The organism is Streptomyces sp. NPDC107562, assembly GCF_055657325.1.
Genome location: NZ_JBVKBE010000001.1, coordinates 166,446 through 390,847 on the forward strand (window position 1 = coordinate 166,446; position 224,402 = coordinate 390,847).

Here is a 224,402-nt window from a genome sequence, read left to right on the forward strand (position 1 = left end):
GCCGGACGAAGGTCGCGGTCGTGGTCGCCGAGGACCGCCCCGGCTCCCCGGGGTGGGGTCCGGAGACGAGCGCCATGTGCGACCCCGCCGAACTCCCGGAGTGGTTCACCGACACCCGGCCCTACGACCTCTGGACCGACGCCCACGGCGCCCGCGTGCCGTTCACCGAACTGCACACCTCCCAGGGCGACCCGCACTGCGGCTGGGAGTCGGTCACCTTCCTGGAGACCCGGGGCGTCACCTACGCCCGCGACCCCGAGGGCGCGCTCCCCGCCACCATGCTCGCCGGCCGCTACCTCCCCGCCGCCCGCCTCCCCGCGGACGCCCGCGACACCGGCCACCACGTCGGCGAACGCCGCCTGTGGCGGTCCCCCGACACCACCGCCGTGTACGTCCAGGACTCCGAGGGGGTGGAGTCCTGGCCCCGGGTGGAGCCCGACCGGGGCTGCAAGTGAGCAGCCTGATTCCGCCGGGCCGGGACAACCGCAAGGACAGGGCGCCGGACACCACGGTCCCGCGCCGGACCCTTCGGAGGACGACATGTCAGTGGTGACCGCGGGCGTCATGGTGCTCGACTGCGCCGAGCCCGAGAAGCTCGCCGTGTTCTACAAGGAGTTCATGGAGGCCGAGGAGACCGACGCGACGGCCAACCGCGTGGAGATCCGCAGCCCCGACGGCACCCGTCTGGCCTTCCGGCGTGACGTCAACGCCACACCGCCGAGCTGGCCGCGCCCCGAGAACTCCCTCCAAACGCACCTGGAGTTCATCGTCACGGACCTGGACGCGGCCGAGCGCCGCATCGTCTCGCTGGGCGGGCGCCCGGTGGACACGAAGGACTCCGCCGGGCCGTCCGAGGAACGCGGCTACTCCGACCCGGCGGGGCACTCCTTCACCCTGCGCCGTGGGCTTCCGACGGCACCGAAGCAGGGCTGACCAGGGCGGGCGTCAGTCCCGGCCACCCTTCTGCGCCGCCGGCCACACGCCGGTGGAGCGCTCGATGGCCTTGGCGCCACCGCGGTCCACGGCGCTGCGCACGGCGGCGAAGATGGCGCCCTGGACCGCGGCGGCCAGCAGGATCTCGCCCCACTTGCGGTCCGGGTCGAGCGCGTCCGGCGCGTCCTCCTCGTGCCGGAGCGCCATCCACGTCTTGCGGAAGGCGAGCCCGGCCACCCATCCGCCGGCCCACCCCAGCAGCCAGCCGACGGGCTGGTACGCCACGGGGAGCTTCTGCTTCTTCTTCATGCCCACCTGGTTCTCCTTGTCTCGATCGTGAGCTACGGGCTTCGTGCCGGGTGCCATGTGCGACGGTGTCCGGCGGGCACGGGCCGGGTCACCGTACGTACGGTGCGAGCGCCGGTTCAGGGCCTGCCGGCCACGGCCACCTCCTCGGCCCGGCGCACCGGCCCCGGCGGGGTGCCGTCCCCGAACGGCCGCCCGCCGAGTTCCGCACGGCGGTGCTGGGTCCTCCAGCTCGCGAGGTCCGGGCCGAGCGGCACGATCCCGGACGGGTTGATGCCGGTGTGCACCTGGTAGTAGTGCCGCTTGATGTGGTCGAAGTCGACGGTGTCGCCGAAGCCGGGCGTCTGGAAGAGGTCGCGGGCGTACGCCCAGAGCACCTGGTTCTCCGTCAGCTTCCACCGGTTGCACTTGAAGTGACCGTGGTAGACGGCGTCGAAACGGACCAGCGTGGTGAACAGCCGGATGTCCGCCTCGGTGATCGTGTCGCCGACCAGGTAGCGCTGGCGGGCCAGTCGCGGGGTCAGCAGCTCCAGCCGCCGGAAGACGTCCGAGCAGGCCGCCTCGTACTCCTCCTGGCCGGTGGCGAAACCGGCCCGGTACACCCCGTTGTTGACGTCCTCGTAGACGCCCGCCATCACCTCGTCGATCTCGTCCCGCCGGTTTCGCGGATACAGGTCCGGCGCGCCCTCGCGGTGCAGGGCGGTCCACTCGGTGGCGAAGTCGAGCGTGATCTGCTGGAAGTCGTTGGTGACGAGCTGCCCGGTGGGCACGTCGACGATCGCCGGTACGCTGACGCCGCCCGGATAGCCGGTCTCGCGCCGGTCGTAGGCCTCGCCGAGGAAGCGGATCCCGAGGACCGGGTCGCGGTCGTCCGGGTCGAGGGTGAAGCGCCAGCTGCGGTCGTCCTGGATCGGGTCCGTGACGGCCATGGACAGGGCCGCCTCCAGTCCCAGCAGCCGGCGTGAGATCACCGCGCGGCTCGCCCACGGACAGGCACGGCTGACCACCAGACGGTAACGCCCCGCCTCGACCGGCCAGCCGTCCCGGCCGTCCGCCGTTATGCGGTCCGCGAAGTGGCTCCTGGACCGCCGGAACGACTTGCGGCCGTAGGCGCTGTTGCCGCCGCCGTCCCCGTCACTCTGGCCGCTCATGACCTGTCTCCTCCCTGCCGTGGGCGTGTCCCGGCCCCGGGTTCCCCGAGTTCCCCCGATTCCGCCCCCGGCACGGTGTGATCTGCCCCGGCGGGGGCAATCGGCGGTGGTGAACCGGACATCCACGGAATCATCGAAGGCCGACCGCAAGACACGTGTCACCGTCCTGGTAGCGCTCACGGCCAATCTTGTGATCGCGGTGGCCAAGGCCGTCGGCGGTGTGATCGCCGGCTCGCCCGCCCTGCTGTCGGAGGCGGCGCACTCCGTGGCGGACAGCCTCAACGAGGTCTTCCTGCTCGCCGCACTGCGCCGCAGCCGCCGCCCCGCCGACCGGCGGCATCCCTTCGGATACGGCAAGGAGCGGTTCTTCTGGTCGCTGCTCGCGGCCGTCGGCATCTTCGTGATGGGCGGATGCTTCTCGTTCTTCCAGGGCGTCGAGGCACTCGCCAAGGGCGGTGAGGAGAGCTTCGGCGGCTATGTGGCCGGCATGATCGTCCTCGGTGTCGCCCTCCTCGCCGAGGGCGCGTCCCTCCTCCGGGCGCTGCACCAACTGCGCGGGCAGGGCTTCGCCGACGGCATGCGCGACCCGGCGCTGCGCACCGTCGTCGCCGAGGACGGCACCGCGGTACTCGGGGTGACCCTCGCCCTCATCGGCATGGCGCTGCACATGGTCACCGGCGAGGTGGTGTGGGAGGCGTCCGCCTCGCTCGCCATCGGCGCCCTGCTCGTCTACGTGGCGTACCGGCTCGGCAAGGAAGCCCGCGCCCAGCTGATCGGGGAGGCCGCGGACCCGGAGTCGAGCGGCAGGATCCACTCGCTGCTGCGGGCGCAGCCCGAGATCGACAGCGTGGAGGCGCTGTTCACCATGAAGACGGGGATCGACACGGCGCTCGTGGCCGCCCGCGTGGACCTGGTGCCCGGTCTGGACAGCGAGCGGGTCGAGGAGGTGGCCGTGCGCATCAAGCGGTCGATCGGCCGTACGGTCCCGGAGGCCGACCAGATCTTCCTGGACGTGACCGACCGGCACGCCGAGGAGGCAGGAGAAAGCCCCGCCGCGACGGGGGAGCGCGGCGGGGCCTGAGGTGCGGGTGCCCGGCACCTACGCGTTCATGCACACCGGGCGCGCAGGAAATCAGTCCCCGTCCACCGGCTCCAGCACGAACACCGGGATGATCCGGTCGGTCTTCTTCTGGTAGTCGGCGTAGGGCGGGAAGGCGGCGACGGCACGCTCCCACCACGGCTCCTTCTCCGCGCCGGTGACCTCCCGGGCGGTCATGTCCCGCTTGACGGGGCCGTCCTGGAGCTCCACCCGCGGATGGGACTTGACGTTGTGGTACCAGACCGGATGCCTGGGCGCTCCTCCGAGGGACGCCACGACCGCGTACACGCCGTCGTGCTCGACCCGCATCACCGGCGTCTTGCGGATCTTGCCGCTCCGCGCACCCAGCGTCGTCAGCACCACGACGGGCAACCCGGTGTCGAGCAGGGTCGTCCCCGCCGTCCCGCCGGAGCTCTCGTACAACTCCACCTGCTCGCGCACCCACTGCTCCGGGCTGGGCTCGTACTCACCCTCAAGAGGCATGGAAACCGTCCCATCGTCACGTAGCGAATCGGACTACTCCGTGCGTCAACACTGGCAAACGCCGATTTGATCCACCCGCTCGACACTCCCGGCACCGCCCATTACCTGCCGGGTAATCGCGCCGGTCCGCGCGCTCGGGGCAGAGTCGGGAGCAACCCCACCGGCCGCCGCCCGAAGGAGACGAACGCCATGACCGCCACCGCCACGACGACCCGAGCCGTGGTCGACGAACTGCTCCGCAGGATCGGCCAGGGGGATCCCGCGCACATCGCCGAACTGTACGCCGCGCACACCGACTGGAGGCTGAGCTGGCCGGACGACGAACACGGCCGGGCCGCCACCCCGTGGATCACGCGGCGGGGGACGGACGGCGACGCCGCCGCCCACTACCGCGAGTTGGCCGCCCACCACGTCCCCGGGGCCGCGGACACCCGGATCGAGCACGTCCTTACCGACGGAGCCGACGCCGTCGTACTGGGCGAGATCCGTCAGACGGCACTGTCGACGGGGCGCGCCTACCGCGCCCGGTTCGCCCTGCACCTCACCGTCGAGAACGGCCTGATCGTCCGTCACCACGTGTACGAGGACAGCCTGTCGGTGGCCCGGGCCTTCAGCGCGGACTGAAGTCGCCGAGCACCGCCAGGTCGAGCCGCCGCGGCCGGTCCGGATCGGCGACGACCTCGTACGCGCCGATCCGGCCGCCCTCGACCGTGACCGTGAGGGCGAACAGCAGCCGGCCCGCGCGGGGCCACGACGACGCCGACACGGCCGTCCACGAGGGCGGTGGCCGCGTGCCGGGACCGCTCCCGCAACCGCACCGTCCCCTCGGCCACCGCGCGGGCGCCCCGCAGCCGCGCGGGTGCCCCCGGCGGCAGCGCGGCGGGGTCGGCCCTGCGGACCACGTCCGGGGCCAGTACGTCGAGCAGCGCGGCCAGGTCGCCGCCGCGCGCGGCGGCCAGGAACGCCTCGACCACCCGCCGGTGCCGCCCCAGTTCGGCGGCGGGGCGGCGCCGGCGCGCCCCGCGCCTTGTGCCGGGCCCGGCCGGCCGGCCGGCTTCTCGGCCGCAGGCTGCGAGCGACCCACGACCCGCGCGATGGCCGCGAAGGGCATGGCGAACAGGTCGTGCAGCAGGAACGCGACCCGCTCCGCCGGCCCCGTCGCGTCGATCAGCATCGCCTCGTCCTCGGGTGCGTCGCCGTCGGCGCTTAGGTCGAGGCCGTACGGCTCCTCGCGCCGGGTCGCGCGGGCCCGCGGCATGTCGAGGCAGATCCGGGACCACCGTGGTCGGCCAGGCGGCCAGGTGGCCGATGTACTCGCCGCCCGCGCGGCTCAGCCGCGGCCAGGCCTCCTGGACGGCGTCGTCCGCCTCGTGGGGCGAGCCCGGCATCCGGAAGGCCACCTACCGCGGCGACCACGCTCGGCCTCGAACCGCGCCGCCGGCTTCTGGTCGCCCATGGGTCACCCTCCCCTCGGTCCGCCCCGCACCGTCACTCCGTCGACGAAGCGGACCCGGCGGAGGTGACATCCGCCGCCAGCAGCAACCGGGCGCCCTCGCGGGCCTGCGCGGCGGGTTCCGGGCTCCCGGTGACCCCGGCCGTGACCATGGCGCCCTCCGCCAGCAGGTGGAGCGGCGCGGTCAGCGCGGCGGACAGCCCGGCGTCGGCCACCAGCGTGCCGACGTACGCGCGAAAGGCCCGCTTGTGCGCCCGCACCTGCTCGGCCACCGCGTCGGAGACGGCGCCCAGTTCGCCGTACGCGTTGATCCAGGCGCAGCCGCGGAAGTCGTCCTCGGCGAACCACTGCCCCAGCCAGTCGAAGACCGCGAGGATCCGTTCCCTGGGGTCCTGCCGCGCGGCCACGTACGTGGCGAGCCGGTCGCGCCAGCGCAGGTCACGCCGCTCCAGATACGCCACGACCAGGTGCTCCTTCGCCGGGAACAGCTGGTACAGGCGTTTGAGCGAGACCCCCGAGGCGCCGCGCACGTCGTCCATGCCGACGGACTGCAGGCCGCGCCCGTAGAACAGCCGCTCCGCGGCGTCCAGGGCCCGCTCCCGGGCGACTGCGCTGTCCATGAGGCGACCACTTCCCTGAGGTGCGAACAAGGGGGTGCGTGTACCGGTTGACGGGAGAACGCACGTTCTCCTACCGTAGCAGCGACAGGGAGAACGAACGTTCTCCGTCGAGGTCCGGCCCGAGGAGAGCCCATGAGCACCCGCCCGCCCCTGCCTCCCTTCACCCGCGAGAGCGCCGCGCAGAAGGTGCAGGCCGCCGAGGACGCCTGGAACACCCGCGACCCGCACAAGGTGGCGCTCGCCTACTCCGAGGACTCGGTCTGGCGCAACCGCGACACCTTCGTCACCGGCCGCGCCGAGATCGTCGCGTTCCTCACCGCGAAGTGGGAGCGCGAGCTCGACTACGCGCTGCGCAAGGACCTGTGGGCGTTCGACGGCGACCGCATCGCGGTCCGCTTCCAGTACGAGTGCCGGGACGCCGACGGCCAGTGGTGGCGGTCGTACGGCAACGAGCTGTGGGAGTTCGACGCGAACGGCCTGATGACCCGGCGGGAGGCCAGCATCAACGACGTCGCCGTCGACGAGGGCGCGCGGCGCATCCGGGGTCCGCGGCCGGAGGCGGAGCGAGGGCGGTCCTTCCCGCTTCAGTAGGGTTCCCGGGTGACCGCACAGGGTGGGAAGCCTTTCCTCTACGTCGTCGTCTGCGCCGCCGGGGTCGCCGCGGACGTGGGCGTACTGATCGCCGCCGCGCAGGAGCGGGGCTGGGAGGTGGGCGTGATCGCGACGCCCACCGCGACGGGTGGCTTCTTCGACGTCGCCGCGGTCGAGGCCCGGACCGGCCGCCCGATCCGCTCCGCCTGGCGGGCGCCGGGCGACCCGCGCCCCTTCCCGGCCCCGGACGCCGTGGTGGTGGCCCCGGCCACCTTCAACACCCTCAACAAATGGGCGGCGGGCCTCGGTGACACCCTCGCCGTCGCCACCCTCTGCGAGGCGTACGGCCTCGGCGTCCCGATCGCGGTCCTGCCCTGCGTCGCGGACGCGCTGGCCGCCCATCCCGCCTACGCGGACAGCCTGATACGGCTGCGGGGGATGGGTGTGCGCTTCGGCGAACCGTACTCGGGCGAGGAGGACCGCGCCGCGTTCCGGTGGGAACGCGCGCTGGACCTGCTCGACCGCTAGAGCCTGCCGTTCGGATCACGCCGCGGAGGATCGACGGCGGTTCGTCGGCGCCGCGTCCGCGGCGTGATCCCAACGACAGCCTCGGGGCCGCTCAGGTCGCGACGTTCCGGAAGGCGGCGGCGACCGCCGTGAGGTCCAGGCCGGCCAGATGGTCGAGCAAGTGGCACCGGACGGCGGCCAGATGGGCCGGCCAGGCCTCTTCGAGCCGGGCGAGTCCGGCGTCGGTGAGGGCGGCGTGCCAGCCGCGGCCGTCCTCGTCGCACCGGTGCCGCCGCACGAATCCCTCGCCCTCCAGGCGGTGCACGACCCGGGTCGTGCCGCTCAGGGACATCTGGCAGGCGTCGGCCAGCTCCCCCATGCGCAGCCGGCGCCCCGGCGCCTCGGAGAGGTGCATCAGGGCCAGGTACTCGGTCAGCGGCAGCCGCTGCTCTTGGACCATGGCCGCGTCGACGGCGTGCGGCAGGGCGTGGACGAGATGCGGTAGGGACCGCACGACGGCCTCCTCGTCCGCGGTGAGCGGTCGCGGCGCGGCAGCGCTCGGTGCCGGCTCCGGTGTCATGCAGACATCACCTCGTTCCTCGGTTCGGCGCACGGCCCGGTCGACCGCGCCCTCACTTACTTGACGAAGCAAACACATCGTGCCTAGGTTGCTTGTCGAAGCAAATATATCCCGGGTCCGAACCGGGAGCGTCCTTGTGAAGGGTTTTGGCATGATCAAGATCGGCATCATCCTCGGCAGCACCCGTCCCGGGCGTAACGGCGAGGCCGTGGCCCACTGGGTCCGCGACATCGCCGCGCAGCGCACCGAAGCCGAGTTCGAGCTGGTCGACCTGCTCGACTACAAGCTCCCGCACCTCGACGAGATGCTCCCGCCGTCCCTGGGCCAGTACGCCCAGCCGCACACCCAGGAGTGGGCGCGCAAGATCGACTCCTTCGACGGCTTCATCATCGTGACGCCCGAGTACAACCACTCGACGTCCGGGGTGCTGAAGAACGCGATCGACTTCCTCTACGCCGAGTGGAACAACAAGGCCGTCGGCTTCGTCAGCTACGGCTCCCTGGGTGGCGCCCGTGCGGTGGAGCACCTGCGCCTGGTGGCGGCCGAGGTCCAGATGGCCGACGTGCGTGCGCAGGTCGCGCTGTCGCTGTTCCACGACTTCGAGAACTTCAGCGAGTTCAAGCCCGGCGCCTTCCAGGAGGAGGCCCTGAACACCACCCTCGACCAGGTGCTGGCCTGGAGCGCGGCCCTCGCCCCGCTGCGCGCCGCCGCGTAACGGCAGCACCGCACCTCCCGCCCGGCCGCCTCCCGTGAGGGGCGGGCCGGCCCTCGGGCGGCACGGGTCCGGCCGGTCGGGCTCCCGCGCGGCAACGGCGCCGCCGGGAGCCCACCGGTCCGCCGCGCACCACCGTGCGGGGTGCCCGGCCGAATCCTTCGCCGGACAAGTAATATGAGGCCATGTCACGTGCCGCAGGGCAGCCCGACCCCACCGAGCGGGAGCTGCGCCCCCTCACCCCGGACGAAGAGGCCGTCGTACGGTCCCTCGGCCGCATCGTCTACTCCCTGCCGCGGGCCCTCGACGCGGACATGCTGCGGGAGCAGCGGCTGTCCCTCACCGAGTACCTGGCCCTGGTGAACCTGTCCGAGGCGCCGGAGCGTCAGTTGCGCATGGGCGACCTGGCCGAGGCCTGCGAGATGTCGCTGAGCGGCATGACACGTCTGGCGAGCCGCCTGGAGAGCCAGGGACTGATCCGGCGGGTCAGGTCGGAACAGGACGCGCGCGGCTGGAACGCCCTCCTGACCGACGCGGGATTCGCGCGGCTCGAGGAGGCCTACCCGACCAACCTGGCCTCCGTGCGGCGCCACTTCCTCGACCACCTCACGGAACTCGACCTCGGCAAGCTCGCGGCCGCCCTGCGCAACATCGCCACCTGACCGCGGCGCGCGCCACCGGCCCCGGACCCCGGTCGCCGGCCGGTGCGGACCACGCCCCCGGTTGGAGTGCGCGCGAAGACGTACGCTCCCCTCGGATTCCCCTCCGACGGCAGGAGCAGCAACGATGCAGTACGTGAAGCTCGGTTCGACGGGCCTGGACGTCTCGCGGATCTGTCTGGGCTGTATGACCTACGGTCTTCCCGACCGGGGCGCACACGAGTGGACCCTCGACGAGGCGGCGTCCCGCCCGCTAATCCGGCAGGCGCTGGAGGCCGGGATCACCTTCTTCGACACGGCGAACGTCTACTCGGACGGCACCAGTGAGGAGATCGTGGGCAGGGCGCTGAAGGACTTCGCCCGCCGCGACGAGATCGTGCTGGCGACCAAGGTGCACGGCCGGATGCGGCCCGGTCCCAACGGCGGCGGCCTCTCCCGCCAGGCGATCATGACCGAGATCGACCGGAGTCTCACCCGGCTCGGCACCGACTACGTCGACCTCTACCAGATACACCGCTGGGACGCGCAGACCCCGATCGAGGAGACGATGGAGGCGCTGCACGACCTGGTCAAGGCGGGCAAGGTGCGCTACATCGGGGCGAGTTCGATGTACGCCTGGCAGTTCTCCAAGGCGCAGTACACCGCCCGGCTGCACGGCTGGACCCGGTTCGTCTCCATGCAGAACCACTACAACCTCCTCTACCGCGAGGAAGAACGGGAGATGCTGCCGCTCTGCGCGGACCAGGGCGTCGGCGTGCTGCCGTGGAGCCCGCTCGCCCGCGGCCGCCTCACCCGGGACTGGGACACCACCACCGAACGCAGCGCCAACGACACCTTCGGCAGCCGCCTCTACCCCGACGGCGACCGCACGATCGTCGAGGCCGTCACCCGGATCGCGAACGACCGGGGCGTACCGCGCGCCCAGGTCGCCCTCGCGTGGCTGCTGCACCGCGGCACCGTGACGGCCCCGATCGTCGGCGCCGCCAAGCCCCACCACGTCGACGACGCGGTGGCCGCCGTAGAGCTCGAACTCACCGGCAAGGAGATCGAGGAACTGGAGCAGCCCTACGCCCCGCACCCCGTCTCGGGGCACTGAGGCTCAGTGCGGGCCCGGCGGGGCGAACTCCGTGCCGCACGGGCCCGCGCCCTCGCTCTCCGGCAGCGGAACCCGGTCGCCGCTCATCGTCAGCGTGCGGTAGTGGACGCCGATGCGTTCGGTGGAGCGGCCCACGTAGTGGCCGATGAAGGACCGCCGGAAACGCTCGGCGGCGCGGTTCGGCCCGGAGCCGTGCACCAGGCTTCCGTTGAAGAACAGGACGTCGCCCGGCCGCATGTCGACCGGTACGGGCGTGAGCCCGGGCGGCGGCGGTACGTACTCCCGCGCGAACGACAGCTCCTCGTCCGCCTCCTCCGGGCAGAAGATGTCCATCCGGTGCGTGCCCGGTACGACCTCCAGACCACCGTTCTCCCGGTCGATGACATCGCAGGCCACCCACGCCGCCACGCACGTGCCCGGCTCGACGCGCAGATAGAAGTTGTCCTGGTGCAGTGCCTGCCCCCGGGCGCCCGGGGGCTTGAAGTAGAACATGCTCTGCGCGGCCAGGGCCTCCTCACCGAGCAGCACCTCCAGCACCGTGCGCAACCGGGCGTCCAGCAGGAAGCGCAGCGCCAGGTCACTGATCTCGTGCGGGTGCATGACCCTCGGGTAGGCGGCGAGCGGGTCGTCGCCCGCCCTCGGCTGGAAGTGCCCCGGCACCGCACCGCCCGCGTGCAGCGCCGTGAAGTCGGCGCACAGGCGGTCGATCTCGTCGGGCCCGAACAACCCGTGCACGACCGTGAAGCCGTCCTCCCGGAACCGCGCGAGCCCTTCTTCGGTCAGGACGGGATGACCGGCGGCGCCGATGTCCGTGGCTGTCATGCGTCCACTCCTCGATGAGGTGTCCCCGGTGCACCAAGCCAGGCCGGACCACGGCCATGAGCGCTGACGACCTGCCCGGAACCGCTGCGCCCGGCGTTCCGTCGCCGCCGCCCGGCCTGGTGGTGATCGGCCACTTCGACCAGTCTCCGGGCTACGCGGTGGATCGGCCACGCGGCGCGGACAGCCGGCTGTTCACCACGGACCACGGCCGGCCGGCGCCGCCTGAGCCAGGGTGCCACCCGGACGTCCGCGGACCCGGGCGGCCCGGTGGTGCTCGCGCCCGCCGTCCGGCAGGGCTACGGCGTCGCCCCGGGCGCACGGCACTGGCGCGTCTGGTGGCGCACCGCCAGGCACGCCCGTCCTGGCGGGCCTGGCTCGGTCCCTACGCGGACCCTGCGCGTAAGACGCCTGCGGCACGCCGCCCGCCTGCTGGAGGTGGAGGGCACCGGCCTGTCCGTGGCACGCGTGGCGGCGCACCGGTGAAGTGTGACTGCTCCACCCGGGTGGCTCACGTCCCGACGACCCCGAGGGACACCCACAGCGCCAGCACGGCGGTGATCAGCGTCGCCGGGACGGCGAGCAGGCCGAGGCGGGTGAACTCGCCCAGGCCGACGTGGTGGCCGTGACGCTGGACGATGCGGCGCCACAGCAGGGTCGCGAGCGACCCCGCGTACGTGAGGTTCGGGCCGATGTTGACGCCGAGCAGCACGGCCAGCAGCGCGCCCGGCCCGGACGGGGCGGCCAGCGGCAGCAGGACGAGCACCGCGGGCAGGTTGTTGATCAGGTTGGCCAGGAGGGCGGCCAGCGCGGCGATGCCGAGCAGGGCCGGCAGACCGGATCCGTCGGGCAGCGCGTGCCCGAGCGCACCGGCGAGGCCGTTGTCGACGACCGCCCGCACCACCACACCGAGGGCGAGCACGAACGCCAGGAACGCGGGTGCCGAGGCCCGCACCACCGTGAACGGCGTCGCGTGCCGACGTACGCAGGCACGTACCGCCAGGGCCAGCGCGCCCGCGGCGGCGGCCCAGGCCGGTTCCAGGCCGAGCGCCGAGGTCACCACGAACCCGGCCAGCGTGCAGGCCACCGTGACCAGCGCGAACACGGGCCGCTCAGGCGTCTTCACCGCTTCCTCGGGCGCGGGCGCCGCCGCCAGGTCGCGGGCGAAGAACCGCCGGAAGACCAGATACTCGGCGCCGATCGCGACCAGCCAGGGCAGCGCCATCAGCGCGGCGAACCGGGTGAAGCTCAGCCCGCTCGCGGCGAACGCCAGCAGGTTCGTGAGGTTGGAGACGGGCAGCAGCAGCGACGCCGTGTTCGACAGGTGCGCGCACGCGTACAGATGCGGCCGGGCACGGCCCCCCGACCGGGCGGCGGTGGCCAGGACCACCGGGGTCAGCAGCACCACCGTGGCGTCCAGGCTGAGGACCGCCGTCACCACCGAGGCCAGAGCGAACACCGCCGTCAGCAACCGGCCCGGCCGCCCCGCCGCCCGGTGCGCCAGCCAGGCCCCGCAGGCCCGGAACAGCCCCTCCACGTCGCAGAAGTGGGCCAGTACCAGGACCGCGGCGAGGAAACCCACCACCGGCGCGAGCCGCCCGATCTCCTCCAGCGCGTGGTCGGGCGAGATCGCCCCCGTCACCACCGCCAGCCCGGCCGCCGGTACGGCCACCACCGCCTCCGGCAGCCGGAACGGGCGCAGTACCGCCCACCCGAGAACGAGGGCGAGCAGAACGACGGACAGGGCTTCGGCGAGCGGGGTGTGCAGGGCGGATCCTCAAGCGGCGTCGGTCAGCTGGTGCCCGTCCATGGCACCAGGCGAGGGTAAGAGTCCGGTGAGATCCGGCTCAGGCCTCGGCGAGCAGCGTCAGCTCCGCCCAGATCGTCTTGCCCTCGGGTGTGTGCCTGCTGCCCCAGCGCTGGGTGAGCTGGGCGACCAGCAGGAGGCCGCGCCCGCCCTCGTCCCACGTCTTGGCGCGCCGCAGGTGCGGCGCGCTGTGATTGGTGTCCGACACCTCGCAGATCAGTGTGTCGGCGCCATGGATAAGCCGGAGCCGGATGGGGCGGGCGCCGTAGCGGATGGCGTTGGTGACCAGCTCGCTGACCACCAGCTCGGTGGTGAATCCCGCCTCCTCGAGGCCCCAGCGGCCGAGCTGGTCCACCACCTGCTTGCGTACCGGGGCGACCAGCGCCGGGTCGGCCGGGATGTCCCAGGTCGCGACCCGCGAGGCGGGCAGCCCCTGGGTGCGGGCCAGCAGCAGCGCGACGTCGTCGTAGGCGCCGCCCGCCGGCAGCAGCCGGTGCAGGATCTCGTCGCAGACCAGCTCCAGGGTCGCGGCGTTCCGGGACAGCGACTCGCGCAGCAGCCGATGGCCGACGCCGGCGTCCCGCTCCCGGGACTCGACCAGCCCGTCGGTGAAGAATGCGAGCACGGTGCCCTCGGGCAGCCGCAGCTCCGCCGCCTCGAACGGCAGCCCGCCGAGGCCCAGGGGTGGCCCCGCGGGCAGCTCGACCTCCTCGGCCGTGCCGCCCGGCCGCACCATCAAAGGCGCGGGATGCCCGGCCCGGGCCAGCGTGCAGCGCCGCGACACCGGGTCGTACACGGCGTACACGCAGGTGGCCCCCACCTCCCCGGGGCTGCCGTCGGTGCCGGCCTCGTCGGAGAGCCGCAGCACCAGGTCGTCGAGGTGGGTGAGCAGCTCGTCGGGGGCGAGGTCGATGTCGGCGAGCGTGCGCACGGCGGTGCGCAGCCGCCCCATCGTGGCGGAGGCCTGCACGCCGTGGCCGACGACGTCACCGACCACCATCGCGACCCGCATCCCGGACAGCGGGATGACGTCGAACCAGTCGCCGCCCACCCCAGCCCGGGCCGCGGGCAGGTAGCGCGAGCACGCCTCGACGGCCGCCGTGCTCGGCAGCGACCGCGGCAGCAGGCTGCGCTGCAGGGTGAGCGCGGTCTCGCGCTCGCGGGAGTAGCGGCGGGCGTTGTCCATGCAGACGGCGGCCCGTGCCGTGATCTCCTCGGCCAGCAACCGGTCGTCGGGCGCGAACGGGTCGGCGCGGTGGAACCGGACGAGCACGACGACGCCCAGGGTCGTGCCGCGTGCCCGGATCGGCACGGCCAGCGTGGCGTGGCCGGCGTCCTGCCCGGTCCGCTCACCGGGGGCGGTGCCGCGGCTCGGCCGCAGACCGAGGGACTCGGTCGGCAGGACCGCCGTCGTCGTCCGGCCGGACAGCAGCGAGTCCGCCTGCGGTGAGGCCGCGGGATAGGTCTCGGCTTCCCCCGGCCGCACGACCGCCTCGTAGCCGGCGGGGGAGAGCGACCGGTGGGCCGCCCTGCGCAGGGTGACCGGTGCGGTGAGCGGATCCGTGACGGTCTCGCTCCCCGCCTCCGCAGGGTCGAGCAGATCGACACCGACGAAGTCGGCGATCCGGGGTACGCAGACGTCCGCCAACTCCTGCGCCGTCCGGACGACGTCGAGGGTGCTGCCGATCCGCCGGCTCGCCTCGTCGAGCAGCTGAAGCCGTTCGTGGGCCCGGTGCTCGTCGGTGAAGTCGTGCACGGCCACGGACACGCCGCACACCCGGCCCGCCTCGTCCCGGACGGGAGCCATCCGGGCCAGCCAGGCGTTCACCTGGCCGTTCTCCCCGACGGGGGCGTACGTCCGGACGTCGCGCCGCTCACCGGTGGTGAGCACGTGGTGCAGTTGCCGTTCGATCTCCTGGCTCTGGGGCCGGCCACCGAGCTCGGACACGCGCAGGCCGCGCACCCGCTCCCCGGGCAGCCCGAGGAGCTCGGCCAGGGCGTCGTTCATCCGGTGCAGCCGGAGGCGGTCGTCGTAGATCGCCAGGGCGCACGGCGACTGGATGAGCCCGGCCCGGTCCAGCGCCTCGCCGCGCGGACGGGAGCGCGCGCTCTCCAACGGGCTGACGACCAGCCATTCCCCGCCGCCGCCGTCGGGCACGGGCCGGCGGTGGGCGAGCAGCCACACGGAGACCGTGCCGCCGTCCTGGCGGCGCAGGGTCAGCGTTCCGTCCCAGCGCGGCCCGCGGGCGGCGGGCGCCGGACCCTCGAGGAGCCGCACGGCGGGGCGTCCGAGGACCTCGTCCGGCGTCCAGCCCAGCAACCGCCGGGCGCCCTCGCCCCACTCGGCCACCCGGCCCTCGGCGTCGATGACCGCCCGGGCCGTGGCAGCCTCGTCGAACGGGTAGTCCGGGGTCATCGTCGTCACTCCATCGCGCATACGCACAGTGAACAATCGCGCCACATCGGTTCCAGGGTAGTGCGTCACGGACCGGCACGAATCCGCTCGCGGGGGACGTCCCGTACACCGGTCCACGGCGGGTTCGCGGCGGTGGGGCGCACCAAGGCGGAAGGAACGCACCGCACGTCGGCGGCTCTCCTGGCGGCCTGTCAGAAGCTGTTTGGCCGCGACAAGTTGTGAGCGCTTCTGATGTGTCGTCGACGGCTGCCAGGACGGCGCGCGGAGCCGGTCCGGCGGACCCGGCGAGGGGTCTGGCGAACGGTCGGTGAACGGCCGGTGAACGATGCACTCACCCGTGCCGATGGCTGTTCCGGAAATGACCTCGGGGCGACGCGATGTGACCCCTCGCTCCCGCATTCTGAGCGTCCGCTGCCCTGTCCGGTACCGTCTCGTGGCCCATCTGAGCTGCTGGTATTTACGGGTAAGTACCCGGGCGGTACCGTGAGAACATGCCAGCCCTCAACGTGGAGTTCAGCGATCGCGAGCTGGAGGACCTGCGGCAGATCGCCAAGGAGCGCGGTACGTCGATGAAGGCCCTCGTGCGCGAGGCGGCCGCGGCCGACATCGCGCGGCACCGGGCGCTGCAGGAGGGCGCCGAGGCCTTCCGCCGGTTCTTCGCCGACCACGCGGACGAATTCGCGGCCGCCTTCCCCGACGACGAGCCGTCCGCCGGCGGCGAGGGCCGGGTCGCCTGAGCGATGGCACCCGTCCTGCACATCGACGTGCCCTGGCTGCTCCAGCGGCACGAGGAGGTCCTGCCGGACCAGCCGACGATCAGCGACTTCTCCGCCCTGGTCGCCGCCGTCGCCCGGCACCGCGTCGACCCGCCCCGCCTCGGCGTGAACTCCGACCCGGCCTGGCGGGCCGCGGCCCTGCTGCACACCCTCGCCCTGCTCAGGCCCCTGCCCTCGGCCAACGCCCGCTTCGCCTGCGCGACCGCCGTGGCCTACTTGTTCGTCAGCGGTGTCGGCGTCGACCCGCCCTACGGCGCCCTGGTGGACCTCGCCCGCGACCTGATCGACGGCAGGGCGGACGTGTACGGGGCGGCGGACCGGCTGCGGTCCTGGCAGATCTGAGGTCCGGGACCTCGTGGACGTACCGGAGTTTCACACGCGGCGCTCGAAATGGCGAATGGCGAGCCACGTGCAGGAGTTGCCGCCGAATTTAACTTTCTGTCAGTGATGGGTATGTTGCCCGACCGCCTTGTTGGTCGAGAGCGAGCTGTGCAAAGGTGAACCCTCCGGCGGGGGGAATGGCCGGGCGCACGCGCACAATTCACGCCCCCTCGCACCCCGTGAAAAAGGTACGCACCGACCGGGCCTCCCTTTTTGACGGACAGAACTCCTGTGTCACCTTGCGTGGGAAGGAATCCGCTCAGTGCCCACCCCCCACCCCCCTCGCCCGCCCTACCCGCCCGTGGGCGGTGATCCCGCCGAGTCCGACGCCGCCCTCGCCGCCCGGCTGACCGGCGCCCCGGACGTCGAAGTGGCCCACTCGACGGCCCTGCTGTTCGCCCGCCACTGGCCGTCGGCGCACGACTACGCGGTGATCTGCCTCGCCTCCTCGGCGAGCATCGCGTCCATGGTCACCTCGGCGGCCTTCCACCAGGTCTTCGACCGGCTCACGCTGGGCGAGCCGGGCGAGGCGCTGCGCCCCCGGGTACTGGTGAGCGTGCGGGACGCCGTACGGATGTGGTCGGCGGAGGAGCGAATAGCGGGGGCACTCCCGGAGTTGCGGAAACCGGCCGGTGGGCGTGGTATGCGCACCGCGAAGTCCATGACCCCGGAAAACCGCAAGTTGGCCGAACGCGCATTCCAGGGCCTTCCCGGAGCCGCCCGCACTCTGCTGTGGCACTCCGAGGTCGAGGCGGAGCCGATCGCCTTCCCCGCCGGTCTGCTCGGCATGGACACCGACACCGCGTCGGCCTTCCTCGACGAGGCCCGGGACAAATTCCGCGAGGGCTGTGTACGGGCCCATCAGGAACTCGCGCCGTCCAAGGACTGCCGCTACTACAACCGGCTCCTCGACGTCCCGATCCGCCGCGGCGGCGCCCTGCTGCCGGACGTCCAGCAGCACCTCGTGGAGTGCCGCTACTGCCGTGACGCCGCCGAGCAACTCAGCCATTTCGAGGGCGGGCTGGGCGTGCTGCTCGCCGAGGCCGTGCTCGGCTGGGGCAGCCGCCGCTATCTCGACTCCCGCCCCGGTCGCCACGAGCACCGGCCGCGCACCCGCGCCGCGGCCCGCCGCAGCCGGGCCCGCCGCGTGGAACGGCACGGCGTCCTGGCCCGCCTCCCCGGCATGACCGGGCGTTCGTCCCGGGCGCTGCGCACCGGTGCCGGCATCGCCTCCGCCGCCCTGCTCGGCACGCTCCTCGCCACCAGCCTGTCCTCCTACGACGGCGAGACGGATCCGACGGCCTCCGCGGGCGCCACCGAGGGCACCGAAGGCGCCGAGGGCACCGCGTCGGTGCCGGGCACCGGCACCCAGGCGCAGCCCACGGCCCCCGGCACCGCCCAGCTCCCGAACGCGCCCCGGCAGACCCGGCTGCGCAACGCCGAGAGCGAGCTGTGCCTGGACATTCGCGGCGAGGTCGAGGAGGCGGCCACGGCGGTGCTGGACGCGTGCTCGACGGAGCCGACCCAGCAGTGGTCGTACGAGACCGACGGGCAGCTGCGCAGCGTGGCCGACCCCGAGCTGTGCCTGGACTCGCACGCCGACGCCGGCGTCGTCATCCTCGGCACCTGTGCGGGGGAGCAGGACGGGCGCGCGGACGACGTGCGCTACGACCTCACCGTCCAGGGCGAGTTGCTGCCGCGCTGGGACGAGCAGCTCGCGCTCTCCGTCACGACCGGGGACCCGGGCGCCGACATCGTGGTCACGGTCCGGGACGGGTCCGACGACCAGCGGTGGCTGACCGATCCGCAGCCGACCGGTGCGGGTTCGCTGTCGGTCGCGGAAACGGCCGACCCGTCGGCGAGACAGGCAGGACTGGGCGGCGGCTCCTAGGCCTGTCGTTGGATCAGGCCGCGGAGGATCGGCGGTGGTTCGTCGGCGCCGGTCCCCTCCGGGGGAGGGTGTGCCGGGCCCCGCGTCCGCGGTGCGATCCGAACGACAGGCCCTCGGCGGTGGGCGGTGGGCGGTGGGCGGCGGGCGCGGGTCGTCCGGCGGTCCTGGCCGGCTGGGGTGCCGGCCAGGGCGTCCGCGGCCCGTGCGGGGTCAGGCGGGTTCCTCCACGAGGTCGTGCGGACCCGTCGTGGCCGGGGTGGCGTGGCCCGACAGGGCGAGGGTCAGGTCGAGTTCGGCGAGCAGGCAGCGGATGACGTGCTCCACCCCCGCCTGGCCGTCGAGCGCGAGACCGTAGACGTAGGGCCGTCCGACCAGGACCGCCCGGGCCCCCAGGGCCAGCGCCTTGAAGACGTCGTCCCCGGTGCGCACCCCGCTGTCGAACAGCACCGTCAACCGGTCACCGACCGCCGCCACCACGCCGGGCAGCGCGTCGGCCGCGGCCACGGAGCCGGCCACCTGACGCCCGCCGTGGTTGGACACCACGACACCGTCCATCCCGGCGTCGGCGGCCTGCCGGGCGTCGTCGGGGTGCAGGACCCCCTTGAGGACGATCGGGCCGTCCCAGTTCTCCCGCAGGAACGTCAGGTCCTGCCAGGTCTTGGCGGGATCGGCGAACATGCCGACGAAGTGCATCACCGCCGCGTTCGGATCCTCGTGCACGGGCTTGGCGAGGCCCGCCCGGAACGCCGGGTCGGTGAAGTAGTTGGCGGTGCCGACGCCGTGCAGGAACGGCAGGTACGCCTGGTCCAGGTCACGCGGCCGCCAGGCCAGCAGCGGCGTGTCCAGGGTGACGACCAGGACGCTGAACCCGCTCGCCCTCGCCCGCTTCAGGAAACTGCGGGTCACCTCACGGTCCTTGGCCCAGTACAGCTGGAACCAGCGCTCGGCGTCGCCCATCGCCTCCGCGACCTGTTCCAGGGGCGTGCTGGACGCCGAGGACAGCACGTAGGGCACGCCCTGCGCGGCGGCCGCCCGGGCGGCCGCGCACTCCGCGTCCGGATGCATGATCGACAGCACTCCCACCGGCGCCAGCGCGACCGGCGCCGGCAGCACGCGGCCCAGCACCTCGACCGACAGGTCCCGCTCGTGCACGTCCCGCAGCATCCGCGGCACGATCCGACGGCGGCGCAGCGCGGCCCGGTTGGCGCGTGCCGTGCTGCCGTCGCCGGCGCTGCCCGCGACGTATCCCACGGGTCCGGGACCGAGCCGCCGCTCGGCGAGCTCTTCCAGACGGGTCAGATCGGTCGGCAGCCGCGGCACGGCCCCCGTCATCCCGTTCAGATAGATCTCGTACTGGAAGTCGGCCCAGTGCTTCGCCATCGCCAGGTCCCCGCCCTCTCACCGTCGAGCCGCGTCGTTGCGACGATACTGACGAGTAAGCGCAGGTCCGTCCAGGGGGACGCCGGCGCTGCCGTGGAGGCCCCGCCGACGCCCGGCGCACAGGGACACAAAGGGTGGAAACGGACCGCGCTTCGGGGGCATCCGGAATGTTTCAGGCCGATTAACGAACCGCGGAAATCCAGCCATTCGGCCACACCGGGTGATCAAGAGCGGCACCTTCACGCGGTTGTAACGTTCGAATTCCGTGACTTCGCGCCACTGCTTCAATACGCAAGGTTACTGAAACGCATGGGGTCGACGTGAGTTTCGGCGGCGGACCAGACAGACTCGCCGTCGCCGGTCGGGCACCAACCGACGCCCACTCCGGCACGACACGCAATCAAGCGGAAGGATGCACACAATGCGGAACCCCGCGCGCTGGGCAGCGACCCTCGGCCTCACGGCCGCCGCCGTCTGCGGACCCCTGACCGGAGCCGCGCACGCCAGCCCCGCCGCCGACCCGGCCTCGCTCTACGCCCCGTCCGCCCTGGTGCTCACCACGGGCCACGGAGAGAGCTCGGCCACCGTCACCCCCGAGCGGGCGGTGACGCTGAGCTGCGCCCCGAAGGCGTCCGGGACGCACCCCAACACCGTCGAGGCGTGCGCCGAACTGCGCGGCGCCGACGGGAACTTCGACGCCCTGGAGAGCAGAAGCGGAGTGTGGTGCACCCGGGAGTACGACCCCGTGGTCGTCCGGGTCGACGGCGTCTGGCAGGGCCAGTACGTCTCCTACGAGCGCATCTTCGCCAACGAGTGCGTGAAGAACTCCTACGGGACGAGCGTCTTCGCCTTCTAGGACCGGGATCGCCGGGCCCCCGTGAATGCCGCGAACGACCCGCAGTTGGGGAGTGCGGGCCGTCGTCGTGGGGGCCCTGGGGTCTCGCCCCAGGGGTCGGCAGGGCGGAGTGGGGCCGCCCGCCGACCCCTGGGATCACTCGTCGGACCGCCGCGCCCGGTCCCGGTGGCTGGTGTCGCACCAGGGATAGCGGCGACTGCGTCGGCAGGTGCACAGCGCGACCCGGAAGCGGTCGGAGGAGACGGTCGTACCGTCCTCCAGTTCCACTTCCACCGGCCCCTCCAGCAGCAGGGGGCCCTGGCGCCGGACCGAGATCCGGCGCGGTGTGTCAGACGGGGAGTTCGGCACGGACGACCACCAGCTCTTCCTTGTCCTCGGTGGCGGACAGCAGCCCCCGCTCCCGCAGCCACCCCTGTCGCTCCCGCAGTACGGGGCCGAACGCGATCCGGCGCCGCCGGGTCATGCTCGCCTTCAGGCCGGCGGCCCGCAGCAGCGTCAGGGTGCGCTCGGGCGCGCTGAGGGTGGAGTGCACAACCAGCAGGACGCCGCCGGGGCGCAGCAGGCCGGGTGCCTCCCGGCAGATGCGGTCCAGGATCAGCCGTCCGTCGTGGCCCGCGTCCCACGCCCGGGCCGTACCGCGCGGCGCGGTGTCCCCGCCCGGCGCGGGGACGTAAGGCGGATTGGCCAGAATGACGTCGAACTTCTGTTCTCGTACGGGGTCGAAGAGATTGCCGCGCAGGATGCGGACCCGCAGTCCGGACAGCCGGGCGTTGACCCGGGCGGCCCAGACCGCGCGCCGTGACACGTCGACCGCCGTGACCCGCAGGCCCCGGCGTGCGGCGTGCAGCGCGAGGGCCCCGCTGCCGGTGCCGACGTCGAGGACGTCCGCACCCGGTGGGAGCGGCTCCTCGGACAGGGCCTCGGCCAGCAGGTCTGTGTCTTCCTGAGGCGTGTACACGCCGGGTGGCACCAGTGGATTCACGTCGACCAGGTACCCCTGCAATCAGAAAATATGGGAAGTTTCGGGCGCGGGGGCCGGGGAAAGCGGCGTGCGCAGTGACGACCTGCCCGCCTGCCAGTCGGTGAGCAGACGCTCCGCGAGACGGTCCTCGGTGAACCCGGTCGCGTCGATGCCGAACGCGACGTCCCGGGCCAGGTGCGGCTCCTCGGCCAGCAGGCCGCCGATGACGTCGTGCCGTACGACCTGCTCGTGCACGGCGTCGGCCTCGACGTGCTCGTCGTAGAAGTGCTCGGCGGCCGGGCCCGCCCCCGTCCTGCGCATGGCCTCGGCGAGCCGCCGGGACCCCGGCGACGAGGTGATCTCCACGGCGGCGAAGTGGCCCACCAGGGCCCCGCGCAGCGAGCGGTGCAGGCCGAACAGCGACATGAGGTTCACCGTGGCGAGGAGTTCCGCGCAGGCCGCGTCCAGGTAGTGCCCGTACGTCGTGTCCAGGCCCAGGTCCGTCATCAGGTGGGCGAACAGCAGGGCATGGACGCGGTCCGGGCGGCCGCCGCCGAACTCGTCGAACTCCACCGCCGCCATCCCCGCCTTGGCCCTGCCCCACAGCCGGGGCAGCACCCAGGCGTGCGGATCCGCCTCCTTGAGGTGGTACAGGGAACGCTGGGCCGCGTACTCGCGCAGCTGCCACAGCTCGCCCTTGTCACGCAGGAAGTGGCTGACCCCCGTGCCGTCGACCGGTTCGACGAGGATCTCGGCCAGCGCGTCCTCGACGTCGTCGTGGGCCGGGGTGTCGGCCCGCAGGGCGGTCAGGAAGCGGTCCTCCAGCGCGGCGCGGGCGCCCAGCAGGCCGGGGTCCCACTCGCGGTCCTCGGGCACGCCCGCGAAGCCGCGGTAGTGGAGCTCGTAACACAGGTACAGGGCGAGCTGGAGGTCCTCGCCGTAAGGGGCCGCGTCCGCGACGTCCCCGGTCCCGGGCAGCGGGCCCGTGCCCCGGAGGTAGTCCATGACCGAGGCCGAGAGGGGGCCGCGGGCGGACGGCAGCCGTGGTTCCTGATGGTCGTGCGTCATGCGGGACCGAGTACCCGGATGACGCCGGGATTCCCGCCCGACTGGCATCCGGCTGCACGGGTACACCTGAGACCCATGAAGGCACTTGTGATCAACTGCACGCTGAAGCCGTCGCCCGAGCCCTCCAACACCGAGGCGCTGGCCCGGGTCGTCGTCGAGCGACTGGAGAAGGACGGGGTGGAGGTCGAGGTCCTGCGCGCCGTCGACCTGGACATCGCGCCCGGAGTGACGAGCGAGGCGGTGCGCGAGGGTGACGCCTGGCCGGGCGTCCACGACAAGCTGCTCCGCTCCGAGATCCTGATCGTCGCGTCGCCGACCTGGCTGGGCCGGCCGTCCTCCGTCGCCCAGCGCGTCCTCGAACGCATGGACGCCATGTTGGCCGAGACCGACGACGAGGGCAGGCCCGTCGCCTACAACCGGGTCGCCGGGGTCGTCGTCACCGGAAACGAGGACGGCGCCCACCACGTCATCAGCGAGATCTCCGGCGGCCTCGCCGACATCGGCTACACGATCCCCGGTCAGGCCTGGACGTACTGGCACCTCGGCCCCGGAGCCGGCCCCGACTACCTCGACGACGAGCGCGGCCGGGAGTGGTCGCACCGCACGGGCCGCGCGATGGCCGCCAACCTGACCGGAGTGGCCCGGGCCCTCGCGGCGCGGCCGGTGGGGGCACCGCCCGAATGAGCGGCACGGCCGGTGGTGCCACCGCCCGAAGGGGACGGGCGGCGCCCCTCACCGCGGCCTCAGGACGTGGCGGCCGCGATCCGCAGGGGCACCGGGTCCGGTGGCGCGCTCTCCTCGCTCAGCCGGCCGACCTCCGCCCACCAGGACGCGCCCTCCTCGATGTGCCGCAGCAGGACACCCTCGCGGATCGCCCACGGGCACACGGTGACTCTCTTCAGGCCGGTCATCTTCATGGCCGTGTGCCCGACCACCGCGCCCGCCAGGCTCTGCCCGGCGCGCGGCGCGGAGATGCCCGGCAGCAGGGCCCGCTCCATGGGAGGCAGGGCGGCCAGCCGCGTCATGGCGGAGCGCAGGTCCGCGCGCCGCAACTGCCGCTCGACGAACGGCCCCTCGCGTCCGGGCACGGCGCCGCACAGCCGGCCGAGCTGCTGGAAGGTCCGCGAGGTGACGACCGCCGACCGGGGCCCCTCCCAGCGGATCCGCGCACCGACGTCGCGCAGTTGGTGGCGCACCTTGCGGCGCAGCGCCTTCACCTGGGCCTGCGAGGGAAGGTCCTGCGCCGGGAAGAACTCGTGCGTCAGCCGGCCCGCGCCCAGCGGCAACGAGGCCACGAAGTCCGGCAGGCGCCCCCGCCCGAACGCCACTTCGAACGTGCCGCCCCCGATGTCCAGCAGCGCCAGCGGCCCCGACCGCCACCCCATCCAGCGCCGGGCCGCGAGGAAGGTCAGCTCGGCCTCCACCTCGCCGGGCAGCGTGCACAGTTCCACCCCGGTCCGGGCCCGGACGGCGCGCAGCACCTCCAGCCGGTTCGGGGCGCTGCGCACGATCGTCGTGGCGAAGGCCAGCGGGCCCGCCGCACCCCAGCGCTGCGACGTGCGTTTCGCCTCGGCGACCGCCGCCACCAGCCGTTCCAGCGCCTCCTCGGGAATCGCCTCCCCGGTCTTGACGTGCTCGGACAGCCGCAGCCGCCACTTGGCGGTGTGAACCGGCAGTGGAACCCCGCCCTGCGCGTCCGCCACGACCAGACGGACCGTTCTCGACCCCACGTCCACCACACTGATTCGCATGGACGGGCGAGTACCCGCTCGCGACCCCCTCCAACTGCCCCTCCACCCGTGCGCCCTGCACAGTGCCCCTACGCGCCGGAGATCCGCCCTCCCCGCGCCCGTGGCCCCCGCCCGGCGGCCCGGCCCCGGCGTGCCACCGGTGCCGCCCAGGTCACCGGTATCGTCGAAGCCGTCGAAGCACCCCACCGGAGGGCCGATCCACCATGACCGCCGACCTCACCGGCACTTTCCTGACCCTGGACGACGGCCGCCCCGCGATCCGCTTCGGCCGCACCTACGACCTCCCGGCCGACCGCGTCTGGCACCTCGTCACCGAACCGGACGAAATGGCCGGGTGGTTCCCGTCCCGCGCCGAGATCGAGATGCGCCCCGGCGGCCGCGTCGTCTTCGGCGGCGACCCGAACATGGAGGACTCCAGCGGCGAGGTGCTCGCCGTCGAGCCGCCGCGCCACCTGTCCTTCGCGTGGGGCGGCGACGAGGTCCACTTCGACCTGGCGTCGACCGACGGCGGGAGCACCCGCTTCACCCTGACCAACGTCCTCGAAGCCGCCGACACCGCCGCCCGCAACGGCGCCGGGTGGGAGGTCTGCCTGGCCGCGCTGGACGCCAAGGCGCGCGGGGAGCGCTTCGCGGGACCGCACGCGGGGTCGGAGGCGCCCTGGAAGAGCTTCTACCAGGCCTACGTCGACGCGGGTGTCCCGTCGGGCGCCCCGATTCCGGGACAGCCCTGACCCGTCAGGCCAACTGGCGTCGCACCAGCTCGTGCAGCCTGCCGCCGGTGTCCGCGAGCAGTTGCGCCGGAGGCCCCTGCTGGGCGACCTTGCCGTCCTCCATCACGATGACGCGGTCGGCGTCCAGGACCGTCGACAGGCGGTGGGCGATGACGATGCGGGTGGCGTGGAGCGCCTTGGTGCTCTCGATGACCTTGCGCTGCGTCTCGTTGTCGAGGGCGCTGGTCGCCTCGTCGAAGAACAGGATGCGCGGCCGGCGGATCAGCGCCTGGGCGATCATCAGCCGCTGCCGCTGGCCGCCGGAGACCGCCCCGTTGCCCGCCACGATGGTGTGCAGCCCCATCGGCATCCGCTTGATGTCCTCGGCGAGGCCCGCCATCTCGGCCGCCGTCATCGCCTCCTCCGGCGTGTACGGCTCGGTGCCGCAGATGACGTCCAGGATCGAGCCGGTGAACGGCTGCGCGTGCTGGAGCACCACGCCGCACTGGCGCCGTACGGCGGACTGGTCGAGCGCCGCCAGGTCCTGACCGTCGTACAGCACGCTCCCGGACACTGGCTTGTCGAAGCCGATCAGCAGGCGCAGCAGGGTCGACTTGCCGCAGCCCGACGGCCCGACGACCGCGACGAACTCACCCGGCCGCACCTCGAACGACACGTCGTCGAGGACCAGCGGGCCGTCGTCGGAGTAGCGGAACGACAGCCGCCGCGCCTCCACGGCCCCGGAGAGCGGCCCCGGCCGGGTGCTGGCCGTACGCACCTCCGGCGCCGCCCGCAGCACCGGCTTGATCTGCTCGTACAGGGGCAGCGCGGCCACCAGCGACACGAACGCGCCCGTGACCTGGGTGACCGAGGTGAGGAGCATCGTCACCGAGGTGTTGAAGGCGAGGAAGTCGGCGGCCGACATCGAACCCCGCGCCGGACCCGCGAGCAGCATGAACATCGCCAGTGAGCACAGCGGCAGATAGATCGCGCCCAGCACGGTGGTGAGGTTCTTGATCCGGCCGAGCCGCTGCTGGAGCTCCCGGCTGCGCGCGAACTCGCGCGCCCAGGCGGCGTACGCGTAGTTCTCGGCCGCCGCGACCCGCAGCTTGGGCAGGCCGCGCAGGGTCTGGAACGCCTGGTTGTTCAGCTTGTTGGCGAGCACCGTCAGCCGTCGCTGCCAGCGCACCTGCCACAGCCCGAGCCCGAGGAAGACACCGGCGATGACGACGAGCATGCCCATCGCGGCCAGCGCCATCGGCACGCTGAACCAGAGCAGCAGCCCCAGGTTCATCGCCCCCACGGTCACCGACTGGGCGACGGTCGGGCCGACCCCGGCGAGCAGCCTGCGGATCGCGCTGATGCCCATGGCCGCGCTGGCCAGCTCACCCGTGGAGCGGTTGGTGAAGAACTTCGTCGGCAGCCGCAACAGCCGGTCCCACACGGCCGGTTGCAGCGTCGCCTCGATCCGGCCCTCCAGGCGCAGGATGGTCATGTTCTGCAGCAGCATGAAGGCCGCCGCCACGACGCTGCTGACCATCACCGCCAGACAGACCTGGGCGATCAGACCCGCCTGCGCCTTCGGCACGAACTCACCGAGCACCTTGCCGGTCGCGATGGGCACCAGCGCGCCGATCGCCACCGTCACGAGCCCGCTGAGCAGGAGCCCGGTCAGATCCCGGCGCGTGCCGCGCATGCAGAACCGGAGCAGTCCGAGGGGGCCCAGCGGGCGTTCGGGCAGCGGACGGTAGAACATCACCGCGCGCGGTTCGAACTCCGGGGCGTTGGCCTTCTCGATCGGCGTCTCGCGTCCGGTCGCGGGATGCACCGCCACATAACCGCCGCGCCGCCACAGCAGCGCCACCGGCGCCCCCGACAACGCCCGTTGACCCACCAGCGGGCCCACGTCGTCGTGCCACCAGGTGCCGTCCAGCCGTACCGCGCGGGTCCGCACGCGCGAGGCGAGGGCGATGCGTTCGACCGGGTCGAGACGGTCGCTCTCGGCGCCGCCGTGGCCAGGGTCGGCGAGCGGGATCCCGGCAGCGGCGGCGACCAGCTTGGACGCCGCGTAGGTGGCGTCGGCGTCGGCGGCGGTGGTGCGCTTGGCCGACGGCTTGCCGATCGCCGCGAGCAGCGTCCGGTCGGCCTGCGCGCGCACCTGTTCACCGGCCTTGATGCCGGCGGCCGTACGGGTCTCGTGGGTGCGCTCCAGCTGCTCGATCCAGCGGTCCAGGGTGCTCAGCAGGCGGTACTGCTGATCGACCATGCTCTGCCACAGTGCCGGGTCCATCAGCAGGTCGGCCGCCGCCTCCGCGCCGTACAGGGAGCCGTACTGGACGCTGCCGGGCGGCACCTGCATCCAGAACACGTCGTCGTCGGTCACCTCGGCGGCGCGTTCACCGGCCGTCGGCGCCTGGAAGAGGATGGACAGCCCGCGGCCGACGCCGAGCGCGAGGGCGTACTCCAGCGGACTCGTCGTCGGCGGCACGTACTGCGGGTTGCCGTACTCGTCGTACGACCAGGTCTGCGTCACCGCCGGCTGGTACAGCTCGCGCAGCCCGATGCGGTGGACCACACAGTCCCTGACCGGCCGGGCGATCAGCGTGTGCTGCGGCCCGGGGACGGGGCCGAGCAGCAGCGCGCCCGCCTCCAGTCGGCCGAGGTGGTGCCAGTGGCCCTGTTGCGCCGCGTCGACCGCGAACAGGTCCAGGGCGCCCGCCGCGACCAGCCACAGCGCCTGCGGCCCCTCCAGGTCCAGGCGGCCGAGCCCTGCGCAGTCGAGGGGCGTGCCCACCTGCCCGAGCGCCGCGAGAACGTAGTCGTCGCCGTGCACGGCTGTCATCTCATCGCTCCCTGACCAGCGCCGCGTAGGCGCCGCCGCGTGCCACCAGCTCCTCGTGCCGACCGCGTTCCACGATCGTGCCGTGCTGGAGCACCACGATCTCGTCGCTGTCCCGCACCGTGCTGAGCCGGTGGGCGATGACCACGCAGGCGCAGCCGCGCCGGCGCAGGTTGTCCATGACGGTCAGCTCCGTCTCGGCGTCGAGCGCGCTGGTCACCTCGTCCAGCACGAGGATGCTGGGCCGGCGCACCAACGCCCGGGCGATCTCCAGCCGCTGGCGCTGCCCACCGGAGAAGTTGCGGCCGTCCTGCTCGACCCGGCTGTGGATGCCGCCGGGGCGGCGCATGACGACGTCGTGCAGCGCGGCGTCCTTGAGCGCCTCCAGCACCGCCTCGTCCGGGATGGACGGGTCCCACAGCGCGACGTTGTCCCGGACCGAGCCCTCGAAGAGGAAGACGTCCTGGTCGACGAAGGAGACGGAGGCCCCGAGCGCGCCGCGCGGAATGTCCTCCAGGCGCTGCCCGTCGATGCGGATCACGCCCTCCCACGGCGTGTAGAGGCCGGAGATCAGCCGGGAGACGGTCGACTTGCCGCTGCCCGAGCCGCCCACCAGCGCGACCTGGCGGCCCGGCCCGACCGTCAGGTCGAAGCCCGCGAGGAGGGGTTTGTCCAGCGGGCTGTAGCCGAAGGTGATGTTCTCCAGCTCGACATGGCCGTGCAGCCTGCGCGTGGAGTCGCCGCCCGCCCGGTCGTAGAGCGGGTCGGTGCGGAAGTTCTCCACGTCCTTCAGGCGTGCCACGTCGGCCGCGAAGTCCTGGATGCGGCCCGCCACGCCGTTGAGCCGGGTCAGCGGGGCCGTGAAGCGGGTGACCAGGGCCTGGAAGGCGACGAGCAGGCCGACGGAGATGTGGCCCTCGATGGCGCGCATGCCGCCGATCCACAGGATCAGGGCGCTGTTGAGCGTGGCGAGCGTCGGCGCGACCACGCCCAGCCAGGCGCTCGGCACTCCGAGCGCCTGCTGTTCCTCCAGGGTCGTGGCATGCTGCCCGGCCCACTTGCGGAAGTAGCCGTCCTCGCCGCCGGTCGCCTTCATCGTCTCGATCAGCTGGAGCCCGGTGTAGGCCGTGTTCGTCAGGCGGGCGTTGTCCGCGCGCAGTTTGGCGGTCCGGGTCGCGCGCAGCCGGATGACGACACGCATGGCGAGGATGTTCAGCAACGCCACGCCGATGCCCACGAAGGTGAGCTGCGGATCGTAGGTGTAGAGGAGCACGGCGTAGAGCACCACGACCACCGCGTCCACGCCGGCCGAGGCCAGGTCACGTGCCAGCGTCTCGGCCACCGCGTCGTTCGACTGGAGGCGCTGCACCAGGTCGGCCGGGCTGCGCTGGGAGAAGAAGGTGACCGGCAGCCGCAGCAGATGGCGCAGGAAGCGGGCGCTGGACAGGGTGGAGGAGATGATGCGGCCGTGGTGCAGGTTGGCCTGCTGCAACCAGGTCAGCACCAGCGTCAGCAGCACACAGGCGCCCATGGAGGCGAACAGCACGTCCAGCAGCGAGGTCTGCCCGCCGATCAGGAACATGTCGATGTACGTCCGGCTGAGCGCGGGCACCGCAGCGCCGACCACCACCAGCAGCAGGCTCGCCAGCACGGCGGCGGGCATCGTCCCGGCGGTGCCGCGCAGCCGGGCCGGCATCGCGCCCCAGACACCCGGCCTGCGTCCGCCGCGGCTGAAGTCGTCGCCCGGCTCCATCGTGAGGACGACGCCGGTGAAGCTGCCGTCGAAGTCCTCGACCGGCACGAAGCGGCGGCCCTTGGCGGGATCGTTGACGAACACGCCGCGGCGGCCGAACCGGCGGCCGATGCCGTCGTAGACGACGTAGTGGTTGAACTCCCAGAACAGGATGGCCGGCGCCTTGACCTCGGCCAGGGCCGCCAGGTCCATCTGCATGCCCTTGGCGGTCAGTCCGTAACTGCGCGCGGCCTTCAGCAGATTGCTCGCCCGCGAGCCGTCGCGGGAGACGCCGCAGGCGATGCGCAGTTCCTCCAGCGGGACGTGCCTGCCGTAGTGGCCGAGGACCATCGCGAGGGAGGCGGCGCCGCACTCGACGGCCTCCATCTGGAGGACGGTGGGGGTGCGGACCGGTCTGCGGCGGGCCTTCGGGACGGTGCGCCGGGGCGGGGCGGCCCGGCGCCGGCCACGGGTCTCGGGTGCGGCGGTGGTCACGGCAGCAGCCAATCGACGGGACGCTGATCGGCCAGCCGGATCGAGCCCGTGGCCATCGTCATGGAGGTCAGGGTGAAGGGCGGTCCGTCGGCCGAGGACCACTTGTAGCCGCTCCTGGTGGCGGCGGACCGGTCGAGGCGCACAGTCACGGCGACGGGGCGGCCGTCCTTGGTGAACTGCTCGCCGAGCTGGTTGTCACCGAGGAACGAGGCGATCTCCTGGGGCGACTGCGGGGCACGGTCCACGGACTTCACATGGCCGCGCAGCACGCCGTACTCCTGGGTGGGGACCGTCTGCACGGTCAGGTCCACGGCGGCGTCGGCGGGGATCGACCCGGCGTTCTCCGCGGGCACGTACACGGTGGCGTACAGCGGGTCGTCCGCGTCAGCCACCTTCTCGACGGCCGCGACGTCGGCGCCCGTCGAGATGATCTGCCCGATCGTCGCGGCGAGCGCGGTCAGGCGCCCGGCGGCGATGGTGCGCACCACGGTCTCGCCCTCGGGGGTACGCACCTTCAGGACGGGGGAGTTCGCGGGCAGGCGCCGGCCCTCCTCGGCGACGATCGCCGTGACCTGGCCCGCGACCGGGCTCTGCAGGATGTAACTGCCCTCGCCGTGCGTGAGGACGGCCGGTGCGCTCACGGTGGAGGTCACCGAGCCGGTCACCGCCCAGACGGACGCGGCGGCCATCGCGACCACGGTCACCGACAGCACGATCCAGCCCTGCGGACGCGCGAGGCGCACCGGGAGATCGAGTTCCTCGGGCGACTGGAGCTTGGCGAGGGCCTGCTGGCGGAACTGCACGGATCTTCCCTCACCGGGTGGACTGAGTGACGGCATCCGAAGAGTCCCGGAGCCGGGGGGCGGCTCCGGGACTCAACGGCACTGGCGTGCGATCAGAGACCGGCGACCAGGTTGGTGACCGGCGCGGTGTTCAGGCCGGTGACACCCTCGACGGTGCCGACGACCGTGTCGACCAGACCGGAAACCGGGGCGATGCCGTCCACGGCGCCGACGACGGTGTTCACGGCGTTCACGGAGAGGCCGCCCGAGACGTTGTCGAGCTCGGCGTCGGAGATCTCGACGGTCTCGACCTGGGGGGTGGAGTTCATGATGGAACTTCCCTTCGTATGGCAATTTTACAAGGGGGGAGCGGCCCCCTCTGGGGACAGATGGACGGCCGCGACCGCGGGCGCCGGGCACCCCTGGCCGGGGAGCCCTCGCAGACCCTGCGGTGCGATGGATCAAAGCACGCGGCGCTGCCGGGCTTCCAATCAAACACAGGCCCCACCAGGGCACTTGAGCCCCAGCGCTCCCCATCCGTGCAGGTGTGGGCACGGCTTGTCGGCGACTTCTTCACATGGCGCCCGGCATCGCCCCGCACGGGCTCTTGCGGCCCGGCCGGTGAATCCGGCACTCCGGCCCCAAAGGCGTGCCCCGGGGCGCGCGAATGTGCAGAACCCCGGGGTCCGGTGACTTGGTTGAGCATTGAATGTGCAGATTCCCTGAAGTGAGGATTCCGCTACTGGTCGGGGACAGACCGTTGCTGATCGATTACCAGCCGTATCAGCCCAGAAGCGCGTAGACGGTGCTCGCGTGGGCCGCGAGTTCCCCCGTCCGTTCGACCGTCATGGAGATGTCGGCGAACGCCGTCCGCCGGCCCAGTTTGGTCAGCACCGCCACGATCAGGACATCCGAGTCCGTCACCGCGCGCTGGAAGGATGTCGACTGCTGAACGGTCGTCATCGGTACGAAGGCGCCCCGCGCCGCCGAGACGGCGATCACGGTGGCGGTGTCGGCGGCGGCCATCAGGGCCTGCCCGCACAGCGCGCCGCCCTCCCGGGCCAGCCCCGCCGACCAGGGCAGCCGCAGGGTGGCACGGTCCTCGCCCACGCCCTCGACGGACAGGCCCAGTTGCAGCACCCAGGGGGCGAAGTTGGCGGACAGGATCTTGTCGGCCTCAGCGGTGGTCATCGTCATACGGGGATTGTTCCCGGCGTGCGGCGGGCGCGCGCGCAGCGTGGCCGATTCGGCCCGGGGACGGGCGCACGGCGAAGCGTGAATTGAACGTCCCGCGCGACCCGTGCGTACCAGTGGCCATCCAGGCGCCCCCACAGCCGCCACGAGACGGCGGCCCGGACCCCGTCCTCCAGGAGGTCGAGAACCCTTGAGTCACAAGCGAATTCCGAAGCGCAAGGCCGCAATCGCGGTGGGCGGCGTGGCGGCGCTCGGAGCGGCCGCACTGCTGCTGCCCCACGCCAACGCGTCCCAGGACGGCGCCGAGGACGCGGCCGCGGCGCCCCGGACCCTGAAGGCGGGCGACGCCTCGGACCTCGCCTCGCAGCTCGCCGGCCTGCTCGGCGACGCCTTCGCCGGCTCCTACTACGACGAGAACGACCAGCAGCTCGTCGTCAACGTGGTCGGCGACAACAACCAACTGGTCGTCCAGGCCAAGCGGGCAGGCGCCGCGGTCCGCCAGGTCGAGAACAGCACGGCCGAACTGAGGTCCGCCGCGCAGACCCTGAAGACCGAGGCCACCATCCCGGGCACCTCGTGGGCCGTCGACCCGCGGACCAACAAGATCCGGGTCACCGCCGACAGCACGGTCACCGGCGAGAAGTGGGACACGCTGGAGTCGACCGTGCAGGGCCTCGGCTCCGGCATGGCGACCATCCAGAAGTCGGCCGGCACCTTCAAGACCTTCGCCTCCGGCGGTGACGCGATATTCGGCGGCGGCTCCCGCTGCTCGCTCGGCTTCAACGTCACCGCGGGCGACGGTGCCCCGGCCTTCCTGACCGCCGGGCACTGCGGCGTCGCCGTCGCCGAGTGGTCCGACGCCCAGAACGGCGCCCCGATCGCCACCGTCGACCAGGCCGTCTTCCCGGGCGAGGGCGACTTCGCGCTCGTGAAGTACGACGACCCGGCGACCGAGGCGCCGAGCGACGTCGCCGTCGGCGGCGGGCAGACCGTCCCGATCCTCCAGGCGGCCGAGGCGACCGTCGGTCAGCAGGTGTTCCGGATGGGCAGCACCACCGGCCTCGCCGACGGCACGGTCACCGGGCTCGACGCCACCGTCAACTACCCCGAGGGCACGGTCACCGGCCTCATCCAGACCGACGTCTGCGCCGAACCCGGTGACAGCGGCGGCTCGATGTTCACCCAGGACGGCCTTGCCCTCGGCCTCACCTCGGGCGGCAGCGGCGACTGCACCTCCGGTGGCGAGACCTTCTTCCAGCCGGTCACGACGGCACTGGAGGCCGTCGGCGCGACGCTGGGCGACGGCGCCGGTGACGCCGGGGCGGGTGCGGGTGACGAGGCGGGCGCCGGCGACGACGCGGGCGCCGGTGCGGGTGACGACGCGGGCGCCGGAGCCGGTGAAGGCGCCGGAGCCGGCGAGGAGGCCGGCGCGGGTGCCGGTGCCGGCGCCGGTGAAGAGGGTGGTGCCGGTGAGGACGTCGGCGGTGAGGACGTCGGCGGTGAGGACGTCGGTGCGGGCGGCGGCCACGAGCCGGAGGACGTCTCCGGGCTGACCGGGACCCGGTGACCCGGAGCTGACGGCGGTCCGGTCCTCCGGTGGGAGGACCGGACCGCTCCCGTTCCCGCGGCGCGTCCGTGACCCCTCAGACCTCTGCGTCCCCCCGCGCCCGCAGCAGCATCAGCGCCACGTCGTCGACCCGCTCCTCCGTGCTCCCCTGACCCATCATCACGTCGGCCAGCTCGTCCAGCGGCAGGTCCCCGGCCCCGCACAACCGCCGTCCCAGCTCGGCGAGCGCCTCCTCGATGTCGACGCCGGGCGACTCGACCAGCCCGTCCGTGTAGAGGACGAGCACCGAGCCCGGCGGCAGCTCCACCTCGGTCGCCGGGTACACGGCCGAGCCGTCGATGCCGAGCAGCGGCCCGCCCGCGAGGTCGAGGACCCGCACCTTGCCGTCCGGCCGCCTCAGCAGGGGCGGCGGATGCCCGGCCCGCGCCATCACGGCCCGCCCGCGCCCCGGGTCGATCCGCAGGTACAGACAGCTGGCGAACAGCTCGGCACCGAGGTCGATGAGCAGCCCGTTGGTGCTGCGCATGACCTCCGCGGGTGCCTGACCCACCGTCGTGTACGCGCGTACGGCGGTGCGGATCTGCCCCATCAGCCCGGCCGCCGTCACGTTGTGCCCCTGCACGTCCCCGATCACCGCGGCCGCCTGTCCCGCCAGCGGCATCACGTCGTAGAAGTCGCCACCGATGTCCATGCCGCGGGTGCCCGGCAGATAGCGCGCGGCCGTGTCGATGCCGGGCAGCGGCGGCAGCGAGGGCGGCAGGAGCGCGGCCTGCAACCCGTGCGCCAGCTGGTGCTTGGCGTCGTAGAGCAGGGCGCGCTCCAGGGCGAGGGCCATCAGCCCGCCGAGGCTCGTCAGTACGGCGCGCTCGTCCGCGGGGAAGGCGTGCGGCTCGGCGTAGGCCAGCACACAGGTGCCCACCGGGCGTCCGGAGGCGATCAGCGGCAGGTACGCCCAGGCCGCGAACCCGTCCGGGGTCTCGTGCCGGATCGGGTAGAGCCGCTCCAGCTCCATCCGGGACTCGAAGAACGCCGGCACCCCGCTGTTGAGCGCGTGCGCGCCCGGGGTCGGCGAACTCAGCGGTGCCCCGTCGAAGCGCTCCACGACATGCGGATCGAGATAGCCGTGATGCCCCAGCACATGCAGCCGGCCGGCCCGGGAGCCGAGCAGCACCAGTGCCCGGCCGCCCAGCGACGGCACGACCTCCCGCGCGACCAGCCGCACCACGTCCTGCACGGTCACGGCCTCGGTCAGCGCGCCGGCCAGGCTCAGCACCTGCGAGATGGTCACCAGACGGCCCGGTCCCTCGGTGGGCGGCGGCGCGATGCGGCCCATCTCCGACACCGCCCGTGCCCTGCTGACCCGGACGCTCAGTCCCGTCGTGCTCGGATAGAGCCGGAACGACAGCCATTCGCCCGGCGGGCGCACCGCCACGAACGACGTGGTGTGCTGGCTGAGCAGCGCGGCCCGGTACCGGTCCTCGTACACGGGGTCGTTCAGCCACGGCACCGCCGCCCACAGCTGGGTCCCGAGCAGACGGCTCGACGGCACGCCGATCAGCTCGGCCGCCGCCGCGTTCGCGTAGGTGATCCGGCCGTGCAGATCCAGCGAGCACATTCCGTACGGCAGCCGGGCGACCATGCGGGCCGCCTCGAGCGAGCCCAGCGTGCCGGCCGTGCTCCCGATGGCCGGGGCGGCGAGGAGATCGGCTTCCGGCAGCACCGGACGGCTCTCCTCGGCGGCCCGCTCCAGCCGTACGGCGAGCCGTTCGGTCGCCGCGGTCAGATGCTCGCGCTCCCGGTCGCTCAGCTCGTGCGGGTGGGAGCCGGGCCAGGTCACGAACACCGCGCCGTAGGCCCGTGTCGCGGTCGCCACCGGCAGCGCGGCGAGCGCGAAGGGATAGGGCAGCACCACGGAGACGCGCGGGAACCTGCGGGCCATCTCCTCCTCGCCCCCCACCCAGACCACCCGCCGCTCGCGCAGCGCCTCGGCGACCGGAATGGGGGCGTCCACCCCGACCCGCTCCCAGGGCGCCGCGAACGCCCGGGGCAGCCCGGCCGTCACCGCCATCTCCAGCGCCGTCTCGTCGGTGCCCAGCAGGTACACCGCCCCGGAGTGCGCGTTGACGCCGTCCATCATCGTGGCCAGGGCGAGCGACAGAAGGGGGCCACCGGCGGGGGCCTTGCGCGCCGCGGGCGCCTGTTCGTCGGGCACGCCGACCACCTCCTCGCAGCGCCTCGGGACGGGTCCCAGGGATCAATCTGCCTCGGGACGGCCCGCCCCGCACGGCGGCGACCGCGCCGGGCAACGGCGACGACGTGGGAAGCCCCGCGTACCCCGACCTCCCCAGGCCATGCCACGGGAGTCGAAGCGTGCGGTGGGGCACGTGCGCGGCGCGCGCGCCCCCGCGCATCCCCTTGGCCGGAACTGCGTGCCACGACGGCGCGACGGCGGCCAAGAATGGGGCACGCGCTTTAGGGCCTGTTGCGAACGTGGCGTCGTCGTCCGGAGGACGGCAGCGCGACGCCCTCTCGCCGCACCGCCCGAAAGCCCGAGTACGCCCAGTACGAGCGCTTACGGACGGCACTCCGCCGGCCTTCGGCCGGGGGACCCAGGGCCTGGAACGGCGACGGCAAGCGGGAAGGGACATCGGTGATCCGAGTACTTCTGGTGCACGACGCGTGTCTGGTGCGATCCATCCTCGCGGACTGGCTCCGCCGCGAACCCGATCTGGGGGTCCACGACACCCCCTGGTCGGGCATCGCGGGCCGGCTGCGGTCCGTGCAGCCGGACGTCTGCGCCGCGGACCTGGACCGCGTGGACCGTGACGGCATACCGCCGGTGGGGGACCTGACCGCGGGCGGGCCGGGCCGGACGCCGCCGGGACTGCTGGTGCTGGCCAACGGCAACCGGCCCGGCCTGCTCAGACGGGCGATCGAGGCGGGCGCGCTCGGTTACGTCGACAAGGCGGGCTCCCCGGAGCGGCTGGTCCGGGCGATCCGGCGGGTCGCCGCGGGGGAACGTTTCGTCGACGACTCGCTCGGATTCGGCTTCCTCAAGGCCGCGCAGATGCCGCTGACCAGACGGGAGCTGAGCGTGTTAGCCCTGGCCGCCGAGGGCGCCTCCGTCCCGGAGATCGCGGGGAGCCTGCACCTCTCCCACGGCACGGTGCGCAACTACATGGCGGCCATCACCCGCAAGACCGGGGCCCGCAACCGGGTCGACGCGATCCGCATCTCGCGGGGCGAGGGCTGGCTGTGACCGGGGCGGACGGTCCCCGGCCAGGGCCCGGTACGCCGGTGAGCACCGCACCAGCTCCTCATGAGTGCCGTACTCCGTGCGCGGGCCGTCCATGAGCAGCACGCGCCCGGCGCGGCGGGCCGAACCGATGCGGTGGGCGACGACGACCAGGGTGCCGCCCGGCCGCGCGGCGAACGCCCGCTCCGCCCGCTCCTCCGCCCCGGCGTCCAGATGGCACGTCGCCTCGTCCAGCAGGGCGAGCGGCGCGGGAGACAGGTAGGCCCGGGTGAGCGCGATCAGCTGCCGCTCACCCGCCGACAGCGCGCCGGGGTCGACCGGCGCCCCGGGCCCGCCGAGCGCGTCGAGCAGCGGCGTGAGCCCGACCGCCTCGGCCGCGGCGAGCAGTTCGCGTTCGGGCACCGGGTCGGGGCGCAGATGGCTCAGGTTCTCGGCGAGCGTGCCCGTGTGGACGTAGGCCTCCTGCGGGATCAGGACGCGGTGGGCCGTCGCGGCCGGCCCCGGGACGGGGTGACCGTGGACGTCGACGGTGCCGTGCCGGGGGGTGAGCAGTCCGGCGACGAGGGCGGTGAGCGTCGACTTGCCGATGCCGCTCGGGCCGACGACGGCCAGGTGGGAGCCCGGGGCGAGGACGAGGTCGAGGTCCTCGATCACGGGGGTCGCGGCGGGCCCGTAGGCGAAAGTGAGGCAGGAGACGGTGAGGGCGGCGGCCGGGGCGCCGTGCGGGGGAGGGCCGGCCGGCCGGACGCGGGGCGGGACGGGCTCGCCCGGGTCGCTCGCGGGCGGTTCGGCGGGGACGAGGCGGCGCAGCACGACGGCCAGGCGCGAGCCGCTGGTGCCCAGGCCGTGGATCAGGTTGCGCAGGGCGGGCAGGAGCGACTGGGTGACGTAGGCGAGGGCACCGACGAGGGCGCCGGGCGTCACGCCGCGCGACAGGAGCAGCGGCGCGGCGGCGAGCAGCAGCAGGACCGGCAGCTGACCGCCGACCGCGAGGGACGCGACGCGCAGCACGGACCAGCGGGCCAGCGAACGGGCGGCCGCCAGCTCGGCGTCGACGCGCTCCCCGACCTCGGCGGCCGTCCGCTCCTCCGCGCCGGCCGCGGTGATGTCCCGCAGCCCCGGGCACACGACGCCCAGATGCCCGGCGAGCGCCTCGTCGGCGGTGAGGAAGGCCTCCTGCCTGCGTGCCAGCGGCCGGAGCGAGGCGAGGAACAGTCCGAGTCCGGCGACGAGGGGCGGGACGACGACCAGCAGCAGCGCCGGGGCCAGCGAGAACAGTCCGACGAGGGCGCCGAGGGCGGTGAAGACGAACGAGCGGGAGACCAGCACCAGACCGGCGAAGGTGTCCCGGGCGATCTCCACCTGCTGGGTCAGCCGGGACAGCGCCTCGCCCTCCGCCTCCCGCACCCCGCGCTCGACGACCCGCGTGACCAGGCCGTCCCGCAGCGGCTCGACGAGATCGGCGACCGCCCGGTACACCCGTGCCGTCCCGATCGCCCCGGCCAGGACCCCGAGGGCGGCCAGCCCGAGCCACGCCAGCCCGGTGTCCGTGCGTCCCGCGAGAAACCCGGCGTCCAGTGCCCGGGCCGGCGCGTAGCCGACGAGGAAGGTCTGCGCGGTCTCCAGTGCCGACCAGCCGCCTAGCCGGGCCAGGACCCGGGGACGGGCCCGGAGGAAGCCGAGCCCCCGCCGGAGGACCCCGAACCGGTGGACCCCGTACCGGTGGGCTCCGTACCGGTGGACCCCGTGCTCGTGGACCCCGTGCTCGTGGATCCCGTGCTCGTGGATCCCGTGGCCGCTCACTCCCGGCCACCGTCCCCGAAGACCGCCCGGTACTCCGGGTCCTGCCACAGCCGCGCGTGGCTGCCGACCGCCCGCACCCGGCCGCCGTCCAGCCATGCCACCGCGTCCGCGCGGGCCGCCGTGGTGGGCCGGTGGGCGACCAGGAGGCGCGTCGTACGCGGCCGGGCCAGCAGGGCCCGCGTGATGTGGTGTTCCGTCACCGTGTCCAGGCTGGACAGGGCGTCGTCGAGGATGAGCAGACGGCCGCCCTGCGCGAACGCGCGGGCCAGACCCAGCCGTTGCGCCTCGCCGCCGGAGAAGGGGGCGTCGGCGCAGCGGGTGGCGTAGCCGTCCGGGAGGCGGCGGACGAAATCGTCGGCGCGGGCGGTGCGGGCGGCCGCGCGGACGCGGCCGGGAGCGGGGGAGGGCAGGCCGAGAGCGAGGGTGTCCTCGACGGTGGCGCCCAGGAGAGCGGGGCGTTCGAAGGCGTAGGAGACGGCGCGGCGCAGCTCCGGCCGGCCCAGGTCGCGCAGGGGGACGCCGTCGAGCAGGACCTCGCCGACGTCCGGGTCGGCCAGGCGCCCGGCGAGCGCGGCGAGCAGGGACTTGCCGGTGCCGGAGCGGCCGACCACGGCGAGGGTGGTGCCGCCCGGCACGTCCAGGTCGACGCCGTCGAGGACCGTGCGGGCGCCCAGGCGTGCGGTCACCGCGCGCAGTCGGAGGTGGCCGGGGCCGGGCGGCAGCGTCCGGCCGCCGTGCCCGGGGGCGGGCTGCACCAGGACCTCCGTCAGCCGGGCGGCGGCCGCGCGGGCGCGGGCCAGGCCGGAGAGGTGGCTCACGAGCACGCCGACGCCGGTCGCCAGGACCGCGTAGCGGGCGGCGGCGAGCAACTCGCCCACGGAGAGCCGGTGCCGGGCGAGCAGCAGGCCGGCGACGGCGACCACGCCCAGCTGGAGCAGCGGTCCCACGGCGACGGCCTGCCCGGCGGCCCGCCCCTGCACCCGCCACATGCGGTGGCCCGCGCGCGCCAGTTCGGGCAGGGGCTGGAGGACACGCGCGGTCTCCCGGTCCGCCGTACCTGCCGCGCGGATGGTGCGGTGCCCGGCGACCGCCTCGGCCAGCGCCGCCGCGATCCGTCCCTGCGCCCGCTGGTAGTCGGCGGCGCACTCGGCGGTGTCGCGGGCGAGGGCGCGCAGCAGGAGCCCCAGCACGGGCGCCCCGGTGAGGAACACCACCGCGAGCCACGGGTCGATCAGCACCAGAGCGATCACACCCCCGACGGGCCCCGCGCACGCGGCCGCCAGCAGGGCGCGGGCCCCCGGCGCGGTCCCGGCCTGCGCGGCGTTGCCGACGACCCGGGCGACCAGGTCACCGGAGCCGAACCGGCCGCCGGCGCGCGGACCCAGTGCCAGCAGACGGCCGCTGGTCCGGCGGCGCAGCCAGGCCGTGCTCCGTGCGTCGACGGTCCCGGCGAGCACCGCCTCGGCCGCGTCCAGCACGGCGATCAGCAGTACCAGCGCGGCGCAGCACAGCACCCAGCCGGTCGCGGACCGCCCCGACAGCAGCGTGTCCAGGGCCCGGCCCAGCGCGGCGGGCAGCAGCAGCCCGGCCCCGGTGGCGAACGTTCCCGCCAGGCCGAGCGCGAGGCACCGCCCCGCGCTGTGCCGCCCGGCCCGGCGCAGCAGTTCCCGGGTCCCGGTGTCCGTCGGCGTCGTGGGTCCTGTCATGGAGTGAGCGCCTCCTGTACGGACCCCGGGCGGCCCCTCCCTGATGGGGAGTGGCCGCCCGGAGCTGTGCGGTGCCGTCGGTCAGAGGCAGAGCGTGATGCTCGCGGCGCTCACACAGGAGAGCAGGCTGAGGGTGCTCTGGCCGCCGGTGTACTCCTCGGTGTCCATCGCCTGCAGGTCGAGCAGTGCCATCTTCGTGTCCTTTCATCCATGGGGACGGGGTGGTGTCACGACTCCGCGGGATCGCGGAACCGCGTCTGTGAGGGCCGCCGCGGGGGCGGCGGCAGGAACGGCAGATGTGCGGTGGACGGGTCGCCGAGGGCCGCGCCGAGCGCGAGCAGGCAGCCCGCCGTCCCGGTGGCCAGGTCCATGGACAGCCGCATCATCTGGTGCCCGGGGAAGGCCAGTTGGCCCTGGTAGGCCATGGCGTACCAGCCGAGCCCGGCGACCTGGGCCGCCAGCTCCTTCCGCCCGGCTCCCGGGGTGGTGGTGCGAGCGAGGTGCAGGATCATCCCGGCGCGGCCCTGGAACAGTCCGGGCTGCGCGTAGAAGCGCGAGGTGGCGGCCGTCAGGATCCCGGCGCGGGCCCGCCCGAACTCGCCGTCGTCGTCGGTGGCGTGGACGAGGTGGTCGTCGAGGACCATGCCCACGCCCGCGCTGCCGTCGCCGAGGTACGGCATCGTCCGCCAGCCCTCGTCGACCTCCAGCGAGCCGCCCTTCTGCACGACACAGCAGTCGAGGTCCCGGCGCAGCGCCGTGCCGGCCGCGTCCAGCAGGTCCCGCTCGCCGGTCCGTTCGTAGTGGCGCAGCAGGAACAGCGCGGGCCCGCTCGCGCCGCGCAGCAGCCCGGCCCGCCGGCGCGGGGTGTCGGGCAGCGGCTCGGCGAGCCGTCCCACGAGGACGCGCGCCGCCTCCTCGGCGGCCTCGGCCAGCCGCCGTTCACCGGTGGTGCGCGCCAGGGCGCCGAGGACGAGGCCCAGTCCGGCCAGTCCGCCGTGCAGGTCCGAGGCGAGGCGCTGCCAGCGCTCGCGCAGGACCAGGTCGATCAGGTCCAGTGCCCGCGTCCGGTGGCCGAGCAGGTCCAGCACGAGGGCGACGCCCGCCAGGCCGTCGTACAGGCCGAGCGGTGTGCCCACCGGCGGCGGTTCGGTGCGCGCCAGGAGCCAGCGTTCGCCCTCCTCGTACCGTTCCGCGCCGGTCCGTTCGAGCGCGTAGAGCACACCGGCGGCGCCGTGCGCGATGCCGAGGCCGCCGCCGTCGGAGAACTGGGTGATGTCGCCGGGGAAGAGCCGGTCGGTGCGCTCGGGGCTGGCCGAGGCGAGGATCGCCTTCACCATCGAGTCGCGGCTGTGCGGCCAGTCTCCGGGACGGACGAGCGGGGTGGCCGCCGACGGCCGGGCGGCGCCCCGGGTGATCTCCGCGACCGCCTCGTCCAGGAAGGCCCGGGGCACGTCCGGGAACTGCTCGGCGACGACGTCCGCCAGATGGGCGGCCTTGCCCCGGTCGACCACGAACAGGGTGGTGGCCGGCAGGAACAGGGCGAGTCGCAGGCAGGCCAGCGCGTAGCGGTCGACGTCCGTGCCGCGGCGGTCCGGCGGGGCGAAGAAGCCGGGGTGGGCGACGATCTGACGGCCGTTCTCGGCGACCGGCGCGGCGGCCTCGAAGTCGATCAGCCGGACACTCTCCTCGTCCGGCGCCACCATGATGTTGAAGACGTGCAGGTCGTTGAAGACGATGCCGCGCTCATGGACCGCCTCGACGGCCCGCTCGACCGCCCGGTGGATGCGCAGTGCCCACGCCGTGTACGCGGCGACGGCCGCGGGGTCCGGGTCGGTGCCGAGCAGCGGGTGCCGCTCGGCGAAGAAGGAGTTCAGCGGCCTCCCCTCGATGTGCTCCATCACGAGGAACCGGTGGTCGCCCACGGTGAACCAGTCACGCACCTCGGGCACCACCCCGGTGCCCGCGACCTGCTCCAGGGCGTCCTTCTCGCGTTCCAGACGCGCGAGGGCGTCGGCCCCGTCCGCGGCCAGCCCCGCGTGCGGCCGGCCCTCCTTGAGCACCACCCGGCTCCCGTCACGGGTGTCGGTGCCGACGTACACGCCGCCGCCGTTGGAGAAGTGCAGCGCCTTCTCGATCCGGTACGGCAGGTCGCCGACGGTCGTGGTGTTGCGGGCCGCGAGCTGCGGTGCGAGGAAGGGGGGCAGCGTCACCCAGCCGGGCACCTGGAAGGACGGGGTCCGCCGGTCCGGCACCAGCGTGCCCTCGCCGTCGCGCACCGCCGGCACCAGCGAGCCGCGCTCGTCGACGACGTAGGTGCGGGCGAAGGCGCCGTAGCGCACGTACAGCGGACCGTCGTCCCAGCGCAGGTCGGTCAGGATGTAGGGCCCCTCGAAGCCCTTCAGCAACTCGCCCAGCTCCCGCAGCACCAGGTGCAGTTGCTCCTCGTCCGCCGGGTAGACGGTGACGAACTTGCCGCTGCCGTCGCGCGGTGCGTACTTGGCGTTGCGCAGGTGCAGCAGGTGGGCGGCCGGCACGAACTTGAACGGGATACGCCGGGGCACGCAGTACTCCCACACGATCGCCGCGATCCGGTCCGCGTCCTTCCGGGTGGCGGAGGCGTGCACCTTCCAGCCCTGGGTGGGTCCGGGCGCCGGCGCGCCGTCCGGGCCGAGCGGCGTCAGCGCCAGCCAGTCGCCGATCCGCGCCCCCGTCCAGCCGTCCGGCGCCGGGCGGCGGGCCGTCTCGTACAGCGGCTCGCCGCCCCCGCCGAGCCGGTCGGGCGTGTCGTAGAAGTGGCTGTCCGCCAGCGCGTACACCTCGTACCGCTTGTCCATGCCCTCCCCCTCCGTGGCCGGCAACGAGCCTCGCAGCACGGACAGGGCCCCGGACAGTCACGCCTGTCACGAGACGGCCGTGCGCTACGCATGGGTCAAAACCTGTTCGATCCCTTTCGAGCGCCGGGCCGTCGGGCGGTCCGTCCGGCGGCCGTACTGCGTTCACAGGGGCTGCGCGCGGCGTTCATTAGCGCTGTAATACGGACGTGGTCAGTGAGGGCGTTGCCGGGCGCAGGGCGCGAGTGCTGCGCGCCGAGGACGCCCTCTCGGCGCTCCTGGCCGACCCCGACACCCCGGCGCGCAGGCACCGCCTCCTCGAACAGGCGCTGGTCTTCGCGCGGGCCACCTTCGCCGCCCTCTACACGCCGAGCGACGACGGCGAGGTGCTGTGCATGGCCGAGTCGGCCGGGGTGCCCAGGACCCTGTACGGCCTGCGCGACGGCTATCCGCTCGCCGGCGGCTCCCCGGTGTCCGACGCCCACCGCGCCGGGCGCCCCGTGTGGCTCGGGCCGGGCGAACTCGCCGACCGCGCGGAGTCCCGCCGCACGGCGGCGCGGGACTTCTCCCTGGCCGCGCTGCCCGCCCACCGCTCGGGCGGCGGGGGGTGCCTGCTCGCCGTGAGCGAGTACCGGGACGGCTTCGACACCGAGGACCGCAAGTGCCTGGAGCTGATCGCCGACGCGCTCGCCACGCCCGCCCCGGGGCCGCGCGCCGAGAGCGGTGAGCTGCCGCCGGGCGGGTTCAGCCTCGCGATGGACACCGGCCGGGTGCAGGTCGGCGACGACCTCCTGGAGCTGTTCGGCATCGGCCGGGACGAGTTCGACGGCAAGGTCGAGACGCTGCTCGGCCGGACGGTGCCGGAGGACCTGCCGTCGCTGATGTCGGTGGTCGAGGCCGACCACATGACCATCGGCGACCGCGAACTGGAGTTCCGGGTGCTCCGGCCCGGCGGGCCACCCAAGTGGCTCCGGCTGCGCGGCCGTCTGCTGCCCGGCGGCGACGGCGTCCCGTCCCGGCTGGCGGGCACGGTCGAGGACACCTCCACGCTGCGGTCCGACGTCACGGACGTCACCCGCGTCCAGCGCCTGGCCGCGGTGCTCGCCACGGCCGGCACCGTCCGCGACGTCAGTCAGGCCGTGGTCGCCGCCCTGCGCCGGCCGTTGCAGGCCGACCGGATCGCCCTGGCCGAACTGGAGCACGACCGGCTCGTCGTCACCGTCCTCGACCCGCCCGAACCGGAGGCCTGGCCCGAGCTGTGGCGCCTGGAATGGCGCGCCGAATGGCCCGACGCGCCGGTGCGCGCCATGCCCACCCTGGCCGCGGCGCTGAGCGAGGGCCGCGCCCAGATCTGGCCCGCGGGCACCGCACTGGAACCCGCGCTCGCCGAGGTGGGCCCCGGCGGCCTCGCCGTGCTCCCGCTGCCCGCGGGGGGCCGGATGGCCGGCGCCTGTCTGATCGGCTGGGACCGCCCGCACGACTTCGGAGCCGACGAACGCGCCCTGCTCACCGCCTCGGCCGGTCTGGCGGGCCAGGCCCTGATGCGCGCCCGCGCCTTCGACGCCGAGCACGAACTCGTCGGCATGCTCCAGCGCCAACTGCTCCCGCGCCGCCTGCCCGAACTGCCCGGCGCGGTCGCCGTCGCCCGCTATCTGCCCGCCACGGCCGGCCTTGAGGTCGGCGGCGACTGGTACGACGTGATCCCGCTGCCCGACAACCACGTCGCCCTCGTCATCGGCGACGTGCAGGGCCACAGCGCGGGCGCCGCCACGCTCATGGGCCAGATGCGCACCGCACTGCGCGCCTACGCCGTCGAGGGCCACCCCCCGGACGTCGTCGTCTCGCACGCCAACCGGCTCCTGGTCGGCATGGAGACCGACCTCTTCGCCACCTGCGCCTATGTCGACGTCGACATGGAGGAGGGCTCCGCCTGGTGTGTGCGGGCCGGGCATCTGCCGCCGGTGCTGCGCCGGCCCGACGGCAGCACCGAGATCGCGGAGGCGGAAGGCGGCCCGCCGCTCGGCGTGGTGGCCCAGGCCGACTTCCCGATGAGCCCGCTGCGGCTCCAGCCGGGCACGCTCATCGCCCTGACCACCGACGGTCTGGTCGAGAGCGCCGAGTCCGACCTCGACGAGGGCATGGCGGAGTTCGCGCAGCGGCTCGCCGCGTCCGACCCGGCCCACCTGGGCACGGTCGCCGACGGACTGCTGGGCGACGCCCACCGCGGCGACGACGTGGCACTGCTCCTGATGCGCTACGACGGCATGGACGTCCTCCCGCGGCGCGAGACCTGGACGGTGTGGCGGGTGCCGGAGGCGGTCCGGCACGCCCGGCGCTTCACCCGGCGCACCCTGCGCGCCTGGGGCGTGACCGCGCAGATGGACGCCGTACTGCTGGTCGTCTCCGAACTCGTCACCAATGCCCTGGTGCACACCGACGGCCCGGTCCGCCTCGACCTCACCCTCGTCGACAGCCGGTTGCGCCTCGCCGTCGCCGACACCTCGCCGCGCACCCCCATCAAGCCCACCAGCATCGGCTGGGAGGCGACCGGCGGCCGTGGCCTGCTCCTCGTCGAGGCCATGTCCGCGTCGTGGGGCACGGTGCCGGCCAGCGGCGGAAAACAGGTGTGGAGCGAGATCGCCCTGGACCGCTGAGCCCGCGTGCCGTCGCCGCCGCCCCGGGTACTCGGTTCGGGACGACGACGACACAGGACAGCAGCCCGAAGGAGGCACGTCATGACCCAGTACGTCCGCGACATCATGACCGCAGACCCGGTGACCGTCGAACCGCAGATGTCCGTCGCGGCGGTGGCCCGCATCATGCGCGACCAGGACCTCGGCGCCGTGCTGGTCACGGACGGCGAGCACCTGCGCGGCCTGGTCACCGACCGTGACCTGGTGGTGCGCTCGATCGCCGACGGCGGCGACGCCGACCGGATCACCGTGGCCGCCGCGTGCAGCGACGACCTGGTGACCGTACGGTCCGACGAGGAACTCGACCACGCCGTGGACCTCATGCGCGAGCACGCCGTCCGTCGTATCCCGGTCGTCGACGAGGACCACGCCGTGGGCATCGTCTCGCTGGGCGACCTGGCCATGGAGCGCGACCCGGAGTCGGCGCTCGGCGACATCAGCGTGGCCAGGCCCAATCCGTAGCCCGCTGCGCGCACCGTCGGCCCAGGCCGGGGCGACCACAGTGGCACCGGGAGTCATTCACCCGCGCCGGCCGGGTACTCGGTGCGCATGAACTTCACCGCACTCGAAGTAGCCGCAGCTGGTTCCGTCGCCGGGTTCGTCGCGGTCCTCGTCGGTGGCGTCATCGTCACCGGGGCACTGATCTGGGCCGTTCTCCTCGGCATCAAGGTCCGCAAGCGCGAGCCCCGGCGGCCCCGGCCCGACGAGCAGCCCCGCCTGCCGGAGTCCGGCGCGGTGCGCGAGACCCGGGAACAGCGTGCGCCCCGCGAGATGGACGGGGACCAGCGCCTCTCGCCGCACGATCTGCGCCCCTCCGGCGGCATGCCCAGCGCGGACCAGCGCCGCCCGCGCTGGAACAGCGGCTCCGGCGGCTCCTTCGGCAGCGGCGGCCCCGGCAGCGCCTGAGCCGTACGACGTTTACCGGCGGCGACGGCGGGGACCCGATCGGTTCCGTACACTCGTACGAGGGGACGCAGAAGGAAGAGGTTTGCGTCGTGACCACGTCCACCAGTGACAAACCCGTCGTCCGCCGCCTGGAAACCGGCTGGTCGAAGGCCCGTCGCCTGCGCGCCAAGAGCGAGCTGCGCACCTGGCTCCCCGCCGTGGAGAGCCCGGACGGACCACGGACCTCGCACACAGCACCGGAGTGGAACATAGTGCGGGGTGAGGACTGAGGGCACAGACGGACCCAGGCATCCCTGCCGGACCGCCCCCGCGGACCGCGCCGCGCGCCCGTGGTACCGGTACGCCCTACGCTGGAGCGGTGCGCCTGCTCCTGACGTCGGACACCCATCTCCCGAAGCGCGCCAAGGCCCTGCCGGAGCCGCTCCTCGCCGAGATCGACGCCGCCGACGTGGTCTTCCACGCCGGTGACTGGGTCGACACGGCCACCCTGGACCTGCTGACGGCCCGCAGCCGCCGGCTGATCGGCGTCCACGGCAACAACGACGGCCCCGACCTGCGGGCCCGGCTGCCCGAGGTGGCCCACGCGGAACTCGGCGGCCTGCGCTTCGCCGCCGTCCACGAGACGGGCCCCGCCCAGGGCCGCGAGGCCCGCTGCGCCGCCCGCTTCCCGGACGTGGACGTCCTGGTCTTCGGCCACAGCCACATCCCCTGGGACACCACGACGGCCACCGGACTGCGCCTGCTCAACCCCGGCTCCCCGACGGACCGACGCCGCCAGCCGCACTGCACCTACATGACGGCCTCCGTCACCGGCGGCCGGCTGACGGACGTGACCCTGCACCGGCTGCCGCCCCGCTGACCCTGCCGGGCCGCCGGCGCCCTACGACTGCGGATGGATCGCCCCCCGGGTCGCCGTGAGCGGCGTCCCGCTGCCGCCCCAGCGCAGCGCCACCATCTCGGCGGCGACCGACACGGCCACCTCCTCCGGCGTCCGCGCTCCGAGGTCGAGGCCGATCGGGGAGCGCAGCCGGGACATCTCGTGGTCGGTGAGCCCGGCCTCGGTCAGGCGCTTGGTGCGCTCGTCGTGGGTACGGCGGCTGCCCATCGCCCCGATGTACGCGGCGGGCCGCCGCAGCGCCACCTCCAGCAGCGGCACGTCGAACTTGGGGTCGTGCGTGAGCACGCAGATCACCGTGCGTTCGTCGGTATCGGTGGCGCGCAGATAGCGGTGCGGCCAGTCGACGACGACCTCCACGCCGGGCGGGAAACGTTTCGGCGTGGTGAAGACCGGGCGGGCGTCGCAGACGGTGACCCGGTATCCGAGGAAGTCACCCACGCGGGCGACGGCCGCCGCGTAGTCGATCGCGCCGAACACGAGCATGCGCGGGGGCGGCGCGAAGGAGTGCAGGAACACCGAGACGTCGTCCTCGCGCCGCTCCCCGCGCGGCCCGTAGTGCCGCAGGCCGGTGGCCCCGAGCGCCAGTTCGCCCCGCGCGTCGGCGGTGACCGCCGCGTCCAGCCCCCGCGTGCCGAGCGTGCCCGCCACCCGGTCGGGCCACACGGCCAGCGTCGCCCCGAGCGGCGCCGGGCCGTCCGTCACCGTCGCCAGGGTCACGGGGCGGCCCTCCAGGACCGTCTCCGCGACCGCCCCGAAGGTGGGGTCCCGCTCCGGAGTGACCGGACGGACCAGCAAGGTGATCTCCCCGCCGCAGGTCAGCCCGACCGCGAAGGCGTCGTCGTCGCTGTACCCGAACGTCTCCAGCCGGGCCTCGCCGCTCTCCACCACCTCCTGGGCGAGCTCGAACACCGCCCCCTCGACACAGCCCCCCGACACACTGCCGACCACCTCGTCGTCGGGTCCCACCGCCATCGCGGCACCCGGATCACGCGGCGCACTGCGGCTCACCCCCACGACCGTGGCCAGGCCGAACGGGGCTGACGTCGCGTACCACTGGCGCAGCGCCGGAAGAATCTCACGCATATCGCGACCCTCGCATGGTTGAGCGTTAATCCATTGTCGCGCCCCCGCTCTTCTGCTGCACTGCACCCGACCGGTCCTCACGAGCAAGGAGTCACCCCGATGCGATCTCCCTTCATGTCCTCCGCCGTCGCACCGACCCACTCCACAAAGGACATGACGCCTCGTGCACCTGCTCAACCTGGGGATCCTCGCGCACATCGACGCGGGTAAGACCAGCCTGACCGAACGGCTGCTGCACTCCGCCGGGGTGATCGACGAGATCGGCAGCGTCGACGCCGGCAGCACCCGGACCGACACGCTGGCGCTGGAACGGCAGCGCGGCATCACCATCAAGTCGGCCGTCGTCTCGTTCCCCCTCGACGACGTGACCGTCAACCTCATCGACACTCCAGGCCACCCGGACTTCATCGCCGAGGTGGAGCGGGTGCTGCAAGTCCTGGACGGCGCCGTCCTGGTCGTCTCGGCCGTCGAGGGCGTCCAGGCGCAGACCCGTGTCCTGATGCGCACCCTGCGCCGCCTGCGCATTCCCACGCTGCTCTTCGTCAACAAGATCGACCGCGGCGGAGCCCGTCACGACGAGGTGCTGCGCTCCGTCTCCGAACGCCTCGCCGTGCCCGTCGTCCCCATGGGCACGGCGACCGGCCTCGGCACCGGGGCCGCCGACTTCGTCCCCGGCCTCGGCGCGGCGGCGCTCGACGTCCTGGCCGGCCACGACGACGACCTGCTCGCCGCCTACGTCCGTGGCGACGTTCCGGACGCACTGCTGCGCGCGTCCCTCGCGGCACGGACCCGCGAGGCACTCGTCCACCCCGCGTACGCCGGCTCGGCCCTCACCGGTGCCGGTGTCGACGCCCTGATCGGCGGCATCAAGGACCTGCTGCCGGCCGCCGCCGGCGACCCCGGCGGCCCGCTCTGCGGGACCGTGTTCAAGGTCGAGCGGGGACCGGCGGGCGAGCGGATCGCCTACGCGCGGCTGTTCTCCGGCACGCTGCGCGTCCGGGACCGGGTGCCGTGCGGCCCGGGGCGGACGGAGGGCAGGATCACCGCGATCAGCGTGTTCGACCAGGGCACCGACGCCCGGCAGGACGCCGTGGCGGCGGGCCGCATCGCCCGGCTGTGGGGGCCGGCCGACGTCAGGATCGGCGACTCTCTCGGCGTCCCGCGCAGGCCCTACGGGCACGTCTTCGCCCCGCCGACCCTGGAGACCGTCGTCGTGCCGGGCCCGGGGACGGACCGGGGGGCCCTGCATCTGGCGCTCGGCCAGCTCGCCGAGCAGGACCCCCTGATCGCGCTGCGCCACGACGAGGTGCGCCGGGAGACCTCCGTGTCCCTGTACGGGGAGGTGCAGAAGGAGGTCGTCCAGGCCACGCTCGCGAGCGACTACGGACTGGACGTCAGCTTCCGGGAGACCACGCCGGTGTGCGTCGAGCGGCTGGCCGGGACCGGTTCGGCGGTGGAGTTCAACAGGAAGGACGCCAACCCCTTCCTCGCCACGGTGGGCCTGCGCGTCGACCCGGCACCGGCCGGGGCCGGCGTCGCCTTCCGACTGGAGGTGGAGCTCGGCTCCATGCCGTACGCCTTCTTCAAGGCCGTCGAGGACACCGTCCGTGAGACCCTCGGCCAGGGCCTGCACGGCTGGCGGATCCCCGACTGCACGGTCACCCTGACGCACTCCGGCTACTCACCCCGCCAGAGCCACGCCCACCAGGGCTTCGACAAGAGCATGTCCAGCACCGGACACGACTTCCGGGGGCTGACCCCGCTGGTGCTGATCGAGGCGCTGCGGGGCGCGGGCACCCGGGTGCACGAGCCGATGCACCGCTTCCGGATCGAGGCCCCGGCCGACACGCTCGGTGCCCTGCTGCCGATGCTGGCCGCGCTGCGCGCGGTACCGCGGACGACCGTGACACAGGGCGCGGCGTGTGTCATGGAGGGCACGGTGCCCGCGGCCCAGGTGCACGCCGTGGAACAGCGGCTGCCGGGGCTCACCCGGGGCGAGGGCGAACTGGACAGCGGCTTCGACCACTACGCGCCCGTCCCGTCGGGCACCGAGGTGCCCGAGCGTGCGCGCACCGACCACAATCCGCTGAACCGGAAGGAGTACCTGCTGAACGTGACCCGCCGGACCGGCACGTGAGGGGGGTGCCTTTCAGCAGGGGACGGCGTGCAGGACAGGATGGGCCGACGGCGCGGAACGGGAGGGACGTTGGCGGGCAGGCTCAGGGCTCCGACGGGGCGTTACGGGGGCAGGTCGGCACAGGAACGGCAGGCCGAGCGGCGTCGGCGGTTCCTCGACGCGGCGCTCCAGCTCTTCGGCGACGGCCCCGGCTACCGGGCGACGACCGTCGCGGCGCTCAGCGAGGCGGCGGGACTGTCCACCCGGCAGTTCTACGAGGAGTTCCACACCCTGGAGGACGCGCTCGCCGCGCTCCACCTCCAGGTCAACGCCCTGGCCGAGCAGGCGGTGCTGACGGCGGCGGCCGGCACCCGGGAGTCACCTGTCGACGAGCGGGCCGACGCGATCTTCCGCGCCTACGCCGGCAACGTCACCGCCGACCCCCGCCGCGTCCGCATCACCTTCGTGGAGATCGTCGGCGTCAGTCCCCGCATGGAGGAGCAGCGGCTCACCCGGCGTGCCCGCTGGGTCGACCTGATCTGCGCCGAGGCGCAGGCGGCCGCCGAGCGCGGTGAGGCGGCCCGCCGCGACTACCGCCTCGCCGCGACGGCGTTCATCGGCAGCGTCAACGGCCTGGTCCACGACTGGAGCACCGGCCGGGTACCGGCCACGCTCGACGAGGTGGTGGACGAACTGGTCCGCCAACTGCTCGGCATCCTGCGTCCCGTGGGGTGGCGGCCCGGAGCGGACTGAGGAACGGACCCGGCCGCGCCGCACCCCGTCGCGCGGTGACTGCGCCTGACGGGTGAGCGGACTGGGCCGACCGTGTCCGCCCGGGGCCGGTTCGCGTTGCCCAGAGCATGATCTCAACACGTCGTTTCGTCGCAGCCGTTGGACTCGCGGCCGGTGTCGCCGCACTCGCCGCCCCCTCGGTGAGCGCGGCCGAGGCCGACGCCCCGGGCGTCGGCGCACTCAGCCCGGTCGCCCTCCTCGACTCCCTCGCCGTCAGCGACATCCCCGCCGAGTACAAGGAGGACGTCCCGCGGCCGTCCGCACAGCTGACCCAGATGCAGCGGCTCAACGACCTCAACCAGCTCCGCCAGCTCACCGACATGGCCGCCCCCGTCACCGGGCTGCTTCCGAACGTGGGCTGACCCCGCCGCCGCGGTCCGTCAGCCGGCCGTGGCGAGGAACTGCGTGGCCGCCAGCTCCGCGTACAGCGGGTCGGCGGTCACGAGTTCGCGGTGGGTGCCCACCGCACGCACCGTGCCCGAGTCCATGACGACGATCCGGTCGGCCATCGTCACCGTGGACAGCCGGTGCGCGACGACCAGCACCGTCGTGGTGCGGGCCACGTCGGCGACGGTGTCGCGCAGCGCCGCCTCGTTGACGGCGTCCAGCTGCGAGGTCGCCTCGTCGAGCAGCAGGAGCCTCGGACGGCGCAGCAGCGCGCGGGCGATCGCCACCCGCTGGCGCTCCCCGCCCGACAGCTTGGTGCCGCGATGCCCGACGAGTGTCTCCACGCCGCCCGGCAGCCGCTCGACCAGCCCGTCCAGCCGGGTCGTCTTCAGCACCCGCGTCAGGGCGTCGTCGTCCGCCTCGGGATTGCCCAGCAGCAGGTTGTCGCGCAGCGACCCCGACAGCACCGGCGCGTCCTGCTCGACGTAACCGATCGCGGAGCGCAGCTGCGGCAGTTCCCACTCCGTGAGGTCCCGGCCGTCCAGCGTGATCACGCCCGACTCCGGGTCGTAGAAGCGCTCGATGAGGGAGAAGACCGTCGTCTTGCCCGCGCCGGACGGGCCGACGAACGCCGTCATGCCCTGCGCCGGGACCTCGAAGGTCACGCCGTGGTGGACGTAGGGCAGGTCCTCGGCGTAGCGGAATCGGACGTCGGTGAAGGCGAGCGCGGCCGGGGGCGCGCCGGCCGACGGCAACGAGGCGGCGGGCGCCTGGGGTTCGGCGGGCAGCCGCAGTGCCTCCTGGATCCGGGCCAGGGCGGCGGCGCCCGTCTGGTACTGCGTGATCGCGCCGACCACCTGCTGGATCGGCGACATGAGGTAGAAGACGTACAGCAGGAAGGCGACGAGCGTGCCGATGTCCACGGCGCCGGTCGCGACCCGCGCGCCGCCGACCGCGAGGACCGTGATGAAGGCGATCTGCATCGCCAGCCCCGCGGTGTTGCCCGCCGCCGCCGACCACTTGGCGGCCCGCACGCTCTGCCGCCACGACTCCTCGGCCGCCGCGTGCAGCGTCCGCTCCTCGCGGTGCTCGGCGCCGGACGCCTTCACCGTGCGCAGCGCGCCCAGCACCCGCTCCAGCGACGCTCCCATGACACCGACGGCGTCCTGGGCCCGGCGGCTGGCCTTGTTGATGCGGGGCACGATGAAGCCGAGGACCAGGCCCGTGCCGAGGACCACGGCGAGCGTGACGCCGAGCAACACCGGGTCGACGAAGCCCATCATCGCGACGGTGGCGACGAGCGTGAGTCCGCCCGTGCCGAGGCCGACCAGGGAGTCGGTCGTGACCTCGCGCAGCAGCGTGGTGTCCGAGGTGATGCGGGCCATCAGGTCACCCGGCTCGCTGCGGTCCACCGCGGATATCCGCAGCCGCAGCAGGTACGACGACAGGGTCCGCCGGGCGCCGAGCACCACCGACTCCGCAGTGCGCTGGAGCACGTACCCCCCGAGGGCGCCCACCGCGGCGTTGGCCACGACCAGGGCCGACATGGCCAGCAACGCCCCGGCGATGGCCCGGTCGTGGGAGAGGTCGTCGATCAGACCACGCGCCACCAGCGGCAGCGCCAGCCCGGTGGCGCCGGTGACCAGCGACAGCAGCGCTCCCGCGAACAGGGTCCACCAGTGGGGCCGCACATAGCCCAGGAGCATGCGCCACGGGGGCGGGGCGCTCTCCGACTCTGCGATGCTCACGCTGCTCCTTCACGGTCCGAGGGGATGCTCAGAGATTACGTGGGGGCACCGACAACCGGGGCGCGGGCCGGACATCATGGCGGCACCGGGGCGCCGGACCGGCCGGGGCGGCCGCGACCAGGCGCGCGGCGCGCAGCCGGAACCGTCCCCTTACCGATCAGTCACGCGTAGGGTCGGATGCCGGGACGGACGCGCGGAGACGGAAGGGGCCAGCACATGGCGCAGGAAGTACGCGGCGTGATTGCACCGGGGCGGGACGAGCCGGTGCGGGTCGAGACGATCGTCGTACCGGACCCGGGGCCGGGAGAGGCCGTGGTGAAGGTGCAGGCCTGCGGGGTCTGCCACACCGACCTGCACTACAAGCAGGGCGGCATCACCGACGAGTTCCCCTTCCTGCTCGGCCACGAGGCCGCCGGGGTGGTCGAGACGGTCGGGGAGGGCGTCACCGAGGTGGCGCCCGGTGACTTCGTGATCCTCAACTGGCGTGCGGTGTGCGGCCGTTGCCGGGCCTGCCTGCGTGGCCGGCCCTGGTACTGCTTCGACACCCACAACGCCGAGCAGAAGATGACCCTCGCCGCGACCGGCCAGGAGCTCGTCCCGGCCCTCGGCATCGGCGCGTTCGCCGAGAAGACGCTGGTCGCGGCCGGCCAGTGCACCAAGGTCGACCCGGCCGTCTCCCCGGCGGTGGCCGGACTGCTCGGCTGCGGCGTGATGGCCGGCCTCGGCGCCGCCCTCAACACGGGTGGCGTCGGCCGCGGCGACACCGTCGCCGTCATCGGCTGCGGCGGCGTCGGCGACGCGGCCGTCGCCGGGTCGCGGCTGGCCGGAGCGGCCCGGATCATCGCCGTGGACATCGACGACCGCAAGCTGGAGACCGCCCGCCGGATGGGCGCCACCCACACCGTCAACTCCTCCGGCACCGATCCGGTCGAGGCGATCCGCGAGCTGACCGGCGGGTTCGGCGCGGACGTCGTCATCGAGGCGGTCGGCCGCCCGGAGACGTACAAGCAGGCCTTCTACGCCCGGGACCTGGCCGGCACCGTCGTCCTGGTCGGCGTGCCCACCCCGGAGATGAAGCTCGAACTGCCCTTCCTCGACGTGTTCGGCCGTGGCGGCGCGCTGAAGTCGTCCTGGTACGGCGACTGCCTGCCGTCCCGCGACTTCCCCCTGCTGATCGACCTGCACCTGCAAGGGCGTCTGGACCTGGACGCCTTCGTCACCGAGACGATCCAGCTCGACGAGGTGGAGAAGGCGTTCGAGCGGATGCACCACGGTGACGTGCTGCGCTCGGTGGTGGTGCTGTGATGGCCGCCCGCATCGAACGCCTCGTCACCTCCGGGCAGTTCACCCTCGACGGCGGCTCCTGGGACGTCGACAACAACGTGTGGCTCGTCGGCGACGACCACGAGGTCGTCGTCATCGACGCCGCCCACGACGCCGACGCGATCGCGGCGGCGGTCGGGGACCGGCGCCTGAAGGCCATCGTGTGCACACACGCCCACAACGACCACGTCAACGCGGCACCCGCGCTCGCCGACCGCACCGGAGCCGTCATCTGGCTGCACCACGACGACCTGCCGCTGTGGAAGCAGACCCACCCCGGACGCGAACCGGACGCCGGGCTGCGGGACGGGCAGGTCATCGAGGCGGCCGGAGCCGACCTGCGGGTCCTGCACACGCCGGGGCACGCCCCCGGCGCGGTCTGCCTGTACGACCCCGGCCTCGGCGTCGTCTTCACGGGCGACACCCTCTTCCAGGGCGGCCCCGGCGCGACCGGCCGCTCGTACTCCCACTTCCCGACGATCATCACCTCCGTCCGTGACCGGCTCCTGACCCTCCCCCCGGACACCAAGGTCCTCACCGGCCACGGCGACTCCACGACCATCGGCGCCGAGGCCCCGCACCTGGAGGAGTGGATCACGCGGGGCCACTGAGACCCGGTCCGGCGGGCAACGGAGCGACCGTCGGGAAAAGGTGACAGAAGATGTCCGGCTTTCGCGGGAGGCTCGACACCCGGAACAGCCAACGGGAGGTCGGACATGTCACAGCCGTTGCGGGGCAAGGTCGCGCTGGTCGCCGGAGCGACACGGGGAGCGGGCCGCGGGATCGCGGTGGAACTCGGCGCGGCCGGCGCCACCGTCTACGTCACCGGACGCAGCACCCGCGCCCGCCGCTCCGAGTACGACCGCCCCGAGACCCTGGAGGACACCGCCGACCTGGTCACCGAGGCCGGCGGCCACGGCATCGCCGTACCCACCGACCACCTCGAACCGGCGCAGGTCCGCGAGCTCGTCGACCGCATCGACGGCGAGCAGGGCCGTCTCGACGTCCTCGTCAACGACATCTGGGGCGGCGAGAAGCTCTTCGAGTGGGACAAGGCCGTCTGGGAGCACGACCTCGCGGGCGGCCTGCGGTTGCTCCGCCTCGCCGTCGAGACGCACGCCATCACCAGCCACCACGCCCTGCCCCTCCTGCTGCGCCGCCCCGGCGGCCTGGTGGTGGAGATGACCGACGGCACGGCCGAGTACAACCGCGACACCTACCGGGTCAACTTCTTCTACGACCTGGCCAAGTCGGCCGTCCTGCGCATGGCCTTCTCCCTGGGCCACGAAGTGGGGCCGCGCGGCGCCACGGCGGTCGCGCTGACCCCGGGCTGGCTGCGCTCGGAGATGATGCTCGACACCTACGGCGTCCGCGAGGACAACTGGCGGGACGCCCTCGACAAGACCCCGCACTTCGCCATCTCGGAGACCCCGCGCTACGTGGGCCGCGCCGTCGCGGCCCTCGCCGCCGACCCGGAGGTGTCGCGCTTCAACGGAGGGTCCCTGTCGAGCGGCGGCCTCGCTCAGGAGTACGGCTTCACCGACCTCGACGGCAGCCGGCCCGACGCCTGGCGCTATCTCGTCGAGGTCCAGGACCCGGGCAGGCCGGCGGACACGACCGGGTACCGGTGACGTCGGCCGGAGAGGGAAACCGGGCCGCGCACGGTGCCTGCCCCGTCGATCACCACGGCAGTACGGTCTGCGCATGACCGACACCAAGCGCTTCGACGGGTACGGAGTTCTGCTCACCGGCGCGGCCCGCGGCATCGGCGCCGCGACCGCCCGGCGACTGGCCGCCGAGGGCGCGGCCGTCCTCGTGACCGACATCGACGGGCCGGCCGCGGAGCAGACCGCGGGGGAGTTGCGCGAGGAAGGACTCCGGGCACAGGCGCACCCGTGCGACGTCGCGGACCGGGGGTCGGTCGAGGACGCCGTCGCGCGGGCCGTCGCCGCGTTCGGCACCCTCGACGTGCTCGTCAGCAACGCCTACAGCTGCCATCCCGACGCGCCGCTCTTCGAGGACGAGACGGACGAGGGATGGGCACGTGACCTGGACGTCACCCTCACCGGGGCGTACCGCTGCTGCCGCGCCGCACTGCCGCACCTGGCCACCTCGGGGCGGGGCGCCGTCGTCTGCGTCGGCTCGGTCAACGGGCTCCAGGACTTCGGCAACCACGCCTACAGCGCGGCCAAGGCGGGCCTCGGCTCGCTGACCCGTACCCTCGCCGGGCATGCCGCCGGCCGGGGTGTGCGCGTCAACCTGGTGGCCCCCGGCACCGTCCGCACCACGGCGTGGCAGGGCCGCGACGGCGACCTCGACGCGCTGCGCCGCCACTACCCCCTCGGCCGGGTCGGCGAGCCGGAGGACATCGCGGCCGCCGTTGCCTTCCTCGCCTCCCGGGACGCGTCCTGGATCACCGGTACGACGCTGGTCGTCGACGGGGGGATCACCGCCGTGAACACCGGCTTCACCTCCGTCACGGGGCGCACCGGCCGACAGGCCGACCGCAGCCCGTGAGAACCGCGGCCGCGCTCCGCCGCGCGCCGGATGTCACCGTTTTGTCGCGGTCGGCCCGCGCCTACAACCGAATCGGCCCTCGACCGGTCTAGCAGGCAGAGAACGCGCGACAGACGCGCATTCGACGCGAGAGACAAGGCCAGCCCATGGGGGAGATTCGCAGGCGGGCGACCGTCGTCCTGGGGACCACCGCTCTGGTGGCGCCGCTCACACTCGCGCTGGGCGCAGCCCCGGCGCAGGCGGCGAGCTGCACCACGCAGACCGGGCCGTACCAGAAGCAGGTGGAGAAGTTCCTCGGCCGCCCGGTGGACGGCAGGCAGTCCTCCGCGGACTGCAAGGCGATCCAGGCGTTCCAGACCAAGCACGGCATCACGCCGAACATCGGCTACGCGGGGCCCGTCACCTGGGGCGTGATGGACCTCATGAACAAGCAGAAGGCCGTCGGGAAGAACCCCAACAAGTCCGGCGCCTGCCCGGTCAACAAGGGCCGTATCGCCTGTGTGAACCTCACCCTCCAGCTCAGCTGGATCCAGGACGGCAGGAAGCTCGTCTACGGTCCCGTCCCGGTCCGCACCGGCAAGAACGGCTACGAGACCCGCACGGGCCTGAAGAAGATCTACTGGCGCAACATCGACCACGTGTCGACGATCTACCACGTGCCGATGCCCTACTCCCAGTTCTTCGACGGCGGCCAGGCCTTCCACTCGGTGGGCCTGAGCATGTGGAACCCGCCCGGCTCGCACGGCTGCGTCAACATGACGAAGACCACGGCGAAGAAGTACTGGTCGCTGCTGAAGAACGGCGACGACGTCTACGTGTACGGGCGCAAGCCGGGCACCTGACGGGGCACCCGGCTCGCTCGGGGCGTCAGACCTGCGGCGCGTCGCCGAAGTCCGGGATCTCCAGCCGTACGCCACCCTGCCGCGCGGACTCGTGCGCGACGATGCCCGGCAGGGTGTAGCGGGCAGCCACCCACGCGTTGACGGACGGCAGCGAGCGCGTGATGACCGCCCTCACGAAATCGTCCACCAGGAAGTGGTGGCTGCCCTCGTGCCCGTTGTGCAGGTGGTCGAACGCGCGCGGCAGCCGGGACCGGTCGTGCACCGGCGCCGAACCCGAGGTGAAGGCCGCCCGCAGATCCGGCGCGATGTGCTGGAGCGACGGGTCGTCCGGCGACAACGTCTGCTTGGGCTCCAGCAGTTCGGAGATGTCCGTGACGCCCGACTTGTCCTGCCAGAGCGCCACCGTGGCGAGCTGCTCCATGCTCGCCTCCGTGCCGAAGAAGCGGAAGCGGGACTCCCGGATGTGGGACGGGTAGCCGACCCGCCGGAACTCGTTGGTGCGGAACGAACCGCCGCCCGCGACCTCGAAGAGCGCCGTCGCGTTCGAGACGTCGTTGTCGAACTGGCTCACCGCCCGGTCGAAGACGCCGTCGCCCCGCTCGTCCACCACCCCGAGCGCGGACACGCTCACCGCGTGCGTCTGCCAGGCGCCCAGCACACCGCCCACGGAGTGCGTCGGGTACAGCAGCGGCGGATAGCTCGCCGTCGCCTTCCAGTTCTCCCCGCCGCTGTACTGGTACGCCTCGTAGAACCCCAGGTCCATGTCGTGGACGTAGTCGCCCTCGGCGTAGAAGATCCGGCCGAAGGCGCCCTTGGCGATCTGGTCGCGGGCGTGCACGGTCGCCGGGTTGTACTGGCTGGTCTCGCCCATCATGTACGTCAGCCCGGTCGCCTTGACCGTGTCGATGATCGCCGCGATCTCCTCGGTGGCGATCGCCATCGGGACCGCGGAGTAGACGTGCTTGCCGGCGTTCAGCCCCTGGAGCACCAGCGGGCCGTGCGTCCAGCGCTGGGTGAAGATCGCGACCGCGTCGATCCCGGGGGACTCCAGCATGGCCTCGTAGGTCGGGAAGGTGCCGCTCAGGCCCTCCGCGGCGGCCAGCCGCTCGGCCCGTTCGGGCAGCAGGTCGGTGACATGGACGTCGCCGACGCCCGGATGGGCGAGGAACAGCTTCGCGAACTGCCCGGAGAACTGCCCGGCGCCGACGATGCCGAGGGAGAACGTCATGGGATGGCTGCCTTTCACTGGCCGAGGAGGAAGTTGATCTGGTGGTTGGTCTGATCCAGGCCGCTCACCGGAGCGCCGTTGGCGTAGATGTCCTGCATGGCGGGGCGCATCAGCGCGAACACGTCCGCCGCGTAGTCGGTGACGGGGAAGGAGAAGGTCGTGAAGTCGCCCTGGCCGGAGACCGGTTCGGTGAACGCCGAGACGTCGACGCCCTTCTTCCGGTAGGCCGCGACGGCCGCCGCGGTGCCGTCCGGGGTCGCCGGGAAGACGATCCCGTAGCCGCCGACGGTGCGCTGGCACGCGTCGGAGGCCAGATGGCGGACCCACTTCTTGGCGCCCGCCTTGTTGCGGGCGTTCTTGGTGATCGAGTCGGCGAGGCCGTTCATCATGGTGGCCCGCTTGCCCGTCGGGCCCCGCGGAGTGACGGCGGTGCCGACGTCGAGGCCCTTCGCGCCGTGGTACGTGGAGATCATCCAGGCGCCGTCGAAGGCGGCCGCGGCCGTCCCCGCGGCGACCTGCGCGTTGGGTGGGTTGGCGTTGTTGCTGTAGTCCGTGAACGGTGCGAGATAGCCCTTCTCCGCCAGCCCGAAGTACCAGTCGATCACCGACTGGAAGGTCTCGCTGCCGTACTGGTACGCGCTGCCCCAGCGCTTCTTGTCCGTGTAGCTCCACCCGGCCGACGCGGTGAACGGGCTCCACTGCGTCTGGCCGTCGCCGTCGCCCGCGCCTCCCGTGGCGAGCCCGTAGACCTTCACGTCGTCCTTGTCGAAGCCCGGTTCGTCGCCCCGCCTGCCGTTCTTGTCGACGGTGAGACGGGCCACGGCCTTCTCGAAGGTGCCGCCGTCCTGCGGGTTCCAGGACAGGTCGCCCAACTGCGCCGCGGTGAGGCCGGCTTGCGCGGCGAGCTTCTTGTTGTAGAAGAGGGCGACCGTGTCCCAGTCCTTCGGGGCGCCGTAGCGGTGCCCGTCCTGCCCCGTCCAGTTGGCGGCGAGCCCCGGCTGGTAGTCCGACTCCTCGATGCCCAGGTCGTCGAGGGGTTCGAGCACCTCGAGGTCGGCGAACTGGCCGAACTTCTGGATGTGGTCGGTGAACACGTCGGGCTCGGTGCCCGCGATGAAGCTCGCGGTGAGCTTGGTCCAGTAGTCGTCCCAGCCCAACTGGGTGATCCTGACGTCCAGGCCGGGGTTGCGCTGTTCGAAGTCCTTGGCGCAGGCCTCGTAGGCGGGCAGCTGATTGGCGTCCCAGAGCCAGTACGTCACCGTGTTCCGCGACGACCCCGAGGAGCCGCCCGGGGCGCACCCGGCCACCAGGGACAGCGCCACGGCGCCGGCCAGCGACGTGAGGACCGTACGAAAGCGCATGGCGGTAAAGCGCATGGAAGTTCCCTCACTTGATCCCGGTGAAGCCGACGGAGCCGACGATGCGGCGGGCGAAGAGCCCGAACAGCACCAGCATCGGAAGCGCCGCGATGAGCGTCGCGGCCATCAGCCCCGACCAGTCGGTGCCGGTCTGCGGTGTCTGGGCGCGGAAGACGGCCAGCGCGACGGACAGCACGCGCGAACTGTCGCTGTAGGACACCATCAGCGGCCAGAAGTAGTCGTTCCAGGAGGTGATGTACGTCAGTACGGCCAGCGTCAGGACCGGTGCCGAGGCCATCGGCAGCAGGACCCGGAAGAAGACGCGGACCTTTCCCGCGCCGTCGAGGAGCGCGGCTTCCTCCACCTCGCGGGGGATGTTCATGAAGAACTGGCGCAGGAAGAACACCGCGAACGGGGTCATGAACATCGTCGGCAGCGCGATCCCCAGCAGGGTGTCCACCAGGCCGAGTTCCTTGATGAGCACGAAGTTCGGCAGCAGGGTGAAGATCGTCGGCACCATCAGCCCGGCGAGGAACAGCCCGAACACCGCGTCCCTGCCCCTCCAGTGCAGCCGCGAGAAGGCGTACGCGGCCATCGCCGAGAAGAAGATCTGGCACCCGGTGATCAGCGTGGAGACCAGCACCGAGTTGAGCAGATAGCGCCAGAACGCGAGCCCGCCGCCGGACCCGCCCTGCGCGATCGCCTCCTCGGTCGACTGCAGGCCGAGCGCCCTTTCGAAACCGCCGGTGGTGAGGCCGACCGGCAGCGGGTCGGCGGGCTGCGCGGCCAGCCCGGTGTTGCTGGACAGGGCGGTGCGCAGGATCCAGTAGAACGGCAGCATCGTGACGAGCACGATCGCGGCCATCACCGTCCAGGCCAGCACCCGCCCGAGGGAAGGCCTGCGCCTCGCACGCCGTACGGTCGTCGTCGCGACGGCAGTCATGTCGTCTCTCCCTTCCGTCAGCCGATCCGTCAGCCGAGGTCGGTCCGGCCGGCCCGGGTGAGCCGGTACTGCAGGACGGTGATGGCGGTCAGGACGATCAGCAGGGCCACGGACATCGCGGAGGCGTAGCCGAACTGGAAGCGGCCGAAGGCGGATCCGTAGATGTAGTACTGAAGGACGTTGGTGGCGTTCGCCGGGCCGCCCGAGGTCGTCACGGCGACCGTGTCGAACACCTGGAAGGAGCCGATCACCGTCATGATCAGCACGACGGCCAGGACCGGGCGCAGCAGCGGCAGCGTGATCCGCCGGAACATCCGCCACTCGCCGGCGCCGTCCACCTTCGCGGCCTCGTACAGCGGGGCCGGGATGGCCTGGAGACCGGCGAACAGCAGCAGCGCGGTGTAGCCCACGTGCCGCCACACGTTGATCAGCGCGATCGTCGGGATCGCCCAGGTCTCGTCGGCGAGGAACGGGATGCGGTCGGCGCCGAGCGCGGTGACGATCTCGTTGCCGATGCCCAGCTGGGTGTCGAGGATCCAGAGCCAGACGATGCCGGCGACGACGTTCGACATGAGGTAGGGCGTGAGCACGATGCCGCGCAGCGTCGCCGATCGGGTCAGGCGTTGCAGCAGCACGGCGATCGCCAGCGCGGAGACGGTCTGCACCCCGATGTTGATCACGACGTACACGACGGTGGTCCGCATCGAGTCCCAGAAGATGGGGTCCTTGACCATGCGGACGTAGTTGTCCAGGCCCACCCACTGCGCCGGCGTGAGCAGATTGAACCGCGTGAAGCTCAGATACACCCCCCGCAGCGTGGGCCACAGCAGGAAGACCAGGAATCCCAGCAGGGCGGGCGCGAGGAACACGGCCGCGAGACGCCCGTCCCCCCGGGACGTCGGCGGACCGTGGGAGGCGACGGACATGGGCGGGCTCCTCGGCTGGGGCGGCTCCTCTGGGGCCACTTACTTTTGAGCCGGAAGAATCTCTGCGTCAAGAGGTGTGCAGAGATCTTCTGAAGGCCGTGCCTTGCGCTGTAGAGTGAGCGCATTACTTCAGGAGCAAAAGTAAAAAGGCGTGGAGGTCCGACCCAGATGACCGCAGGTTCCGCCAGCTGGCTGCCGCTGAGTCCGGGGGAGCGCTCGGTGGCGATCGAGGTGCTCGTGGGCGGCCCGCTCTCCCGCGCGGAGCTCGCCCGGCGGCTGGACCTCTCCGCCGGCAGTCTCACCCGGCTGACGAAGCCGCTGATCGAGTCCGGTCTGCTGATCGAGTCCCCCGACGGCTGCGCGCCGGGCGAGAGCAGGCAGGGCAGGCCCTCGCAGCCGCTGGACGTGGTGGCCGGTTCCAGGTCCTTCGTCGGCTTCAAGGTCACCGAGGACATGGTCTACGGCGTCGTCACCACGCTCAGGAGCGAGATCGTCGCCCGGCACGACCGCCCCCTGACCACGCACGACCCCGGCGCGGTGGCGGACCTGCTCGCGGACATGGTGGGCGAGCTGGCCCGCAGCCACCCGGGGCTCGCCGGTATCGGCATCGGGGTGGGCGGCTTCGTGCAGGACCGGGCCGTGGTGGGCGAGTCGCCCTTCCTGGACTGGCGTGACATTCCGCTCGCCGCGCTCGTCGAGGAGCGCACCGGGCTGCCCGTCGTCGTCGAGAACGACGTCGCGGCGCTCGTCGAGGCGGAGACCTGGTTCGGTGCCGGACGCGGCCTCGACCGGTTCGTGGTGCTCACCATCGGCGCCGGTATCGGCTACGGGCTGGTGCTGGGTGGCCGGCGGGTGCCGTCCGAGGGGGAGGACCGGGCCTTCGGCCGGCGCTGGATCCTCGACCCCCACGGGCCGCTCACGCCCGACGGCGAGCGCGGCAGCGCGGTCTCGCTGCTGACCATTCCGAGCATCCGCTACCAGATCAGGGCCGCCACCGGACGCGACCACACCTACGAGGAGATCCTGGGCCTCGCCGCCGCCGGGGAGGCCCTGTGCGCCCGCGTCGTCGCCGAGGCCGCCCGCGGCCTCGGCATTCTCCTCGCCCACATCGCCAACTTCGCGATGCCGCAGAAGATCCTGCTCGCCGGTGAGGGGGTCGGACTGATGGATGTGGCGAGGGCCACGGTGGAGGAGACGATCCGCGCCCGCCGCCATCCGCTGGCCGCCGCGGTCGACCTGGAGACCAGGCGGTCCGACTTCCACGACTGGGCCCGCGGTGCCGCCGTCCTGGCCATCCAGGTCCTGGTGCTGGGGGCGGCGGACGCCTGAACTGCCCGGCCGGTTGGGGGACATGGACGTGATCAGGGACACTGCCCGATATGTCCGATTGGCTCGTGATTACTCACATCGCCTTCACCTGGGGCGCCGTATGCTTCACACCATGTCCACCAGTGTTGAAGCCGCCACCGAGCGATCGGCCGCGGAGGTCAACGAGGAGATCCGGGCGCTGTGGCGCCGGTCGGGCGGGACACTGAGCACCGAGCAGCGCGAGGTGTACCAGCGCCTCGTCCTGGAGTGGGCGGCCGCGGCGCCGCAGCCGGCGCAGGCCGCCTGACCCACCGGTGACGGGCCGTGTGGCCCCTTCCGTCCCCGGATTTCTCCGTCAGCCCCACGTGGCCGAGTAATGGCGCTGGTAGGCCTTGCGGTCCTGTTCCGTACGGATCCACCGCGTGGCCACCAGCGCGACCAGACTGCCCCCGACGACCAGCAGGCCGGGCCCGATGTTCCTCGGGTCCGACAGCCGTGCGAGCAACTCCCTGCCCGTCTCCGCCGAGATCGGCGTGGCCGTCCCCGGCGCCGCCGCGCTCTGCGGACCCGACGGCGCGGGCGCCGGAGCGGCACCCTGCCCGTTCTGCGGGCCCGAGGCGATCAGCTGGACGCCGAGCGCGGACAGCGCCCGCGGCAGCGGCTGGAAATACGTCGTGCCGCCCGACCGGCAGTCGCCGCTGCCGCCCGAGGTCACGCCGAGCGCGATCCCCTCGGAGAACATCGGCCCGCCGCTGTCCCCGGGCTCGGCGCACACGTTCGTCTCGATGAGGCCGGTTACCGTGCCCTCGGGGTAGTTCACCGTGGCGTCGAGCGCGGTCACCTCGCCGTCACGCAACCCGCTGCTGCTGCCGCTGCGGAACACCCGCTGCCCCACGGACGGCTCGCCCACACCCGTGATCCGCACGCCCTGCCCGTCGCCGATGGCCACGACACCCGCGCCGTCGCCCGCCCGGCCCCCGTCGTACTGCACGAGGGAGTAGTCGTCGCCGGGAAAGCTGCCGGCGACGGTCCGGCCCACCGGCCGGTCGCCCCGGCCGTCCGCGAACCAGACGGATCCGTTGGGGCCGCAGTGCCCCGCCGTGAGGATGAAGTCGCGCGTCCCGTCGGTGACGTTGAACCCCGCCGAACAGCGCCCGGCGGTGGACAGGATCGGCAGGGCGCCGTTGATCCGGGTGGTGAAGGTGCCCTCCGTGCGCTCCATGCGGACGAAGTCACCGATGCCCTCCGCGCGATCGGTCATGTCGGACCAGTCGCCGGCGGAGACGGTGCTGTCGCCTCGTACCACCACCTCGTTAGCGCGGTAGTCCACCACCCACGCCGTGCCCGTCACCCGCGGCGCCGCGCGCAGTACCTCCGTGGCGGCCGCGAGTTCCCGCATGCTGTGCCGCACCAGCTTCGCCGCCGCGCCCGCCCCGCGGACCTCGGCCGCCGCCTCGTCGTCGGTGACCGCGACGACCGGCCGGCCCGCGTCGTCCCTCCAACTGCCCGCCGTACGGGCGGCTCCGAGCCGCTCGACGAGGCCCGCACCGGTGTCCTCGGCCAGGCCCGCGCCGGCGTCCTCGGCGAGTACCCGGGGCGCGGCGGCGGGGGGTTCGCTCGCGACCGCCTGCGTGACCATCGCCGCCCCGAGGACGATCCCGCCGACTGACGCCAGCCGTGTCGCCCGCCGGACGATCCGTCGTCGTGCGTGCCTCATGCATGGCTCCCGAACCCCGAACACGCGGCGCGATGGCACCGCGGGGCGCCCAGGTCGTCGAGCGCCCTCTCTCCATACGTGCCGGGGTCCGGCAGCGTTCACCCCCGGGGCGGCCGGCTCAGTTCTTGCGTGCCACTCCGCCGAACATCGCGACCTCCTCCGGCTCCGCGCCGTCACCGGCCTCCGGACGCCAGCGCGAGCACGACACGACGCCGGGCTCCAGCAGGTCCAGGCCGTCGAAGAAGCCCTCTACGGCCTCGGGGGTGCGCTGGGTCAGCTTCGGGGTGCCGTGCTCGTTCCAGAACGTCACCGCCTCGTCCACGTCCGGCATCGAGGGCGAGGTGATGGTGTGCGACAGCACCAGGTGGCTGCCCGGGGGCAGCGCGTCCATCAGCCGCCGGACCACGCCGTACGGGTCCTCGTCGTCGCGCAGGAAGATGACGACGCCGAGGAGTATCAGCGCCACGGGCTGCGTGAGGTCCAGCGTCTTCGCCGCGTGGCCGAGGATCGCGTCGACGTTGCGCAGGTCCTCGTCGAGGTAGTCGGTGCGGCCCTCGGGGGTGCTGGTGAGCAGCGCGCGGGCGTGCGCGAGGACGAGCGGATCGTTGTCGACGTACACGATCCGGGCGTCGGGGGCGATCCGCTGGGCGACCTCGTGGGTGTTGTCGGCGGTGGGCAGGCCGGTGCCGACGTCCAGGAACTGACGGATGCCCAGGTCGGAGACCAGGTGCCGCACGGCGCGGCCCAGGAACAGGCGGTCCGCGCGGGCGTACTCGCCGATGCCCGGGTGCAGTTGGCGGATCTGGTCGCCGGCCGCCCGGTCGACCTCGTAGTTGTCCTTGCCGCCGAGCCAGTAGTTCCAGATGCGGGCCGTGTGCGGCTGGGAGGTGTTGATGCGCTCGCGCAGCGACTGGGCAATACCGTCCGCGGCTGGTGGGTTCTCGGTCACGGAATCAGCTCCTGGGGATGCCTGGTGCAGGGCGGGAAGCCGCCCCGTGCGGTGTCAAGACGCAATCTAGACCGATGAATTGATCTTTGCGGGGCCTTGTGCGATTTCGGTGCCACGCGTGCCCGCGCGCCTCTCCCGCGGCCGCATATCGTGGGCCCATGACCAGGAACCCGCACGGATCGTCCGGTGCCGCGAACCCGCTGCGCGCACTGGACCTCGACCGGCTGCGGCGCCGGACGAGCATGAAGTGGCGCGCCTACCCGGAGGACGTGCTGCCGCTGTGGGTGGCGGAGATGGACGTGCCGCTCGCCCCGTCCGTCGTCCGCGCCCTCACGGACGCGGTCGCGCTCGGCGACACCGGTTATCCGGCGGGGACGGGCTACGCCGAGGCGCTGGCGGGCTTCGCCGGGAAGCGGTGGGGCTGGTCCGGGCTCGACGTGCGGCGCACCGCGCTCGTGCCCGACGTGATGCTCGGTGTGGTCGAGATGCTCCGACTGGTGACCGGGCCCGGGGACGCGGTGGTGGTCAACCCGCCCGTGTATCCACCGTTCTTCCAGTTCGTCGGGCACATGGACCGCCGGGTGGTCGAGGCGCCGCTGGGCCCGGACCTGCGGATCGACTGCGACGTCCTCGAAGAGGCCTTCCGGCAGTCCGTGGCGGGCGGGCGCCGGGCGGCGTACCTGCTGTGCAGCCCGCACAACCCGACCGGGACCGTGCACACCGCCGAGGAGCTGGCCACCGTCGCCCGCCTCGCGGGGGAGTACGGCGTGCGCGTCGTCGCCGACGAGATCCACGCACCCCTGGTCGTCGGCGACACGGACTTCGTGCCGTACCTGGACGTGCCCGGCGGCGGCAGCGGTCTGTCGCTGATGTCCGCCTCCAAGGCCTGGAACCTCGCGGGTCTCAAGGCGGCCCTCGCGATCGCGGGCCCCGAGTCGGCGGCCGACCTCGCCCTGCTGCCCGAGGAGGTCGGGCACGGCCAGAGCCACCTCGGCGCCATCGCCCACACCGCCGCCCTGCGCGACGGCACCGCCTGGCTGGACGCCCTGCTCGCGGGCCTCGACGAGAACCGGCGCCTGCTCGCCGAGTTGCTGGCCGAGCACCTGCCGGACGTGACCTGGCGCCCCGGCGACGCCACCTACCTCGCCTGGCTCGACTGCCGGGCGCTCGGCCTGGGCGACGACCCCGCGGACGACTTCCTGCGGCGGGGCCGGGTGGCCCTCAACTCCGGCCTGCCGTTCGGGACGGGTGGAGCCGGCCATGTGCGGCTGAACCTGGCCACCTCGCCGGAGATCGTCACGGAGGCCGTCGCGCGGATGACCGCCGCGCTGAAGTGAACGAGCGGACGGCCCCGCGCTGGAGGGAGGCCCGCACGCCTAGACTTCCGGCCATGGACGCCACGCGGCTCGGAGCCGGCAAGTATCTGCTGATCACCAGCTACCGCAAGGACGGCACCCCGGTCCCCACACCCGTCTGGGTCGTCGCCGACGGTGACGCGCTCGGGGTGTGGACGGTCACCGACTCCTGGAAGGTCAAGCGGATCAGGCGCCGCGCCGATGTCCTGGTGGGCCCCTGCGACCTGCGCGGCAACCCGACCGGGGAGCAGGTCCCGGGCACCGCGGCGATCACCGACGCGCAGACCACGGCCCGCTACCGCCGACTCATCGCCCGCAAGTACGGCGTCGTCGGCCGGCTCACGCTCCTCGGCAGCCGGCTGCGCCGCGGCCCGCAGGGCACGGTCGGGATCAGGGTGACGGTGAACGGCTGAGGCCTCTTTGACTGGCCCGGGCGACCGGCCGGGGGCGTCGCCCGTCAGGTCCAGGCGCGGTAGGGCTCGTCGAGCAGCTGGAACACCGGCTCGCCCCGCACCGGGTCCTTGGCGGTGGACAGCCGCACGCGGTCGCCGCTGTGGATGCCGACGGGCGGGCCCATCACCCGGCCCCGTACGACGAACCCCTCGGCCATCTCGATGAGGGACACGTTGCGCGCGCCGGGCGTGTTGCGGTGCACGACCGTCGTGTGGCGGACCGTGCCCGTGCCCTCGCTGCGCTCCGTGCGCAGGTCGCTGCCCTGGCAGACCGGGCACAGCAGCCGGTGGTACATCGCCGTTCCGCACCAGGCGCACCGCTGGAAGGACAGGCCCTCCTGGTCCTGGGGGCGGCGGTCGAGAAGGCCCGCGGTGGAGCCGGGCGCCTGCTGAGCGACGGTTCCTGAGTGGTGGTACACGCTGGCAACTCCCTGCGCTCGGCCGGAAATCCACGTGCGCGACACCGCGCGCACGCCTGTGCCCGGCTTGCCGTGCCACCGTGCACGGCCTCAGAGTATGGCACTCAGTGCCACTCGTAAAGGCACTCCGTACCCTGTACTTCAGGGAGAGTGCGCGGCCGGGCCTCGGTCCCGTCCGAGGGTCGTCTCGATCTCCCGCACCACCCGCCACAGCGGAGTGCCGCGCCGCGAGACGACGACCACCACGTCCTCGGGCCGCTCCGGCGCCGGAGGAGTGGGCCCCGCCCCGAAGGCGTCCCGCACCAAGCCGAGGGCGTGGTCCACCGCGGCGGCCGCGTCACCCTCGCCGTCCGAACGCAGCCAGGACCGCAGCCCGTTGTTGTGCGCCGCCACCACGGCGGCCGCGATCACGTCCGCCCGCAGCGAGCCGTCGCGAAGGCCCGCGAAACGGCCGCGCAGATGGTCGGCGAGGGCGCGCTCGTAGCGCCAGACCACGGACAGCTCGTACGCGCGCAGTCCGGGTACCTGTCGGGTGAGCCGGTAGCGCTGCACGGAGAAGGCCGGGTTCTCGGCGTACATCCGCAGCACCAGCCGGGCGGCGTCGCAGACCCGGCCCACCGGCTCGTCGTCCTCGCCGCCGGCCGAGAGGAAGGCCGTCATGTCGGCCAGGCAGCGCTCGTGGTCGGGGAAGACCACGTCCTCCTTGGAAGGGAAGTACCGGAAGAACGACCGCCGCCCCACGCCCGCGAGGGCCACGATGTCGTCCACGGTGGTCTGTTCGTAGCCCCGCTCCAGGAACAACTGGAAGGCCGCCGCGACCAGGGCCTCACGCATGGGCGGTTTCGCGCTCATGGGACGGAACGTAGCACCTGGGCGGGGTCCGATGGCACTCGGTGCTGCGGTGAGGGAACCGGGTGCCGTGCGGGCGAGGCGCTACGCGTCGTCGTCCGGTGCCCCGCGGTCACCGGACTCGGCCAGCCGGGCCACGGCCGCGGACACCTGCCGTTGTATCGCGTCGGGCAGCGGCTCCCCGCGTACGGCCGTCACCAGGTCCTGGGCGAGCAGATGAAGCTTGGTGTTGGTGTTCTGCGAGACCATCACCAGCACGTGCCACGCGTCCTGCGGGCTCAGCCCGAAGGTGGCCATCAGGACCCCGCGGGCCAGATCGATGGTCGGCCGGGTCTGCATGGCCCGGCGCAGCTGCACGACCTCCACCCCGAGTTCGTGGTCGTCCTCGTCGTCCGCCTCGGTGAACAGGGGCAGCGTGCCCGTGAGGGTGAGCAGCCGCTCGGCCGCCGGGCCGAGTGCCTGGATCGTGACCGTCTTGCCCTCGGCGAGGGCCCGTTCGCGGAGGGCGAGCAGGACGTTCAGGGCGGAGCAGTCGCAGAAGGTGACGCCGCGCAGGTCGAGGTCGACGCCCTCGGTCGCGGACTTCAGCGCGTCACGCAGGGCGGTGCGCAGCGTATCGGCCGCGTGCAGGTCCAGCTCCCCGCTGACCGTCACGGCCGAGCGGTCGTCGTCCTGATGCGCGGTCACCGACAACGGCCGCGGCCGGCAGGCCGCGGGGGCAGCGGACTGCGTCGGGTACGCAGACTCCGGCATGGCCGACACTCCTTCGAAAATCCCGCCTGCCGTCTTCATCAGGGTCGTCCTCACACCGCGATACGTCAAGAGATACATGAAATCTAGTTCGCGTTTTTGAATGCGGGAAACCTGGGTCCTATGATGGCGCCATGAGTGAAGTGCCTGAGCCGCATACCGGATGGACCTTCCTCACCAACCACGCCCGGGTGCTGGCCGCCATCGCCGATGATCACACCGCCCGCGTACGCGACATCGCGGCACACTGCAGGCTCACCGAACGAGCCGTGCAGAAGATCATCGCCGACCTGGAGCAGGCCGGTTACCTGTCCCACCGGCGTGAGGGGCGGGGCAACACGTATCGCATCGAGCCGAGCAAGGTGCTGCGCCACCCGGCGGAGGCGGGGTTGACCGTGGCCGCGCTGCTCGCCCTGCTCGCGCAGGACGAGGTGAACCGCGGGCGGGAGTCAGCGGACAGCGCGACGGCGGCCCGCGAGCGGTGACCCGCGCCCGACAGGGCCGACCCGCTCGACTTCCGAAGGGCGGGCGGGTGCGGACCCGAGGCCGGCGGCTACGCGCCGTCCGTCGGCACCCGGATGTCCACCACACAGACGTCGTCGCGCCGTTCGTCCTCCACTACGGCCGCGAGCAGCGGGCCCAGTGAGCCGGGCTCGTCGGCGTGGTGCGTGACGAGGGCCCGCGAGAGCCGCTCGATGCCGAGGTCGATCGCCTCCGACGTGCGCTCCACCAGGCCGTCCGTGTACAGCAACAGCCGGTCGCCGGGCTCCAGTCGGGTCTCGGCCCGCTCGAAGACCGGGGTGGTGCTCGCGCCCAGCAGCATCCCGGCCGGCCTGTCGAGCCGCCGTACCTCCCCGGCGCGCAGCAACAGCGGCGGGGGATGGCCGGCCTGGGCCCAGACCAGCCGGCGCTCGTCCGGGTGGTAGTGGGCCAGCACCATCGTCGCCGTGCCGTGCGGGTCGCGGGAATGCAGCAGCAGCGTGTTGAGCCGGCTGAGGGCGCCGGTCAGGGAGAAGCCGGTGATGACCATGCCCTTGGCCGTGAACCGGAGCTGGGCCATCGTGGCGACCGCGTCCATGCCGTGGCCGGCGACGTCGCCCACCACGAACAGGGCGGTGCCGTCGGGCAGTTCGATGGCGCTGTACCAGTCGCCGCCGACATGGATACCCGACTGCGCGGGCAGATAGGTCACCTCGACGCGCAGACCGGCCAGTTGCAACGGCTTGTCCGGCAGGGGCAGCAGCGCGTGCTGGAGCCGGGCGGCCAGCGCCCGCTCGGCCTGGAGCGCTCCGTGCTGTGTGAGGTTCACCTGTTCGCTCTGCACCAGGGCGAGTTCGGCGTTGCGCTGGGCCGTGAGGTCCTGGAGGAAGCCGTGCACCTCGACGGGCGTGCCGTACAGGTCGGCCACCGCCTCGGCGACGATCCGCAGATGGCGTACGCCGCGCGCCGTCCGGATCCGGAACGGCACGTCGACCGGCCGTCCCTCGTGCACGAGGGCCCTGATGGCGCGGATCAGGACCGGCACCTCCTCCGGCAGCGCGAGGCCGGGCAGGTCGGGAAGGCTCACCGGTCCGTGCGCGGGGTCGCGGTCGAGGACGGTGAAGACCTGGTCGGCCCAGGTGACCTCGCCGGAGGGCAGGTTCCAGCTGGCCCAGCCGAGGTTGCCCAGCCGCTGCACGTCCGCCAGCCGCTGCTCCTGGCGGTCCGACGGATCGTGGCGGACCCAGCTGAGGACGAGGCCCTCGCCGAGGCGCGCCACCCGCACCGAGTACGTGGACAGTTCGGCGACGCCGGCCACCACGTCCTGCTGCGCGAACGGCTCTCCCTCGTACGGCTTTCCGGCACCCAGCACGTCCTGGCACCGCTGCCACAGGGACTCGTCCGCGATCGGCGGCCAGCACTCCAGGATGCGCAGCCCGATCAGCTCGGGTCCGGTGCGTCCCACCACGTCGACGGCATCCGCGGTGACCGCGTCGATGCGGTAGTCCTCGACGTCACCCGAGGCGCCGCGCAGCGGGGTGAGCAGCATCGCCGCGCCGGGCAGGGTGTCGAGCACGGTCCGGACGGTCTCGGCGAAGCCGTCGGCGGCGGGTTCCGGGAGGGCGTCGAAGGCCCGCAGCCGGCCCGCGCACAGCCGGACGACGGCCCGCAGATGGTCGCGGGTGCGAGGCGTGAACGCGCCGGGCCGGGTGCGCAGGACGCCGATGGAGATCTCGGCGGTGTCGACCGGCAGCCAGGCGCGCGACCGCCAGCGGTCGGGCGGGTCGCCGACGAGCAGGAACCGCTTCCGGTCGGTCGGGTAGTCCTCCAGCCAGCGCGGCTCGCCGGTGCGCAGCGCCTCCAGCGCGGCGACGCCGGTCAGGGGCGGCACATGACGCCACTGCGCGGCGAGGGTGGCGTCGATGCCCGCGTGGCCGACCAGTTCGAGACCGTCGGCGGGCAGCCGGGCGAAGATCATGACCGCGTCGGCGTCGACGGTGTCGGTGAGGTGCTCCAGCAGGCACCCGGCGAGCTCCTGCGGATCACGCACTCCGACGAGCGCCGCGCCCAGCCGCCCCAGGGGCGTCGAGGCGTCCTCGGCGGGGTCGCGGGTGGGACCGGGGAAGGGAGCGGCGGGCGCGGGGCCCGCGCTGCCGGGGCCGGGGGCATGGGGACCCTCGGGTCCGGAGGCCTCGGGATCACCCGGGGCGTCCATGGCGTCCAGGCTCTCGGGAGCGGAGGCGTCCAGGCCCTTGGGTGCGGGTGCGGGGGTGTTGGGACCGTCGTGTGAGGGGGTGCCGGGCGTGGAGGTGTTCGGGGCGGAGGTGTCCGGGCCGTCGGGTGCGAAGGTGTCCGGTGCGTCCGGGACCGAGGTGACCTGCGTCCGGGGGGCGGGGGTGTGCCGCCCTTCGGGGGCGCGGGTCTCCCGGCGGCCGGGGTCGGGAGTGGGGGGATCTTCCGGGGTGCCTGGCCGTGGCCCAGCGCCTTCGTGGGGCGGGACGGTCCCGGGGGACGAGGCGCCGCAGAGGGTGAGCCGGCATTCCTCGACCAGGGTGCGGCCGCCGGCCCGGGCGCGTGCGAGGAGCTCCTCCTGTGCCGCGTCCGCCGAGCGTCCGGTGAGCGCCATCACCACGCCCTTGGCCCGCTCCAGGACGGCGGAGGTCGCCACCGGATCCCGTGGCCGGTCCGGCTCGGAGCGGCGTCCGGGAACCGCGCCGGCCGAGGTGACCGTGTCGGACCCGGTGCCGTTCTCGGCAGGGGGTGCGGGGTCGCTCGTCACGCGTCGAGCATCGCACAGGGACCCCCCCAGGGGTGCAAGGTCGTCCGGAGGGAATCCACTCGAAAGGGCCAGCCGTGGCCATGGCCCTACGGGCCTGTTCTCCAGGCGGAGCGGGGCCGTGTGCGCCGCCGGACGGCTGCCGCCCCCAAGCACCCCTCAGCGTGCCGAGTTGAACTCCACCAACGCGTCGGTCACCGCCCGCACGCTGCGCGCGATGTGCTGGAGTTGCAGCACCTCGGCTGCGTACAGCTTGATCGTGTGCTCGATGACCGACTCCGGCATCCCCAGCCGCGGCAGATCGGCGCGGGCGGTCTGCAGGGCTGTCCGCGCCACCCGGATCTCCTGCTGGACCTGGATCTGCGCATGACGGGCGAGCAGCACGGGGTGGCGGATCAGCGCCGGATAGCCGGCGTACCGGGCCGGTACCAGCTCGCGCAGCCACTTGGCCGCCGAGCGCTCCCAGTCGTAGCTGCCAGGGGTCTTGACCTGGCAGGGCCAGTCCGGGCTGGTGCGCATGGACGTCAGAGGCATGATCATCGCTTCCGGTGTGCTGCGGTGCGGAGGTGGTCCGCGGTGGCGGCCCGCGGGATGGTCCGCGGTGGTGGGGCGGTCCCGGCCTAGGGGAAAGCCGGGGACCGCCCCTACCGAACACCCAGGGGCGCCGATGTGGGTAGGGGACATCGGCTTCGGGTGTTCGTGCGGGTGCCCGGGAGAAGCGGCCTGCTCAGGAGCGGATGGCCGACCCTCCCCGGGCGGGTGGGATCCGCGAGCAGTATTTATATATGCCGTTCGCTTTGCAAGACGTATGAAAACATTCATGCGCGCTTTGAAAGGAAAGGTCCCTATGTCATGCCGTTCGGTCGGCGCTTCGGACAGGCGCGGGGCTCAGTCCCGCAGGAAGAACTGGTGCTGGTCGGAGATCTGCTCGTAGGCCTCCAGCCGGGCCTGGGTGCGCTCGGGATCGGCGTCGGTCATGGCCTGGAGCAGCGCCGCCGCCATCACACCGGGAGCGGCGTAGGAGTCGAAGACCAGCCGGGAGCCCATCCCGGTGGCGAAGGTGACGTCGGCCTCCTCCGCGAGCGGCCCGAACGCCAGGTCGTTGATCAACGCGACGCGCAGCCCGGCGCCCCGCGCGAGGCGTACGGCGGCGAGCGTCTCCTGGGCGTGCCGCGGCAGCGAGAAGACCAGCACCCAGGTGCCCCCGGCCTCGCGCGCCTGCAGCAGCGCGTCGTAGGCGACGCTGCCGCCCCGCGTCACCAGCCGCACGTCCGGGTGGATACGGCGGGCCGCGTACGCGAAGTACTCGGCGAGGGAGGCCGAGATGCGCAGGCCCAGCACGGTCAGCGGCGCCGACTGCGACAGCCGTCTGCCGACCTCGACGACCTGGGCCGGATCGGCGAGGTCACGGCGGAGGTTCTCCAGATTCTCGATCTCCGCGTCGACCGCCGCCTGGAGTTCGTTGCCCCGGTCCTCCTCGGCGGTCGCGGGGCCACCGGCCAGCGTGCCGAGGGCGATGGCCTGGAGCTTCTCCCGCAGCGCGGGGTAGCCGCTGAAGCCGACGGCCGCCGCGAACCGGGTCACGGAGGGCTGGCTGACCCCGACCCGATCGGCGAGCTCGGTGATCGGCAGGAACGCCGCCTCGGTGATGTGCTCGATCAGGTACTGGGCGATGCGCCGCTGCCCCGGAGACAGCCGGGGCCGGTCGAAGAGCGCCCTGAGCTGGTGGGCCGGGGCGGCCTCCGCCTCCGGCGCGCCCTTGCCCGAGGTGATCGCGGACGCCTGTGCGCGTGCCTGTTGCGGCGATGGCACCGGTGCGCCTCCTTTGCTTCCCAGGAAGCTTCAACATAGCTCACGCACCGTGTCGATCAGGGGCGCAGTCCGGTCACCGAGGGCACCCGGAAAGGTGCCCTTCGCCGCCCCCGGGCACGCGCCTCGGTGCGGCCTGCGGGAGCCCTCGGCCGGTCCGGGCGCGGGGCGGCGGGCGACCGGGCCCGCCGGTCCGGCCCGGCGCCGGGCGACGGAGGCGGCAACCACCGCGGCGTTCACCGCGGCGGCCGCGCGGAAAGGCTGACGGACGTGCATCTCCCATACCAGCGCCGCCCGTTGCACGACCTGCCGGACACCCCCGAGGCCTACGACGCCGTCCTCGCCGCCGTCGCCGAGGAGTCCCTCGCCCGCCTCACCGCCGAGGGCAGCCTCGAACGCCCCACCGCCGTGCTCGACGTCGGAGACACCTCCCTCGGCGTCACCTCCCTGCTGGCGCTCGCCTGGCAGCGGGGCCGCGACCCCCGACTGCCGGAGGCGGTGCGCCACAGCCTCGCCTTCCACCTGCGCGAGCGCGTCTTTCACGAGGACAACCCCGGCTACCCCAACCTCGTCGTGCGCGACTCCGGACTGCCGCACGCCCGCTTCGTCCTGCGGGCGGGGGCGCATCCGCACGGCGACTGGCCGAGCACGGTATGGGCGCTGCTCCAGAGCGTCGACGTGCTGGACGCGGCGGACGGCCTCCTCGACGGCGAACTGCGCCGGGAGCTCACCGCTTTGGCGCTCGGCTACTGGCGCTGGCTGACCGAGGCCACGTTCTTCGACCCGCAGCGGGCGGCCAACCAGGCCATCGGCTGCGTCGTCGGCGGCCTGATGCTGGCCCGCCACCTCCCGCCCCGGCAGGGCACGGGGGTCCGGCTGCGCGCGATGAGCCTGTACGACCACGGGATCCGCGCCCGCCGGGTCCGCTCCCGGGGCGAGCTGCTGCCGCCCGAGCACGGTGGGGCGTACGACAACAACTACGGCCCGATCTCCCTGTCCTTCCTCGCCCAGGCGTACCGGGTCAGCGGCGAGGAGGCCTTCGCCGAGGACGGCGACGCGCTCGCCCGTCACCTCGACGCCCGTCTCACCGGCGGCGGCTTCGACATCGGCGGGCCGCGCTACAGCGAACAGCACTGCGGCTTCGAAGCGGTCCTGGGCCTGCGTCACTTCGGCCGCCGCATCGGCGCCGACCTGGGCCGCTACCGGGGCGACACGCGCTGGGCCCGGCACGCGGCGGGGCCCGACGGCGGCCTCGACGGGCACTTCGCGTTCATGCTGGTCTGGCAGATCCAGGACACCCCGGGCTGGCACCGCACCCCCTCGACCGCCCCGGCACGCCATCAACTGCGCGCGGGCGGCGTCTCCGTGGCGTTCGACGACCGGATGACCCCGTCACTCGTCGAGGCGGCGGGCACCTACTACCTCCCCGCCGCCGTCGACCGTCAGCACGGCTTCGGACCGGTGACGGACGGGCTGCTGCTGTGCCGCCCGTTCGGCGAGGTCCGCGTCCGTGACCTGCGCGGCGGCGGGCTGGCCGGCAAGCTGGTCACCCAGCCGGTCGTGGACCGCGAGCGCGTCCTGCGCCATGTGCGGTCCCTGTACGTCACCGACGGCACGCGGCTGTGGGTGACGGTCGCCGTGCAGCGGCTCGCCGGCACACCTCATCTGCTGGCCGGGATGCCGTACGCGGCGGACGACGGCGACCGGGTGCGCAGGACCGCGCGGCCCGCGGGCGTGACTTCGGCGGGCCATGTGCGGCTGACGCACCCGTCGTCGCCGGGGCCCGACCACTTCGACGCCCGGGCGGAGATCACCCAGGAGCAGGCGGCGTTCGCCCTCTCGGCGGACCCGCGCGTCTTCGGCGACCCCGACGAGAGCTGGGGGCACCTGGTCTCCTCGACGGCCCTGGAGGCGGGCCCGGCCCCGGGTGCGCCGGCGGACCTGCACGTCTTCGCCGTGCGCTACGGGGGTTCCACCGAGCCCTACGCGCCCGCCTTCGACGCCGGCCCGCGCGGTCTGACGGTCCGCACCGAGGCGTTCACCGCCCTGATCGGCGACGCGGCGGGCGACGCCCACGGCTCTCCGGAGCTGACGCTGGAACCCGCCTAGGGGGTCTCCGGCGTTTCCTGGTCCGCGCTCACGACGAGGTCGGCGCGGTCCCGTGTCGTCGCGACCAGCTCGGCGTTGCGCTGGTCCGTGCCCATGACCCATGCCACCGCCTCGGCGTGGCCCTTGCCGAACTCCTCGTGCCGGGCGACGAGACGGCGGATCCGCTCCGGCTCGGGCACCTCGCAGAACCACACCTCGTCCAGCTGCGACCGGACGCGTGCCCAGGCTCCCGAGTCGAGCAGCAGGTAGTTCCCCTCGGTCACGATCAGACGGGCCCACGGCGGGACGGGGATCGCCCCCGCGAGCGACTGCTCCAACACCCGCTCGAAGCCCGGCGCGTAGACCACGTCGTCCTCGTCCTCGCGCAGGCGCCGCAACAGGGCGGCGTATCCGGCCGCGTCGAAGGTGTCCGGCGCGCCCTTGCGGTCCCTGCGGCCGAGCCGGTCGAGCTCGGCGTCGGCGAGGTGGAATCCGTCCATCGGGACGTGGGCGACCCACGGCGGACCGAAGCCGTTGAGCTCCCGTACGAGGCGCTCGGCGAGCGTCGTCTTGCCCGCGCCGGGGCTGCCGGCGACGCCGAGGACGGCCCGGCGGCCGTCCGCCGTGAGGGCACGGGCGCGGGCGAGGAGGTCGTGAAAGGTCACCGGCACACCGCAGAGTGTGCCATCCGAGCCGGATCCCCGACCCCCGCCCGACCGGCCTCCGATCCCGCCCCCGCCCGCCCGCGGCGGCGACCGGCTTCCGGGCTCATGCTCGCCTGCGGGCGGGGCGAGTGCCCTTCGGGACCATGCCTGCCCGCCCCGGCCTCGACCGGCCACCGGCCCTATGCCCGCTCGTCCGGGGCGAGTGGCTTCGGGGACCGTGCTCCCTGCTCGCGGGGTGGCTGGTTTCTGGGCTCATGTTCGCCTGCTGGTGGGGCGAGTGGCTTCGGGGCTCGTGTTCGCCCGGTGGCGGGCGAGTGGTCTCCGAGACCATGCCTGCCGGCCGGGGGGGGCGACCGGCCAACGGACCTATGCCCGCCCGTCCGGGGCGAGTGGCTTCCGGGACTGCGCACCCTGCTCGCGGGGTGGCTGGCTTCTGGGCTCGTGTTCGCCCGGTGGCGGGGCGACTGGTCTCCAAGGCCATGCCTGCCCGCCCGGGCCTCGACCGGCCACCGGGCCTATGCCCGCCCGCCCGGCGTCGACCGGCCACCGGGCCTATGCCCGCCCGCCGGCGGGGCGGCTGGCTTTCGGGACCGTGCCTGTCTGCTCGCGGGGCGGCCATCCCTGCCCGCCCTTGGCGCACGGCCGCCGTGCGTGTCCGGATCCGCCACCCCCGTACGGCTCGTGTGGTCCGTGCCACTCGCTGGACCCGGCCCGGCGGGGAAGCGTTCCTGTATGACGGAGTTCGGTCTTCCCGAAGACATCCAGGCCTGCCTCTTCGACCTCGACGGGGTCGTCACCAGGACGGCGGTGGTCCACGCCGCCGCCTGGAAGGAGACCTTCGACGCCTTTCTGCGCGCCCGCGACGGCGACGGCTTCCGGCCGTTCGACGCCGACGCCGACTACGACGAGTACGTCGACGGCCTCCCGCGCGCGGACGGCGTGCGCGCCTTCCTCGCGTCGCGCGGCATCGAACTGCCCGAGGGCACCCCCGGCGACCCGCCCGACGCGTCGACCGTGCACGGCGTCGGCAACCGCAAGAACGACCTCCTGCTGGAGAAGATCCGTACCGGTGGCGTCGAGGCCTACGACAGCACACTGCGCTACATCGAGGCGGTCCGCGCCCGGGGCCTGCGCACCGCGATCGTCTCGTCCAGCGCCAACTGCCGTGACGTGCTGCGCGCGATCGACGCCGAGGACCTGTTCGACGTCCGGATCGACGGCGTCGTGGCGGCGGAGCGCGAACTGCCCGGGAAGCCGCGCCCGGACACCTTCCTCGCCGCCGCCCACGACCTCGGCGTCGAGGCCCGCCGGGCCGCCGTGTTCGAGGACGCGCTGGCCGGCATGGACGCGGGCCGCGCGGGCAGCTTCGGTTACGTCGTCGGCATCGACCGCACCGGTCAGGCGCGGGCGCTGTACGCGCACGGCGCGGACCGCGTCGTGCGGGACCTCGCCGAACTGGGAGGCAGCGAGTGATCACGCAGGGGGCGTACACCGTCGAGCCGTGGACGGTGCGCGAGACGGACCTCGGGCTCGACGTGCTGGCGCAGAGCGAGTCCGTGTTCGCGCTGTCCAACGGCCATGTCGGCTGGCGCGGCAACCTCGACGAGGGCGAGCCGCACGGCCTGCCCGGCTCCTACCTCAACGGGGTCCACGAGGTGCACCCGCTGCCGTACGCCGAGGCCGGCTACGGCTATCCGGAGTCCGGCCAGACGGTCATCAACGTCACCAACGGCAAGGTGATCCGGCTGCTCGTCGACGACGAGCCCTTCGACCTGCGCCACGGGCGGCTCGTCGCCCACGAACGCACCCTGGACCTGCGCCGGGGCGTGCTGGAGCGGGTCTGCGAGTGGACCTCGCCGGCCGGTTCGACGGTCCGGGTACGGTCGACCCGGCTGGTGTCGCTCACCCAGCGGGCGATCGCCGCCGTGGCCTACGAGGTGGAGCCCGTCGACAGCCGTACGCGGGTGGTGATCCAGTCCGAACTCGTCGCCAACGAGAGCCTGCCCGAGCCGAACGGCGACCCGCGCGCCGCCGGGGCGCTCAAGTCGCCGCTGGAGCCCGAGGAGGACTTCGCCGACGGCTCCCGGCTGCGCCTGGTGCACCGCACCCGCCGCAGCGGCCTGCGGGTCGCCGTCGCCGCCGATCACTACGTCACCGGCCCCGACGGCACGACCACCCACAGCGAGAGCAACGTGGACGTGTCGCGCCTGACCGTCACCTCCGTGCTCGAGCCGGGCCGGCGGCTGCGGGTGGAGAAACTCGTCGCGCACGGCTGGTCCGGCGCCCGCTCCCGGCCCGCGATGAGCGACCAGGTGGAGGCGGCGCTGGCGGCGGCCGCGCACAGCGGCTGGCAGGGCCTGCTCGACGAACAGCGCGCCTACCTCGACGACTTCTGGGCGCGGGCCGACGTGGAGGTGGACGGCGACGAGGAGATCCAGCAGGCGGTGCGCTTCGCCCTCTTCCACGTCCTGCAGGCCGGCGCCCGCGCCGAGGGCCGGGCGATCCCGGCCAAGGGACTTACGGGCTCCGGCTACGACGGGCACGCCTTCTGGGACACCGAGACGTTCGTGCTGCCCCTGCTGACCTACACCGAGCCCGGCGCCGTCGCCGAGGCGCTGCGCTGGCGGCAGACCACCCTGCCGGCCGCCCGCGAGCGCGCCGCCCAACTGGGCCTGCGCGGCGCCGCGTTCCCGTGGCGCACGATCGACGGCTCGGAGGGCTCGGCGTACTGGCCCGCCGGCACCGCCGCCTTCCACGTCAACGCCGACATAGCCGACGCCGTGGTCCGCTACGTGGCGGCCACCGGCGACCGCGACTTCGCACGCGACACCGGGGTGGAACTGCTGGTGGAGACCGCCCGGCTGTGGCGCTCCCTCGGCCACCACGACCCCCGGGGCGCCTTCCACATCGACGGGGTGACCGGCCCGGACGAGTACAGCGCGGTCGCCGACGACAACACGTACACCAACCTGATGGCGCGGGCGAACCTGCTGGCCGCCGCCGAGGCCGTGGAGCGCCACCCCGAACAGGCCGCGCGCCTGGAGGCGGACGCCGAGGAGAGCGCCACCTGGCGGGACGCGGCGCACGCCATGCACATCCCGTACGACGCCGCCCTCGGTGTGCACGAGCAGCACGCGGGTTTCACCCGCCACCAGCGCTGGGACTTCGAGGCGACGGGCGCCGACCGGTTCCCGCTGATGCTGCACTTCCCGTACTTCGACCTGTACCGCAAACAGGTCGTCAAGCAGGCCGACCTGGTCCTCGCGATGTACACCTGCGGCAGCCACTTCGACGACGAGCACATCGCCCGCAACTTCGCCTACTACGAGCCGCTGACGGTGCGGGACTCCTCGCTCTCCGCCTGCGTCCAGGCCGTCGTCGCCGCCCAGGCCGGCCACCTCCAGCTCGCCTACGACTACACCGTCGAGGCGGCCCTGATGGACCTGGCCGACCTGGAGCAGAACACCCGCGACGGACTGCACATCGCCTCGCTGGCCGGTACGTGGACGGCGCTGGTCGCCGGCTTCGGCGGGATGCGCCGCGACGGCGACACGCTCCGCTTCGCGCCCCGGCTGCCCGAACGGTTCAGCAGGCTGGCGTTCACGGTCCAGCTCCTGGACCGCCGGCTGCGCGTGGAGATCGCCCCCGACAAGGCCACGTACACCCTGCTGTCCGGCGCGGCCCTGACCATCGGTCACCACGGCGAGTCCCTGAAGGTCGGCCCCGACACGCCCGCCGTGCGCACGGTCCCCCCGACGCCCTCGCGCCCGGCACCGAAGCAGCCCCCGCACCGCGTCCCGAACGCTCGCTGAGCCGGTCCCGGCGGCGGGGCGGGCCGGCTCAGCCGGTGAGCGGCCGCGGTGTCACGGTCCGCTCCGCCGCCCCGCCCCGGCCGTCCGGCTCGACCCGGTACAGCCGGGCGCCGGGTGTGCGGGTCACCGCCTCCGTCCGCTCCCCGTCCGCGAACAGCGCCCCCACACCGTCGTCCAGAGCCCACCCGGCGGCCAGCGCGCCGCTCGCGACGGCCGCGCGGTACGAGGGGCGGCGGCCCGGTTCGCTGTCGTAGTGCGGGCAGACGGAGCCGGGGAGCAGGCCCAGGCCGTCCGGCAGGGCGGTCAGCGGGCCGAAGGAGTCGGTGTGCGAGCCCTCGGCCCAGCAGTTGGCCCCGGCGCTGATCCCGCACAGCAGGGTGCCGCCGTCGCAGGCCTCGGTGAGCAGCCGGTCGACGCCGTGCGCGCGCCATACGGCCAGCAGGTTCACGGTGTTGCCGCCGCCGACGTACACCACGTCCTGCGCGAGCAGGAACTCCCGCAGCCGGGCGTCGTCCATCTCCCGCCTGAACAGCGGGAGTACGGACGGCTCGCACCGCCGGGGCCGGAAGGCGTCCAGGAAGCGCTCGACGTAGGCGGACGCGTCGCCGCTCGCGGTGGGGACGAAGCACACCTTCGGCGCCGACGCGCGGGCGTGGCCGAGCACCCAGTCGTCGAGCAGCCCGTCCTCGTCGCTGCTGAAACCCCCGCCGAGCAGGGCCAGACGGCGTGGGGGAGCGGCGGTCACGGGGATGCCTCCTGGGCGCGGGACGGGAACGCGGGCCCAGTGTGTCAGCCTGACAGCCGCAACTGGGCCCGCCACTTGGTGATCTCCTTCACCGGATCACCGGTGTACGACCAGGGAGTTCGCGTGTACCGGCGGCCGAGCAGGCGCAGCAGTTCACCGGCGACGTCGGGGGTGCCCGCGTGACAGGCGGCGTGCGCGAGGTGGTTGAGATCGCGCAGCTCGACCGGGGTGACCGGGACGTCCGGGCGCTCCCGGATCCAGCGCTGCCAGGTGCGGCGTACGTCGCTGACGGCACCGTCGTGGTCCCAGTGCTGCCCGAGGGCCATCGAGGAGTGGCGGCCGCGGGCGGCGTCCAGGGCGTAGCGGAACTCCTCGACGCGGGCGTACTGCACCAGCACCGGCAGCGCGCAGCCCGGCGGGGCCACTCCGGCGGCGTCGCGGGCGAAGTCGTACATCAGACCGTGGGTGCCGTGCCAGCGCGCGGAGTAGTAGTGCAGGACCTGGAGGTGGCCCTCGATGCTGTACGGGTCGCGGCGGTGCAGCTCGTCCCACCAGCGGGCCAGTTCGCGTCGGCGCACCCCTTGCGGATGGAGCCGGGCCACGGAGATCAGTGAGATCCACGGCGTCGGGTCCGCCGGTCCGGCCTCCGTGGCGCGCAGGCACGCCAGCACCGTGCCGTCGACGCGTTCCTGGTCGATCGGCACGCCCCGGCCCGCCGCGATGGCCATGTCGAAGGTCCGTGCCGTCTCGGTCGCGGCCCGCAGCACCAGCGCGTCCGCGCTGTACGGTTCGGCGGCCAGCCAGGACTCCACCGCCGAACTGTTCGCGCAGGCCTGCGCGAGCAGCCGCACCCGGTGCCCCCGCAGGGGCCAGTCGGAGCCGGTGGACCGCAGCAGTTCACGCAGGCCCTGCCAGCGGCCGATGACGATGTCGTGACGGGCCGCGGTGAGGTCCGCGTCCCCGCCGTCGGGGTCGAAGTCGGGGGCGAAGCGGTCGCGCGCCATCAGGGGTCTCTTTCAGAAGTCGGTGGAGAGACCCTCGTGGCTGCGGGCGGCCGCGGCGGGGCGGCCGCCCGGCGGGTAGTCCGGCGCGATGGCGCGGGTCGCGTCCAGCCGGTCCGGGCGGTAGTAGTCACTGCCCCGGCGCCAGTACCACAGCATCGGCACCAGGCCCACGGCGAGCCCGCCGACGCCGATCGCGATTGCCGCCGCGCTCAACTCGCCCAGGGACTCCACGAAGACCCAGAACATGAAGAGCGAGCCGAGCAACGGCCACAGTCCGCCGAGCACGAAGTGCGCCGGCGAACGCAGCAGCGTCCCGCGGTAGGCGACGACCGCGGCGAGGCCGGCCAGACCGTAGTAGACGGCGATCTGCAGACCGATCGCGGAGATGGCCTCGGACAGGATGTCGCCCACCGAGCCCAGCGCGTTCGCGGCGACGAACATCGCGAGCGCCACCACCCCGACCACGGCGATCGCCACCCACGGCGTGTTCCACCTGCGGTGCACCCGGCCCAGCGCGGACGGCATCGTACGGTCCCGCCCCATCGCGAACAGCGACCGCGTCACCTGGATCAGCGTCGTCTCCAGGGTGGCGATGGTCGACAGCATCACCGCCACGACGATCAGCCTGCCGCCCCACCCGGGCCAGATCTCGTCGCCGAGCACCGCGAGCACGTCGGCGCCGTTCTCCTCGATCTGCCGGGTGGAGAGCACGACATTGACCGCGAGGGTGAACACCATGAACAGCAGGAAGACGATCCCGATGCCGATGAGGCCCGCGAGACCCGTGGTGCGGCGGCTGTTGCGGGTCTCCTCGCTGAGATTGCAGGCGACGTCCCAGCCCCAGTAGTAGAACGCGGCGACCAGCGCGCCCGACGCGAAGCCCGACAGGCCGTCGAAGTGGCTGAAACCGAGCCAGGACCAGTCGAACGCACGGGCGTTGTCCGCGTGCAGCAGTGCCAGCACCGCGAACACGGCCAGGACGAAGAGTTCGACGCCCGACATCAGCAGCTGCGCGCGCACGGTGAGCCGGGCGCCGCCCAGCACCACCAGCAGCATCACGAGGAACCAGCCCGCGCCGACCGCGGACGCCAGCGCCGTGTCGTCCGCGAGTTCCTCGTCGAAGAGGGCCAGCGTCATCGCCCCCGCGGGCAGCGATCCGGCCACCATGAAGATCGTCGCCGACACCACCAGTGCCCAGCCGCTGATGAACCCGAGGAACGGATGGAGCGTACGGCCCACCCAGGAGTAACTGGCGCCCGCGTTCACGTCGATGCGGCTGAGCCGGCTGAAGGCCAGCGCGATGCCCAGCATCGGGATGGCGCAGTACAGCAGAGCCGCCGGGCCGGCCAGCCCCACCGCCCCGAACAGAACGGCCGTGGTGGCGGCCAGTGAGTACGCCGGAGCGCTGCCCGCGACCGCCATCACCACGGTGTCGAACGTACCGAGGGCGCCCGCCTGGAGCCCCCTGCCCGTGCTCTTGCTCATGCCTGCGCTGCTTTCGCCTTGCACGCCGCCAGGCCGGAACGTCCCGGCGACGATGTGGTGTGGGGGGTGAACCCGCCTTCGGCCGACGAGGGATGACCTCGGGTCGGGGCGGCGAGGAACGAGAGGGTGAGCGGTGAGGTCCGCCCCGTTGTCAGACGGTCACACCGTGTGTGCGAGTGATGATAGCCCCGCGCGTCGGCGGTGCACGACGGCCCTGTGCGGAAATCCGCGGACGCCCACCGCGCCAACTCCGCTGCCGGTCAGGGACCTTCCGGCGCGGGAAGCGGAACCGGTGCGCGGCCGTGGGGTCCGCCCCGAGGAAGCGTGATTGGAGCGCGCGCCGCGGGAAACGCGGACGGGGACCGCCGACGGGAGCGACGCGTCGGCGCGGCACGAGAAGGAGGCAGCCATGGGCAGTGCAGGAACGGGTCCCGGACCGGACACGGGCGAGGCGATGGCCGACGACGTCCACCAGCCCACCGGGAGCGACGAGGACCGGCAGGACGCCGCGCCCCTCGACCTCCAGGACGCCCTCGACGAGCGGACGTACGACGACATCCTGGACGAGGGCTATTCCCCGCCGGAGAAGCCCCTGGGCGTGACAAAGTACGGCACCACGGCCGCCGAGCAGCACACCGGGGAGACCCTCGACCAGCGCCTCGCCCAGGAGCGGCCGGACATCGACGAGCCCGCCGGCGACGGCATCGGCGACCTGGCCGACGGCGCGGGCGAGCCCGTCGACCCGGAGGTGGGCACCGAGCGCGCCGGGCGTCTGATGGCCCCCGACGAGGGGGCGCACCCGGACACGACGAAGGAGGCGGTGGCCGAGGACATGGGCATCGACGCGGGTGCGGCGGGCGCCGAGGAGGCCGCCGTGCACGTGGTGGACGAGGATCGGAGGTGAGCGCGCGGCGACCGCGCCGCTTCAGTCCGCGATCCGGTCGATCTGCCGGAGCTTGTTCGTGGCGTCGAGGGCGGCCACCTTGTAGGACTCCGCCAGCGTCGGGTAGTTGAACACGGCGTCCACCAGGTAGTCCACGGTGCCGCCGCACCCCATCACGGACTGCCCGATGTGGATCAGCTCGGTCGCTCCCGTGCCGAAGCAGTGCACGCCGAGCAGCGTGCGGTCCTCCGGGGAGACCAGCAACTTCAGCACCCCGTGCGAGTCCCCGATGATCTGCCCCCGGGCCAGCTCGCGGTAGCGGGAGACGCCGACCTCGAACGGCACCCGGTCCTCCGTGAGCTGGTCCTCGGTACGCCCCACGAAGCTGATCTCCGGGATGGTGTAGATGCCGATCGGCTGGAGGTTGTGCATCCGGCCCACCGGCTCCCCGAAGGCGTGGTACGCCGCCGCCCGGCCCTGCTCCATCGAGGTGGCCGCGAGCGCCGGGTAGCCGATGACGTCGCCCACGGCGTAGATGTGCGCCACCTCGGTGCGGTAGTGCTCGTCGACCTTGATCCGGCCCCGCGCGTCGGCGGTGAGCCCCGCCTTGTCCAGGTCGAGGCCGTCCGTGAGGCCCTGTCGGCCCGCCGAGTACATCACCGCGTCCGCGGGTATCTTCTTGCCGCTCTCCAGCACCGTGAGGGCGCCCCGGGGATGCCGCTCCACCGCGGCGACGGTCTCACCGAACCGGAAGGTCACCGCCAGGTCCCGCAGGTGGTACTTGAGGGACTCGACGACCTCGACGTCGCACATGTCGAGCATGGCCGCCCGCCTCTCGACCACGGTCACCTTGCTGCCGAGGGCGGCGAACATGCTCGCGTACTCCATGCCGATCACCCCCGCCCCGACGATGACCATGGACTGCGGGACGCGTTCGAGGGCGAGGACGTTGTCCGAGTCCATGATCGTGCGGCCGTCGAACGCCACGCTGTCCGGCCGGGCGGGCCGGGTGCCGGTGGCGATCACGATGTGCTCGGCGGTGAGCTGCCGCTCCTGACCGGTGACCTCCCGCAGGGCCACGGTGTGCGGGTCGGTGAAACGGCCGGTGCCGGCGAACAGGGCGACGTGGTTGCGGGACAGCTGGTTGCGGATGACGTCGACCTCCCGGCCGACCACGTGCTGGGTGCGCGCGATCAGGTCGGCGACGGTGATGTCCTCCTTCAGTCGGTAGCTCTGCCCGTACAGGTCGCGCTGGGTCAGGCCGGTGAGGTAGAGCACCGCCTCACGCAGGGTCTTGGAGGGAATGGTGCCGGTGTGGATGGAGACCCCGCCGACCATGTCGGGGCGGTCGACGACGGCGACCCGGCGGCCCAGCTTGGCCGCGGCGATGGCGGCCTTCTGGCCACCGGGTCCGGATCCGAGGACGAGCATGTCGAAGTCGGGCACCCTCGGAAGTGTGGCAGCCCACAGGGCCCCTCCGTAAGGGCGGGGCCGCAGCGGAATGGGCCGTCGCTAGGGCAGGAGCTTGTCGAGCGCCGCGTCGCCCTCCTGGGCCAGCTTGCGCCGTGCCCACTCCAGGTTCTTCGGTGTGAGGTCCTTGCCCGAGGCAAGCACCACGTCCTCCGGCGACACGTCCGTGCCGGTCCGAGGGTGGAGGAGGGCGTCCGGGGTGACGCTGTCCGCGGACGTCCGGGACGCGTCGGGCTGTGGCGTCGACATGATCTCTGCTCCTCCGGTCCGGGGCTCTTCCGCGGACCCGGTGAGGTCATCGGGTCCACTTACACCATTCATCGCCGGAGCACACACTGCATCCGGAAGGGGGCGCCGCCCCGGCGCCCGGCGGCGGTGGGGTCAGCGCGGGCGGGCCGCGCGGGGGGCGAGGACGAGGATGGTCACGTCGTCGTGGATGCTCCGGGTGTGCCGCAGCAGGTCGTCCCACACCCGGTCGGGCAGCCCCGGGCGGCCGTCCTCGTACAGCAGCGCCAGCCGCTCGGTCAGCGGGTAGAACACGCCGGCCGGGTCGCGGGCCTCGAAGAGCCCGTCCGAGGCGAGGACCAGCCGGTCGCCCGGCTCCAACGGGACGGTCCCCCCGCGCTGCGCGAGGGCGCCGCCTAGGCCGAGGCCCAGCGGCGTGCACGCCTCGACCGCGACGTCCCGCGCCGTGCCCGCGCGCAGCAGCACCGGCGGCGGATGCCCACAGGACACCACCCGCACGGAGCCGGCGTCGGGGGCGAACTCCAGCAGCATGGCGGTCGCGAACAGGTCGGCGTGCCGCTTCTCGGCCACGTCCAGCGTCAGCCGGCGGTCCAGCCGGCCGGCCACCGACTCCAGGTCGGGCTGGTCGAGCGCGGCCTCCCGGAAGGCACCCAGCAGCGTCGCCACCGTGCCGATCGCCGCCAGACCGTGCCCCTGGACGTCGCCCAGCACGGCACGCACGCCGTACGGCCCGTCCCGCACGTCGTAGAAGTCCCCGCCCACCAGCGTCCCGCGCTGCGCGGCCCGGTACAGGCCCGCGCACCGCACCGGTCCGACCACCTCGGGCAGCGGCGGCAGCAGCGCGCGCTGGGCGGCCTCGGCGACGGTGCGCTCCAGATCGAGCTGGGCGTCCCGGTGGCTGCGCACGAAGGAGACGAACACGCTCAGCAGGGCGACGAATCCGATCGTCCACAGGTCGGTGTCCCCGGGCCGGTCCAGCTGGAGCGCCGGGATGTTCAGCAGCACGATCGCGCTCCCGCCCAGCAGCGCCGTCCCGAGCGGTCCGTACGACAGGACCGCCAGCGGCGGGATCGCGCCGAGCAGGAACCCGATGTCGAGCGGATCGTGGCTGAGGGCCGTCGCCGTGGTCACACCGACGATCAACGCGACCGGCAGCGCCCGCACCCAGCGTGGCGGCGGCGCGCCCCGCAGCCATGTGCGCCGGTCCGGGCGCCGCAGCGGTGACTTCACGCGCGCCGTGTCCACACCACCACGCTGCTACGCGGGGCCGGGCGCCGCACGTCGGGCCGGGGTGTCGGTGGCCGCTGTCATGCTGGGCGACGCGGGGGAGCGGAACCGGACGGACGGCGGAGGCGGCGTGGGGTTCGAGGGCGAGAGCTGGCAGGTGAGCAGCGGCGAGGGGCGGGTCGGGGAGATCGTCGTCGACGACTCCGACTTCCCGTGGCTCGCGGGGCGGTTCGTCGCGGGGCCGGCCTTCACCGCCGTGCGGGACCTGTTCGCGCGCGAACTCGCCCTGGCGCAGCGGGACGACGAGGGGCACTGGAAGGAGTGGGAAGCGGTGTACGACGAGATCCGGCGACGGGTTTCGCTGTCCTCACCCGACGGGCCGGTGGCCGACTTCCTGCTGCACATCGAGGGGGACCGGGCCTGGTTCCGCTGGATCGACGGCTGAAACCCGCGCGGGAGTCGTCCGGATTCTGGTTTGACAACGGCATCTCCGCGCATTCGGAAGGGGAACACAATTCCTACGGATGGGTGGAGGACACGTGGGCATCATCGCCTGGATCCTGATCGGGCTTCTGGCCGGCGCAATCGCCAAGCTGCTGCTGCCGGGCAAGGACCCGGGCGGGATCATCATCACGATGCTGATCGGTGTCGCCGGCGGCCTGCTCGGCGGCTGGCTGGGGAAGGTCATCTTCGGTGTCGACTCGATCGACGGGTTCTTCGACCTGTCGACCTGGGTCGCCGCGATCGTCGGCTCGCTCATCCTGCTCGTGCTCTACCGGGCCGTCACCGGCGGGCGGCGTTCGCACGCGTAGCGGCCTGACCGCGACAGGAGCGGGCCACGGCCCGAGGAGCCTCGGCGAGCGGGGGCACGGAACGGACGTCCGTTCCGTGCCCCCCGCTCCGTCGTGTGCCGCCCGTTCGGTCGCCGTCCCGTTCAGTCGCCGCTGCGGTCGAGCACGTCCTGCACCGACGCCAGGATCTCGGTGACGCGCAGCCCGAACGCCGCGTCGCATGCGTGCGGGCGGCCGGTGCGGGCCGCGGTGAGCAGCGCGTCGGCCGCCCGGGAGAACGCGGGCAGCGCACCCTCGGAGCTCTCCGGGAGCGAGGTCACCCCGCTCGCGCCCCGCAGTTCGACGGCGGTGCCCGCCGCCGCGGGCGGTGCCGTCAGGCTGAGGGTCAGGGTGCTGGTGGCCCCCGTGACGTGGTCGAGGACGGCGTGCACGGTGTCCTGCGGGCCGTGCGCGGCGGCCGGCACGCCGGTCACGTCGCCGAGGACCGGCAGCAGCACCGACAGGGCGTGCGGGCCCACGTCCCACAGGGCGCCCTTCTCGCGCCGCCACGGTGACGCGGCGAACGGGCTGTCGTCGCTGCTGAACACCGCGCCCAGCCACTGGGCACGGCCCACGAACCAGCCGTCGCTCGCGGCCTGCTCGGCGATCCAGGCCTCGGGCCCGGTCTGGAAGCGGGTCGTGAAGAAGACCACCGAGGCGACACCCGACCGGCGCGCGGCCTCGGCCACGGCCCGCCCCTCCGCGACCGTCGGGGCGAGCGGCTTGTCGAGCAGCAGATGGCGCTCCGCCCGCGCGGCCCGCACGGCGAGGTCCGCCTGCACGGCCGGGGGCAGCGCGACGGCCACCGCGTCCACCTCGCCGAGCAGGGTGTCCACGTCGTCGTAGGCGCGCGTGCCATGACGTTCCGCGAGCTCCTTGGCGGCGGCCGGGCGGCGCCCCCACACCCCGACGAAGTCCAGCTCGTCGTGTTCGCTCAGGACGGGGGCGTGCACCATCTGCGCCCAGGGGCCGGTGCCGAGCAGTCCGATACGCATGCGTTGCCTCTCCCACGGTCCAGAACCTCGCGAGGACCGGCACGAATGCTGCCGGCCTGGCTGAGAATGTCACACGAACGGCGGAATCGGATACCGCGCGCTGACGTGGGCGGCGGGTGCGGGGGCGTGGGGGATCACGGGAGGGCTCGGCGGGGCGCCGGGGGGTGTGCGGGGATGCGCCGGCGCGGGGGTCGGTGAGGGGGGTTCCGCCGGTGCCGGGGTGGTGGCGGCAACGGTGGGTGGCGCGCGAGCCGTTGTGAGGTTGCCCTGACGCCGGCGCGGCCGGCGGGGGCCTGCGCGGCGTCCTCCCGCGGTCCGTGCGCCGTCCCGCGGTCCGTGCGCCGCCGGTGGTTCGTGGTCCGTGCGCCGCCGGTGGTTCGTGGTCCGTGCGCCGTCCCGTGGTCCGTGCGCCGCCGGTGGTTCGTGACCCGTGCGCCGCCGGTGGTTCGCGGCCCGTGCGCCGTCCCGTGGTCCGTGCGCCGTCGCCCGTGGTTCGTGGCCCGTGCGCCGCCGGTGCTTCGTGGCCGTGCGCCGCCCGTGGTTCGCGACCCGTGCGCCGTCCCGTGGTCCGTGCGCCGCCGGTGGTTCGTGACCCGTGCGCCGTCCCCCTCGTCCCGAGTGACGCCGCCGCGCACCACGAACGCCACCCCGACCACCCTCCCCTGGAGCCCGCCAAGACTGGTGACTTCGCCGGTCCCCGCGGGCTCGCTCCCCCTCGACAGTGGCACGGCCAGTCAGTCGGCGGCGCCCCGCCGGGCGGCCCCGGGAGCAGCGCACGACGCTCCCCGTGCCCCCGGCGGGCGGCTCGCCACGATCGAGAGGACGACTCGTCGTGCAGCAGCACCCGCGCACCACCCCCGCCACCCTCACCACCACCGTCCCCGCCCCCTCAGGGACGGGCGCCGGCCGCCGTGCGCGCCGGTTCGCCGGAGCCGCCGCCGCGATCGCCGCGGTCCTCGGGCTCAGCACCCTCACGAGCCCCGGCGCCCACGCGGCCGACAACCCCTACGAGCGTGGGCCCGCCCCGACCACCGCGAGCATCGAGGCGGCCCGCGGCCCCTACTCCGTCTCCGACACCAGCGTCTCCTCCCTCGCCGTCACCGGCTTCGGCGGCGGCACGATCTACTACCCGACCACCACCGCGGACGGCACCTTCGGCGCCGTCGCCGTCTCGCCGGGCTACACCGGCACCCAGTCCTCCATCTCGTGGCTCGGCCCCCGCCTGGCCTCCCAGGGCTTCGTGGTGTTCACCATCGACACCCTCACCACGCTCGACCAGCCGGACTCCCGGGGCCGCCAGCTGCTCGCCGCACTGGACTACCTCACCCAGCGCAGCTCGGTCCGCAGCCGCGTGGACAGCACCCGGCTCGGCGTGATGGGCCACTCCATGGGCGGCGGCGGCAGCCTGGAGGCCGCCAAGTCGCGTCCCGCCCTCCAGGCGGCCATCCCGCTGACGCCCTGGAACCTCGACAAGAGCTGGCCCGAACTCACCACACCCACGCTGATCGTGGGCGCGGACGGCGACTCGATCGCCCCCGTCTCCTCCCACGCCGAGCCCTTCTACGGCAGCCTGCGCAGCTCACTGGACCGCGCCTACCTGGAGCTGAACAACGCCACCCACTTCTCGCCGAACACGTCGAACACCACCATCGCGAAGTACAGCGTGTCCTGGCTGAAGCGGTTCATCGACAACGACACCCGCTACGAGCAGTTCCTGTGCCCGCTGCCCCGGCCGAGCCTGACCATCGAGGAGTACCGGGGCAACTGCCCGCACACCTCCTGACCCACCGGCCCGGCACGCTGTGCCCGCGCCCAGGCGGACGGATGCCGTCCTGGGCGCGGGCACACGCCGTGGCTCCGCTCCACCGGGCGAACAGGCAGGTCATGGGCCGCGCACGCTGCCGGCCGCGCCCGGACGTCCGGCTTCCGGGCCTCGCTACTCGCCCGTAGCGTCACGGGAATGACCGGACAGACGACCGCGACGGCACCCCCACAGCTGTACGGCCGCCGCCTCCCACCACGCGCGGTGCAGGAGTTGCTGGGCCGGCTCGGGTCGGGCGGCGCCGCACTCGCCGTGACCGGGGAGCCCGGCCTCGGCCGCACCACGCTCCTGCACCACGCGGCCCGCGCCTTCGGAGCCGGCACCACTCTCCACCTCGGCACCGGGCCGAGCGCACCCGGCCGCCCGTACGACGACCTGCGCGCCCTGCTGCGCGGCGCGGGCACCTCGGACGAAGGGGTCACGGCGGACGCGGCGGACGCGACGGCGGCGGACGACCTGCTGGAGGCCCTGCGCGTGGCAGCCGACGACGCGCCCCTCCTCGTCTGCGTCGACGACGTGCACCTCTGGGATCCCGCCTCGCGCGCCGCGCTGGGCCTCGCGGCCCACCGCCTGGACACGGCGGGCCGCGTCGGCCTGTTGCTGACCGCCCGCGGCCCGCTCGCGCGCGAGTTCGCCGGCCTGCCCGTCCTGCGTCTGCACCCGCTCGGCACGGCGGAGGCCGACGCCCTCCTCGACGAGGCCACGGGCGGGACGGTCCCGCCCGCGCTCCGGGCCGACCTCTTGGAGGAGGCGGGCGGCAACCCCGCCCTGCTGCTGGCGTTGCTGCGCCGTCTCTCGCCCGCCGAACTCTCCGGCGAACGCGTTCCCGCCCGGCCGCTGGCCGACGCCGCAGCGCTCACCGGCGTGGCGGGGGAGTGCCCGGGTGGGACGGCATGGCCGGACGTCGACGACCTGCTGTTGACGATCGCCGCCGCGCTGCGCGCACCGGATGCGGAGGACGTCGACGCCGGCCTCGTCCGCCGCGCCCTGAACGGCCGCGCCCTCGGCCCGGATCCCTTCCCCGAGGCCCTGGCGCTGACCGACGGACGGTTCCGCTTCCACTCCGGCCTGGTCCGCCGGGCCGTGCACGCCGCCGCCGCTCCCGGCCGCCGCCGCGCCGCGCACCGCGCCCTCGCCGGCGCCCACGAGGCCGCCGGGCACCGCCTGCTCGCGCTGCTGCACCGGGCCTGGGCCGCCGACGGACCCGAACCCCTCCTCGCCGGGGAACTGTCGGACGCCGCCGCGACCGCCCCGGCTCCGCCACGGCTGCGGGCCGTCGCCCACGCCCGCGCCGCCGAGCTGACCGGTCGGGGCACCCTCAGGGCGGACCGCCGTACGGACGCGGCCGAACAGGCCCTGCTCGCAGGGGACTTGCGGCACGCGCTGCGGCTGCTCCCCGGGCCACCGGGGGAGACGGTCCCGCCGTACTTACGCGGGCGTGCCGAGTTCGTCCGGGGGATGGCGGAGCGGTACGACGGACCGGTCGCCGACGCCCACGCCTCCCTGCTCTCCGCCGCCCGGCTGCTGGCCCCGACCGCGCCCGCCCGGTCGGCCGCCGCCGCGCTCGCGGCCGTCGACGCGGCATGGGCGGCAGGCCGCTTGACGGAGTGTCACGAAGCGCTGGACCAGGAGATCACGCACACCGGGACCACGGACACCGAGGCCACGGACACCGAGGCCATGGACGCCGGGACCACGCACGCCGGGACCACGCACGCCGGGGCCACGCACGCCGGGGCCACGCACGCCGAGGCCACCGACACCGAGGCCACCGACACCGAGGCCACGGACACCGAGGCCACCGACACCAGGACTACTGACGTTGGGACCCCGGACACCCGACGGGACCCCCACGGCCTGTCGCGGGACTACCGCCTCGGTATGCGTGCCGTACTCGAAGGCCGGTTCGACACGGCGGAGCCGCACCTGCGGCGGGTGGTCCGCCACGCCCTCACCGGCGATCGGCCCGACACCCTGCTCAGGTCCGTGGCCGCCGCCCTGCTGCTGGGTGATCCGGCGTCCGCCGTACGGGCCGGCACCCGGGCCCTCGCGGCGGCGCGGAACCGCGGATCCGGCGCGCTCGAACCCCGCGCCCTGGAGTACCTCGCCTACGCCGAGCTCCGCGCCGGATGGCACGCCCAGGCCCGGACGCACGCGGAGGAGGGCCTGCGGGCGGCCGAGCGGGCCGGGCAGCGCAACACGGCCGCCCACCACCACGCCGTACTCGCCCTGGCCGCGTCGATCGAGGGGGAGCCGGACGTGGTGGCCGGGCATGTGTCGGCCGCGCTCGCGACCGCCCGCCGGCACGGCCTGGCCCAGGCCGCCACCCTCGCGCACTGGGCCGCGGCCCGTGCCGACCTGGGGCGCGGACGCCCGCTGGACGCCGCCGACCGGCTCGGGCCGCTGGTGCGCCCCGGGCCCCGGCGCGGTCACTTCGCGGTATGGATGCTCGCGGTGCCCTGCTACGTGGAGGCCACCGTGCTCGCCGGACGCCCGCAGGACGCGCGGCCGCTCGTCACGGACCTGGAGGTCTGGGCCGGTCTCGACGCCGACCCGCACGCCCCGGCCCAACTGCTGCGCTGCCGGGCCCTGCTGGCCGGGCCGGAGCGCGCCGACGGGCTCTACCTGCGCGCGCTGGAGCTGCACGACGCCACGGCCGGCGACTTCGAACGGGCCAGGACCGAGCTGGCGTACGGGAAATGGCTGCGCCGCAGGCGCCGGCTGCGCGAGGCGCGCGACCGGCTCGGGGCGGCGCTCGTGGGCTTCGAGCGCTGCGGCGCCGGGGTCTGGGCGCGGCAGGCGCGCGGCGAGCTGCGGGCGAACGGGGCCGCGCCCAGCGGGCGGGGACCCGGGCAGGGGGACGGGGCGCTGGCCCGGCTGACGCCGCAGCAGTGGCGGATCGCGCGACGCGTGGCCGACGGCGCCACCAACCGGGAGGTGGCCCGCAGCCTGTCGGTGAGCACCCGCACCGTCGACTACCACCTGCGCAACGTCTACGCCGCGCTCGGCGTGCGCTCCCGGGTGGAGTTGGCCCGCATCGTCGAACAGGCCGAGAAGTCCGGTGCACGCCTCTAGGGACCGACCGGGCGGTATGTCATTCTTCGGGGCAGCACGAGTCAGCCGCCGGACCGGCGCGCGGACCGCCCGGCCGAAGGGGGACCGGCGGGCGGTTCCGGGCGTGTGCGCCGTCGGCCCACACCCTGGGGGGAATCGCGATGCAGCAAGCCCTTCGGCCACGAACGGCGTTCCGTACCGCTCCGGGAGCCGTTCCGCAGCCGCGGACGCGGCCCGGCCGGTCGCTGATCGACGCCGACGCCCTGCGTGTCCTGCACCGCGCGGCCCGCGTCCTGCTGGCCGAGCTGCCCGAGCTGACCGACCGGCTCGTCGCCCTCCTGCAGGACCAGGAACCGGCCTACCGGACCGCGATGGAGAACGACCCCGGCACGACCTGGCAGGAGGCCCAGCGCTCGCTGCGGCACAGCGTGACCTCGCTGCTCGACCCGCGTGGCACCCGCGACGCGGCCCGCCGCTGCACCTGGCGGATCGGTGCCACGCGCGCCGAACAGGGGCTGCCGCTCGACGCGTTGCTGCACGCGTTCCGGCTCGGCGGCTCCCTGGTCTGGCAGAGTCTGGTCGAGGAGACCTCGCGCACGGCGCCCGAGGACGTACGGCTGCTCGTGCACGTGGCGTCCGACATGTGGAACTTCGTCGACGAGCACTGCACCCTCGTGGCCGACGCCTACCGGCAGACCGAACGGCAACTGACGTGGCGGCGCGAGAACCGGGTGCGGCTGCTGACCGCGGCGCTGCTCGACGGCGCCGCCCGCATCGCCGATCTGCCCGAGGCCGCGAGCGCCCTGGAACTCCCCGAGCAGGGCCGGTACGTCGTCGTCGCCGTCACCGGCGGCACCGCCGAGGAATGCGCCGGTGCCCGGTCCGCGGTGGCCTCCGGGGGTGTGCGGGTGCACTGGCACACGGGCGTCGAGGTGGACTACGGCATAGTCGCGCTGACGGAAGGGGAACTTCCGGAACCCGCCCCGCAGCACGCCGGTGTGCGCATCGGCGTCGGCGGCGCCGTCGAGGGACTGGCCGCGGTCGGCAGCGCCCGCCGCCAGGCCGACACCGCGCTGCGGATCTGCCCCGAGGAGGGCGGCACGGTCCGGCTGGCCGCACACCTGCCCGCGGCCCTCGTCATCTCCGGCCCCGAACTCGGCACCGCCCTCGCCGACCAGGTCCTCGGCCCGCTGTCGCGCCTGGAGCCCGCCGACCGCGAGGTGTTGCTGGACACCCTGACCGCTTGGCTTGACTGCGACGGATCGGCCCAGCGGGCCGGGCGCCGGCTGTACTGCCACCGCAACACCGTCCTGAACCGCATCCGCCGCTTCGAGCAACTGACGGGCCGCTCCCTGTCCCGCCCCTGCGACCTGGTCGAGATCAGCCTCGCCCTGACCGCCCACCGCCTCCTGCACCCCTGAACGCCCCCTGGGACCGGCCCGACCCCGCCCCCCGTCCCCTCGGCCCAAGCACGCCCCCTTCGGCCCGACCCCCGTCCCTTTCGGCCCGACCCCCGTCCCTTTCGGCCCGAGCGCGCCCCTTTCGGCCCGACCCCCGCCCCCTTCGGCCCGACCACTGTCCCCCTTCGGCTCGCCCCCCGTCCCGTTCGGCCCGAGCACGCCCCTTCGGCCCGAACACGCCCCCTTTGGCCCACCTCCGTCCCCCTCGGCCGGAACGCGCCCCCTTCGGCCCGAGCGCCCCCCTCAGGCCCGTGCACGCCCCCTGCGACCGGGGCGGCGCCCCCTGGCGGTGGGCGCCGCCCCTGGGCATCCGCACAATGCCGTCACCGTGCGCTTGGGACCCCGCCACGACCGCGCGTGAAGGCCTGTACCGGTGTTCGCCGCGCGTGCTGTCGTGAGCACCCCTTCCCCCCGAAGCCCGTGCCGGACGGCACGGATCCGAGGAGTCGTGATGCCCGAAGCACCACCGGACGAGCGCGCCGCCCTGCGCGTCGAGGAACTCGACGTCCAGTACGGCCGCGCCCTGTCCGCCCTCCGCCAGGTCTCCCTGACGGTCCCGCCCGGCGCGGTCGTCGCCCTGCTCGGCGCCAACGGCGCGGGCAAGTCGACGCTGCTGCGCGCGGTGTCGGGAACCCTGCGCCTGCACCGCGGCGCGGTCACCGCGGGCCGTGTCCGCTACGGCGACACCACGCTCGACGGCCAGGACCCGGTCGCGGCGGTCCGCGCCGGAGTCGTCCAAGTACCCGAGGGAAGGCGGGTGTTCGCCGGGCTCACCGTCGACGAGAACCTGCGCGCGGGCGGCCTCGGCCTCGGCCGGCGCAGCCCGGCGCTGGTCCGGGAGGCCCGCGACCGCGTGTTCGCGCTCTTCCCCCTGCTCGCCGAACGCACCGGCCAGGCCGCCGGTCTGCTGTCCGGAGGGGAACAGCAGATGCTGGCCATCGGCCGCGCCCTGATGGCCGCCCCGCGCCTGCTCCTGCTCGACGAGCCGTCCCTGGGCCTCGCCCCGCGCATGGTGGAGCGGATCGCCGAGGTGATCCGCGAGATCAACGCCCAGGGCACCGCCGTCCTGCTGGTCGAGCAGAACGCCGGCATGGCGCTGTCGCTCGCGGACCACGCCCACGTCCTGGAGGTCGGCGAGGTACGCCTGTCCGGCCCGGCCGCGGAACTCGCGCGGACGGACGCCGTGCGCCGCCTCTACCTCGGCGAGTCCGCCGACGAGCAGGGGGCCGCGTGAGCGCCCGCACCGACCCGCCGCCGGCCCTCGAAGTCGAGGACGTCACCGTCCGGTTCGCCGGGCTCACCGCCCTCGACGGCCTCTCCCTCACCGTCGCCCCGGGAACGGTGCACGCCCTCATCGGCCCCAACGGGGCGGGCAAGTCCACCTGTTTCAACGTCCTGTCGGGCCTGTGCCGCCCCGCCACCGGCACCGTCCGGTTCGGCGGCACCGAACTCACCCGGCTCGCCCCGCACCGCATCGCCGCGCTCGGCGTCGCCCGCACCTTCCAGAACATCGTCACCACCGAGGGCACGGTCGCCGACAACCTGCTGCTCGGCCGGCACGCCCTGTCCCGGGCCGGCTTCGCCGCCAGCGCGCTGCGCCTGCCCACCGCCGTACGCGAACAGCGCGAACACCGCGCCCGGGCGCGGGAGATCGCCGAACTCGTGGGAGTGGGCGCGCACTTCGACACCCCCGTCGCGGCCCTGTCCTACGGCGACCGCAAACGCGTCGAGTTCGCCCGCGCCCTCTGCCTGGAACCACGGGTGCTCCTGCTCGACGAGCCGGTGGCCGGCATGAACGCCGCCGAACGGGTCCGCACCGCCGAGGTCGTCCGCGACGTCCGCGCCCATCTCGGGCTCTCCGTACTGCTCGTGGAGCACGACATGGGCCTGGTCATGCGGCTCGCCGACGAGGTCACCGTCCTCGACTTCGGCCGCCGCATCGCCCACGGCAGCCCCGAGCAGGTCCAGCGCGATCCCGAGGTGCTGCGCGCCTACCTCGGCACCGGGAACCCCGAGGAGGGAGCCGCATGACCGGACTGCTCGACCACGTCCTCGGCGGCCTCGCCCTCGGCTCGGTCTACGCCCTGGTCGCCCTGGGCTTCGTCATCATCTTCAAGGCCTCGGGCGTGCTCAACTTCGCCCACGGCTCGCTGCTGCTGCTCGGCGGCTACCTCACCGCCGTGCTCCACGACGACCTCGGCTTCGCCGGAGCCCTCGCGCTCGCGGTCCTCGCCACGGCGGCCGTCGCCGGAGCCGTGGACCGGCTGCTGCTCCAGCGCATCGGCCAGGACCCACGGGCCGCGCACGTGGCGACCATCGCCACCATCGGCGTCGACATCGTCCTGCTCACCGACCTCGCGCGGCGCATCGGCGGCGACCTGCTCACCCTCGGCGACCCCTGGGGCGACTCGGTGCGCGCCTTCGGTCCGGTGACCGTCGCCGACAGCCGGCTCGCCGCGATCGTCGTCTCCGCGGTCGTCATCGGGGCGGTCTTCGCGCTCTTCCGGTACACCTCCTGGGGGCTGTCGCTGCGCGCGGCGGCCGAGGACGTCGAAGCGGCCTCACTGATGGGCGTACGGCTCACCCGGGTACGCATGATCGCCTGGTGTCTGGCGGGCGGCCTGGCCGCGCTGGCGGCGCTGTTCCTCGCCGCGTTCCCGGCGCCCGGCCTGGAGCGCACCACCGGCCAGATCGCCCTCAAGGCGTTCCCGGCCGCGGTTCTCGGCGGCATGGCCTCACCGCCGGGCGCTCTGGCGGGCAGCCTGCTCATCGGCCTGACCGAGGCGCTCGTCGCCGGATACCAGTCCGATCTGCACGTGCTGGGCGAGGGGTTCGCGGACGTCGCCCCGTACGCCGTGATGGTCCTGGTGCTGCTGGTGCGCCCCACGGGCCTGTTCGGCGCGAAGGGAGCGGTCCGTGTCTGACCTCGTGAAGTGGGGCAGGCTCGCGCTGCCCGTGCTCGTGCTGTGCGCGCTGCCCTTCTACCTGGACGCGTTCTGGCTGCGCATCGGTCTGTTCGCCATGGCCGCGGCGATCGGCGCCGTCGGGCTCAACCTCCTCGCCGGCACCGCGGGCCAGCTGTCGCTGGGCCACGCGTTCTTCCTGGCGGTCGGCGCGTACGGCTACGCCTGGCTCGCCGGCGAGCCGGGACCCGGTCTGCCCTCCGCGCTCGCCCTGGTGCTCGCGGTGCTGCTGGCGGGCGCCGCCGGCGGCCTGTTCAGTCCCGTCGCCGGCCGGGTGCGCGGCATCTACCTCGGTGTCGCCACCCTCGCCCTCGTCTTCCTCGGTCACCACGTCCTGCTCACCGCGGACTCCGTGACCGGCGGATTCAACGGCCGGTCCGTGCCGCCGCTCAGCCTCGGCGGGTTCACCTTCGCGGACGGCGACCCCGACGTGGTGCTGATGGGGGTGCCGTTCGGCGCCGAGGAACGGCTCTGGTACCTGGGCCTCGCGCTGTTCGCGCTCACCTGGTTCACCGCCCGCGGCATGCTCCGGGGCCGCCCGGGGCGCGCGCTGGTCGCCCTGCGCGACAGCGAGACCGCGGCCGCGGTGATGGGCGTCGACGTCGCCCGCCACCGCTCGGCGGCGTTCGTCGTCTCCTCGATGTACGCGGGTCTGGCCGGGGCGCTGCTCGCCCTCGGCTTCCGCCGTATCGTGCCCGACTACTTCGGGCTCGCCCTCTCGGTCGACTACCTCGCCATGATCGTCATCGGCGGCCTGGGCTCGGTCGCCGGCGCCACCGCGGGCGCCGTCTTCGTCACCGCCCTGCCGCTGCTGATGACCCGTTACGCCGACCACCTCCCGCTGGTCGCCGTGCCCGGCTCCGACGGGGGAGCGGTGGGCCCGACCGAGGCCGCCCGCTACCTCTACGGCGCGGCGATCGTGCTGGTCCTGCTGTACGCCCCCGACGGCCTGCGCGGCCTGGCCGCACGCCTGCGCGTCCGCCTGCGCCGCCGTCCCGCCCTCGCCCCACCCGCAACCGCCGTACGAGCCAAGGAGCACACCCCGTGAACGTCACCCACCCCACCAGGATCCTCCTCGCCTCGGCCCTGTCGGCGCTGCTGCTCGCCACGACGGGATGCAGCTCCAAGGCGGACGGCGGCGACGCCGGCAACGGCGCCGACGGCGTCAAGTCCGGGCCGGGAGTCACCGACAAGACCGTCAGACTGGGCGCCCTGACCGACCTGACCGGCCCCTACGCCACCCTCGGCAAGAGCATCGTGCAGGCGCAGCAGATGTGGGCCGACGAGACCAACGCCGACGGCGGGATCTGCGGCCGGAAGGTCGAGATCGTGGTCGAGGACCACGGCTACGACGTGCAGAAGGCGGTCACCGCGTACGCCGACATCTCCGCGGACGTCGTGGCGTTGCCCCAGGTGATCGGATCGCCGGTGGTCGCGGCACTGATCGACGACATCGAGCGGGATCACATGCTGACCTTCCCGCAGGCCTGGGCTGCCTCCCTGCTCGGCAAGGACTCCGTCCAGGTCCTCGGTACCACGTACGACGTCGACATGATCGCCGCCGTGGACTTCCTGACCCGCACCAAGGGCCTGAAGAAGGGCGACAAGATCGGCCACGTGTACTTCGAGGGCGACTACGGCGCCAACGCGCTGGAGGGCTCCACCTGGGCCGCCGAGCGCGCCGGCCTCACGGTGACCGGACAGAAGATCAAGGCCACGGACACGGACCTCACGGCACAGGTGTCGGCGCTGCGGGCGGCGGGCGTGAAGGCCGTCCTGGTCAGCGCCGGTCCCGCGCAGACCGCCTCGCTGGCCGGTGTGGCCGCCTCCCGCGGTCTGCAGGTGCCGATCGTCAGCAGCGCGCCGGGCTTCGCGCCCCAGCTGATGAAGACCCCCGCCGCCAAGGCGCTGGAGGCCATGCTGCACGTGGTCAGCGCCGCCCCCGCCGTCAGCGCGGACCTGCCCGGCGTCAAGACGATGGTCGCCGCCTACCAGAAGAAGTACCCGGGCGCCCTGGTCGACTCCGGTGTCCTGTCCGGCTACAACGCGGCCCAGCTCATGGGCGCCGACCTGAAGAAGGCCTGCGAGGCGGGCAGCCTCGCCCGCGAGGACGTGGTCAAGGCGCACCGCTCGCAGAAGAACGCCGACACGGGCCTCGGCACCCCGCAGGACTTCTCCGACGTCAACGCCCCGGCCAGTCTGGAGACCTACGTCCTGCGTCCCGACGCCAAGGCCCTGGGCGCCCTGGTGATCGCGGAGGAGGCCCACCAGGCACCGGGCGTCGAGGAGTACGTGGCCTCCCTCGGCGGCTGACCCGGACACCGTCCCGCACCCGGCCGGCCCGCGGCACCGTCGCGGGCCGGCCGGCACACGTCGGCCGCACCGGAAGCCGCCCATTCAGCACCACCGGCACTGAATCCGTGCACTTTCCTCTATTGGACCTCGCGCGTCGCGGCCAGCCAGGCTGGTCGAGGTCCGGCGTCCGAGCGACGGCCCGGACCCTGGTACCGCGCGACAGCCGAAAGAGGTACGAACTCATGCAGACTCGCCGCATCGGTGACGTGGAGGTCAGTGCGATCGGTCTGGGCGCGATGCCCATGTCGATCGAGGGGCGGCCCGACGAGGCACGCTCCCTCGCCGCCGTGCACGCCGCCCTGGACGCGGGCGTCACGCTGATCGACACCGCCGACGCCTACCACCTGCACGCCGACGAGGTGGGCCACAACGAGACCCTGATCGCCAAGGCCCTCGCCGCCCACGACCGGGGCGCCGAGGTCCTGGTCGCCACCAAGGGCGGCCATCTGCGCCCCGGCGACGGCAGCTGGAGCGTCGACGGCAGCCCGGCCCACCTCAAGGCGGCCTGCGAGGCCTCGCTGCGCCGGCTCGGCGTGGAGGCCATCGGGCTCTACCAGTTCCACCGCCCCGACCCCCGGGTGCCGTACGAGGAGTCCGTCGGCGCGATCCGTGACCTGCTGGACGAGGGCAAGATCCGGATGGCGGGCATCTCCAACGCGAACCCGGACCAGATCAAGCTGGCCCAGGACGTCCTCGACGGCCGCCTGGTCTCCGTGCAGAACCAGTTCTCCCCGGCGTTCCGCTCCAGTGAGCCCGAACTGCGCCTGTGCGACGAACTCGGCATCGCCTTCCTGCCCTGGAGCCCCCTCGGCGGCATCTCCCGGGCCGGTGAACTGGGCTCCGCGCACGCCGCGTTCGCCCGGATCGCCGACGCGCACGGCGTGAGCCCGCAGCGCGTCTGCCTGGCCTGGATGCTCGCCAAGTCACCCGTGGTGGTCCCCATCCCGGGTGCCAGCCGCCCGGAGACGGCCCGCGACTCCGCCGCCGCCCCCGACCTCGTCCTGACCGCCGCGGAACTCGCCGAGCTCGACGCCGCCTGAGGGCACGGGCGCGGACCGGTTCCGGGTCCGCGCCCGCAGCGGGTCCCTGTTTCGTACTTGGGCTGGCACGGGACGTCACCACGTCCCTAGGATGTACTCCCTGTCATGCCAGCCGAGTTGACGCTCGGCGCGAGAGCAGGGGGCTCGATGCACACCGACAAGCCGCTGTCCAAGGAGATCGACGCCGGCGTCCCGACGGCCGCCCGGATGTACGACTACTACCTCGGCGGCAAGGACAACTACGCCGCGGACCGGGCAGCCTGCGAAGAACTCGACAAGGTCGTCCCCAGCACCCGCCGGCTCGCCGTCAACAACCGCCGTTTCCTGCAGCGCGTGGTCCGCACGCTCGCGGCCGAGCACGGCATCCGCCAGTTCCTGGACCACGGCTCCGGTCTGCCCACCCAGGACAACGTGCACCAGGTCGCCCAGCAGTACGACCCCACGGCACATGTCGTCTACGTGGACAACGACCCGATGGTGCTGGTGCACGGCCGCGCGCTGCTGGAGCAGGACGAGCGCACGTGCGTGATCCACGCCGACATGCGCGAAACGGACGCGATCTTCTCGCACCCGGACACCCAGCGCCTGATCGACTTCTCCCAGCCGGCCGCCGTGCTGTTCAACTCGGTCTTCCACTGCATCCCGGACAGCGACACCGACGGCCCGCAGGCCGTGGCCCGGCGCGTGATCGAGCGGCTCGCCCCCGGCAGCTTCGTCCTGATGTGCCAGCTGGTCAGCGAGGACCCCGAGGTGCGCCGGTTCGTCACCGAATTCATGGACCAGGCGACGCAGGGGCACTGGGGCCGGGTCCGCGAGGAGAAGGACGTCGCGGCGCTCTTCGAGGGACTGGAGATCCTCGACCCGGGCCTGGTGGAGGTCTCCACCTGGCGCCCGGACACCGACGTGACGCCGCGTCAGCTCACCCACGAGTGGATCGAGTTCGGCGGCGTCGCCCGGATCCCCGGCGCCTGAATCGCCTGTCGCGCAGGCGGTCGCGCAAGCGGCGTCCGCCGTGCGGCAGGCCCCGGTCAGTCCCGCGGGTAGCGTTGCTCCATCGTCTCCTGGAGCAGCGCCGTCGACTCTCGCGGGGTGAGTGCCTCGTCGGCCAGCCGGTCCAGGGCGACGCGGTACTCCTCCGTCTCGTCCCGGTCCTCCAGGAAGTTCGCGCTGCGGATGTGCTCCAGGTAGACGACGTCCGGCAGGTCGAGGCCGTCGAAGCGGAGATAGGTGATCGGGATGGACGGCGCCGACGCCTTGGTCACGTCCAGCGGAACGATCTGCACGGTCACATGCGGCTGCTGGGCCATGTGGACCAGGTGCGCGAGCTGGTCGCGCATCACCGCCCGGCCGCCGAGCACGCGGAGCAGCACCGACTCGTCGATGATCGCCCACAGCTGGGGCGCGTCGGGCCGGGTCAGCAACTCCGCCCGCCGGGCGCGCAGTTCCACCCGACGCCGTACCTCGTGCGGCGACGCGACCGGAAGACCGCGCTCCACCACCGCCCGGGCGTAGTCCGGGGTCTGCAGCAGTCCCGGCACGTACTGGATCTCGAACGTACGGATCGAGGCGGCCGCCTCCTGCAGGCCCACCAGCCGGTCGAACCACTCGGGCATCAGCCGCTTGTCGTACCGCTGCCACCACCCCGGCTCCCCGGCGCGGCGCAGCAGCTGGAGAAGGACCGACGACTCGTACGCGTCGGCGCCGTACAGCGTCAGCAGGGCCAGGACATCGGGCTCGGTCGGAGGCTTGCGGCCCTTGCCGGACTCGATCCGCGACAGCTTCGCCGGGCTGAACCCGAGGGCGCGCGCGGCCTGGTCCTGGGCGAGTCCGGCGTCCTCACGGAAGCCCGCCAACTGCACGCCGACCAGCATCTTCAACAGAGTCGGAGCGGGCTCCGCACGGTCGAGATAGGGTCGGAGACGAGAGATGCGCTGTGACTCGGCGGACATCGTGGCTCCCTGCGGACCGGCAGAAGTATCCCTCACGCTACCGCACTTCGCCGATCCGCAGCAGGCGGAGCGCTCACACCAGGTGGTCGAACTCACCGTCCTTGGCGCCGGCCAGGAAAGCCGCCAGCTCGGCCGCCGTGTACACGAGCGCCGGCCCGTCGGGATCACGTGAGTTGCGCAGCGCGACGCCGCCGTCCGTGAGCGCTGCCACCTCGACGCAGTTGCCCTCGGCGTTGCTGTGCCGGCTCTTGGTCCAGCGGGCGTCCAGCGCGCTCGCCCGTACTCCGTTCGGCATCACCGACATCACGGCCTCCCTCGGTTCACGGTGCTGTGTGCCTACCCGATTCTCGCGCAATTTCTCGTGCAATTGCACGCGGGGGCTGACAGCGTGGATAATAGCCGTGGCGTCAACCCGCCGGAGGGCGCCGGATCATGACGCTGCCTCAGGGAAAAGAGCAGGTCGGCAGGCCTGTCTCCCCGTCCGACATGACCGCTGCGGAAAGGCCCCACGCCATGCGCACCGCTTCGACGGGACAACAGAGCCACGAGCGCACCGACCGCGAGACGCGGCCGAGCGGCGCAGCGACGCCGCTTCGGGCGCTGGGCGAGGTGCCCTGGCGGGACATCCGCGACTCCACGGGATCCGCGGCCGCGATCCCGCTGCTGCTCAACACCATCGCGTGGGGCGGTCCGGGCTCCGCGGGCCGCGCGCTGGACGAACTGCGGGATCGTATCTGCCAGTACGGTTTCGTGGTGGAACAGGCCACGGCCGCGACTGTGCCCTTCCTGTGGGAGCTCGCCCAGCTGCCCGAGGTGACCTGCCGGCCCCGGATCATCCAGCTCCTGAAGAACATCGCCGACGCCCGGCAGTGGGAGCACACGGCCACGGCCTACCCCAAGCTCCTCAACCACCAGGAGAACCACGTGGTGTGGGAGCGCGCCGCCCGGCACGCCGTCCACGCCCGCCGGGGCGTCCTCGGGCAGCTGATGGCCGAGGACGACGCGGAGGTCGTCGGCGCCTCCACCGAACTCGCCCGCGCCCTCGGCCAGTAGCCCCGGCGAGGTCTCGCGCTCCTGCCGCCCGCAGGCGCTCGTCCCCGGACGAGGCGGCCTCCGCGTGGACGGGTGGGCTGTCCGGGTAGGCAACGGTATTGCGTCAAATGGGTGTCCGGAGCCAGGAGAGGCGAATGGTCCGGCCCCCTCCGGGCATACGGTGCGCAAAAGTCGAGAGAGGGGCGCCCCGTGCTTGTTCCGGACCCGAAGGTCGTCAGGAAGCTGCTGACCAGGTACGCATCGCTGCGCATCGCCCAGGCGGAGAGTGAGACGTCGACGGCCGCACGGGAGTTGGAGGACGTCACCTACACGCTGTGCGTGATGATGGGCACGACGAGCATCCATGACGCGATCGCCAAGGCGGACGCCCTGCTCACCGAGGGTCGCCCCACCGACCCGGAGGGTGAGAACGGCCTCTCGCTGGCGGTCTGACGCACGGGCGGCGCGACGCCGTCAGAGCACTTTCGTGGTGGTGCCATCGGCCCGCCGCCGCTCCTCGGCGGCGGGTCTCGCCAGCCACTCGGCGATGCTCCGGGCGATCGGCAGGCCCGTGTCGGCCTCGACGAAGCCGAACTGACCGGACTGGTTGCACTCCAGGAACCACCACGTCCCGTCCCCGTCCTCGGCGAAGTCGAAGGCCCCGTAGGCAAGTTCCGCGTCCCGCAGATACGCCCGCACGCCCTCGGCGACCCGCGCCGGCACCTCGGTGCCCTCCCACGGCGTGCGGTCCATGGCGAAACGCACGTCCACCTCGTCCGGGTCGGCGTCGGGCGCGGTCGGCCGTCGGGCACCCAGCATCCGGTCCCCGACGACGGTGAGACGGATGTCCGCCCGCTTCGCGATCCGCCGCTGCAGCAGCGTCGGGCCGAACGCGACGGCGGCGAAGTCGGCGTCCGGCGCGACCCGGCTGGTCGGCACCGCCCTCGGCGGCTCCTGCGGATGCGCGCCCGAGACGGGTTTGACGACCAGGTCGGGAAAGCGCGCGGCGAAGTCCCGCGCGGCCTGCGGGAACGACGTGATCAGCGTCGCCGGCACGGGTAGTCCGCAACGCTGCGCGAGCCGCAGCTGCCAGGGCTTGTGCCGGGCCCGGCGGGCCGCGTCCGGGTGGTTCATCCAGCGCGTGCCGGAACTGCGCAGCATGCCGTACAGCGCTTGCGAGGACTCCTCCGTCAGCCACGCGGACGGCTCGGCCACCCGCGAGGCCGGAGCACCCGGCCTGCGTACCCACACGGAGCGCAGTCCGTCCATGCTCACCAGCCGGCCCCCGGACCACAGGTGTCCGCGGAACGTGCCGTGCACGTACTCGCCCGACAGGGCGGCACCTGCGATCAGATCGGCGGGATCGAGGCGGACCACCGGAACCCCGGACGCGTTCAGGTGGACCACCACCATGTCCGCCGTGACGTCCTCGTCGTTCGTCAGGATCAGTACGGTCATCGTCGACGGTCCGGGGTCAGTCGTCGAAGTGCGTCTTCGAGCCGGCGGTGGAGGTCGTGGTCCCCAGCTCTCTGAGCAGCGCGAGGTCGGTGGCGGCGATCCGCCCGTCGAACAGTACGTTCAACTGCAGGCCGGAGTCGTACGCGTACGGCGTGGCGACGTCCAACTCCGCCGCCGGGCGTGCGTAGTTGAGCGCGAACGGTTGCATCGTCTCTCCCTCTGGGTGCTGCGTGCTGCCCCGGTCGGGCCGTCGGTCCGAGGTGCGTGGTGGCGTCTTCCGCTCGATGTCCGGGGCTTCCATGGACTTATACGAATCGAACGGGTGGTTGGTTTCCTTACGCTCCGTGATCACGGGCGAGTCGGTCGCTCTGAACCTGAGACGGCCGACGGAGTCGGTCGGTTGACTGGCCGAGGGGTCGGGAGCCGCGCACACGGAGCGGCGGTGGGGCGCGGTGGGGCGGTCCCGGGGGCGCGCGGGCCGGTCGGCACCCGACGGGTGGTGGTGCGGAGTGCGGTGATCCGTCCGGAAAGTCAGGCGGGGTCGCCGGGCCGGGAGGCCTCGACAGGAGTGCGGTCCGCCCGCCCGGCCAGGGGGGCGCGCAGGGTGCGCAGGGCGAGCAGGAGTACGCCGATGTCGTCCAGATACACCGGATCGGGCAGCAGATCGGTCGGCAGTACGAAGTACAGGACGGCGCCCCAGAACACCCAGCGTGGCCCCGTCGGCAGCCCGGCCCGCCGCAAGCCGCGCCGGGCCCGGACCAGCCGTACCAGCAGCCCCACGGCCGTGGCGAGCACGAGCGCCGCGGCCACGGCGACGACGGCGAGCACTGCTGTCGTGGAATCCACGGGCCCTCCTAGGTCCGGTGCACCGCTACGCGCGTGCCCTTCTTGGATTCCCTGATACGGCTTCTGTATTGCCTCCGTTGGGGGCGTTTGTGCCGCTCGGCACACCCCTGCCGGGTACGGATGTGCCGGAACTGGCGTCCGGGCACGCGAGAAACGGGCCGGCCCCGGCGGCTTACGCGTCCGCCGCAGGGGCGGGCGGCCGGGCGCCGGCGGCTCAGGCGCCCGAGCCGTCGGCGCCGTTCTCCGCGCCGTCGTGACCCGGGCCGCTCCCGTCCCGCGCCGCGCCGCCCGGACGCCGGGCCTTCGCGCCGCCCTTGAAGCGCTCCAGGGTGCGGGTCAGCTGCTGGAGCGGGGACGCGGCGGGTGCCTCCTTGCGCGCCTCGCCGACGGGCGGCGCTGGCTGGTCGGCGGCCGACTCGCGGTAGACGGCGAGGGCCTCGTGGGCCCGTTCGGCGGCCTCCCGGTACAGGTCCCGGGACCGGGTCATGGCCTCCAACGCCTCGGCGTACATCGTCACCAGGGCCCGCTCGCGCGCCAGCTCCTCCTGGAGCGTCAGCAGGTGCCAGTCCTCCCGCAACGCGGTCAGCACCTCCCCGGCCCCGTCCGGCAGCGGCCGCGGCGAGGCGGCGAGGCGGCGCACCGCAGCGAGCAGCTCGGCGGGCTCCGAGCCGTCCAGGAAGACACTGCGTACGGCGAAGTCGTCACCGTCGTACCCCTGCGGAGCCGGTTCGCCGGGCAGCACGACGGCTCCGCCGCGCGGCACCTGGACCCCGACCTCGCGCAGCGCCCAGTTCACGGCCCGCAACTGGTGCGGCGCCGCCCGGTGCTCGACCACGCGGTGGCGCAGGCCCGGCGGCAGCAGCCGGGCGAGCGGCAGACGGCCGCGCGCGTCGGGGGTCATGGCCTCGTGCACGACGAAGTGGACGGCCCAACCGGCACGCGCGGCGCCCCTCAAGACGCGCCGCAGCTCCTTGTCGTCCGGCGGCAGCGGATTGACGTCCCGCAGCCGCAGCTCCGCCCCCGTCTCCCCCTCGTGGTCCCAGGGCACGCCGGGATCGTCCGGCCAGAACATCGTCGCCGGCGACGGCCAGCGCGGATCCCAGGGGGCCTCGGCCTCCGCCGCCAGCGTCCACGCGCCCTCCCGCGCCGGGTCGAGCGCCAGCGCCAGTCTGGCCCGGACGGTCACCTCCTCCCCGGCCTCCCAGCGCGCCTCGAAGACCTGCTCCGGCGCGCCCTCGGTCTCGGGCAGCTCCAGCCAGTCGCGGATCACCCCGCTCTCCTTGAGCTGCTGCGCGTGCCGCCGGACCACGTCCTGCGCGGCGGGCCCGGCATGGCGGCCGCGGGCCAGCCACACCGTGGGGGGAGTCATCGGGCGTTCGGAGGCGGAGGTCGGCATGAGTCCATCTGTGAACGGGGGCGGGGTGCGGGTGCCAGTATCGTCGCCGCCGACGGCCCCGGTCACCCGGGGGGTCGCCCGGCGAGCGGGCGGTCCACCTGCGGGCACGTGCAAGGTCGGGGATGGTGGGCAGGAGGACATCGGCCGACCCTACGACGGCGAACCCAGAAGGAGTGACCCCCGTGAAACTGGACCTCGGCGGGCGAACCGCGCTGGTGACAGGCTCCTCCCAGGGCATCGGCGCGGCGATCGCGGTGGGCCTGGCCCGCGCGGGCGCCCGCGTCGGCGTCAACGGACGTGACGCGGAACGCCTCGAAAGGAGCCTCGGGAAACTGCGGGCCGAGGCGCCGGACGGCGAGTTCGTGGCGGTCGCCGCCGACCTGGGCACCGAGGAGGGCGCCGCGCGTGCCGTCGACGCCCTGCCCGACGTCGACGTCCTGGTCAACAACCTGGGCATTTTCGGCCCCACCCCCGCCCTGGAGATCACCGACGACGAGTGGCGCCGCTACTTCGAGGTCAACGTCCTGTCGGCGGTCCGGCTGATCCGCGCCTACCTGCCCCGGATGACGGAGCGGGGCTGGGGCCGGGTGCTGAACATCGCGAGCGACTCGGCCGTCGTCATCCCCGCCGAGATGATCCACTACGGCATGTCGAAGACGGCGCTGCTCGCCGTGAGCCGCGGGTTCGCGAAGGAGGCGGCCGGCAGCGGCGTCACCGTCAACTCCGTCATGGCGGGTCCCACCCACACGGAGGGGGTCGAGGACTTCGTCTACCAGCTCGTCGACCGCGAGCTGCCCTGGGACGAGGCCCAGCGGGCCTTCATGCGCGAGCACCGCCCGCAGTCGCTGCTGCAGCGCCTGATCGAGCCCGAGGAGATCGCGAACATGGTCGTCTACCTGAGCTCACCCCTGGCGTCCGCCACGACGGGCGGTGCCGTGCGGGTCGACGGGGGCTACGTGGACGCGATCCTGCCCTGACCCGCGGCGCCGTACGCCGCTCACCAGCCCGTCAGCAACAGGTGGTTGACCAGCAGTGCCACCGTGGCCTGCGCCGCGAGCCAGCCCCGGGGGCGAGGCAGGAAGGCACCGGCGGCGAGCAGCCAGACGGCGAACGGCAGCCAGATCCGTTCCGTCTCCGCCTTGCTCATCCCGGACAGGTCGGCGGCCAGGACGGCGACGAGCGCGGCGAGGAGCAGCACCGCGAGCCGCGGCTCCGGCCGGCGCGGCACGAGCCCTTCCTCGTGCCGCCGCAGCAGCGCCCCGCCCGCGCGGACCAGCCCCGCCACCGTCGCGAGCCCGACCACCAGCACCGTGCAGGCGGGGTTCGCCCACACCCAGTACCAGTACGGCCGGACACCGCCCGCGCCTTGGTTGTAGCGCTCCACGAGCAGGTGGTAGGCCTCCCAGTAGTCGAAGCCCGCCAGGGTGAACACCAGCGGCAGCACCGCCACCCCGGCCACCAGTGGCAGCCACACCGCCCGCCGGTTCCGCCCGAGGACCAGCACCGCCGCCCCGACGACCCCGATCAGCGTCAGCCCGTACGACAGGTAACAGGTCAGCCCGAACAGCAGTCCCGCGCCGAACGCCGCCGCGCGCGGCCGCCGTCCGGTCAGCGCCAGCGCGAACAGGGCGACGGCCCACGCGGCGACCGCCGTGAAGTACCCGTCGGCCGAGGTGCCCATCCACACCGCGCCCGGCGCCGCCGCCAGGAACGGCGCCGCGCGCCGTGCGAGCCCCTCCGAGGCCAGTACGCGCACCGTCACCAGCACCGCCACCACCGCGGTGGCCCCGACGGTGATGCACCACACGCCCGCCCAGGCGCCCCCGCCCAGTCCGATCCGGTCCAGCAGGACGAAGGTGAGGGTGGCCGCCGGCGGATGACCGGCGACATGCGCGGGCCAGTGGTCGGGGCCCTGGATCACGATGTACTCGGTGAAGTGCCGCAGGGCCGCCGGGACGTCCTGGAAGCGGTCGATGACCTGGAGGTACTCGTACCGCGTGGTCAGCCGCTCGGCGACGCCCCGGTGCCAGCCGTCGACAAGGGCCAGCGACCACGTCCACGCCATCGCCGTGCCGCAGGTCACGGCGAGCAGCGCGCGCCACCGCAGCCGGGCGGCGAGCGTCGGCCCGTACACCACCACCGCGACCGCCACCACCACGGCGGCGGGGGTGCCGGGCCCCGCATGAGGCCCCCAGGAGGCGAGCAACGGAGGCCAGGCGACGAACAGCGTGCCGTCGCTGTCCTCGATGTGGCGGCCGACCAGCACCGCCGCCACGAACAGCAGCACGGCCGACAGCGCGGCGGCCAGGTCACGGAGACGAGAGGAGCGGATCACACGCAGGACGCTAGGCCGCCACCGGCCCGGCGAGGACGTCCGGCGCCCCGACGTCAGCGTTTCGTCATGGGTCGTGCACGTCTTTCGGCACGGGTCCCGGCCTAACGTCGGGACATGCGCGATCTACGGCTCCCCTCCTCGCCCGGCTTCTGGCGCAGCCCGCTGCGCGGCCCCGGGTTCACCGCCGTCCTCGGGATCGTCCTGCTCGTGGGCATCACGGTGCTGTTCGTCACCGGACTGCTGTCGTACGCCGCCTACAACCCGAACCTGTCGCCGGTCAACGACATGACCCCGGACAAGGGGATCCTCGGCTTCTACCTGTTCTCCTGGCCGACCAGCCCGTCCTGGCTGTACCGGCTCAACCAGGGCGTGCACGTGACCCTCGGGATCACCCTCGTCCCCGTCCTGCTGGCCAAGCTCTGGTCGGTCGTGCCGAGGCTCTTCACCCTGCCGCCCGCCCGCTCGGCTGCGCACGCGCTGGAGCGGATCTCGCTGCTCCTGCTGGTCGGGGGCGCCCTGTTCCAGTTCGCGACCGGCCTGCTCAACGTCCAGCTCGACTACATCTTCCCCGGCTCGTTCTACACGCTGCACTTCTACGGCGCCTGGGTCTTCTTCGCCGCGTTCGTCGCGCACGCCGTCCTGAAGCTGCCGACGGCCCTGCGCAATCTGCGCGCGCTGCGCGCCGGGGGACGGGAGGAGGAGGACGACCTGGTGTCCCCGCGCCCCGCCGAACCCACCGTGTCCCGGCGGGGGGCCTTCGGACTGGTCGGAGGGGCCTCGCTGCTGCTGTTCATCACCTCGGCGGGCCGCAGCTTCGACGGCGCGCTGCGGCAGACCGCCCTCCTCGTTCCGCACGGCGGACCGGAACCGGGCAGCGGGCCCGGCGGCTTCCAGATCAACAAGACGGCCCAGTACGCCGCGATCGACGCCCGGGAGACGGCGGACGACACCTGGCGGCTGGTCGTCCGGGGCCCGGCCGGCGTCGTCCGGCTCGGCCGGCCGGAACTGCTGCGGATGCCGCTGCACTCCGCCGCGCTGCCGATCGCCTGCGTGGAGGGCTGGTCCACGTCCGACCAGTGGTGGCGCGGCGTGCGGTTGCGGGACCTCGCTGCCCTCGCCGGCCATGACGAGCCGGCCGACGTCCTCGTGGAGTCGCTGCAACAGCGTGGCGCCTTCCGCCGGGCCGCGCTGCGCGCCAACCAGGTGGCCGACCCGCGCTCCCTGCTCGCCCTGGACGTCAACGGCGAGCCGCTGACCCTCGACCACGGCTACCCGGCCCGGATCATCGTGCCCGCCGCGCCGGGCGTGCTGAACACCAAGTGGGTGGCACGGATGACGTTCGGAGACCTCTGATGCGCCCCACCCTCACCCGGCCCCGCCTCCTTCTCGGCAGCCCCTTGGTGATCCTGCTCCTGGCCTGCTCGTTCGCGCTCGCCGGGTACGCCGGCGTGCGGCTGCTCGCGGGTGACCGGTTCGGGGTCGTGCTCTGGTTCGTGGGCGCGGCGTTGCTGCACGATCTGGTGCTGCTGCCGCTGTACTCGGCGGCGGACCGGGGGCTCACGGGCGCGCTGGAGACGGTGATGTGGCGGGAGTGGGTGCCCTACGTCCGGGTCCCCGCCGTCCTGTCCGGGCTCCTGCTGCTCATGTGGTTCCCGCTGATCAGCGGTCAGATGGACGAGCGCTACCGGTTGGTGACGGGGCTGTCCGCGGACGGTTTCCTGGCGCGCTGGTTGCTGATCACCGCCGTGCTGTGCGGTGGCTCGGCGCTGCTGCTGGCGCTGCGGGTGCGCAGGGCCACGAAGCAGCGGCCGCCCGCCGACCACTGACCGTCCACGCCGAGACCCAGCACGCGCGCGTGCCGCGTGAGCGCCGGGGTGCCGAGGCGCGCCCACGGGAACGAGACGCCCGCCGTGCCCTGTCCGTCGGTGACATGGACCTGGATGCGTTCGTCGATGTCCATCGGGACCGTCTCGGCGATCACGAGCCCGCCGGGCGCGAGCAGCCGGGCGAGGCGGCCGAGCAGGGCGTGCGGGTCGCCGCCGATGCCGAGGTTGCCGTCCATCAGCAAGGCGGTGCCCCACCGGCGTTCGCCGGGCAGCGGCTGGAAGACCGAGCGGTGCAGGGCCCGGCCGCCGAGGCGCGCGGTGTGCGCGACGGCGGCCTCGCTGACGTCGACGCCGAGCGCCCGGCGGCCCCGGGCGGCGAGCTCGGCCACCAGCCGGCCGGGGCCGCAGCCGACGTCGAGCACGGCGCCCTCGCAGCGGGCCAGCACGGTCAGGTCGGCCTCGTCCGGACGGGCGCACCAGCGCTCCACGTCCAGCGGCAGCAGCCAGCCGTCGCTGCGGCGCAGGAAGAGCGGGCCGCGGCCGGTGCGCAGCGCGCGTGCATAGGGGTCGTCGGCGGTCCACGGGAGGAGCCGACCGGGCCGTGTCGTCTCGTAGGGGGCACTCATCGGCCGGTGGCCGCCCGCAGCCGCGCAACTTCGGCGGCGAACCGGCCGCGCGGCGCCAGCGCGGCCACCGCCGCCACGTCGGCCGCCGTGTCGACGTCCCGCAGCCCGGGCAGGTCCCGCACCCGGAGCCCGGCCCCCACGAGCCGTTCGCGCTGGACGGCGCCGGTGCGCGGCGTCGACATGGGGACGCCGCGCAGCAACCGCGGGGCGGGCTCGGCGAGTCCCAGCGCCCAGAAGCCACCGTCCTCGGCCGGGCCGAACCAGGCGTCGCAGCCGGCGAAGTCCACGGTCAGCAGCTCCGGCGTCACCTGCGGCGTGTCCATCCCGATCAGCAGCGCCGGCCCGTCGCACCCGGCGAAGGCCGCCGCCAGCCGCTCGTCCAGTCCGCCCGCGCACTGCGGCACGACGTCGAAGCCCTCCACCAGCCAGGGGCCAGGACGCCCGTCCAGCACCAGGACCCGGCGGTGAGCCGGAGTCGCGGCCACCGCGCGCAGCGTGTCCACCAGGGCGGCCTCGGCCAGCGCGGCCGCCTCGGCGGGCGTGAAGGGCGGGGTGAGCCGCGTCTTGACGTGCCCCGGACGTGGCTCCTTGGCGATGACGAGCAGGGTGGTCATCGGGGGCTCCCTTCCAGTGCCGAGGGCGGCTCGGCCAGCACGCGGCGCATGTCCCGTACCGCCTGCCAGGTGCCGCGCCAGGTGCCGGTGACCTTGGAGACTCCGGTGCGGGGCAGATACGGCACGTCGTGCTCCGCGACGCGCCAGCCCGCGTCCGCGGCGCGCACCACCATCTGGAGCGGATAGCCGCTGCGCCGGTCGGTCAGGCCGAGGGCGAGCAGTGCCTCACGCCGGGCGGCGCGCAGCGGGCCGAGGTCGTGCAGCCGCAGCCCGGTGCGCCGGTGCAGCAGCACCGTCAGCGCGGCGTTGCCGACGCGCGCGTGCGCCGGCCAGGCGGCGCGCCCCTGCGGCCGGCGGCGGCCGAGGACCAGGTCGGACCGGCCGTCCCGCACCTCCGCCACGAAGGGGACGAGGAGGGAGGGGTCGAGCGAGGCGTCGCAGTCGCAGAAACACACGATGCCCGCGGTGGCGGCGGTGAGTCCCGCGTGGCACGCGGCGCCGAAGCCGCGGCGCGGCTCGCTGACGACGGTGGCGCCGAGCGCGCGGGCGACGTCCGCCGAGCCGTCGGTGGAACCGTTGTCCACGACGAGGGCACGCCATCCGGCCGGGACGCGTTCCAGCACCCAGGGAAGGGCCTCGGCCTCGTTCAGACAAGGCAGGACGACATCGACGGGCGGGGGTGGGGGAGGGGTTGTCACGGCTTTCACCCTACGAATGGAAAGGGGGCATATCGGGCTTGCGCTGCTTACGGAACGCGGACGTCAGGGCAGTGCCGGGCCGGGCTCCGCCCGCAGCCCGGCCCGCGCGAACTCCCGCATCCCGTCGACGAATGCGACCTCGGGCCGCCAGCCCAGCGCGGAGCGGAGCCGGGAGGAGTCCGCGGTGATGTGGCGGACGTCCCCGAGCCGGTACTCCCCGGTCACCACGGGCTCCGGCCCCCCGTACGCGTCGGCCAGCGCCCGCGCCATCTCCCCGACCGTGTGCGGCTCACCGCTGCCGGTGTTGTACGCCGTCAGCGCGCCCGGCGCCGAACTCGCCTCCAGCGCGGCCACGTTGGCCGAGGCCACGTCCCGCACGTGCACGAAGTCCCGTCGCTGGCGCCCGTCCTCGAAGACGCGCGGGGCCTCCCCCCGGGCCAGCGCGGAACGGAAGAAGGAGGCCACCCCGGCGTAGGGCGTGTCACGGGGCATCCGGGGCCCGTACACGTTGTGGTAGCGCAGCGACACCGCCGTGCCGTCCGTGGCCCGCGCCCACGCCGAAGCCAGATGCTCCTGGGCGAGCTTCGTCGTCGCGTACACGTTGCGCGGATCGGCCGGCGCGTCCTCGCCGACCGGACCGGGTTCCAGCGCGGCACCGCAGTGTGGGCACGTCGGTTCGAAACGCCCCGCGGCCAGGTCGGCGGCCGCCCGGGGGCCGGGTCGCACCGCGCCGTGCCGGGCGCAGCGGTAACGGCCCTCCCCGTACACCACCATCGAGCCGGCCAGCACCAGCCGTCGTACGCCGGTCTCGGCCATGGCCGTGAGCAGCACGGCGGTTCCGAGGTCGTTGCGGGAGACGTACTCGGGTGCGTCGGCGAAGCCCGTGCCGAGACCCACCATCGCCGCCTGGTGCGACACGGCGTCGACGCCGGACAGGGCGCGGCGTACGGCGTCGAGGTCCCGGACGTCCGAGCGGGCGTCCCCGCGCACGTCGTACACGACGGGCTCGTGCCCCGCCGCCGACAGTGCCTCGACCACATGGGACCCGATGAATCCGGCACCGCCGGTGATCAGTACGCGCATGGCCACACGCTAGGTCGGCACACCGGGCGCGGAGCCGCACCGCGCCCGTCACGTCACAGGTCCGTAAGGCGCGCCGTAGGACGGCGGGGACGCGGGGGACGGCGAGGGGCCCGGCGGACTGCCGCCGGGCCCCTCGCCGTCAGGTGCGCGGTGCGCCTACGCGCCGCTCTCCCTCAGCATGTCCTCACGCTCGACGATCTTCACGCGCTCGCGGCCCTGGGGCTCGCCCAGCGCCTTCTCGGCGGTGTCCAGCCGGTACCAGCCGTCCCAGGTGGTGAAGCGGACCTCGCGCTCGGCCAGGAAGGCGTCGACGGCCTCGGGAGCCGGTGCGGACGGGGTGTGCAGACGGCTGTGGGCGAAGTCGTCCAGCAGGTGGGAGACCGTCTCGTTGGCGTCGCCCTTGGTGTGGCCGATGAGGCCGACGGGGCCGCGCCGGATCCAGCCGGTGACGTACACCGACTGCAGATGCGTGCCGCCCTCCTCGATCACGCGGCCGCCCTCGTCGGGGACGGTGCCCGAGTCGATGTCCCAGGGCAGCTTGGGGAGCTTGTCGGAGAGGTAGCCGACCGCCCGGTAGACGGCCGTGACGTCCCAGTCGGTGAAGGCGCCGGTGCCCTTGACGTTGCCCGTGCCGTCCAGCTCGGTGCGCTCGGTGCGCAGCCCGACGACCTTGCCGTCCTCGCCCAGGATCTCGCTGGGCGACTCGAAGAAGTGCAGGAAGAGCTTGTGCGGACGGTCGCCGACGTCCCGGATCGCCCAGTTCTCCAGCGTCTTGGCGACCATGTCGGCCTGCTTGTTGCCACGCCGGGTCTCGATGGAGCCCTCGTCGTAGTCGATGTCCTCGGGGTCGACGATGACCTCGATGGTGGGGGAGTGGTCCAGCTCGCGCAGCTCCATGGGGCTGAACTTCGCCTGCGCGGGTCCGCGCCGGCCGAAGACGTGGATCTCCTTGGCCCGGTTGGCCTTCAGGCCGTCGTGGACGTTCGGCGGGATCTCCGTCGGCAGCAGTTCCTGCGCGGTCTTGGCGAGGACGCGCGCCACGTCGAGGGCCACGTTCCCGACACCGAGGACGGCGACCTTCTCGGCCTCCAGCGGCCAGGTGCGCGGCACGTCCGGGTGCCCGTCGTACCAGGACACGAAGTCGGCGGCGCCGTAGGAGCCGTCCAGCTCGATGCCCGGGATCGACAGCGCCCGGTCGGCGGTCGCGCCGGTGGAGAAGATCACGGCGTCGTAGAACGAGCGCAGGTCGTCCAGGCTGATGTCGGTCGGGTAGTCGACGTTGCCGAAGAGCCGTATCTGCGGCTTGTCGAGCACCTGGTGCAGGGCCGTGATGATGCCCTTGATGCGGGGGTGGTCCGGAGCGACGCCGTAGCGGATGAGGCCGAACGGCGCCGGCATCCGCTCGAAGAGGTCGATGGACACGCCGGGTTCGGCGGCCACGCCGGACTTGAGCAGGGCGTCGGCGGCGTAGATCCCGGCCGGGCCGGCTCCGACGATGGCTACCCGCAGCGGGCGCGTCATGATCAGGTTCCCTTCGAGCGATGATGAGGCGACTCGACGGGAAGCCTAAGCTAAGGCATGCCTAACTTGGTACGCGGGTCCGCTCTATGAGCTCATAAGGCTACCTTATGGCATCCATAAGGCCCCCCGAGGGTCCGTGGTGACCGCCACCGGCCCTCGGCGTGGCCGCCCCTGCGTCGACGCCCCCCGCACCTCTTACCGCCCGTCCTCGGCGTCGGGTGCGATCACGACCTTGCCCACGACGGTCCCGGACTCGGCGTGCCGCAGCGCGGCGGCGGCCTCCCGGAGCGGGTAGACCCGGTCGATCCTGGCCTCGATCGCGCCCGTCCTGAGCAGGTCGAAGATCTTCGTGAGGTCCTCCCGCAGCTCCGCCCGGTACCGCTCGGGGCGGCGCGCCTTGCCGGCCCACAGGTTGAAGAAGTGGGCGTGCCGGCCGTTGGGCAGGGCGTTCCAGGCCGCGAGCTTGGCGACCAGCTTCAGCACCGCGACCGTGCCGCTGCCGGCCTGGTCACGGGTCGATGCGCTGCCGTACGAGACGAGGGTCCCGCCGGGGGCGAGGAGCCGCCAGGAGTCGTCGACGCTCCTGCCGCCCACGTGGTCGAAGACGGCGGCGACGCCGGCGGGCGCCAGCTCCCGGACCCGGGCCGGCACGTCACCGCGGTAGTCGACCGGGGTCGCGCCCATCGCGGCGACCGCCTCCTGGTTGCGGGCCGAGGCGGTGCCGATGACATGGATGCCGCTGCTGCGGGCCAGTTGGACCAGCACGCTGCCGACGCCCCCGTTGGCGCCGTGCACGAGGACGGTGTCGCCGCTGCGGACCTCGGCCGTGCGGAAGAGCATCCGCCAGGCCGTCGCGCCGTTGGTGACCAGCGTCTCCGCCGCGGCCGCGGTGATCCCCTCGGGGACCGGCACCAGATCCGCCGCGTCCATGAGGACGTGATCGGCCCAGCCGCCGGTCTTGGTGAGGGCGGCGACGCGCTGCCCCGCGGCCACCGGAGCGGACCCGGGGCCGAGTTCCTCGACGACGCCGACCAGGTCGTAGCCGGGTACGAACGGGAACTTGGGCATGTCGTAGTACTTGCCGCGCCGCATCTGCTGCTCGGCGAAGGTCACGCCGCTGGCCTCGACCCGCACCAGGGCCTGGCCGGGACCCGGCTTCGGCAGCTCCCGGACCCGCAGTTCGAGGCTCTCGGGTTCGCCGACGGCCGGGAGGACGACTTCGGTGGCCTTCATGGCGGTGTCTCCTTCTTCGCGGTGGTGGGTGACGAAGTGGCTTGGGGCTTGAGTTGAGTCTTGAGAGTGGTTGACCACTCACTCTCCAGGCCTCAGAGGGGGCGGCTGTCGGTCCAGGGAGGAACCGGACGGCCGCCCGGGTCGGTGCGGTCGGTCAGTAGTGCGTGATGCCCTCGGACAGCGTGCGGGTCCAGGGCGCGTCGACCGAGGTCGCGTCGATCGCGACGATCAGATGGCACAGCATGCCGGTCGCGAAGAACTGCTGGATCTGCGGCGCGCCCGCGCCGGAGGCGCCGCGGACGTACTCGACGGCGCGGGCGTACCCCGCCCTGACCGCGTCCCTGACGGCCGGCTCCGAGACGGCCGCCGCCTGGGCGTGCAACTGCACCAGGAGCAGGTCGTTGTCGCTGATCAGGCGGGCGTAGGCGTCGCCCATCGCCTCCAGGACCACCTCCGGCGCGCTGCCGGTCGCCTCGGTCGCCCCGCGTTCGAAGGCGGCGCGGACCTGGACGAAGCAGTACTCCACCACGGCGGTGAACAGCGCCTCCTTGTTCGGGAAGAGCCGGTACACGTACGCCTGCGAGATCCCGGCCGCCTTCGCCACCTCCGTGGTGGTGGTGCCGAAGTAGCCGCGTGCCGCGAACGCCCCGATGGCCGTGCGCAGCACGGTCTCGCGGCGTTCCTCGGCGGTGGAGAGCCGACGCTGTTCCGTCTTCATGTGAGTACTCAACCACTCACACTTCTGGTCCGTCAAGGGTCCCCGCCGCCCCGGGGTCAGCCGGCCTCGCCGCGGCCCGCCTTCACGCGGGCCGACAGCCCGTGCCGCAGGCACTCGGTCAGGTCGACCGCGATGCCCCCGTCGGGGTCCAGGCGCGGGTTGAAGATCGTCACGTCCAGGCCGACGGCCCGTTCGTCGGCCAGGGCCGTGCTCAACACGTCCTCCAGCTCCAGCCACGTGAGCCCACCGGGCTGCCGGTAGTCGACGGCCGGCATGATCGCGTCGTCCAGGACGTCGACGTCGAGATGCACCCAGTAGCCGCCGGGCGCGCGCGAGAGCCGCTCGACCGCCTGGCGCGCGGCCGTTCCGGCGCCGACGGCTCGCACCTCGTCGAGGTCGAGGGCGTACAGCTCGGACGGCAGGGGCTGCATGCCGAACTCGGCCGACTCCAGGGCGTCGCGGTAACCGAGGACCACCACGTCCTCGTCGCGCACCAGCGGCCCGCGGCCCCCGATGTCGGTGAGGATCCGGGGTCCTCGGCCCGTGACCAGGGCGAGGTCCATCGAGGCCGCCTCGCCCGCCGGTTCGGCCGCCGGCTGGTAGAAGTCGGTGTGCCCGTCGAGGAACAGCAGACCGTGCCGGCCGCGCCGCTTCAGGGCGAGCAGATTGCCGAGCAGGATGCTGCAGTCGCCGCCGAGCACGACGGGAAAGCGGCCCGAGTCGAGCACCGCGCCGAGCGCGTCGGCGAGCCGCACGGAGTACTGCGCGATACCGGCGCTGTTGAGCACACCGGTCTGCGGGTCCCGCCGTTCGTCGTACGGCGGCGGTTCCACCCGGCCTGCCCGCACCGCGCCGGGGACGTCCAGCAGCCCGGCGGCGAACAGGGCCGCCGGGAGCTCCTCGACGCCGCACGGCCGCAGCCCCAGGACCGAGGGCGCCTCGATGATCGCCAGTTCCCGCACGTCACGATCCCTTCGCCGGTGGGCGGTGCCACGGCCCTCGTCCCTGCGGCCATCGTCGCCCAGAAACGCGGCCGCCGCCCTGTCAGCGGCCCGGGTCCCGCTCCCGCCGGCAGTACAGGAACAGGTGCGGCTCCGGGATCGCCTCCGGATGGGCGGGGGTGAAGACCGAGCGCTCCTGCCGGAGCACCGACAGCCCCGCGTCGCCCGCCAGCGCGGCGAACTCCTCGGCGCCGAAGCTCGTCACCCGCACGGGCTGCCCCATGAAGACGGCCTCGACGTCCTCGACGTCCAGCGGCACGGTGGCCAGCACCAGGTGTCCGCCGGGCCGCACCGCCCGCACCAGCCGTCCGAGCAGGGCGGACTGCTCCGCGCGCGACAGCTGGAGCAGGGAGAAGTAGACGCACACCGCGTCGAACGAGGCGTCCGGCAGGGAGATCTCGCGGATGTCGGCGCACCGGAAGGAGGCGCCGGGCACCTGCCGGGCCGCGAGCTCCACCATCACGGGTGAGACGTCGACGCCGAGGACGTCGTGACCCGCGTCGGCGAGCACCTGCGCCGTGGGCCGCCCGGTGCCGCTGCCGACGTCCAGCACCCGGCTCTCGGGCTCCAGCCGCCCGAGCAGCCACTCCAGCGACGCCCGGTGCGCGGCGGAGCCGGCGAACGCCTGCTCGTACGCCGCGCCGATCGCGTCGAACACGGTGGCGGCGCGCGGCCGATGATCCCCCTCGGTCACGATGCTTCCCTTCGTCACGGCTGGTGCCGGGCATCGTTCCACTCACGGGCCGGGGTCACAACGGGGCGGCGGCCGACCGGGACGGCGGCGGTTTGCGGCCGCGGGGGGCCGCACGGCAGGGTGCGGGCGTGACCACCTTGCTGATCGTGCATCACACGCCCTCGCCGAACTGCCAGGCCCTGCTGGAAGCGGTGATCTCCGGGGCGACGACGCCGGAGATCGAGAACGTCCGGGTGGAGCGCCGGGCGGCGCTGTCCGCCACCGCCTCCGACGTCCTGGCCGCCGACGGCTATCTGCTGGGCACCCCGGCGAACCTCGGCTACATGTCCGGTGCGCTCAAGCACTTCTTCGACCAGGTCTACTACCCGTGCCTGGACGAGACGCGCGGCCGGCCCTTCGGCTACTACGTGCACGGCGGCAGCGACGTCACGGGCGCCGTGCGCGGCATCGAGTCGGTCACCACCGGCCTCGGCTGGCGGCGCGCCGCCGAGGCGGTCACCGTGACCGGCGAGCCGGGCCGGGCCGACGTCGAGCGCTGCTGGGAACTGGGGGCGACGGTCGCCGCCGGGCTCATGGCGCCGTAGCCGGGGCTGCCCGCAACGGCTCAGCCCCGGCCGACGCCGCCGTCATTCCGCCGTCCGGCCGGCCCCGGCCGTCGGACGAGGTGCCGGATACCGCTCGGCCAACTGGACCATCAGCAGCAGGAGCAGGGCCGCGAGGGAGGCCAGCGAGGCGCTCACCGCCGTGAGACCGGCGCTCCAGGGCGGGGCCACCGTGAGGTCCAGGGCGCTCGACAGGCCCGACGAATGGACTCGGCTCTCCAGGAGCCCGGCCCCCGCGAGCCCCGCGGGCATGAGCATCCCCGCCAGCAGGGCCGGGACACCGGTGCGCGCCGCCACCAGGACGGCGACGACCAGGCACGCCCCGGACATGCCGAGCGCGAGCGCGTAGACGCCGAGCGGAGCGTCGTCGCGGCGCAGCGGGAAATACGCCGCGGCGCACACGACGAGGGCCGCGGCGGCGAGCCAACTCGGCCAGAACACCTGTCGTTTGGGCTGCGCCGTGCGGCGCGCGCGCCGCATCCGCGGCTTCCGCCCGGTACGGGGCCGTGCCGCCTCCCGCGGCTCCGGCGCGGCAGGCGTCCGCACGGCCTCGGGTTCCGGCGCGGCGGGCGGGTCCGGGGGCGGCTCCGGGACGACCCCGGAGTGCGGACGCAGGGCGGCCGCGGCGGCCAGCGCCTCGCGCTGCCGTTCCTGGCCCAACCTGCCGATCAGCTCGACCAGTTCCTCCACGGGCCGCCCGATGGCGGCCGCGCGGACCGCCTCCTGTCCGCAGTGCGGCGGCAGCGAGGTCTGGTGCAGCAGGGCCATCAGGCGGGACACGTCGTCGACGGAGCGCCTCGCGACCGCGACGCGGATGGTCTCGTCCGCGCTGTCCGCGTGGCGCGGCGGGTGGGTCAACTGGGCGATGAGACGCGCCACGTCCTCGACGGGCCGGTCCAGCGCGACCGCCCGCAGCACCGCGGTGACGGTCTGGGCGTACTCGGGGGACTGCTCCATCAGCGTGACCAGCCGGACGATCTCCTCCAGCGGCCGGTCGCTCACGGCGGCGTGGACGAGGTCACCGACCGGGTTCAGCGGCGGCGGTGGGGCCGACGCGCGGTCCGGCGCCCCGGCGTCCGATGCCGACGGGGGCCGCAGAACCGTCTCGTCCAGCGGGCCCGCGGCTTCCAGGAGCGCGGTCAGGTCGCGGCCCGGTGCCGCGCCGACGACGTACCTCGTCTCGGCGGTGGGGGCGGGCCGGGGCGGCGGCTCGCCGGGCGGACCACCGTGGCCCGGCACAGGGGTGGCCGGACGACCGTGGGCCGGCTGCTCCGCGACCGGGGCGCTGTGGACCGGTGACGTCGCCACGGGTGCGCTGTGCACCGGCGGTTCGGCGGCCGGGGGGCGGTAGGGCGGCGGCTCCAGGACCGGGGCACTGCGTACCGGCGGCTCGGTGGCCGGGGGGCGGTAGGGCGGCGGCTCCAGGACCGGGGCGCCGTGAACCGGTGACGGACCCACGGGGGCGCCGGGCGCCGACGCCTGAACACCGGGGACGCGGTACAGGGTCGCGCCCGTGGCCTGGATGTCGTACACGGGCGGCTGAGCGGCCGGGGTGCCGTACGCGGGGGCCTGCGCGGCGGGGGAGCCGTACGCGGGGGCCTGCGCGGTGGGGGCGGCCGGCGGCTGCGCGGCGGGGAGGCCGTACGCCGCCGGCTCGGCGACGGGGGCGAGGGCCGCGGGCGGCTCGCCGGCGGAAGGGTCGCCGAAGAGTATGTGGGAGGGGTCCGGCTGAGGGGATGAGCGCGTGGTCATGCTGGGCTCCAAGGGAGTCGTGCGGCCGCTCCTGCGCTACCGAAGCGCGACACGCGATGTCCCTGACCATTACTAGGGGCCGGGTCGGCGCCCCGCCACCCGGGTGCGGCGAGCGTGTGACGACCGGGCGCCCCGGGTGTGGCCGAGGCCACGTCGGCGATGAGCGCCGGGCCATGTCGTCCCCCGGGCCTTCCGGGCTACGGTTTCGCCCAGGCCCTTCCCCTCGTACCCGGCACCCTTCCCTCCTCCGGGGTGCCCTCCTCCTCGTACAAGACGAGGGCGTGTCCACGCGCCCAGGATTCGGACGGCTCGGCAGTGCTCGCAGATCTCTCCCCGCTGATAGCGGCGACCGCCCAGTGGCTCACGCGCGCCTATCCGGCGTCCGGGGGCGCCCTGGCCGCCGCCCTGTGCGAGGTGCAGGCGCGCCAGGCCGTGACGGTCGCCGCGTGGCTGCGGTACCCGACGCGGACGGACGCCGCGCTGGTCGCGATGGCGGGGCCGGGAGGCTCCGGCCGACTCGACCGGATCACCGGGGCGGACGTCCACGGGGAGGAGGGCCTCGACTCCTACGCGTGGCGGACCTGGGTGGACGAGGTGGTGGCGAGCTGGGCCGCCTGCCTGCTCAGCGACCCCGCACTGGCCCGTCGCGCGGTGACCGCGCTGGCCGACGGCGGCCGTACGGCCGGTGAGCCGGCGGAGTTCCGGCGCCTGGTCGCGCCCGACGCGCACGACCGGCGGGCGGCGGCGCTGCTGCGCCACCCCGACCTCCTGGCCCCGGTCGCCGAACTGCACCAGGAGCCGCTGCTGGACCGGTTGGGGCCGGGGCGGGCACTGATCGCCTGAGACCGCGCACGCCGGGGCGGACAGCGGCCCGCTCCCGGCGCAGTGCGCGGCTCGGGTCGGTTGACGCCTTCTTCCCTGGGTCCGGCGGCGAGCGCGGCCCGCGTCAGGTCATGCCCTCTTTCCACGGCCCGGCGGCCCGGCGGCGTGCGCGGCTCGGGTCAGGTCATGCCCTCTCCCACGGCCCGGCGGCGTGCGCGGCTCGGGTCAGGTCATGCCTTCTTCCCACGGCCCGAGAGCGCGTCGCGCACCCGGTCCACCAGCCCCGCGCCCGGCGCCAGCAGCTTGTTCAGCGGCGGCGTGTCCGGGGCGGAGGGGTGCGGACGGGTCGGCGCCACCTTCTTCGCCTGGCGCACCTTGTCCCCCAGCTCGTCGAGGGCCTGCGGGGTACAGGCGGCGCGCAGCGCGGGGAAGAGGGTCCCCTCCTCCTCGGCCAGGTGGGCACGGACCTCGGTCATCAACAGGCCGATGAGGCGGTCGAACTCGGGGTCGTCGGCGTCGCATCCCTCCAGGTCCTTCATGAGCTGCTCGGCCTTGGCGTGGTCCTCGATCTCCTCGTCGGCCAGGGCGTCGCCGTTCGGCACGTGCCGGCGCACCGCCGGGTAGAGATAGGCCTCCTCGGCCACCGAGTGCCGGACCAGCTCCATCGTGACCTGGTCGGCGTACAGCTTGCGGTCCTTGTCACCGGGCGCGAGCGCCTCGATACGGCCGAACAGCTCCTCCACCTCACGGTGATCGGTCACCAACTCGTCGATGACGTTTCCACCATGTCCCATGATCCCTGCCTCCTGGGTGCGCACGGCGGCTCCGGATGAGTTCCGCCACCGCGTACGAGTGCCCCGCCCCGGCAGGCCGACACGGTGCCGCCGTGCCTCATACGCGCCAGCCGTACCGCCGCTCGGGCCGCCCGGCCGCGCCGTACCGCAGGGACACGTCCGCGCTGCCCGTGGTGTGGAAGTGCTCCAGGTAGCGGCGGGCGCTCACGCGGGAGATCCCGGTCAGGGCGGCGCACTCGGTGGCGGAGAGCGTGCCGTCGGCGGCGCGCAGGGCACGCTCGACCAGTTCGGCGGTCTCCACGCTCATGCCCTTGGGCAGCCCGCCGGCCACGGGCGCGGGCGCCGCTTTGGCCAGGACCCGGTCCACGTCCGCCTGGCCCCGTACGACGGTGCTCAGCAGCCGCCCGCGCTGGGCGGCGTACCGCTCCAGACGGGTGCGCAGGTCCTCGAACTCGAAGGGCTTGAGCAGGTAGTCGACCACGCCGTGGCGTACGGCGCCGCGCACGGTCTCCGCCTCCCGGGCGGCGCTGATCACCATGACGTCGCAGTCGTGCCCGGCGGCGCGCAGCCGCGGGATGACGTCCAGGCCGAAGACGTCCGGCAGGTACAGGTCGAGCAGGACCAGGTCAGGGCGCAGCTCGTCGACGGCGTCGACGGCCTCCCGGCCGCTGCCGGCGACGCCGACCACGCGGAACGGGCCGACCCGCTCGACGAAGGCGCGGTGCACCCTCGCCACCATGAAGTCGTCGTCGACCACGAGGACGTCGATCGCGTCCGGCATGCCGGGTGTCGCCCCGTCGCCCGTCATCGGTCCGCTCCTTCCGGCACCGCGCCGGTGAGGTGACTGACGGTCATGCGCGCGGTGAACAGGGCGCCGTCGGCGGTGTTGCTCACCGAGATCTCCCCGCCGTGACGTTCGCAGACCAGTCTGGTCAGCGCCAGGCCGATGCCGCGCCCGCCGTCGCGGGCAACCTTGGTGGTGAAGCCGTGCGCGAACACCTCCCGGGCCAGGTCCGGCGCCACACCGGGCCCCGAGTCCCGGACGGCGATCTCGACACTGGCCGCGTCCTGCCGCAACTCGACCTCGACGAAGGCCTCCTGGCTCCCACCGGACCGGTCACGACCCGCGTCACCGCCCGCCGCCGCGGCATCCACCGCGTTGTCCACCAGGTTGCCCACCACCGTGGCGACGTCGGCCGCGTCCTCCGGCGCCAGCCGCTCCAGCGCCGTGTGCTCGGAGATGCGCAGCCGCACCTTGCGTTCGGCGGCCTGGGAGGACTTGGCCATCAGCAGGGCCGCCACCGTGCTGTCGCGGACCCGGCGGCTCAGCGTGACGTCGAGGGACTGGCGGCGCCTGCTGAGGGCGCGGACGTAGCGCACCACCTCCTCCTGTTCGCCGATCTCGATCAGCCCCGAGATGGTGTGCAGCTGGTTGGCGAACTCGTGGGCCTGGGCGCGCAGCAGCTCCGAGGAACTGCGGAAGCTCCCGATCTCCCGTTCCAGCCGGGCCAGTTCCGTACGGTCGCGCAGCGTGGTGACCGAGCCGAGCGGCCGTCCGTCCTTGCGGACCGCCATCCGGTTCATGACCAGCACCCGGCCGTGCCGGACGACGACCTGGTCGCGCCCGTCGCCCGCGCCGTCCCGGCCCCCGCTCAGCACGTCCCGCAGCCGCCCCTCGACGCCGAGGTCCGCCAGACTCCGCCCCACGCAGTCCCCGGGCAGGGCCAGCAGCCGCCGGCCCACCTCGTTCACCAGCGTGACCCGGGCCTGCGGATCCAGGGCCACCACGCCTTCGGCGATCCCGTACAGCATCGCCTCCCGGTGCTCGGCGAGCCCGGCGATCTCCCGTGGCTCCAGCCCGAGGGTCTGCCGTTTGACCCGCCGGGCCAGCAGCAGCGACCCGGCCAGCCCCAGCGCGCTCGCGATGCCCAGATAGGCGAGCAGGTACGAGGAGGCGCCGCTGAGCCGCTGCCAGACCGTGGGGGAGGCCTCGCCGACCATCACCGTGCCCAGGTGCCGTCCGAGGTTCTCCGGCGCCGCCCCGAACACCGGCACCTGGGCCACCCGCTCCCGTCCGCCGCCCAGCGTCAGCTCCCCCGACCAGCCGCGCCCCCGGGCGGCACCGGCGCCGAGCGGCAGCGGCGCACCGATCGCCGTCGGGTCCGTGGAACTGACGATCCGCCCCCGCGCGTCCGCGACCGTCACGGAGGTCACCCCGGACTGCGACTGCGTGGAGTTCACCAGCGGCGCCAGCGCCTCGCGCGGCAGTGGCTCCACGAGCTGGCTGCGCACCAAGGGGTTCGCCGCCAGCTGTTCGGCCAGCGCGCCGACCCGCCGGCCCTCCACCCGGTCGAAGGTCGCCTCCGACTGCGCCAGCGATACCCCGGCCACCGCCACCAGCACCACCACCACGATGGCGAGCTGGAGCACCAGCATCTCGCCGGCGAGGGTCTGACGACGGAAGGCGGTGACCACGGCGTACACGATCCTTCGGCGGGGAGGCTTGCTGGGCGGGGTCGCCCCATCATGGCCCTCACCTGCGCGAAGGGAAAGGGATCGGGCACGGCCCGGGCGGCGGCCGCACCACGGCGCGGCGCTGACACAAAGACCAGAATCTCCGTTGGTTGCGCAAGCGGGACAACCGGGCGAAGCGGGTGCAGCATGTGGCCCACCTCACCCTCCCCACAGGGCGTCCCCCGACCGCAACGACCGACCGACAGGTGGTGGCACTCGTGCGCCTGCGCACCCCCCTCGCCCTGCTCGGGGCCGCCGTGCTCGTCCTCATCGGGCCCCCGCTGCTGACCACCGGCAGCGGCACCGGGACCGGCACCCAGATCCCCGGCCTGCGCTTCATGGTCCCCAACACCCCCGGCGGCGGTTACGACATCACCGCGCGCACGGCCGCCAAGAACGCCGAGGACGCCGGACTCACCCCCGGCATCGAGGTGTTCAACCTGCCCGGCGCCGGCGGCACCGTCGGCCTCACCCGCCTCGTCGGCGAGCACGGCAACGGCAGGCTCGCGATGTCGATGGGGCTCGGCGTCGTCGGCGCCGTCCGGTCCAACGACGCGCCCGCGACCCTCGCCGACACCACCCCGATCGCCCGTCTCACCGAGGAGCAGGACGTCGTCGTGGTCGCCAAGGACTCGCCGTACCGGACGATCGACGACCTCGTCGACGCCTGGAAGGACGATCCCGGCAAGCTCCCCGTGGGCGGCGGCTCCTCACCGGGCGGCCCCGACCATCTCGCGCCGATGCTGATGGCGCGTGCAGCGGGGATCTCCCCGAAACAGGTCAATTACGTCCCGTTCGACGGCGGCGGCGAGCTCCTCGCCTCCATCCTCGGCAACAAGGTCGCCTTCGGCGTCTCCGGCGTCGGCGAGTACCTCGACCAGATCAAGGCCGGTGAGCTGCGCCTCCTCGCGGTCACCGGACCCGAGCGGGTCGACGGCCTGGACGCGCCCACCCTCCAGGAGGCGGGTTACGACGTGAACTTCACCAACTGGCGCGGCATCGTGGCCCCTCCCGGCCTCTCCGACGCCGAGCGCGGCAAACTCGTCCGCCTCGTCGAGGAACTTCACGACTCGCCCGAGTGGCAGGAGTCCATGAAGCAGAACGGCTGGGACGACGCCTTCCTGTCCGGCGAGGAGTTCGGCGACTTCCTGGACGCCCAGGACCAGCGGGTGGTCTCGGTACTGAAGGAGCTGGGACTGTGACGACTCCGACCGCCGACCTCCCCCCGACGCCCGCCGCGGAGCGCCGCCGCTCCTGGCTGCGCGACCACTCCGAACTCGGCGTCTGCGTCCTGCTGCTGGCCCTCGGCCTGCTGGTGCTCACGGACGCGCTCACCATGGACGTCGACATCACCCAGCGCGGACCCGTCGGCCCCCGGACGGTGCCCCTCGCCGTCGGTGCCGGGCTGCTGGTCATCGCCGCCCTGCTCGCCGTCGACGTGCTGCGCGGCGGCCGCGGCCAGGCGGAGACCGGCGAGGACATCGACCTGTCCGAACCCGCCGACTGGCGCACGGTGCTGCTGCTGGCCGGTGTCTTCCTCGGCGCTGCCGTCCTCATCGAGCCGCTCGGCTTCCCCGTCGCGGGCGCCCTGCTGTTCTGGGGCGCCGCCTTCGCCCTCGGCAGCAGGCGCCTGGACCGCGACCCGCTCGTCGCCGCCGTGCTGTCCCTCGTCACCTACGTCGTGTTCGACAACCTGCTCGGAGTGCCGCTGCCCGGCGGTCCCCTGATGGGAGTGCTGTGAGATGAACGCCCTGGACTCCCTGCTGGACGGCTTCGGCACCGCGCTGACCCCGCTCAACCTGCTGTGGGCCGCCCTCGGTGTGCTTCTCGGCACCGCGATCGGCGTCCTGCCCGGCATCGGCCCGGCCATGGCGGTCGCGCTGCTGCTGCCGGTGACCTACGGACTCGATCCGGTCGGCGCGTTCATCATGTTCGCGGGCATCTACTACGGCGCCATGTTCGGCGGCTCGACCACCTCGATCCTGCTCAACACCCCCGGTGAGAGTGCCGCCGTGGTCGCCGCGATGGAAGGCAACCCGATGGCCAAGTCGGGGCGCGGCGCCCAGGCGCTGGCCGCGGCGGCCGTCGGCCACTTCGCCGGCGGGATGGTCGGCACGATCCTGCTGGTCGTGCTTGCCCCGACGGTGGCCCGGCTCGCCGTCGACATCGGCGCTCCCGACTACTTCGCCCTCATGGTGCTCGCCTTCATCGCGGTGACGTCCGTCCTCGGCTCGTCCCGGATCCGGGGTCTCGCGTCCCTGTTCATCGGGCTGACGCTCGGACTGGTGGGCCTCGACCAGATGACCGGCCAGCAGAGACTCACCTTCGGCTCGCTCCAGCTCGCCGACGGCATCGACGTGGTGATCGTCGCCGTCGGCCTGTTCGCGATCGGCGAGGCCCTGTGGGTCGCCGCCCATCTGCGGCGCCGGCCGGGGAAGCCGATCCCCGTGGGCCGCCCGTGGCTCGGCCGCGCCGATCTGCGGCGCACCTGGAAGTCCTGGTTGCGCGGCCCGTTCATCGGCTTCCCCTTCGGCGCGATCCCGGCGGGCGGCGCCGAGATCCCCACCTTCCTCTCCTACGTCACCGAGAAACGCCTGTCCAAGCACAAGGACGAGTGGGGCAAGGGCGCGATCGAGGGCGTGGCCGGCCCCGAGTCCGCCGCGTCGGCCTCGGCGGCGGGCACCCTGGTGTCGATGCTGACGCTGGGACTGCCGACCACCGCCGTCGCCGCCGTGATGCTGGCCGCCTTCCAGCAGTACGGCATCCAGCCGGGCCCGCTGCTCTTCGAGCGCGAACCCGACTTGGTGTGGGGCCTGATCGCCTCGTTGTTCGTCGGCATGGTGCTGCTGCTCGCCCTCAACCTGCCGCTCGCGCCGCTGTGGGCCAGACTGCTGCGCATCCCACGGCCCTACCTGTACGCGGGGATCCTCTTCTTCGCCTCGGTCGGCGCCTACGCCGTCGGCGGCGAGGCCGTCGACCTGGTGATCCTCCTGATCATCGGACTCATCGGGTTCGGCATGCGCCGCTACGGACTCCCCGTGCTGCCCGCCGTCATCGGCGTCATCCTCGGCCCAGGCGCCGAGCAGCAACTGCGCCGCGCCCTGCAGATCAGCGACGGCAGCGTCGCCGGGCTGGTCGACACGCCGTTCGCGGTGACGGTGTACGCCGTGGTCGTCGTGCTGCTGACGTGGCCGCTGCTGAAACGGCTCGTACGCCGGGACCGCTCGGCCGCGTCGTAGGCACGGCACCGGAGGACTCAGGACGTGCGGTCCTCCGGCAGGTCCACCTTCTGCAGGTCCTGCTCGTCCCAGGCGCGGGTGTCACGCGGCTCCGTGTACGGCTCCGCCTCGGGCGGGTGGCCCCCGGCGATGGCACGCTGGCGCGCGGTCTCGGCGTCGAACTCCAGGCCGAGCAGGATCGCCAGATTGGTCACCCAGAGCCAGATCAGGAAGATGATGACGCCGGCCATCGTGCCGTAGGTCTTGTTGTACGAGCCGAAGTTGGCGACGTAGAACGCGAAGCCCGCGGACGCGGCCATCCAGACCAAGAGCGCCAGGAAACTGCCCGGAGTGAGCCAGCGCCAGCCCTTGACCTTGGCGTTGGGGCAGGCCCAGTACAGGACCGCGATCATCAACGTGACCAGCACGACCAGCACCGGCCACTTGGCGATCGACCACACCGTGAGGAAGGTGTCGCCGAGGCCCATGACGTCCCCGACCCGGCGGGCCAGACCACCGGTGAAGACCACGATCACCGCACTGATCAGGGCCATCACCATGAGCAGCACGGTCACTCCGACACGCACCGGCAGGACCTTCCAGATCGGCCTGCCCTCGGGCACGTCGTACACGACGTTCGAGGTGCGGATGAACGCCGCCACATAGCCCGACGCCGACCAGACGGCCAGCACCAGGCCGACGACGGCGAGCAACGAGCCGACGCCGGAGTTGTCCTGAAGCTGCCGCACGGCCTGGGTGATGATGTCCCGGCCGGGACCGGGCGCGACCTGCTGGAGGCTCTCCAGCACCCGGTCGGTGACCGACCGGCCGGCGATGCCCAGCAGCGACACCAGTACCAGCAGCGCCGGGAACAGCGACAGCACCGTGTAGTACGTGAGGGCCGCCGCCCGGTCGGTGAGCTCGTCCTCCTGGAACTCGCGCACGCTGCCCTTCAGCACGGCCATCCACGACCGCCTCGGGAGCTTCGTGGGTGAGTCCGGCGCCGCCCTTTCCACCTCGGGCCGGGGACCGACCTCCTCCGGCGTCGGATTCTCTCCGTCGCGCTGACCCTTGTGACCTGGGAGATGCAGCTTCGCCATGGAGCCCGAGTAACCCGTAACCGCCGTCCTAAGGGTGCCCGGTCACGGCGCCGGTACCGAAAACGGCGGTGTCGTGGCTCTGGTCCGAACCACGACACCTGACGAAACCGAATCCGCGGCCCCGGCTTCGCCCTGCCCTCCAGGTACCCCCACTCGGCCTCGGCTGAATCGCCTCAGCCGGCATTCCCGCGACCGGACCCCGGATCACGGGCGCGAGCCGGGCTCAGCGCTCCGGGACGGCCCTGGTGCGAATCGACTGCGCGACGTCGCGGAGCTTGACGTTGTGCGTCTGGGAGATCCGCTTCAGCACGTCGAAGGCCGCTTCCTCGCTCATGTGGTGGCGCTCGCGCAGGATGCCCATGGCCTCACCGATGGCGTGCCGGGTGTCCATGGCGTGTTCGAGCTGGTCGACCGTGCGGGCGCTGGCCAGCGCGACGGCGGCGTGCGAGGCGAGCAGCCAGCCGGCCGTCTCCATCTCCGACGTGAAGGCGCCGGGCCGTCGGGAGTAGAAGTTCATGGCGCCGAAGTCGTCGTCCTCGGTGTAGAGCAGGAAACCCATCATGCTGCCCACGCCCAGGTCACGGGCGGCCGGAGCGAAGCGCGGCCAGTCGGGCTGCGACTTGCTCATGTCCGTGATCCGGAAGTGCCGCTCGCCGTTGACGCGCCGGGCGGCGTCGAAGCACGGTCCCTCACCCAGCTCGCCCTGCAGACGGTCGGACTCCTCGACCATGTCCCCGTAGGCGGCCAGGGTCACCGCGCGGCCCTTGCGCAGCGCCAGGACACCGGCCGCGTCACAGCCCTCGACCAGCCCCACGCCCCGCTCGGCGATCGCGTCGAGCGTCTCCTGGGTGGAACCCTGCGCCAGCAGGTGCCGGGCAAGCTCGGCCATCTCCGCGGCGAACTCACGCCAGTCCATCCGTGTCCACCGTCCCGCTCGTCATGCCTTCGTGTCCGAGGGGGCCCGAAGGCCGACCACCGGGACCCGGCCGCCGGGCCCGGCCACTGTCTGTTCCGGCGGGTCGCGGAGCGCTACGGCGCCGCCCGGGCACCGCCGGACGGCCCTCACCGCAGCCTACCGCCGAAGCCGCCCGACGTCCGGCCGAGCGATCTTGATCCCGGCCTCGGGGCGCGCCTCAGGGGCCGCCCACCCGCCCGTACGACTGCTCCGGGACGGCCCGCCGCCCGGCCCCGCCACCGGCGACGAGGCCCGGCAGCGCCGCCCAGTCCAGGCGCAGGATCGCGAGGTCGTCGGTGTGCCGCTCCGCGTTGAGGCCACGGACCCGGGCGATCAGCTGGTCGAGATGTTTGCCGGGGTCCGGCTCCTGGGTCTCGTCGAGGATCCGCAGCAGCCCCTCGACGCCGAGCCGGTCCCTGTCGTCGCCCCCGTACCCCTCGATCAGGCCGTCGGTGTACGCGATCAGCGCGCCGTCCGGCGGGAGCCGCAGCGTCGTCGACGGCCACTGCCCGAGGCCGGGCACGATGCCGAGGGCGATGCCGTGCGGCGCCGACACGATCTCGGCGCCGCCGGGTCCGACGAGCAGCGGCTCGTGGTGCCCCACCAGGTGCAGGGTGACCGTGGCCGTCGCCGGGTCCAGGGTGATGAGCGTGCAGGTGGTGAAGAGGTCGCTGCCGGTGCGCTCCGCCGAGTGGATCTGCTCCAGCAGGTGCAGCAGCTGGTGGTCGCGGTGACCGCCCAGCGTCAGCGCCCGCCAGGCGATCCGCAGGCAGACCCCGAGGGCGGCGGCGTCCGGGCCGTGCCCGCTGACGTCACCGATGATCGCGTGGACCTTCCCGTCGTCGGTCTGCACGACGTCCAGGAAGTCGCCGCCGAGCAGTGCCTGTTCCCGGCCGGGGAAGTAGCGGCTGGTGGCGGTGACCGAGGCGGTGGACAGGATCGGCGTGGGCAGCAGACCGCGCTCCAGGCGCGCGTTCTCCTGGGCCCGCAACCGCCCGACCTGGAGATCCGCGCTGGCCCGCTCGGCCTGCTTGCGCTGGACGGCGTACCGGACGGCCCGTTGCAGCAGGTCCGGGTCGACCTTGCCCTTGACCAGGTAGTCCTGGGCGCCCCCGGCCAGCGCGTCGACGCCCGCGTGCGGCTCGGCCAGGCCGGTGAGCACGATGACCGCGGCGTGCGTGTCCGTGCGCTGGATCGCCTCCACCGTGTCGTGGCCGAGCGCGTCGGGCAGGTGCAGGTCCAGCAGCACGCAGTCGAAGTGCCGCGCCATGAGTTCGCCGCGTGCCTCGGCGAGCGTCCGGCACCGCACCAGGGTGTGCGGGAGCTCCGTGTCGTACAGCAGTTCCTCGACCAGCAGGGCATCGCCGTCGTCGTCCTCGACCAGCACGATGCGGTACGGCGCTTCCTGCCCGACGGCTGACTCTGTCACGGGTGTGCCTCTCGCGTGCCGTCCGCCGTGGCGGAATGCTCAACGGGAAGGGTGAACAGGACACGGGTGCCGGCCGTGTGCTCGGGGTCGATCCGGATGGTGCCGCCGTGGAACTCCACGACCTTCTTGCACATGGCCAGCCCGATCCCGGTGCCCGGATAGGCCTCCCGGGTGTGCAGCCGCTGGAAGATGACGAAGACCTTCTCCTGGAACCCCGGCTCGATACCGATGCCGTTGTCCGTCACGGCGAACTCCCACAGGCCGTCCTCGACGGCGCGGACGCCGATCCGGATCTCCGGTGTCCGGTCGGGCCGGCGGAACTTGATCGAGTTCGACAGCAGGTTCTGCCAGAGCATGCCCAGTTGCGTCGCGTCACCCATGACCGAGGGCAGCGGGTCGTGGGTGATCTTCGCGCCGCTCTCCTCGATCGCGATGCTGAGGTTGTCCAGCGTGCGGCCGACGACGGTCTCCAGGTCGACCTCGGCGTGGTCGTTGAGCACCCGTCCGACCCGGGAGAACGCGAGCAGGTCGTTGATCAGGACCTGCATCCGGTTGGCCCCGTCGACCGCGAACGCGATGTACTGGTCGGCCCGCTCGTCGAGCTGTCCGCCGTAACGCCGTTGCAGGAGCTGGGTGAAGCTGGAGACCTTGCGCAGCGGCTCCTGGAGGTCGTGGGAGGCGACGTAGGCGAACTGCTCCAGCTCGGTGTTGGAGCGTTGCAGGTCGGCGGCCTGCTCGTCGAGCAGGCGGCGGGAGGTCTCGCTGTATTCGAGTTCCTGCAGCAGGCGCCCGCGCATCGACTCCACGTCGGAGCCCAGTTGCCGCAGATCGGCGGGGCCGGTGACGGCGATGGGCCGCTCGAACCGGCCGTCGGCCACCTCGCGCGCGGTCTGCCCGAGACGGGTCAGCGGGGCCGTGATGCCGCGCCGCAGGGCCTCGAAGGCGAGTCCGGCGACCATCACGATGACCAGGGCGATCCCGGTGAACGTCCAGTTGCGCAGTGTCATGGCCTGCCGCAGGTCGTCGGACGCGGCGGCGCGGCGCTCGGCCAGGTGCGTCTGCTGCGCGGCGAGCGCACGGCGCAGGGCGTCGAACGTGGTCTTGCCCTCCTGCGTGCGTGCCGCGGCGAGTGCCGTGGCGCGGTCAGGGGCGGCGTTCGCGATGGGGAGCGCGATGCGGTTCTGCCACCGCCGCGACAGATCCCGTACCTTCGCCAGTTCCGCTCCGGAGGGCGCGTCGGAGGCCAGGAGCGCGTCCAGCTGCCGCAGCGCCTCCCGCTCGTCGGTGACACCGCGTGAGTAGGGCTCGAGGAAGTCCCTTCGACCGGACAGTCCGTACCCGCGCACGCCGGTCTCCTGGTTGACCAGCGCGGTCTCCAGCCGTACCGCGTTGGTCAGCGCGGGTCCGCGCCGGTCCACGATCTCGTCGGTCAGCTGGGACGTGCGGGTCATCGCCCCCACGCCGAGGGAGCCGAGCACGGCCAGCACCGCCAGGGTGACGGCCACACCCACCCGCAGCCAGCGGCGGGTGGTCCAGCCCGCGGTGGCCCCGCGGGCGCCGGGCGGCTGCTCGTTCATCACGGACTGCTGAACTCCTTCACGTCTGACAGGGCCGCGTCGAGGGCCTTGGTCGAACGCACCTTACCCGCGTTCGACAACAGCTGTTGTCGTGCCTGGTGACGGCACCTTAGGGTAGGACCATGTCTGCCTCCCACTTCTCTGTGCCCAGAGCTGGAGGGGAGATGACCGCTCTCGTCGCCGAGGCGGTCGATGAACTCGCCCTTCGCTGTGCCCAGTACGTCGCCCCGTTCCCGGAGGGAACGGGCGAATCAGACATAGCGGCCAGAGATCACGCCCTCGCCCAGTTGCACGTGCTCGTTCAGGTCGAGCGGGTCGCACAGCAGTTGGCGGACCAGGCCGCCCGCGCCGCGGCGGCCGCCGGAGCGGGCTACCCGGAGATCGGCCGGGCCTCCGGCATGAGCCGGCAAGGAGCCCGCCGCCGCTGGCCGGGCCTGATCACCAGCGGTACCCCACGTCATGCCCCTTCCGCTTCCCGGAGTTCATAGCCATGTCCGTCCCCGCACCCACCCGCCCCTACGACGTGCTGCTGGTCGAGGACGACATCGCCGACGCGATGCTCATCCAGGACGCGCTCGCCGAGCGCGGCGCCCGTAACCTCACCCAGGTCGCCGATGGCATCGAGGCTCTGGAGTATCTGCGCGACCCGGCGAACCAGCGCCCCGACCTGATCGTCCTCGACCTCAACATGCCCCGCATGAACGGCCGGGAGTTCCTGGCCGTCGTGAAGGAGGACCCGGAGCTGCGCACCATCCCCGTGGTGGTGCTCACCACGTCCGCGGCGCCCGACGACGTCTCCGGCGCCTACCGCCACCACGCGAACGCCTACGTCACCAAGCCGGTCAACCTGGCGGAGTTCGAGGAGGCGGTCCGCAGCATCGACACGTTCTACCTGGACGTGGCGATGAAGCCGCCGCGGGCCTGACGTCCCGGGCCGGAGGGGGTCGCGAGGTCCCTTTCGGCCCGGAAAGATCTCCCTGCACGGCTCTGGGAACCTTTGCCGCGCCTCGTTACCCTCCGCCCATGATTTCCACGGTGGTGTGGGGTACGGGCAACGTCGGCCGCGCGGCCATCCGCGCCGTCGACGCGCATCCGTCGCTGGATCTGGTGGCCGTGCTGGTCGCCGATCCGGCCAAGGTGGGCCGGGACGCGGGCGAACTGGGCGACCTGGGCCGCCGGTTGGGCGTGGCGGCCACCGACGACGTCTCCGCGGTGCTCGCGGCCGGCCCGCGCGCCGTCGTGTACGCGGCCTCCGGCGATATCCGGCCCGACGAGGCCCTGCGGGACCTCGGACGGGCCGTGCGGACCGGGGCGGTCGTCGTCACACCGTCCGTCTATGGCCTCTACGACCACCGCGGCGCCCCGCCCGAGATCAGGGAGCCGCTGGTGGAGGCCGTCGCGGCGGGCGGTGGATCCCTGTTCGTCTCCGGGGTGGACCCGGGCTGGGCGAACGACGTGCTGCCCCTGCTGGTCACCGGGCTCGGCTCGCGCGTCGACGCGGTCCGCTGCCAGGAGATCTTCGACTACTCCACGTACGACCAGGAGGACTCGGTACGGCACCTGGTCGGCATGGGGCACCCGATGGACTACCAGGCGCCGATGCTCTTCGAGGGCGTCCCCACGATGGTGTGGGGCGGTCAGGTGCGGATGATGGCCAAGGGTCTGGGCGTCGAACTCGACGAGATCCGCGAGACGCTCCAGCGGCGCCCCCTGGAGGCCACCGTGACCACGGTCACCATGGGCGAGTTCGCCGCCGGCACGCAGGGCGCCGTGCGCTTCGAGGTGCAGGGCCTCGTCGGTGGACGGCCCCGCATCGTCGTCGAGCACGTCACCCGCATCCACGCCTCCTGCGCCCCGGACTGGCCGCAGCCCCCGGACGGCGGCGCCGGAGCGCACCGGGTGGTCGTCGAGGGCCGCCCCCGCATCGAGGTCACCGTCGAGGCGAGTGACGAGGGCGGCAACCGGTCGGCGGGCGGCAACGCCACCGCGGCCGGCCGGCTGGTCAACGCCATCGACTGGCTCACCGAGGCCAAGCCCGGCCTCTACGACGCGCTCGACGTCCCGCTGCGCCCCGCGGCCGGCCGACTGGGAAGGACCTGAGCGATGACCCTGCGCATCGACATCCCCGAGGGAGAGGACCCGATCCCCTACGTGTGGGGTGACATGGTTCCCGAGATCGGCATGGCGGCGTCGAACTTCTCGCTGGCCGTCTACGCCCACACCCGTCTGGGGCTCAGGGAGTTCGAGGCGGCGCGGCTGCGCGTCGCGCAGATCAACGGCTGCGTCTTCTGCCTGGACTGGCGTACCGAGCGGGACGGGCGGAAGGTGGAGGAGGGCTTCGCGGAGGCGGTGCGCGCCTGGCGGTCCACCGACGCCTTCGACGCGCGGACCCGTCTGGCCGCCGAGTACGCCGAGCGCTACAGCGTGGACCACCACGGCCTGGACGAGGACTTCTGGCGCCGGATGACGGCCCACTACAGCCAGGCGGAGATCGTGGAGCTCAGCATGAGCATCGGATCGTGGCTGGCGTTCGGCCGGCTCAACCATGTGCTGGGGCTGGACGGCGTCTGTGTCCTGCCCCAGCGTTGAGAGGGGTGCGTCGAGGCGGGTGCGTCGAGGCGGTCAGAGATCGGTGGCGATGATCTCCTCGATGTTCCGTTCGGCGAGCGCCGTGATGGTGACGAACGGGTTGACGCTGGCGTTGCCCGGGATCAGCGACCCGTCGACCACGTAGAGGCCCGCATGGCCGTGCAGACGGCCGTAGTTGTCGGTCGCCTTGTCCAGCACCACACCTCCCAGGGGATGGTAGGTGAGGTGGTCACCCCAGATCTTGTAGAAGCCGAAGAGGTCGGTGCGGTAGATCGTTCCCTCCTTCGCGTTGATCCGGTCGAATATCGACTTCGCCATGGTGATGGACGGCTGCTTCCAGGCCGTCTGCCAGTTGAGTTCCACCTTTCCGCTCGCCGCGTTCCAGGTGAACTCGGCACGGTGCGGATTCTTGGTGATCGACAGATAGAAGGAGGCGTACGTCTCGATTCCGGTGGGCAGCGGTGCGACTTCGGCGAACGCGCCGCCCGCGGCCCAGTTGTCGATTCCCGCGGTGGGGATCGACGACTGCAGGGCGCCCGTGGGGTCCCACATGTGGTTGGCCCGCCCGCACATGACGTTGCCGTTCTCGCCCCAGCCCTTGCCGATCTCGCCGTTCAGCCCGGGCAGCGCGCCCTGGGCCTTGAGCCGGACCAGGAGCTTGCTGGTGCCGACGCTGCCCGCGGCGAAGAACACCCGGGCCGCGGTGACCGTCTTCGTCGCCGTGACGGCGCCGCCGGTGTCGAGCTGCTCGATGGTGACGGTGTAGCCGCCAACGGAGGCGGGGGTGACGGATGTGACGTGGTGCAGCGGGGAGATGGTCACCTTTCCGGTGGCGCGGGCCCGGGCCAGATAGGTCTGCTGGAGGCTCTTCTTTCCGTGGTTGTTGCCGTAGAGGATCTCGCCCGCCAGCGCCGACTTCGGGACCGTGCCGTCGGCCTCCTGCTTCATGTACTCCCAGTCGTAGACGTCCGGGACGAAGACGAAGGGGAAGCCGGAGCGCTGGGCGTGCTTGCGGCCCACCCGGGCGTACTGGTAGCACGCCGCGGTCTCGAACCAGGCCGGGTCGATCGTGCCGACGCCGAGTTCGGCGTTGGCGCGCGGATAGTGGACGTCGTACATCTCGTCGGGGTCGACGGACGGCAGGACGCCGCCGAAGTTCTCGCGCCTCGGGGTGACGGCCATGCCGCCGTTCACCAGTGATCCGCCGCCGACTCCACGGCCCTGGTAGACCGTGATCCCGCCCATTTCCTCGGCGTCGAGAATTCCGGTGTAGCGGGGGACGTTCTTGTCGAGCGGGAAACCCAGGAAGTTGCTGAGGGGTTGTTTGGTTCTGGTGCGCAGCCAGAACGAACGGTGGTCGGGGCTCGTCGTGTTGGCGAAGACCTTTCCGTCGGGGCCCGGGGTGTCCCAGGCCATTCCCATGTCGACCATGTGCACGTCGACACCGGCCTGTGCGAGCCGGAGTGCGGCGACCGAGCCGCCGTATCCGGTGCCGATCACCAGGACCGGAACACGCGCACCCGGTTCGATCACGGCGGCGTCGCGCTGCGGAGCCGCGAGGGCGGGCGTGTGCTGGCCGCCTAGCATCACGGCGCCGGAAATGAAACCTGTTCCAGCAATGAATCGACGGCGGGAGATTCCACTTAGTGGGGGTCTGTTCTGGAGGTCAGCGCTCATACGGCACTCCTCGATTTCGAGTGAATCGAAACGGGTTCTACTGCCGATGGCATACGAAGTCACGACATACCTCTGGGTAACTTTTCCGCGCGCCTCTCCCCACTCCTCTTCTTTCCTCGCGTCTTGACGGAAGGCTGGTCCGTACCTATGGTCACGGCCAGTGCGCGCGTTCAGTCACTCACCCGTCGTTCACATACGAGAACGGACCCCCCCATGACAGACGCCACCGTTCGTCCCCGCCGCAGGTCCCGCCGTCCGCTCCTCGCCGTGACCACCGCAGCGGCCGCCGCGCTGGTGGCCACCCTGGTCGCCGGGCCCGGCGCACCCAGTGCCGACGCCGCCCCGGCCACCTTCGTCCACCCCGGCGTGACTGTCTCCAAGGGTCAGCTGGACTTCGCCCGCGGCAAGGTCAACGCCGGTGCCCAGCCGTGGAAGACCGCCTTCGACCGGATGATGGCGAGCAAGTACGCCGACCTGAACCGCACGCCGAAGCCCCGCGCGGTCGTCGAGTGCGGTTCCTACTCCAACCCCAACTACGGCTGCACCGACGAGCGCGAGGACGCGATCGCCGCGTACACCCACGCACTCGCCTGGTACATCACGCGTGACGACCGGCACGCCCGCAAGGCCATCGAGCTGATGGACGCCTGGTCGGCGGTGATCCGCGACCACACCAACAGCAACGCCCCGCTGCAGACCGGCTGGGCCGGCTCCTCCTGGCCGAAGGCCGCAGAGATCATCAAGCACACGTACACGGGCGGCTGGGCGAACTCCGGCCGCTTCGCCACCATGCTCCGTACCGTCTACCTCCCCGAGATCATCAACGGCTCCAACTCCAACGGCAACTGGGAGCTGTCGATGATGGAGGCCGCGATCGGCATCTCCGTCTTCCTGGAGGACAAGGCCTCGTACGACAAGGCCATGGGGAAGTTCCGCACCCGTACCGCCGCCTACGTCTACCTGGAGTCCGACGGCGCCCTGCCCAAGACGGTGCCGAGCCAGAACCTCAACACCCGCGACAAGATCGTCAACTACTGGCAGGGCCAGGGCACGTTCGTCAACGGCCTCACCCAGGAGACCTGCCGCGACCTCACCCACACCGGCTACGGGATATCGGCCATCTCCCACGTCGCGGAGACCAGCCGCATCCAGGGGCAGGACCTGTACGGCACCGACGTCGGCGAACGGCTGCGGCACGCGCTCGGCTTCCAGGCCAAGTACGAGTTGGGCGAGGCCGTGCCCAGCTGGCTGTGCGGCGGCTCGCTGCACCTCGGGCTCGGGCCGATCACCGAGGTCGGCTACAACGCCATGCACAACCGGCTCGGTCACGCCATGACCAACACCCAGGCCCTGACCGAGCGCAACCGCCCGTCCGGCACCAACAACCTCTTCGTCGCCTGGGAGACCTTCACACACGGGGACAACCCCAGCTGACCCACGGGGGAATCGGAGGGGCCGGACGGGCCGGGGGGCCCGTCCGGCCCCTCCGGTGCGTCAGGCGACGCGGTGCACGCGCTGGGTCGTCAGCTCGTAGCGGGCGCCCACGACGGCGAGCCGGCCGGACGCCACCTTGTCGGCCAGGTCGGGCTCGGCGGCGAGGCGGGAGCGGACGCGCCGTATCTGGGCGTCTGTCGTCGCGGCGATGCGGGCGTCGCCCTCAACGGTGTGGTCGATCGCCGGGGCGATCTGGTCGGCCAGGTACTGGATCGGGGTCGGCAGCGGCTCGCCGGACTCCTCCGCCTCCACGGCCGCTCGCACCGCGCCGCACGACTGGTGGCCGAGGACCACCACGAGCGGTACGGCCAGTTCGAGCACCCCGTAGGCGACGCTGCCGAGCACGGCCTCGTCGAGCACCTCACCGGCGCTGCGCACCGTGAGCAGATCGCCGAGCCCCTGGTCGAAGACCAGCTCCGGCGGCACCCGGGAGTCGACGCAGCCCAGCACCACGGCGAAGGGATGCTGACCGGACGTCAGCTCCCGCCGCACGGCCGGTGACTCGTCCGGATGCCGCTGGTGGTTCGCGCGCCAGCGCTGGTTGCCCGCCTCCAGCGCGCGCAGGGCCTCGGCGGGGGTGGCGGGACGGCGGTGCGGCGCCGCGGTGCCGGCGGCCGCGGGGGAGGCGTCGAGGGCGAGGCCGGCACCGAGCGCCGCGGCGCCGGTCACGGCGGCGCGCAGCAGGGTGCGGCGCCGGGGCTCCGGGGACGGGTCCGGCACACGGCCGGCGCCTGCCTGAGGGGTGTCGTCAAGATTCACGACCTCGAACGTATGCCCGGTGTCATGGGCAGGGGTTCACGCTGTGAATTCATGGTCCGGCGTGGTGAATTCATGGCCAGAACTTGAGGGGCGCTTGGGTCGCCCGAGGGGCGCGCTTGGCTCCACGGTTCTGCCGCCTCGTCCCTCTTTCGTGTCGTAGCCGTCCCGCCCGCGTGCGTACCGCCCGCCAACGGCCCCGCCGGACCCGAGAATTGTGCGGGTCGGGCGCCGGCCGGACGGTGCCGCGACGCCCGCGCGATCACAGGAGACAGGGATGGACTACTACGACCTCGGCACCCACACCCGTACGGTGACGACGACGTCTCCCGAAGCCCAGCTGTGGTTCGACCGCGGCCTCGTCTGGACGTACGCCTTCCACCACGAGGAGGCGGTCTCCTGCTTCGAGACCGCCGCGGCCGCCGACCCCGACTGCGCGATGGCCCACTGGGGCATCGCCTACGCCCTCGGCCCCAACTACAACAAGCCCTGGGAGGCCTTCGACGCGCAGGAACTCGAACGCACCGTCGACCGCACCCACGCCGCAGTGGAACGCGCCCACGCGAAGTCGGCCCGCGCCACCCCCGTCGAACGCGCCCTCATCGAGGCCCTGCGCGCCCGCTACCCGCAGCCGGACGCCGTCGAGGACTGCTCGGTGTGGAACGAGCCCTACGCCGACCGCATGCGCGCCGTCCACGCCCTCGCCCCCGGCGACCTCGACCTCGCCACCCTGTACGCCGACGCCCTGATGAACCTCACGCCCTGGCAGTTGTGGGACATCCGCACCGGCGAGCCGGCCCGGGGCGCCCGCACCCGCGAGGCCAAGGACGTCCTGGATCGCGCGCTCGCGACCGACGAGGGCATCCGGCACCCCGGCGTGCTGCACATGTACATCCACCTGATGGAGATGTCCGCGACCCCCGAGGCCGCCCTCGACGTCGCCGACCGGCTGCGGGGCCTGGTGCCCGACGCGGGGCACCTCCAGCACATGCCCTCGCACCTGGACGTGCTGTGCGGCGACTACCGGCGCGTCGTCTCCGGCAACAGCGAGGCGATCGCCGCGGACCGGAAGTTCCTCGCCCGGTCCGGCCCGATGAACTTCTACACCCTGTACCGCTCGCACAACTACCACTTCAAGATCTACGGCGCGATGTTCCTCGGGCAGTACCGGACCGCCATGGAGACCACCGCCGAGCTGGAGAGCACCGTCACGGAGGAACTGCTGCGGGTGCCGAGCCCGCCCATGGCCGACTGGCTGGAGGGCTTCCTCGCCATGCGGGTCCACGTGCTGATCCGCTTCGGCCGCTGGGCGGACATCCTGGCCCTGCCGTTTCCCGAGGACGCGCGGCTGTACTGCGTCACCACCGCGATGCTCCACTACGCCCGCGGCGTCGCCCTGTCCGCGACCGGCCGCGTCGAGGAGGCCGAGGCCGAACGGCGCCTGTTCCGCGGGGCCCGCGACCAGGTCCCGCTCTCCCGCACGCTGTTCAACAACACCTGCGCCGACATCCTCGCGATCGCCTCGGAGATGCTGGACGGCGAACTGGCGTACCGCCGGGGCGACCACGGCGAGGCCTTCGCCGCGCTGGAGCGGTCGATCGCGCTCGACGACGGCCTGCCCTACGACGAGCCCTGGGGCTGGATGCAGCCCACCCGGCACGCCTACGGCGCCCTGCTCCTGGAACAGGGCCGGGTGGCCGAGGCCGAGGCGGTCTACCGGGCCGACCTGGGGCTCGACGAGACGCTGCCGCGTCCCCAGCAGCACCCGGGCAACGTGTGGTCCCTGCACGGCTTCCACGAGTGCCTGACGCGCCTGGGCAAAACGGCCGAGGCGGCGATCGTCGCCCAGCAGCTCAAGATCGCCACCGCCCTCGCGGACGTACCGATCGCGTCGTCCTGCTTCTGCCGCACGGAGCCCACGACCGCCCCACGCGACTGCTGCGGCCCGTGACGACGAGCCGCCCCGACTCCGCCCGGTCCGTCGGGGGCCCCGGCCACCCTCGTCGTGCGGACGGGGGACGTGCTGGAGGTGTGACGTCCGGCACCTCGTAGTCCCTGTTCAGCTGATCGCCACCGGGCGGCCAGCGTGGGTGAGCAGCGTACGGCCTGACGACACGCAGCGCACCACACCTGGAGCAGCCATGAGCGCAGGAGAAGAGCACAACCCCGTACACAGACGCGCGTTGCTGCGCGCCGCGGTGGCGGTGCCCGCGGCCGGTGCGGCCGGCGTGGCCCTCGCCGGCCCGGCCGCCGCGCAGGCGCAGTCCGTGCAGGGGGAGCGCGGCGGCCGGTTCGACACGGAGAGCCCGCGCTTCGCGCTGGCCGTGCTGCCGGACACGCAGTACCTCTTCGACGCCGACAGCGCCGACCCGACGCCGCTGCGGGAGACCTTCCGGTACCTCGCCGCCGAGCGCGCCTCGGCCAACATCGCCTTCATGACGCATCTCGGCGACGTCACCGAGCACGGCACCGAGGACGAGATCGAACTCGCCGCCGACACCTTCCGCACCCTGCACGGCAAGGTGCCCTACAGCGTGCTGGCCGGCAACCACGACATCCGCTCCTCGACGGACGACCAGCGAGGCGACTCCGCCTACCTCGCCGCGTTCGGCCCGGCGCGCTACGCGTCCATGCCCACCTACCGGGGCGCCTCGCCCGACGGCTACAACACGTACCACGTGCTGCGCGCCGGGGGCCGCGAGTGGCTCGTCCTGGCCCTGGACTGGCGGGTGTCGGACAAGGGACTGCGCTGGGCGCAGGACGTGCTGGACAAGCACCCGACCCTGCCCGCCGTCCTCACCACGCACGACATCGCCTGGGCCGACGACGAGGGCAGCGCGACGCTGTCGGGCAACGGCGACCGCCTGTGGAACGGCCTGATCAAGGGCAACGACCAGATCTTCCTGGCGCTCGGCGGCCACTACTGGCCCCCCGGGCGCACGGTCCTGACCAACGACTTCGACAACGATGTCCACGTGCACATCACCAACTACCAGGACCGCTACTACGGCGGCGCCGGGATGATCCGCACCTACGGGTTCGACCTCGCCCGGGGCGTCGTCGACGTGGAGACGTTCTCGCCCTGGTTCCTGGCCCGGGACCCGCGCAAGAGGTCGCCGCTGGAGGCCGAGACGATCGAACTCACCGGTGACGTCGACCGGTTCAGCCTGGCCATCGACTTCGCCAAGCGCTTCGAGGGCTTCGCCCCGGTCGCCCCGCCGGCCCCGCGCCCGCCGTCCGCCGTGATGCCGCGCGGCACCCTCGCCTACTGGCGCTTCGACGCCGATGGCACCCGGGCACCGGGAGCCCCCGGCACGCCCGTCGCCGACGGCGTCGTCGTGCGGGACCTGTCCGGCAACGGCAACGACCTGACGGTCAGCCGGCTCCACACCAGCGGGCCCGACGCGCTCACCTGGTCCGAGGACCACCACCCCGGCCAGCCCGCCCGCGCCAGCCTCCGGTTCGACGGGGGCAAGAGCCCCGACCGCGGCGCCATCCTGAGCACCGCCGCACAGGCCCCCCTGAACGCCGAGAAGTTCCTGCGCGGCTACACCATCGAGACCTTCGTCCGGCTGCCCGAGCCCTTCGAGGGCGACCACAGCTGGATGGGCATCCTCAGCTGGCAGGGCCGCAGCGGCGACGCGGGCAAGACCACCGGCTGGTCCCCGCTGGAGCCCACGTGCAGCCTCAACGTATCGCCGGAGCGTTTCCTGCAGTTCGTGGTCTACCCCCACGTCCAGGACGCCGACCCGACGTCGTGGAGCCACGCGGTGCCCGTCGGCCGCTGGATGCACGTCGCCGTGGTCAACGACGGCCGCCGTTCGGTGGTGTACGTGGACGGCTCGAAGATCGCCCGCAACCCGTCCCAGCGGTCCACCGGCATCGCCACCCTCGGAAAGCCGTTCATCCTCGGCGCCACCTCCTTCGACGAGCGCTTCGGGCAGGGCTTCTACGGCTGGATGGGCGACACCCGGATCGTCGGCCGGGCGCTGTCCCCCGAGGAGTTCCTCGCCCCTGTCGACTAGTCGACAGGGTCCGTTTCCGGCTCGCCGTCGGACCGGCGCTCCGGCCGGGCGGGTGACCTGACCCCGAGCACGTCGAGCATGGCCCGGGTCGCCGGGCCGGGGTTGAAGCGGCTCCAGGCCAGATACTCCACCCGGCGGGGGCCGTCGGTCACCGGGACCAGGGCCAGTTCCGGATCGGCGGCGACCAGAGGGCGCATGAACGCCGACGGCATCAGCGCGACGCCCAGCCCCCGCGCGACAAGACGGGTCATCAGATCCACGACGGCCGCCTCGTACGCGACGTCCCGGGCCAGGCCGGCGGCGGCGAACGCCTCGTCGGACTGGGCCCGGGCCGGCGTTCCCGCCATGAAGTCCACGAAGGTCTCCCCGGCGATCTGAGCCAGCGTGACCCGCGACGCGCCCGCGAACCGGTGCCCCGCCGGCACCACCAGCACATGCCGGTCGCGGTCGAGGACGACGGTCTCCACCCCCGAGGGCCGCCGGCTCTCGGGCAGCCCGAGGAAGGCGATGTCCAGCTCACCCGCGCGGAGGGCCGCCACCAGGTCGTCGCTGCGTCCGGACCGCAGGACCACCCGGACCTGCGGATGCCGCGCGCGGTAGCGCTGGAGCAGTTCCGGTACGTCGACGGCGGCCGTGGTCACGATCACTCCGACGGCGAGCCGGCCCCGGATCACGCCGGTCGCCGCGGCGGCGTCGGCGGCCGCCCGGTCAGCGGCGGCCAGGCACTCACGGGCACCGGTCACGAACGCCTCCCCGGCGCTGGTGAGTTCGACACGGCGGCTGGACCGGGCGAAGAGCCGCACCCCGAGTTCGCGCTCCAGACCGGCGATCCGGTGGCTCAGCGACGACTGCACGACCGAGCAGCGCTCGGCGGCACGGGTGAAGTTGCGGGTCTCGGCGAGGGCGACGGCGTAGCGCATCTGCTGCAGGTCCACCCGGCCATCGTTCTCGTTCATGGCTCCTATGGCAAGCATGCTTTGGATTCATCACGCCACGTACGGAGACTACCCGCATGGAGACCTTGGAGACCCTGACCGAGCGGGCGTCCGCCCCGCCGCCCGGCGCGTCCGCCCGGCGGGTGGCGACCGTCGCCCTGACCGCGCTCGCCCCCGCGTGCTGGGGCACCACGTACGCCGTCACCACGGAACTGCTCCCGCCCGGGCATCCACTGTTCGCCGCTCTGATGCGCGCGCTGCCCGCGGGGCTCGTCGGCCTCGCCCTGACCCGGGTGCTCCCGCGCGGCGACTGGTGGTGGAAGGCCGCAGTCCTCGGGGTCCTCAACATCGGCGCGTTCTTCCCGCTGCTGTTCCTGACGGCCGAACGACTCCCCGGCGGTGTCGCCGCCACCCTCGGGGCCACCCAGCCGCTGCTGGTCGCGGGACTGGCCGTCGCGGTGCTCGCCGAGCGGCCGACCGTGTGGCGATGGGCCTGGGGAGCGCTCGGCGTGCTCGGCGTCGGCCTGGTCGTGCTCGGACCGCAGGCACGGCTGGACGCCGTCGGCGTGCTCGCCGGACTGGGCGGCACCGCCGCGATGGCCGGCGGCGTGGTCCTCACCAAGCGCTGGGGGCGCCCGGCGGGGGTCGGCCCCCTGACGCTGGCCGGCTGGCAACTGACCGCAGGCGGGGTGATGTTGCTGCCGCTCGCCCTCACGATCGAAGGGGTGCCGCAGCGGATCGACGCCGGGGCGGCCGGGGGCTACCTCTGGCTCGGGAGCATGGGCGGGCTGATCGCGTACACGCTGTGGTTCCGCGGGATAGGGCGGTTGCCGGTCGGCGCGTCCGCGCCGTTGGTCCTGCTGTCCCCGCTGGTCGCGACCCTCGTCGGCATCGGTCTGGGCGAGTCCCTGAGCCTGCCGCAGTCCGCCGGTTTCGTCCTCGCCCTCGCCGCGTTGCTCGCGGCACAGTTCAACCCCTCGACCGCGCACGGCCGTCCGGCGCGCGGCGGGACCGTGAAGGACGACCCGATGCGTCAGGAGCGACCGCGATGACGACGAGCCGTGCGGAAGGCGCACCGAGGGCGACGCGCAGGACGATCGCCGTCCTCGGGGCCACCGGAACCGTGGGCAGCCGGGTGATCCGCGAGGTCGTCGCGCGCGGCCACCGGGTGCTGGCCCTGTCCCGGAGGCCTACAGGTGAGGGCCCCGACGTCACACCCCTCGCCGTCGACGCGAACGACCCGCATGCCCTCAGGGAGGCGCTGGCGGGCGCCGCGGCCCACGGCACGTTCCCGGACGCGGTCGTGGTGGCCCTGCGGACCTTCCCGGCCGACGAGGCGTTCCTCGTCGGCGCGACCCGGAACGTGCTGGACGCCGCCGCCCGCAGCGGGTCACGCGTCCTCGTGGTCGGCGGCGCCGGCGCCCTGCGCAGCCCCGCCGGCCGGGAAGCGCTGGTCGCCGACGACCCGACGTACGTGCCCGCCGAGTACCGTGCCGTCGCCCTCGCCGGTGTCGCCCAACTGCGGGCCTGCCAGGCACACGAGGGCGCGGACTGGACGTATCTGAGCCCGCCGGCCCTGCTCGAACCGGGTGCGCGCACCGGACGCTACCGGCGTGGCACCGACACGCTGCTCACCGCGGCCGACGGCCGGTCGTGGATCAGCGCGGAGGACCTGGCCGTCGCGGTGGCCGACGCGCTCGAAGGCCCCGGAACCGAGCGGCACATCACCGTCGTCCACGAGGACGGCTCGGCCTGGGCCCGCGACGGTGACCCTCTCAGTACAGTTTCTTGACGGCCTTCACGGTCGTCGCCTTGAAGTCGGCGACCTGGGCGTGCTGGAAGTCGCCCATCTGCGCCCACTTGACGACCGTCACGGTCCTGCCGTCGCGGCCGACCGAGAACAGGGCGATGTCGGAGGGGCCCCAGGAGAGCGCGGTGTCGATGCCGTAGACGTGGGCGCCCTCCTCGACGTCGAGCCGGCCGTAGTACCGCTTGGCCGCCGTCACGTCGGGGTCCTGCTCCATCAACGTCCGGGCGCAGTCGGCCAGTTCCGTGCGCAGCAGCGCGGCGAACCGCTTGGCCCGCTGCTCGTTGCGCTCGACCACGGTGACCTGGAGGGCGTTGGTGTCGAACTCCGTCCAGTACGTGCGGTGCGAGGCGGTCGAGGGCAACGCGTCGCCGACGCACATCGGCAGCGGCTCCGGCTGCCCCGCGGTGACGCGCCCGGCGTACCAGGCCGAGGCCGGGTGCGGCGGCAGCTCGCGCGGGGCCAGGAAGCGGGGTGAGCCGGGGGCGGCCGGGCCGGCGGAGGCCGGGACCGCGGTGAGGGCGACGGCGGCGCCGGTCGCGAGGGCGGCGATGCCGAGTCGGGTGCGGAGTCGGGCGCGGACGGTCATGTTTCCCCCAATGTGTCGTGCGCTTCCCGTCGTTACGACTCCTACGACTCGCCTCGGCGGTGGTTCGTTGCCCCCGGTTCATGTCACAACTTCGTCCCATTGGTCACCAAGGCGTAACAGGTCATGATCACCCCCTTTGTGACGACTCCCTCTCCGCGCAGGGCAGGGCAGGGCAGGGCAGTGCAAGGCAAGGCAAGGCAGGGCATGGCAGTGCAGGGGAGTGCACTGCCATGCCGTTCAGCCGCGCCGCCGGGCGCTCACGCCGTGTGCAGCGTCAGCCCGTAGCGGTTGAGGATCTCGTTGACCGGCTGGAACCACGTCTCCCCGCCGCCGGAGCAGTTGCCCCAGCCGCCCGAGGTGACGCCCTGCGCCTGGTCGCCGCTGATGAACGAACCGCCGGAGTCGCCGGGTTCGGCGCAGACGCTCGTCTTGGTCATCTGGTGCACGGCGCCCTGGCTGTAGTTGACCGTCTCGTTCCTGGCCAGCACGGTGCCGCAGTGCCAGCGCGTGGTGGAGCCGGAGCGGCAGACCGAGGTGCCGACGGGCGCCTCGGCCGAGCCGCGCACGAGCCGGTCCGGGACCGTGCCCCAGCCGAGGACCACCGGAACGGTCCACCAGCCGCTGCCGACGCTGACCCATGCGTAGTCGTCGCCCGGGAACGACGAGCCCTGGAACGTGCCGATGTGCGTGCCGTCCCAGCCCCGGACCGCGGCGCCGCCCCCGCCGCAGTGCCCGGCGGTGACGAACCCGCCGTGCACCGAGAAGCCGATGGAGCAGCGGACGTTGCCGGTGTAGTACGGGTCGCCGCCGACCGTCCCGGCCGCGAACGTGCCGGGCCGGGCGGGCACCGTCTCCACGGTGACCGGACCGGCGGCCCGGGCGCGGGAGACGAACCGGCGGACATCGTTGTCGGCCGACCGGCCGTCGACGACGCCGACGACCACGGTGTTGGTCACCGGGTCGGCGTGCCAACTGCTCACGCCCCGGGGGGCGTCGGCCCGGTCGAGGCGCGCCACGGCCGCGTCGAGCTCACGGGCGCTGTGCTCCACCGTGCGCACGGCCGCGCCGGTGGCGCGCACGGCCCGTACGGTGGCGGCCGGGGCGTCGGCGGTGACGGCCACGGTCAGCCGGTCGCTGCCGGCGTCGAACCAGGAGCCGCCGTACGCCGCCCCGGCGGCCCGGCGCGCCACGGGCGCGATGTCCCGGGCCTCGGTCTCGGCCGCCAGTCGCGCCTCGGCCTCGGCCCTGGTCAGCCCGAAGTCCCGCTGCATCGCCTCGACGAGTCCGGCGGAGGCCTGTGGTGCGTCGGCCGTGGGGGAGGAGCCGCTCGCCGCGGCCGGGAGGGTGCCTGCGGCGGTCCAGGTGCCCAGCATGAGCAGGGCGGCCAGACCGGCACGCATGAGTCGCTTGCGTCTCAAGGGAGTTGCCCTTCGTCGTTCCAGCAAGGTGGGGGTGGAACAACCGCAAGTGAGAGCGCTCTCAAAGGGTCGGGGCAGAGCTTAGCCAGGCATGCCAGTCAGGTCCATGCCAATGCGGGCCTCTTCATGAGGGCCTGCTGAGGCATGGACCTTCAGCTCAAGGGCGTGTACGGACCGAGAGGGTCCGGCTCAACTCCACAGGGGGTACGTGACGACCTTCGTGAACCCCTCCGGCCTGCCCTCCTGATAGGTCAGGCTGATCTTGCCGTACTGCTGCAGGTCCGGGTTCTTCTTCCACGGCTTGGGGTCCTCCAGCCGCACCGTCACCGGGTACGCCCGGAACCGGCCCGCCGCGCAGTAGGGCTTGCAGTCGTTGACCCAGTTGACCCCCCGGGCCGTCGCCGCCTCACCGTCCCAGCGCACCCACTTCAGGGATTCGAGGCGGCTGTTGCCGTCGCCGCAGGCCAGCAGGAAGTCGTCGGGCCGCACCGTGGTGCGCCAGAAGCAGTCGACCAGCACCGGCTCCGTCACCTGCCGCTCCGTGCTCGCGCTCGACGGCGCGCCGGAGGCGGTGGTCAGGGTCGCCGCGAGCGCCGCCGTCATACAGAGCGTGACGGCCGCCCTCGTGCTGTGCCTCTTCATGTCCGCTCCCCGCCGTTGTGCTGCGTCCGTGCGCGTCGATCGAGTCGGCTGTTTTAGACGCTACGACCGTGTGGAGGATCGCACCACTCGAACGGACCAGGCCGGACCGGGCGGCGCGGACCCGCCCGCGCGCGGATTTCGCAGGTCAGGGCCCTGCGAACCGTCGCGCGCCCTCCGTGTCGCCCCCGACGCGCTCGCGCCCTCGGACCCCTCTGCCCCGCCGCCCGCGCGCATGAGACCTTGGATGCGCACGGACGGCGACGCCGGACGGCGGCGGGTGGAGGGGACCTGTGGAAGCGACATCGGTTCGGTGGCGGCATCACCGTCAGACCTGGGCCGCCAGGGGCGCCCTGGTGGCGGCGGCGGTGGCGCTCCTGCTGCCGCTCGCACAGGGCGGTGTGGTCGGCGTGGTCCTGCTCGTCGTGGGGCTCGCGGGCCTCGGCCTCACCTGCGCCGCGTTGTGGTGGACCCTGTCCCGGCGCGGCCCCGCGCGCGTCGGTGCCGCCGTCCTGGCCCTCGCCACCCCCGTCGGCGTGGTCGTGCTCTTCGCGCGGGCGAACCTGCTGTGGGTGGTGACGGTCTCCGCCGTGCTGTGGTGGGTGGCCGTGTCGTGGGGCCGGTACGCCCTGCGCAGCACGGGCCTGCGGCAGGGGCGGCTCAGGGAGTACCGCACCCCGCCCCCGCGCCGCCCGTTCCTGCTGCTCAACCCGCGCTCGGGCGGCGGCAAGGTCGAGAAGTTCTCGCTGCGCGAGAAGGCCGAGAGCCTCGGTGCCCAGGTGGTGCTGCTCGACCCCGAGAACCACCAGGACGTCGCCGCTCTCGCGCGCGAGGCCGTGGCCGACGGCGCCGACCTGCTGGGCGTCGCGGGCGGCGACGGGACCCAGGCGCTGGTGGCGGCGGTGGCGGCCGAGCACGGACTGCCGTTCCTCGTGATCTCGGCCGGCACCCGCAACCACTTCGCGATGGACCTCGGCCTGGACCGCGACGACCCCGCCGCGTGTCTCGACGCGCTCACGGACGGTGTCGAAGTCCGCGTCGACCTCTGCTTCGCGGGGGACCGGCCGTTCGTCAACAACGCCTCATTCGGTGTGTACGGCGCGGTCGTGCAGAGCCCCGGCTACCGCGACGACAAGGTCGGCACGGCACTGGACCTGCTGCCCGACCTGCTCACCCGGCAGCGCGGCCCGCGCCTGACCGCCCGCGCCGACGGGAAGGTCTTCACCGACCCGCAGGCCGTGCTGGTGAGCAACAACCCGTACCGCATCGACGACCCCCTGGGCTTCGGCCGGCGTCAGCGACTGAACTCCGGCAGGCTCGGCGTGCTGTCCGTGAAGGTCGACAGCGCCCTGGAGGCGGCGGAGCTGCTGCTCGACCCGCAGGGGTTCGGGGCGCTCACGGCCCAGCAGGTGGTCATCGAGGCCGACGCGCGGCGCCTGGACGTCGGCCTCGACGGTGAGGCCACGACCCTCGCCACGCCCGTGCGGTGCCGCATCGAACGCCGGGCCCTGCGCGTGCGCGTCCCCCGCGAACGGCCCGGGGTTCCCGACCTGCCGCCCCGCCTGGACTGGCGCCGACTGCGCAAACTGGCCGCCGCGGTGGGACGTACGGCGGCCCCCGCACGCTCCGGCCGCCCGGCCCGCCCCCAGGCCGACGAGCCGGCTCAGCAGGACGCGCCGGCGGCCTGAGCCCCTCCGTCCGGGACGATGGCATCCGTCACATCCGCTTCACGCGGCGCGATACGCCTGGTAGACGTGGCGGAGCCAGGACGTACCCCCGTGAAAGCACCGCCCCATGGATGACAGTTCCAGCCGCGACCACGTGCCCTTCAGCATCGACCTCACGCGGGAGGAAGCCCGCCGGCGGGCCGAGGTGCTGGCCGCCCTCGGGCCCGACTGGGACCCCGTGGAGGCCCTCCGGTCGGAGGAGGCCGCGCACGCCCTGCTCTACTCCGGCCTCGACGAGGAGCAGGAGCGGACCTACGCCATGCTGGTGGCGGCCGGAGTGCTGCCGCGACGGGACGCCGGCGATGCGACTTCCCATTGATCCGCAGGCCGACCGGGCCCGCCGGGCCTGGGTGCCCTGCCCCCGCTGCGACGACGCCCGGGACTGCGTGACCTGTGCCGCCCGGCGCAACTGCGCCACGCACTGGCGCTACCTCATCGCCAACGAGGGCGCCCGGGTCCACCTCCAGTGCCCGGGCTGCACGCACACCTGGACCCTCGACACCCGCCCGGGCCGCCGGGGCCTGACCCCCTGAGGGGGTCCGTCGTCACAGGACGACGGGCAGCGACGCCTTGCTGTGGAACACGAAGGTGGGCAGCAGGGCCAGGTCCGCGCTCGGGGTGGCGAGTGCCGGCCGTGGGAAGCGGCCGAAGAGCGCGGACACCGCCGTGACGGCTTGCAGCCGGCCCAGGGGTTCCGCGATGCAGCGGTGCACGCCGTGGCCGAACGCCACGTGCGTCCCGTCGCCGCGCCCGGCGTCGAACTCGGCCGCCGCCGGGCCGTTGACCCGCGGATCGCGCCCGCCGGCGCCGAAGCCCATGATGATGGCCTCCCCCTGCTTGATCACGACGCCCTCACCGAGGTCGATGTCCGCCACCGCGTAGCGCAGCGGCATGTGCTGCACGGGCGCGTCCGCGCGCAGCGTCTCCTCGACCACCGCGGCCCAGGACGTGTATCCGCCGGTGACCGACGAGAGCTGCTCGGGGCGGGTCAGGAGCGCGTGGACGGCGTTGGTGATCAGGCAGGTCGACGAGGGCACACCGCCCGCGACGGTGACGGCCAGGGCCAGCACCCGCTCCTCGTCCGTGAGGTCGGACGAGAGGAGGGTGCTGATCAGGCTGAGGTCGGGGGACCCCGGTCGCAGGAGGCTCCCCAGGAACGTGAGCGTCCGGTGCGCCACGGCGGCCGGGTCGGCGTCGGGCGAGGGCTCGGTGAAGGCGCGGACGACGGCCCGCGTCTCCTCCCGCATGCCCGGCGGCACCCCGAACAGATCGCATATCGTCCCGGCGGCGATGACGTGCGCGTAGTCGGCCCGCACGTCGACCACCGCACCGGAGCCCGGGGTGCCCAGCGTGTCGAGAAGGGTCGTGACCCGGTCACGCAGGGCGCTCTCCAGCTCCCGTACATGGGCGGGGGAGAACGCGCCCTGCATGGCGGTGCGCAGCCTCGTGTGGTCGGCCCCGTAGGCGTTGAGGACGGTCGGGGAGACGAGGAACTGGTGCAGCGGCCAGGTGGCCGGCACCGAGGGGAACGCGGGCCAGTGCCGCTGTGCGTCACGCGAGACCCGTTCGTCCTCGGTGAGGCTGCGCAGCACGTCGTACCGGGTGACCGACCACGCCTTCACGCCGTCGAGCAGGTCGACGGGCACCGCGGGACCGGCCGCCTGGAGGCGGGCGTTGATCTCGTGCAGCCGGTGGCCCGGTCGGTCGAAGCGGACCATGGGAGGATCAACGCTCATGAAACGCCCCTTTTGTCATAAAAAGAGGTGGACAGCCTAACAAGTTCGCCTTGACGGTCCGCAATCCTGCTCAGCAGATCCGGGGCAGCTGCTCGCCGAGCGGCAGATCCACCACCCGGGTCCCGCCCAGCCCCGTGCGGGCCACCACCATCCCCGGGTGGTCCGCGACGACCTCGCCGATGACCGCCGCCTCCGCGCCCCGCTCGTGCGCCCGCATCGCGGCGAGCACCGCGTCGGCGTGCTCACGGGGCACGAAGGCGACGAGCTTGCCCTCGTTCGCCACGTACAGGGGATCGAGGCCCAGCATCGCGCAGGCGCTCGCCACCGGGACAGGCACCGGCACGGCACGCTCCTGGATCACGACCCCGGTCCCCGAGGCGGCGGCGATCTCGTTGAGGGAGGCGGCCAGGCCCCCGCGGGTGGGGTCGCGCAGGACGTGCAGGTCGGGGGTGACCGCCAGCATCGCCTCGACGAGTCCGCCGAGCGGGGCGCAGTCGCTCTCGATCTCGACCTCGAACCGCAGGTTCTCGCGCTCGCTCATGATGGCCACGCCGTGCAGGCCGACCGCCCCGCTGACGACGACCACGTCCCCGGGGACGACGCGCCCCGGGCGCAGGTCGACACCGGCCGGGATCAGACCGATGCCGGAGGTGTTGATGTAGACGCCGTCGCCGTGCCCGGCCTCGACCACCTTGGTGTCACCTGTCACGACCCGCACCCCGGCCGCCTCGGCGGCCGCCCCGAGCGCCTCGGCCACCCTGGCGACGGTGGCGATCTCGACGCCCTCCTCCAGGATGAGCCCGCAGGAGAGGAAGGCCGGACGGGCCCCGCTCATGGCGAGGTCGTTGACCGTGCCGTTGACGGCCAGGTCGCCGATGCTCCCACCGGGGAAGAACAGCGGCCGTACGACGAAGGAGTCGGTGGAGAAGGCGAGCCGCGCACCGCCCAGTTCGACGGTGGCGGAGTCGGTGAGCGGGGCGGGCTCCGGCCCGCCCAGCGCGGGCACGACGACCTGCTCGATCAACTCGGCGGACAGCGCGCCGCCACCGCCGTGACCCATCACCACCCGGGGCCGGTCGCGCAGGGGCGCCGGGCAGGTCCAGGAGAGCATGTCCGGCGCTGCCGTGGTCTCAGACAAGGGAGGTGCCCTCCTGGTTCGGGGCCGTCACCGGCGTCCGGCGGTCCGGCAGCTCCAGCCGCCGGTACAGGTAGTACGCCGCACAGGCGCCCTCGCTGGACACCATCGTCGCCCCCAGCGGTGTGCGCGGCGTGCACGTGGTGCCGAAGGCCTCGCACTCGTGCGGCTTGAGCAGCCCTTGCAGCACCTCGCCGCTGCGGCACTCGGCCGGCTCCCGCGTCATGATGTCGCCGACCTGGAAGCGGTGTTCGGCGTCGTGGTCCCGGTAGCGGGCGGACAGTCGCCAGCCGCTGTCGGGGATGACCCCGATGCCGCGCCAGGCCCGGTCGGTGACCTCGAAGACGTCGTCCAGCATCGCCCGCGCCGCCGGGTTGCCCTCCGGCCGGACCGCGCGCCGATAGGCGTTCTCTACCCGGTGCTCGCCGCGCTCCAGCTGCCGCACGGTCCGCCGGACGCCCTCCAGGATGTCCAGCGGCTCGAACCCGGTCACCACGATCGGTACCCGGAAGCGCTCCGCGAGCCCGGGATACTCCTCGACGCCCATCACGCTGCACACATGGCCCGCCGCGAGGAAGCCCTGCACCCGGCAGTCCGGGGACTGCATGATCGCCTCGATGGCCGGCGGGACCCGGACGTGGCTGACGAGCAGGCTGAAGTTGCGGATGCCGCGCTTGCGGGCCTGGTACACCGTCATCGCGTTGGGCGGGGCCGTCGTCTCGAAGCCGATGCCGAAGAAGACGACCTCGCGGCCCGGGTTCTCCTCGGCGATCCGCAGCGCGTCGAGCGGCGAGTACACCACGCGGACGTCACCGCCCTCCCCGCGCACCTGGAACAGGTCACGGCCCGTCCCCGGAACGCGCAGCATGTCGCCGAAGGAACAGAAGATCACCTCGGGCCGGGAGGCGATCTCCAGCGCCTTGTCGATCACCTCCAGCGGCGTCACGCACACCGGACAACCCGGCCCGTGGATCAACTCCACCTCGTCGGGCAGCAGTTGGTCGATGCCGTGCCGGATGATGGTGTGTGTCTGGCCGCCGCACACCTCCATCAGCGCCCACGGCCGCGTCACCGTGGCTCTGATGTCGTCGAGCAGCCGCGCCGCCAGCTCCGGGTCCTGGAACTCGTCGATGTACTTCACGGCCGCACCTCCCCGGCGTCGCTCCGCGCCGCCTGTTCGGCCTGCTCCCACGGGTCGCCGAACTCCTCCTGGAGCATGCCGAGGTTCTCGAACAGCTCCAGCGTGCGGCGGGCGGACTCCTCGTCCAGCCGCTGCAGGGCGAACCCGACGTGGACGATGGCGTACTCACCGACCTGGAGATCCGGCAGGTACTCCAGGCACACCTCCTTGACCACGCCGCCGAAGTCGACGGTGGCCATGCGGGTGCCGTCCCGCTCCTCCACGCCCAGCACTCTGCCGGGTACCGCCAGGCACATACGCGTCTCCTTTGACTCCTTGTCGGGCGGCGGGCCCGCGGCCGTCATCCGTTCGCGCCCCGCTCCGCCGCGCGGGCGGCCACCACGAGCTGGCCGAGGGCGAGTCCGCCGTCGTTCGGCGGGATCCCGCGGTGCCGCAGGACGGTGAACCCGTCCGCGCGCAGGCCACGGGCGCAGGCCGAGGACAGCAGCGTGTTCGCGAACACCCCACCGCTCAGGGCCACGGTCTCCAGACCCGTCTCCGTGCGGGCCGCCGCGCACACCACCCGCACCAGCCGGGCGACGGCGAGATGGAAGCGCACCGCGATCACGGCCGCGGGGACGCCCGCCCGTACGTCCTCGGCGACGGCCGCCAGCAGGGGCCCCGCGCCGGCGGTGACCGTCCCGGCGCCCGCCGTCCGGAAGGCGTAGCGCGGGTCGTCGTCCTCCCCGGCGGCGGACACGGCGGCGGCCTCCAGCTCGACGGCCGCCTGCGCCTCGTAACCGACGTGCTGGCAGACACCCGCCAGGGACGCCACGGCGTCGAAGAGCCGCCCCATGCTGGACGTCGGCACGCAGTTCAGCCCCCGGTCCAACTGTGCCCGCAACACCGGGAGTTCGGCGGGCGGGCAGGCGGCGACACACGGCAGGTCCGGGCCGGCCGCCAGGCCGGCCGCGTGCAGATGCGCCAGCGCCATGCGGTACGGCCGCCGCACCGCCGCGTCCCCGCCGGGCAGCGGCACATAGGCGAGATGCCCGAACCGGCGGAAGCCGTCGTAGCCCGCGAGCAGGAACTCACCGCCCCACACGGCCCCGTCGTGTCCGTGCCCGGTGCCGTCGAAGGCGACCCCGATGACCCGGTCGGCCGCTCCCAGGCCGTGCTCCGCCATCACGGCGGCGACATGGGCGTGATGGTGCTGCACCGGGACCACCGGGCGCCCTTCGGCGTGCCGCCGCGCCCACGCGGCCGACCGGTATCCCGGGTGGGTGTCGGTGACGAGGAGCGCGGGCCGTACGCCCGTGATCGACTCCAGCTGCCGCTCCGCGCGGTCGAACGCCCGCTGCGTGGCGAGGTCGTCCATGTCGCCGATGTGCGCGGACAGCCAGGCCCTGCGGCCCTCGCCGAGGCAGAGCACGTTCTTCAGGTCCCCGCCGACGGCGAGCGCGGGGGACACCGGCACGGGCAGGGGGACCGGCAGGGGCGCGTAGCCGCGCGAGCGCCGCAGCACCAGGAGCTCACCGTCGCACACCCGCACGACGGAGTCGTCGCACGGCACATGGATGGGCCGGTCGTGGGTGAGCCAGGCGTCGGCCAGGACCGCCAGCCGTTCGAGGGCCTCGGCGTCGTCGGTGACGACGGGCTCGCCGGAGAGGTTGCCGCTCGTCATCACCAGCAGCCGGGGAGCGTCCTCGCCCCCGAACAGCAGATGGTGCACCGGGGTGTACGGCAGCATGACGCCGAGGTCCGCGCTGCCGGGCGCCACACCTTCGGCGGGCACCGGAGCGCCGGGGGCGGGGCGGCCCGCGGCGCGGCGGCGCATCAGCACGATGGGCCGCACCCTGCCGGTGAGCAACTCCCGCTCGGCGGGCCCGACATGCACCAGATGCTCGACGTCCGCGACGTCCCCGGCCATCAGCGCGAACGGCTTGGGTCCGCGCGCCTTGCGGCGGCGCAACTCGCCGACCGCCGCCGGGTCGGTCGCGTCGCATGCGAGGTGGTAGCCGCCGACACCCTTGACGGCGAGCACGCCACCCGACGCGAGCAGGGCGCGTGCCGCCTCGATCGGATCGCCGGCGGGGGACTCGCCCCGCGCGTCGGTCAGCCGCAGACGCGGGCCGCAGTCTGGGCAGGCGACGGGCTGGGCGTGGAAGCGCCGGTCGGCCGGGTCCTCGTACTCCCGGGCGCAGTCGGCGCACAGCGGGAAGTCCGCCATCGTCGTGTGCGCACGGTCGTAGGGAAGTCCCGTGACGATGGTGAAGCGCGGCCCGCAGTGGGTGCATGTGATGAAAGGGTGGCGGTGGCGCCGGTCGGCGGGGTCGGTGAGTTCGGCGAGACAGTCGGCGCAGGTGGCGGTGTCGGGGGCGACCAGCGTCCGGACGGTGCCGGACGGGTGCGAGGCGACGATGCGAAAGCCCCGGCCCCCGGTGGGCGGCAGGTCGGTGGCCTCCACGGCCTCGACCAGCGCGAGCGGCGGGGCGCCGGGCGCGATGCCCGTGCAGAATCGGGCGACGGCGTCCGGTGCGCCCTCCACCTCGACGAGCACCCCGTCGCCGGTGTTGGTGACATGACCGGAGAGCCGCAGCGTGGTGGCGAGTCCGTACAGGTACGGCCGGAAACCCACGCTCTGCACCACGCCCCGCACGACGACCCGGGCCCGCCGCACGGCGCGCCCGGTACGCACGTCCGGGACCGTGCCGGTCTCCGGCGCCGTGCTCACGCCTCGGCCCGTGCCATCACCGGCGCGTGCACGCGGTGCCCCTCGGCCGCCGCCAGCGCCCGGTCGACGAGGACGCCGGCGCCCTCACCGCTGCGCACGGAGGTGAGCACCACCTCGACGCCCGGGTTGACCCGCTGCACATGGGCGCGGAAGGCGGCCTCGTCGAACTCGGCAGGTCCCGCCAGGTCGGACTTGGTGACGAGCACCAGCTGCGCCAGCCCGAACGCGGTCGGGTACTTCAGCGGCTTGTCCTCGCCCTCGGTGACGGAGGCGAGCACCACCCGCAGCGACTCACCGAGGTCGTAGGAGGCGGGGCACACCAGGTTGCCGACGTTCTCCACGAACAGCAGGCGGGTGTCCTCGGGCAGCCACTCGTGCAGGTGCCCGGCCAGCATGTCCGCCTCCAGGTGGCAGAGCCCGTCGGTGAGCACCTGCTTGACCGGCACGCCGGAACGCGCGAGCCGCACGGCGTCGTTCTCCGTGGCGAGGTCCGCGGTGAGCGCGGCGGTCGCGAGGCCGCGCTCCCGGGCGAGCAGCAACTCCCGCTCCAGCAGGGCCGTCTTGCCGCTGCCCGGACTGGACAGGAGGTTGACCACCGTCGTGCCCCGGGCCGTCAGTTCGGTGCGCAGGACGCGGGCCGCCATGCTGTTCTTGGCGAGCACCGCCTGCCGTAGGTCCACTACGCGGCACATGGTCAGCTCTCCTTGAGGGGGGTGGCGGGGGCGGGCTCGGCCCAGTGCACCTCGGTGATCCGCAGCTCACGGCCCGCCAGCAGGTCGGTGGCGCCGCTCCCGCAGCCCGCGCAGGTCATGTCGGGCGGCATCCCGGTGTCCCAGGCCCGCCCGCACGGCGCGCAGGACGCCCGGCCGGGCACGGCCCGGGTGGTGAGCGCGGCGCCCTCCAGCACGGTCCCGGCGCAGGCCAGTTCGAAGCAGAACGCGAGGGAGTCGGGCACCACCCCGGCCAGCTCGCCGACGTCCAGACGCACGGCGCGGACACCGGACTCGCCTCGTGACTGCGCCGCTCGCTCGACCTGGTCCACGACCGACAGGGCGACGGACATTTCGTGCATCGGTCTCCGTCCCGGGCCCGGCTGATGTCCTGGGCGCCCATTACACGGCGGGGGCCCGGCGCCCGGCCCAGCGGCGCGCCGGGGTCACACGGATGCCTGGCCCGTTCGGTGCACCGGCCGGGGGCGGGCGGTCCGGCCGGTGTCACATACGGCGAATCCGCAGGTAGCGCTTGATGTCGGGCATGACGTGGGTGACCAACGCGGCGAGGGCGGTGGCGGCGGTCGCGGCGGCCGCACCGCTGATGATGCGCTTGTTCATGATGCTCTCCGTGGGGTGGGGGGTGCTTCGGCGAAGTCCTCGGCACCTAGACGACTGCTTCATCGCCCTCCTTCACTGCGGACGGGTCGCGCAGCAGGTCGACGACCAGGCGCACCGCCTCGGGCAGCGCGGCGGCGACGGCCGGGCTGAGGCCGATGCCCTCCTCGACGGTGGCGGGTTCGCACCCCACCACCAGCGTGCGCCGCGGCGGCCGGGCGCCGGTACCGGCGCACAGGGTGTCCAGCAGGGCCAGCACGGCGTCGGGCGACATCCGGTGCCCGTCGAGCGGCACGTCCTGCGGCGGGCGGCGCGAGCCCGGCTCCGCCGCGTCGATGACGTACAGCGTCCCGGGCTCGCCGCCCCGGGCGGTGGCGTCGAGCAGGACGAGGGTGTCGTACCCGTCGAGCAGCCGGTACGCCAGATGCACCCCGCGGATGCCGATGTCGGCGACCTCGGTGCCGGGCGGCAGCTCCTGGCCGGACAGCAGCCGTGCCGCCTCGACGCCGAAGCCGTCGTCGCCGAGGAAGATGTTGCCCACCCCGGCGACCAGGGCTCGGGGGCTCGATCCGGATGTGGCGCTCACGCGTCCTCCCGGATCTCGGCGACGGCCACCTCGTCCGGCTGGAAGTACAGGTAACGCCCCTGCTCCCGGCGGATGTCGGCACCCGGGTCGTCCTCCAGGGTGACCGCGATGTGCACGCCGCCGTCGACGTCGTGCAGCACCGCCTCCACCAGCGCGTACCGCCCGTCGACGAACAGGTCCTGGGCGTCGGTGTGCCGCAGCCGGGGCCGCAGCAGCACCCGGCAGCCGGCCCGTACCGGCCGGCCGTCGACCAGGACGTGGTCGTGCGACGGGTCGACGGAGGTGTCCCCGCCCGGGTCCCACCACGGGGTGTCGGGGCGCATCACGCCGTCCTGCGGGAAGGGATCGGCCCCGTCGGGCGTCCGGAACGCGGGCACACCGTCCGGCGCGCGCGTGCCCGGCCCGGTGACCTCCCGCAGACCGCGGATCGCGCCGTGCAGCCGCTCCAGCACCTCCGGCGGCATCGTGTCGGCCAGGTCGATCACCGCGGCGGCCCGCTCGTCCGTGCCCCTGGCCTCGCGCTTCTCCTCGTCGGTCAGGGCGGCGGTGCGCAGGGCGAGGATCTCGTCGATCTCCGTGGCGTCGTACAGCGCGCCGGGGCTCTCCGGGGCGATCGCGGGGTGGTCCTCCAGGATGATCGGTGAGGAGAGGACCAGGTCGGCGCGGCCCGGTTCACCGGCCAGCACCGGCCAGGTGTGCAGGTTGCGGCAGGCCGCGGCGGCCCCCTTGGCCCACTCGGGCGGGTCCGTCAGCGACAGGAACCGTCCGGCGTCCAGGCACAGCAGCGTGTGGCTCGCGACCAGCGAACGGGGCAGCGCCGCGTCACGGTCGGCGTCCCGCGCGGGCAGCCAGTCAGCGGTGTTCTCCACGACCACGCTGAGCCGCTGGGTCCGGTACGGCCCGTCCAGCTCGCCCATCGACAGCCGCAGGGTGCCGCTGACCTCCTCGCGGCGCCGCACCAGCCGGCCGACGGTCGCGCCGGCGCCGTCCGTCACGGGCTCGCTCTCCTCGGACGCCGGCACGCCGAACGGCACGACGACGTCACCCTCCGCCAGCTTCGCCACCGGCACGGTGAGCCGCACCTGTTCCTCGTGCCCCTCGTCCCAGGGCACCAATACCCGGTCCTCCAGGGCCAGTTCGGGCACCGTCTCGAAGCCGCCGCCGGGGCGGGCACGCTGCACGGTGCGCCGCCGGGCGTGCAGGAAGCGCACCTCGACGGCGAGCGTCGCGCCCGGCTTCGGCTCCATCAGCAGCTCGGTGTGCTGGAACTCGTGCTCCTCGGTGGCCGCGCTCCACGCCGGCGGCACCAGCACGCCGAACTGCCAGCGCAGCCGGTTCTTCGCGGCGGACGCACGGTACGGGTAGAGCACGTACCCCTCGAACAGCACGGCGTCGGCGACCTGCCGGGCGACGGCCAGGCGCGCCTCCGTCCCGGGGGCGAAGGTCGTCGTGATCACGGTGTCCTCTCCCCGGCCGCCGTCATGAGTGCCTCGACCGTCTCCTGCCACGAGGGCAGCGCGCGCCGCGACCGGTACGCCACCAGGGCGTCCATGGTGTCCCGGGGCAGCCTGATCCAGCCGGAGCCCGGGAAGTGCTGTTCGACCATCTCCCGCCACGTCTTCACCGGCATCCGGAATCCGGCCTCCCTGTCCCAGGGGACCGGCTCGACGCGGAAGCCGCCCTCGCCGGTGAACGCCGTGCCGGAGAACAGCATCAGCAGCGGCACCTCCCCGTCCTCAAGGGCGTCGAAGTAGCGGGTGGACGCGATGTCCATGTCGTAGGTGCAGGGCACGGCGACATCGGTCTCGACCTCGCCGGTGAACCCGGGCACCATCACCTGCACCTGCGCGAACTGCACCGGGTTGAGGCTGCTGCCCCACCGCGAGCGTTCACCGAACAGGTCGGTCAGCGCCGCCGCCTCGCGGTCGTCGTAGCCGCGCCGGGCCGGCTCGATCCGGATCTGGCAGCGCAGCGCCAGCGCGTGCACCCGGGTCGGCGGTGACGCCGTGACACGCAGCCGGAACACCAGGGTGGGGCCCATGGCGTAGGGGTCGGCGCGCACCCCGGTGCATGTGAACGCGAACTCGGTCACGACCGGCTCCCTCGTGGCTCCCGGGCCTGTTCGTCGACGTACGTGAAGAAGGCCTCCAGGTCGGCCCGGGCCTCGGCGCCGCCGTCGAAGCCCTGCCAGCGCAGCCGCATCCGGCCGACCAGTTCGTAACAGATGTCGACCGGCACCAGGAAGCAGTCGACCCGGCCCTCGTGGCGGCGCAGCAGCAACGCCTCGACATCGGGTGCCAGCAGCCCGGCGAGTTCCGTGGCGGCCAGCACGGACTGCCAGTGCGCCGGGTCCAGTTCGCTCTCGGTCGCCCCGGCCGGGCTCGGGTACAGCGCGACCAGCCGGTCGAGTGCCGAGTTGCGGAAGAAGAACGCGACCCCGACCGGGATGCCGAGCCGTTCCCAGACCTGTGCGTCGATCCGGTGGCCGGGGTCGCGCAGCCAGCGCCCGGGCACCGTACGGAACCGGCCCCCGGTGTCCCCGGAGCGGTCGAGCAGAAGGGCGCAGGGGTCGCAGGCGCACGCCAAGGCGCGCTTCTCGACGTCGACGAGGTGCCGGTGCCGCGTGTCCGTGAGCGGCGCGGCGCACAGCTCGCAGCGCTCCTCACGGGGCCCGCGCGGGGTGGTGAAGCGGCGCAGGCCCCGGGCCCCGGTGCCGTGCCGCAGGGGCCCCGGGCCGGTGGGCGCGCTCACCGCGCGCCGGCCGACGAGCGGCCGCCCGTCCCGGCGCCGGGCGGTGCGGAGCCGATCTGGAGCAACGCGGGCTCCCGCGCCGGGGCTTCCATCTCCACGGAGGTCACCTCCGGCGCGAAGCACGCCAGCGCGCTCCGGGCCGCCTCCTCGACGCCCCCGGCGCCCCCGCAGCCACAGCCGCCCGAGCCGGCGGGGCGCAGCCGCAGCACGCCGGTGGCCGGGTCGAAGCCGGCGTTCTCGACCGGCTGGGGGAGCCCGTCGAGCGCACGGGCGATGCGGGCGCGCGCGTCCTCCGGGTGCAGGCCGTGCAGCACCAGCAGGCTCGCCACCAGGTCGTCGCCGAGCAGGGCACCGAGGGCGCCGGACGCGCCGGCGTCGCGCTCCACCAGGTCCAGCACGCGCGCCAGACCGGCGCCGTAGAACTCCATGAGGACCCGCACGAGTTCCTCGGCCGCCTCGCACGCCGAGGTGTCGCCGGAGGCGGCCAGCCGGTCGAGGACCTCCTCGACGAGCCGGCCGGCCGTCTCCGCGTCCACCGTGCCGTGCGTCCCGCTCATCCGGCCAGACCGCTCAGGCCGGTGGGGACGTGCATCGCCTTGGTGGTGCGGCCGTCACCGACGTACATGTGCACACCGCACGGCAGACACGGGTCGAAACTGCGCACGGCGCGCATGATGTCGATGCCCTTGAAGTTCTCCGGCGGGTTCTCCTCGAAGATCGGCGTGTTCTGCACCGCGTCCTCGTAGGGGCCGGGCGTGCCGTAGGTGTCGCGCGTCGAGGCGTTCCACGGGGTGGGCGGGTAGGGGTGGTAGTTGGCGATCTTGCCGTCCCGGATGACCATGTGGTGCGAGAGCACCCCGCGCACCGCCTCGGTGAAGCCGACACCGATCGCCTCGTCCGGCACGTCGAACTTCTCCCACGTCTGGGTGCGCCCGGCGCGCACCTCGGCGAGGCCCATCTCCGCGCTGTGCAGCGCCACCGCGGCGGCGTACGCCTGGAAGTAGGTGCGGGCCCGGTTGCGTTCGAGGGCGTTGCTCCACTGCGGGATCTTCCACTCGAAGGTGGTCTCCGGCTTGGTGAGCGTGCGCGGCAGGTTGATGACCACGCTGTGCCCGGTCGCCTTCACGTACCCGATGTCCACCAGGCCCGACAGCGCCGTCGACCACAGCCGGGCGAGCGGGCCGCCGCCGGTGTCCAGCGGCAGATGGTCCTTGCCGTCGAACCAGCGCGGCGACATCACCCAGCTGTACTTGTCGTCGAAGTCCCGCTTCTGGGGGGCCGGGATGGTGTGCTGGTTCCACGGGTGGCGGGGGTCGACCGGGTTGCCGAGCGGGTCGTGCGTGACGAACTGCTCCTGGCCCACCCAGTCCTCGTAGTACGAGCTGCCGAGCAGGATGCGGATGCCGAGGTTGATCTCGGTGAGGTCGTTGGTGACCAGCTTGCCGTCCACCACGACGCCGGGGGTGACGAGCATCCGCCGGCCCCAGTCCGTCATGTTGGCGTAGGTGAAGTCGCAGTACTCGGGATCGTTGAACGCCCCCCAGCAGCCGAGCAGCACCCGGCGGCGGCCGACCTCCTCGTAGCCGGGCAGCGCCTCGTAGAAGAAGTCGAACAGGTCGTCGTGGAGCGGCACGACGCGCTTCATGAACTCCACGTAGCGCATGAGGCGGGACATGTAGTCCGTGAACAACTGCACGGAGCCGATGGTGCCGACGCCGCCCGGGTAGAGCGTGGAGGGGTGCACGTGGCGCCCCTCCATCAGGCAGAACATCTCCCGCGTGTAGCGGCTGACCGAGAGCGCCTCGCGGTAGAACTCGCCCTCCAGCGGGTTCAGGGCACGCATGATGTCGGCGATGGTGCGGTAGCCGTGGTCGGCGGCGTGGGGTGCCTCGGTGCGCTCGGCGAGTTCCATGACGCCCGGGTTGGTCTCGCGGACCATCTTCTCGCAGTAGTCGACCCCGACCAGGTTCTCCTGGAAGATGTTGTGGTCGAACATGAATTCCGCGGACTCACCGCAGTTGATGATCCACTCACCGAGGTGCGGCGGCTTGACGCCGTAGGCCATGTTCTGCGCGTACACCGAGCACGTGGCGTGGTTGTCGCCGCAGATGCCGCAGATCCGGCTGGTGATGAAGTGCGCGTCACGCGGGTCCTTGCCCCGCATGAAGACGCTGTAGCCGCGGAAGACCGACGAGGTGCTGTAGCACTCGGCGACCCGCTTCTTCTTGAAGTCGATCTTCGCGTGGATGCCGAGGCTGCCCACGATCCGGGTGATCGGGTCCCACGCCATCTCCACCAGTCCGGTGCCGTCACCGGATGTCGTCGAGGTCGCCATTGTGTCTGTGATGCCCTTCGATCGGTCGGTTCTGCGAGGGGGGAGGGGGGAGCGGCCGGGGGAGCGGGGTCACCAGGGGGGCCGGTAGCCGGTGGTGATCTCCCGGCCCGTGTGCCGCCACCTGGGTTCCTTGTCCACCGTCTTCGCCGTGATGGACCGCAGCCTGCGGATCACCGCGCCGTAGGCACCGCTGGCGGTGCTGGAGAGCCTGCCGCCGGGCGGCTCGTCCATGAACGGCATGAACTTGTCGGGGAAGCCGGGCATCGTGCAGGCGATGCAGATGCCGCCCACGTTCGGACAGCCGCCGATGCCGTTCATCCAGCCCCGCTTGGGCACGTTGCACTTGACGACCGGACCCCAGCAGCCGAGCTTGACCAGGCACTTGGGCGAGTCGTACTCCATCGCGAACTGGCCCTGCTCGTAGTAGCCGGCCCGGTCGCAGCCCTCGTGCACGGTCGCCCCGAACAGCCAGGTCGGCCGGAGCTTGTCGTCCAGCGGGATCATCGGCGCCGAACCCGCCGCCTGGTACAGCAGATACGTCAGCGTCTCGGCGAAGTTGTCCGGCTGGATGGGGCAGCCGGGCACGCACACGATCGGGATGCCCGCCTTCGACTTCCAGTCCCAGCCGAGGTAGTCGGGCACCCCCATCGCGCCGGTCGGGTTGCCGGCCATGGCGTGGATGCCGCCGTACGTGGCGCAGGTGCCGATCGCGACGACGGCCAGGGCCTTCGGGGCGAGCCGGTCGATCCACTCACTGGTGGTGATGGGCTGGCCGGTCTCCGGGTTGTCGCCGAAGCCGCACCAATAGCCCTCCTGCTTGATCGCCTCGTTGGGGATGGACCCCTCCACGACGAGGACGAACGGGTCGATCTCCCCGCGCTCGCCCTTGAAGAACCACTCGATGAACGTGTCCGCGCCACCGACCGGACCGCACTCGAAGTCGATCAGCGGCCAGTGCACCGCGATCTTCGGCAGCCCGGGAAGCGCCCCCAGGGCGATCTCCTCGATGCTCGGCTGCATCGCGGCCGTCAGGGCGACCGAGTCGCCGTCGCAACTCAGCCCGGCGTTGATCCAGAGGATGTGGATCGGTTCCTCGTCCGTGCCGGGCGAGCCGGCCGCGCCCGGCTCCTGAGCCGTGGTCGGCGATGCTGCGTTCATCAACTGCCTCCCGGGGAGGAAGAGCCTCAGAGCCGATGAATCGGCCCATGTTCCAGCCAAGCGTCGGACAGCGCGACGGCCCCCGCATCCGCACCGGCGGGTGCCCGTTCCTTGCGGGCGAAGGCCCGGCGCAGCGCGTGGTAGGGCGCGTCGGGGTCCGAGAAGATCCTGTGCATCAGGCGCAGTTCCCGCTCCCGGACGGCCGCCAGCGGGGTGACCGCCTCCCGGCGCTCGCTCTCGGCCTTCTTCGCGGCGACGCGTGACTGCGCGGCGGCCGAGGTCGCCAGCCGATGGGCCAGGCGGGTGACGTCGTCCGTGAACCGCGCCGGCGGGCACGTGACGACCCGGTCGATCAGCCCGACGTCCCGGGCGCGGGCGGCCGTGACGGGCAGCGCCTCCTGGGTGAGCCGCTCCGCCATGGCCGCGCCGACCCGGCGCGGCAGGCTGTACGTCCAGTACTCGGAGCCGTACAGGCCCATGCGCCGGTAGTGCGGATTGAGTACCGAGCCGGAACGGCACCACACCTCGTCGGCGGCCAGCGCCAGCATCACGCCCCCGGCGGCGGCGTTGCCGCCGACCGCACTCACCACGAGCCGGTCGGTGGTGGTGAGGACCGCCTCGACGAGGTCGTCCATGGCGTTGATGTTGGCCCAGGACTCCGCGGCCGGATCGGCGGCGGCCTCGATGACACCGAGGTGGATCCCGTTCGAGAAGAAGTCGCGCCCGCCACCGAGCACCAGCACGGCCGTCGGCCGCTCCGTCGCCGCCCGGTAGGCGGCCAGCAGCCGTCGGCACCGGTCGGTGGACATCGCCCCGCCCGGGAACGCGAACGACAGGACGCCCACCGGCCCGTCCTCCCGGTAGCGGATGTCGGACCAGGACGCCTCGTCCGCGCCCTCCCGTTCCGGCAGCCGGGGCAGCCGCGCGCCCAGGGCGGTCACGGCGGGCAGCTTGCAGGCGCGCGGGGCGCCGGCCGCCGTACGCTCCCGCAGCTCGGGGATCCAGACCGCGCCGTCCGCCGTCGCCCGGCAGATCGCGCCCGCCCGCGTCGCCAGTAGTTCCCCGGGCCGCCCGCGCAGCCGGGGCTCGGGATGCCCGCCGTGCAGGAACCACTGACCGCCGAGCAGTTCGTCGAGCACGCCGGGCTGCGAGTCGGCGGCGCGCAGGGTGCGCAGCACGGTGCCGGTGGCGTCGTCGGCCCAGGAGATACGGCGTTCCTCCTGGCGCATCACGGGCCTGGTCCGGGCGCCGGGCGCCGTCGGCAGGGCCGACTGGTCCCGGGGCACGTACCGGCCGGAGGCGAACCGCTCCACGGCCAGCAGCACCGCCTCGACCGCCGCGTCGGACACCTCGTTGCGGTAGACGTCGCTCTTGCCCACGTCGGGGAGGGTGCAGGCGGCCGTCGCCCAGACCGGCCCGGCGTCCATCTCCGCGTCGGCCTGGAGCACGGTCACGCCCCACTCGGTGGCACCGTCGTGGAGGGCCCGGTCCAGCGAGGAGGGGCCCCGGTCGCCGACGGGGCCGGGGTGGACGATCAGACAGACGCGGGCCGACCACACCTCGCGCGGTACGACGGCCTTGAGCAGGGGCGCCACGACCAGGTCGGGCGTGTGCCGCCCGACGGCCGTCCGCACGTCGTCGCCGCGCGGCGTCACCTCGACGGCGACCTCGTGCCCGCGCTCGCGCAGCTCGGCGTGCACACGCTGGGTGAGGCTGTTGTAGGCGCTGCCGATGAGCAGGATGCGCATGCCGGTGATGGTCGTACAGACATCTCCGCGGAGGTCGGCGCGAATCCCGGCGGTCACTCGTAGGAGGCCGGCTTCCCGCCATCTGCCGCTTATGCGCGGGTATGCCCCATGTGTCGGCAAGTGGGAGAATTACTGAGGACCGGGCACCTGTCGGGTGCCCCCCTCCGACAGCGGACAGGCAGGTCGGCGCATGGCCAAGGAAAACAAGTCGTCGAAGCCGTCGCACGGCCGCGGGCCGAGCCGGCACGAGGGGACCGAGCAGCACGGCTGGTCCCCCGACGTCGACGCGACGCGACAGCAGGACAACCCCAGTGCCCGGCGCTCCTTCCACGCCGAGGAACACGCGCCCCAGCGCGGGGCGGGCCGCAGCCGGTCCAAGGAGGAGCGCGGCTCCGTGCCCGGTGACGTCGTCTCCGGTGAGGGGCGCAGCGGTGAGGACTACGCCGAGAAGTCGGAGAAGGGCATGCGCGACACCGGCCGCAGGGGTCGCTCCGGCCGGCCGAGCGGGACCAAGGACGACGACGCCTTCACCGGCGTCGACCCCGACGACTCCGCATCCGGACACCGTCCGGGCTGACGTCCGTCGCCCCCCGTGCTCGCTTGCGGTGACCGGGGAACCGTAGGAGAGTGGCGGTGACCGGGCAGAACGCATCGCGCCGAGCGGGGGATCGGATGGGGACACAGCGGTTCGTCGGGTCTGCCGAGGACGCGGACCTGAGGCGCGGCGACTCGCTCGCCCGGGAGATCTTCTCCGACGTCGCCAACAAGTGGGCGCTGCTGATCATCGAGGCGCTCGGGGAGGGCACGCTGCGCTTCAGCGAGCTGCGCGCCGAGGTCGAGGGCATCAGCCACAAGATGCTCACCCAGAACCTGCGCATGCTGGAGCGCAACGGCCTGCTCGACCGGAAGGTGCACCCCACCGTGCCCCCGCGCGTCGAGTACACCCTCACCGAGGCGGGCCAGGCCCTGCGGGCCACCGTCGACGGCATGTGCGACTGGACCCACCGCTACCTCGGCCACATCGAGGCCGCCCGCAGCCGCTTCGAGGTCTGACGGCCGCCGAGGTCACCGCCCCGTCGTCGTGATGCGTCGCACGGCTTCCCGGGTCAGGGCGCGGTCGTGGGGCTCGCGGGCCAGCGCGCGGTGCAGGACCAGGCCCTCGATGAGGGCGTCGAGCTGGCGGGCGGTGTCCGGGTCGAAGTGCCGCTCCAGGTGGTGCCGGCTGCGCCGCATCCACGCGTGGGTGAGTTCCCGGTAGGCGGGCCGGCGGGCGGCGAGCGTGTACAGCTCCTGGGCGAGGACCAGGTCCCGCCCGCTGCCCTCCGACAGGGTGTGCACGAGTTCCGTCACCGCCTCCCGGGCCTCGTCGCGGTCGGCCGCCGCGGCGAGATGGGCGTCGAAGACGGCGACGATGTGACCGGCGAACTGACCGAACGCCTCCCGCAGCACCTCCTCGATCCCGCTGAAGTGGTACGTCATCGACCCCAGCGGGACACCCGCGCGCACCGCGATCTTCCGGTGCGAGACGCCGGCGACCCCCTCCTCGGCGACGAGGTCGAGGGTCGCGGCGACGATGCGGGCGCGGCGCTGCGGGTCGATGTGTCCGGTAGCCATGGCGGAGACCTTCAGAGGGTGCGGACCTGACGGGCGGGGTTCCCGACGGCCACGACGTCGGCGGGCACGTCCTTGGTGACCACCGCGCCCGCGCCGATCACGGAGTTGTCTCCGATCGTCACGCCGGGCAGGACGATCGCGCCACCGCCGAGCCACACGTTGTCCCCGACGGTGATCGGACGGGCGGCCTCCAGCTTGTCGCGCCGCGGCCCCGGCTCCAGCGGATGGGTGGGGGTGAGCAACTGGACGTTGGGCCCGATCTGGCAGTCCTCGCCGATGGTGATCGCGGCGACGTCCAGCGCGGTCAAATTGAAGTTGACGAAGGTGCGCGCGCCGATCGTGATGTTGCTGCCGTAGTCGACGTACAGCGGTGGTCGCACGTGCACCCCCTCGCCCACGGAGCCGAGCAGTTCGGCCAGGAGCGGCAGCGCCGCGTCGGCGTCCTCGGTGTAGGCGGCCTGGAAACGGGCGGCCAGGCGCACGGCGCGCTGCTGGCGGCGGGCGATCTCCGGGTCGTCGGCGATGTAGAGGTCACCGGCCCGCATGCGCTCCAGGTGGGTCCGGGGGTCCTGTGCGAAGTGATCCGTCGGCATGCGTACGATCGTACACTCGGGCGTATGTCCGACCGGCCGAGTGCGCCACTGAGCCTCGTGAGGCGGATGGGGTGGATACAGTCCCCGTGTGGGCAGCCAGACCGACGAACCGGCGGAGCAGCACCCCGAGGACCCCGAGGCGCTGGGCACCGTCCCGGCGCAGGCGCCCCGCGCGGCCGCGGGCGGGCGGCGCCTCGCCCTCGACGTGCACGGACACCTGCGCGCCATGATCCTCAGCGGTGAGCTGACGCCGGGCTCGCCGCTGCTCCAGGCGGAGATGGCGCGCCGGCTGGGGGTCAGCCGCACGCCGATGCGCGAGGCGTTCCGGCTGCTCCAGGAGGAGGGGCTCATCGACGCCCGTCCGGACCAGCGGGCCCGGGTGCGCGCGGTCGATCCGGTGGACCTCGACGCGGTGTACGGCGCCCGCATCATGCTGGAGTCCCTCGCCGTCGGCGTCACGGCGCGCACGCTCGGCGAGCCGGACCTCGGGCGGATGTCCGGCGCCCTGGAGCGGATGCGACGGCACGTCGGCGACGACCGGCCCGAGGAGTGGTTCGCCGCGCACCGGGAGTTCCACGGCGTCGCCGCGCAGGCGGTGGGGCCGCAGTTGCGGCGGATGATCGCCTCGCTCACCGAGCACGGCGAGCGCCACGTCCGGCTGGCCCGGCTCGGCGGGCCGGGTGTGCGAGGCAGGGCCGACGAGGATCACCAGGCGCTCCTGTCCGCGCTGGGCGCGAGGAACGAGGCGGAGGCGACCCGGGTGGTCGCGCGCCACCTGGCTCGCACCGCGCTGAGCGTCCTCGCGTTCGTGGCGCCGGAGCACGAACCGACCGCCGTCCGCGCGGCGTTACGGATGGTCTGCGGCGAACAGGGCTGATCCGCGGCCGGCCGGGACACCGCTCACCTCGGTGTTCCTCGTGCGCGGCGCACCGCCACGGACGCCCGCCTTCGCACCCCGCGATGTCCAGGTACGGGAAACTCCGCTCCGGTAAGGCGCGTGCCGGTGGGCCCCGGCGCGATAGAAAGAGGCATGGCGGAGCGTGAAGAGCCCGTGAAGGGCATGGACGACGTGGACGCGGTCACCCGCGCGGTGCTGACCGCGTCGCGGTTGCTGGTGGCGGTCTCCGCCCGGTCACTGGCGCAGGTCGAGGAACGGGTGACACTCCCGCAGTTCCGCATGCTGATGGTGCTGTCCACCCGTGGCGCCACCAAGCTGGTGGCGCTCGCCGACCAGTTGCAGGTCTCCCCCTCGACGGCGATGCGGATGGTCGACCGGCTGATCGCGGCGGGGCTGGCCGACCGGCAGACCAACCCGGCCAACCGCCGTGAGACCCTCCTCCAGCTCACGGAGGAAGGCCGTCGCACCGTCGCCGTGGTCACCGCCCGGCGCCGGGCCGAGATCGCGACGATCGTCCAGCGACTGGACCCGGACCAGCGCGCGGCGCTCGTCGACGCGCTCACCGCCTTCAACGAGGCGGGCGGAGAACCCCTCGCGGCGGCCCAGGGCGACCCGGGCCCGCACCCGCTCGGCTGGGAGGACACCCCGGTCGAGCGCTACGGCGCCTGAGCTCGCCGCGCGGCCGCGGGCGTCCCCTCCTGTTCAGCCCACCTCTGCCGCGGGCGTCGGGTTCGGCGTCGGAGACGTGGTGTTCACATCGAGGTCGGGCCGCGGCTTGAGGGCCAGGATGGGGGAGCCCGGCTGGGGCGGCGGCGGGGTCAGCTGCTCCTTGGGCAGCTTCGGCGGCGCGGTCTGCTGGAACTGCACCTGCTCGTAGTTGACCATGCCGGTCCGCTCCAGCACCGTGATGTGGTCGAGGACGGTGTCGTTGGCCTGGTCGGCCAGCGCACGGACCAGCGTGTTCTTGGTGTTGGCGCGGATCTTGGCGATCGCCGGGAAGATCTGGCCGTGGGTCACGCGCATGATGTTGACGGCCGTGATGTCGAACTGGTTGCCCGTCTCCGAGTCGACCGTCGCCACGAACTGCTGCTGCTGCGGCGTGGCCTGGTTGGGCAGGGTGATGCCCAGCTCGGGGGCGATCCTGCGACAGGTGGCGTCCAGTCTCGCGTGCCCGACGATGAGGTGCTCGCCGGCCTCCTTCATCTCCGGCGTCGTGCCCCGCACCATGGCCATCTCCCCGAGCGGGTACTCCCAGAGCCCCGCCGAGCGGACCTTGACGACGAAGTCACGGTCGGCCTCCGTCAAGGGGCCGTAGGGCGTGTTCGCGATGATGCGGTCCGGAGAGCCGGCGGTGTTCTCGATCCCGAGCATGGCCGGGTACGCGAGGGCGGCGAGGGTCAGACCCATCGCGCCGAACACGAAGATGCTTCCCAACTTGCTGGGTGAGACGGGCATGGGGCCTCCTGACGCGAGTGGCTGGTACGTCAGGAGGTACGGACCGGTGGGCCCGATTCATCATTGCACTGGTCAAATTTTGCACTCTGCGGTGTGTTCTGCGTCACATGGGTGGGGGAGGAGTCCTTCTCGGTCCTACGCGTCCCGGCGGCCGTCCGTCAGGCCCGGCCGACGCTGTCCTGGTCGTCGAGCGGCTCGTGCGGCTCCCGGCCGCCGGTCCCCGTCGTCCCGTTCGCCCGCACCGGGCGGCGCAGTCGACGGGAGAGCCGCGAGGCGGCCGGCTCGGTGTAGCGGGCGGTGAGGGGTCCGAGCAGGACCAGGATCAGGACGTACGCGGTGGCCAGCGGACCGAGGGACGGCTCGATCCCGTCGGTGACGGCGAGCCCCGCGATGACGATGGAGAACTCGCCGCGGGCCACCAGCGTGCCGCCGGCCCGCCACCGGGCTCTCGGGCCGACGCCCGCCCGGTGGGCCGCCCAGTAGCCGGTGGCGATCTTCGTCAGCGCGGTGACGACGGCCAGGCCGAGGGCGGGCAGCAGCACCGGCGGGATGCTCGCGGGATCGGTGTTGAGGCCGAAGAAGACGAAGAAGACGGCGGCGAACAGATCGCGCAACGGTGCCAGCAGGCTGTACGCGCCCTCGGCGACCTCGCCCGAGAGCGCGATGCCGACCAGGAAGGCGCCCACCGCCGCGGACACCTGCACCTGCTGGGCGAGGCCGGCGATCAGCAGGGTCAACCCCAGGACGACCAGCAGCAGTTTCTCCGGGTCGTCGCTGGAGACGAAACGGGAGATGTGCCGGCCGTAGCGCACCGCGAGGACGAGGACGAGGGACGCGGCGCCGAGCGCGATGGCCAGGGTGATCCCACCGGCCGCCAGGCCGATGCCCGCCACCAGGGCGGTGAGGATCGGCAGATAGACGGCCATGGACAGGTCTTCGAGGACCAGGATGCTCAGGACGACGGGTGTCTCGCGATTGCCGATCCGGCCCAGGTCGCCGAGGATCTTGGCGATGACACCGGAGGACGAGATCCAGGTGACGCCCGCCAGGACGACGGCGGCGACCGGGCCCCAGCCGAGCAGCAGCGCCAGCGCGGCGCCCGGCAGCGCGTTCAGGACGCAGTCGACCAGGCCCGCCGGATAGTGCGCCTTGAGGTTGGTGACGAGGTCGCTGGCCGTGTACTCCAGGCCGAGCATGAGCAGCAGCAGGATGACGCCGATCTCGGCGCCCACGGCGATGAACTCCTCGCTCGCGCCCAGTGGAAGCAGCCCGCCCCTGCCGAACGCCAGCCCGGCCAGCAGATACAGCGGTATGGGAGAGAAGCGGAGCCGGCCCGCGAACCGGCCCAGCAGCCCCAGGGCGAGGATGATCGCCCCGAACTCGATCAGGAACACGGTCGAGGAGTGCACGGCGGCTCACTCCTGCCCGAGTGTCCCGGCGGCCGCCTCCACGCCCTCGCGGGTGCCGATCACGATCAGCGTGTCTCCGCCGGCCAGCCGGAACTGCGGCGTGGGGGAGGGGATCGCCTCGGCCCGGCGCAGCACGGCCACGATCGAGGCGCCGGTGGTGGTGCGCAGCCGGGTCTCGCCGAGCAGCCGTCCGTTCCAGTGCGAACTCCCCGGCAGTTCGATCCGCTCGGCGACCAGGCCCAGGCCGGCGGGGGAGAGCAGGTTCGGCGCGTGGTGTTCGGGCAGCAGGGCGTCGACGAGGGCGGTGGCCTCCTCGGCGGTGAGCCGTACGGACAGGGCGCAGTCGTCCGGGTCGTCCCTGCGGTACGTGCTGAGGGTGCGTTCCCCGTCGCGGTGCGCGACCACCGACAGGCGGCGCCGCTCGCGCGTGGTCAGGTCGTAGCGGACGCCGATCCCCGGCAGCGGCGTACTGCTCAGGCGTGAGGCGCCCATGGCGACCCCCTCTCTCGCGGGGCGTCGACGGCGGCGACCGTGGGACACGCCATGGCACCCCGGACCGGGCCTGTAGAAACCATCCTAGGCGCGCGGTCGCGACCGGGTCGGTCGCGCGACCCCCGCTCCGCCGCGACTGGTCCGCGGCTTCCGGCGCGGTTGGTCTATACCAAACGGGGTCGTCCCAGTACCCTCGCCTGTAGCCAGTCGCACACCCCACCCCCCACAGGTCGCGTGCCGGCGCGGACGGCACCCCACGACGCGTACCAGCCGTGCGTGACCTGCCGGTGCACCGCCTCCAGGAGGATCTCGGTGAGAGTTCGCACCAGAAGCACAGCGATCATCGGCACCATCTGTCTCGTCGCCTCCCTCGCCCTGACCGCGGCGTCGGCCGACGAGCCCGCCGCCCCACGGCAGGCGGCGACGGTCACTCTCAAGAACGTGGCCACGGCCCAGAATCCGATCGCCGGCGCCGCCGGACCGGGCGGCAAACTCTGGGTCGCCGAACGCGCGGGCCGGGTCAGGGTCCTGGGCGACAAGGGGCTCGGCAAGCCCGTCCTCGACATCTCCGCCGAGACCACCGTCGACGGCGAACGCGGGCTGCTGGGCATCGCGTTCGACAAGCGCTTCGCCCACTTCTACATCTCGTTCACCAACCTCGAAGGCACCAGCACCGTGGACGAGTTCGCCGTACGGAACGGCAGGATCCAGCCGCACACCCGGCGTACGGTGCTCACCCAGACGCAGCCCTATCCCAACCACAACGGCGGAGACATCAAGATCGGCCCCGACGGCTACCTCTACATCGCGCTCGGCGACGGGGGCTCCGGCGGCGACCCGCACGGCAACGGGCAGAACCTCGACACCCTGCTCGGCAAGCTCCTGCGGATCGACCCGAGGGGCGGCAAGCCGTACGCGATCCCGCCGGACAACCCGTTCGTCAACGACCCGAACGCGCGGGACGAGATCTGGGCGTACGGGCTGCGCAACCCGTGGCGTTTCTCCTTCGACTCGGGCACGGGCGACCTGTTCATCGGTGACGTCGGCCAGAACGACTGGGAGGAGATCGACCGGGCCCCGGCCGGCAGCAAGGGCGGCGAGAACTACGGCTGGGGCCAGATGGAGGGCACCCATCCCTTCCGTGGCGGCACCGAGCCCGCGAACCACGTGCCGCCGATCCACGAGTACGACCGCACCGACTTCGGCTGCTCGGTGACCGGCGGCTTCGTCTACCGGGGCAAGGCGATCCCGGCCCTCAAGGGGCAGTACGTGTACAGCGACTACTGCGACGGGACCGTCCGCTCCCTGCAGCTGAAGGACGGCAAGGTGACGGCCGTGCACGACCTCGGAGCCAACGGCGGCGAGGTCATCTCCCTGGCGCAGGGCGGCAACGGCGAACTGTACGTGCTCGCCATCGGAGGCAGCGTCTTCCGTATCGACCCGGCGTAAGGACGGCCGGCAGGCGCCGTCGGGCGGCGCGTGTCCTCCAGGGCGGGCCGGAGCACCCACGGGTCTTCGGCCCGCCCCGCCGGGAACGGCTCGTCGCCGGTCCTAGGCGTGGTCGTGCGGTTCGCCGGCGTGGGCGAGGGCGCTGGGGGTGCGGCGGCCGACGATCGCCGGGGCCTCCTGGACGAGGGTGTCGTCGGTGAGCGCCGCCACCATGAACAGCGCGAAGTCCACCCGGCGCGTGAGGTTGCCGGCCAGCACGGGGTCGCCCACGTGCCGGCTCCACACCGGCAGTCCCTGGCTCTCGCCCTCCTCCAGGCTGCTGCCGCGCACCACCGTCCACCGCGTGCCGCTGGCGAACACCCGCCGACACGCCTCCACCTGGTCGTCGATCTCGACGGCGCGGACGAGCCTGCCGAGCACGGCGGCGGTCCGGACGCCCAGGATGAACAGCCGCGAGTACCTGTCCTTGCCGTCGCGCGTGATGTGCCAGCCGCAGGAGAAGACCAGCCGCGCACCGGGCCGCGCGTGGTCGAGCACCGCCTGGGCCGTGCCCGACGCGTACTGCCGCACGCCCCAGGGCACCAGCACCGTCAGCACCCCGTCGCACCCGGCGACCGCCCGCCGGATCACCTCGGGATCGTTCGTGTGTCCCGGGACGACGGTCATCCGCCCCTCGAACGCGGCCAGTTTGGGCACGCTGGCCTCCCTGCACACGCCGACCACCTCGTAGCCGCGGTCCAGGGCGTGCCCGACCATGTACCGGCCGAGCTTGCCCGAAGCCCCGACGACACAGACCTTCCTCACGCGGTCCGCCCGCTCCACCTGATCCGTCCCCATGGTGAGCCCCCTCCACCGATCGCCGACCTTACTTAGTAAGGTACGCTAGCCATATGCTGTAAGGCAGTCAACGGGCGGGCAACAGGCAGACAGGGAGGGGCAGATGGGCGAGGGCGGCAAGGGCCGGCGCGGGGTGTCGGCGCGCACCCCGCTCAGTCGTGAGCGGGTGATCCGCGCGGCCGTCGCGGTGGCGGACGAGAAGGGCTCGGCCTCGCTCACCATGCGGGCGGTCGCCGCAGCGCTGGGTGTCGAGGCGATGTCGCTCTACCACCACGTGGCGGGCAGGGACGAGATCCTCGACGGGATGGTGGACGCCGTGTTCGGCGAGATCGACCTGCCGCCGCGCGACACGGACTGGAAGAGCGCCATGCGCCACCGCGCGCTCTCCGCCCGTGCGGCCCTGCGGCGCCACCCGTGGGCCGTCGGACTCATGGACTCCCGCTCCCGGCCGGGCCCTGCCACCCTGCGCCACCACGACGCCGTCATCGGCGCGTTGCGCGCCGCGGGATTCTCCGTCGCCATGACCGCGCACGCCGTCTCGCTGATCGACAGCTATCTCTACGGCTTCGTGCTCCAGGAACTGAGCCTGCCGTTCACGGGCGCCGCGGAACTGGACGAGGTCGCGGGCGCGATCCTGCGCGAGATGCCCGCCGACACCTACCCGCACCTGACCGAACTGGCCACCGAGCACGTCCTGGAACCGGGTTACGACTACGCCGACGAGTTCGGCTTCGGCCTCACCCTCGTCCTCGACGCCCTGCACCCCGACGGGACCGCGCGGACCTAGCGGCGGCCCGTGGGCCTGGGCGTCACCCGAGCCGCAGGACGTCGAGCGCGATGAGCGCCGTGTGCAGTTCGGTGCGTTCCTCGCCCGACGCGAGGTCGCAGTCGAGGACCCGCTCGATGGTGCGCAGCCGCTGGTAGACCGTCTCGCGGGACAGGTTGCCGCGGCGGGCGGTGGCGGTCTTGCTGCCCGCCGCCTCCAGGTAGTGGCGCAGCGTCGTCAGGAGATCCGTGCCGTGCCGGGTGTCGTGGTCGACGAGCGGGCCGAGGCGACGTTCGGCGAAGTCCTGGACCCTCGTGTCCGCACGGAGCGCGAACAGCAGATGGGGCAGACCGATGTCGGACTGTTCGTGGAACGACCTGCCGTCCGGGAGCGGCCGGCCGGGCAGCGCGGCCTCGGCCACGCGGGCCGCCGCGCGCAGGGAGCGGGCGGCGTCGGCGAGCCGGGTGACCTCCGGGCCCGCGCTCACCACCGCTTCGGGGTGCGCGGCCAGCACCACGCGGCTCAGCCGTTCGGCCGTGGACCGCCATCGCTGCGACGGTCGCGGGGCCAGCAGGATGCCGACCCGGCCGGGGGCCGTCGCGCCGACGAGGGCCGGCACGCCCAGCGTCGTGACCTCCCGGGACAGCCTGCTCTCCAGCCCGGCCTCGTCGCACCCCGCCCCTCCGTCCGCGAGGACCGCCACGTAGACGGCGCCCTCGGTGGGCAGCCCCAGTGCGGCGAAGCGGGCGCGGGCGTCCCCGGGGGAGTGGTGGCGCTGCTCGGCGAGGTCGCGCAGCGCGCCGCGGTGCGCGGTGCGCTCCCAGGGTGTGGCGTGGATCAGGCGGGCGATGGTGAGGGCCATCGCCGTGCGCTCCAGGACGGTGACGTCCTCGGGCGAGAAGGCGCTCGCCCCGCCGGCACCCGCTGTGCCCGGCGGGGGCGGCAGCATGGCGACGCGCCCCCACCGTTCGCCCTGGTACGCCACCGGCGCCACCAGCCAGCCCTCGGGTCCGCCCGTCCGGGGGTGATCGGCCGGGGGAGTCGACCGGGACCGCCGCTCCCAGCCGGTGAGCACCTCCTCCACGGTGCTGCCGGAGGGCTCGCAGATCAGGGCCTGGTGCACCAGGTTCTCCAGGACGACCGTGCGGCCACTCATCTCCGCCGCCGCCCGTACGACGTCCCCGGGCCCCGCGCCGCGCAGGGTCAACGCGGTGAACGCCTCGTGGATGCGCTGGGTCCGGCGGATCGCGTCCGCCTGGTTGCCGAGGAGGAGCGCGTGCACCACCTGCGTGACCTCGAGGAAGTTGACGTCCCTGGCCAGGGTGATGAGCGGCAGGTCCCGCGCACGGCAGGCGCCCACGAGGGCGTCGGGCGGCCGGTGGTAGCGCCGTACGAGTTCGATCACCAGGGCCGCGGCACCCACGTCGGCGAGTTCGTCGGCGTAGCGGCGGATGCCCGCCGTGTCCTCGGGCAGCGGCATGCCGGTGGTCAGGACGAGTTCGCCGCCCTTGAGGAAGGAGGCGGGGTCGGTGAGTTCGGTGATGTGCACCCAGCGCACCGGACGGTCCAGGCGCACGGCGCCGGTGACCACCTGGGGCAGGCCGGCCGCGAGCACGGGAAGCGCCAGGGCACCGGCGACCGTGAGGACGCGGCCGCTCCCCGACGTGCCGTCACCCGGTCGCCCGTCGCCCGTCACGTGCCCGTCCGGCGGTCCACTGGTGCGGCACTCCGGCTCATCCTGACTCCCTGCCCGTGCGGACACTCTGACAACCGGCACTGACCTGTGCAAGAGCCGGCCCGGTGAGCGGCGCCGGGCCCAGGAGCCCGGATCCGCCCCCGCGCGGTGGACACAACGTCCGGACTCCGGGCCCGCACCGGACAGATCAGGCATTGTCCGCGCCCGCGACCGGCCACGACGCTCGAAGGGTCGGAGCAGTCCGCAACGCATCGGCCGGGAGACGACCATGACCGCACTGTCGCCGCACCTTCGCCAGGCCACGCCCGTCACGGCGGTCCGGGGCGAGGGCGTCCACCTCTACGGCGAGGACGGCCGCCGCTATCTCGACTTCACCGCCGGAATCGGCGTCACCAGCACCGGGCACTGCCACCCCCGGGTCGTGGCGGCGGCGCGTGAGCAGGTGGGCACGCTCGTCCACGGCCAGTACACGACCGTCATGCACCGTCCGCTGCGTAACCTGGTCGACAAACTGGGCGAGGTGCTGCCCGACAGCCTGGACAGCCTGTTCTTCACCAACTCCGGCAGCGAGGCCGTCGAGGCGGCGCTGCGGCTGGCCCGCCAGGCCACCGGCCGGCCCAACATCCTGGTCTGCCACGGCGGTTTCCACGGTCGTACGGTCGCCGCCGCCGCGATGACGACCTCCGGCGTCCGCTTCCGCTCCGGCTTCTCCCCCCTGATGAGCGGTGTCGTCGTCACCCCGTTCCCGACGGCCTACCGCTACGGCTGGGACGAGGGGACGGCCACCGACTTCGCCCTGAAGGAACTCGACTACACCCTCCGGACGATCTCCTCCCCGGCCGACACGGCCGCCGTCATCGTCGAACCCGTGCTCGGCGAGGGCGGCTACGTGCCCGCGACCCGCGCCTTCCTCGAAGGACTGCGGGAACGGGCGGACCGGCACGGCTTCCTGCTGATCCTCGACGAGGTGCAGACCGGCGTGGGCCGCACCGGACGCTTCTGGGGCCACGACCACTTCGGCGTCGCACCCGACATCCTCATCACCGCCAAGGGCCTGGCCAGCGGCTTCCCGCTGTCCGGCATCGCCGCCCCCGAGGAACTGATGCACAGGGCGTGGCCCGGCTCGCAGGGCGGCACCTACGGTGCCAACGCCGTGGCCTGCGCGGCGGCCTGCGCCACCCTCGACGTCGTACGCGACGAGAAGCTCGTCGAGAACGCCGAGGCGATGGGGCTGCGACTGCGCCAGGGCCTGGAGGCGGTGGCCGGGCGGACCCCGGGCATCGGCGACGTACGGGGGCTCGGGCTGATGCTGGGCACCGAGTTCGTCACCGAGGACGGCGGCCCCGACCCCGAGACCGCCGCCCGCGTGCAGCGGGCCGCGGTCGACGAGGGGCTGCTCCTGCTGCTGTGCGGCGCCTGGAACCAGGTCGTGCGGATGATCCCGGCCCTCGTCGTCGACGGGACGGCGATCGACGAGGGCCTTCGGGCATGGGCGGCGGCGGTGGAGGCCGGAACGTCCGAAGCGGCGCGGCGATGACCACGGCGGCCGGGAAGCGGACGGCCGCCCGCCTCGCCGAGAGCGCGCCCGGCCTGCGCGTGGAGACCGGCCCGGGCGCCACCGGCCCGTACGCCTACGACGCCTCCAACTACCGTGTCCCGCCGGTGGCGGTGGCCTTCCCGCGCTCCGCCGACGACGTCCGCGCGGTGCTGGGGGCCTGCCGGGCCGACGGCGTCCCGGTCACCGCGCGGGGCGGCGGCACCAGCATGGCGGGCAACGCCGTGGGGCCGGGGATGGTCCTGGACTTCTCCCGGCACATGAACCGGATCCTGCACATCGACCCGGTGGCACGCACCGCGCGCGTCGAGGCCGGAGCGATGCTCGACGACCTGCGGGACGCGGCCCGCGAGCACGGACTCACCTTCGGCCCGGACCCGTCCTCGCACAGCCGCTGCACGCTCGGCGGCATGATCGGCAACGACGCGTGCGGCAACCGCTCGGTACGGCACGGCCGGACCAGCGACCATGTCGAGACCCTGGAGATCGTCACCGCCGACGGGCTGCGCGCCGTGGCCGACCACACCGGGCTGCACGCGACGGACCCGTCGGACGCCGACCGGGTGGCCCGGCTGGAGGCCGACGTCCGCCGCCTGGTCGAGCGCGACCTCTCCGCGATCCGCACCGAACTGGGCCGCATCCCCCGCCTGGACACCGGCGACGGGTCGCCCGTCGTCGTGGCCGAGCCCAGCTGTGCCGCCACCCTGAGGAGCGACGTCCCCGAACTCCTCGGCACCGACGCATCCCGGCGCGTCGCGGCCCGCGTCCACACCCTCACCGCGGCCCTGACCGACCTGGCCGCCCCCGACTGGTCCCCGCCGCCCCTGCCGGACAGGGTGGTCCTGCAGACGCACTGCCACGAGTACGCGACCTTCCCCGGACGGCGCCCCGCGGACCTGCTGCGGCGGCTCGGCGCCGGGCAGGTCGACGAGGCCGAGGGCTGCTGCGGGCTCGCGGGGAACTTCGGCTTCGAGGAACGGCACTACGACACCTCGATGGCCGTCGCCGGCCTGGCGCTCACGCCCCACCTGCGCGAACTCCCGGCCGGCGGGAGCGCCGTGGTCGTCGCCGACGGATTCAGCTGCGCCACCCAGATCGGCCACCTCGCCGGTGACCGAGGGGTCCACGCCGTCCATCTCGCCCAACTGCTCGACCCCGCCGACCGATCAGGAGAGCCCTCATGACCTGGGACGTACGCAATCAGCTGTTCATCGGCGGCACCTGGGTGGACGCCGCCGACGGCGCCACCATGCCCGTCGAGGACCCCGCCACCGGCGAGACCGTCGCCCATGTCGCCGACGCGGGGCCCAAGGACGCACGGCTGGCCGAGGACGCGGCGGTACGGGCACAGCGGGAGTGGGCGCGCACGGCACCGCGGCGCCGCAGCGAGATCCTGCGCCGCGCCTACGAGATCGTCCTCGGCCGCACCGACGAGCTCGCCCGGCTGATGACCTCCGAGATGGGCAAGCCGCTGGCGGAGGCCAGAGGCGAGGTGGCGTACGCGGCGGAGTTCTTCCGCTGGTTCTCGGAGGAGGCCGTCCGCATCGACGGCGGCCACGGGATCCTCCCCGACGGCCGCAACCGCATGCTGCTCTCCCGCCGCCCGGTCGGCCCCTGCCTGCTGATCACCCCGTGGAACTTCCCCCTGGCCATGGGCACCCGCAAGATCGGTCCCGCGCTCGCGGCCGGCTGCACGGCGGTGCTCAAACCGGCGCCGCAGACGCCGCTCTCCAGCCTTGCCGTCGCCGCGATCCTGAAGGAGGCCGGGCTGCCCGACGGCGTGCTGAACGTCGTGACCACCTCCCGGGCCGGCGAGGTGTGCGAGCCCCTGCTGCGCGGCGGCCGGGTGCGCAAACTGTCCTTCACCGGCTCCACCCAGGTCGGGCGGCTGCTGCTCGCCCAGTGCGCCGACACCGTCGTCCGCGCCTCGTTGGAGCTCGGCGGGAACGCGCCGTTCGTCGTCTTCGAGGACGCGGACCTGGACGCGGCCGTGGAGGGCGCGACGGTCGCCAAGATGCGCAACATGGGGGAGGCCTGCACGGCCGCCAACCGCTTCTTCGTCCACCGGTCGGTGGCCGAGGAGTTCGGGCAGCGGCTCGCCGCACGGATGGGGGCGCTCGTCGTGGGCCCCGGCACCCAGGAAGGTGTGGACGTCGGCCCGCTCATCGACGCCGCCGGCCGGGCCAAGGTGGAGGGGCTGGTCGCCGACGCGGTGGAGCGCGGCGCCCGGGTGCTCGTCGGTGGCCGTACGCCGCAGGGGCCGGGCTGCTTCTACCCGCCGACCGTGCTCATGGACGTCTCCCCGGACAGCCGTCTGATGGCCACGGAGATCTTCGGTCCGGTCGCTGCGGTCCTCACCTTCGACGACGAGGAGGAGGTCGTCCGGCGCGCCAACGACACGCCCTGGGGACTGGTCGGTTACGTCTACACGGCGGGCCTCGACCGTGCCCTGCGCGTCAGCGAGAGCATGGAGGTAGGCATGGTGGGTCTCAACACCGGCCTCGTCTCAGACCCGGCGGCGCCCTTCGGCGGGGTCAAGCAGTCCGGGCTGGGCCGCGAGGGCGGCCGGGTCGGGATCGACGAGTTCCTCGAGTACCAGTACCTCGCGATGCCCCTGACGCCGTGAGACCGGTCCGGGCGGCGCCGTCGGCCCCGCGGGGTCACCGGCCGGAGGACGGAGGACGGGACTCCTGACCTGCGGGTGTGACGACCTCACCCCGGACGACCCGGGGCGCGGCCTGGTCGCCCGCCGGGTCCGGCCCCTCCTTCGCCGCCCTCGCCTCCGCCTTCAGGATGCGCGCCGACCTGCCTGCCGAGCGGGTCAGTTCGGGAAGCTTCTTGGCAGCGAGGACGGCTATGACGACGATGAGTACGACGGCGAGTTCACTCAGTCCGAACATACCTGGAATCTACAGCACTGTAGAAGGCTGGTGGGCGGGGAAGAGGGCCCGGGTGTCCGTACGATGGACCGCCCGTGAAGTGCGCGGCAGCGGAAGGGAGACAGGGCGTGACGGATCACCGGGGCCCCCGGCGACGGGGGCAGGGCGAGCTGGAGGTGCAGGTCCTGGCCGCCCTGCGGGAGGCCGACGGGCCCGCGACCGCCGGCTGGGTGCGGCAGCGGCTCGGCGGTGACCTCGCCTACACCACGGTGATCACCATCCTGACCCGGCTGCTGGCCAAGGGCGCGGTGACCCGCGAGCGGATCGGGCGGTCGTTCGCCTGGACGCCGGCCTCGGACGAGGCGGGCCTCGCGGCCCGGAAGATGCGCAAGGTGCTGGACGCCGAGCAGGACCGCGAGGCGGTGCTCGCGAGCTTCGTCACCGCCCTCGCGCCGGAGGACGAGCGGCTGCTCCGGGACCTGCTGGAGCGGGCCAAGGACGAAGGGGAAGACTGAGGCCGCATGGGGGTGTTCGTCTTCCTGCCGCTGGTGCTGCCGCTCACCGCGTGGCCGATCGCGCGGCTCGCCGAGCACCACCTCCACCCGCGTCTCGCGACCCGGCTGCTGACGGTGATGGCCGGCGTCATGGCCGCGTGCAGCACGCTGTGCCTGGGACTGCTGATGGTGGTCGGCACCGCCCAACTCCCCGGCAACCCGCTGCCGGACGGCTGGTCCGACCGCGAGGTCCGCGCGGCCGTCCCCTACGACGAGGTGGCGGGCAAGGCGGCGATCCCCGCCCTGCTGGCCGTCGCCGTGGCGTGCGCCGGCACGCTGGGACGGCACCGGTGGAGGCGCCGCCGCGCGCACCGCGCCCTGTCCGGCCTGCCCGTCACCCAGGTCGCGGTCCTGCCCGACGACCTGCCCTACGCCCACGCCCTGCCCGGCGGCGCCCGCGACCGGATCGTGGTCAGCACGGCACTGCTGCGGGCGCTCCGCCCCGCCGAGCGGCGTGCCCTGTTCGCCCACGAGCGTGCCCACCTGGCCGCACGTCATCACCGGTTCCTGCTCGTCGCCGGGCTTGCGGCGCGCGCCAACCCGTTCCTGCGCCCGCTGCGCACGGCGGTGTCGTACACGACGGAGCGGTGGGCGGACGAGGAGGCGGCCCACGCGGTCGGTGACCGCCGGACCGTGGCGCGCGCGATCGGCAGGGCGGCCCTGGTCCCGCCGGGTACGCCGCTGCCCGGTGTCGCGGGGTTCGCCGCGTCCGGACCGGTGCCGCGCCGGGTCGCGGCGCTGCTGGGGCCCGCGCCGGCGACACGCACCTGGCCCTCCGCGTTCACCGCCGTGGGGGTGGCCGCGTGGACGGCCGCCGCCGGGACGGCCGCCTCCGCGATGTCGTCCGCGAACTCCGCCGTGACGCTGGCCTTCATCCTGCACGCGGCGACGCCCCTGTGAACGCCGCCGCGGCAGACCGGGGGCGACCCGGACGCGGTCACGCCTCCTCGTCGTCACCCTCGAAGAAGTCGCCCACCTCGTCGACGAGTTCGGCGGCGACCATGCCGCCGACCACGCCCACCGCGAGCCCGGCCGCGCCGGCCGTCACGGCCGTGCCCATGCCGGGGCCGGGGTGGTGGTGCCCTTCGTACCCGTGCGGCGCGTGCGAGCCGGGTGCCGCACGGCGTGCGAGCAACTGCCCGATCCACCCCTCCACTTCGGCGTTCCAGTCCCGTGCGTCCTGGTGCCCGACGGTGAAGCGGCTCAGGGCGTCGTGGCCCTGGGAGAAGAGGCCGCCGCGCTTGTCGGCCTCCAGGACCACCTCCACGCCCGCGGACGAGGCCAGGAAGGTCAGCTCGATCTCGTTGACCCGGTCGGCGAGGCGCGGGGCGGGGGCGAGCTCGATCTCCTGGTAGAAGGGCAGCTGCTGCCCGGTGCCGCCGATCCGCCCGTACTCCAGGTCGGCCGAGCGGAAACCGAACCCGAGCTGCCCGAGGGCCTCCAGGATCGCCTCCTGCGCCGGGAGCGGCCCGACGGTCAGCCGGTCCAGGTCGCCTTTGTCCTTCGCGCCGCTCACCGCCAGCTCCGTCCGCACCCCGAGGACCACGCCCAGCGGCTGTCCGTACAGCTCGGTCACCGGCGTCTCCCACGGCAGCGTGACCGTGAACGGCACGTCGCGCCGCTCGCCCGCCGCGAGCCGGAAGGCCCCTGCGACGGTGAACCGGTCGAAGACGACGACGCCCTCGCTCTCGCCGCCCTCGTGCTCGGCCTCCACCCGGGCCACCAGCTCCAGGGTGATGTGGTCGATGTCGAAGTCGGCGTCACCGCCCTGGAGGCGGACCTCCCCCGAGAGGCCGCCGCCCGGCCGGACCGGACCGGGGTCGAGGACCGTGTCCACCGTGGGCCCGCCCACGCCGAGCGAACCGAGCAGCCGTTTGAACACCATCGCGGCGTCCACTCCTTCACGTGCGTCCGTGACGGAACAACCGGGAGGGCCCGGCCGTTCTCTACAAGCGAGTAGAAGCATAGGGTGGCCCGAAGCGCCGCCGGCGGTGTCGCGACCTTCGGCGCGGAAAAGTCCGAAAAACGCCGCACCATCGCTGCGCCGACGACTTGACCACCATGCTTTGCTCGTCCTTTACCATGGGGCCAGGGTGTCGGCAGTCGACGCCCGCCCGGACCGACAGACCGAAAAGGAGCCAGGGACCCGCAATGGGTGAGCCTCCCAGTACCAGCCGTGCCACGCCCCACCCACACCACGACTGTGAGGGACCGGGGGTGGCACGGTGACCGAGGTCCTGCTGCTCCTGCTGGCCCTCCTCCTCACACTGGCCTGCGCGGTGTTCGTCGCCGCCGAGTTCTCCCTGACCACCGTCGAGCGCGGTGAGCTGGAGCGGGCCGCCGGCGCCGGTGAGCGCGGCGCCGAGGGTGCGCTGAAGGCCGTACGCCGCCTGACGGTCCAGCTGTCCGGAGCCCAGCTCGGCATCACGGTCACCTCCCTGGTGATCGGCATGCTCGCCGAGCCGTCGCTCGCGACGCTGCTGCGCGGGCCGCTGGAGGCCATCGGCCTCGGCGGCGCCGCGTCGCCCGTCGCGACCGTGCTGGGCGTGGTCGTGTCCACCGTGGTGCTGATGGTGATCGGTGAGCTCGTGCCCAAGAACTGGGCGATCTCCCGCCCGCTCGCCGTCGCCAAGGTGGTGGCCGGTCCGCAGCGCGGCTTCACGGCCGCCTTCGGCCCGTTCATCCGCCACCTGAACAACACGGCGAACCGTTTCGTCCGACGGGTCGGCCTGGAGCCCGCCGAGGAGCTGGCCTCCGCCCGCAGCCCCGAGGAGCTGGTCGCGCTCGCCCAGCACTCGGCCGCCGAGGGCGCCCTGGAGGCCGACTCCGCCGAACTCTTCGTACGGACCCTGCACCTGGCCGAGCTGACCGCGGAGAACGTCATGACCCCGCGGGTGGACGTCAAGGCGCTGGAAGCACGGGCCACGGCCCAGGACGCCGCGAACCTCACCCACGCCACCGGACTGTCCCGCTTCCCGGTCTACCGGGGCGGCCTGGACGACGTCATCGGCAGCGTCCACATCCGTGACGTGCTGGCGCTGCCGCCGGAGAAGCGGGCGGTCACACCGGTCACCGACCTGGCCACCGAGCCCCTGCTGGTGCCCGACAGCCTCCCCGCCGACCGGCTCCTGGAGCGGCTGCGCGCGACGCGCACCATGGCCGTGGTGATCGACGAGTACGGCGGCACGGCGGGTGTCGCGACGATGGAGGACATCGTCGAGGAGGTCGTCGGCGAGGTCCGCGACGAGCACGACCCCGTCGAGGTGCCCGACCTGCTGCCCACCCCGCGGACCGTGGACGGCCGCGCGGCCTGGGAGGCGGACGGCTCCGTGCGTCTCGACCAGCTGGCCGGGATAGGACTGACGGCCCCCGAGGGACCGTACGAGACCGTGGCCGGCCTGGTCGCCACGCGCCTCGCGCGCATCCCCGCCAAGGGCGACGTACTGGACCTGGACGACGGCTGGCACCTGGACGTCCTCGACGTCGAGCACCACCGCGCCGATCGCGTCCGCATCCTCGGTCCCGCCCGGGTCGAGGTCCGGACGGCGGCGTCGGAGGAAGCGAGCGGGGAGGTCTCCCGATGACCGTGCTGCAACTCGCCATCGGCGCTCTCACCCTGCTGACCAACGCGTTCTTCGTCGGCGCGGAGTTCGCGCTGATCTCCGTGCGGCGCAGCCAGGTCGAGCCGCACGCGAAGGCCGGGAACACCCGGGCCCGGATGACGATGTGGGCCCTGGAGCACCTCTCCGCCATGATGGCCACCGCCCAGCTCGGCATCACCGTCTCCTCGCTGGTGCTGGGCGCGGTCGCCGAACCGGCCATCGCGCATCTGATGGAGCCGGCCTTCGAGGCCGCCCACGTCCCGCACGGCCTGGTGCACCCGATCGCGTTCGTGATCGCGCTCGGCGTGGCGACCTATCTGCACATGCTGATCGGCGAGATGGTCCCGAAGAACATCGCCCTGGCGGCGCCGGTGCCCACCGCCCTGCTGCTCGGCCCGCCGCTCGTCGCCCTCACCCGCGCCCTGCGCCCGGTGGTGTTCGGCATCAACGCCTTCGCCAACGCCCTGCTGAAACTGCTGCGGGTCGAACCGAAGGACGAGGTCGAGGCGGTCTTCACCGACGACCAGCTGGCCCGCATGGTCGTCGACTCCAGCGAGGCCGGACTGCTCTCCCCGGCGGACGGCGAGCGGCTGCGCGACGCTCTGGAGCTGGGCACCCGCCCGGTGGGCGAGATCCTCGTCCCGGTGCCCCGGATGCGCACGGTCGGCCACACGGTCACGCCGGACGGGCTGGAGCGGGTCGCGGCTCAGGCGGGCTTCTCCCGCTTCCCCGTCACCGGGCCGCACGGCAGCGTGCTGGGCTATCTGCACATCAAGGACACCCTCGGTGTCACCGACCGTGACCGCCCGTTCCCGCGCGAGGCGCTGCACCCGGTCACCCGGGTGCGCATCGACACGCCGCTGGACGACACCCTCACCGCCCTGCGCGCCGACGGCAGCCACCTGGCCGCCGTGACCGGCGAGAAGGGCGCGGTCCTCGGCTTCGTGACGATGGAGGACGTGCTGTCCGAACTGGTCGGCCCGGCGCCGGCCAGGGCCTGACGCGACCGGGCGGCCGTCCACGACGGCCGCCCGGCACGGCGACGACTGCCCCGACGGCTCAGCAGCCGCCGCAGTTGTAGTAGGTGACGTCCCAGTGGTTGCCCTCGTCGGCGTAGACGTTGCCGGAGCCGGACCGCCACTGGAGGGCGCCGTCACCCCGCGGGCCGATGTAGGTGAAGGTGTTCTTGATGTAGTTGCCGACGCACGTGTACTTGCTGTAGTCGAGCTTGTAGCCGTTCCAGTGCGAGTACGTCCCCGAGGCGTGCCCGGTCTCCGTACCGCCGGTGATGTTCAGCGCGCAGCCGCTCGCCTGCTTGAGCGTCTGCGCGCCCTGGGCGCTGGCGAGGTTGAGCTGCGCGAAGGACGTACAGGTCGGGTTGTTGCGGTCGGAGCAGCCTCCGGAGGACGACCAGGTGATGCCGGACTGCCGGAACATCGAGGTCGCGGTGGCGTGACTGATCTTGGTCGCGGCGTGCGCCGGACCCGCGGTGCCGACGACCGCGACGCCGGGGGCGGCGACGAGTGCCAGCGCCGTCAGCACGGATCGGACCTTGAGAGCCTTCATGGGCGGGACGGACTGCATGGGGGAACCTTCCTGCGCGGGGCCATGGATCCGGGTGGGGGGTGGCTGTGCAGGTGGAGCAGACCGCATCGTGCCCGAGGTCTACGCGCGTGCACCAGAGGGCAAAGCGGTACGAACCGTAGGGCTCTGGCGGCGCTTCGGTCACTCGGGCCAGTCGGAGTTCTTGATGACGTCCACGAAGTCGCCGCGGACGAAACCGGGGGAGAAGTGTGCGAGAACGTCCGCCTTGACGTTGCCGAAGGTTGTCTCCGGGCGGTCCTCGATGCCCTCGGTGAAGGCGGCGAGGATCCGGTTCTTGAAGTCCGGTCGGGGATGGGCCGCGACGATCGCCGCGCGCTGCTCCTCGGACACGGTGTGGTAGCCGATGCCGAGGACGTCCAGCTCCACGCCACGGGTGACGAGGGCGACCTCGGGCGCCATGCGCAGGGGGATCTCCGGTGTGGTGTGCAGCGCGACGGCCGCCCAGACCCGGTCGGCGCCCTCGCCGGTGACGCCGTGGGCGTGCAGGAAGCGCCGGGCCTCGTCGGCGCCGTCGATCTCGAAACGCTGGTCGGTGCGGCGGTAGCGCCGGGTCAGGCCCAGGTCGTGGAACATCGCCCCCACGTAGAGCAGCTCCGGGTCGAACGGCAGCCGCTGCCGCAGGCCGCGCAGCGCCCCGAACAGGAACACCCGCCGGGAGTGGTCGAACAGCAGCGGCGGGGCGACGTCCCGCACCAGCTCCGTCGCCTCCCGCGCCAGCGTGCTGTCCGGGATCTCCACGCCCGCGATCGATTCGCTCATGGTGGTCGGCCTCTCTCCGGTCGTTCTTCGCCCCTCGGCGACTCCTTCAGCGTCGTCCGGTGGCCTACCCTGGTGCCATGTCCTTGCTGCCATGGAACCCACAGATCCAGACATGACGCGCGTCGCCTTCCTCGTGTTCGAAGGGGTCACCCTGCTCGACGTCAGCGGTCCGCTGGAGGTGCTCCACCAGGCGCGACGGCTGGGCTGTGCCTACACACCGCTTCTCGTCTCCCCGCGCGGCGGTGACGTCCCGACCGCCTCGGGCCTGGCCCTGGCGGGGACCTCGACGGCGGCCGACGCAGGGCCCGTCGACACGCTCGTGGTCGCCGGAGCCGACCGGCTCGCGGACGAGTCGGCGGGGCACGAGCTGCTGGCGGCGGCGGCGACCCTGGCCGAGCGGGCGTCGCGGGTCGCCTCGGTCTGCAGCGGCGCCTTCGTCCTCGCCGAACTGGGCCTGCTCGACGGGCGCCGGGCGACCACGCACTGGCGGCACGCCCGGACACTGGCCCGCCGCTACCCTCGCGTGCGGGTCGAGCCGGACGCCCTCCACGTCCGCGACGGCCGGTACGTCACCTCCGCCGGCATCAGCGCGGGCATCGACCTGGCCCTCGCGCTGGTCGAGGAGGACCACGGGGCGGACGCGGCCCGGCAGGCCGCGCGCGAACTGGTCGTCTTCATGCAGCGTCCCGGCGGCCAGTCGCAGTTCTCCACGGCACTGTCGACCCCGCCGGCCCGCAGTGGTCCGCTGCGCACGCTGACCGCGTCCGTGCTCGCCGATCCGGCCGGGGACCACAGCCTGCCCGCGATGGCGGCGGCCGCCGCCCTCAGCACCCGTCATCTGACCAGGCTCTTCCGGACCGAACTGAACACCACCCCCGCCCGCTGGGTCGAGCGGGTACGGCTCGACCGCGCGCAGCAACTCCTCCTCGACGGGCACGGCGTCACGGTCGCCGCGCACCGCAGCGGCCTCGGCAGCGACGAGACCCTGCGCCGCGCCTTCGCCCGGCACCTCGGCACGACGCCGACCGACTACCGCAGACGCTTCGCCACGACCCGACCTCAGGACTGACCCGCGCCGCCGGGCCTTCGGCGACGGAGACGGGCGTTCAGGCGGGCGGCCCGGCGCAGGAGGTGGTCGCGTTCGGCGAGGTTCGGTGCCTCATGGGCCGCCTCGGCGTACAGGCGCGCCGCCGTCGTCAGGTCACCGTCGCCGCCAGGAACGGGCGCAGCTCCAGCCACTCGTGGATCGGCCGCCCCCGGCCCCGGGGGGCGGCCGACAGCTCCCCGGCCAGCTCGACGGCGCGCTCGTAGGTGTCGACGTCGATCACCATCCAGCCCGCGATCAAGTCCTTCGTCTCGGCGAACGGGCCGTCGGTCACCCGTGGACGCCCCTCACCGTCGTACCGGACGAACGTCCCCTCGGGCGCGAGCGCCTGGCCGTCGACGAACTCGCCGGACTTCTCGAGCCGGGTCGCGAAGTCCGCCATGTACTGCACGTGCGCCGTGATCTCCTCGGGCGTCCACTGCTCCATGGGCACGTCGTTGACCGCGGCCGGAGCGCCCCGGTAGTGCTTGAGCAGCAGGTACTTGGCCATGGTGGTTCCCCTCGCCGGCGATGCGGCCCATTTTGGCCGCGTTCACCCCGGGGACGGAGCCGGTCGCGAGTTCTCGACATCACTGCTGAAGACATTCTCCGGATCAGGCGACTTTCCCTGTGTCAGGAGAAGTACGACTCCAGCGTGCCGCGGCGCCGCACGTCGAGCGTCGCGCAGTGGAACGAGCCGCCGAACGGCGCGTAGTGCAGCAGGTCGCACGGAATCGGCTCGAAGCCCCACCGCTCCAGCGCCCGCAGCATGTCCGTGTGATGCCGCTCCGCGATCACCCGCTTCTCGTCGACCATGAGCACGTTCATGCTCAGCCACGCGCCGCACATCGACGTGATCCTCAGCAGGCGCTCGTCGATCGGCTGCGGCTCGGGGGCGATCAGGATGTCCCAGGAGCGCAGCACGTCGGGCAGCCGGTCCACGTCGATGTACTCGGGGTTGACCAGTGCCTTGCCGGGCGCGAGCAGCACGAACGTGGTGTCGATGTGCATGGGCGTGCGGCAGCGGCTCTCGATCTCGTGGATGCGGTAGCGGGGCCCGAGATGGCGGCGCAGCCAGTCGATGCCCATCCCGTTGGTGACGTTGCTCCGGGTGACGAACAGGTCCCGTCCCGCCCGCACGAAATCCGCCGCGTCGAACACCGGCTCGAACTCGGTGAGGATGTAGCGCATCGGCTCGCCGGGCTCCGGGATGCGGAAGCCGGGCTCGAACAGTTCGTCGGTCAACTGGGGCTTGGGTGCCGCCGTCCAGCGCGCGCCGCGCCGGAAGTAGTCCTTGAGGAGCGCGCGGTAGGAGTGGGTCTCGAAGTACCGGCAGGGCCATGCCATGGGCGTCTCGATGATCTCGTCGCCGATCACCAGCATGCTGTCGCGCGGACAGGTGTTGCAGAAGCCGCGCGAGGACCAGTCGGGAGTGCCGTAGCGCCGCCGGTGGTCGACGGCGTCCGGACGTCGGACGGTGACGTCGAGCGACTCCAGGAGGGCGATGAACTGATCGAGCTCCTGCTGTGCCCGCTCGATGAGCGCGTCGGGATAGCGGAAACCGGCGGCGAGCCGCTGGAAACGCGCCGCCCAGGGCGGAATGTTGCAGGTCACGACCGGGTGTCCGGAAGGGATCGTCGCGCCGTCCAGGCGCCCGACGACGATCTCCTCCAGCGGATCCCACTCGTTGTGCGAATTGACCGGCCCGGCGAGGGGCTCCTCCGCAGCGATGTCGGTCCTCTGTGCCACCGCCATGCTCAACCGCTTTCGGTCGCGGAATGGTAGTAACTCAATATATCCAATCCGTCACCGAAGGTGAACAGAGGGGCCTCTCAGCCGATCACGGCGGTGGCCTCGACCTCGACCAGATGCTCGGGTACGTCCAGTGCCGCGACGCCGATCAATGTGCCCGGCGGGACCGGCGTGCTCCCGAGCCGCGCGGCCGCCCGGGCCAGGCCCTCCAGGAACAGGGGCATCTTGTCGGGCGTCCAGTCGACGACGTACACGGTCAGCTTCGCCACGTCGTCGAAGGAGGCACCGGCCCCGGCCAGGGCGATGCCGACGTTGAGATAACACCGCTCGACCTGCGCGGCGAGGTCCCCCTCGCCGACGGTGTTCCCGTCGGCGTCCCAGGAGACCTGCCCGGCGACGAAGACGAGCTTCGAGCCGGTCGCGACGGACACCTGCCGGTAGGCGTCGATCTTCGGCAGTCCGTCGGGGTTCATCAGGGTGATGGGCATGCTGCGGCCTCCTCGTCCTCGGAGCGCTGTGCTCTCCGGTGGTTACCCGGAAACCGTAGGAGAGCGTGCGCTGACATGGAAGAACGCACTTTTCGGTGACGGGGGAACCTTTCGGTGACCCAGGACCAGTGAGGACCGTGCGCCGGATCCGGCTGGTGGGGCGCCAGGGCGGGTACCTGGAAGAAAGGAGACGAGTCGACGCATCGATGCGCAAGGCCGGCGGGCCGGGGAAGAAGTTGATGTCGATGATTTCCGACATGGTTCTGGTGCCCACCGACAGCGCGATGCTCCCGGGCGACCTCGTCGTCCCGGCGGCCGCGCACGCGGTGGTGTTGTTCGCGCACGGCAGCGGCAGCTCCCGGCACAGCCCGCGCAACCGCATGGTCGCCGCCGAGCTGCGCGCCGCCGGGATGGGCACCCTGCTCATGGATCTGCTCAGCGAACGGGAGGAGCGGCACGACGCGTTGACGGGCGAGCACCGCTTCGACATCCCGTTCCTGGGCCGCAGGCTGGTCGCCACCATCGACTGGCTGGACACACAGCATGACGCCCGGGGACTTCCGGTCGTCGTCTTCGGCGCCAGCACCGGTGCCGCCGCCGCCCTGGTCGCGGCCGCCGAACGCCCGGACCGGGTGCTCACCGTGGTGTCGCGCGGCGGACGGCCCGACCTGGCGGGCGAGGCGCTGACCGCCGTACGGGCGCCGGTGCTGCTGATCGTCGGAGGTGAGGACCCGGAGGTGCTGCGCCTCAACCGGGAGGCGGCCGGCCGCCTCGCCGCCCCCCACGCCCTGCATGTGGTGCCCGGCGCGGGCCACCTGTTCGCGGAACCCGGGGCCCTGGAGGACGTCGCCGGCACCGCCCGGCACTGGTGCGACGAGCATCTGCGCGCGGGACGGAAACAGCCGCGGGGCGAGTGAGGACGCGCCCCGCACACTCCCGGGGCAGTGCTGTGCCGACCGTCAAGGCAGTGGTGTGCCGCCCGTGACGTTGAGGATCTCCGCGGTGACGAAACTCGCCTCCTGGGAGGCCAGATAGACATACGCCGGAGCCAGCTCGGCCGGCTGGGCCGGGCGTCCCAGCGGGCTCTGCTTGCCGAACTCCACCGTGTCGGGCAGCGTCGCGGGGATCAGCGGCGTCCACACCGGGCCCGGTGCCACCGCGTTGACCCGGATCCCTCGCTCCACCAGCATCTGGGCCAGGCCCTGCGTGAAGGTCACGATCGCGCCCTTGGTCATCGCATAGTCCAGCAGGTGCGGGCTGGGCTTGTACGCCTGGACCGAAGTGGAGTTGATGACGCTGCCGCCCTCCGGAATGTGCGGCACGGCGAACTTCGTCAGCCAGAACATGCCGTACAGGTTGGTGCGCAGGACCCGGTCGAACTGCTCGGTCGTGATCGCCTCGATGCCGTCCGGCTGCGACATCTGGTAGGCCGCGTTGTTCACCAGCACGTCGATCCGGCCGAACTCGGCGACGGCCCGCTCGATGAGCGAGCGGCAGTTCTCCTCCTCACGGATGTCGCAGGCGACGGCGATCGCCTTGCGGCCGGCGTCCTCGACCAGCCGGGCCGTCTCCCGCGCCTCGTTCTCCTCCTCCGGCAGGTGGGTGAACAGCACGTCCGCGCCCTCGCGGGCGAAGGCGAGCGCCACCGCCGGCCGATACCGGAGTCCCCGCCCGTGATGACGGCCCTGCGGTCCGAGAGGCGGCCGGTGCCGCGGTAGGAGTCCTCACCGTGGTCCGGGGGCGGGTCCATCGGGCCGGTCCAGCCCGGGTGGGGTTGATCCTGGGCCGGGAAGTCCGGCGTGGGGTGCTGCGTCACCGGGTTCCGGCGGGCGTGCTGCGGATCGGTCACGTCGGCCTCCTGTCTCTTCGGCGGGTCGGACGTGCGCACGAGTGCCACCCGCCCCCGCACGGCAAACCCGATCCGGCCGACCGGTCGGTCGGCCGTCGGTGCCCGCGGTGACCTCGACGGCGTCCGGCGCGGCCGCCCCTGACGTCGTGCCGTCAGGTCGGCAGCGTCGCCAGCCAGTCGATCAGCAGGGCGTTGACCTCCTGCGGACGTTCCTGCTGGATCCAGTGGCCGCAGCCCTCAAGGACGTGTGAGGCGACCAGGCCGGGCAGCGTCGTCGGACTGGCCTCGATCGCGTCGGCGAGCCAGGTGGTGGAGGCGTCCTGGGCGCCGCCCACGAACAGCGAGGGCTGTGTGAGCGGGGCGCCGTCGTACTCGGCGAGATCCTCCCAGTCACGGTCCATGCTGCGGTAGCGGGCCAGCGCCCCCGTCATGCCGGTCCGCTCGAACTCCTCGGCGTAGAAGTCCAGATCGCGCTCCGTCAGCCAGGACGGCAGCCGGCCCGCCGGGAACCGGTCGCGCAGGCGGCCGCCGCGGCTGAGGAAGTGCGGGTCCGGCGCGCCGGGCGCGGGCATGGTCTCGGCGGACAGGGCGGCGTAGATGCCCGCGAGCCAGCCGCGCACATCCGGTTCGATCTCCGCCTCCGCGCGGCCGGGCTGCTGGAAGTAGGAGACGTAGAACTCCTCCTCCGGGCCGCCGAGCCGGGCGAAGACCTCGCTGGGCCGGGGACCGCCGCGCGGGGTGTAGGGCACGCTGAGCAGTCCGACCGCGCGGAAGACCTCGGGGCGCAGCAACGCCGAGTTCGCGGCGATGGCGGAGCCCCAGTCGTGCCCGACGACCACCGCGGTCCGCTCGCCCAGGGCCCGCACGACCGCGGCGTTGTCCTCCACCAGGTGGCGCATCCCGTAGGCGTCCACCGCGTCGGGCCGTGAGGAGCGCCCGTAGCCGCGGACGTCCACGGCGACCGCGCGGTAGCCGGCCGCGGCCAGGGCGGGCAACTGGTGTCGCCATGAGTACCACGACTCCGGGAAGCCGTGTACGAGCAGGACCAGCGGACCGCTGCCCTGCTCCACGAGATGGATCCGGCCGGCGGGGGAGGGCAGCAGGCGATGGGTGGGACCGGTGGCGTTCGTCTCGGACATGGATCCTCCCGGGGGAGCCGATGGGACGGCCGGTGTCGCTGCTGCGCGCTCCGGCCGAAGGGGTCGCACAGTGATCCTTCTGGCGCGGTCCCGCCGGGCGCGAGCCCGGTTGCCGTTTCGGCAACAACGTGCACGTCGGAACTTCGAGGAAAGGTGGCTACATGGCAGTGCAGCACCCTGCCGACCGTGGCGGTGGCAAGCGTGGACGGTTCGAACGATTCGCCGAGGCGGCCTCGTTGTTCACCAGTTCGCCGTCCTTCTTCGTCCTGTGCCTGGCGGTCGTCGCAGGAATGGTCGTCACCCATCTGTCGAGCGTCGCGCTGGAGTGGAAGGTCTTCGCCGGCGAGTGCATGACGGCGGTGACCCTGCTGCTGCTCGCGCTGCTGAAGAACTCCGAGCAACGCGCGGAGCGAGCGATCCAGCGCAAGCTGGACGCCCTCGCCACCGCCCTCATCGAGTCCAACCTCGGTGACAACGAGAAGGCGTTCGAGGACCTGAAGGCGGCGATCCGGATGGAGGAGGAGACGTGAGTCGCCGGCCGTGACGCAGACCGCCGCCCCGGCGTGGAGAGAGCCGGGGCGGCGGGAACGGGCGCACGGCGCCGATCAGGTGCGGTAGGCGTAGTACGCGGCGTTCGGGTACGACGCGATGATGCTCGCCACCGACCGGCGGTAGGTGTTGGTCGAGTGGTACGTCAGGTACGGCACACCCTGGGCGCTGCGGTACGTGACGATCATCGTGTGGTCCTTGGACCCGTCCTTGTCGAAGTCGACCTGGAGCACGTCGCCGACGTCCATCTGGTAGACGTTGGCGAGGCTGGTCACGCGCTGGGAGTTCTGCGCGAACCAGGACCACTCGTTGACGCCGACGAACGAGTGCGACTGGATGTCGGCGGTGCCGAACCACCGGGTGTAGTCGTACACGTAGCCGGGCACGTGCTTCCAGCCGCCCGCCTTCAGGGACTGGCTGACGAAGTTGGTGCAGTCACCGCCCGCGCCCTGCCCGTTGAAGTTCGGGTAGGCCGGGTTGTAGTTGCTCCAGTACTTCTCCGCGTAGGCGGCCATCGCCTTGTAGTCGTAGCCGCTCGCGGTGAAGTTCTTCGGCTTGGACGGCGCGGGGCGCGTGGTGGCCGCGCGCGGGGCCGACGGCGTCGTGTTGCCCGCCTTGGCCTTGGTGGTGGCCGCGACGCTCGGCGTGGCCGTCTGGTTGATCGCGAGACCGCCGTCGTCGGACTCACGGACACCCGTCAGCCGCCAGTCGCCGTCCCGGTCCGCCTTGAAGGTCAGCCGGTGGTGCGCCTGGAACCCGGTCGTCCGCGGCTCGTCACCGCGCACCTTCTCATACGTCAGCGTCGTGGTCTCGGTGACCTCGACGACGGCGTTGCGGCCCTTGACGCTGGTCCGGTTCAGGGTGACGGACGTGTTCGCCGCGCTGTACTTCTCGCCGAGCCGGGCGAGCCCGTCCTTGCGGTCGCCGAGCTCGTCGACGGCCTCGTCCTCGGTGCGGGCGGTCCCGGTGGACATCGCGACGTCACCGGAGAAGCTGTCGACCAGAGGCTTCTTGCCCTTGGCGGGAATGTCGACCAGAGCGTTGGTGCGGTCGGTGAAGACCGCGTCGGCCAGCCGCTGGAAGGTGGCCTTGGTCCTGGCGTCCACCTCGGGTTCGGCCGGGGCGGACGCGCCCGCGGTCCAGTTGGGCAGCAGCGCGGCGCCCGCGGCGACCGAGGCCGCGGCCGCCGTGAGTATCGACGCGCGACGCCGCGTACGGCTCAATTTCCTTGACTTCACTGAAGTTCCCCTCTTCCCCCGGCGGAGGTATGCCGAGGTAGCGGCATCCTTGCATGGCGTGTGTGGCCGGTGTGAAGGGGGTTGCACCCCTGACGGGGCGGGAGTTATCGGACCGTCATCGCCGCCCGGCGCCCCGGGCGGCGGCGCTCACTGCACGACCGTGGACCAGTCCGGGGACTGCGCCGGGTCCAGGCTGCGCAGCCGCTCCAGCGTGGCGGGCTTCTGCACGTCCATCCAGTCCGCGAGCTCCTTGAAGGAGACGCACTTGACGTCCTTCTTGGTGCAGACCGTCTTGATGACCTCGTCGACGGCGTCCATGTAGATGCCGCCGTTCCACTCCTCGAAGTGGTTGCCGATGATCAGCGGAGCCCGGCTGCCGAAGTAGACGCGGTTGAAGCCGGCCATGTAGGCGTCGACGGTCTCCTGCCGCCACTGCGGATACTTGGCCGGATCGCCGTCGGTCTCCCCGTCGGACTGGTTGTAGAGGAAGTTGAAGTCCATGGAGAGGCCCTGGTACTTGCCGCCCTCGTACGGGAGCATCTGCAGCGGGAAGTCCCAGATGCCGTTCTTCTTCGTCGGCCAGATCTGGAAGTCGCCGGCCGAGCTGGCGTCGTAGCGCCAGCCGTAGTCCTTGGCCGCCTTCAGCAGGTTCTCCTGGCCCTCCAGGCAGGGGGCGCGACCGCCGGTGACGGCCTTCTTGATGTCGAAGGGCAGCGGGTCGAGGTCCGTGTAGCCCGTGTTGGTCTTCCACTTCTCGACAAAGGCGAAGAACTGGTCGATCTCGCTCTTCCACTCCGCGACACTCCAGTCGCCGCCGCCCTGCGGGCCGCAGAAGTGGCCGTTGAAGTGGGTGCCGATCTCGTTGCCGTCCTCCCAGGCGCCGCCGAGCTGCTCCAGCGTGGTGCGTATGTGCTCGTCGGTGGGGAAGCTGATCGCCGCGGTCCCCTTGTCGTGCTGCGGCGGGGAGTAGAGGTCCTTCTTGCCCTTGGGCACCAGGTAGATCCCCGTGAGGAAGAAGGTCATGTGGGCGTCGTATTCCCGGGCCATCTCCCGGTAGTGGGAGAAGAGCTCGTCGTCGCCCTGGAGGGCGCCGTCCCAGGAGAACACCACGAACTGGGGCGGCTTCTGGCCGGGCTTGAGCGGCACCGGCTTCAACTGGTTCTTCTGCGGGCCGGTGAAGGACGTCGAGCCGTCGCCGAGCACCTTGGTCCTGCCGTCCCACGGCTCCTCGGTGGCCCGCGAGTCCCCGTCCTGCCGGTTCTCGTCCTTGGCCGAGGCGGTCGCGGTGGTGTTGCCGGTGCGCGAGAGCACCAGGTATCCGCCGACCAGCGAGGTCACGACGAGGAACGCCGCCAGGGTGATGAAACCCGGGCGGGCGGCGGGACGGCGGGTTTCGCGGGCCTTGCGGCGGCGGCCCGACGGCTGTTTCATCTTGCGGCTCAATCTCTCGGGGACAGGGGCTGGGGCGGTGCCGGTCGCGCCGGGGGTCAGTCGAGCGGACTCATGGCACGTGACCAGATGCCGTACGGGACACTCTCGGTTGCGGTTTCCGTCCCGTCCAGGCCCTGGAGCGGCAGCGGTTCGAGGCTTTTCTTCAGATCGATGCGGTAGACGACGACCGCCATGGCCACCTTCTTGGCGCTCCCCACGTACCAGGCGGCGGTGTCGTCCTCGGTCGTGCCCACCTTCCCGGCGATTTCCGCCTCGGCGGGAGCGGCGTCCGGGTGGGCGAGACGGAAGGCGTCGGTGAGGGCCGACTGGACCTCGCGGGCGGTGTCGGCGCCCATCGCGCGGCGGTTCGGCGCCGCGGCGAGGGCGACCTTGTCGCCGTTGTGGGTGATCCTGCGCACCGAGTAGGGCTCGGTGTGCATGCCGTCGGCGAGGAACGTGGCATAGCCACTGGCCATGCGGATCGCGCTGGGCGTGGAGCTGCCGGTGGACAGGGTGGGCACCTGGGCGCCGATGCTGGAGGACAGCAGCCCGGAGGCCTCGGCGGTGGAGCGCACCTTCTCCAGACCGGTGTCCATGCCGAGCTGCATGAAGGGGGTGTTGACGGACTGCGCGAGCGCCTGGTGCAGGGAGATCTGCCCGTAGGACCTGCCGTCGTCGTTGCGGGCGGCGACCTTGCGGCCGCTGCGGTCCCAGTACGGCCCCTCCGGCGTCGTGACCGGCACCTCGTTGTCGCCGTTGTAGAGGGACTCCCCGGTCACCTCGGTGATCTCGCCGTCGCGGGACTTGCGCACGCCGTGCTCCAGACCGGCGGCGTAGACGAACGGCAGGAAGGCCGAACCGGCGGGCACGGTGGTGGCGTTGGACTCGTTGTACCCCTGCGTACGGTGGTCGGGTCCGCCGTATACGGCGAGTATCCGGCCGTCCGAGGCGATGGAGGCCGCGCCGTAGTGGGCGGTCCCGGCAAGCTTCGGGTGCTCCTCCTTCGCCTGCTTGCGGGCCTTGGTGACGGCATCGGTCAGCTGCTTCTCGCGGTGCTTCTCGAAGGTCGTGTAGATCTGGTAGCCGCCGAGGTCGAAGTCCTTGTCGGAGATGCGCGCGGTCTTCTTGGCGTACTGCGAGGCCAGTTCGACCAGGTAGTCGCTCTGCTCACCGGTGTCGTAGAGCGGGTTGCTCTTCAGCGGCTCGGGGAACGTCCGGTACTTGGCGCGCTCCTGCGGCGACAGCTTGCCGATCGCCACCATGCGGTCGAGGATCCACGACCAGCGTTCCACGGCCCGGTCGTGGTTGGCCTTGCTGAGCGTCGGGTCGTACAGGCCGGCGCCCTTGAGCAGGGAGGACAGGAAGGCCGCCTCACTGGCGTCGAGCTCGCTGACGTCCTTGCCGTAGTAGGCCTGGGAGGCGCGCTGGATGCCGTAGGTGCCGCGGCCGAACCAGCTGGTGTTGAGATAGCTCTCCAGGATCTGGTCCTTGCTCATCCGGTTGTCCAGCTTGAGGGCGATCATCGCCTCTGTGAACTTGCGGGTGAGCGTCTGGTCCTGGTTGAGGTAGACGTTCTTGACGTACTGCTGGGTGATGGTCGAGCCGCCCTGGGTGTCGCCCCGGCCGAGGGTGCGGAACAGGGCGCGGGTGATGCCCTTGAAGGAGATGCCCGGGTCGCTGTAGAAGCTCTCGTTCTCGGCGGCCAGCACCGCCCAGCGGACGTCCTCGGGGACGTCCTTGAGAGGCATCGCCTGCCGCTGCACCCATCCGGTGCGGGCCATCGGGGTGCCGTCGGCCCAGAAGTACACGTTGTCCTGCTGGGTGGCGTACGTGTTGAGGTTGTCCGGGATGTCGGTGGCGGCGTAGGCGACGACGAGGAACAGCGTGCTCAGGCCGAGCGAGGCGAGGAGGCCGCCGACGGACTGGCGCCAGGAGGGGATCCAGCGACGCCACCCTTCACGGCCCGGCCGGGGGTACAGCGGACGCATGCGGCGGGCGTAGGGGGCGAGGCGGGCGGCGAGCGGGCCGAGCCGGGCGGCCAGGAAGCCGAGCACGACGGCGAGCCGGGGGCCGAGGACCGCGGTGACGCGGGCGGCGGGGGAGGGGCGGGGCGCTTTGCGACGGCGACGGTTGGCCTTGGCGGAGGGGCCGGACGTGCCCGCAGTGCCGGAGGCCGCGGAGGCGGTGTCGGGATCGTCGGATATCTCGTCGTCGTCGGATATCTCGTCGGTCGTACCGGAAGTCCGCGACTTGTCCGAAGTCGCGGACATGTCGGACCCGTCGGGTATTCCGCCTTCGGGTACGCGCAGTTGCATGGTCTCGTCCGCGGCGGGCCGCGGCGGAGGCGGGACCTTCAACTGCATGGTGACGTCAGGCTCCAGAGGCTCCTCGTCGCCAGCCTGATCGCGTCCCCCCTGCCCTCCCTGGGCCACGACTGTGCCTCCCTCCGCACTTCATGTTGCTCGCGCAGGCAGACCGTACGGACGTACGAGGTGGGATGTTGTTGCCGCAGCAGCGGCCGCAAATCCTGACTCCCCCTCCCCGACCTCGCGGGGTATCGCGGCGCTCTCAAATTACCAGCGTCCTTCGCAAAGTCTCCACACGGAACCGGGCGGAACTGGTCACATCTGATGTGATGGAAACCTCAGTCCTACGATGCAACCTTCTGGCCGTCAGCCCCGTACGGGCCGACCGGGGAGCCCCGGGTGGGCGGCGGAACTTTCCGGTGGTGAATGGTCGGGGCACTTTGTCCGCGTCGGGGAAGAAGTGACGAGATCATGGACAAAAGGACTTACGTCCCGGAACGAACGCCGCTAACTTCCTTGTGACACGCCCGTCACAGCGTGACCGGTGTGTCATGGCGCGACGGCGCGCGCCCCGTACTCCCACGGCAGGTCCGCTCGGCCCTGCCGCCCCCACCTCCGGGAGGCACCTGTGCGCACAAGCCCGTTACCCCGAAGACTCCTCCGATGGCTCGTACCGACGGTGGCAGGCGCCGTCGGTATCGTTTTGCCCGCGGTGCCCGCGGGCGCCTCCGGGGAGGGCACGAGCCGGCCCGCGAAGGCGGCGGCACCGGAGTTCCAGCAGGTCACCCTCGCCAAGGGCGTGGCCGAGATGGGCGAGCCGATGACCCTGGCGGTCCTGCCCGACCGCTCGGTCCTGCACAGCTCCCGCGACGGAACCGTCCGCCTCACCGACGCGGTCGGCAACACGAAGGTGGCGGGCAAGCTCGACGTCTACTCCCATGACGAAGAGGGCCTGCAGGGCATAGCCGTCGACCCGGCCTTCACCTCGAACCGGTACGTCTACCTGTACTACGCCCCGAAGTTGAGCACACCGGGCGGCGACGCCCCCGCGGAGGGCACCGCGGCCGACTTCGCCCCCTTCGACGGCGTCAACCGGCTCTCCCGGTTCGTCCTGCGGGCCGACGGCACGCTGGACGTCGCCGGCGAGAAGAAGATCCTCGACGTTCCCGCCTCCCGCGGCCTGTGCTGCCACGTCGGCGGCGACATCGACTTCGACGGCGGGGGCAACCTGTACCTGTCGACCGGCGACGACACCAACCCGTTCCAGTCGGACGGATACACCCCGATCGACGAGCGCGCGCACCGCAACCCCGCCTTCGACGCCCAGCGGTCCTCCGGCAACACCAACGACCTGCGCGGCAAGGTACTGCGCATCAAGGTCGCCGCGGACGGCTCGTACACCGTCCCGAGCGGCAACCTCTTCGCGCCCGGCACCGCGAGGACGCGCCCCGAGATCTACGCGATGGGCTTTCGCAACCCGTTCCGGATGAGCGTCGACAAATCGACCGGCATCGTGTACCTGGGGGACTACGGACCCGACTCCGGCTCGGCCGACCCGGCACGCGGCCCGGAAGGACAGGTCGAGTTCAACCGGATCACCAAGGCGGGCAACTACGGCTGGCCGTACTGCACGGGCCGGAACGACGCCTACGTGGACCACGACTTCGCCACCGGTACGGCGGGCTCCGCCTTCAACTGCGCGGCACCGAGGAACACCTCCCCGCGCAACACCGGACTCACCGACCTGCCGCCCGCCCAGCCCGCCTGGATCCCGTACAACGGCGGCTCCGTACCGGAGTTCGGGGGCGGCTCCGAGTCGCCCATGGGCGGCCCCGTCTACCGCTACGACGCGTCCTCGACCTCCGAGGTGAAGTTCCCGCAGGAGTTCGACGGCGACTACTTCGCCGGCGAGTTCGGCCGACGCTGGATCAAGCGGATCGAGAACGGCGGCGACGGCACGGTCTCGTCCATCAACGCCTTCCCCTGGACCGGCACACAGGTGATGGACATGGCCTTCGGACCCGACGGCGCGCTGTACGTCCTGGACTACGGCACGGGCTACTTCAACGGCGACGAGAACTCCGCCCTGTACCGGATCGAGCACGTCACCGGCGGCCGCGCACCCCTGGCCCAGGCCACGGCGAACGTGACCTCGGGCACCGCGCCGCTGAGCGTGAGCTTCTCCTCCGCGGGCACCACCGACCCGGACGGCGACGCGCTCGCTTACTCCTGGCGGTTCGGCGACGGCGGCACCTCGACGGCGGCCGACCCGACCCACACGTACAGGGCCGACGGCCAGTACACGGCGACCCTCACGGTCACCGACTCCACCGGCAGGTCCGGCACGGCCTCCGTGCCGATCACGGTGGGCAACACCGCGCCCACGGTCCGGCTGGACCTCCCCGCCGACGGCAGCATCTACGACTTCGGCGCGGCGATCCCCTTCCGGGTGACGGTCACCGATCCCGAGGACGGCACCGTCGACTGCTCCAAGGTCAAGGTCAGCTTCATCATCGGGCACGACAGCCACGGTCACCCGCAGACCTCGGCGACCGGCTGCTCCGGCACCCTGCAGACCTCGGCCGACGGTGAACACGACCCGGACGCCAATCTCTTCGGGGTGCTCGACGCGGAGTACACCGACCAGGGGGCGAGCGGACAGCCGCCGCTCACCACGCACGACCAGCACGTCATCCAGCCCTCCCACCGCCAGGCGGAGCACTACGGCGACGCGGCCGGCGTCCAGGTCGTCTCCCACGCCCCCGCGCACGGCGGCAGGACCGTCGGCCACATCGAGAACGGCGACTGGATCTCGTTCGAGCCGTACGCGCTCGGCAACGCGAGCCGGTTCACCGCCCGGGTCTCCTCCGCCGGGTCCGGCGGGACCATCGAGGTCCGGGCCGGATCGCCGACCGGCACCCTGCTCGGCACCGCCACCGTGCCGGTGACCGGAGGCTGGGAGACCTTCCAGGACGTCACCACACCCCTCGTCGACAGGCCCGCCGGCTCGACCACGCTGTACCTGGTGTTCAAGGGCGGCGCGGGCGCCCTCTTCGACGTCGACGACTTCTCCTTCGACACCGCCGGCACGACGCGCTCAGGACCCGTGCGCGGAGTCAACGGCACGTGTCTGGACGTCGACGGGGCGCAGACCGCGGACGGCACCGAGGTCCAGGTGTGGACCTGCAACGGCAGCGCCGCCCAGACCTGGACCGTTGCCGACGGTGCGCTGGGGGCGCTGGGGAAGTGCCTGGACGTGTCCGGGGGCGGCAGTGCCGACGGTACGAGGATCCAGCTGTGGACGTGCAACGGCTCCGGGGCCCAGGTGTGGGCCGCGCAGGCCGACGGCACGGTGCGCAACCCGCAGTCCGGCAAGTGCCTCGACGCGTCCGGCGGCACCTGGAACGACGGCACGCCGGTGCACCTGTGGACCTGCCACACCGGACCCAACCAGAAGTGGACTCTCCCCTAGCCGAAAGGCGGTGACACACATGCGCAGCACACCGAGAGCGGCCACGGCGCTCCTCGCGGCGGCCCTGCTCGCCGGAACGCCGCAGGCGATCGCCGGGACCGGCTCCGCGGAGCGGGCCGAGGGTGACGGCACCTCGATCGTGGCGGCGGCACCCGCGGCGGACCCCGCCTACGAGGTGCTCGTCTTCTCCAGGACGGCCGGGTTCCGGCACTCCTCCATCGACGACGGCATCGCGGCCCTGCGGGACCTGGGCGCCACGAACAACTTCACGGTGGACGCCACCGAGAACCCCGGCGCCTTCACGGGCGCCAACCTGGCCCGCTACGAGGCGGTCGTCTTCCTGTCCACCACGGGGGACGTCCTCGACGCCACCCAGCAGACCGCGTTCGAGCAGTACATCCGGGGCGGTGGCGGATACGTCGGCATCCACGCCGCCGCCGACACCGAGTACGACTGGCCCTTCTACGAGGGACTGGCCGGGGCGCTGTTCCAGTCGCACCCCGCGATCCAGCCCGCCACCGTGAAGGTCGAGGACCGGGCGCACGACGCCACGGCACACCTGGGAGCGACTTGGCAGCGCACGGACGAGTGGTACAACTACCGCTCCAACCCGCGCACCACGGCACACGTGCTGGCCTCCCTGGACGAGTCCAGCTACAGCGGCGGGTCGATGGCGGGCGACCACCCGATCAGCTGGTGCAAGGACTACCAGGGTGGCCGCGCCTTCTACACGGGCGGCGGGCACACCGACGAGTCCTACGGCGAGCCCGCGTTCCGCCGCCATCTCCTCGGCGGCCTGCGCTGGGCGGCGGAGCGCACACAGGCCGACTGCCGACCGGAGACGGGCTATCAGACGCTGTTCAACGGTTCGACCAGCGGCTGGAAGCAGGCGGGCCCGGGTGGCTTCACCCTGGCCGACGGCACCCTGACCTCGCACGGCGGGCTCGGAATGCTGTGGTACTCGGCGCGCGAACTCCAGGGCGACTACTCCCTGAAGCTCGACTGGAAGGCGGCCGGCGACGACAACTCCGGCGTCTTCGTGGGCTTCCCGGCCTCCGACGACCCCTGGTCGGCGGTGAACAACGGCTACGAGATCCAGATCGACGCCACCGACACGCCGGAGCGCACCACGGGCTCGGTCTACGGGTTCAAGTCGGCGGACCTCGCCGCCCGGGACGCCGCGCTGAATCCTCCGGGTGAGTGGAACACGTACGAGATTCGTGTCACGGGGGAGCGGCTGGAGCTCTTCCTGAACGGCCGCAAGATCAACGACTTCACCAACGCGGACCCGGCGCGGAGCCTCGCCCAGGGGTACGTCGGGCTCCAGAACCACGGCGACGGTGACGACGTGGCCTTCCGCAACATCCGTGTCAAACAGGCGGGTTCCCCTCCGGGCCCGCGTGCGGGCGAGGTGAAGGGGGTCAACGGCACGTGTCTGGACGTCGACGGGGCGCAGACCGCGGATGGCACCGAGGTTCAGGTGTGGACCTGCAACGGCAGTGCCGCGCAGCGGTGGACCGTTGCCGACGGTGCGCTGAGGGCGCTGGGGAAGTGCCTGGACGTGTCCGGGGGCGGCAGTGCCGACGGTACGAGGATCCAGCTGTGGACGTGCAACGGCTCCGGGGCCCAGGTGTGGGCCCCGCAGGCCGACGGCACGGTGCGCAACCCGCAGTCCGGCAAGTGCCTCGACGCGTCCGGCGGCACCTGGAACGACGGCACGCCGGTGCACCTGTGGACCTGCCACACCGGACCCAACCAGAAGTGGACCCTGCCCTGACGGACATGTGCCCCCGCTGAGGGGAGGCTCCGACTCGCTCACGGCCGCGCCCGTGAACGGCCTCGTCACCGACGGCCGCTCACCGGCGCGGCTGAGGGTCGGGAGGGACCGCCCCGCGAAGAAAGGTGCGCCGCTCAGACGTCGCGTCGCGGGCTCGCCGGCCGCGACAGGGCGGCCTTGGCGTGCCGGGTCCCCTCGTCGGCGAGGACCTCGTAGCGATCGTCCGTGAGCGCCTTCATGGTCAGTTCGGCCACGGCCTCGGCGCTGATCTTCGGCGCGTCGGTCCAAGCGCTGAGATCCGTGTCCACGAAACCGGCGTGCACCCCGACCACCAGGGTCCCCTGCGCGTCGAGGCCCTGGCGCAGGGCGTCCGTCAGCGACCACTGCGCGGCCTTGGAAGCGGCGTAGCCGGGGAACTCCGGTCGGCTCGACCACGAGGCCAGCGAGAGCATGTTCACCAGCGCCCCACCGCCGTTGCGGGCCAGGATCGGGGCGAAGGCCCGGGAAACGGCCCAGGTGCCGAAGTAGTTGACCTCCATCGCATGGCGCGCGCCGTCGAAGGGGCCTTCCCTGAGCCCGGTGGTGGCGCCGCCGACGCCCGCGTTGTTGATCACGATGGACACGTCCGTCGCGGCCGCGGCGGCAGCCGCGACGGCCTCCTCGTCGGTGACGTCGAGGCGCAGCGGCACCACGTCCTGGTCGGTCACGCTCGCGGGGTCGCGCACGCCGGCGTAGACCTTGGCGGCGCCGTGGTCGAGCAGGGCGCGGGTGAACGCGCGGCCGATGCCGCGGTTGGCGCCCGTGACGAGGGCGACTGCTCCATCGATGTTCATCGGTACTTCCTTCGTGACAGCCGTGGGACAGCGAGATCCATGGGTCCGGACGCTTCGTGGTTCCATGCTAGCTACTGACTTTATTAATGCAAGTTAGACTGTTCGGGGACAGGGGTGCAGCTGAGTTGCAAGAGGAAACCCAGCCGGTAGACTGCCCATGAGAGCGCCAGTGGCCGCGGAGCGCGCGGACCCGGCGTCGAGCAGGAGGTGCGGCGTGGCGGCCGGAAGACAGCTGTCGGGTCTCGCGGACGACGATCCGCCCTGCTCCATCGAACGGAGCCTGCAGATCCTCGGTGAGAGATGGTCGCTGCTCGTGCTGCGCGAGGTCTTCGCCGGCAGGCACAGGTTCGCCGAGATCCAGACGTCCCTCGGCGTCGCCTCCAACCTGCTCAGCGCGCGGCTCAAGCTGCTCGTCGAGGCGGGCGTCCTGGACACGCGGACCTATCAGGAGCCCGGCAGCAGGCCCCGCCAGAGCTACCACCTCACGGCGGCCGGAAGCGATCTGCTGATCGTGCTCGGGGCGCTCCAGCAGTGGGGCGACCGCCACCGGCCCCGCCCCTCGGGCCCCTCCGCGCTGCGGCGTGCGCGCTCCACGGGGCGGCCCGTCCACGTCGGGTTCCTCGACGACGAGGGCCATGAGGTGCCCGCCTCGGAGGTCACGATGCTCGCCGTCCGGCCCGCCGAGGCCTGAGCGGGCCGCGAGCCGAACTCCCGCGGTGCGGGATGGGTAGGGTCGGCCCATGCCGACGCAGGGGAGAGGAACGGCCATGAGGACGCTGGTGCTGGGACGGACCCCCGCCAGGGTGACGGCGGTGCTGGAGACACTGCGCGCCGACGGATTCGAAGCGGAGGGGGTGAGCACCGACGAGGAGGCCCGGAAGCTGCTGGAGACCGGCGCGTTCGAGGTGCTGATCATCGGCGGAGGCGTGGGGCCCGCCTCTCGCGCGGAGATCAGGGAGTTCGCCGCGGGGCACCGGGTGCGCCGGGTGATCGACGGCGCGCTGACCGAGCCGTTCGACGCCTACGTACGGCGCGAGTTCGAGCCGCTGATCCGGGAGGCCGCCGAAGGGTGACGGCCACGGTCCGCCCGGGCCCGGGTCCGGGCGGACCGTCACCGGTCCGGCGGTGGGTCCGGGGCCGGCGCGCCCCCGTCTTCACGCAGCGTTGTGTACACCGACCAGATCACCGACACGAACGGCACCGCCACCACGGCCCCCACCACGCCCGCCGCGATGGCGCCCGCGACGACCGAGATGGCCACCACCAGCGGGTGGAGCCGGACGGCCCAGCTCATGACCAGAGGGTGCAGAAGATGACCCTCGATCTGGCCGATGACCACGATCAGTCCGAGGACCACCGCCGCCACCAGGGGCCCCTGGGAGGCGAGCGCGACGACCGTGGCGACCGCGAGGGCGATCGGCGAACCGATCAGGGGCACGAAGGCGGCGGCGAATTCGAGCAGTGCCAGGGGAACGGCCAGCGGTACGCCGAGCAGGGCCAGCGCCACACCGACGAGGATCGCGTTGGTCGCCGCCACCAGCACGATCCCCCGCGTGTAGCCGGTGAAGCTGCGCCAGGCCGCGCGCCCGCCGAGCATCACCGAGGCCCGCACGGACGCCGGGAGCTGTTCGGTCACCCACACCCACTGCCGGTGGCCCGACTGAAGGAAGAACACCGAGCAGAACAGGCCCAGAGCCACCGTGGTCAGCAGGGACACCAGCCGTCTCGCGTTGCTGAGCGCCGTGCTCACCAGGTCGGAACGGTGCGTGGCGATGAACTCGGCGACCTTGTCCTGGATGTTCAGCGCCGCCACGTCCAGGCGGAACGGCGGACGCTTGAGCCAGTCCTCGATGCGTCCCACGCCGTCCCGGAACTCGCGTACCAGGGTCGTGCTCTCCCCGGCCACCGCCTCGCCCACCAGCACGAGCACCCCCAGTGCCAGCACCGCGCTCCCGAGGAGGGCCGACGCGACGGCGAGGGGGCGCGGCATCACCCGGTCCATCAGGTCGACCAGCGGGCGCAGCAGCGCGGTGACGACCAGGCCGAGGAAGACGGCGACGCCGATCTCGTGGAACTGTCCCAGTACGGCGAAGACCGCGTACACGACGGCGCCGACGGCGAGCAGGCGCCACGCGTACGCGGCGGTCCTGCGCAGGAGCGGGTACACCGAGGGCGACGTGCCTGGCTGCATGAGCATGCGCTTCCCGCTCCCGCACCCGGTCACCACGCCCTCGCCCCACGTTCGCCCGACGGGTCCAAGGAGAGGGGTGACGACGGGAACGGCCGCACCGCCCCGCGGCCGTCAGCCCACCGCACTCATCTGCCGCCACTCGGCCCACGGGACGTTCCACGCGCCGAAGCCGTTCCCCGGTGCGACGACACCCTTGGTGTCCTTGCCCGTGATCTCGAACGGGTCGCCCGCCCGCACCTGTGCGTAGAACCAGGCCGCGTCCGCGTCGCTCATCCCTATGCAGCCCGAACTGCGGTTGGCGTTGCCGAAGTACCGGGCGTTCCACGGGGCGGCGTGGGCGTACATGCCCGACCAGGTCAGCCGCATCGACCAGTCGACCATCTTGTCGTAGGCGTCGCCGAGGCCGACCGTCTCGGAGTTCATGTTGATCGTGCCCTCCTTCGCCATGAGGACGGCGGTTCCGCGCCAGGACCGCTTGTCGCCGCCGGGTGTGCCACCGGAGACCGGGATGCGCCGCACGGCCTCGCCGTCGCGTACGAGCGTGAGCTGATGGTCGTCGAGATCGACCTCGACGACCTGCCGGGCGCCGACGGTGAAGGTGGTCGTGTAGTCGCGCACGAACCAGCCGCCGTCGGCGCCCGAGTCGGTGCCGTTCAGCTCGGCCTTCAGCGTGACCTCGGTGCCGGGCTTCCAGTACTCCTTGGGCCGCCAGTCCACCCGGTCCCTGCCCGACCAGTCGCGCATCCAGCCCCATGAGCCCTCGGTGTCGTTCGAGGTGCTCACCTTCAGCTGCTTCTCGACCTCCGCCCGGTTCCTGACGGGGTGGTCGAAGACGAGCGAGACGGGCTGGGCGACGCCGACGGTGGCGTCGGCGCCGGGCCGCCAGTCGACCTTGTTGACCTTGCCGGCCGGTTCCGTGGTGAAGGAGGCCCGGCTCCGGCCCGCGCTGCCGCCCGCCGTCCGGGTCGCCGCCGTGACCGCGTACGTCGTGCCGGGCGCCGCCTTGCGGTCCGACACCCATGACCTGCCGTCGCGGGCCACCTTGCCCGCGAGTCCGCGGCCCTCGCCGTCGACGACGGTCACGGAGGTGAGCCGGCCGTGCGCGACGGTGACCGTCACCGGCTCGCCCGCGGCGGCCCGTTCTCCCGTGGGGGTGACGGTGACGGTGACCGGTCGGTCGACGGCACTCCTGGTGCCCTCGGAGCCGGAAGGGGTGGGGGAGCCGCCCGACGAGCAGGCGGCGAGGGGCGCGAGCAGCGCCGCCGCGGCGGCGGCCGATACCCGGGAGCGGGTGCGTGTGCGGATGCGGTGCAACGGAACCTCCGTGACGGAACACAACGAGTCCTGGTCGGTGGACTCTCGTGACTGTAGAGGCGGAAAACTCCAGGTCAGCGGCTACGCAGCTGTGTGACGGCGACTGGTGACGAACCGTCATGGTCCGGTCACATTCGCCGCTCGGGACGGTCATGGGCCGCTGTGAGCATCTGGTGCGTCCCCGGCACCAGGCCCGGGGAGAAGGAGGCTCAGACTGTGTCAGCGCTGTTGGTGCCACCCGGCCGCGAACACCGGGAACGCAACCCGGACCACGCCTTGGGGCCCGTCACGGCCGAGGCCTACCGTGCCTTCCTCGCCTCCCCCGCCGGCGCGGCGCTCGGCGCCGGCTTCCTGCAGTGCCCGTCCTGGGCCGACGTCAAGGACGGCTGGCACGCCCGGCTGATCGGCTGGGGACCGGACCCCGGGGCCGGTGAGCTGACCGGCGTCGCGCTGGTGCTGCTGCGACAGTTCCCCGGCACCCGCAAGTACTTCGCCTACCTCCCCGAAGGCCCCGTCGCCGACTGGCGTGACCCGGACATCGACGGCTGGCTCACCCCGCTGCTGGACCACCTGCGCCGGGAGGGGGCCTTCGCGGTACGCATCGGACCCTCGCCCGCGTACCGGCGCTGGAACGCCGACCTGCTCAAGTCGCTCACCGGTCCCGGCCGGCGCCTCGCCGATGTCCTCGCCAGCGAGGTCGACCCGCTCGGCACCGCCGTCGCCGAACGGCTGCGCGCCCGGGGCTGGCGCCGCTGCGGCGGGGACGGGACCGACGGGGACGCCCAGCCCCGTCATGTGTTCCGGGTGCCGCTCGCCGGGCGCACCCCCGAGGACCTGTGGTCCGGGCTCAACCAGGAATGGCGCCGCAACGTGCGCCGGGCCCGGAAGGAGGGCGTGGAGGTGGTGGTGGCGGGCGCCGCCGAACTTCCCGAGTTCTACCGGCTGCTGCGCGTCACCGAGGAGCGCGACGGGTTCCGGCTCGGCCGCTCGCTCGCCTACTACGAGCGTCAGTACGCGGCACTCAACGCGGAGGAGCCGGGCCGCATGAAGCTGTACCTGGCCCGGCACCGGGGGGAGACGCTCGCCGCCCACACGATGATCACGGTGGGCGGCAGGGTCTGGTACCAGACCGGCGCCTCGGCCGACCACCGCCGCGAGGTCCGGCCCTCCAACGCCCTGCAGTGGCGGATGCTGCGGGACGCCTACGCCGTCGGCGCTGCCGTCTACGACATGCGCGGGGTACCCTCCACTCTCGACCCTGACGAACGTGCGTACGGACTGCTGCGGTGGAAGCTCGGCACCGGCGGACAGGTCGTCGAGACGTTGGGGGAATGGGAGAGACCCTTGGGCGGCACCGCCAACCAGACGCTCTACCGCGCCTTCCAGGCGTACCTGAACCGCCGATGACGCGAAGGACCGCACAGGCCGCCGCGGCAACGGGCGGCGGCGCGTCCGAAGCGGACGACGCCAAGGGAGTCCCGCACGGCGGCGCGGACGCCACCGTGCCCCACGCCCGGCGCGGTGCACAGTCCAGCGCGGGCGCGGGCACAGCCACGGTCGGCGATCCCGGGCCGTCCGCGCCCGACGACCCGGGCCGCGCGCCCGAGGCGCCCTCCGCGGCGCGCAGCAGCGCCGTCATGGCCGCCGGTTCCCTCGTGTCCCGGGCCACCGGTTTCGCCCGCTCCGCCGTGGTCGCCGCGGCGCTCGGCACCATCGGGGCGACCGCCGACGGCTACGCGGTCGGCAACTCCCTGCCCACCATCGTCTACATGCTGCTCCTCGGCGGCGCCCTGAACGCCGTCTTCGTGCCGGAACTGGTCAAGGCCGCGAAGGAGCACGCCGACGGCGGTGCCGCGTACACCGACCGGCTCGTGACCGTCTGCGTCGTCGCCCTGCTGGCGATCACCGCCACCGCGGTGTGGGCGGCCCCCGCGATCATCGACCTGTACACCGACTACACCGGCGAACAGGCGGCCATGACCACCGCGTTCGCCCGCTACTGCCTGCCCCAGATCTTCTTCCTCGGACTCTTCACCCTGCTCGGCCAGGTGCTCAACGCACGCGGCCGGTTCGGCGCCATGATGTGGACGCCGGTCCTCAACAACCTCGTCGTCATCACCGTCTTCGGCCTGTACCTCGCGCTGGCCATGGGCGGCGGGGACACGCTCACCGCCACCGAGACCGCGGTGCTCGGCTGGGGTACGACCGCCGGGATCGCCGTGCAGGCGCTCGCGCTGGTCCCCGCCCTGCGCGCGGCCCGCTTCCGCTGGCGGCCCCGCTTCGACTGGCGCGGCAGCGGGCTGACCCGTCCGCTGCGGGCGGCCGGCTGGCTCGTGCTGCTCGTCCTCGCCAACCAGGCCGCGTACTGGGTCACGACCCGGCTCGCCACGGACGCGGGCGTCGACGGCGGCCCCGGGTTCAGCGCCTACAACAACGCCTACGCCCTGTGGGCCGTACCGCACGGCATCATCACGGTCTCCCTGGTGACGGCCCTGATGCCCCGGATGAGCGCCGCGGCCGCCGACGCCGACACGGCGGCCGTACGCCGCGACGTCTCGTACGCCCTGCGCACCTCCGCCTCCGCCGTGGTGCCCGCCGCCTGCATGCTGTTCGCGCTCGCCCAGCCGGTGATGACCATGGTCTTCGGGTACGGCAGGACCAGCGCCGCGGACACGGCCGCCATGGCCGGGATCCTGATGGCCTTCGCGCCCGGACTCGTCGCCATGTCGGGCCAGTACGTCCTGTCGCGCACCTTCTACGCGCTCTCCGACACCCGGACGCCCTTCCTGCTCAACCTCGTGATCGTCGCCGTCAACGCGGGCCTGTCCGTGGCCGCCGCCCAATTGCTGCCGGCCCGCTGGGCGGTCACGGGCATGGCGGCCGCGTACTCGCTGGCGCTGTGCGCGGGCTGGGCCGTGACGGCACGGGTGCTGAGCCGTCGGCTCGCCGTCGCCCGGCCGCTGCGGTCGTCCGCCGCCGGCACCCATGTGCGGCTGCTGCTCGCCGCCGCGCCCGCCACCGTCCTGGGCCACCTGGCGGCCGCCGGCGCCGGACCGGCCGGGGCCCTGGCCGCGACGGCCGCCGTCGCGGCAGCCGTCGCGCTCACCTTCGCCCTGCTCGCCAGGCCGCTACGGCTGCGCGAACTCGGCGCCCTGCTCTCCGGTGCCCGCCGGCGAGTCACCCGGTCCTGACCACCACCGAGGGAGACTGCAGATGCCCCGCGTGCTCCTCATCGAGGACGACCCTTCCGTACGCGAAGGGGTCGAACTCGGTCTGCGCCGCCGCGGCCACGAGGTACGGGCGGCCGCCACCGGCGAGGCCGGCCTCGCCGCCCTGATCGAGTTCCGCCCCGACCTGTTGCTGCTGGACCTGATGCTGCCCGGGATGAACGGCGTCCAGGTCTGCCGCCGGGTCCGCGAGAAGAGCCAGCTGCCGATCATCATGCTCACCGCGCGCGGCGACGACTTCGACGTGGTCATAGGCCTGGAGGCCGGTGCCGACGACTACATCGTCAAACCCGCCCGCACCGAGGTGATCGAGGCCCGCATCCGCGCCGTGCTGCGCCGCATCGAGGACGCCGGACCCGGCCGCCCGGCCATCGAGGTCTACGGCGAACTGGCCATCGACCGGGCCGGACTGACCGTGACCAAGGCAGGCGAGCGGCTCCCGCTCGCACCCTCCGAACTGAAACTCCTGCTCCATCTCTCCTCCGCCCCGGAGCAGGTCTTCAGCAGGCAGCAACTGCTGGAGCACGTCTGGGAGCACAGCTACCACGCCGACGCCCGCCTGGTCGACGCCTGCGTCAGACGCCTCCGCAGCAAGATCGAGGACGAGGACGGCACCCCGCGCTACGTCCAGACCCTGCGGGGCTTCGGCTACCGCTTCGGACCGCTGTGAGCCGCCCGCCGGCACGGCGGATGCGGGCGAGGGCGTTCGGGCTGCGGGCGCGGCTGGTGCTGTCCTTCCTGCTGGTGGCCGCCGTCAGCGCCGGGACCACCGCCGCGCTGACCTACCGCGAAGCCCGCAACGCCCTGCTGCAGACCGCCCAGGACACCGCGGTCTCGTCGTTCCGCGACCAGGTCCAGCAGACGGGCTGGGCACTGCCCGTGCAGGCGGAGGGCATCGAGGAGGTCCTGCGAGACCTCGCCCGCAAGGGCAAGCCGCACCCCTGGGTCGTCTTCGCCGAGTACGGCTCGATCCGCGCCTCCTCCGGCGAGAGCCCCGTCTCCACCGTCATCACGCCCGAGCTGCGCCGCGCCGCGCGGGCCAACCCGAACGGCAGCTTCGAGCGGGTCGTCAAGGACGGCGTCCCCTACCTCACCATCGCCATGCCCACCGTCTTCAAGTCGGGCCCCTACAGCGTGCTGCCCAGCGGGCTCGTCCTGTACGCCGTCATGCGGATGACCGACGAGCAGGTCAACGTCGAGGCGCTGCTCACGGCCGCCCGGGACGGCGCCCTGCCCGGCCTCGCCGTCTCCCTGATACCCGGTCTGATCGCCGCGCGCAGCGTGCTGCGTCCCGTGCGCGATCTGCGCCGGGCCGCGCAGAGCATGGGCAGCGGCAGGCTCGACACCCGGATCCAGGTGCGCGGCAGTGACGAACTGGCCGATCTGGCACACACCTTCAACGAGTCCGCGGGCCAACTCGAACGCTCGGTGCAGGAATTGCGCGAGGCCGAGGCACGCGCGCGCCGCTTCGCCTCCGACGTCTCGCACGAACTGCGCACCCCCCTCGCCGGAATGCTCGCCGTCACCGAGGTCCTCGACGAGGACGCGAGCGGGCTGGACGCCGACACCGCCCGCGCGGTCCGGCTGGTCAGCACCGAGACGGGCAAGCTCGCCGTGCTCGTCGAGGACCTGATGGAGATCTCCCGCTTCGACGCCCGCGCGGCCGGGCTGAACGCCGACGAGGTCGACGTCGCCGAGGCCATCCGCAAGACCCTGCAGAGCCGGCACTGGACCGACGGCCGGGTGCGCACCGCGATGCCCGACGGCATCCGTGCCCGGCTCGACCCGCGCCGCTTCGACATCGTCGTCGCCAACCTCGTGGGCAACGCCCTGCGGCACGGCGGCGCGCCCGTCACCGTGCAACTGCGCGTCGAGGCGCGCCCCGAGGGCCCGCCTGCCCTGGTCACCGAGGTCACCGACAGCGGACCGGGCATCCGGCCGGACGTGCTCCCGCACATCTTCGACCGCTTCTACAAGGCCGACGCGGCCCGTACCCGCTCGGCGGGCAGCGGCCTGGGACTGGCGATCACCCTGGAGAACGTCAGGCTGCACGGCGGAACGATCCACGCGGGGAACCTGCCCGGGGGCGGCGCCGTCTTCACCGTCGAGATACCGCTCCACGCGGAGGAGGCCGACGGATGAGGCGTGCGCGGACCCGCCGACGCGCGGCGACCCTCGCCGTCCCGGCGGCCGCCGTGCTGTTCGGCGGCTGCGGCATCCAGGAGACCGATGTCGTCGAGGCGGGCGGTCCCGCCACGGTCGAGGCCTTCGTGAACCGCGACGAGGACATGCTGCTCTTCTTCCGCTCGACGGCCGGAGACCTGTTTCCCGTCGTCCGGACGGTCGGGTCGTCCAGCGGGTTCGGTTCGGAGTACGACGACCCCGCCGCCGTGCCCGTGGCGCCGGAGAAGACGGTGACGGCGCTGCTCGCCGGTCCGGACGAGAGGGACCGGGCCGCGGGGCTCGGAACCGCGCTGCCCGCGACCGAACCCGGCGGGACCGTCACGATGGAGGCCTCCCCGGACGGCAGTGTCACCACCGCACTGCCCGTCGCCGTGGGCGGACTGGACCGCACCGCACTGCGGCAGCTGATCTGCACGATCGCCTACGCCCGGGCCGCCGACGGCCAGGTCACCGTGCGCCTGCGGGGCAGCGACACCGTCTCGGAGTCCGGCACCTGCGACCTCATGCGTTAGGCCCCGGGCCCCCGCCCGGACGGAGAACACTATGAACGCAAAACCCAAGGTTGTGTCGCCGCTCGTGGTCGCTCCATAGCATCACGGCTCGCGCTGTGAAGCAGGCGCCGAGCAACGAGGAGCGGCAAGTGGACCACCCGAGAACGGCCTTTCGTACCTTCCGGCAGTCACGTGGCCCGGGGCGCCCCCGCTTGCGGCTGGTCGTGGCCCTCACCACGGCGGCGTTGGCGGGCGGCCTTGTGAACGTGACCGGCGCGCAGGCGGAGGCGGCCCGGCCGGCGGCCGTCGCCTGCCCCACCGCACTCGCGGACAAGGCCACTTGCTACACCGGGCAGGACGCGAACGGGGCCTACTACGCCATCGCCGTGCCCAAGCAGTGGAACCGATCGCTCGTCGTCCACGCCCACGGCGGACCCGACCTGGGCGACGGCTCCGACCCGGAGCGCAGCCTCGGTGACCTGGAGCGCTGGCAGGTCATGGTGGACCAGGGCTACGCCTGGGCCGGTTCGTCGTACCGCCGGGGCGGCTACGGCACCAGGATGGGCGCGGTCGACACCGAGAACCTGCGCCGCCTGTTCGTCGAGGAGTTCGGCCGGCCGAAGCGTACCTATGTGCACGGCCAGTCCTGGGGCGGCAACGTGGCCGCCAAGGTGGTGGAGACCTACGGCGGCCGGAGCGGGCCCTACGACGGCGCGCTGCTCACCAACGGCGTCCTCGGCGGCGGCTCGCGCGGCTACGACTACCGGGTGGACCTGCGCGTGGTCTACCAGTACTACTGCGCCAACCTCCCCCGCCCGAGCGAGCCGCAGTACCCGCTGTGGCAGGGGCTGCGCCCCGACTCGACGCTGACGACCACCGGACTGCGCGCCCGGCTCCAGGAGTGCACCGGCTACGAGTCGCCGCCGCAGGAACGCACCGTCCTCCAGCAGCGCAACCTCGACGACATCCTGGCCGTCACCCGGATCCCGGAACGCACGCTGGAGTCGCACCTGCGCTTCTCGGTCTTCACCTTCCGGGACATCGTGCACAAGCGCCTCGGTGACCGCAATCCCTTCTCCAACACGGGGGTGCGCTACAGCGGTTCGCACGACGACAAGGCGCTCAACGCCGGTGTCGAGCGGTTCTCCGCGGACCCCCGCGCGGTCCGTGACCTGTCCTACGACAGCGATCTCACGGGCCGGGTGGAGATTCCCGTCCTCACCCTGCACGCCATCGACGACCCGACGGCCTTCATCGAGCACGAGGCCGCCTACCGCGACACGCTGGCCGGCGCCCACCGCGAGGGGCGCCTCGTGCAGACGTTCACGAACGAGCACGAGCACAGCGAGCTGAGCGACGCCGAGTACGCCAACTCCCTCTCGGCGCTCGACACCTGGGTGCGCACCGGCCGCAAGCCCACGGCCAGGTCGGTCGCGGCCTCCTGCGCCACCTTCGACCGCGTCTACGGGACCGGCTGCTTCTACGACCCGGAGTTCCGGCCGGCCTCCTACGCCTCGCGTGTCAGGCCGCGGCCGGGCGGCTGGAGCTGGCCCGCCATGACCGCCTCCCAGGAGAAGGCGTGGAGCCGCGTCGAGGGCGTGGGCATCGCTCCCTGACGGGGCCCTGGACCCCGGCTGCCGCGTGTGCCGACGCCGATCCGGCACACGCGGCAGTCCGGTCAGAAGGTCAGCTTCCAGCTGTCGATGTAGCCGGTGTCCTGCGAGGCGACGTCCTGCACCCGCAGCCGCCAGGTGCCGTTCGCCGGCTCGCTGGACGCGTCGACGGTGTACGTGGTGACGACGTTGTCCGCGGAGTCCGAACTGCTGGAGTTCTTCAGCCGGTAGGCGGTGCCGTCCGGTGCCAGCAGGTCGACGACGAGGTCGCCGCGCCAGGTGTGCTTGATGTCGACGCCGACCCGGAGCGCGGACGGCGCGTTCCCGGTCCGGCCTGCGACGGCGACGGACGACGTCACCGCGGCGCCGTTGTCCGGGACGGCGACGTCCGTGGTGTTCTCGTACGACTGGCCGGGCGGTACCGGCTCCGAGGTTCCGAGCGTCCAGACCGCGTGGGCGAGGGCGTCGCTGTTGCGGTCGAGCGCGGTGTCGTTGATGTTCGTCGTCGAGTCGCAGGAGGAGTGGTAGCACCGGTCGAACGCCTGGCCGGAGGTGCCACCCCACTTGGTGGCCTGCGCCGCCGTCTTGGTACGGCTGGCGCCGGTGAACAGGCCGCCGACGGGTATGCCCACGTTCTTGAAGGACGCGTGGTCGGAGCGGCCGTCGCCCTCCGTCTCGATCTCGGTCGGCACGCCGATGCCCGTGTACCAGTCCTTGAAGACCTTCTCGATCGCCGGGTCGTCGTCGTAGACGAAGTAGCCCGGGTTCGGGGAGCCGACCATGTCGAGGTTGATGTAGCCGGAGACCTTGGCGCGGTCGGCGGTCGGCAGGTTGTTGACGTAGTACCTGCTGCCGACCAGCCCCAGCTCCTCGGCGCCCCACCAGGCGAACCGCAGGTGCTTGGTGGGCTGGAGCTGGGCACGGGAGACCGCGAGGGCCGTCTCCAGCACGGCCGCGGAACCGGAGCCGTTGTCGTTGATCCCGGCGCCGGAGGAGACCGAGTCGAGGTGTGCGCCCGCCATCAGGACCTGGTTGGGGTCACCGCCCGGCCAGTCGGCGATCAGGTTGTACCCGGTGCTGCCGGACTGGGTGAACTGCTGGACGGCGGTGGTGAATCCGGCGGCGTCGAGCTTGGCCTTCACGTAGTCGAGGGAGGCCCGGTAGCCGGGGCGGCCGTGGGCCCGGTTGCCGCCGTTGGCCGTGGCGATCGACTGGAACTGCGTCAGGTGCGCCTTGACGTTG

The 224,402-nt window shown here is 73.0% G+C and carries 209 protein-coding genes and 5 pseudogenes (2 of these 214 cut by a window edge); 98 read left to right on the forward strand and 116 right to left on the reverse strand.

Annotated elements, in window-relative coordinates; all coding sequences use genetic code 11:
• Window positions 1-455, forward strand: the 3' portion of a protein-coding gene (locus tag ACZ7LV_RS00810) for a hypothetical protein (protein ID WP_471934651.1). It extends 397 nt beyond the left edge of the window; the window shows 455 of its 852 coding nt (coding positions 398-852); the start codon falls outside the window, past its left edge; the stop codon is at window positions 453-455.
• An 85-nt stretch (window positions 456-540) separates the two neighbouring features.
• Window positions 541-933 carry a VOC family protein gene (locus ACZ7LV_RS00815; protein WP_471934652.1) on the forward strand — a complete coding sequence of 131 codons (393 nt, stop codon included), beginning with the start codon at window positions 541-543 and terminating at the stop codon, window positions 931-933.
• Window positions 934-945: 12 nt separating this feature from the next.
• Here ACZ7LV_RS00815 and ACZ7LV_RS00820 read toward each other — a convergent pair whose 3' ends face one another.
• Window positions 946-1,242: a DUF4235 domain-containing protein gene (locus ACZ7LV_RS00820; RefSeq protein WP_471934653.1), complete on the reverse strand. Its 297-nt coding sequence runs from the start codon at window positions 1,240-1,242 to the stop codon at window positions 946-948.
• A 116-nt stretch (window positions 1,243-1,358) separates the two neighbouring features.
• Complete coding sequence (locus ACZ7LV_RS00825) at window positions 1,359-2,390, reverse strand: glutathione S-transferase family protein (RefSeq protein ID WP_471934654.1); 1,032 nt, start codon at window positions 2,388-2,390, stop codon at window positions 1,359-1,361.
• Window positions 2,391-2,499: 109 nt separating this feature from the next.
• Between ACZ7LV_RS00825 and ACZ7LV_RS00830 the strand changes: the two genes are divergently transcribed.
• Window positions 2,500-3,471, forward strand: coding sequence for a cation diffusion facilitator family transporter (locus tag ACZ7LV_RS00830; protein ID WP_471934655.1), 972 nt, complete (start codon window positions 2,500-2,502; stop codon window positions 3,469-3,471).
• A gap of 51 nt (window positions 3,472-3,522) precedes the next feature.
• Here ACZ7LV_RS00830 and ACZ7LV_RS00835 read toward each other — a convergent pair whose 3' ends face one another.
• Window positions 3,523-3,972: a nitroreductase family deazaflavin-dependent oxidoreductase gene (locus ACZ7LV_RS00835; protein ID WP_471934656.1), complete on the reverse strand. Its 450-nt coding sequence runs from the start codon at window positions 3,970-3,972 to the stop codon at window positions 3,523-3,525.
• 189 nt (window positions 3,973-4,161) lie between these two features.
• Between ACZ7LV_RS00835 and ACZ7LV_RS00840 the strand changes: the two genes are divergently transcribed.
• Window positions 4,162-4,596 carry a nuclear transport factor 2 family protein gene (locus ACZ7LV_RS00840; protein WP_471934657.1) on the forward strand — a complete coding sequence of 145 codons (435 nt, stop codon included), beginning with the start codon at window positions 4,162-4,164 and terminating at the stop codon, window positions 4,594-4,596.
• Here ACZ7LV_RS00840 and ACZ7LV_RS00845 read toward each other — a convergent pair.
• Both ACZ7LV_RS00845 and ACZ7LV_RS00850 read right to left on the reverse strand, forming a co-directional pair.
• Window positions 4,583-5,428, reverse strand: a pseudogene (locus ACZ7LV_RS00845) (sigma-70 family RNA polymerase sigma factor family protein). The gene ACZ7LV_RS00840 and the pseudogene ACZ7LV_RS00845 sit on opposite strands and share 14 nt — an antisense overlap.
• 32 nt (window positions 5,429-5,460) lie before the next feature.
• On the reverse strand, window positions 5,461-6,045 hold the full coding sequence (locus ACZ7LV_RS00850; protein WP_471934658.1) for a TetR/AcrR family transcriptional regulator: 585 nt from the start codon (window positions 6,043-6,045) through the stop codon (window positions 5,461-5,463).
• 132 nt (window positions 6,046-6,177) lie between these two features.
• On the opposite strand from ACZ7LV_RS00850, the gene ACZ7LV_RS00855 reads away from it, so the two are divergent.
• Entirely contained in the window at window positions 6,178-6,636 is a 459-nt protein-coding gene (locus ACZ7LV_RS00855; protein ID WP_471934659.1) for a nuclear transport factor 2 family protein, read from the forward strand.
• A 9-nt stretch (window positions 6,637-6,645) separates the two neighbouring features.
• Window positions 6,646-7,164 (forward strand): flavoprotein, encoded by a 519-nt coding sequence (locus tag ACZ7LV_RS00860; protein ID WP_471934660.1) that lies wholly within the window; start codon window positions 6,646-6,648, stop codon window positions 7,162-7,164.
• 91 nt (window positions 7,165-7,255) lie between these two features.
• Here ACZ7LV_RS00860 and ACZ7LV_RS00865 read toward each other — a convergent pair whose 3' ends face one another.
• On the reverse strand, window positions 7,256-7,723 hold the full coding sequence (locus ACZ7LV_RS00865) for a MarR family winged helix-turn-helix transcriptional regulator (RefSeq protein WP_471934661.1): 468 nt from the start codon (window positions 7,721-7,723) through the stop codon (window positions 7,256-7,258).
• Between the two features lie 151 nt (window positions 7,724-7,874).
• Between ACZ7LV_RS00865 and ACZ7LV_RS00870 the strand changes: the two genes are divergently transcribed.
• The 3 genes from ACZ7LV_RS00870 (at window position 7,875) to ACZ7LV_RS00880 (ending at window position 10,190) form a co-directional block, all read left to right on the forward strand.
• On the forward strand, window positions 7,875-8,438 hold the full coding sequence (locus ACZ7LV_RS00870; protein WP_471934662.1) for an NADPH-dependent FMN reductase: 564 nt from the start codon (window positions 7,875-7,877) through the stop codon (window positions 8,436-8,438).
• Window positions 8,439-8,620: 182 nt separating this feature from the next.
• Complete coding sequence (locus tag ACZ7LV_RS00875) at window positions 8,621-9,097, forward strand: MarR family winged helix-turn-helix transcriptional regulator (protein WP_471934663.1); 477 nt, start codon at window positions 8,621-8,623, stop codon at window positions 9,095-9,097.
• Window positions 9,098-9,221: 124 nt separating this feature from the next.
• Window positions 9,222-10,190: an aldo/keto reductase gene (locus ACZ7LV_RS00880; RefSeq protein WP_471934664.1), complete on the forward strand. Its 969-nt coding sequence runs from the start codon at window positions 9,222-9,224 to the stop codon at window positions 10,188-10,190.
• 3 nt (window positions 10,191-10,193) lie between these two features.
• On the opposite strand, the gene ACZ7LV_RS00885 is transcribed toward ACZ7LV_RS00880, so the two are convergent.
• The 3 genes from ACZ7LV_RS00885 to ACZ7LV_RS00895 form a co-directional block, all read right to left on the reverse strand.
• Entirely contained in the window at window positions 10,194-11,012 is an 819-nt protein-coding gene (locus ACZ7LV_RS00885; protein ID WP_471934665.1) for a phytanoyl-CoA dioxygenase family protein, read from the reverse strand.
• A 508-nt stretch (window positions 11,013-11,520) separates the two neighbouring features.
• Window positions 11,521-12,777, reverse strand: coding sequence for an SLC13 family permease (locus tag ACZ7LV_RS00890; RefSeq protein WP_471936026.1), 1,257 nt, complete (start codon window positions 12,775-12,777; stop codon window positions 11,521-11,523).
• Window positions 12,778-12,856: 79 nt separating this feature from the next.
• Window positions 12,857-15,232, reverse strand: coding sequence for a SpoIIE family protein phosphatase (locus ACZ7LV_RS00895; RefSeq protein ID WP_471936028.1), 2,376 nt, complete (start codon window positions 15,230-15,232; stop codon window positions 12,857-12,859).
• 491 nt (window positions 15,233-15,723) lie between these two features.
• Here ACZ7LV_RS00895 and ACZ7LV_RS00900 point away from each other — a divergent pair, with 491 nt between their 5' ends.
• From ACZ7LV_RS00900 to ACZ7LV_RS00910, 3 genes are all read left to right on the forward strand, one after another.
• Window positions 15,724-15,969 (forward strand): hypothetical protein, encoded by a 246-nt coding sequence (locus tag ACZ7LV_RS00900; RefSeq protein WP_401666984.1) that lies wholly within the window; start codon window positions 15,724-15,726, stop codon window positions 15,967-15,969.
• A 3-nt stretch (window positions 15,970-15,972) separates the two neighbouring features.
• Complete coding sequence (locus ACZ7LV_RS00905) at window positions 15,973-16,350, forward strand: toxin Doc (protein WP_471934666.1); 378 nt, start codon at window positions 15,973-15,975, stop codon at window positions 16,348-16,350.
• A 301-nt stretch (window positions 16,351-16,651) separates the two neighbouring features.
• Window positions 16,652-18,280, forward strand: a complete 1,629-nt coding sequence (locus ACZ7LV_RS00910; RefSeq protein WP_471934667.1) for an RICIN domain-containing protein — start codon at window positions 16,652-16,654, stop codon at window positions 18,278-18,280.
• Between the two features lie 210 nt (window positions 18,281-18,490).
• On the opposite strand, the gene ACZ7LV_RS00915 is transcribed toward ACZ7LV_RS00910, so the two are convergent.
• Entirely contained in the window at window positions 18,491-19,660 is a 1,170-nt protein-coding gene (locus ACZ7LV_RS00915) for a lactate 2-monooxygenase (RefSeq protein ID WP_471934668.1), read from the reverse strand.
• A gap of 421 nt (window positions 19,661-20,081) precedes the next feature.
• Between ACZ7LV_RS00915 and ACZ7LV_RS00920 the strand changes: the two genes are divergently transcribed.
• The gene (locus ACZ7LV_RS00920; protein WP_471934669.1) at window positions 20,082-20,516 is read left to right on the forward strand and encodes a protease inhibitor; all 435 of its coding nucleotides are present in this window, start codon (window positions 20,082-20,084) and stop codon (window positions 20,514-20,516) included.
• 135 nt (window positions 20,517-20,651) lie between these two features.
• Here ACZ7LV_RS00920 and ACZ7LV_RS00925 read toward each other — a convergent pair whose 3' ends face one another.
• The 3 genes from ACZ7LV_RS00925 to ACZ7LV_RS00935 are packed head-to-tail and all read right to left on the reverse strand — an operon-like array spanning window position 20,652 to window position 22,545.
• Complete coding sequence (locus ACZ7LV_RS00925; RefSeq protein ID WP_471934670.1) at window positions 20,652-20,864, reverse strand: CDGSH iron-sulfur domain-containing protein; 213 nt, start codon at window positions 20,862-20,864, stop codon at window positions 20,652-20,654.
• The gene (locus tag ACZ7LV_RS00930; protein ID WP_471934671.1) at window positions 20,845-21,498 is read right to left on the reverse strand and encodes a HemK2/MTQ2 family protein methyltransferase; all 654 of its coding nucleotides are present in this window, start codon (window positions 21,496-21,498) and stop codon (window positions 20,845-20,847) included. Before ACZ7LV_RS00930 ends, ACZ7LV_RS00925 begins: the two co-directional genes overlap by 20 nt.
• 21 nt (window positions 21,499-21,519) lie before the next feature.
• The gene (locus ACZ7LV_RS00935) at window positions 21,520-22,545 is read right to left on the reverse strand and encodes an iron-containing redox enzyme family protein (protein WP_471934672.1); all 1,026 of its coding nucleotides are present in this window, start codon (window positions 22,543-22,545) and stop codon (window positions 21,520-21,522) included.
• Window positions 22,546-22,620: 75 nt separating this feature from the next.
• Between ACZ7LV_RS00935 and ACZ7LV_RS00940 the strand changes: the two genes are divergently transcribed.
• Window positions 22,621-23,229, forward strand: a complete 609-nt coding sequence (locus tag ACZ7LV_RS00940; RefSeq protein WP_471934673.1) for a flavodoxin family protein — start codon at window positions 22,621-22,623, stop codon at window positions 23,227-23,229.
• A 59-nt stretch (window positions 23,230-23,288) separates the two neighbouring features.
• On the opposite strand, the gene ACZ7LV_RS00945 is transcribed toward ACZ7LV_RS00940, so the two are convergent.
• Window positions 23,289-24,296, reverse strand: coding sequence for a Ppx/GppA family phosphatase (locus ACZ7LV_RS00945; RefSeq protein ID WP_471934674.1), 1,008 nt, complete (start codon window positions 24,294-24,296; stop codon window positions 23,289-23,291).
• Between the two features lie 203 nt (window positions 24,297-24,499).
• Between ACZ7LV_RS00945 and ACZ7LV_RS00950 the strand changes: the two genes are divergently transcribed.
• Complete coding sequence (locus ACZ7LV_RS00950; RefSeq protein ID WP_471934675.1) at window positions 24,500-25,027, forward strand: SRPBCC family protein; 528 nt, start codon at window positions 24,500-24,502, stop codon at window positions 25,025-25,027.
• A gap of 4 nt (window positions 25,028-25,031) precedes the next feature.
• Here the strand turns inward: ACZ7LV_RS00950 and ACZ7LV_RS00955 are convergent, their stop codons facing one another.
• The 5 genes from ACZ7LV_RS00955 to ACZ7LV_RS00975 form a co-directional block, all read right to left on the reverse strand.
• Window positions 25,032-27,848 carry an NHLP bacteriocin export ABC transporter permease/ATPase subunit gene (locus ACZ7LV_RS00955; RefSeq protein ID WP_471934676.1) on the reverse strand — a complete coding sequence of 939 codons (2,817 nt, stop codon included), beginning with the start codon at window positions 27,846-27,848 and terminating at the stop codon, window positions 25,032-25,034.
• A 1-nt stretch (window position 27,849) separates the two neighbouring features.
• Window positions 27,850-30,072, reverse strand: coding sequence for an NHLP family bacteriocin export ABC transporter peptidase/permease/ATPase subunit (locus ACZ7LV_RS00960; protein WP_471934677.1), 2,223 nt, complete (start codon window positions 30,070-30,072; stop codon window positions 27,850-27,852).
• A complete protein-coding gene (locus ACZ7LV_RS00965) occupies window positions 30,069-30,875 on the reverse strand; it encodes a hypothetical protein (protein WP_471934678.1) in 807 nt (268 codons plus the stop codon). Before ACZ7LV_RS00965 ends, ACZ7LV_RS00960 begins: the two co-directional genes overlap by 4 nt.
• 92 nt (window positions 30,876-30,967) lie before the next feature.
• Window positions 30,968-31,183 (reverse strand): type A2 lantipeptide, encoded by a 216-nt coding sequence (locus tag ACZ7LV_RS00970; protein ID WP_196456400.1) that lies wholly within the window; start codon window positions 31,181-31,183, stop codon window positions 30,968-30,970.
• 454 nt (window positions 31,184-31,637) lie between these two features.
• Window positions 31,638-32,051, reverse strand: a complete 414-nt coding sequence (locus ACZ7LV_RS00975) for a PaaI family thioesterase (RefSeq protein WP_471934679.1) — start codon at window positions 32,049-32,051, stop codon at window positions 31,638-31,640.
• Window positions 32,052-32,238: 187 nt separating this feature from the next.
• Here ACZ7LV_RS00975 and ACZ7LV_RS00980 point away from each other — a divergent pair, with 187 nt between their 5' ends.
• Window positions 32,239-33,615 (forward strand): S1 family peptidase, encoded by a 1,377-nt coding sequence (locus ACZ7LV_RS00980; RefSeq protein WP_471934680.1) that lies wholly within the window; start codon window positions 32,239-32,241, stop codon window positions 33,613-33,615.
• A 76-nt stretch (window positions 33,616-33,691) separates the two neighbouring features.
• Here the strand turns inward: ACZ7LV_RS00980 and ACZ7LV_RS00985 are convergent, their stop codons facing one another.
• A complete protein-coding gene (locus ACZ7LV_RS00985; protein WP_471934681.1) occupies window positions 33,692-35,836 on the reverse strand; it encodes a PP2C family protein-serine/threonine phosphatase in 2,145 nt (714 codons plus the stop codon).
• A gap of 429 nt (window positions 35,837-36,265) precedes the next feature.
• Here ACZ7LV_RS00985 and ACZ7LV_RS00990 point away from each other — a divergent pair, with 429 nt between their 5' ends.
• Complete coding sequence (locus ACZ7LV_RS00990; RefSeq protein ID WP_471934682.1) at window positions 36,266-36,874, forward strand: LuxR C-terminal-related transcriptional regulator; 609 nt, start codon at window positions 36,266-36,268, stop codon at window positions 36,872-36,874.
• Between the two features lie 228 nt (window positions 36,875-37,102).
• Here the strand turns inward: ACZ7LV_RS00990 and ACZ7LV_RS00995 are convergent.
• From ACZ7LV_RS00995 to lanKC, 4 genes and pseudogenes are all read right to left on the reverse strand, one after another.
• Window positions 37,103-38,770 (reverse strand): annotated as a pseudogene (locus tag ACZ7LV_RS00995) (ATP-binding cassette domain-containing protein); the annotation flags it as partial.
• The gene (locus ACZ7LV_RS01000) at window positions 38,671-40,380 is read right to left on the reverse strand and encodes an ABC transporter ATP-binding protein (RefSeq protein WP_471934683.1); all 1,710 of its coding nucleotides are present in this window, start codon (window positions 40,378-40,380) and stop codon (window positions 38,671-38,673) included. The gene ACZ7LV_RS01000 and the pseudogene ACZ7LV_RS00995, both read right to left, overlap by 100 nt.
• Before the next feature lie 81 nt (window positions 40,381-40,461).
• A complete protein-coding gene (locus ACZ7LV_RS01005; RefSeq protein WP_196456392.1) occupies window positions 40,462-40,572 on the reverse strand; it encodes a SapB/AmfS family lanthipeptide in 111 nt (36 codons plus the stop codon).
• Window positions 40,573-40,607: 35 nt separating this feature from the next.
• On the reverse strand, window positions 40,608-43,214 hold the full coding sequence (gene lanKC, locus ACZ7LV_RS01010) for a class III lanthionine synthetase LanKC (RefSeq protein ID WP_471934684.1): 2,607 nt from the start codon (window positions 43,212-43,214) through the stop codon (window positions 40,608-40,610).
• A gap of 206 nt (window positions 43,215-43,420) precedes the next feature.
• Between lanKC and ACZ7LV_RS01015 the strand changes: the two genes are divergently transcribed.
• The 5 genes from ACZ7LV_RS01015 (at window position 43,421) to ACZ7LV_RS01035 (ending at window position 47,669) form a co-directional block, all read left to right on the forward strand.
• Window positions 43,421-45,865: a SpoIIE family protein phosphatase gene (locus ACZ7LV_RS01015; protein WP_471934685.1), complete on the forward strand. Its 2,445-nt coding sequence runs from the start codon at window positions 43,421-43,423 to the stop codon at window positions 45,863-45,865.
• An 81-nt stretch (window positions 45,866-45,946) separates the two neighbouring features.
• Window positions 45,947-46,366, forward strand: a complete 420-nt coding sequence (locus ACZ7LV_RS01020) for a CBS domain-containing protein (protein ID WP_471934686.1) — start codon at window positions 45,947-45,949, stop codon at window positions 46,364-46,366.
• Window positions 46,367-46,453: 87 nt separating this feature from the next.
• Window positions 46,454-46,810: a DUF6479 family protein gene (locus ACZ7LV_RS01025; RefSeq protein WP_401667036.1), complete on the forward strand. Its 357-nt coding sequence runs from the start codon at window positions 46,454-46,456 to the stop codon at window positions 46,808-46,810.
• Window positions 46,811-46,899: 89 nt separating this feature from the next.
• Window positions 46,900-47,079 carry a hypothetical protein gene (locus tag ACZ7LV_RS01030; RefSeq protein WP_365447675.1) on the forward strand — a complete coding sequence of 60 codons (180 nt, stop codon included), beginning with the start codon at window positions 46,900-46,902 and terminating at the stop codon, window positions 47,077-47,079.
• Window positions 47,080-47,168: 89 nt separating this feature from the next.
• The gene (locus ACZ7LV_RS01035) at window positions 47,169-47,669 is read left to right on the forward strand and encodes a metallophosphoesterase family protein (protein WP_471934687.1); all 501 of its coding nucleotides are present in this window, start codon (window positions 47,169-47,171) and stop codon (window positions 47,667-47,669) included.
• Window positions 47,670-47,690: 21 nt separating this feature from the next.
• Here ACZ7LV_RS01035 and ACZ7LV_RS01040 read toward each other — a convergent pair whose 3' ends face one another.
• Window positions 47,691-48,791 (reverse strand): XdhC family protein, encoded by a 1,101-nt coding sequence (locus ACZ7LV_RS01040; RefSeq protein ID WP_471934688.1) that lies wholly within the window; start codon window positions 48,789-48,791, stop codon window positions 47,691-47,693.
• A 163-nt stretch (window positions 48,792-48,954) separates the two neighbouring features.
• Here ACZ7LV_RS01040 and ACZ7LV_RS01045 point away from each other — a divergent pair, with 163 nt between their 5' ends.
• From ACZ7LV_RS01045 to ACZ7LV_RS01055, 3 genes are all read left to right on the forward strand, one after another.
• Entirely contained in the window at window positions 48,955-50,928 is a 1,974-nt protein-coding gene (locus ACZ7LV_RS01045; RefSeq protein ID WP_471934689.1) for a GTP-binding protein, read from the forward strand.
• Between the two features lie 69 nt (window positions 50,929-50,997).
• Window positions 50,998-51,660 (forward strand): TetR/AcrR family transcriptional regulator, encoded by a 663-nt coding sequence (locus tag ACZ7LV_RS01050; protein WP_471934690.1) that lies wholly within the window; start codon window positions 50,998-51,000, stop codon window positions 51,658-51,660.
• A 107-nt stretch (window positions 51,661-51,767) separates the two neighbouring features.
• Window positions 51,768-52,061, forward strand: coding sequence for a hypothetical protein (locus ACZ7LV_RS01055; RefSeq protein WP_471934691.1), 294 nt, complete (start codon window positions 51,768-51,770; stop codon window positions 52,059-52,061).
• An 18-nt stretch (window positions 52,062-52,079) separates the two neighbouring features.
• On the opposite strand, the gene ACZ7LV_RS01060 is transcribed toward ACZ7LV_RS01055, so the two are convergent.
• Complete coding sequence (locus ACZ7LV_RS01060; protein WP_471936030.1) at window positions 52,080-53,792, reverse strand: ABC transporter ATP-binding protein; 1,713 nt, start codon at window positions 53,790-53,792, stop codon at window positions 52,080-52,082.
• Window positions 53,793-54,050: 258 nt separating this feature from the next.
• On the opposite strand from ACZ7LV_RS01060, the gene ACZ7LV_RS01065 reads away from it, so the two are divergent.
• The 5 genes from ACZ7LV_RS01065 (at window position 54,051) to ACZ7LV_RS01085 (ending at window position 58,516) form a co-directional block, all read left to right on the forward strand.
• On the forward strand, window positions 54,051-55,139 hold the full coding sequence (locus ACZ7LV_RS01065; RefSeq protein ID WP_471934692.1) for an S-(hydroxymethyl)mycothiol dehydrogenase: 1,089 nt from the start codon (window positions 54,051-54,053) through the stop codon (window positions 55,137-55,139).
• The gene (locus ACZ7LV_RS01070) at window positions 55,139-55,768 is read left to right on the forward strand and encodes an MBL fold metallo-hydrolase (RefSeq protein ID WP_471934693.1); all 630 of its coding nucleotides are present in this window, start codon (window positions 55,139-55,141) and stop codon (window positions 55,766-55,768) included. The genes ACZ7LV_RS01065 and ACZ7LV_RS01070 overlap by 1 nt, the downstream gene beginning before the upstream one ends.
• Before the next feature lie 105 nt (window positions 55,769-55,873).
• Entirely contained in the window at window positions 55,874-56,788 is a 915-nt protein-coding gene (locus ACZ7LV_RS01075; RefSeq protein WP_471934694.1) for an SDR family oxidoreductase, read from the forward strand.
• A gap of 73 nt (window positions 56,789-56,861) precedes the next feature.
• A complete protein-coding gene (locus ACZ7LV_RS01080) occupies window positions 56,862-57,674 on the forward strand; it encodes an SDR family NAD(P)-dependent oxidoreductase (protein ID WP_471934695.1) in 813 nt (270 codons plus the stop codon).
• 146 nt (window positions 57,675-57,820) lie between these two features.
• Window positions 57,821-58,516, forward strand: coding sequence for a L,D-transpeptidase family protein (locus tag ACZ7LV_RS01085; protein WP_471934696.1), 696 nt, complete (start codon window positions 57,821-57,823; stop codon window positions 58,514-58,516).
• Window positions 58,517-58,541: 25 nt separating this feature from the next.
• Here ACZ7LV_RS01085 and ACZ7LV_RS01090 read toward each other — a convergent pair whose 3' ends face one another.
• The 4 genes from ACZ7LV_RS01090 to ACZ7LV_RS01105 are packed head-to-tail and all read right to left on the reverse strand — an operon-like array spanning window position 58,542 to window position 62,971.
• Window positions 58,542-59,744 carry a Gfo/Idh/MocA family protein gene (locus ACZ7LV_RS01090; protein WP_471934697.1) on the reverse strand — a complete coding sequence of 401 codons (1,203 nt, stop codon included), beginning with the start codon at window positions 59,742-59,744 and terminating at the stop codon, window positions 58,542-58,544.
• Window positions 59,745-59,758: 14 nt separating this feature from the next.
• Complete coding sequence (locus ACZ7LV_RS01095) at window positions 59,759-61,105, reverse strand: ABC transporter substrate-binding protein (protein WP_471934698.1); 1,347 nt, start codon at window positions 61,103-61,105, stop codon at window positions 59,759-59,761.
• Between the two features lie 25 nt (window positions 61,106-61,130).
• Window positions 61,131-62,045, reverse strand: coding sequence for a carbohydrate ABC transporter permease (locus tag ACZ7LV_RS01100; protein WP_471934699.1), 915 nt, complete (start codon window positions 62,043-62,045; stop codon window positions 61,131-61,133).
• A 29-nt stretch (window positions 62,046-62,074) separates the two neighbouring features.
• Complete coding sequence (locus ACZ7LV_RS01105) at window positions 62,075-62,971, reverse strand: carbohydrate ABC transporter permease (RefSeq protein WP_471934700.1); 897 nt, start codon at window positions 62,969-62,971, stop codon at window positions 62,075-62,077.
• A gap of 168 nt (window positions 62,972-63,139) precedes the next feature.
• Between ACZ7LV_RS01105 and ACZ7LV_RS01110 the strand changes: the two genes are divergently transcribed.
• Window positions 63,140-64,300: an ROK family transcriptional regulator gene (locus tag ACZ7LV_RS01110; RefSeq protein ID WP_471934701.1), complete on the forward strand. Its 1,161-nt coding sequence runs from the start codon at window positions 63,140-63,142 to the stop codon at window positions 64,298-64,300.
• Window positions 64,301-64,400: 100 nt separating this feature from the next.
• Complete coding sequence (locus ACZ7LV_RS01115; RefSeq protein WP_401667072.1) at window positions 64,401-64,586, forward strand: hypothetical protein; 186 nt, start codon at window positions 64,401-64,403, stop codon at window positions 64,584-64,586.
• Window positions 64,587-64,634: 48 nt separating this feature from the next.
• Here the strand turns inward: ACZ7LV_RS01115 and ACZ7LV_RS01120 are convergent, their stop codons facing one another.
• Complete coding sequence (locus ACZ7LV_RS01120) at window positions 64,635-65,996, reverse strand: S1 family peptidase (protein WP_471934702.1); 1,362 nt, start codon at window positions 65,994-65,996, stop codon at window positions 64,635-64,637.
• Between the two features lie 118 nt (window positions 65,997-66,114).
• Window positions 66,115-66,945 carry an SAM-dependent methyltransferase gene (locus ACZ7LV_RS01125; protein ID WP_471934703.1) on the reverse strand — a complete coding sequence of 277 codons (831 nt, stop codon included), beginning with the start codon at window positions 66,943-66,945 and terminating at the stop codon, window positions 66,115-66,117.
• A gap of 158 nt (window positions 66,946-67,103) precedes the next feature.
• Between ACZ7LV_RS01125 and ACZ7LV_RS01130 the strand changes: the two genes are divergently transcribed.
• Entirely contained in the window at window positions 67,104-68,282 is a 1,179-nt protein-coding gene (locus ACZ7LV_RS01130) for a MalY/PatB family protein (protein WP_471934704.1), read from the forward strand.
• Between the two features lie 53 nt (window positions 68,283-68,335).
• Window positions 68,336-68,713: a PPOX class F420-dependent oxidoreductase gene (locus tag ACZ7LV_RS01135; RefSeq protein WP_471934705.1), complete on the forward strand. Its 378-nt coding sequence runs from the start codon at window positions 68,336-68,338 to the stop codon at window positions 68,711-68,713.
• A 44-nt stretch (window positions 68,714-68,757) separates the two neighbouring features.
• Here the strand turns inward: ACZ7LV_RS01135 and ACZ7LV_RS01140 are convergent, their stop codons facing one another.
• From ACZ7LV_RS01140 to ACZ7LV_RS01150, 3 genes are all read right to left on the reverse strand, one after another.
• Entirely contained in the window at window positions 68,758-69,171 is a 414-nt protein-coding gene (locus ACZ7LV_RS01140) for a Zn-ribbon domain-containing OB-fold protein (RefSeq protein WP_471934706.1), read from the reverse strand.
• Between the two features lie 141 nt (window positions 69,172-69,312).
• Window positions 69,313-70,005: a TetR family transcriptional regulator gene (locus tag ACZ7LV_RS01145; RefSeq protein ID WP_471936032.1), complete on the reverse strand. Its 693-nt coding sequence runs from the start codon at window positions 70,003-70,005 to the stop codon at window positions 69,313-69,315.
• 99 nt (window positions 70,006-70,104) lie between these two features.
• Entirely contained in the window at window positions 70,105-70,773 is a 669-nt protein-coding gene (locus tag ACZ7LV_RS01150; protein ID WP_471934707.1) for an anti-sigma factor antagonist, read from the reverse strand.
• A gap of 131 nt (window positions 70,774-70,904) precedes the next feature.
• Between ACZ7LV_RS01150 and ACZ7LV_RS01155 the strand changes: the two genes are divergently transcribed.
• The gene (locus tag ACZ7LV_RS01155; protein ID WP_471934708.1) at window positions 70,905-71,255 is read left to right on the forward strand and encodes a MarR family transcriptional regulator; all 351 of its coding nucleotides are present in this window, start codon (window positions 70,905-70,907) and stop codon (window positions 71,253-71,255) included.
• 68 nt (window positions 71,256-71,323) lie between these two features.
• Here the strand turns inward: ACZ7LV_RS01155 and ACZ7LV_RS01160 are convergent, their stop codons facing one another.
• From ACZ7LV_RS01160 to ACZ7LV_RS01170, 3 genes are all read right to left on the reverse strand, one after another.
• The gene (locus ACZ7LV_RS01160; protein WP_471934709.1) at window positions 71,324-74,029 is read right to left on the reverse strand and encodes a SpoIIE family protein phosphatase; all 2,706 of its coding nucleotides are present in this window, start codon (window positions 74,027-74,029) and stop codon (window positions 71,324-71,326) included.
• A 156-nt stretch (window positions 74,030-74,185) separates the two neighbouring features.
• Window positions 74,186-74,566, reverse strand: a complete 381-nt coding sequence (locus ACZ7LV_RS01165; protein ID WP_401667093.1) for a hypothetical protein — start codon at window positions 74,564-74,566, stop codon at window positions 74,186-74,188.
• A 348-nt stretch (window positions 74,567-74,914) separates the two neighbouring features.
• The gene (locus ACZ7LV_RS01170) at window positions 74,915-75,838 is read right to left on the reverse strand and encodes a MurR/RpiR family transcriptional regulator (RefSeq protein WP_471934710.1); all 924 of its coding nucleotides are present in this window, start codon (window positions 75,836-75,838) and stop codon (window positions 74,915-74,917) included.
• Between the two features lie 267 nt (window positions 75,839-76,105).
• Between ACZ7LV_RS01170 and ACZ7LV_RS01175 the strand changes: the two genes are divergently transcribed.
• Window positions 76,106-77,944: a hypothetical protein gene (locus ACZ7LV_RS01175; protein ID WP_471934711.1), complete on the forward strand. Its 1,839-nt coding sequence runs from the start codon at window positions 76,106-76,108 to the stop codon at window positions 77,942-77,944.
• On the opposite strand, the gene ACZ7LV_RS01180 is transcribed toward ACZ7LV_RS01175, so the two are convergent.
• Entirely contained in the window at window positions 77,941-78,594 is a 654-nt protein-coding gene (locus tag ACZ7LV_RS01180; protein ID WP_471934712.1) for a nucleoside/nucleotide kinase family protein, read from the reverse strand. The two genes, ACZ7LV_RS01175 and ACZ7LV_RS01180, sit on opposite strands and share 4 nt — an antisense overlap.
• Window positions 78,595-79,320: 726 nt before the next feature.
• On the opposite strand from ACZ7LV_RS01180, the gene ACZ7LV_RS01185 reads away from it, so the two are divergent.
• Together ACZ7LV_RS01185 and ACZ7LV_RS01190 are read left to right on the forward strand one after the other, a co-directional pair.
• Window positions 79,321-80,061 (forward strand): beta-phosphoglucomutase family hydrolase, encoded by a 741-nt coding sequence (locus ACZ7LV_RS01185; RefSeq protein WP_471934713.1) that lies wholly within the window; start codon window positions 79,321-79,323, stop codon window positions 80,059-80,061.
• Window positions 80,058-82,400 carry a glycoside hydrolase family 65 protein gene (locus ACZ7LV_RS01190; protein ID WP_471934714.1) on the forward strand — a complete coding sequence of 781 codons (2,343 nt, stop codon included), beginning with the start codon at window positions 80,058-80,060 and terminating at the stop codon, window positions 82,398-82,400. Before ACZ7LV_RS01185 ends, ACZ7LV_RS01190 begins: the two co-directional genes overlap by 4 nt.
• A 28-nt stretch (window positions 82,401-82,428) precedes the next feature.
• On the opposite strand, the gene ACZ7LV_RS01195 is transcribed toward ACZ7LV_RS01190, so the two are convergent.
• The 3 genes from ACZ7LV_RS01195 to ACZ7LV_RS01205 are packed head-to-tail and all read right to left on the reverse strand — an operon-like array spanning window position 82,429 to window position 85,634.
• Entirely contained in the window at window positions 82,429-83,145 is a 717-nt protein-coding gene (locus ACZ7LV_RS01195) for a Type 1 glutamine amidotransferase-like domain-containing protein (protein WP_471934715.1), read from the reverse strand.
• Window positions 83,146-83,189: 44 nt separating this feature from the next.
• Entirely contained in the window at window positions 83,190-84,149 is a 960-nt protein-coding gene (locus tag ACZ7LV_RS01200; protein ID WP_471934716.1) for a hypothetical protein, read from the reverse strand.
• Window positions 84,150-84,161: 12 nt separating this feature from the next.
• On the reverse strand, window positions 84,162-85,634 hold the full coding sequence (locus tag ACZ7LV_RS01205) for an APC family permease (protein ID WP_471934717.1): 1,473 nt from the start codon (window positions 85,632-85,634) through the stop codon (window positions 84,162-84,164).
• Between the two features lie 409 nt (window positions 85,635-86,043).
• On the opposite strand from ACZ7LV_RS01205, the gene ACZ7LV_RS01210 reads away from it, so the two are divergent.
• Window positions 86,044-86,538, forward strand: a complete 495-nt coding sequence (locus ACZ7LV_RS01210; protein ID WP_471934718.1) for a DUF5709 domain-containing protein — start codon at window positions 86,044-86,046, stop codon at window positions 86,536-86,538.
• Between the two features lie 21 nt (window positions 86,539-86,559).
• Here ACZ7LV_RS01210 and sthA read toward each other — a convergent pair whose 3' ends face one another.
• From sthA to ACZ7LV_RS01225, 3 genes are all read right to left on the reverse strand, one after another.
• The gene (sthA, locus tag ACZ7LV_RS01215) at window positions 86,560-87,963 is read right to left on the reverse strand and encodes a Si-specific NAD(P)(+) transhydrogenase (protein ID WP_471934719.1); all 1,404 of its coding nucleotides are present in this window, start codon (window positions 87,961-87,963) and stop codon (window positions 86,560-86,562) included.
• Window positions 87,964-88,029: 66 nt separating this feature from the next.
• The gene (locus tag ACZ7LV_RS01220; RefSeq protein ID WP_365447749.1) at window positions 88,030-88,236 is read right to left on the reverse strand and encodes a hypothetical protein; all 207 of its coding nucleotides are present in this window, start codon (window positions 88,234-88,236) and stop codon (window positions 88,030-88,032) included.
• 132 nt (window positions 88,237-88,368) lie between these two features.
• Window positions 88,369-89,478, reverse strand: a complete 1,110-nt coding sequence (locus ACZ7LV_RS01225) for a PP2C family protein-serine/threonine phosphatase (RefSeq protein ID WP_471934720.1) — start codon at window positions 89,476-89,478, stop codon at window positions 88,369-88,371.
• A 112-nt stretch (window positions 89,479-89,590) separates the two neighbouring features.
• Between ACZ7LV_RS01225 and ACZ7LV_RS01230 the strand changes: the two genes are divergently transcribed.
• Together ACZ7LV_RS01230 and ACZ7LV_RS01235 are read left to right on the forward strand one after the other, a co-directional pair.
• On the forward strand, window positions 89,591-89,905 hold the full coding sequence (locus tag ACZ7LV_RS01230) for a hypothetical protein (RefSeq protein ID WP_471936034.1): 315 nt from the start codon (window positions 89,591-89,593) through the stop codon (window positions 89,903-89,905).
• Window positions 89,906-89,999: 94 nt separating this feature from the next.
• Window positions 90,000-90,272 carry a GlsB/YeaQ/YmgE family stress response membrane protein gene (locus ACZ7LV_RS01235; RefSeq protein ID WP_393108430.1) on the forward strand — a complete coding sequence of 91 codons (273 nt, stop codon included), beginning with the start codon at window positions 90,000-90,002 and terminating at the stop codon, window positions 90,270-90,272.
• Between the two features lie 122 nt (window positions 90,273-90,394).
• Here ACZ7LV_RS01235 and ACZ7LV_RS01240 read toward each other — a convergent pair whose 3' ends face one another.
• Entirely contained in the window at window positions 90,395-91,285 is an 891-nt protein-coding gene (locus tag ACZ7LV_RS01240; protein ID WP_471934721.1) for a Gfo/Idh/MocA family protein, read from the reverse strand.
• 832 nt (window positions 91,286-92,117) lie between these two features.
• On the opposite strand from ACZ7LV_RS01240, the gene bdeA reads away from it, so the two are divergent.
• From bdeA to ACZ7LV_RS01290, 10 genes are all read left to right on the forward strand, one after another.
• Window positions 92,118-93,068: a bis(hydroxyethyl) terephthalate hydrolase gene (bdeA, locus tag ACZ7LV_RS01245; RefSeq protein ID WP_471934722.1), complete on the forward strand. Its 951-nt coding sequence runs from the start codon at window positions 92,118-92,120 to the stop codon at window positions 93,066-93,068.
• Window positions 93,069-93,245: 177 nt separating this feature from the next.
• Entirely contained in the window at window positions 93,246-96,182 is a 2,937-nt protein-coding gene (locus ACZ7LV_RS01250; RefSeq protein ID WP_471934723.1) for a helix-turn-helix transcriptional regulator, read from the forward strand.
• A 140-nt stretch (window positions 96,183-96,322) separates the two neighbouring features.
• Complete coding sequence (locus ACZ7LV_RS01255; RefSeq protein ID WP_471934724.1) at window positions 96,323-97,582, forward strand: RsbRD N-terminal domain-containing protein; 1,260 nt, start codon at window positions 96,323-96,325, stop codon at window positions 97,580-97,582.
• 490 nt (window positions 97,583-98,072) lie between these two features.
• Complete coding sequence (locus tag ACZ7LV_RS01260; protein WP_471934725.1) at window positions 98,073-98,855, forward strand: ABC transporter ATP-binding protein; 783 nt, start codon at window positions 98,073-98,075, stop codon at window positions 98,853-98,855.
• Window positions 98,852-99,652 (forward strand): ABC transporter ATP-binding protein, encoded by an 801-nt coding sequence (locus ACZ7LV_RS01265; RefSeq protein ID WP_471934726.1) that lies wholly within the window; start codon window positions 98,852-98,854, stop codon window positions 99,650-99,652. Before ACZ7LV_RS01260 ends, ACZ7LV_RS01265 begins: the two co-directional genes overlap by 4 nt.
• Window positions 99,649-100,545 carry a branched-chain amino acid ABC transporter permease gene (locus ACZ7LV_RS01270; protein ID WP_401667128.1) on the forward strand — a complete coding sequence of 299 codons (897 nt, stop codon included), beginning with the start codon at window positions 99,649-99,651 and terminating at the stop codon, window positions 100,543-100,545. Before ACZ7LV_RS01265 ends, ACZ7LV_RS01270 begins: the two co-directional genes overlap by 4 nt.
• Window positions 100,538-101,632 carry a branched-chain amino acid ABC transporter permease gene (locus ACZ7LV_RS01275; protein WP_471934727.1) on the forward strand — a complete coding sequence of 365 codons (1,095 nt, stop codon included), beginning with the start codon at window positions 100,538-100,540 and terminating at the stop codon, window positions 101,630-101,632. Before ACZ7LV_RS01270 ends, ACZ7LV_RS01275 begins: the two co-directional genes overlap by 8 nt.
• A complete protein-coding gene (locus tag ACZ7LV_RS01280) occupies window positions 101,629-102,897 on the forward strand; it encodes an ABC transporter substrate-binding protein (RefSeq protein WP_471934728.1) in 1,269 nt (422 codons plus the stop codon). The genes ACZ7LV_RS01275 and ACZ7LV_RS01280 overlap by 4 nt, the downstream gene beginning before the upstream one ends.
• Before the next feature lie 224 nt (window positions 102,898-103,121).
• Complete coding sequence (locus ACZ7LV_RS01285; RefSeq protein ID WP_471934729.1) at window positions 103,122-103,979, forward strand: aldo/keto reductase; 858 nt, start codon at window positions 103,122-103,124, stop codon at window positions 103,977-103,979.
• A 147-nt stretch (window positions 103,980-104,126) separates the two neighbouring features.
• A complete protein-coding gene (locus tag ACZ7LV_RS01290) occupies window positions 104,127-104,951 on the forward strand; it encodes an SAM-dependent methyltransferase (RefSeq protein WP_471936036.1) in 825 nt (274 codons plus the stop codon).
• 56 nt (window positions 104,952-105,007) lie between these two features.
• Here the strand turns inward: ACZ7LV_RS01290 and ACZ7LV_RS01295 are convergent, their stop codons facing one another.
• Complete coding sequence (locus ACZ7LV_RS01295; RefSeq protein ID WP_471934730.1) at window positions 105,008-105,928, reverse strand: helix-turn-helix domain-containing protein; 921 nt, start codon at window positions 105,926-105,928, stop codon at window positions 105,008-105,010.
• Between the two features lie 73 nt (window positions 105,929-106,001).
• Window positions 106,002-106,232 carry a DUF397 domain-containing protein gene (locus ACZ7LV_RS01300; RefSeq protein WP_471934731.1) on the reverse strand — a complete coding sequence of 77 codons (231 nt, stop codon included), beginning with the start codon at window positions 106,230-106,232 and terminating at the stop codon, window positions 106,002-106,004.
• A gap of 209 nt (window positions 106,233-106,441) precedes the next feature.
• Between ACZ7LV_RS01300 and ACZ7LV_RS01305 the strand changes: the two genes are divergently transcribed.
• A complete protein-coding gene (locus ACZ7LV_RS01305) occupies window positions 106,442-106,981 on the forward strand; it encodes a hypothetical protein (protein ID WP_471934732.1) in 540 nt (179 codons plus the stop codon).
• 189 nt (window positions 106,982-107,170) lie between these two features.
• Complete coding sequence (locus ACZ7LV_RS01310; RefSeq protein ID WP_471934733.1) at window positions 107,171-107,413, forward strand: DUF5133 domain-containing protein; 243 nt, start codon at window positions 107,171-107,173, stop codon at window positions 107,411-107,413.
• 21 nt (window positions 107,414-107,434) lie between these two features.
• On the opposite strand, the gene tgmB is transcribed toward ACZ7LV_RS01310, so the two are convergent.
• The 4 genes from tgmB to ACZ7LV_RS01330 form a co-directional block, all read right to left on the reverse strand.
• The gene (gene tgmB, locus ACZ7LV_RS01315; protein ID WP_471934734.1) at window positions 107,435-108,418 is read right to left on the reverse strand and encodes an ATP-grasp ribosomal peptide maturase; all 984 of its coding nucleotides are present in this window, start codon (window positions 108,416-108,418) and stop codon (window positions 107,435-107,437) included.
• Between the two features lie 16 nt (window positions 108,419-108,434).
• On the reverse strand, window positions 108,435-108,626 hold the full coding sequence (tgmA, locus tag ACZ7LV_RS01320) for a putative ATP-grasp-modified RiPP (protein ID WP_393108460.1): 192 nt from the start codon (window positions 108,624-108,626) through the stop codon (window positions 108,435-108,437).
• Between the two features lie 323 nt (window positions 108,627-108,949).
• Window positions 108,950-109,264, reverse strand: coding sequence for a DUF1232 domain-containing protein (locus ACZ7LV_RS01325; protein WP_401667148.1), 315 nt, complete (start codon window positions 109,262-109,264; stop codon window positions 108,950-108,952).
• Between the two features lie 214 nt (window positions 109,265-109,478).
• The gene (locus ACZ7LV_RS01330) at window positions 109,479-110,660 is read right to left on the reverse strand and encodes a hypothetical protein (RefSeq protein WP_471934735.1); all 1,182 of its coding nucleotides are present in this window, start codon (window positions 110,658-110,660) and stop codon (window positions 109,479-109,481) included.
• Between the two features lie 182 nt (window positions 110,661-110,842).
• On the opposite strand from ACZ7LV_RS01330, the gene ACZ7LV_RS01335 reads away from it, so the two are divergent.
• Complete coding sequence (locus ACZ7LV_RS01335) at window positions 110,843-111,637, forward strand: SDR family NAD(P)-dependent oxidoreductase (RefSeq protein ID WP_471934736.1); 795 nt, start codon at window positions 110,843-110,845, stop codon at window positions 111,635-111,637.
• A gap of 20 nt (window positions 111,638-111,657) precedes the next feature.
• Here the strand turns inward: ACZ7LV_RS01335 and ACZ7LV_RS01340 are convergent, their stop codons facing one another.
• Complete coding sequence (locus ACZ7LV_RS01340; protein WP_471936037.1) at window positions 111,658-112,992, reverse strand: hypothetical protein; 1,335 nt, start codon at window positions 112,990-112,992, stop codon at window positions 111,658-111,660.
• A gap of 117 nt (window positions 112,993-113,109) precedes the next feature.
• Between ACZ7LV_RS01340 and ACZ7LV_RS01345 the strand changes: the two genes are divergently transcribed.
• Window positions 113,110-114,348: a molybdopterin-dependent oxidoreductase gene (locus ACZ7LV_RS01345; protein ID WP_471934737.1), complete on the forward strand. Its 1,239-nt coding sequence runs from the start codon at window positions 113,110-113,112 to the stop codon at window positions 114,346-114,348.
• A 328-nt stretch (window positions 114,349-114,676) separates the two neighbouring features.
• On the opposite strand, the gene ACZ7LV_RS01350 is transcribed toward ACZ7LV_RS01345, so the two are convergent.
• The 9 genes from ACZ7LV_RS01350 to ACZ7LV_RS01390 form a co-directional block, all read right to left on the reverse strand.
• Window positions 114,677-115,447, reverse strand: coding sequence for a class I SAM-dependent methyltransferase (locus ACZ7LV_RS01350; RefSeq protein WP_471934738.1), 771 nt, complete (start codon window positions 115,445-115,447; stop codon window positions 114,677-114,679).
• Complete coding sequence (locus tag ACZ7LV_RS01355; protein ID WP_471934739.1) at window positions 115,444-116,061, reverse strand: TIGR04282 family arsenosugar biosynthesis glycosyltransferase; 618 nt, start codon at window positions 116,059-116,061, stop codon at window positions 115,444-115,446. Before ACZ7LV_RS01355 ends, ACZ7LV_RS01350 begins: the two co-directional genes overlap by 4 nt.
• Complete coding sequence (locus ACZ7LV_RS01360; protein ID WP_471934740.1) at window positions 116,058-116,768, reverse strand: glycosyltransferase family 2 protein; 711 nt, start codon at window positions 116,766-116,768, stop codon at window positions 116,058-116,060. The genes ACZ7LV_RS01355 and ACZ7LV_RS01360 overlap by 4 nt, the downstream gene beginning before the upstream one ends.
• Window positions 116,769-116,822: 54 nt before the next feature.
• Window positions 116,823-117,842, reverse strand: coding sequence for an NAD-dependent epimerase/dehydratase family protein (locus ACZ7LV_RS01365; RefSeq protein ID WP_471934741.1), 1,020 nt, complete (start codon window positions 117,840-117,842; stop codon window positions 116,823-116,825).
• Between the two features lie 156 nt (window positions 117,843-117,998).
• The gene (locus tag ACZ7LV_RS01370) at window positions 117,999-119,363 is read right to left on the reverse strand and encodes an FAD-dependent oxidoreductase (protein WP_471934742.1); all 1,365 of its coding nucleotides are present in this window, start codon (window positions 119,361-119,363) and stop codon (window positions 117,999-118,001) included.
• A 195-nt stretch (window positions 119,364-119,558) separates the two neighbouring features.
• A complete protein-coding gene (locus tag ACZ7LV_RS01375; RefSeq protein WP_471934743.1) occupies window positions 119,559-120,596 on the reverse strand; it encodes a medium chain dehydrogenase/reductase family protein in 1,038 nt (345 codons plus the stop codon).
• A gap of 154 nt (window positions 120,597-120,750) precedes the next feature.
• Complete coding sequence (locus ACZ7LV_RS01380) at window positions 120,751-121,314, reverse strand: TetR/AcrR family transcriptional regulator (RefSeq protein ID WP_471934744.1); 564 nt, start codon at window positions 121,312-121,314, stop codon at window positions 120,751-120,753.
• 56 nt (window positions 121,315-121,370) lie between these two features.
• Window positions 121,371-122,276 carry an arginase family protein gene (locus ACZ7LV_RS01385; RefSeq protein ID WP_471934745.1) on the reverse strand — a complete coding sequence of 302 codons (906 nt, stop codon included), beginning with the start codon at window positions 122,274-122,276 and terminating at the stop codon, window positions 121,371-121,373.
• 82 nt (window positions 122,277-122,358) lie between these two features.
• Window positions 122,359-123,009 (reverse strand): class I SAM-dependent methyltransferase, encoded by a 651-nt coding sequence (locus ACZ7LV_RS01390; protein WP_471934746.1) that lies wholly within the window; start codon window positions 123,007-123,009, stop codon window positions 122,359-122,361.
• Between the two features lie 128 nt (window positions 123,010-123,137).
• Between ACZ7LV_RS01390 and ACZ7LV_RS01395 the strand changes: the two genes are divergently transcribed.
• Window positions 123,138-123,593, forward strand: coding sequence for a flavodoxin family protein (locus ACZ7LV_RS01395; RefSeq protein WP_471934747.1), 456 nt, complete (start codon window positions 123,138-123,140; stop codon window positions 123,591-123,593).
• A 42-nt stretch (window positions 123,594-123,635) separates the two neighbouring features.
• Here ACZ7LV_RS01395 and ACZ7LV_RS01400 read toward each other — a convergent pair whose 3' ends face one another.
• Window positions 123,636-125,363, reverse strand: coding sequence for a hypothetical protein (locus ACZ7LV_RS01400; protein ID WP_471934748.1), 1,728 nt, complete (start codon window positions 125,361-125,363; stop codon window positions 123,636-123,638).
• Window positions 125,364-125,678: 315 nt separating this feature from the next.
• On the opposite strand from ACZ7LV_RS01400, the gene ACZ7LV_RS01405 reads away from it, so the two are divergent.
• Entirely contained in the window at window positions 125,679-126,206 is a 528-nt protein-coding gene (locus ACZ7LV_RS01405; protein WP_471934749.1) for a hypothetical protein, read from the forward strand.
• A 209-nt stretch (window positions 126,207-126,415) separates the two neighbouring features.
• On the opposite strand, the gene ACZ7LV_RS01410 is transcribed toward ACZ7LV_RS01405, so the two are convergent.
• From ACZ7LV_RS01410 to ACZ7LV_RS01420, 3 genes are all read right to left on the reverse strand, one after another.
• A complete protein-coding gene (locus ACZ7LV_RS01410; protein ID WP_471934750.1) occupies window positions 126,416-126,979 on the reverse strand; it encodes a hemerythrin domain-containing protein in 564 nt (187 codons plus the stop codon).
• 97 nt (window positions 126,980-127,076) lie between these two features.
• Window positions 127,077-127,787, reverse strand: coding sequence for a response regulator (locus ACZ7LV_RS01415; protein ID WP_471934751.1), 711 nt, complete (start codon window positions 127,785-127,787; stop codon window positions 127,077-127,079).
• A complete protein-coding gene (locus tag ACZ7LV_RS01420) occupies window positions 127,784-129,415 on the reverse strand; it encodes a sensor histidine kinase (RefSeq protein WP_471936039.1) in 1,632 nt (543 codons plus the stop codon). The genes ACZ7LV_RS01415 and ACZ7LV_RS01420 overlap by 4 nt, the downstream gene beginning before the upstream one ends.
• A gap of 296 nt (window positions 129,416-129,711) precedes the next feature.
• Here ACZ7LV_RS01420 and ACZ7LV_RS01425 point away from each other — a divergent pair, with 296 nt between their 5' ends.
• From ACZ7LV_RS01425 to ACZ7LV_RS01435, 3 genes are read left to right on the forward strand one after another with little or no spacing between them, the layout of a single operon-like run.
• Window positions 129,712-130,695: a Bug family tripartite tricarboxylate transporter substrate binding protein gene (locus tag ACZ7LV_RS01425; RefSeq protein ID WP_471936041.1), complete on the forward strand. Its 984-nt coding sequence runs from the start codon at window positions 129,712-129,714 to the stop codon at window positions 130,693-130,695.
• Entirely contained in the window at window positions 130,692-131,234 is a 543-nt protein-coding gene (locus ACZ7LV_RS01430; protein ID WP_471934752.1) for a tripartite tricarboxylate transporter TctB family protein, read from the forward strand. The genes ACZ7LV_RS01425 and ACZ7LV_RS01430 overlap by 4 nt, the downstream gene beginning before the upstream one ends.
• A 1-nt stretch (window position 131,235) precedes the next feature.
• Window positions 131,236-132,732: a tripartite tricarboxylate transporter permease gene (locus ACZ7LV_RS01435; protein ID WP_471934753.1), complete on the forward strand. Its 1,497-nt coding sequence runs from the start codon at window positions 131,236-131,238 to the stop codon at window positions 132,730-132,732.
• Between the two features lie 17 nt (window positions 132,733-132,749).
• Here ACZ7LV_RS01435 and ACZ7LV_RS01440 read toward each other — a convergent pair whose 3' ends face one another.
• The 4 genes from ACZ7LV_RS01440 to ACZ7LV_RS01455 form a co-directional block, all read right to left on the reverse strand.
• Window positions 132,750-133,811 carry a YihY/virulence factor BrkB family protein gene (locus ACZ7LV_RS01440; RefSeq protein ID WP_471934754.1) on the reverse strand — a complete coding sequence of 354 codons (1,062 nt, stop codon included), beginning with the start codon at window positions 133,809-133,811 and terminating at the stop codon, window positions 132,750-132,752.
• A gap of 223 nt (window positions 133,812-134,034) precedes the next feature.
• Complete coding sequence (locus tag ACZ7LV_RS01445) at window positions 134,035-134,727, reverse strand: GAF and ANTAR domain-containing protein (protein WP_471934755.1); 693 nt, start codon at window positions 134,725-134,727, stop codon at window positions 134,035-134,037.
• Between the two features lie 217 nt (window positions 134,728-134,944).
• On the reverse strand, window positions 134,945-136,195 hold the full coding sequence (locus tag ACZ7LV_RS01450) for a PP2C family protein-serine/threonine phosphatase (RefSeq protein WP_471934756.1): 1,251 nt from the start codon (window positions 136,193-136,195) through the stop codon (window positions 134,945-134,947).
• On the reverse strand, window positions 136,192-137,772 hold the full coding sequence (locus tag ACZ7LV_RS01455; protein WP_471934757.1) for a sensor histidine kinase: 1,581 nt from the start codon (window positions 137,770-137,772) through the stop codon (window positions 136,192-136,194). Before ACZ7LV_RS01455 ends, ACZ7LV_RS01450 begins: the two co-directional genes overlap by 4 nt.
• 164 nt (window positions 137,773-137,936) lie before the next feature.
• On the opposite strand from ACZ7LV_RS01455, the gene ACZ7LV_RS01460 reads away from it, so the two are divergent.
• From ACZ7LV_RS01460 to ACZ7LV_RS01475, 4 genes are all read left to right on the forward strand, one after another.
• Window positions 137,937-138,260 (forward strand): hypothetical protein, encoded by a 324-nt coding sequence (locus tag ACZ7LV_RS01460; RefSeq protein ID WP_471934758.1) that lies wholly within the window; start codon window positions 137,937-137,939, stop codon window positions 138,258-138,260.
• Between the two features lie 2 nt (window positions 138,261-138,262).
• The gene (locus ACZ7LV_RS01465) at window positions 138,263-138,697 is read left to right on the forward strand and encodes a response regulator (protein ID WP_401667214.1); all 435 of its coding nucleotides are present in this window, start codon (window positions 138,263-138,265) and stop codon (window positions 138,695-138,697) included.
• A gap of 98 nt (window positions 138,698-138,795) precedes the next feature.
• Entirely contained in the window at window positions 138,796-139,872 is a 1,077-nt protein-coding gene (locus ACZ7LV_RS01470) for an NAD(P)H-dependent amine dehydrogenase family protein (protein ID WP_471934759.1), read from the forward strand.
• A gap of 3 nt (window positions 139,873-139,875) precedes the next feature.
• Window positions 139,876-140,361, forward strand: coding sequence for a carboxymuconolactone decarboxylase family protein (locus ACZ7LV_RS01475; protein WP_471934760.1), 486 nt, complete (start codon window positions 139,876-139,878; stop codon window positions 140,359-140,361).
• 33 nt (window positions 140,362-140,394) lie between these two features.
• Here the strand turns inward: ACZ7LV_RS01475 and ACZ7LV_RS01480 are convergent, their stop codons facing one another.
• Window positions 140,395-142,038 (reverse strand): GMC oxidoreductase, encoded by a 1,644-nt coding sequence (locus ACZ7LV_RS01480; RefSeq protein ID WP_471934761.1) that lies wholly within the window; start codon window positions 142,036-142,038, stop codon window positions 140,395-140,397.
• Window positions 142,039-142,251: 213 nt separating this feature from the next.
• Between ACZ7LV_RS01480 and ACZ7LV_RS01485 the strand changes: the two genes are divergently transcribed.
• Window positions 142,252-143,472: an alginate lyase family protein gene (locus ACZ7LV_RS01485; RefSeq protein ID WP_471934762.1), complete on the forward strand. Its 1,221-nt coding sequence runs from the start codon at window positions 142,252-142,254 to the stop codon at window positions 143,470-143,472.
• Window positions 143,473-143,532: 60 nt separating this feature from the next.
• Here ACZ7LV_RS01485 and ACZ7LV_RS01490 read toward each other — a convergent pair whose 3' ends face one another.
• Window positions 143,533-144,291 (reverse strand): carbonic anhydrase, encoded by a 759-nt coding sequence (locus ACZ7LV_RS01490; RefSeq protein WP_471934763.1) that lies wholly within the window; start codon window positions 144,289-144,291, stop codon window positions 143,533-143,535.
• A gap of 274 nt (window positions 144,292-144,565) precedes the next feature.
• Between ACZ7LV_RS01490 and ACZ7LV_RS01495 the strand changes: the two genes are divergently transcribed.
• Together ACZ7LV_RS01495 and ACZ7LV_RS01500 are read left to right on the forward strand one after the other, a co-directional pair.
• Window positions 144,566-146,239, forward strand: coding sequence for a hypothetical protein (locus ACZ7LV_RS01495; protein WP_471934764.1), 1,674 nt, complete (start codon window positions 144,566-144,568; stop codon window positions 146,237-146,239).
• A gap of 190 nt (window positions 146,240-146,429) precedes the next feature.
• Window positions 146,430-148,313: a LamG-like jellyroll fold domain-containing protein gene (locus ACZ7LV_RS01500; RefSeq protein WP_471934765.1), complete on the forward strand. Its 1,884-nt coding sequence runs from the start codon at window positions 146,430-146,432 to the stop codon at window positions 148,311-148,313.
• On the opposite strand, the gene ACZ7LV_RS01505 is transcribed toward ACZ7LV_RS01500, so the two are convergent.
• Window positions 148,310-149,248, reverse strand: a complete 939-nt coding sequence (locus tag ACZ7LV_RS01505) for a LysR family transcriptional regulator (RefSeq protein WP_471936043.1) — start codon at window positions 149,246-149,248, stop codon at window positions 148,310-148,312. The genes ACZ7LV_RS01500 and ACZ7LV_RS01505 overlap by 4 nt on opposite strands.
• A gap of 77 nt (window positions 149,249-149,325) precedes the next feature.
• Between ACZ7LV_RS01505 and ACZ7LV_RS01510 the strand changes: the two genes are divergently transcribed.
• On the forward strand, window positions 149,326-150,300 hold the full coding sequence (locus tag ACZ7LV_RS01510; RefSeq protein ID WP_471934766.1) for an EamA family transporter: 975 nt from the start codon (window positions 149,326-149,328) through the stop codon (window positions 150,298-150,300).
• Complete coding sequence (locus tag ACZ7LV_RS01515) at window positions 150,297-151,040, forward strand: NAD(P)-dependent oxidoreductase (RefSeq protein ID WP_471934767.1); 744 nt, start codon at window positions 150,297-150,299, stop codon at window positions 151,038-151,040. Before ACZ7LV_RS01510 ends, ACZ7LV_RS01515 begins: the two co-directional genes overlap by 4 nt.
• Here the strand turns inward: ACZ7LV_RS01515 and ACZ7LV_RS01520 are convergent.
• The 3 genes from ACZ7LV_RS01520 to ACZ7LV_RS01530 form a co-directional block, all read right to left on the reverse strand.
• On the reverse strand, window positions 151,024-151,644 hold the full coding sequence (locus ACZ7LV_RS01520) for a hypothetical protein (RefSeq protein WP_471934768.1): 621 nt from the start codon (window positions 151,642-151,644) through the stop codon (window positions 151,024-151,026). The two genes, ACZ7LV_RS01515 and ACZ7LV_RS01520, sit on opposite strands and share 17 nt — an antisense overlap.
• 257 nt (window positions 151,645-151,901) lie before the next feature.
• Window positions 151,902-153,062, reverse strand: a complete 1,161-nt coding sequence (locus ACZ7LV_RS01525; protein ID WP_471934769.1) for a S1 family peptidase — start codon at window positions 153,060-153,062, stop codon at window positions 151,902-151,904.
• A gap of 189 nt (window positions 153,063-153,251) precedes the next feature.
• Window positions 153,252-153,704: a hypothetical protein gene (locus ACZ7LV_RS01530; RefSeq protein ID WP_401667243.1), complete on the reverse strand. Its 453-nt coding sequence runs from the start codon at window positions 153,702-153,704 to the stop codon at window positions 153,252-153,254.
• Window positions 153,705-153,994: 290 nt separating this feature from the next.
• Between ACZ7LV_RS01530 and ACZ7LV_RS01535 the strand changes: the two genes are divergently transcribed.
• The 3 genes from ACZ7LV_RS01535 (at window position 153,995) to ACZ7LV_RS01545 (ending at window position 155,961) form a co-directional block, all read left to right on the forward strand.
• Window positions 153,995-155,389 carry a diacylglycerol/lipid kinase family protein gene (locus tag ACZ7LV_RS01535; protein WP_471934770.1) on the forward strand — a complete coding sequence of 465 codons (1,395 nt, stop codon included), beginning with the start codon at window positions 153,995-153,997 and terminating at the stop codon, window positions 155,387-155,389.
• 106 nt (window positions 155,390-155,495) lie between these two features.
• Window positions 155,496-155,747 (forward strand): DUF6400 family protein, encoded by a 252-nt coding sequence (locus ACZ7LV_RS01540; protein WP_401667249.1) that lies wholly within the window; start codon window positions 155,496-155,498, stop codon window positions 155,745-155,747.
• Window positions 155,731-155,961, forward strand: coding sequence for a hypothetical protein (locus tag ACZ7LV_RS01545; RefSeq protein WP_471934771.1), 231 nt, complete (start codon window positions 155,731-155,733; stop codon window positions 155,959-155,961). Before ACZ7LV_RS01540 ends, ACZ7LV_RS01545 begins: the two co-directional genes overlap by 17 nt.
• 12 nt (window positions 155,962-155,973) lie before the next feature.
• Here ACZ7LV_RS01545 and ACZ7LV_RS01550 read toward each other — a convergent pair whose 3' ends face one another.
• The 16 genes from ACZ7LV_RS01550 to ACZ7LV_RS01625 all read right to left on the reverse strand — a co-directional run bounded on the left by ACZ7LV_RS01550 (window position 155,974) and on the right by ACZ7LV_RS01625 (window position 172,059).
• Window positions 155,974-157,164: a cytochrome P450 gene (locus tag ACZ7LV_RS01550; RefSeq protein WP_471934772.1), complete on the reverse strand. Its 1,191-nt coding sequence runs from the start codon at window positions 157,162-157,164 to the stop codon at window positions 155,974-155,976.
• Between the two features lie 70 nt (window positions 157,165-157,234).
• Window positions 157,235-158,302 (reverse strand): hydrogenase expression/formation protein HypE, encoded by a 1,068-nt coding sequence (gene hypE / locus ACZ7LV_RS01555; RefSeq protein ID WP_471934773.1) that lies wholly within the window; start codon window positions 158,300-158,302, stop codon window positions 157,235-157,237.
• Window positions 158,295-159,440: a hydrogenase formation protein HypD gene (gene hypD / locus ACZ7LV_RS01560; protein ID WP_471934774.1), complete on the reverse strand. Its 1,146-nt coding sequence runs from the start codon at window positions 159,438-159,440 to the stop codon at window positions 158,295-158,297. The genes hypE and hypD overlap by 8 nt, the downstream gene beginning before the upstream one ends.
• Window positions 159,437-159,736, reverse strand: coding sequence for a HypC/HybG/HupF family hydrogenase formation chaperone (locus ACZ7LV_RS01565; protein ID WP_401667260.1), 300 nt, complete (start codon window positions 159,734-159,736; stop codon window positions 159,437-159,439). Before ACZ7LV_RS01565 ends, hypD begins: the two co-directional genes overlap by 4 nt.
• Before the next feature lie 44 nt (window positions 159,737-159,780).
• Window positions 159,781-162,153, reverse strand: a complete 2,373-nt coding sequence (hypF, locus tag ACZ7LV_RS01570) for a carbamoyltransferase HypF (protein ID WP_471934775.1) — start codon at window positions 162,151-162,153, stop codon at window positions 159,781-159,783.
• Window positions 162,150-162,845, reverse strand: coding sequence for a hydrogenase nickel incorporation protein HypB (gene hypB / locus ACZ7LV_RS01575; RefSeq protein ID WP_471934776.1), 696 nt, complete (start codon window positions 162,843-162,845; stop codon window positions 162,150-162,152). The genes hypF and hypB overlap by 4 nt, the downstream gene beginning before the upstream one ends.
• 2 nt (window positions 162,846-162,847) lie before the next feature.
• A complete protein-coding gene (locus tag ACZ7LV_RS01580) occupies window positions 162,848-163,225 on the reverse strand; it encodes a hydrogenase maturation nickel metallochaperone HypA/HybF (protein WP_471934777.1) in 378 nt (125 codons plus the stop codon).
• A gap of 142 nt (window positions 163,226-163,367) precedes the next feature.
• A complete protein-coding gene (locus tag ACZ7LV_RS01585) occupies window positions 163,368-163,484 on the reverse strand; it encodes a DUF6893 family small protein (RefSeq protein ID WP_471934778.1) in 117 nt (38 codons plus the stop codon).
• A 46-nt stretch (window positions 163,485-163,530) separates the two neighbouring features.
• Entirely contained in the window at window positions 163,531-164,067 is a 537-nt protein-coding gene (locus ACZ7LV_RS01590; RefSeq protein ID WP_471934779.1) for a hydrogenase maturation protease, read from the reverse strand.
• Window positions 164,064-165,524: a hypothetical protein gene (locus ACZ7LV_RS01595; RefSeq protein ID WP_471934780.1), complete on the reverse strand. Its 1,461-nt coding sequence runs from the start codon at window positions 165,522-165,524 to the stop codon at window positions 164,064-164,066. The genes ACZ7LV_RS01590 and ACZ7LV_RS01595 overlap by 4 nt, the downstream gene beginning before the upstream one ends.
• Complete coding sequence (locus ACZ7LV_RS01600; RefSeq protein ID WP_471934781.1) at window positions 165,521-166,159, reverse strand: DUF6084 family protein; 639 nt, start codon at window positions 166,157-166,159, stop codon at window positions 165,521-165,523. Before ACZ7LV_RS01600 ends, ACZ7LV_RS01595 begins: the two co-directional genes overlap by 4 nt.
• Entirely contained in the window at window positions 166,156-166,818 is a 663-nt protein-coding gene (locus ACZ7LV_RS01605) for a DUF5947 family protein (RefSeq protein ID WP_471934782.1), read from the reverse strand. Before ACZ7LV_RS01605 ends, ACZ7LV_RS01600 begins: the two co-directional genes overlap by 4 nt.
• Window positions 166,815-167,375 (reverse strand): hypothetical protein, encoded by a 561-nt coding sequence (locus tag ACZ7LV_RS01610; protein ID WP_471934783.1) that lies wholly within the window; start codon window positions 167,373-167,375, stop codon window positions 166,815-166,817. The genes ACZ7LV_RS01605 and ACZ7LV_RS01610 overlap by 4 nt, the downstream gene beginning before the upstream one ends.
• The gene (locus ACZ7LV_RS01615) at window positions 167,372-169,153 is read right to left on the reverse strand and encodes a nickel-dependent hydrogenase large subunit (protein WP_471934784.1); all 1,782 of its coding nucleotides are present in this window, start codon (window positions 169,151-169,153) and stop codon (window positions 167,372-167,374) included. The genes ACZ7LV_RS01610 and ACZ7LV_RS01615 overlap by 4 nt, the downstream gene beginning before the upstream one ends.
• Before the next feature lie 69 nt (window positions 169,154-169,222).
• Complete coding sequence (locus ACZ7LV_RS01620) at window positions 169,223-170,311, reverse strand: NADH-quinone oxidoreductase subunit B family protein (protein WP_401667287.1); 1,089 nt, start codon at window positions 170,309-170,311, stop codon at window positions 169,223-169,225.
• Window positions 170,312-170,337: 26 nt separating this feature from the next.
• Window positions 170,338-172,059, reverse strand: a complete 1,722-nt coding sequence (locus ACZ7LV_RS01625) for an enoyl-CoA hydratase-related protein (protein WP_471934785.1) — start codon at window positions 172,057-172,059, stop codon at window positions 170,338-170,340.
• Between the two features lie 190 nt (window positions 172,060-172,249).
• Between ACZ7LV_RS01625 and ACZ7LV_RS01630 the strand changes: the two genes are divergently transcribed.
• Entirely contained in the window at window positions 172,250-172,636 is a 387-nt protein-coding gene (locus ACZ7LV_RS01630; protein WP_471934786.1) for a hypothetical protein, read from the forward strand.
• A 95-nt stretch (window positions 172,637-172,731) separates the two neighbouring features.
• On the forward strand, window positions 172,732-173,112 hold the full coding sequence (locus ACZ7LV_RS01635) for a winged helix-turn-helix transcriptional regulator (protein ID WP_471934787.1): 381 nt from the start codon (window positions 172,732-172,734) through the stop codon (window positions 173,110-173,112).
• A 12-nt stretch (window positions 173,113-173,124) separates the two neighbouring features.
• Here ACZ7LV_RS01635 and ACZ7LV_RS01640 read toward each other — a convergent pair whose 3' ends face one another.
• Window positions 173,125-173,673 (reverse strand): TetR/AcrR family transcriptional regulator, encoded by a 549-nt coding sequence (locus ACZ7LV_RS01640; protein ID WP_471934788.1) that lies wholly within the window; start codon window positions 173,671-173,673, stop codon window positions 173,125-173,127.
• Window positions 173,674-173,684: 11 nt separating this feature from the next.
• On the reverse strand, window positions 173,685-174,266 hold the full coding sequence (locus tag ACZ7LV_RS01645) for a sugar O-acetyltransferase (protein ID WP_471934789.1): 582 nt from the start codon (window positions 174,264-174,266) through the stop codon (window positions 173,685-173,687).
• Between the two features lie 88 nt (window positions 174,267-174,354).
• On the opposite strand from ACZ7LV_RS01645, the gene ACZ7LV_RS01650 reads away from it, so the two are divergent.
• Both ACZ7LV_RS01650 and ACZ7LV_RS01655 read left to right on the forward strand, forming a co-directional pair.
• Window positions 174,355-175,143 (forward strand): GntR family transcriptional regulator, encoded by a 789-nt coding sequence (locus ACZ7LV_RS01650; RefSeq protein WP_471934790.1) that lies wholly within the window; start codon window positions 174,355-174,357, stop codon window positions 175,141-175,143.
• Window positions 175,144-175,296: 153 nt separating this feature from the next.
• Window positions 175,297-175,833, forward strand: coding sequence for a MarR family winged helix-turn-helix transcriptional regulator (locus ACZ7LV_RS01655; RefSeq protein ID WP_471934791.1), 537 nt, complete (start codon window positions 175,297-175,299; stop codon window positions 175,831-175,833).
• A 33-nt stretch (window positions 175,834-175,866) separates the two neighbouring features.
• Here the strand turns inward: ACZ7LV_RS01655 and ACZ7LV_RS01660 are convergent, their stop codons facing one another.
• From ACZ7LV_RS01660 to ACZ7LV_RS01670, 3 genes are all read right to left on the reverse strand, one after another.
• Complete coding sequence (locus ACZ7LV_RS01660; RefSeq protein WP_401667304.1) at window positions 175,867-176,619, reverse strand: DUF4142 domain-containing protein; 753 nt, start codon at window positions 176,617-176,619, stop codon at window positions 175,867-175,869.
• Window positions 176,620-176,777: 158 nt separating this feature from the next.
• On the reverse strand, window positions 176,778-178,028 hold the full coding sequence (locus tag ACZ7LV_RS01665; protein ID WP_471934792.1) for a cation:proton antiporter: 1,251 nt from the start codon (window positions 178,026-178,028) through the stop codon (window positions 176,778-176,780).
• Window positions 178,029-178,034: 6 nt separating this feature from the next.
• On the reverse strand, window positions 178,035-178,520 hold the full coding sequence (locus ACZ7LV_RS01670) for a cation:proton antiporter regulatory subunit (RefSeq protein ID WP_471934793.1): 486 nt from the start codon (window positions 178,518-178,520) through the stop codon (window positions 178,035-178,037).
• A gap of 312 nt (window positions 178,521-178,832) precedes the next feature.
• Here ACZ7LV_RS01670 and ACZ7LV_RS01675 point away from each other — a divergent pair, with 312 nt between their 5' ends.
• Window positions 178,833-179,969, forward strand: a complete 1,137-nt coding sequence (locus ACZ7LV_RS01675) for a PQQ-dependent sugar dehydrogenase (RefSeq protein ID WP_471934794.1) — start codon at window positions 178,833-178,835, stop codon at window positions 179,967-179,969.
• A 102-nt stretch (window positions 179,970-180,071) separates the two neighbouring features.
• Here ACZ7LV_RS01675 and ACZ7LV_RS01680 read toward each other — a convergent pair whose 3' ends face one another.
• Window positions 180,072-180,806, reverse strand: coding sequence for an NAD(P)-dependent oxidoreductase (locus ACZ7LV_RS01680; protein WP_471934795.1), 735 nt, complete (start codon window positions 180,804-180,806; stop codon window positions 180,072-180,074).
• A gap of 103 nt (window positions 180,807-180,909) precedes the next feature.
• On the opposite strand from ACZ7LV_RS01680, the gene ACZ7LV_RS01685 reads away from it, so the two are divergent.
• Window positions 180,910-181,593, forward strand: coding sequence for a TetR/AcrR family transcriptional regulator (locus ACZ7LV_RS01685; protein WP_471934796.1), 684 nt, complete (start codon window positions 180,910-180,912; stop codon window positions 181,591-181,593).
• A gap of 22 nt (window positions 181,594-181,615) precedes the next feature.
• Here the strand turns inward: ACZ7LV_RS01685 and ACZ7LV_RS01690 are convergent, their stop codons facing one another.
• On the reverse strand, window positions 181,616-183,268 hold the full coding sequence (locus ACZ7LV_RS01690) for a PucR family transcriptional regulator (RefSeq protein ID WP_471934797.1): 1,653 nt from the start codon (window positions 183,266-183,268) through the stop codon (window positions 181,616-181,618).
• 268 nt (window positions 183,269-183,536) lie between these two features.
• On the opposite strand from ACZ7LV_RS01690, the gene ACZ7LV_RS01695 reads away from it, so the two are divergent.
• The 3 genes and pseudogenes from ACZ7LV_RS01695 (at window position 183,537) to ACZ7LV_RS01705 (ending at window position 187,449) form a co-directional block, all read left to right on the forward strand.
• Window positions 183,537-184,805: an aspartate aminotransferase family protein gene (locus ACZ7LV_RS01695; RefSeq protein WP_471934798.1), complete on the forward strand. Its 1,269-nt coding sequence runs from the start codon at window positions 183,537-183,539 to the stop codon at window positions 184,803-184,805.
• Window positions 184,802-185,482: pseudogene (locus ACZ7LV_RS01700) on the forward strand (FAD-binding oxidoreductase); the annotation flags it as partial. The gene ACZ7LV_RS01695 and the pseudogene ACZ7LV_RS01700, both read left to right, overlap by 4 nt.
• A 521-nt stretch (window positions 185,483-186,003) precedes the next feature.
• The gene (locus ACZ7LV_RS01705; protein WP_471934799.1) at window positions 186,004-187,449 is read left to right on the forward strand and encodes an NAD-dependent succinate-semialdehyde dehydrogenase; all 1,446 of its coding nucleotides are present in this window, start codon (window positions 186,004-186,006) and stop codon (window positions 187,447-187,449) included.
• A 34-nt stretch (window positions 187,450-187,483) separates the two neighbouring features.
• Here ACZ7LV_RS01705 and ACZ7LV_RS01710 read toward each other — a convergent pair whose 3' ends face one another.
• Window positions 187,484-187,723 (reverse strand): twin-arginine translocase TatA/TatE family subunit, encoded by a 240-nt coding sequence (locus ACZ7LV_RS01710; protein ID WP_471934800.1) that lies wholly within the window; start codon window positions 187,721-187,723, stop codon window positions 187,484-187,486.
• 107 nt (window positions 187,724-187,830) lie between these two features.
• Between ACZ7LV_RS01710 and ACZ7LV_RS01715 the strand changes: the two genes are divergently transcribed.
• The gene (locus ACZ7LV_RS01715) at window positions 187,831-188,217 is read left to right on the forward strand and encodes a BlaI/MecI/CopY family transcriptional regulator (RefSeq protein ID WP_401667328.1); all 387 of its coding nucleotides are present in this window, start codon (window positions 187,831-187,833) and stop codon (window positions 188,215-188,217) included.
• A gap of 6 nt (window positions 188,218-188,223) precedes the next feature.
• Entirely contained in the window at window positions 188,224-189,156 is a 933-nt protein-coding gene (locus tag ACZ7LV_RS01720) for a M56 family metallopeptidase (RefSeq protein WP_471934801.1), read from the forward strand.
• Between the two features lie 37 nt (window positions 189,157-189,193).
• Here ACZ7LV_RS01720 and ACZ7LV_RS01725 read toward each other — a convergent pair whose 3' ends face one another.
• A complete protein-coding gene (locus ACZ7LV_RS01725) occupies window positions 189,194-190,141 on the reverse strand; it encodes a sporulation protein (protein WP_471934802.1) in 948 nt (315 codons plus the stop codon).
• Window positions 190,142-190,481: 340 nt separating this feature from the next.
• Between ACZ7LV_RS01725 and ACZ7LV_RS01730 the strand changes: the two genes are divergently transcribed.
• Together ACZ7LV_RS01730 and ACZ7LV_RS01735 are read left to right on the forward strand one after the other, a co-directional pair.
• On the forward strand, window positions 190,482-191,840 hold the full coding sequence (locus tag ACZ7LV_RS01730) for a hemolysin family protein (protein WP_471934803.1): 1,359 nt from the start codon (window positions 190,482-190,484) through the stop codon (window positions 191,838-191,840).
• Window positions 191,837-192,859 carry a hemolysin family protein gene (locus ACZ7LV_RS01735; RefSeq protein WP_471934804.1) on the forward strand — a complete coding sequence of 341 codons (1,023 nt, stop codon included), beginning with the start codon at window positions 191,837-191,839 and terminating at the stop codon, window positions 192,857-192,859. The genes ACZ7LV_RS01730 and ACZ7LV_RS01735 overlap by 4 nt, the downstream gene beginning before the upstream one ends.
• Before the next feature lie 58 nt (window positions 192,860-192,917).
• Here the strand turns inward: ACZ7LV_RS01735 and ACZ7LV_RS01740 are convergent, their stop codons facing one another.
• Together ACZ7LV_RS01740 and ACZ7LV_RS01745 are read right to left on the reverse strand one after the other, a co-directional pair.
• Entirely contained in the window at window positions 192,918-193,424 is a 507-nt protein-coding gene (locus ACZ7LV_RS01740) for a hypothetical protein (protein WP_471936045.1), read from the reverse strand.
• 159 nt (window positions 193,425-193,583) lie between these two features.
• Window positions 193,584-194,222: an HD domain-containing protein gene (locus tag ACZ7LV_RS01745; RefSeq protein ID WP_471934805.1), complete on the reverse strand. Its 639-nt coding sequence runs from the start codon at window positions 194,220-194,222 to the stop codon at window positions 193,584-193,586.
• A 112-nt stretch (window positions 194,223-194,334) separates the two neighbouring features.
• Here ACZ7LV_RS01745 and ACZ7LV_RS01750 point away from each other — a divergent pair, with 112 nt between their 5' ends.
• Window positions 194,335-195,291, forward strand: a complete 957-nt coding sequence (locus tag ACZ7LV_RS01750; RefSeq protein ID WP_471934806.1) for a GlxA family transcriptional regulator — start codon at window positions 194,335-194,337, stop codon at window positions 195,289-195,291.
• Here ACZ7LV_RS01750 and ACZ7LV_RS01755 read toward each other — a convergent pair.
• The 4 genes and pseudogenes from ACZ7LV_RS01755 to ACZ7LV_RS01770 form a co-directional block, all read right to left on the reverse strand.
• Window positions 195,282-195,503: pseudogene (locus ACZ7LV_RS01755) on the reverse strand (hypothetical protein); the annotation flags it as partial. The gene ACZ7LV_RS01750 and the pseudogene ACZ7LV_RS01755 overlap by 10 nt on opposite strands.
• A complete protein-coding gene (locus tag ACZ7LV_RS01760; RefSeq protein ID WP_471934807.1) occupies window positions 195,419-195,817 on the reverse strand; it encodes a YciI family protein in 399 nt (132 codons plus the stop codon). The gene ACZ7LV_RS01760 and the pseudogene ACZ7LV_RS01755, both read right to left, overlap by 85 nt.
• A 122-nt stretch (window positions 195,818-195,939) precedes the next feature.
• Window positions 195,940-197,061: an amidinotransferase gene (locus tag ACZ7LV_RS01765; RefSeq protein ID WP_471934808.1), complete on the reverse strand. Its 1,122-nt coding sequence runs from the start codon at window positions 197,059-197,061 to the stop codon at window positions 195,940-195,942.
• Window positions 197,062-197,138: 77 nt separating this feature from the next.
• Window positions 197,139-197,546, reverse strand: coding sequence for a RidA family protein (locus ACZ7LV_RS01770; protein WP_471934809.1), 408 nt, complete (start codon window positions 197,544-197,546; stop codon window positions 197,139-197,141).
• A gap of 245 nt (window positions 197,547-197,791) precedes the next feature.
• Here ACZ7LV_RS01770 and ACZ7LV_RS01775 point away from each other — a divergent pair, with 245 nt between their 5' ends.
• Entirely contained in the window at window positions 197,792-198,463 is a 672-nt protein-coding gene (locus ACZ7LV_RS01775) for a dienelactone hydrolase family protein (RefSeq protein ID WP_471936048.1), read from the forward strand.
• Window positions 198,464-198,505: 42 nt separating this feature from the next.
• On the opposite strand, the pseudogene ACZ7LV_RS01780 reads toward ACZ7LV_RS01775, so the two are convergent.
• Together ACZ7LV_RS01780 and ACZ7LV_RS01785 are read right to left on the reverse strand one after the other, a co-directional pair.
• Window positions 198,506-199,395 (reverse strand): annotated as a pseudogene (locus tag ACZ7LV_RS01780) (SDR family oxidoreductase).
• Window positions 199,396-199,547: 152 nt separating this feature from the next.
• Entirely contained in the window at window positions 199,548-200,534 is a 987-nt protein-coding gene (locus tag ACZ7LV_RS01785) for an alpha/beta fold hydrolase (protein WP_471934810.1), read from the reverse strand.
• 161 nt (window positions 200,535-200,695) lie between these two features.
• Between ACZ7LV_RS01785 and ACZ7LV_RS01790 the strand changes: the two genes are divergently transcribed.
• Window positions 200,696-201,064 (forward strand): low affinity iron permease family protein, encoded by a 369-nt coding sequence (locus tag ACZ7LV_RS01790; RefSeq protein WP_471934811.1) that lies wholly within the window; start codon window positions 200,696-200,698, stop codon window positions 201,062-201,064.
• Window positions 201,065-201,139: 75 nt separating this feature from the next.
• On the opposite strand, the gene ACZ7LV_RS01795 is transcribed toward ACZ7LV_RS01790, so the two are convergent.
• The 3 genes from ACZ7LV_RS01795 to ACZ7LV_RS01805 all read right to left on the reverse strand — a co-directional run bounded on the left by ACZ7LV_RS01795 (window position 201,140) and on the right by ACZ7LV_RS01805 (window position 206,022).
• Entirely contained in the window at window positions 201,140-202,321 is a 1,182-nt protein-coding gene (locus ACZ7LV_RS01795) for an amidase domain-containing protein (protein WP_471934812.1), read from the reverse strand.
• 147 nt (window positions 202,322-202,468) lie between these two features.
• Window positions 202,469-203,752 carry a polysaccharide deacetylase family protein gene (locus ACZ7LV_RS01800; RefSeq protein WP_471934813.1) on the reverse strand — a complete coding sequence of 428 codons (1,284 nt, stop codon included), beginning with the start codon at window positions 203,750-203,752 and terminating at the stop codon, window positions 202,469-202,471.
• A gap of 56 nt (window positions 203,753-203,808) precedes the next feature.
• A complete protein-coding gene (locus ACZ7LV_RS01805) occupies window positions 203,809-206,022 on the reverse strand; it encodes a transglycosylase domain-containing protein (protein WP_471934814.1) in 2,214 nt (737 codons plus the stop codon).
• An 844-nt stretch (window positions 206,023-206,866) separates the two neighbouring features.
• Between ACZ7LV_RS01805 and ACZ7LV_RS01810 the strand changes: the two genes are divergently transcribed.
• Both ACZ7LV_RS01810 and ACZ7LV_RS01815 read left to right on the forward strand, forming a co-directional pair.
• On the forward strand, window positions 206,867-209,530 hold the full coding sequence (locus ACZ7LV_RS01810; protein ID WP_471936049.1) for a PQQ-dependent sugar dehydrogenase: 2,664 nt from the start codon (window positions 206,867-206,869) through the stop codon (window positions 209,528-209,530).
• 19 nt (window positions 209,531-209,549) lie between these two features.
• Window positions 209,550-211,307: a lectin gene (locus ACZ7LV_RS01815; protein ID WP_471934815.1), complete on the forward strand. Its 1,758-nt coding sequence runs from the start codon at window positions 209,550-209,552 to the stop codon at window positions 211,305-211,307.
• A gap of 134 nt (window positions 211,308-211,441) precedes the next feature.
• On the opposite strand, the gene ACZ7LV_RS01820 is transcribed toward ACZ7LV_RS01815, so the two are convergent.
• The gene (locus ACZ7LV_RS01820; RefSeq protein WP_471934816.1) at window positions 211,442-212,140 is read right to left on the reverse strand and encodes an SDR family oxidoreductase; all 699 of its coding nucleotides are present in this window, start codon (window positions 212,138-212,140) and stop codon (window positions 211,442-211,444) included.
• A gap of 214 nt (window positions 212,141-212,354) precedes the next feature.
• Between ACZ7LV_RS01820 and ACZ7LV_RS01825 the strand changes: the two genes are divergently transcribed.
• Both ACZ7LV_RS01825 and ACZ7LV_RS01830 read left to right on the forward strand, forming a co-directional pair.
• A complete protein-coding gene (locus ACZ7LV_RS01825; protein ID WP_471934817.1) occupies window positions 212,355-212,831 on the forward strand; it encodes a winged helix-turn-helix transcriptional regulator in 477 nt (158 codons plus the stop codon).
• A gap of 76 nt (window positions 212,832-212,907) precedes the next feature.
• Entirely contained in the window at window positions 212,908-213,213 is a 306-nt protein-coding gene (locus ACZ7LV_RS01830; RefSeq protein ID WP_471934818.1) for a hypothetical protein, read from the forward strand.
• A 38-nt stretch (window positions 213,214-213,251) separates the two neighbouring features.
• Here the strand turns inward: ACZ7LV_RS01830 and ACZ7LV_RS01835 are convergent, their stop codons facing one another.
• Together ACZ7LV_RS01835 and ACZ7LV_RS01840 are read right to left on the reverse strand one after the other, a co-directional pair.
• The gene (locus ACZ7LV_RS01835; protein ID WP_471936053.1) at window positions 213,252-214,331 is read right to left on the reverse strand and encodes an AI-2E family transporter; all 1,080 of its coding nucleotides are present in this window, start codon (window positions 214,329-214,331) and stop codon (window positions 213,252-213,254) included.
• Window positions 214,332-214,442: 111 nt separating this feature from the next.
• Window positions 214,443-215,645 carry a L,D-transpeptidase gene (locus ACZ7LV_RS01840; protein ID WP_471934819.1) on the reverse strand — a complete coding sequence of 401 codons (1,203 nt, stop codon included), beginning with the start codon at window positions 215,643-215,645 and terminating at the stop codon, window positions 214,443-214,445.
• Between the two features lie 216 nt (window positions 215,646-215,861).
• Here ACZ7LV_RS01840 and ACZ7LV_RS01845 point away from each other — a divergent pair, with 216 nt between their 5' ends.
• The 6 genes from ACZ7LV_RS01845 (at window position 215,862) to ACZ7LV_RS01870 (ending at window position 223,163) form a co-directional block, all read left to right on the forward strand.
• Entirely contained in the window at window positions 215,862-217,052 is a 1,191-nt protein-coding gene (locus tag ACZ7LV_RS01845) for a lipid II:glycine glycyltransferase FemX (protein ID WP_471934820.1), read from the forward strand.
• A gap of 230 nt (window positions 217,053-217,282) precedes the next feature.
• Window positions 217,283-218,836: a murein biosynthesis integral membrane protein MurJ gene (murJ, locus tag ACZ7LV_RS01850; RefSeq protein ID WP_471936055.1), complete on the forward strand. Its 1,554-nt coding sequence runs from the start codon at window positions 217,283-217,285 to the stop codon at window positions 218,834-218,836.
• 22 nt (window positions 218,837-218,858) lie between these two features.
• The gene (locus ACZ7LV_RS01855; RefSeq protein ID WP_471934821.1) at window positions 218,859-219,542 is read left to right on the forward strand and encodes a response regulator; all 684 of its coding nucleotides are present in this window, start codon (window positions 218,859-218,861) and stop codon (window positions 219,540-219,542) included.
• Window positions 219,543-219,562: 20 nt separating this feature from the next.
• A complete protein-coding gene (locus tag ACZ7LV_RS01860) occupies window positions 219,563-221,014 on the forward strand; it encodes an ATP-binding protein (RefSeq protein WP_471936057.1) in 1,452 nt (483 codons plus the stop codon).
• Entirely contained in the window at window positions 221,011-221,568 is a 558-nt protein-coding gene (locus ACZ7LV_RS01865; protein ID WP_471934822.1) for a hypothetical protein, read from the forward strand. The genes ACZ7LV_RS01860 and ACZ7LV_RS01865 overlap by 4 nt, the downstream gene beginning before the upstream one ends.
• A 239-nt stretch (window positions 221,569-221,807) precedes the next feature.
• Complete coding sequence (locus tag ACZ7LV_RS01870) at window positions 221,808-223,163, forward strand: alpha/beta hydrolase family protein (RefSeq protein WP_471936059.1); 1,356 nt, start codon at window positions 221,808-221,810, stop codon at window positions 223,161-223,163.
• A 62-nt stretch (window positions 223,164-223,225) separates the two neighbouring features.
• On the opposite strand, the gene ACZ7LV_RS01875 is transcribed toward ACZ7LV_RS01870, so the two are convergent.
• Window positions 223,226-224,402: the 3' portion of a M28 family metallopeptidase gene (locus tag ACZ7LV_RS01875; protein ID WP_471934823.1), read on the reverse strand. 179 nt of this gene lie beyond the right edge of the window; only the last 1,177 of its 1,356 coding nucleotides appear in the window; the start codon falls outside the window, past its right edge; it ends in the stop codon at window positions 223,226-223,228.

Coding starts and splice junctions, on each gene's coding strand:
- murJ (WP_471936055.1), top strand. CDS start 217,283: ATGGCCGCCGGTTCCCTCGTGTCCCGGGCCACCGGTTTCGCCCGCTCC.
- ACZ7LV_RS01545 (WP_471934771.1), top strand. CDS start 155,731: ATGCGACTTCCCATTGATCCGCAGGCCGACCGGGCCCGCCGGGCCTGG.
- ACZ7LV_RS01640 (WP_471934788.1), bottom strand. CDS start 173,673: ATGGCTACCGGACACATCGACCCGCAGCGCCGCGCCCGCATCGTCGCC.
- ACZ7LV_RS00895 (WP_471936028.1), bottom strand. CDS start 15,232: ATGACCCCGGACTACCCGTTCGACGAGGCTGCCACGGCCCGGGCGGTC.
- ACZ7LV_RS01145 (WP_471936032.1), bottom strand. CDS start 70,005: ATGCGTGAGGCCCTGGTCGCGGCGGCCTTCCAGTTGTTCCTGGAGCGG.
- ACZ7LV_RS01500 (WP_471934765.1), top strand. CDS start 146,430: ATGAGCGCAGGAGAAGAGCACAACCCCGTACACAGACGCGCGTTGCTG.
- ACZ7LV_RS01435 (WP_471934753.1), top strand. CDS start 131,236: ATGAACGCCCTGGACTCCCTGCTGGACGGCTTCGGCACCGCGCTGACC.
- ACZ7LV_RS01800 (WP_471934813.1), bottom strand. CDS start 203,752: ATGAAACAGCCGTCGGGCCGCCGCCGCAAGGCCCGCGAAACCCGCCGT.
- ACZ7LV_RS01205 (WP_471934717.1), bottom strand. CDS start 85,634: ATGAGCAAGAGCACGGGCAGGGGGCTCCAGGCGGGCGCCCTCGGTACG.
- ACZ7LV_RS01060 (WP_471936030.1), bottom strand. CDS start 53,792: ATGCTCCTGGGCTATGTGCGGCCCCACTGGTGGACCCTGTTCGCGGGA.
- ACZ7LV_RS00955 (WP_471934676.1), bottom strand. CDS start 27,848: ATGACAGCCGTGCACGGCGACGACTACGTTCTCGCGGCGCTCGGGCAG.
- ACZ7LV_RS00905 (WP_471934666.1), top strand. CDS start 15,973: ATGGCACCCGTCCTGCACATCGACGTGCCCTGGCTGCTCCAGCGGCAC.
- ACZ7LV_RS00855 (WP_471934659.1), top strand. CDS start 6,178: ATGAGCACCCGCCCGCCCCTGCCTCCCTTCACCCGCGAGAGCGCCGCG.
- ACZ7LV_RS01720 (WP_471934801.1), top strand. CDS start 188,224: ATGGGGGTGTTCGTCTTCCTGCCGCTGGTGCTGCCGCTCACCGCGTGG.
- ACZ7LV_RS01250 (WP_471934723.1), top strand. CDS start 93,246: ATGACCGGACAGACGACCGCGACGGCACCCCCACAGCTGTACGGCCGC.
- ACZ7LV_RS01095 (WP_471934698.1), bottom strand. CDS start 61,105: ATGCGCTTTCGTACGGTCCTCACGTCGCTGGCCGGCGCCGTGGCGCTG.
- ACZ7LV_RS01080 (WP_471934695.1), top strand. CDS start 56,862: ATGACCGACACCAAGCGCTTCGACGGGTACGGAGTTCTGCTCACCGGC.
- ACZ7LV_RS01775 (WP_471936048.1), top strand. CDS start 197,792: ATGATTTCCGACATGGTTCTGGTGCCCACCGACAGCGCGATGCTCCCG.
- ACZ7LV_RS01240 (WP_471934721.1), bottom strand. CDS start 91,285: ATGCGTATCGGACTGCTCGGCACCGGCCCCTGGGCGCAGATGGTGCAC.
- ACZ7LV_RS01135 (WP_471934705.1), top strand. CDS start 68,336: ATGGACGCCACGCGGCTCGGAGCCGGCAAGTATCTGCTGATCACCAGC.
- ACZ7LV_RS01765 (WP_471934808.1), bottom strand. CDS start 197,061: ATGGCGGTGGCACAGAGGACCGACATCGCTGCGGAGGAGCCCCTCGCC.
- ACZ7LV_RS01550 (WP_471934772.1), bottom strand. CDS start 157,164: ATGAGCGTTGATCCTCCCATGGTCCGCTTCGACCGACCGGGCCACCGG.
- ACZ7LV_RS00900 (WP_401666984.1), top strand. CDS start 15,724: ATGCCAGCCCTCAACGTGGAGTTCAGCGATCGCGAGCTGGAGGACCTG.
- ACZ7LV_RS01300 (WP_471934731.1), bottom strand. CDS start 106,232: ATGTCGGTGATGCCGAACGGAGTACGGGCGAGCGCGCTGGACGCCCGC.
- ACZ7LV_RS01120 (WP_471934702.1), bottom strand. CDS start 65,996: ATGAGGCACGCACGACGACGGATCGTCCGGCGGGCGACACGGCTGGCG.
- tgmB (WP_471934734.1), bottom strand. CDS start 108,418: ATGACCGTACTGATCCTGACGAACGACGAGGACGTCACGGCGGACATG.
- ACZ7LV_RS00885 (WP_471934665.1), bottom strand. CDS start 11,012: ATGACAGCCACGGACATCGGCGCCGCCGGTCATCCCGTCCTGACCGAA.
- ACZ7LV_RS01790 (WP_471934811.1), top strand. CDS start 200,696: ATGGCAGTGCAGCACCCTGCCGACCGTGGCGGTGGCAAGCGTGGACGG.
- ACZ7LV_RS00815 (WP_471934652.1), top strand. CDS start 541: ATGTCAGTGGTGACCGCGGGCGTCATGGTGCTCGACTGCGCCGAGCCC.
- ACZ7LV_RS00820 (WP_471934653.1), bottom strand. CDS start 1,242: ATGAAGAAGAAGCAGAAGCTCCCCGTGGCGTACCAGCCCGTCGGCTGG.
- ACZ7LV_RS01155 (WP_471934708.1), top strand. CDS start 70,905: ATGAGTGAAGTGCCTGAGCCGCATACCGGATGGACCTTCCTCACCAAC.
- ACZ7LV_RS01415 (WP_471934751.1), bottom strand. CDS start 127,787: ATGACGGGCGACGGGGCGACACCCGGCATGCCGGACGCGATCGACGTC.
- ACZ7LV_RS00865 (WP_471934661.1), bottom strand. CDS start 7,723: ATGACACCGGAGCCGGCACCGAGCGCTGCCGCGCCGCGACCGCTCACC.
- ACZ7LV_RS01830 (WP_471934818.1), top strand. CDS start 212,908: ATGAGGACGCTGGTGCTGGGACGGACCCCCGCCAGGGTGACGGCGGTG.
- ACZ7LV_RS01220 (WP_365447749.1), bottom strand. CDS start 88,236: ATGTCGACGCCACAGCCCGACGCGTCCCGGACGTCCGCGGACAGCGTC.
- ACZ7LV_RS01485 (WP_471934762.1), top strand. CDS start 142,252: ATGACAGACGCCACCGTTCGTCCCCGCCGCAGGTCCCGCCGTCCGCTC.
- ACZ7LV_RS01305 (WP_471934732.1), top strand. CDS start 106,442: ATGCGCACCGCTTCGACGGGACAACAGAGCCACGAGCGCACCGACCGC.
- ACZ7LV_RS01630 (WP_471934786.1), top strand. CDS start 172,250: ATGGCCAAGGAAAACAAGTCGTCGAAGCCGTCGCACGGCCGCGGGCCG.
- ACZ7LV_RS01735 (WP_471934804.1), top strand. CDS start 191,837: ATGACCGTGCTGCAACTCGCCATCGGCGCTCTCACCCTGCTGACCAAC.
- ACZ7LV_RS01400 (WP_471934748.1), bottom strand. CDS start 125,363: ATGACCACGCGCTCATCCCCTCAGCCGGACCCCTCCCACATACTCTTC.
- ACZ7LV_RS01075 (WP_471934694.1), top strand. CDS start 55,874: ATGTCACAGCCGTTGCGGGGCAAGGTCGCGCTGGTCGCCGGAGCGACA.
- ACZ7LV_RS01820 (WP_471934816.1), bottom strand. CDS start 212,140: ATGAACATCGATGGAGCAGTCGCCCTCGTCACGGGCGCCAACCGCGGC.
- ACZ7LV_RS01710 (WP_471934800.1), bottom strand. CDS start 187,723: ATGTTCGGACTGAGTGAACTCGCCGTCGTACTCATCGTCGTCATAGCC.
- ACZ7LV_RS01610 (WP_471934783.1), bottom strand. CDS start 167,375: ATGAGCGGGACGCACGGCACGGTGGACGCGGAGACGGCCGGCCGGCTC.
- ACZ7LV_RS01445 (WP_471934755.1), bottom strand. CDS start 134,727: ATGGACTGGCGTGAGTTCGCCGCGGAGATGGCCGAGCTTGCCCGGCAC.
- ACZ7LV_RS01365 (WP_471934741.1), bottom strand. CDS start 117,842: ATGCGCGTACTGATCACCGGCGGTGCCGGATTCATCGGGTCCCATGTG.
- ACZ7LV_RS01585 (WP_471934778.1), bottom strand. CDS start 163,484: ATGAACAAGCGCATCATCAGCGGTGCGGCCGCCGCGACCGCCGCCACC.
- ACZ7LV_RS01740 (WP_471936045.1), bottom strand. CDS start 193,424: ATGAAGGCTCTCAAGGTCCGATCCGTGCTGACGGCGCTGGCACTCGTC.
- ACZ7LV_RS01470 (WP_471934759.1), top strand. CDS start 138,796: ATGATTTCCACGGTGGTGTGGGGTACGGGCAACGTCGGCCGCGCGGCC.
- ACZ7LV_RS01005 (WP_196456392.1), bottom strand. CDS start 40,572: ATGGCACTGCTCGACCTGCAGGCGATGGACACCGAGGAGTACACCGGC.
- ACZ7LV_RS00825 (WP_471934654.1), bottom strand. CDS start 2,390: ATGAGCGGCCAGAGTGACGGGGACGGCGGCGGCAACAGCGCCTACGGC.
- ACZ7LV_RS01655 (WP_471934791.1), top strand. CDS start 175,297: ATGGCGGAGCGTGAAGAGCCCGTGAAGGGCATGGACGACGTGGACGCG.
- ACZ7LV_RS01370 (WP_471934742.1), bottom strand. CDS start 119,363: ATGACGCGCCCGCTGCGGGTAGCCATCGTCGGAGCCGGCCCGGCCGGG.
- ACZ7LV_RS00935 (WP_471934672.1), bottom strand. CDS start 22,545: ATGACGCACGACCATCAGGAACCACGGCTGCCGTCCGCCCGCGGCCCC.
- ACZ7LV_RS01660 (WP_401667304.1), bottom strand. CDS start 176,619: ATGCCCGTCTCACCCAGCAAGTTGGGAAGCATCTTCGTGTTCGGCGCG.
- ACZ7LV_RS01750 (WP_471934806.1), top strand. CDS start 194,335: ATGACGCGCGTCGCCTTCCTCGTGTTCGAAGGGGTCACCCTGCTCGAC.
- ACZ7LV_RS01615 (WP_471934784.1), bottom strand. CDS start 169,153: ATGGCGACCTCGACGACATCCGGTGACGGCACCGGACTGGTGGAGATG.
- ACZ7LV_RS01540 (WP_401667249.1), top strand. CDS start 155,496: ATGGATGACAGTTCCAGCCGCGACCACGTGCCCTTCAGCATCGACCTC.
- ACZ7LV_RS00970 (WP_196456400.1), bottom strand. CDS start 31,183: ATGAACTCCACCCCCCAGGTCGAGACCGTCGAGATCTCCGACGCCGAG.
- ACZ7LV_RS01020 (WP_471934686.1), top strand. CDS start 45,947: ATGACCCAGTACGTCCGCGACATCATGACCGCAGACCCGGTGACCGTC.
- ACZ7LV_RS01345 (WP_471934737.1), top strand. CDS start 113,110: ATGCGCGATCTACGGCTCCCCTCCTCGCCCGGCTTCTGGCGCAGCCCG.
- ACZ7LV_RS01070 (WP_471934693.1), top strand. CDS start 55,139: ATGGCCGCCCGCATCGAACGCCTCGTCACCTCCGGGCAGTTCACCCTC.
- ACZ7LV_RS01580 (WP_471934777.1), bottom strand. CDS start 163,225: ATGCACGAAATGTCCGTCGCCCTGTCGGTCGTGGACCAGGTCGAGCGA.
- ACZ7LV_RS01855 (WP_471934821.1), top strand. CDS start 218,859: ATGCCCCGCGTGCTCCTCATCGAGGACGACCCTTCCGTACGCGAAGGG.
- ACZ7LV_RS01480 (WP_471934761.1), bottom strand. CDS start 142,038: ATGAGCGCTGACCTCCAGAACAGACCCCCACTAAGTGGAATCTCCCGC.
- ACZ7LV_RS01200 (WP_471934716.1), bottom strand. CDS start 84,149: ATGGCGCGCGACCGCTTCGCCCCCGACTTCGACCCCGACGGCGGGGAC.
- ACZ7LV_RS01805 (WP_471934814.1), bottom strand. CDS start 206,022: ATGTCCGCGACTTCGGACAAGTCGCGGACTTCCGGTACGACCGACGAG.
- ACZ7LV_RS00920 (WP_471934669.1), top strand. CDS start 20,082: ATGCGGAACCCCGCGCGCTGGGCAGCGACCCTCGGCCTCACGGCCGCC.
- ACZ7LV_RS01785 (WP_471934810.1), bottom strand. CDS start 200,534: ATGTCCGAGACGAACGCCACCGGTCCCACCCATCGCCTGCTGCCCTCC.
- ACZ7LV_RS01055 (WP_471934691.1), top strand. CDS start 51,768: ATGATCTCAACACGTCGTTTCGTCGCAGCCGTTGGACTCGCGGCCGGT.
- ACZ7LV_RS01645 (WP_471934789.1), bottom strand. CDS start 174,266: ATGCCGACGGATCACTTCGCACAGGACCCCCGGACCCACCTGGAGCGC.
- ACZ7LV_RS00875 (WP_471934663.1), top strand. CDS start 8,621: ATGTCACGTGCCGCAGGGCAGCCCGACCCCACCGAGCGGGAGCTGCGC.
- ACZ7LV_RS01090 (WP_471934697.1), bottom strand. CDS start 59,744: ATGACGTTCTCCCTCGGCATCGTCGGCGCCGGGCAGTTCTCCGGGCAG.
- ACZ7LV_RS01100 (WP_471934699.1), bottom strand. CDS start 62,045: ATGACTGCCGTCGCGACGACGACCGTACGGCGTGCGAGGCGCAGGCCT.
- ACZ7LV_RS01680 (WP_471934795.1), bottom strand. CDS start 180,806: ATGGGGACGGATCAGGTGGAGCGGGCGGACCGCGTGAGGAAGGTCTGT.
- ACZ7LV_RS01185 (WP_471934713.1), top strand. CDS start 79,321: ATGACGGAGTTCGGTCTTCCCGAAGACATCCAGGCCTGCCTCTTCGAC.
- ACZ7LV_RS01625 (WP_471934785.1), bottom strand. CDS start 172,059: ATGCGCATCCTGCTCATCGGCAGCGCCTACAACAGCCTCACCCAGCGT.
- ACZ7LV_RS01330 (WP_471934735.1), bottom strand. CDS start 110,660: ATGCCGACCTCCGCCTCCGAACGCCCGATGACTCCCCCCACGGTGTGG.
- ACZ7LV_RS01620 (WP_401667287.1), bottom strand. CDS start 170,311: ATGAACGCAGCATCGCCGACCACGGCTCAGGAGCCGGGCGCGGCCGGC.
- ACZ7LV_RS01745 (WP_471934805.1), bottom strand. CDS start 194,222: ATGAGCGAATCGATCGCGGGCGTGGAGATCCCGGACAGCACGCTGGCG.
- ACZ7LV_RS01860 (WP_471936057.1), top strand. CDS start 219,563: ATGCGGGCGAGGGCGTTCGGGCTGCGGGCGCGGCTGGTGCTGTCCTTC.
- ACZ7LV_RS01635 (WP_471934787.1), top strand. CDS start 172,732: ATGGGGACACAGCGGTTCGTCGGGTCTGCCGAGGACGCGGACCTGAGG.
- ACZ7LV_RS01105 (WP_471934700.1), bottom strand. CDS start 62,971: ATGTCCGTCGCCTCCCACGGTCCGCCGACGTCCCGGGGGGACGGGCGT.
- ACZ7LV_RS00945 (WP_471934674.1), bottom strand. CDS start 24,296: ATGCGAATCAGTGTGGTGGACGTGGGGTCGAGAACGGTCCGTCTGGTC.
- ACZ7LV_RS00940 (WP_471934673.1), top strand. CDS start 22,621: ATGAAGGCACTTGTGATCAACTGCACGCTGAAGCCGTCGCCCGAGCCC.
- ACZ7LV_RS01475 (WP_471934760.1), top strand. CDS start 139,876: ATGACCCTGCGCATCGACATCCCCGAGGGAGAGGACCCGATCCCCTAC.
- ACZ7LV_RS01520 (WP_471934768.1), bottom strand. CDS start 151,644: ATGACCGTCCGCGCCCGACTCCGCACCCGACTCGGCATCGCCGCCCTC.
- ACZ7LV_RS01040 (WP_471934688.1), bottom strand. CDS start 48,791: ATGCGTGAGATTCTTCCGGCGCTGCGCCAGTGGTACGCGACGTCAGCC.
- ACZ7LV_RS01410 (WP_471934750.1), bottom strand. CDS start 126,979: ATGGGACATGGTGGAAACGTCATCGACGAGTTGGTGACCGATCACCGT.
- ACZ7LV_RS01110 (WP_471934701.1), top strand. CDS start 63,140: ATGACCGCAGGTTCCGCCAGCTGGCTGCCGCTGAGTCCGGGGGAGCGC.
- ACZ7LV_RS01210 (WP_471934718.1), top strand. CDS start 86,044: ATGGGCAGTGCAGGAACGGGTCCCGGACCGGACACGGGCGAGGCGATG.
- ACZ7LV_RS01255 (WP_471934724.1), top strand. CDS start 96,323: ATGCAGCAAGCCCTTCGGCCACGAACGGCGTTCCGTACCGCTCCGGGA.
- ACZ7LV_RS01530 (WP_401667243.1), bottom strand. CDS start 153,704: ATGAAGAGGCACAGCACGAGGGCGGCCGTCACGCTCTGTATGACGGCG.
- ACZ7LV_RS01695 (WP_471934798.1), top strand. CDS start 183,537: ATGACCGCACTGTCGCCGCACCTTCGCCAGGCCACGCCCGTCACGGCG.
- ACZ7LV_RS01835 (WP_471936053.1), bottom strand. CDS start 214,331: ATGCAGCCAGGCACGTCGCCCTCGGTGTACCCGCTCCTGCGCAGGACC.
- ACZ7LV_RS00915 (WP_471934668.1), bottom strand. CDS start 19,660: ATGGCGAAGCACTGGGCCGACTTCCAGTACGAGATCTATCTGAACGGG.
- ACZ7LV_RS01705 (WP_471934799.1), top strand. CDS start 186,004: ATGACCTGGGACGTACGCAATCAGCTGTTCATCGGCGGCACCTGGGTG.
- ACZ7LV_RS01380 (WP_471934744.1), bottom strand. CDS start 121,314: ATGAAGACGGAACAGCGTCGGCTCTCCACCGCCGAGGAACGCCGCGAG.
- ACZ7LV_RS01440 (WP_471934754.1), bottom strand. CDS start 133,811: ATGGCGAAGCTGCATCTCCCAGGTCACAAGGGTCAGCGCGACGGAGAG.
- ACZ7LV_RS01290 (WP_471936036.1), top strand. CDS start 104,127: ATGCACACCGACAAGCCGCTGTCCAAGGAGATCGACGCCGGCGTCCCG.
- ACZ7LV_RS01260 (WP_471934725.1), top strand. CDS start 98,073: ATGCCCGAAGCACCACCGGACGAGCGCGCCGCCCTGCGCGTCGAGGAA.
- ACZ7LV_RS01510 (WP_471934766.1), top strand. CDS start 149,326: ATGGAGACCTTGGAGACCCTGACCGAGCGGGCGTCCGCCCCGCCGCCC.
- ACZ7LV_RS01420 (WP_471936039.1), bottom strand. CDS start 129,415: ATGCTGGTGCTCCAGCTCGCCATCGTGGTGGTGGTGCTGGTGGCGGTG.
- ACZ7LV_RS01810 (WP_471936049.1), top strand. CDS start 206,867: ATGGGCGAGCCGATGACCCTGGCGGTCCTGCCCGACCGCTCGGTCCTG.
- ACZ7LV_RS01285 (WP_471934729.1), top strand. CDS start 103,122: ATGCAGACTCGCCGCATCGGTGACGTGGAGGTCAGTGCGATCGGTCTG.
- ACZ7LV_RS00950 (WP_471934675.1), top strand. CDS start 24,500: ATGACCGCCGACCTCACCGGCACTTTCCTGACCCTGGACGACGGCCGC.
- ACZ7LV_RS01865 (WP_471934822.1), top strand. CDS start 221,011: ATGAGGCGTGCGCGGACCCGCCGACGCGCGGCGACCCTCGCCGTCCCG.
- ACZ7LV_RS00870 (WP_471934662.1), top strand. CDS start 7,875: ATGATCAAGATCGGCATCATCCTCGGCAGCACCCGTCCCGGGCGTAAC.
- ACZ7LV_RS01295 (WP_471934730.1), bottom strand. CDS start 105,928: ATGTCCGCCGAGTCACAGCGCATCTCTCGTCTCCGACCCTATCTCGAC.
- tgmA (WP_393108460.1), bottom strand. CDS start 108,626: ATGCAACCGTTCGCGCTCAACTACGCACGCCCGGCGGCGGAGTTGGAC.
- ACZ7LV_RS01355 (WP_471934739.1), bottom strand. CDS start 116,061: ATGACCACCCTGCTCGTCATCGCCAAGGAGCCACGTCCGGGGCACGTC.
- ACZ7LV_RS00880 (WP_471934664.1), top strand. CDS start 9,222: ATGCAGTACGTGAAGCTCGGTTCGACGGGCCTGGACGTCTCGCGGATC.
- ACZ7LV_RS01770 (WP_471934809.1), bottom strand. CDS start 197,546: ATGCCCATCACCCTGATGAACCCCGACGGACTGCCGAAGATCGACGCC.
- ACZ7LV_RS01685 (WP_471934796.1), top strand. CDS start 180,910: ATGGGCGAGGGCGGCAAGGGCCGGCGCGGGGTGTCGGCGCGCACCCCG.
- ACZ7LV_RS01130 (WP_471934704.1), top strand. CDS start 67,104: ATGACCAGGAACCCGCACGGATCGTCCGGTGCCGCGAACCCGCTGCGC.
- ACZ7LV_RS01025 (WP_401667036.1), top strand. CDS start 46,454: ATGAACTTCACCGCACTCGAAGTAGCCGCAGCTGGTTCCGTCGCCGGG.
- ACZ7LV_RS01065 (WP_471934692.1), top strand. CDS start 54,051: ATGGCGCAGGAAGTACGCGGCGTGATTGCACCGGGGCGGGACGAGCCG.
- ACZ7LV_RS01350 (WP_471934738.1), bottom strand. CDS start 115,447: ATGAGTGCCCCCTACGAGACGACACGGCCCGGTCGGCTCCTCCCGTGG.
- ACZ7LV_RS01815 (WP_471934815.1), top strand. CDS start 209,550: ATGCGCAGCACACCGAGAGCGGCCACGGCGCTCCTCGCGGCGGCCCTG.
- ACZ7LV_RS01460 (WP_471934758.1), top strand. CDS start 137,937: ATGACCGCTCTCGTCGCCGAGGCGGTCGATGAACTCGCCCTTCGCTGT.
- ACZ7LV_RS01465 (WP_401667214.1), top strand. CDS start 138,263: ATGTCCGTCCCCGCACCCACCCGCCCCTACGACGTGCTGCTGGTCGAG.
- ACZ7LV_RS00840 (WP_471934657.1), top strand. CDS start 4,162: ATGACCGCCACCGCCACGACGACCCGAGCCGTGGTCGACGAACTGCTC.
- ACZ7LV_RS00835 (WP_471934656.1), bottom strand. CDS start 3,972: ATGCCTCTTGAGGGTGAGTACGAGCCCAGCCCGGAGCAGTGGGTGCGC.
- lanKC (WP_471934684.1), bottom strand. CDS start 43,214: ATGGACAAGCGGTACGAGGTGTACGCGCTGGCGGACAGCCACTTCTAC.
- ACZ7LV_RS01085 (WP_471934696.1), top strand. CDS start 57,821: ATGGGGGAGATTCGCAGGCGGGCGACCGTCGTCCTGGGGACCACCGCT.
- ACZ7LV_RS01115 (WP_401667072.1), top strand. CDS start 64,401: ATGCTTCACACCATGTCCACCAGTGTTGAAGCCGCCACCGAGCGATCG.
- ACZ7LV_RS00975 (WP_471934679.1), bottom strand. CDS start 32,051: ATGACGATGACCACCGCTGAGGCCGACAAGATCCTGTCCGCCAACTTC.
- ACZ7LV_RS01515 (WP_471934767.1), top strand. CDS start 150,297: ATGACGACGAGCCGTGCGGAAGGCGCACCGAGGGCGACGCGCAGGACG.
- ACZ7LV_RS01760 (WP_471934807.1), bottom strand. CDS start 195,817: ATGGCCAAGTACCTGCTGCTCAAGCACTACCGGGGCGCTCCGGCCGCG.
- ACZ7LV_RS01670 (WP_471934793.1), bottom strand. CDS start 178,520: ATGGGCGCCTCACGCCTGAGCAGTACGCCGCTGCCGGGGATCGGCGTC.
- ACZ7LV_RS01150 (WP_471934707.1), bottom strand. CDS start 70,773: ATGCCGGAGTCTGCGTACCCGACGCAGTCCGCTGCCCCCGCGGCCTGC.
- ACZ7LV_RS01375 (WP_471934743.1), bottom strand. CDS start 120,596: ATGAAGGCCACCGAAGTCGTCCTCCCGGCCGTCGGCGAACCCGAGAGC.
- ACZ7LV_RS01495 (WP_471934764.1), top strand. CDS start 144,566: ATGGACTACTACGACCTCGGCACCCACACCCGTACGGTGACGACGACG.
- ACZ7LV_RS01455 (WP_471934757.1), bottom strand. CDS start 137,772: ATGAACGAGCAGCCGCCCGGCGCCCGCGGGGCCACCGCGGGCTGGACC.
- ACZ7LV_RS01565 (WP_401667260.1), bottom strand. CDS start 159,736: ATGTGCCTGGCGGTACCCGGCAGAGTGCTGGGCGTGGAGGAGCGGGAC.
- ACZ7LV_RS01270 (WP_401667128.1), top strand. CDS start 99,649: ATGACCGGACTGCTCGACCACGTCCTCGGCGGCCTCGCCCTCGGCTCG.
- hypB (WP_471934776.1), bottom strand. CDS start 162,845: ATGTGCCGCGTAGTGGACCTACGGCAGGCGGTGCTCGCCAAGAACAGC.
- ACZ7LV_RS01000 (WP_471934683.1), bottom strand. CDS start 40,380: ATGACAGGACCCACGACGCCGACGGACACCGGGACCCGGGAACTGCTG.
- ACZ7LV_RS00850 (WP_471934658.1), bottom strand. CDS start 6,045: ATGGACAGCGCAGTCGCCCGGGAGCGGGCCCTGGACGCCGCGGAGCGG.
- ACZ7LV_RS01165 (WP_401667093.1), bottom strand. CDS start 74,566: ATGATCATGCCTCTGACGTCCATGCGCACCAGCCCGGACTGGCCCTGC.
- ACZ7LV_RS01725 (WP_471934802.1), bottom strand. CDS start 190,141: ATGGTGTTCAAACGGCTGCTCGGTTCGCTCGGCGTGGGCGGGCCCACG.